This is a genomic window from Brucella sp. IR068 (genome assembly GCF_049065885.1).
In the GTDB taxonomy this organism is placed as follows: domain Bacteria; phylum Pseudomonadota; class Alphaproteobacteria; order Rhizobiales; family Rhizobiaceae; genus Brucella; species Brucella intermedia.
The window spans coordinates 56627-233811 of the sequence record NZ_JBAKHE010000008.1 but is presented as its reverse complement, the minus strand read 5'-3'; the positions used below and the strand labels follow the sequence as shown (position 1 = coordinate 233811).

Below are 177185 nucleotides of genomic sequence, written 5' to 3'. Positions count from 1 at the left end.
GCCAGACACCTTCAACCAACTCCAAGGACGCATCAGCCTGCCGCTTGCGGCGCCGCCGCCCTCGTTGTGGCGCCATATAGACCCCACCAAACAAAACTGTCAACGACCAATCATAACTTTTTCCAAAAATTCTTTCCACAGGCATCAAAACAAAAGGGCCGCTCAAGGCGGCCCTATATATAAGCGTCGATCGGCTTCACGCAGAGAGCCAGCCCATGCGGTCCGCCACGTCATTGGCAAGTGCACGCACGCGCTTGCCCATGTCTTCTATAATATCGGGGCGGGCCTCGGCAGCCATCATCGACAAGGCAATCCCGGCCGTGGGATGGAACGGCCGGTCGCAGATCGCCGCGCCAATGCAGAACATGCCTTCGCGCAACTGGCCGTTATCCAGTGAATAGCCTCGTGCCTTTACTTCCGCCATCTCCGCTTCCAGGACCTTGAGAGACGGCGCGCTGGCCGGAGTGATCAGCTCCGGCCATTCGGAGGGCAGGTGACGGGCCAGTTCCTGCGGTGACATCGCGGCCAGCATGGCCTTGCCGGTCGCGGTAAAGACAGCCGGAACCCGCATGCCGATGCGGAATGTGATACCGAGAGGCGCGGTCGAGTTGCGGCAGGACAGATAAATGACCTCCGGACCTTCCAGATGCGAGAGCGTCAATGTATGCGCGCCAAGGCCTTCCGCCTCTGCCACCGCCTCATGAAACGCATCGACAATGTCGCTGCCCGCCATGAACACATTGGCCCAGCGCACCGATTGCGATCCCATCGTGAAGCTTCCGTCGCTATTGAGCTTCAAGAGCTTGAGATGCACCAGCGTCTGGCAAAGCCCGTGCACACTGCTTTTCGGCAAGCCCGTCCGGCGGGCAAGATCGGAAAGCTTGAGCCCGTCCGCAGAACCCTTGCCGCCTTCCTGCGCGGATTTTGCAACCTGATCCAGAATTTGAGCCGCGCGCATGACCGCCGGAACCAGTTTCTGGGAACTCTCCTCATCGCTCGCCGTTTTCGTCATAGCCTTGCCATTCACCTGATCGACCGCCTGATTAACCGTTTGACTTTGGTAATGACGGCCTGTTTAATTCAAAATACCGTAAGCTGTTCAATATACTGAACATGCTTTCTCTGCAAGACTGGGATGGAAAACCACTATGCTCGCTTTGAAAGACCCTTCGCTGCTCAAATCGCAATGCCTTGTTGACGGGCGCTGGATAGACGCCACGGACGGCGCCAAGATTGACGTGACCAACCCGGCAGACGGTTCGGTCATCGGCACTGTTCCTTCCCTTTCTGTCGCGACCATCAAGGAAGCCATCGACGCTTCCGCAAAAGCCTTCCCGGCATGGTCCGCCAGGACCGCCAAGGAACGCGCCGCCATTCTGCGCAAGTGGTTCGACCTGATCGTTGTCAATGCAGACGATATTGCTCTTATCATGACATCCGAACAGGGCAAGCCGCTTGCCGAAGCGCGCGGCGAGGTTCTCTACGCGGCATCGTTCATCGAGTGGTTCGCTGAAGAAGCCAAGCGTGTCTATGGCGACACCATCCCTGCCCCGCAGACCGGGCAGCGCCTGACCGTCATCCGCCAGCCGGTCGGCGTCACCGCCGCAATCACCCCATGGAATTTCCCGGCGGCGATGATCACCCGCAAGGCAGCACCGGCGCTGGCTGCCGGCTGCACGATGATCGTTCGCCCTGCGGACCTGACCCCGCTGACGGCGCTGGCGCTGGGTGTTCTTGCCGAAAAGGCTGGCATTCCCGCCGGGGTCCTGCAGATCGTTACCGGCAAGGCGCGCGAAATCGGCGCTGAGCTGACGAGCAGTGAAACAGTGCGCAAGCTCTCCTTCACAGGGTCCACCGAAGTCGGTCGCCTGCTGATGGCGCAATGCGCGCCGACCATCAAGCGCATCTCGCTGGAACTGGGCGGCAACGCGCCGTTCATCGTCTTTGACGATGCCGATCTGGACGCAGCCGTCGATGGCGCGATGATTTCCAAATATCGCAATGCGGGACAGACCTGTGTCTGCGCCAACCGTATCTATGTACAGCGCGGGATTTACGACAAGTTCGCTGAAAAGCTCGCGGCCAAGGTCAAGGAACTCAAGGTCGGCAACGGTACGGAACCGGGCGTCGTCATCGGGCCGATGATCGAGCCGAAAGCCATCACCAAGGTCAAGGCCCATATCGATGACGCCCTGTCCAAGGGAGCGAAGCTCATCACCGGCGGCAAGGAACTGGGGGGCCTGTTCTTCGAACCGGGCGTGCTGACCGGCGTGACCACCGACATGATCGTGGCCAGGGAAGAGACTTTCGGTCCATTGGCCCCACTCTTTGCCTTCGATACGGAAGAAGAAGTCATCGCCATGGCCAATGACACGATCTTCGGGCTGGCAGCTTACTTCTATACGGAGAATTTCAGCCGCGCGATCCGTGTGAGCGAGGGGCTGGAATACGGCATGGTCGGCCATAATACCGGGCTCATTTCCAACGAAGTCGCGCCGTTTGGCGGTGTGAAGCAGTCGGGCCTCGGTCGCGAGGGCTCCAAATACGGCATCGAGGAATATCTCGAAACCAAATATATTTGCAGCGCCTACAAGCGTTAGCAAAAACCGGTTTCCAGTCCGTTCCCGAACTGTCCGGTGCAAAGCGGTATCAAAGAGGATGGCGCGCATTGTTCGCGCCATCTTTTTTATCTATAGACGGTGTAATCGCTAATATGGCTTTCGCCGAAGATAATCCGGAAAATATATGCTGCGCCGCCTTTACGACTGGACGATTTCGCTTGCCGCAAGAAAATCCGCCGAATGGTGGCTGGCCATCATCGCATTCGTGGAAAGCTCCGTCTTTCTCGTACCTGCCGATGTTCTGTTTCTGCCGATGGCGCTTGCAAGGCCGGAGCGCGCCTGGCGCTACGCCTTCATTGCCACGGTTTCATCTGTCCTCGGCGGCATTGCAGGCTGGTATCTGGGCTATCACGCCTATGAACAGATCGCCAAGCCGGTGCTCGAAATGTACGGCAAGCTCGACACGTTCGAGCAATTGCGTGGCACGACCAGCGCTGACGCGATCCTGTTGATGCTGATCACCTCCGGCCTCGCGCATCTGCCGCCAATAAAGGTGGTGACGATCCTGTCCGGTGCAGCGGGCATCAATATCTGGCTGTTCATCGCATCGGCGATCGTGGCGCGCGGCGCGCGCTTCTTCTTCCTGGCCTGGCTGCTGCGCCGCTATGGCGAACCGATCCGCCATTTCATCGAAAAGCGCCTGGGCCTGATCGCAAGTGTGGTGGCGCTTGCCCTGATTGCGCTGTTCTTTGCTGTGAAATACCTTCACGCCTGAGCGGTTCGCCCAAACTCGGTCAAAATGAACTGCTTGGGAACAAGGCAGATTTTGCGCTTAGATATATCCAGAGCACCTTTTCAGGGAAACCCACATGGCGTTTGCACTCAATAATCCGGTCGGCAAAACACAGGCATGGACCGCGGGCATAATGACCATCGGCCTTGCCACAACCGTCGGCACGGCGCTGGGTTTCGAACATCTGGCTGGCTTCATGCCCTGCAAGCTCTGCCTCGAACAACGCACGCCTTATTATATCGGCGTTCCGGTTCTGGCGGTGGCGTGGGTCTCCTACGGCCTGAAATGGCCCCCGATCCTGACGCGCGGCCTGATTCTCATCGGCGCGCTGCTGATGACCTTCGGGCTGGCGCTTGCGATCTATCACACAGGCGTCGAACTGAAATACTGGCCCGGCCCGATCGATTGCAGCGCCGCGACCATGAAGGTCACGCTGGATGCGGGCAATCTTCTGAGCGACCTCAATTCCACGCGCCCACCTGCATGCGATAGCGCGCCGGGCCACTTCCTCGGCCTGTCCTTTGCCGGATGGAACGTCGCCGCAAGCCTGCTCTTTGCAGCGATCGGCTACTACGGCGCTTTTGCGAAAAGTGGGAAGTAAGAGCGGAAAACTATAGGAATCAAGGCTCCAGTTCGACATCCCAGTACAGAAAATCGAGCCAGCTGTCGTGCAGATGGTTGGGAGGGAAAAGGCGGCCGTTATTGTGCAGATCCTGCACGGTCGGCATGACCGGCTTCTGGCGCGGCCACATATGCGCGACGGCGGGCATCATGCCGCCCTTGCGCAGATTGCATGGTGAACAGGCGGCGACCACATTTTCCCACGTCGTCTCGCCGCCATGGCAACGCGGGGTAACGTGATCGAAGGTCAGATCATGCGGCGATCCGCAATACTGGCACTCGAAACGATCACGCAGGAAGACGTTGAAGCGGGTGAACGCGGGATAACGCGGCGGCTTCACATAATCCTTCAGGCAGATGACGCTCGGAACGCGCATGGAAAACGATGGCGAGGAAACGATGTGATCGTATTCCGCCACGATATTCACGCGTTCAAGAAACACCGCCTTGATCGCATCCTGCCAGGACCAGAGCGAGAGAGGATAGTAGCTGAGCGGGCGATAATCCGCGTTCAGAACCAGCGCGGGCAAGCCACTGGTCGAGACGGTTCTGGGTGAGACGGCAACAGTCAAGGGCGCACCTCCTTCAGAGCAACTCCGAAAAAGGGCGAAATGGCTCTCCATGCGGAATTGCGCTTCTCATCGAAGCGCCGCGCGTCCATTTGGGCGCAACAACGACGCTCCAATCTCATGAAGACGGTGCGGCGATGCGCAGACAAATCAAGCTTCTGCGAATCGAAATACCGTCATCAGCCGATGTGGATAATGTAAGCCCGACGTGACAGGATTGTGAAGCGGAAACGCATTTATGCTTCGGGAAACACGCAAGATTTACAGAAGCGGCGCAGCCTCGCGTCCCTTGATGGCGGCATAATAGGCCCAGAACAATCGCGCCGCCACGCCCCGCCACGGCGCCCAGTCTTCCGCAAGCTTGCGAAGCGCCACTGCATCGGGCCGGGTCTCGTGCGCAAAGGCATGGCCGACAGCCGTCTGCAACGCCACATCGCCCGCCGGAAACACGTCCGGATGACCGGCTGCAAACAGCAGATAGACCTCCGCCGTCCACGGGCCGATACCCTTGATCGCCGTCAGAGCTGCGATTGCTTCCCCGGCAGGGAGTTCACAAAGCCCGTGCAGGTCGAGGCCATCCCGGGCAAGCGCTTCGCTCACAGCCAGAAGCGTTCTCTGCTTTGGCCGCGAGAGACCGGCAAAACGCCAGGCCTCCTCCCCGCCCGCAATATAGGCTTCCGGCGTCAGCGGATCGATCGCCTGTTTCAGTCGCGCCCAGATCGCGGCCGCGCTGGCCGTCGATACCTGCTGCGCGACAATGATCGAGGCGAGACTTTCAAACCCCGGTTCGGACCGGCGCAGCGGCACCGCATGGGAGCGGCTGCGAATATCGGCGAGCCGCGTATCGGCCAGAACCAGCGCCTCCAGCCCGGCTTCAATATCGCTCAATGTATCGATCCGCCGCATCCCCTGGCCTTTCATTTCTGCGACGGGCACCGTACCAATGGAATCAGATGACAATCAACTGACATCGGCAACTGACCCGGCAACAGACATTGAACCTGCCATGACCCAACCCGTCTTCCGCTTTGCTCCCAGTCCCAATGGCCAGTTGCATCTTGGCCATGCCTATTCCGCCCTCCTGAATGCGGATATGGCGGCAAAGAGCAACGGACGTTTTCTGCTGCGCATGGAAGATATCGACACCGCGCGCTGCACGCCTGCGCTGGAGCAAGGCATTTACGACGATCTTCGCTGGCTTGGCCTGACATGGGAAACCCCTGTCCGCCGCCAGTCGGAGCATTTTGGCGAATATCGCAATGCCCTCACCAAACTTGCCGACAAGGGCCTCGTCTATCCTGCCTTCCTCAGCCGGGGCGAGGTTCGCGAGCAGATCGGCGAAGCTTTCGCCAAGGGCGAGGAATGGCCATCCGACCCGGACGGGACGCCGCTTTATCCGCAAGGCGAACGCGATCTGACCGAAAAGGAACAGATGGAGCGTATCGCCTCGGGCATGCCCTATGCGTGGCGGCTCAATATGGATAAGGCGCTTGGGGCAATTGCCGCCGCAGGCGAACCGCTGTTCAAGCCCCTGACCTGGAATGAAAGCGGTGCGGGTCCGGAAAATGAAACAGGATGCGTCGTCGCCGACCCCGCCCGCTGGGGCGACGTGGTGATTGCGCGCAAGGACACGCCGACCAGCTATCACCTTTCCGTGGTGGTGGATGATGCCCTGCAAGGCATCACCCATGTCGTGCGCGGGCGCGATCTGTTTCACGCGACATCCGTGCACCGGCTCCTGCAGACGTTGCTCGGCCTGCCGGAACCGCTTTATCATCACCATGATCTGGTGCTGGGCGACGACGGATTGAAACTGTCGAAAAGCCGCCAGGATACCGCGCTCGCATCGCTGCGCGAACAGGGCTTTACCCCGGACGATATCCGCGCCAAGTTATCGCTATAGAAGCTATTTTCGCCGCAGCGTCACAGATGATGTGCCCGCGCCCCGATTGACGAACGCACGTCAAAGCGGTTCAAAGGCGGCATGACGGCTGGCACTGAAGAGTGCCGGCGGCAATTTTGTTTATTTTGAAGGAGGCGGAGCCATGGTTTCTCAGAAAGCCGGTAATTACGTTGAGATAGAAGGCTTGCGCGTTGCCCCCGAACTGGTGGAATTTCTGGCCAAGGAGGCCGCGCCTGGCACCGGTGTGGAACCGGAAAAGTTCTGGAAGGGCTTTGCCGCCATCGTCCGCGGTCTCGCACCGAAGAACCGCGCCCTCCTCGCCAAGCGCGACGACCTTCAGGCCAAAATCGACGCCTGGTACAAACAGAACCGCGACAAGGGTTACACCCAGGCCGACTACCAGCAGTTCCTGAAAGATATTGGCTATCTCCTGCCGGAAGGCGGCGAGTTCAAGGTGTCGACCGCCAATGTCGATCCGGAAATCGCCCATATCGCCGGTCCGCAGCTTGTCGTTCCGGTAATGAACGCGCGCTATGCGCTGAACGCTGCCAATGCGCGCTGGGGTTCGCTCTATGATGCGCTCTACGGCACCGATGCCATCTCCGACGCCGATGGCGCGGAAAAGGGCAAGGGCTACAATCCCAAGCGCGGTGAAAAGGTTATCGCCTGGGCGAAGAACTTCCTCGATGAAAGCGCCCCGCTCGCCTCTGGCAAATGGGCCGACGTCGCCGGTCTCTCCGTGAAAGACGGCAAGCTTGAAATCAGGCTCGCCGACGGTTCGGCAACCGCACTGAAGGATGAAAGCCAGTTCAAGGGCTATAATGGCGATGCCGCCGCCCCGACGAATGTGCTTCTCGCCAAGAACAACATGCATGTCGACATCGTCGTCAATGCGGACCATCCGATCGGAAAGACCGATCCGGCACATATTGCCGATATGGTTCTGGAATCGGCCATCAGCACGATCCAGGATTGCGAGGATTCCATTGCCGCCGTCGATGCCGAAGACAAGGTTGCGGTCTATCGCAACTGGCTCGGCCTGATGAATGGCAAGCTGGAAGATACGTTCGAAAAGAACGGCAAGCAGATGACCCGCCGCCTCAATGGCGACCGCAGCTATAAGGCGCCGGATGGTTCCGAACTTACCCTCAAGGGCCGTTCGCTCATGCTCGTGCGCAATGTCGGCCACCTGATGACCAATCCGGCCATTCTCGATGCCGAGGGCAATGAAGTGCCGGAAGGCATCATGGATGCTGCCTTCACCAGCCTGATCGCGCTGCATGATATTGGTCCGAACGGCCGCCACATGAATTCGCGCGAAGGTTCGGTCTATATCGTCAAGCCGAAGATGCACGGCCCGGAAGAAGTGGCTTTCGCCAACGAGCTTTTCACCCGCACGGAAGAAATGCTCGGCATGAAGCCCAACACCCTCAAGATGGGTGTGATGGACGAAGAACGCCGCACGACCGTCAACCTCAAGGAGGCGATCCGCGCTGCCAAGGATCGCGTCGTCTTCATCAATACCGGCTTCCTTGATCGCACCGGCGACGAAATCCATACTTCGATGGAAGCTGGCCCGATGATCCGCAAGGGCGACATGAAGCAGGCCGCATGGATCGGCGCTTACGAACAGTGGAATGTCGATATCGGGCTGGAATGCGGCCTTTCCGGCCACGCACAGATCGGCAAGGGCATGTGGGCGATGCCCGATCTGATGGCCGCGATGCTGGAGCAGAAGATCGCGCATCCGAAGGCCGGGGCGAACACCGCATGGGTGCCGTCGCCGACTGCCGCAACCCTTCACGCGACGCATTATCATCAGGTGGACGTTGCCAGCGTTCAGGAGAAACTGAAGAGCCGCCCGCGCGCCAGGCTGGACGATATCCTGTCGGTGCCGGTCGCAACCCGCCCGAACTGGACGCCGGAAGACATCCAGAAGGAAATCGACAACAATGCCCAAGGCATTCTGGGTTATGTCGTGCGCTGGGTCGATCAGGGCGTCGGCTGCTCCAAGGTGCCGGACATCAACAATGTCGGCCTGATGGAAGACCGCGCAACGCTGCGCATCTCCGCGCAGCACATCGCCAACTGGCTCTATCATGGCGTCGTGACCGAGGCGCAGGTGATGGAAACCATGAAGCGCATGGCAGCAGTCGTCGACAAGCAGAACGAAGGCGACCCGCTGTATCGCCCGATGGCTGCGGACTTCGACAAGTCCATCGCCTTTCAGGCCGCCTGCGATCTCGTCTTCAAGGGCCGCGAACAGCCGAACGGCTACACCGAGCCGGTCCTGCATCGCCGCCGCCTGGAGTTGAAACAGGCGTCCTGATATTCACCACCTTGTCCCCCTCATCCAGAGGAGGTGTCCTGAGCGCAGCGAAGGAAACCGTCTCGAAGGGCTGAGGGGGCGAGCGACCCGGCGGCAATCTTACTGCCCAAACCGCTCGGACAGGATTGTCGCGCGTTTCCCTCAGCCCTTCGAGGCTTCGCGCCGCACCTCAGGATGAGGGAAGAATGCGCTTGCCAGATGGATGCAATTGTTGACGGCGGGAGAAATCCCGCCGTTTTCTTTTACATCGTGGATCAAGAGGACTATTTCAGTAAAACCTATCGCTACCGACAAGGCCCCCGCAATGAACCTCCTCATCCGCCACGCGACGGAAGCAGACCTCCCCGCCCTGCTGGCCATCTACAATGATGCCGTCGAAAACACCCTTGCCATCTGGAACGAAACGCTTGTCGATCTGGAAAACCGCCGCGAATGGCTGAAAGCCCGCAACCGCGATGGTTTTCCGGTGCTGGTTGCCGAGCACGACGGCGCTGTACTCGGCTATGCGAGCTATGGCCCGTTTCGCCCGTTCGAGGGCTTCCGCCATTCCTCCGAACTTTCGATCTATGTGGCGAGCAATGCCCGCGGCGGCGGCATCGGACGCGCCCTTTTGGCCGAGCTTGTGGAGGAAGCGCGCGAGCGCAAGGTGCATGTGCTGATTGCCAGCATCGAGGCTGGCAATGCCGCGTCTGTCGCCTTGCACAAGTCGCAGGGTTTCGAGGATTGCGGCACGCTGAGACAGGTCGGCCAGAAATTCGGGCGCTGGCTCGATCTGACCTTCATGCAGAAGATTCTCTGAATAGTAATGTTCAGGAAAGAGCGCAGCGGGTCATTGCCCTGCTGCGCTCTTTTTGTTTATACAAGCGTATTCGCAAGGACCCGGTGAAAGCCCGGGTGGCTCTTCTGGCCGCCTATCCGCCAGACAACGCAACAACATCCCCCATTTTTACAATCGGCCATGTTGATACGGGCATTCCTGTCCGTTTTCTATTTGCGGAAAATTCAATGACACGTCTTGCTGCCTACCGCCGCGAGTGGTTCTGCAATATTCGCGGCGATGTTCTTTCCGGCATCGTCGTAGCACTTGCCCTCATTCCGGAAGCCATCGGCTTTTCGGTCATCGCAGGCGTCGACCCGAAGGTCGGTCTTTTCGCCTCCTTCGCCATTGCCTGTGTTTCCGCCTTCACCGGCGGGCGTCCCGGCATGATCTCGGCCGCGACCGCCGCAACCGCAGTTGTGATGGTCTCGCTCGTCAAGGAACACGGGCTGCAATATCTCTTTGCCGCCACCATCCTGATGGGAATTTTACAAATTCTTGCAGGGTTTCTGAAACTGGGCCGTTTGATGCGTTTCGTTTCACGCTCGGTCATCACCGGTTTCGTCAATGCCTTGGCGGTCCTCATCTTCATGGCGCAGCTGCCCGAACTCATCCATGTCCCGGTCCAGACCTACTGGATGATCGCAGGCGGTCTCGCCATCATCTATCTGTTCCCCCGCGTCACCAAGGTGATCCCTTCGCCGCTTGTCGCCATTGCCGTGCTCACCACGCTTGCCTGGACGACCGGCATGGATTTGCGAACCGTCGGCGATCTCGGCGAACTGCCCTCCGCACTGCCGGTCTTCGCCCTGCCGCAGGTGCCGCTGACGCTGGAAACGCTGCAGATCATCCTGCCCTATTCGATCACGCTTGCGGCGGTGGGCCTGCTTGAATCGCTGATGACCGCCCAGATTGTCGATGACATGACGGATACGACCAGCAACAAGAGCCAGGAATGCATCGGTCAGGGCACCAGCAACATCGCCTCGGCGCTGATCGGCGGCATGGGCGGTTGCGCCATGATCGGGCAGTCGGTCATCAATGTTTCCTCCGGCGGTCGCGGAAGACTGTCGACCTTCGTTGCCGGATCTTTCCTGCTGTTCCTGATTCTGGTTCTCGACGATCTGGTGCGCATCATTCCGATGGCGGCGCTCGTGGCAGTCATGATCATGGTCTCCATCGGCACCTTCTCGTGGCGTTCGATCCTCGACCTGCGCCGCAATCCGCCATCCTCCTCCATCGTCATGCTGGCAACCGTTGTTACAGTCGTCTCCACCCATGACCTTGCCAAGGGTGTTCTGGTGGGCGTTCTGCTTTCCGGCGTGTTCTTCGCAGGCAAGGTCGCCAGAATGTTCCGGGTAAGCGAAACCGCGAGCGCGGACGGAAGCGAACGCGTCTATACGGTGGAGGGCCAGATTTTCTTCGCCTCGGCGCAAAACTTCATCGCAGCTTTCGATTTTTCAACGCCTGCACGCAAGGTCACGATCGATGTCAGCCGCGCTCATCTGTGGGATATCACCTCGGTCGGCGCGCTCGACAAGGTGGTGCTGAAATATCGCGCCAGCGGCACGGATGTTTCGGTGATCGGCTTCAATGAAGCAAGCGCCGACATGATCGACCGGTTTGCCGTCCACGACAAGGAATCTGGTGCCGCAAAGCTCGCGGCACACTAAGCATGTCTCCCAAAAGTGGGAACCGGTTTTGGAATAAAGACATGCGCAAAAGAAAAGGGCCGCTTTCGCGGCCCTTTTTCAGTTCGGCTGTGGAACGGCACTCTCGGTCGAAAGCTCCGTCAGACCGATCTCGCCTTCGACCTGATCGCTGCGGGCCATCAGGTAGAGGCCAAGCCCGCAGGTCAGAACGGCGATGAACACCAGATACCAGGCATGGGCCATCGGGTTGACCGCCAGAAGCGAGGTCACGATCACCGGCGTCAGCCCGCCGAAGACCGCATAGGAAACATTGTAGGAAAACGATAGGCCCGAGAAGCGCACCGGCGCCGGGAACGCGCGCACCATCACATAGGGAACCGCGCCGACCATGCCGACCGAAAGCCCCATTACCGCATAAAGCGCGAAGAGGACGGGCAGGGAAACCCCCGCATATGTGTAGAAGACGAAGGTCGCGACACCGAAGAAAATGCCTGCTAAGGCGAAGAAGCGCCCGCTGCCGATCCGGTCCACGATAGCGCCTGCGGCGACCGTGCCGAACATCAGGAACAGTGTGCCGAAGCTTGTGGCGGCAAGCGATTGCAGCGGCGTGTAACCGTAGAGCTTCTGCAGGAAGGTCGCGGTCATCAGCGTGGTGACGACGATGCCGGCCGACAATATCCATGTCAGCAGCACGGAAATGACGACACCATGCATATGGTTGCGCAGCACCGTGCCGAGCGGCAGCTTGTCCTTGAGCAGATGGCTGTTCTTCATTTCGGTGAAGATCGGCGTTTCCGCCAGCCAGCGGCGCAGGTAAACGGCAAACAGCCCGAAAATACCACCGATGAAGAACGGAATGCGCCACGCAAAGGCGGACAGTTCTTCCGGCGTGAAAATCCAGTTGATGGCAGTCGCGATCAGCGAGCCGATCATGATTCCGAGCGTCAGGCCCGAGCAAAGGAACCCACAGGCCATGCCGACGCGATTGGCCGGAACGTGTTCGGCCACGAAGGTCCATGCACCCGGCACTTCGCCGCCAATGGCAGCGCCCTGCAACATGCGGAAGACGATCAGCAGGATCGGCGCACCGACGCCCAGCGTCGCATAGGTCGGCAGGCAGGCCATGGCCAGCGTCGAGATGGACATGAGAAAGACGGAGAAAGCGAAGACGCGCTTGCGGCCGAACTTGTCGCCGAAATGCGCCAACACGATGCCGCCCACGGGGCGCACCAGATAGCCGGCTGCGAAAATGCCGAAGGTCTGGATCAGCACCAGCCAGTCCGGCATGTCGGGCGGAAAGAACAGATGGCCGATGACGCTGGCAAAGAACACGAAGATGATGAAATCATAAAACTCCAGCGCGCCGCCAAGGGCCGAAAGGCCGAGCGTGCGGAAATCCTGCCGGTCAAGCGGACGCGGACTATTGCTTGTGTGGAGATTCGTCGATGCCATCGATTCGCTCTCTTCTGATCGGGTCGCTGATATGATGCCCCTCATTTCAGGGCCGGGTTTTAATGCGCCAATTGTGTCCGCACTGCAAGACTTGACTTCCGGATGCTGAGGCATATTTTAGAATCATTCTAAACTTTGGATTCCCAGGATGCTCAGCCGATTCTTCCGCAATGACCGCCGTCCCTTCGATTCGCTTTCCGAACAGGAAATTCTGGCGCTCGCCATATCCTCCGAGGAGGACGATGCGCGCATCTATCTCGCTTATGCCGACGGCCTGCGCGACGAGTTTCCGCAATCGGCCAAAATCTTCGAGCAGATGGCTGCGGAGGAACATGGCCACCGCGATGCGCTGATCGAACGTCACAAGGCCCGCTTCGGCGACCGAATTCCGCTGATCCGCCGCGAGCATGTCAGCGGCTATTATGATCGCAAACCCGACTGGCTGGTGCGTCCGCTTGGCATCGACAAGGTGCGCGAAGCCGCATCGGAAATGGAAGAACAGGCCTATCGCTTCTATGTCGAGGCGGCCAGGCGTGTCAGCGACGCGGACACCCGCAAGCTGCTGGGCGACCTCGCCCAACAGGAAAAGCAGCACGAAGCCAAGGCTGAATCGCTGGAAAACACGCTGACGCCGGATGACGTGCAGGACGAGGAGCGCGCTGCCGAACGCAAGCAGTTCATCCTCACTTATGTCCAGCCGGGCCTCGCGGGCCTGATGGACGGCTCCGTATCGACGCTCGCCCCGATCTTCGCCGCCGCCTTTGCAACGCAGGACACGTGGCAGACCTTTCTGGTCGGTCTGTCGGCCTCGGTCGGCGCCGGTATTTCGATGGGCTTTACCGAAGCGATCCACGACGACGGCAAGCTCTCGGGTCGCGGCTCACCGGTCAAGCGCGGCCTGTCCTGCGGCATCATGACGACACTCGGCGGCCTCGGCCATACCCTGCCCTACCTGATCCAGGATTTCTGGACCGCCACAAGCATTGCCGCGATTCTGGTGTTCTTCGAGCTCTGGGCCATCGCCTTCATCCAGAACCGCTATATGGAAACACCATTCTTCCGCTCGGTGCTTCAGGTGGTTCTCGGCGGCGCGCTGGTGCTGGCGGCGGGCATATTGATCGGCAGCGCCTAGGCTTCGAAGCCGCTAAACTGTCACGGCATCCTGCGGTCGGGAAATCGGTTCCTCGAAAGCCTCGATCGCAATGCGCCCCTGCCGGGAAACAGTGACGAAACTGTTTGCCGGCACCGCCATCCAGTTGGCAGCTTCGCCGTCGAGCGGCTCCGACACCACGCAAATGCCCAACGACCCGCCCAGCGTCGCCGTATAGAGCGTCGGCGCAAAGGCATCGGTCGCATAGCGGATGGCATAAAGCTGGCTTCCGTCGGAGAAGGCGGCGGTCAGCCGCAGAAATGGCGGCACGCCGCCGCGGACCGCTTCCTCGACAACCGTTGCCACCATGCGCTTCATCGCCAGAACGGGGTCATTGTCGAGGCCGAATTCCAGCATCAGCAGAAAGATCAGCTCCGAATCGGTAGCACCGTGCTTCTGGCCGTAGATCGCATCGCTCAAATGGCTTTCCAGCCTGCGGCGCAGCCGGTCGAAATGCCCGATCTGACCGTTATGCATGAAGCTCCAGCGGCCGGAAACGAAGGGATGGCAGTTGGAACGGCTGGTAAGCCCGCCGGTCGAGGCCCGCACATGCGCAAGAAAAAGGCGCGACCGTATCTGTCGCGCCAGGCTGCGGAGATTCTGGTCGGACCATGCGGGCAGAATATCCCGGTAAAGGCCCGGCTCGTCGCGATGGCCGTACCAGGCAACGCCGAAGCCGTCGCCATTGGTCCGTGTTTTGGCTTCATGCGCATCGTGGCTTTGCGCCACGAGCGAATGGCAGGGAGACGAAATGATGTCTTCCAGATAGGTTTCAGGTCCGAGATAGGCGGCCCAACGACACATTTTTGCTCCGGCGATTACCGGCCCCGGTTATGCGTCCGCTCATAAAGCTGGCGAACGATCGTGCTCGCCGTCTTCTCGAACAAAAATGGCAAAATTGCATGAATGAGTGCTGCAAACGCCGCACAAAAAAGCTTGAACGAAAAACGACCGGCAAAGGCCATATGTTCGAAATAGGTTTCGTCAACCGACTGTGGATGTTCGGTGAAGAGGCGTGTGATGCGAGTGGTCATTGGAAATACTCCCGTCAATGAGCAATTCGTTCCCTTTTGTCCGGCGCGAGAAGCACCTTTCTGAAAAATCATTCTAGCAAATGCGTTCGAGATGAAATCTCAAAATATCCTTGCCAAAGTGGATTTAATGGGACAATCATCCCACGATGAAGCCATTTCTTGACGAGATTGACCGTAAAATCCTGGAGGAGCTGCAAATCGACGGGACCTTGTCCGTTGATTCTCTCTCAGAGCGCGTCCACCTCTCCCGCAATGCCTGCTGGCGGCGGGTAAAGCGCATGGAGGATGAAGGGATCATCAAGGCGCGTGTCGCCCTGGTCGATGCCGAAACGGTGGGCTGCGGGCTGTCGGTCTTCATTCTGGTGCGCACCTCAAGCCATGATCCCGACTGGCTGACGAAATTTCGCGCCGCCATGGGCCGCTTTCCGGAAATTGTCGGCGTTTATCGCATGACAGGTGATCTGGATTACGTGCTGAAGGCCCGCGTTTCAGACGTCAAGGCCTATGACCGCCTTTACCAGCGACTGATAGCGAGCGTGCCGCTCTCGGACGTTTCGGCCTCTTTCGTGATGGAGGAGATCAAGGAAACGACCGCCGTGCCGCTGAAGGAATAACGGATTGTGCGGGACCGCTTGACCGGGGAAAACAACCCGTTCTTCGCGTCTCTCCCGGCAGCGCTTGTCATTTCAGGCGCCATTTGAAACCAATTAATAGGTCTGACCTCGAGCACGGTCCCGCCGGAGTGAACGAGGACCATCAGGATATGCTTCGAATGGAAGAGATGGGGTGCTGAATCTGATTCAATCGGATCGCAACACGCTCTAATGGCCAGCCATTTCGCGGCAGATGGCAGCGCACTGCTCGCACGCTTCGACGCATTTTTCCATGCCGCCGACCTCACGGCAGGATTGGGCACAGGCTTCGCAAATCTTCGCGCAGGCTCCGCAGGTTTCACGATGAAGGGGCGTGTCGAGCAACATTATGTGCGCTGCCGTGCGGCAGCTTTCCACGCAGGCCAGCATGATGCGGTAATGTTTCGGCTCGACATGCGCCCCACCTTCTTCGAGGCAGTGGCTGGAGGCCGTGTCGAGGCAAACGCGATAGCAATCAAGGCAGGCATCGATACATCTGGTCATTTCGGGGCTCGGCATTTTCAGATCCTCTTTCCTTCGACACGAAGTCCAACAGGCCAAGGATGGATTTGTTCCATGGGCGCGGTCGGGAGTTTTCCATTCCCGGCGGACATTCCCGGTGCAAATTGCATGACCCTGTGCCGTACTATCATTGCAAAACGCCAAATAGGCGGTACACCTTTCATTGGTTTTCACGTATGAGCGTCGCCAGTTTGAGCGCATCGGGAAAAGTGTGAACGTTTTCCAGACAGATGCGCCATGAAACAATGTCTCTCGCAGGCTAATTGAACTCTCGCAGGCCAACTGAACTCTTGCAGGAAAGGCTCCCTCATGACCGCAGCATCCTCTTCCGCGCCAACGCTCGGCATCATCCGGCTCGAACATGCGAAGGACCTTGAACTCCCGGCCTATGAGACGTCTGGATCGGCGGGTATGGACCTGCGGGCAGCCGTTGCCGAAGATCGCCAGATCGTTCTCCTGCCGGGACGTCGCACGCTGGTGCCGACCGGCCTGATCTTCGAGATTCCGGAAGGCTTCGAGGTGCAGATTCGCCCGCGTTCCGGCCTAGCCTTCAAAAACGGCATCACCTGTCTCAACACACCCGGCACCATCGATTCCGACTATCGTGGTGAAGTGAAGGTTCTCCTGATCAATCTGGGCGATGACGATTTCCGCATCGAACGCGGCATGCGCATCGCGCAGGCCGTTTTTGCGCCGGTCGTCCAGCCGAAGATCGAAGAGCGCACCGAAGTGACCGACACGGCACGCGGCGCAGGCGGTTTCGGTTCCACCGGCACGGCTTAAACGCGCCAATCACAGACAAAAGCCCGGCTGAGCCGGGCTTTTTATTGCCGTTTTCTCACTGTGTAAGAACGGCGCGTTGACAGAGAACCCCGGTCACCTGAACGTCAGCCTCGCCCAGTTTGACACCGAGCAAGTCGAGAATTCCGAAGAGCAGGTTGTCAATTACCGGGGCAACAGGCGTCAGCAAAACTCCCAACAGCCCCACCACATCTCCTAGCGGCAGTTTTATTATTTTTAGCAGTGTCAAATCGATATCAATGTTCTTGAGAAGCGAGCTTGAAAGCGAAGACACCAAATCGTTCGAATAAGCAGTCTTGATCTTTTTATTCTGAATATCATTGTAGTTGAATGTCAGCGACGTTATCTTTTCTCCCAGTTTCACTTCAGCTTTTGCGTCAAGGTCGACCAGTCCGATTGGGAGCCCCAGTAGGTATAACTGCACCTTAGCTATACTCGTTTTGCTTACAGAGGGTTTCCGATTCAAATCACTGAAGGAACTGACCTCACCAAGGTAAATGCCGACGATCCCGGGCTTTGCTGCAATCGTGACATTGGCGCCCGTGGGGCCCGATGGACAACTTATATTTCTGAGTTCTCCTTCACCCGAAGCAATATCGATCGCTATCGGCAAATTGACATTAAGGAGTTCCACACCGAGCAAAGGATTGCCTGATTGCCCTCCGACGCGGATACCGAGTTGCAAACGGATCTGCGCTGTGCGTATGAAAGTCCCGGCTGCACCAACTCTGAAAAATGGAGTGCCCACCGGTGCTTCTCCCACCAATATTTTTAGAGTAACGCCAAGCAGTCCCGGAACGTTCAAGCCCGACGCAATATCCACTTGGTGCTTGCCCCCAATGATGACCGCAGCTGAAACCAGCTGTAGAACATTGGCGGTTATGTTGTATCCAGCTCCGGAGCCTATGGAAGCGTTAGCCAACGATCCGAGCCCCAGCAGCTTTCCGACCGGCAGTTTCGTAGCCAATGCAACGGCATCCTTGCCCAAAATGCCGAGTGCTGCTTTGGCCGTTGGATTGTTCGTCACCACCTCGGCCAGCACGGTCGCCAGCACGCCGACCGAAACATCCGTATTTAACAACTGGTCGTAGGTTCCAGCCGTCAGCCCCACTTTGGGAGCAAGCTTGTCCAGAAAGCCGAGCAGATTGATATCGGTCGCAGCCAGGGCATTGTAATCAACAAGCTTCAGATTAAGGGAGGTTCCCAGAAGCCCGCCCAGAAGACCATTCAGCACGCTCTGATCGGTATTCAGGCTCAACAATCGCGAACCCACCGAAAATGCCGCTTCCGCCTTCGTCGCCGCCGTGCCAGTCGCTCCAAGCGCGGGCCGGCTGATGAACGATTGGCCGAAATAGAGATTGCCCGGACGCGCCAGCCGGACGCGAACCGCATCCGGGTTTGCACCGCCCGCCACGAAACGGTCTTCGACCGCACGACCCTTGTCGGGGAAATAGTTGCCCTTCTCCACCCAGACCCGCGTCTTGTTGTCGGCTTTCCCGTTGACGATGGACGGGTCGTAGCCGTCTGTCATCAGCACCGGATCGAGGCCGTTCGCCTGCAATTGTCGCAGCACCGCTTCATTGGCCTGCGAAAGGGAAGCCGCTCCGGCGACGGCTGCAAGGTCGGCCATGTTCTGCAACTGCCGCCGTTCCAGAAACAGCGAACTCGTGTCCACGCAGAATGCCGCCACCGCCAGGAACAGCGGCGAGACCAGCGCGGCCATCGTCGCCAGATTGCCGCCCCGCGCACCCAGGAAACGCGATACAAAACCCCGCATGACTTATGCCCCCCAGCCCGTTTCAGATTCCGCCGAGCCTTATTGTCGATGCCCTCGTGATGATCGTGTCGGGAAGCGGCAGGCCGGTCATCAGGTTCCAGATCGGCAGGTTTTCCGCATCATATTGGATCGTCACGGTGAACTGGTTCGGGTCGGACTGAGCATTGTCCACGTTCACCTGCATCTTTTCAGGATCGATCAGCGAATATTTCGCCGCGTTCTTCCGGATATAGCTGGTCGCCAGCGCGAGCCGCTCCGGCGGATCGATGCCAGCCAATGCCGTCCGCGTCGCATCAGCCGCAAGCTGCTGCACGGCGTTCGCCACGCCCAGATAGAGGCCGAACGCAATCATGCCCATCAATATCAGAAGAAAAACCGGCGCCAATATTGCGAATTCGACCGCCGCCGTACCGCTTTTATTACGATTGAAAAACAACAATAATGGTATTCTTCGAAACCTGTTCGTTACGAATGAAAACCTTTTCCGCCCCATAATAAGGTAAGCCATTTGCCCTCCCGTCCAAGAGCATCGAAACCTTATTCTCATGCCATTTCCAAGCAACATGCATCATGCATGCGCCGACCATCCGCCTTCGCGGACAGGTCACGTTCTGAATTATTCTTTCTACTTTCAGATTATGCTTTCCCGGCCTTATTTAACCGGGAGATAATTTAAGAACACTTAATCTGACTAATAATTTGGCTTAAGCCATTCTTTTTGAAAAGAATAACCGGAAGTTGTATATTGACGGCAACTTTTCAGCATTTCACCGCTTGCTGTGGAGACAATTGACAAGGCACGGACAAGCCTCCGGCCATTGTGCCAAAGGCAATTATTGCATGACAAATAATTAAGATGAAATCCTGAGCCGGGAAGCATAGATATCCGGGAGGCAATGTGCCATCGAAGCGCGCCCTGTCCCGCTTTGGTTGCATGGTGCAAAAAATTATGCGGGACATGGTGATGAATCTCCGATGAGCGGCGGTTCAGAAAGTTTTGAGGGTTTGACGGTGCTTACATCTTCCGATTCGTCCAAGACCGGGCAGCACAAGGCACCGTCGTCGAAGCGCGCGCCGCGCAAGGCGCGCCGCTGGTGGCTTTGGCTACCGATTGCGGCAATCGCTGTGGGCGCGGGCTGGTATTTCTACGGCTCGGGCGAAGCTGGCGGCCAGAAGACGAACTATCTTGCCGAAACGGTCACGCGCGGCGACATCGAAAACGCCATTACCGCCGTCGGCACGCTCAGCGCACTGCGCAGCATCAATGTCGGCGCGCAGGTTTCCGGCCAGCTTAAAAGCGTGAAGGTAGAAGTGGGTGATCAGGTCAAGCAGGGCCAGCTCATCGCTGAAATCGACCCCTCGCCCTTCGAGAAGAAGGTGGAAATCGCCAGCGCCCAGCTCGATAATCTCAAGGCGCAACTCCTGAGCAAACAGGCGCAGCTCACGCTGAAAAAGGCCAATGCGGCGCGCCAGCGCTCGCTTTTGGCCACGCGCGGCGTGTCGCAGTCCACCGTCGATCAGGCCGATGCCGACCTCGCCATGGCCGATGCTGACGTGAAGGCGCTCGGCGCGCAGATCCGCCAGCAGGAAGCCCAGCTTGCCAGCGACAAGGTCGATCTCGGCTACACCAAGATTTACAGCCCTATGGAAGGCACGGTCGTCGATCAGGCCGCCAAGGAAGGCGAAACGCTCAATGCCGTGCAGAGCGCGCCGACCATCGTCACCGTGGCCGATCTCAAGGTGATGACCGTGGAAGCGCAGGTGTCCGAAGCCGACATCGGCAGGCTGAAGCCCGGAATGCCGGTCTATTTCACCCTGCTCGGCCAGTCCGAAAAGCGCTTTACCGGCACGTTGCGCCAGATCAAGCCGACGCCCGCGACCGAGAACAATGTGGTTCTCTATTATGCGCTGTTCGACGTGCCGAACCCGACCGGCGAGCTGATGATCAATATGAGCACGCAGGTCTATTTCATTCTCGATGAGGCAAAGGACGTGTTGATCGTCCCCTCCTCGGCGCTGAACTACAAGCGTGCCGACCAGAACCAGAAAGCCCAGAACCAGAATGGCAAACCGCAGATTTCGGTGAAGGTCGTAAGCAGCAACGGCGCGGTGACCGAACGCGAGGTTCAGATCGGCGTGCGCAATCGCGTGCAGACAGAGATCATTAGCGGGCTGGAAGAAGGCGACAAGGTTATCGTCACCAGCGCTTCCAGCGGGGCCGAAGCCGCCGCCGGGCAGCGTGGCCGCAGGCCCGGCATGCGCCTGTTCTGATGAGCCGCCTCATGCCCGATAATCCCATGACCGACACGCCGCTCATCAGGCTCACCGATATCCGCAAGACCTATCACAACGGCGATCTTGCCGTTGAGGTGTTGCACGGCATCACGCTCGATATTCAGGCTGGCGAATTCGTTGCGATCATGGGCGCATCCGGCTCCGGCAAGTCGACGCTGATGAACATTCTGGGCTGTCTCGACAGCCCGAGCGGCGGACAATATCTGCTGGATGGCGAGGATGTATCGACACTGGATGCCGACGCGCTGGCAGCATTGCGGCGCAGAACCTTCGGCTTCGTCTTCCAGAGCTATAACCTGATCTCGACATCGACCGCGCAGGAAAACGTCGAAGTGCCGGCGATCTATGCGGGCCTGCCTGCCTCCGAACGCCATGCCCGCGCCGCCGAACTGCTCAACCAGCTGAAGCTCGGCGACCGTCTCGACCATCGCCCAAATCAGCTTTCAGGCGGCCAGCAGCAGCGCGTTTCCATCGCGCGGGCGCTCATGAATGGCGGGCGCATCATCCTTGCCGACGAGCCGACCGGTGCGCTCGACAGTCAGAGCGGCGAAGACGTGATGGAATTGCTGCGCTCCATGCACCAGCAGGGCCACACGGTCATCGTCATCACGCATGCCCGTGAAGTCGCCGAACGCGCCGACCGGCTGATCGAAATCCGCGACGGGCAGATACTTTCCGACACGGTCAAGCGCGCCATTCCCGATACGCAGGCCCCTTTCCGGCTGCAGGAAAGCCTTGAAGGCAGTTCAGCCCGCATTGCCGATGTTTCGGAAGCGGTGAAGATGGCGATGCGCGCCTTGCGGGCCAATATCTTCCGCACGGTCCTCACCCTGCTTGGCATCATCATCGGCGTCAGTTCCGTTGTGACGATGCTTGCCATCGGCACCGGCGCGCAGAATTCCATTCTCGACCGCATCAATGCCATGGGCACCGATCTCATTCTGGTTCGCCCCTCCATGGCCGGTTTCCGTGGAACAGGCTCGATAGCGACACTGGTTCCCGAAGACGCCACCGCCATTCTGGAACTGCCGAACATCAAGACCGCCGTGCCGGAAGTGACCGGAACGGTGACGCTGCGGCGCGGCAATGTCGATTACCAGTCGCAGGCAAACGGCACTGTTTCCGCCTTTTCCGAAGCCAAGTCGTGGAAGGTGGCGACCGGCGATTTCATCAGCCAGAGCGATATGGACAACTATGCGCCCGTCGCAGTGCTGGGCAAGACGGTCGTCAACACCCTGTTCCCGGATGGCAGCAATCCCATCGGCCAGTATATCCTGATCCAGAAGATACCGTTTCAGGTGATCGGCACCCTGGAGCCGAAGGGCGCGGGCTTTGGCGGCGCGGATCAGGACGATGTGGTGATCGTGCCGCTTTCGACCGGCAACCTGCGGCTGTTCGGCCAGAAATATGTGCGCACCATCACTGTGCAGGTGAAGGATTCAGACCTCATCAACACCACGCAGGAACAGATCCAGGACCTGCTCGACCAGCGCCACAAGAAACAGGACACGATGATAACCAACATGTCGTCCATCCGCGAGGACGCGACGGCGATGGGCAACACGATGACGCTGTTTCTGGGGTCGGTCGCGGCAATCTCGCTTCTGGTCGGCGGCATCGGCGTGATGAACATCATGCTGGTGAGCGTGACCGAACGAACCCGCGAGATCGGCGTGCGGATGGCAACGGGTGCAAGAAGGCGCGATATCCTGCTGCAATTCATCACCGAGGCGCTGACCGTCTCGGCCATTGGCGGTGCCTTCGGCGTCGTGGTCGGGCTGGGCGCGGCAGCCGTCGCGGGATGGGCCGGGCTTTCGGTGGGCTACAGCGTGGGGCCTGTCCTGCTGGCCTTCGCCTGCGCTTTCGCCACCGGCCTCATCTTCGGCTTCCTGCCCGCGCGCAAGGCTTCCCGCCTGCTCCCGGCTGTGGCACTGTCGTCCGAATAACCAATATTGGAAGGCAGCACAGCGATGATTCCCGTCAAGCGAACCCTGTTCGCTGCCGCAATAATGGCAGCTGCGAGTGCTGCCCTGACGCAGCCGGGCCGCGCCGAAAGCTGCAACCGAGAGACTTTCGAGAACACGGATTATATCGTCTGCGACGCCGGAGCCGACGGCACCGGACTGCACCTGTTCTGGCAGAATGCGGATGGCGAGCCTTACCGCAATTTTTCAAATCTGGCCGGCACTGCCGCAAGCCAGGGCAAGACATTGGTTTTCGCGCTCAACGCCGGAATGTACCAGCCGGACTTTTCGCCAATGGGCCTCTATATCGAGGATGGCCGCGAACTTCGCCCGGCGAGCAAGGCCGCACCTGCCCGCGGTTCCGGCCCCGTGCCAAACTTCTACAAGAAGCCGAACGGCATCTTCTATCTGGGTGACAAGGGCGCTGGAATACTGCCGACAGACCGTTTCATGAAACAGCGGATGAAGCCGCGTCTGGCAACCCAATCCGGGCCGATGCTGGTCATCGGCAACAAGGTCAATCCGATTTTCATCGTCGGCTCAACCGACAGGACGCGGCGCAGCGGCGTCGGCATTTGCAACGGCGGCGTGATCCGCTTCGCGGTCAGCGAGGATGCGGTCAATTTCCACGATTTTGCAAGATTGTTTCGCGACCATCTTCAATGCTCCAACGCCCTGTTTCTGGATGGCGGCGGTGGCGCAGGCATCTACGTCCCGGCCCTGCAGCGCAACGACATATCCTGGCACGGCGGCTATGGCCCGATGTTCGGGTTTGTGGAGTGATTGCGGGCAATGGAAAAGCCGGTCTGATTTTCAGACCGGCCTTCGGATCGACGCCCTGAAGACTATTCGAACTTCATAGGTAGCAAAACCGCTTTCCGAGGCTCCGCCAAGGCAGGTGGAGGCGCAGGCAGAGGTGAAGCTCGCTTTGCTGCCTCCAGGGCAAGCTGGTCCAATTTTGGATTGCCCGATGATGCCGCCAGCTTCGCGGAAAGGATGTTTCCAGAAGGATCTACGACGATTTGAAGCTGCAAGGTGCCCTTGGCGTCCTTTCCCAATTGTCGCTTCAGGTAACGAGTCCGCCTCAACATGTGCGAGTAAAGTTTCGACTTCCACTTGTCGGAACTCACTCCCTGTACCGCAGCATTCTGTCCGCGCCGGCTTGCAGTCGTTTTTGCCCCGCTGTCAGCATCCATCTGCGGCGCAGCGGCCTGACGGGTTTCCGGTGCTTTCTCAGCCTTCTTGGGTTTGGGCTTTTCAGTCTTGGGCGGCTTTGGCTTCTCCGGCTTTGGCTTCTCGACCTTTTTCGGTTCCGGCTTCGGCTCTGGCTTGGGCTCCGGCTTCACTTCCGGCTTTTCAACGGGCATGGGCACCGCGACTTCCGGCTTTTCCGCCTCGACCACATCCGGAACGACTTCTTCCGGTTCCTGAACGGCCTGCGGTTCCGGTGCGGGTTCGGGCGGGGTCACCTCTTCCGGCTCGGGCGGCGTTGGTTCTTCCTGCACGGGTTCCGGCTGCGGGGCCGGTTCCGCCTGTTCCTGCGGCGCTTCAGCCGTTTCAGGCTGGGCTTCCTCCGCAACCTGTTCTTCCATCGGCGCTTCCGGCTCAGGTGCCAGTTCCACCACCATGGCGGCAACCTGCGTCCCGTCGGGCTGGTCTTCTTCCTGCGCCATGTGGATGGCATAGGCCCCGGCGGCGTGAACGGTCAGAACAAGAATGCCCGCGCCGAGCCAGCGCCCCGCATCATGCCAGAAGGAATGATGGTGAACGTCGGCCGAAGCCACCTTTATCGGGGGATGCTCGGGCGGGAGTGCATTCATTGCGCGGCTCCCTGCGGTGCCTGCGTGGAAGGTGCCGTTCCAGGCGTTGCAGCCGCCGGAGCGGGTCCGGCATTCGCACCAACGGTTTCAAGCCCCACCAGCGCGATCTTCAGGTAACCCGCCTCACGCAGAAGGTTCATCACCCGCATCAATTCGCCATAGCCGACATTCTTGTCGGCGCGCAGGAAGATGCGCGCTTCCTTGTTCTTCTCCGACAACACGTCCAGCGCTCCGCCGAGGCGCTCGCGATCCACGACATCGTTGCCGACGCTTACACTGAGGTCTTCCTTCAGCGTCACGTAAAGCGGCTTGTCGGGACGCGGTGCGGGCGCTGCCGTCGACGCGGGCAGGTCCACCTTAACGTCAACCGTGGCGAGCGGTGCCGCCACCATGAAAATGATGAGCAGAACCAGCATGACGTCGATGAAGGGCGTCACATTGATCTCGTGGTTCAGCTCGAGATCGTCACCGCCGCCTTCGCGAACTTTACCAGCCATGGCGCCTACTCCGCTGCGTGCAGCGTGCCTTCACGCACACCGGCCGTCCTGAAATCGAGGTCGCGGCTGACAAGGCGCTCCACGCCCGCCGAAGCATCGGCGAGCAGCGACCGGTAGCCGGTGATCGAACGGGCGAAAACGTTATAGATGACCACGGCAGGAATAGCCGCGACGAGGCCGATGGCCGTTGCAAGCAGGGCCTCCGCGATACCCGGCGCCACGACCGCGAGGTTCGTGGTCTGCGCCTGGCTGATATTGATGAACGAATTCATGATGCCCCAGACCGTGCCGAACAGACCGACAAACGGCGCAACCGATCCGATGGTCGCAAGAATGCCGGTGCCTTTGGACAGGCGACGTCCGGCCTTGGCTTCGATGCGCGACAGGCGCGAGGATACGCGTTCCTTGAGGCCTTCGCCGCCAGCGCGGGCAAGCGCCGGACCGGAAAGGCGAACTTCGTCTTCCGCAGCACGGACCAGAACCGCACCCGGCCCCTTTGCTCCGTCGAGCGCACGTACCGCTTCGGCAAGCGTTGCCGAATGCCCGATAACCTTCAGTGCCTTATAGGCGCGGCGGCGCGCACCGGCCAGTTCCAGCGTCTTGGCGACCCAGACCGTCCATGTGGCAAGCGAAGCCAGCGCCAGACCGATCATCACCGCTTTCACGACCCAGTCGGCAGCCATGAACATGCCCCATGGCGACAGGTCGTGCGGGAGGATGAGGCCATTTTCGCTTTCGACCGGCGCGGCGGCAGGAGCAGCCGTCTGCGACTGGATCAGTTCAGGCGATGGCGCAGCAGCGGGAGCAGCAGGCGCCGTATTGGCCGGTGCGGGACTGGAAGGCGCTTCGACGGCAGGGGTCGCCGGTGCATTCGTCGGGGAGGATGCATCCTGCGGCGCGTTTTGGGCCAATGCAGAAGCCGCGCCCAGCAAGCCGATGCCCATCGCCGCAGCCATGAAGCCTTTTCGCCAGAAACCAGTCATTTTGTTCGCCTTTTGATTGTTCAAATCCGCGCGCACATGACCAAACCCTCATGCAGGCCGTCGCGCCGCCTGTTGGGCCTCTTCTTAACTCCCAATAATATGATGACGCAAGTCATGTTTTCATTTGAAGGGCATTTTCATCATGCAAAATTGGGGTCGGGGAAGATTTTTCGGCTCGCGCCTTTTTGCCAGTTGCACATTGGCGTCAAATCAGACCTGATAGGATGACCGAAGCGCTTCGGGATTGGTTTTAAAAACAAATTCCGGCGCGAGGGGAGGAAATGCAATTCCGCCTCGACCGGAATTTCGGAGGACATGCCAATGATGCTCAAGGATATCCAGACGCTTGAACATGCGGCACGCACTGCCATGGCTGGAAATGACGATCCCTTGCCGGTGCAGCAACGTTCGCTGAAGCCTGCCCATGTCGGACTGGCCGTCATCATGCTGGCAGGCGCGGCTTATCTGCTGCTGGCGTAGGTAGCAATTACAACCTGAAAGGGCGCTGGCCTCATTTTCGCCATTAAAAAGCCGTGCCTTCACAATTTTGACGCTTCAATAACACAGAATTTGAGCGGAACTGAAACCGTTTCCCCTCGTTTTTTCTCCTGTTGATGGCGAGATTCGCTCTCGCCTTCGGTTTGCCTTAATTACCGACAGGAGTTTTCATGAAACGATTTCTCGCCTCCACGGCTCTTGCCGCGCTGATCGCCCTGCCCGCTTTCGCTCAGGACCGTTCGCCGATTTTCTCCGATGAGAAACAGGAAAAGCCGATCGCCAGCGAGAATGGATATTTCGTTGCATCGCCCGGCCAGCTTCTGGTGTCGGGCTTTATCGGACAGGCGGTCTATAACGGCCCCTCCAATGATGCCGCCAATATCGGCACGGTCAATGACATGATCCTTGGCGCCGATGGCAGCCCGCAGGCGGTGGTGATCGGGGTCGGCGGTTTTCTCGGCGTGGGCGAAAAGAATGTCGCAATCGGCTTCGACCACCTGTCATGGGTGGTTCGCGAAGACGGCAAGCGCTGGCTGATCGTGGATGCCACCAAGGAACAGCTCGAAAAGGCACCCGCCTTCGACCGCAACAAGGCTTTCGCAGCCGATGGCGCGCCGCGCACCGAACCGCCTGCCGCCGAAAAGACGATCACCACGCAGAAGGCGGACAGGGTCATGCCCGAGGGCATGAAGCCGGTGCCGTCGGAAGGACTGAGCGCCGACAAGCTGATCGGGGCGACTGTTTTCGGCGCGGACGAAACCAAGATCGGGACAGTCGGCGATGTGCTGATGTCCGCCGACGGGCAGACGGAGGCATTCGTCGTGGATGTCGGCGGCTTCCTCGGCATCAATTCCAAGCCGGTGGCCGTATCGATCGCCAATCTCGATGTAGCGAGCGGCAAGGACGACAAGCTCAACGTCTTCACGCAGTTCACCAAGGAACAGCTTGAGGCCCAGCCCGCCTATTCGGACGAAGCCTACAAGAAGGACCCGGAAGGCACGATCCTGCACGGCGAAGCCGAATAAGCATCGCACTATGCGCGGAAGCATTGCAGGCGATGCTTCCGCGCCTTCCAGCCGCGCCATTTACCATGCCTTGCAACAACCGCCCGGTCTTGTTGCCGCTGGCGGCTTTGCATGCAACCATTGGGCGGGCAGCACGTTATCCGAACGATCAGACAAAGAATGAACAGGAGAGCCGATATGGCGCGAGCATCCGCGAAAACGAGCAAGATCGAAGAAAAGATCGAGGAAGCGCTGACCGATGCCAGCGCGGAAGACCTTCAGGCACAGGTTGAGCAACTCAAGGAAGACATTGCCGCCATCGCGGCGACACTGGCCAATCTCGGTTCGCAGACGGTCCGCGACGCCAAACGCAGCGCGAAGGAGACCTACAAGAGCGCCTATATCCAGGGCGAGGACGCCATCGATGATCTGCGCAACAAGGCGCAGGATCTCGAAGCCCAGCTGACGGCAACGGTGCGGGAACGCCCGATTGCCTCGCTCGCCACTGCACTCGGCGTCGGCTATCTGCTGGCCCTGCTCTCGCGCCGCTGAGGCGGGTCATGCTGAAAGCTCTCATGCCCCTTTTAACTGCGATGGCAGGCGAGGAACTGAAATTCGTGGCGGGCCAGACGAAACGCGCCGCGATCTTCGGCGCGGCCATCGCGATCTTCGCGATCATCGCAGTCACCTTCCTCTGTGTCGCCGCTTTCCTGGCGCTTGCGCAGAGCTATGGCGGTCCGCTGGCCGCTCTCATTCTCGCGGCTTTGTCGCTGATCGTGGCGCTTCTCATCCTCGCGGTGATGAAGATTCAGGCTGCGTCAGAGGCCAGAAAGCGCAAGGAGAAAATGGAGGCGGACAAGACGGCCATGATGGCAACGGCCGCAATCGCAACCGTTCCCGCCATCCTCAAACGACCGATACTGGCCGCCGCCCTGCCGCTTGCGGGCATTGCGCTCGTCTCGCTGCTTTCCGACAAGAAGAAGCGCCCGCCGCGAAGCTGATCCGCCTGATCGGGACACGCTGTCCAAACCTTGAAAACGCCGGCCTCATGAGGTCGGCGTTCGTCGTTCGGACCCAAGGGCTTCTATTGGCCAGCCGCCTTGTCGGAGCTATCAAGGAGCGAGGACAGACGAACGATCACTCGCGTTCCAACACCATTATCGGTCTTGCAGTAAACCGGCTTTTCGCCGAACTGCATGCAAAGCTGCTCGATGACGAGCGTCCCGAGACCGTTCTTTTCGCCGGTTTTGTGATGGTCCAGTCCGACGCCGTCATCTTCCACGACCAGCACCGGAACGGCATCCTCGCCCGGCTTCAGGCTGATGCGGATATGGCCTTCCGTGCGCCCCTTGAATGCATGCTTGATCGCATTGGTGACGAGTTCGCCCAGAATGATGCCGATCGTCGTCACATCGCGGGCTTTAAGGTCAAGCGGCGCCAGATCGGTAGTGAACTCGATCTTCCGGTCCTGCCCGATGGCGTTGCGGATGTCATCGATGACGGTGCCAAGAAAATCGTCCACGCGGGCCGATTCCATGTCCTCGCCCAGACGCAGGCGGCGATGCGCCGTCGATACGGTCTGGACGCGGTCGCGGGCGGCGGCTAGCGCGGCGCGCGCATCCTCGCTGCGGGTCTGGCGCATCTGGAGGCCAAGCAGCGATGACACGGTTGCCAGCGAATTACCGATACGATGGTTGGTGTCCTGCAGCAGAAGCTCGACCCGCTGGCGTTCGCGCTCGGCGATGCGGCGCTCCTCTTCCAGCTCGGCGGTCCGTTCCTTCACGCGCTGTTCCAGCAACTGCTTTTCGGAACGCAGCGCGGTCTGCCCCTCGAACATCGACCGCGCATAACGCTGCACGCGGCTGAACAGCAAAAGCGCCAGCATGGCGGCGGAAGCCAGCGCCACGATGGAGGTGGCGGTCATCCAGTAGCGCATGCGGTTGATGCGCTTGTTGCGCTCGAGAAGCTGCTGTTCTTCCGCATCGATGAATTGCGTCACCGTACTGGCAAGCTGGTCCATCAGCACCTTGCCCTCGTCGCCGCGCACTTTCTCCACCGCTGCGGCCACATTGCCAGCCTGCGCAAGACCGACCGTCTCGCGCACATCTTCCTGTTCACGTTCGACCAGCGCGCGGATCTGCTTGACCCGCGCATCCTGCAACGGGTTCTGGTCCGTCAGGGCTTCAAGATCGGCGAGCGTCTTGTCGACGCTCAGGATCGTGTTGCGATAGAGATCGAGATAGGTCTCATCGAGCGTCAGAAGATAGCCGCGACGGCTCATCTCTATATTGCTGGCAAGGCGCGCAACCTTGTCGACCTGCTGGCGCAGGGCATAGTTGCGGGAAATATCGATCACCTGGTGGTTTACGCCTGACGACAGAAACAGCGTCATGATCGCCGACAGAAGCACGAGCCCGAGCGAGACGATAACCGCAACCGGCTTCGACGTCGATTGAAGCAGTTTTTTCCACAAGGCTGATGGCAAGACGCAACCCACAAACAACAATCACTGCGCCGACAAGAAATATCAGCAACCGCTAACCTACAAGTGACTGGAGATAAAAAGCAATCGCTGCGAACAAAAACCCGCACAGGTCCGTGTTTTCTGCAACAAAAGCTCTCCCCTGTCCGGCAGACAGGGGCATCAAAGATGCATCATGCGAAGCTTCTCAACGTGGCCCGCGATGAATCCGCATCGGGACCGTAATCGCTTTCGCCCTCGATCTTGAGGATTTCCTGCAGGCGCGTGCGGGCACGGCTGACGCGGCTCTTGATGGTTCCGACGGCGCAACCGCATATTTCGGCAGCTTCCTCATAGGCAAAGCCCGAGGCGCCGATCAGGATGATCGCTTCGCGCTGGTCGTCGGGCAACTGCTCCAGCGCTGCACGGAAATCCTGCAGGTCGAGCGTGCCATATTGGGAAGGATGCACGGCGAGCTGCTCGCTGAACACGCCATCCGTGTCCTGCACCTCGCGGCCGCGCTTACGCATCTGCGTGTAGAACTCATTGCGCAAAATGGTGAACAGCCAGGCCTTCATATTGGTCCCCATCTCGAAGGACTCCTGCTTGGCCCAGGCTTTCATGATCGTATCCTGTACGAGATCATCCGCCTTGTCATGCTGGCCGATCAGCGACACCGCGAAGGCGCGCAGGCTCGGCAGCGACGACAGGAGTTCTCGCTTGAACTGTGCATTACTCTCAACCGACGGACCGGGTGCTGTGTTCACGCATACTCTCCTGTTCAGCCTGATCGAGTTTTTCGAGAAGATCGAGGAAGCGATCCGGGATCGTCTCATCCTGTATCGAGGTGTACAGTGCCTTTAGTTTCAATCCGACTTCACAATTTGGTCCTAATATATCCTTCTGAACACGGCGGGTCGACCGAACCCCGGCTCCGTTCATAAGAAGGTTTTCTTTTTCTGCCATATCTTGATCATTCCGGGCTGATTGCCCTACCCTATTAATCTAAGCCCCTGCTTGTCCGGGAAATGCGCGGGTTTCTAAAAAGTTCCCGATTATATTTCCAACTTGCGGAACTTTTTTCAAAACGCCCCGTTTAGGGTAACATAATGCTGCGCTCAAAGCATAGGCGGGAGAGGGTCAAACCTGCTCGCCAATGTGCATTCAATGAACGAAAGCGGCAGTTGAGGAGTTCCATTACCATGACGTTATCGACGCGTATCGCGCCGCACCTTCCCTATCTTCGTCGTTTTTCCCGCGCTCTTACCGGCTCGCAGGCTTCCGGCGATGCCTATGTGGCGGCGGCGCTTGAAGCATTGATCGCCGATGTGAGCATATTCCCGGAGGGATCCTCCGACCGGATCGGTCTCTATCGCCTTTTCTGCAACCTCTACAAGACAGCCTCCGTCCGCGTGCCGGAACCGGCGTCGGAATTTGCATGGGAACAGCAGGCGGCAAGAAATCTTGCCCATATCGCCCCGCTGCCGCGTCAGGCCTTCCTGCTTGTGGCAGTAGAGGGTTTTTCCGACAAGGAAGCCGCCGAAATTCTCGAACTGGACGACGCCGAACTGAGCCGCGTCCTGTCGGTCGCTTCGACCGAAATTTCGCGCCAGGTGGCGACGCGCATCATGATCATCGAGGATGAGCCGCTGATCGCGATGGATATCGAGCAGATGGTGGAAAGCCTCGGCCATGAGGTCGTGGGCATCGCGCGCACCAGGGACGAGGCGCTGGCGCTCTACAGGCAGGAGAAGCCGCGCATGGTGCTGGCCGATATCCAGCTCGCCGATGGCAGCTCGGGCATCGATGCGGTGAATGAAATCCTGCAGAACGATGCGATACCCGTCATCTTCATCACCGCATTCCCGGAACGCCTGTTGACGGGCGAACGCCCGGAACCGACCTTCCTCGTCACCAAGCCGTTCAATCCGGATATGGTGAAAGCACTGATCAGCCAGGCGCTCTTTTTCGAGGAAGCCTCGCAGGTCGCAGCCTAGCGGCAGGGAGCGAAGCGATTGCCTTGATACGAAGTCCCGGAAGGCATGCCTTTCGGGACTTCGGCCCGTTAGCACTTCGCCCATCTGTCAATCACCCCGCCTTACGCCCCGTCATGAGTATTTAGAGTTGTGAGCGCGCTAATTTTCCCCGGACCACGGAACAAATACCGCTTGGATGGCGTTTCTTCTTCACCCAATAAAGAGGAGACCGAAAATGCTTTACTATGCGCTTGTATTTCTCGTGGTGGCACTCGTAGCAGGTGCGCTTGGCTTCGGCGGCATCGCTGGTGCGTCGGCTGGTATAGCGCAGATTCTGTTCTTTGTGTTCCTTGCCTTGCTCGTCATTTCGCTCATCGCGTCGGCGATCCGCAAGGCCTAGACCGCACAAAACCGAAGGCTGTTTTTGACCTCCTGAAAGCCCAGCCTATATTAGACTCAAGTGAAGGTGACCGCCGCATAAGCCATGCGGCGGTTTACCGATTTAAGGATTTGGGCCGGTCCAAGGACCGGAAGATGAAGGCTCGACCGCGACCCGCCAACCGGTCGAAGAAAACGGACGCCATGGCACGCAGATTTCCGATCAGTCTTTCCGGAGTTTTTGACGTGTCGCCAATGGGCGGTCCGACTATTTGTTTCGTTGCATCCTCCACCGCAAAACCGCTTGGCACTTTTGCTGGAAATGCGCTGAGTGGGCTGCGGGTTGAATGAGGCAGACATGACAGCTGGCACAAAATTCAACCTGCAGGATACCGAGCCGGACGCAGCGCGTCTGAGGGCGCTGTTGCGGGCAGTGCGCAACAGCAATGTCTGCGTGCTCTATCAAGGCCCCGACCTCGCCTATTCATGGGGCGAGAACATTCCGCTCTACTGGCAGGAAAAGTGGAAAGTGGGCGGCAACGACTGCGACTTCATCTTCTCCGCAGCCCTGCACAAGCTCGTCGGCGCCAAGCAGGCGGCGCTTGATACGGGCGAAGCGCAGAATGTCGAGATCGCCATCAATGACGGCGACAAGCTGCGCTGGATAGAGTTTCATGTCGATTGTGACCGCGACGACGAGGGCAATATTCAGGGCCTCGTCACCACGGCGATCGAGATCAGCGAGCTGAAGCGGCGCGAGCAGGTACTGAAGACGCTGCTGCGCGAAGTAAGTCACCGCTCCAAGAACCTTCTGGCCATCGTGCAGAGCATCGCCAGCCAGACGGCGCGCTTTACAGACACAATCGATGATTTCCTGCTGAAGTTTCGCGGGCGCATCCAGTCGCTGTCCTATTCGCAGGATCTGGTGACGGATTCGAACTGGCGCGGCGCATTGTTTCGCGATCTCGTGCATTCGCAGGTCGAGAAATATATCGACGTCAGCGACGAGCGCCTGAGCATCGAAGGGGATAACCCCTATCTTTTCCCGGGCGCGGCCCTGCATGTCGGCCTGGCGCTGCACGAACTGGTGGTCAATGCGACCTCGTTCGGCGGACTTTCCATCCCCTATGGCCGGGTGAAGATTTCGGCGAAGGTCCTTCATCTGACGGGCGGCATTGACCGGCTGGAATTCCTCTGGGAAGAAACCAATCCGGCGATGCCCGAGGTTTTCGAGCATGACCCGCGCTTCGGCAGCGCCGTGTTGCAGCGCATCGTTCCCGCCTCCGTCAATGGTCACGCCGATTATCGCATAGACGGTACCGGGGCGGTCTATTCGCTCACCATCCCCACGGAGCAGTTCGACGCCTGAGGCGCAAACCGTGGCCGGGCATTCTGGGACATTTGGGAGATCAAAAAAAAGCCGCCATGGTCCGGCCTTGAGCCTGAACCACGGCGACTTGCTCTGAATTTGCGGAACGCCAGCTGCTTAACGTTTGACGGTCAGCGCGGCATTCTCGCCGCTCGCCTCGTGCGGGGAGGTTGAGGCGAACTGTGAAGACCGCGTTGTGGGGGCGGGGTCACGGCCTTCATGGGCGCTAAACGCGGCAAACGAAATTTGGTTCCGTCAGTTTCCGATTTTTTTGCAATAAAGTTCGAGCCGGTGATGGACGATCTCGTAACCGAGCGACCGGGCGATTTCTTCCTGCAGCTTTTCGATCTTGTCGGAGCGGAATTCGACCACTTCGCCGGAATCCATGTCGATGATATGGTCGTGATGCGCGCCGCTTGCCTGCTCGAAACGCGAGGGCCCGCCCGCAAAGGCGTGCCGGTGAATCGCGCCGCGCTCTTCCAGAAGCTTCATCGTTCGATAGACGGTCGACAGCGAAATGCTGCTGTCGATCTCGACCGCCCGGCGGAAAATCTCCAGCGCGTCGGGGTGATCTTCCGTCTCGGTCAATATGTTCAGGATGATCCGGCGCGGCCGCGTGATGCGGACGCCTGCCTGGCGCAGTTCCTGTTCATAATCGGGTTTCTTGTACGATTCACTCATGCGGCAATTATGCACTGTCCCGGCTCCAGTTGCAAATTTTTGCAACTGGCAGCACAGCGATCTCCCCAGCCCTTGTTGGGATTGCGCATGGGAGCGCGTTTCGATCTGGTTGAATCAGATCGGCGCTCCAATCTCGTCTGTTTGAAGCATGATCTTGTCGACCCTTGGTTCACTCCGTCCGGATCATGCCCCAGTGACCGGGCTCCACCTGCGAGCCGGACACCTTGTCATTCAAATGGTATTGTCCCCTGCCGACCCGCACGAAAAGCGCATCGCCTTCCGGTTGATTGGCGGTACAGTTTTCGGCGAGGAAGGAGAAGTATCTGGAGTAAGGCCAGCCGGGAGCGACGCGACGCACGTCTCTCGGCGTGAAAGGTTCGGCAAGAATGCCCTTCACCCTGACCGCATTATGGATTTGAGGATAAATAGTCGATCCAATTTTCCACATGTCCCGATACTATCACTACCATGCGTAGCATTCATATCCCGTGAACACGGGATGCGCGTTGGAATATGTTACTTGGAGCGCCTATGGATTCAGCCGGATCAGCCCTTCGATCTACGCTTACCCCTCTTCCGCTCCCTGTCTGGCCGATATCCACGCTATCGCAAACGCGAAACGATCCGGCGGAAAGAAAATACTGAAGCACTCTAAATAATAGAAAGACGGAGCCGGAGTAGACTGACATCGTCTGCGATTCTCTTGACAAAGCCGCTGCAGAGCAGCATCAAAAGAAAGATATTAATATCTCAACGATACTACACAACATATCGCCCTTTCTTTCAAACTATCTAAATTAGTATTGTTCAATGCCGAAGGTCAGCGTTGTAATTCCAGCCTTTAATGCGGCAAGCTCCATCGGCAGAGCCCTCAACTCGCTGATGCGTCAATCGCGAGACGATTTTGAAATCATAGTGGTGGACGATAGAAGCACCGACGAGACGATGGAGATCGTCAGTCAACACATTCTCGCGCTTCAAGGTAAATTGCGGGTCTACTCGCAGCCCGACAATTACGGGCCCGCCGCGGCTCGCAACATGGGTTGGTCCTTGGCCCGCGCGGATTATGTGGCCTTTCTCGATGCCGATGACGCCTGGCATGAAGACAAGCTGAAGTGGCAACTTGCCATCATGGAAGACGGCGCCGATATTTCCGGCCATCGAACACCCCTGATCCACTCCGAAAGCCGGCTCAGCGAGACATTGCCCCGAGCAGTGACGGCGAGAAATCTCCGCCGCTTGGACGTGCTCCTCAAAAATCCGTTCAACACCTCTTCGGTTATTGTCCGTCGCGATCTGCCTCTTCGCTTCTCCGAACAGTTGCGATGCACCGAGGATTATCTGCTTTGGTGCGAGATCGTCATGGGTGGGTATCGGAGTGTGGCGCTCGATCCACCCGTGGCGTTTGTATTCAAGCCGTTCTATGGACATTCTGGCTTGTCGGCGGATTTGCGCGCCATGCAACAGGGGGAACTAACCGTCTATGACCGATTATATGAGGCGCGGCAGCTGTCACGCGCAGCATGTCTCGGATTGAAAGCCTGGTCCTGCATCCGATATTGGCGGCGATGCCTGATTAGCCGACTCAGGTTACATCAGTCCCATGACCGATAAGTCGCTTCGGGTATATTTCCTCTATGTCGGTTTTGTCTGCCTGATATTTGTTGTTGCGTGGCACCGGCCTCTGATGTCGCCTGATAGCTGGGCGCTGTATGATCTCAGCCGCTGGCTTTGGCACGGTGAAACAGTGACCGGCATTCGCCAGTACCGTGTAGGCACCGGTCTGCCGATCAGCCATCCATTCTTCTTCCCGTTTCTGAGCGGTGGCCTTGACCAACTGTTCGGTACAGGTTTTCGCTCCGGCCTTGTCGTGAATATTGCAGCAATCCTGCTTTTGCCGTGGCTCATCTATCTGGCCATAAAGCCGATTGCAGAAAGCAGGAAGGGCGCGGTTTTCATTTCATGGGGTGCGACTGTCGGCCTCTGCCTTAACTGGTTTTTCCTCGAGGAAGTCGTCGCCGGACGCACAATACCCGTTGCTGCCTGCCTTGTGGCGCTGGCACTGCGCTTTTTCTTCCTTGGCGCCCAACAACGCAATCTGGTCTTTGCGATCCAGCTGGGATTGGTCCTCGGCGTTCTTGCGCTCACCCGGTTCGATACGCTGTCATTTGGCCTTATACTGGCTGTCGGCACATGGCTGGTCTGGGCGCCCGGGAGAAAGCGCTGGATGGCGCTGCTTATCACCACTGTCCTGTTTCTCGTCGGATATGCACCTTATCTGGTCTATTCCATTCAGTGTTGCGGCACCGTTCTCGCAACAGAAACCCGAGGCATTGCGATAACAGCACCGCCAACAAGCCCCACGACTTACTGGCCTGTCCCTCCGCCAACCCTTCTGGATGCGCCGACAATCTGGATGGAGCGGCTGGTCCGGTCCATGCTTGATTCCGGCCGGGCCTTGTTGCTGGCCGTCCTCATTTCCCCTCTCCCGGCACTGCTCGCTTTCACCCCGATTTTTTCAGGCCCGTCGACGAAACACCCGCCGCAGTCGGCCACTGTTGCGATTATTCCGATCCTCGCGCTGGCGTCGATCGCTTTCGGCCCGATCCTCCTTGCTTTTCCTCAAGGCCGATATTTCGTGCTGCCCGTCGTGTTTATCTGCTCAATCGTGGCTGCAAATTGGGGCGGCTCGCTTTTTGACCACGCGCCATACCCCCGTCGGCTGAAATTTGCAGCCATATGCGCTGGCTTCATTGGAATTGCCGCGTGCGGCTATGGCTGGAGTCGCAGCACACCGCTCCTTCCCCAATCCCTGATCGACGCGGCAGCCGAATGTGCCACGGGCGGTCGATTATTGGTGAAGGGGCAGCGCGGTCCGGAAATTGCGGCCCGAAGCAGAGCACCAACATTGCTTGAGCCGGACAATTGGAGTTTTCTGGTTGCAGCCGAAAAGGATCAGTTCCTGCATGACTACCGCGCAAGCGCCATTTTTGATCCGGAAAGTGGCATTTGCGAGCGCTTGCCTAATGCGGAGCCCGCCTTCAGAAACTGATAGCAGTTCTGGCAGCCAGCTTTGCCGGTCAAGCAGACAGGAAGTTTGAGCGCTGCAAGAGATGCCGGGACATGGCCCGGTGCAGCAGACCTTGAAGCGCTATGGATGAGAGCAATGTCCCCAGTGCGGCGCCGGTCAGCCCAAAGGGGAGAGCAAGTGCTGAAACAAACATCACTTCGATAACCAGCCCGATCCCCAGACCATACAATGCGGTCTTTTCACCGTTGGTCAGGGACAGCGCCAATTGAGGAAACAGGGCGGCAGCACGGACGACATGGACAAGCAGAAGCGCGATCAGTGCGAAATGTCCTGCATCATATCCCTCGCCGAAGGCGGTACGAAGCGCATCGCCGCCAATGAAGAGCGAGGCTGCGACCAGTGGCAGTGTCAAGGCAAGTGTCACACGCCGCGCCTGTCGTAATATGGCTACAGCGCTTTCGCCCTGGCGATAAGCCTTTGCAATGGCGGGAGCATAAAGCAGCGAAGTCGCCAGCGCCGGGAACCCGCCTATTTCCGAAACCGTCAGCACGGCTCCATAGAGGCCCGCAGCATCAGCACCGGAAATATAACCAAGTATCAACAGGTCCAGTCGCGAGAGAAGCAACTGCCCCGTCGCAAGCAGTGTGAGCCAGAAAGCAGCCGATTGCAGCCTGATCCGCAAGGCTTTAGCGGCGGCCCAGTCGGCGGAAACCCCATATCCCATTTGCCGGGCGAGCAGAGCTGTCACGACCATTGCCACACCGGCTCCGCAACAAACGAGCAACAGCGCAAAGACGGACGAGCCGAGACGCATTCCCAGAAGTGAAAGGATCAGCAGGACGGCAAGCGGCAAGCCATCGCGCAGAAAGCGTTCTGGAGCATGTCCAGCTTGCGGATAGCCAAGCCCCGTTAGAATTCCCGCAAAAAAACGGGTACTGGCCAGTAATGGAGTGAGGAGACAGATCAGCGCCACTAGTTCAGGAGACAGTACCTGCCGGTAGAGGATAAACCAGACCGACCACGTGATTGCCGCCATGGCAAGGGATGCCATGACGATCATTGAATGACCGGCAAGGACAAATGCACTCCTTATCCGAGGAGCATCTTTCCACTCCTGCACATGACGCGAAGCAAGCACATCGTAGCCGCATAACGCACCCCAGCAAGTTATCGATGCGATCGACATGGCAAGCATGTAAGAGCCATATTCCGCGAGAGACAGGGAACGGGCCAAGACAAGATTGAGACCAAGCGCAAGCAGGCTTCCGCCGGAGATTTGAGCGACGAGACTCAACTGGCTGATTATGGCGCGCATGAGAGACGGGATTTGGAGCCGGGCGTACAACACAGCGAATTCTTATGGCGTGGAAACTTTGGTCAAGGAACAGCCCTCTTTGTCAGCAGCTATCATTTTCATGCCTTCGTTATCGAGAAACATCTCCTCCAGCTCTCGATCACCCACGCTTATATTCGACACGGCGACTGACTGGATTTTGATGTCAGCATAGTCCGCCAGCGGTCCGAGCTTTTTCATGTCGAGTTTGACCGGGTCGCCAGCCCGCGCGAAAACGGGGAAGGAGAACGAGCTTACATCCGTCGGCAGACTGACGGGCGTCGGCGGCAGCAGGGAAGTATCCACTCCGTCTATTGAAATGAGGTAGCGCGTCGAACGGCCGATTACGGGGATATAGGAGACAGAATTCGTCACATTGTAGCTGATGACCACTTCTCTGAGTGTAAAGGCACAGCTGTCCGACGCATCGACGGGCGGAAGCTTGACAGGCAAGGAGGACGAAATCTGCTGCGCTGCCGTTTCCCGGTAGTCGGTCGCATCATCCCTTTTCCAGAGGCCGAAATCAGGGTTGGAATATTGCAATTTATAGTGTTGGAGCACTTGCTTGAACAAAGGCCAATGCCAGTTCTCTAACCATGCCGTGAAAGGACTGACCTTCGTAAAACTGAAGTAGTCTGGAGCGGCAGAGGCGAATGTCCTGTAATAATTTTCGCGATCCTTGCGAGACAGCGCATGGATCGACAGCTCTACCGGCGCCGGATTTCTCTTGTCGTAGAGAATATTGATCATGCTGCCGGGATAGATTTCCCAGATCGTCTTGTCGTGAATATTGCTGGGACGTGGTTGAGGGGAAGCCGCTTGATCATCTGTCGCCGTAACGAGCTCGAGATTCATGCTTCTGTTCCATACCTCTTCCATCGAAATCTGCCCTTGTTTACCGAAAGCGGCAGCGAACGACTGTTCCTGCTTCTCCGTCAAATCTTCCCAACGGGCGATGGTGCGTTCAAGACCATCCACGATCAGGCTATCATGTTGGAGACATGATCGAATTTCCGATATTCCAAACTGTTTTTTCAGTAACCACTCCGCAGCAACACCCGACAATCCATCGAAAAAAACACCATCGTCGGACTCGACCCCTGCCAGGCAGGCCTGCATCGCCAGGGATGTCAGAATATCTATTTCCAGATGATCTCCATTCGCCGCTCCAACAAAGAACGGGCCGCCGCCCGAATCCAGGCTTATCAACGCCCCTTGTTTGATACGGGAGGCAGGATCGACAGCCACACGGAACTTGCGTTCGCGCCCATTCAGGAACACCTCGTTGGAAACGGGATTAACCCTGATCATCAGTCCGCGTGCCGGCGCCGGTTTGTTCGCGGTGACAGCGATAATATTCACACGATTGAAAAAATGGGCTTGCAGCCTGTCTCCCCCCAGAACCACAAAATATCCGCTCGCCAGCTTCATGACGGACTCAATTTTCCGCTTGTCGCCAGAGGCGAAGTTGACAGTATCTCCAATGGTGGGCCTGAAACGCGGCTTCCCTCTCCTGCCAAAACCGCTCACGTAAATACCACGTCCATCGGTGCCGGATATGATACCTCCGTGCAGATTGGTGGCGATGTTCGTAGCTGAGACGATAGTTATCTCTTCACCGGAGCGTTTAGCCCCTTCGAGACTCGTTACCTGTGTCGGAAAGAAGTTGATCGGAAGATTGCCAATCACAACAATTTCCGAGTTGGTGCCTGATGCAATCACAGCTTCAATGCTGCGGCCGCTTCCATCAATCAGTTCAACCCACTGTCCGATCAACGAGGCCGGAAAATCTTCCAATGGCAAAATGCTGATCCTGGTGGAACGCTGAATGCCGAAAATATAATCGTCGTTGGTGACCGGCTTCACCGGTATCAGCTGGCGATTAGGTCCTGACCGGGCCAGCCAGTCAGCTCCAGGTTTTTCGATGGCCCAGTGGAAACCGTTATCCGCTTCGCCAAACGTTCGCGACAGCTCCCCTAAATAGGATGCATAGGCGCTGCTATTGCTTTTGGTGCCAACGATTTCTCGAATGTCATTGAACTTCGACATATGGACGCCGGAGGCCCTGTTGAGACTATAGGAATCCGCTTCCTTATGATTATACGCCGTGCGCATTTGCCCCCACCACGTCAAAGCCGTCACGAGAGAAAGGACAGTGAGCAGAACGCTGCATGCGAGGGATGTAGCCGGACCCGGCAATGTTGGAAGTTTTTTGATCACTGGGAGGGCTCCGAGGTCGCGACTTTTTCAGTGTGCGGCGAGCGGGTCACCTTGCCGGCGATCGCTGTCGCCGACAAGACAAGGGCCATGATGCACGTCCGCAAAAATAAAGGCGCCTGATGTTGGCCGATATAGCCAAAGTTAGCGACCCAGGACAGCAGGCCCCCTGCAAACAGGACGAGAACAACCAGGAAGGCTGGAAGCGTCAGCACCTTTCTGAGCAAAAGACCGAAGCACAAAAGCAGCGCAACAATGCCTCCAATTGTTCCTGCCTGGCTTGGAACAGCGGCTGTCACTCTCAAGGTAAAAAACTCGGTCCAACTGGCGAAGAAACTGTTCGGAAATACGCCATAAACCCAAACCTGATTATCCGAGATATCTTTGAGAGCGGCAATCGTTTCGAGCGACCCGAACAGGATGAGCAAGGCAGCAACAAAACATACGCTGAAGCTGACCAAAACAGTTGCAGTAAAACCTATGCGCTGCAGAATCCTCCACCTGCGCCCTCCCAGAAAGAAAACCGCCCCGGCAGCTGCGGCAACAGCATAAAAACCTTGCTCCGCCCCTAAAAGAGGCATCGCCGCGCCCACCGCGCCGACTATTATCAATCGCTGCAACGTAGCGGGAAAGGATATCTCCCCGGTTGAAGTGCGTAACGCGACCTTTGCCACCGCGATGGCCATGAATATATGCGGCGACATTCGCACGCCCATGGGGGCGCCAATGAAAAGCGGGGAAAGAAGAGCACCCAGCACTGGAAAATAGACCACGCTCAATGCGAATAGCATTAATGCAATTAGCGAACCCTGCCGCTCCATGAAGAGACGACAAAGGTAATACATTGGTATAAACAGGAATATAAAATTGATTAAATATGTCGAAGCCATGGATGATGCTACATCCCCACCCAGAAATATGGAGGCTATTTTATAAAAAGGAAATATAATATAAGGTATTCCATTTCCGTGAAAGTAATAAAAATCACGACCCGGAAATTCACCTTGATCCAATTTCCGCAAGGGAAATAAGGTTTGGAAAATGCCATCGCCCGGCGGATAGTTGAAATACATAATTGTACGGGCTTGGATCAGCACAATTGCGATAACTGAAGCTAAACCGAAGACAATGCAAAATAACAGCGATATTTTTTTTAGCTTATTATCAAGTTCGTACAAGTCGAATTTAGGTATTCTCATCGCCCCGCCCCTTGGAAAAAATAGATTTGTTGGACGCAATCAACACTTACCTGATCGTCAATCCCCCAAATGCATTCATGGATATAAGTATCTACAAATGCAGGGCGTCTATCACTCTGCGATTTGAACGCTTATCATCGAATCTTTGTTTCGCGATTTTTCGACTATTCTTTCCCATTTCTTTGATCAGATCTGGTCGTTCGGCCAGCTTGCGCATAGCCGCGGCGAGTGCCGCCGGGTCCCGAGGGGGCACCAGAAGTCCGTTTTCCCCCTCCTCTACAGTATCCCGGCATCCCGGAACGGTGGAGGTAATGATGGGCATTTCCATTGCCATCGCTTCCTGGATACTGCGCGGAACCCCTTCTCGATAGAATGAGGGGAGGACAAAGATACTGCTCTCTTCAAGCCATGGCTTGGGTTCCACATGGCCGGGCCATTCGAGAACGCCGTCCTCCACCCAGCCCTGAAGCTCAGACCTCCGCACCGCCCCCGGATGCAGGTCCAGATCGCCCAGCAGGATGAAACGGGCATCCATGTTTTCCCGCCGAAGCTGCTGTGCAGCAGCTACAAAATCATAAACTCCCTTGTCGCGGATCATTCGCGCCATCATGACGAATGCTGGTGTTGCGGGCTTTGGCCTTTGCCGGGTCCAGTAATCAAGGTCGACACCGATGCCCCCGAGCAATATGGCCTGTCCGGGCCGAAGCAGGTCGAGACCTTCAAAATCCTTCACATCGGCTTCGTTGAGGAAAAACACATTGTCTGCAGCAGCGAGCGCCTGTCTGTAGAGCGCCACGGATACGCCGCGCGCTACCTTGCGTCTCAGTTCCTCCATAATCGTGCCGCCTGCTCCAAAGGCCCACCCCAACCCCTCGATCATGGCAAAACGTTTGGGAACCCCGGCCTTCTTTGCGGCCAGGGTGCCAAGGATGGCGGGCTTGGGTGTGTAACCCAGAGTGATGTCGGGCCGGATTTCAGCAATCCGGGCTGATATTTCGCGGTATGCGAAGAGGTCCCGGAATGGGTCCATGCCCGTTCTGGAAAGCGTGAGATCGATCGGTGTAGCGCCCAGTTCCCTCACCGCTGTCCGCGTTGCATCCGTGTAACCCGGCGCCAGCGCAAAACACGCGACACCGCGCTCCGACAAATCCTTCAACAGGCTTCCCCGAAAGTTGACGACGGAGAAAGCCTGATTTCCGATCAGGACAAGACGCTTAGCCATGGAAAGCACCTGCGGCTGTGCGTTTTCCATAGTGCTTTTCCAGAATCTGGACAGAGTCCCTGATTGCCTGTTTCCAGTTATCGGTCTGGCGCATTTCCACGCTTACCCAACCGCTATAAGCACTGTCGAGCAATGTGGCGCCGAGTTGCGCGTGATCCACGCCAGAACTGCCAACCGGTACGAGATTTGGTTCGCTGACATGAAAATGCCGCGCCGCTGACAGCACGGCTCCATCCACCATGTGAGATTCATCATTGGCGAAATAAGTGCCTGAATCGAATTGCAGGTCGAAGCCGCGCATGCCGACCGCTCCAACAAGCGCCAGCGCATCGAGGGTGTGTGTAATGAAACGACAATTATAGATTTCCGGATTGGCTTCGAAGCATAAAGCAGAATTGCGCGCGGCAAAAAGGGGCGCAACGGCGCGAAAGAAGCGTTGCGCGTCGTTCATGGCATCGGCGGGCCTCATGTCGCCGGGATCGCGCAGTGCAGGAGCGCCAAAAACACAGGCTCCAGCGCCAAGCCACCCGGCAATATCTGCAACACGGTTCAAACGCTCATAAAGCGCTTCTTCCTCACTTTGCGTGCCGAAAAGCCGCGCCTCGGACGCTGGGAACAAGATGGCCTGCATCGCCGGTATTGCCAGCCCGCGTTGTTGAAGCTGTTTGCGATAGAGACGCACTGTTTCTTCGCTGACATCGGAAAGAGCGCCAAAAATTTTGAATGGAGCGATCTCGACACCCTCGAGCCCGAGTTCGGCGACAAGGGCAATCGCTTCTTCCTCGGCAGTTTCCGGCCAGGCTATATTGGAAATTGAATAGCGAAGCCGCGCTTTAGTTGCCCCCATTTTGCCTCTCCCGCGCGACGAATTTTGCAATATCCTCCATTACGCTGCTGGCCGGGGCGATATAGCGGCCCGTCTCACCAAAAACCCCGGCATGTCGCGTACAAAGCCGGTAGGACAAAGGCGCGTCAGAAGGCTTACCGACGAAAGCATCGGGAAACAGCTTATCGAGAATTGCGCGTGTGGGGACCGGCTCGGGGAAAAGGTTGACCAGCTTGAGACCGGCGTGGCCGGCAATCTCGATGTCATTCCAAAGACGATCAAGGCTGTACCATTGGAAACTGCTTGCCGGATCGATTTTGTCGGTCTGGTTGTCGTGAAGCAGATCGAAGATCACATTCTTCTTCAGTCCGTGCCCGAAGAGAGCAGGAAGACGAACTATCATAGTATCGGAAAAATGCGCGGTGGCCCATTTTTCAACTTCAAGCCTGTGCTTTCCGTAAGGTTGTGCTTCCGGATCGAAAGGGTCTTTGCTTTCGTCATGTGGCCTGGACGGGTTCGAATAAACGTCAATCGTCGAAATCAGAATAAAGCGATCGGCAGTCACCTTCGACAGCGGGTCGATCAGTGCAGCGATTTGCTCCCGATCCCGGTCGGGTTCTTTATTGGCTTTCCACTTAACCGCCGGAACGCCAGCGCAAACCAGCAGGTCGTAATGCTTGCCGACAATGTTTCCAATATTGGAAGAATTGTAGAGGTCGTCGAAACTGCGGGCGCGAAGCAAGTTTGAACCGACAAACCCAGTATATCCGATCAATGCCGATGCCATGTTTTTTCCAGAGTCTTCAAGCACTCGCCCTGCCGGAGCGATGCATGATTTGCCGAACAAGCAGATAATTTACGAGAAAGGATGCCGTGACTGCGGTGCCAAGCTGGAACAAGATCAACTTGTCGCCGAGTAAAAAGGATAAACTGGTCAAGACCAGCGCGCGCGTGACCAGAGCAGTCAGCGCCGATATCAGCGTTTGTACCAGCCGCCTGATCGAAAAGCGGCCACCGCCGCCGAAGGTCCAATGCTCATGAACGAAATACACGAGAGCCGCAGCCGTAAATAACGAAACAGCGCTGGCGGCCAGAACGGCCATCCCCCAAAAGTGAACAAGCACGTAGGACAGCGCTATATCGAAGATCACGCCGCTCAGGCTTGCGGCGAAGAAGCGCTGGAATTCCAGAATGCGCTTGCGATCAAACCTCATCATTCCACCAACTCGAGCAAATCATAGATGTTGTCGATCTTGCTGCCGAGAACAGACCACAGGCCGGGCATGTCGTCGTGATGCTGCAAGAGTATCGGGCGGCCGTCATCGTGTTCGTTTTTGATGGGAACGGTCTTCACGTCGTAAAGCGATTGGATCCATCGAACATCGCCAATTGCCGGCATATAGCGCCGCGCATCGTTCACCATATGTTTCCAACGCGTCCCCGTTTCCATTTGCCTTGCCATGTCGTAGGCGCTGAAGGGTGCGGTATCGTCGGTCCAGTTATGGTGCGGCGTATAGCGAACATGCGTGAGCGAATAGGCTTTTCGGGCCGGATAGGGCATGGACGAAAAATAATCCCCGTCCATCACGGTCACGCCAAATGGCCTCAGCGCCGGAGGCGGTTCGACCAGGGCAATCTCGACCAGTTCGTGTTTGAGCGGTAGCGGCTTCAGGCCGCTGGCCATCAGAAGCGCATTCAACTGGGCGTAACCGACGTTGAATACGCGTGCCGCCTGCGCCCTTTTCCCGCTCGCGAATTCAACCGTCAGCTGGTCCCCTTGCGCGCGGACCGTATTCGCGGGGCAGTGGAAAGCGATTGTAACGCCGGTTTTTTCGAGACGCCGGAAAACGCTGCTTCGCAGGATCGTATAGTCAAACGCATCCTCGCCACAGACGAATACATCTTCGATCAGGCTGGCATCGAACATCGCACGCTGCGATGGGGTTGCTTCCTGAATTGGCGCGTGCATCGCCTTATACATGCCATAGAAACGTTGCGCATTAACCTTGGTGCCATGCCTTGCGATGGCGTAGAGCATCTGGAAATCCGAGACCAGCGCCTCGCTGTAATCCTCGATAAAGCGTGGCCTGTTATGGAGCGACCGCAATGCGGTTACGAGGCTGCGTGGATAATGAAAACCGGTGTGCACGCGCGCCTGGTTTACCGCCGAGGCGCGGGACATGGCTTCACCTGCCCGCTCGCTCAGGAGAACTCGATAACCGAGTTCCGACAGATGGGCCGCAAGGACACAGCCATAGAATCCCGCCCCCACAATAATCACATCATAATTGCCATCCATGGCATCGGCACAAACTATATTCATGGATTGTAGCGGCCCGCCAAAGTGCAGAAGATAATCTTCATCAGATCGATGTTGCCGGCCATATTGATCTTGGTCGGGATCGGGCCATGATCTGGATAGGCGCGGGTCGTCGGAATTTCTTCAGTCTTCAGGCCAAGTTGCGAGGCGCGAACCGTGAGATATGCCAGAAGCTCATAGGTCATGAAGACGTCACGCAGCGGCTGGACGCGCGGGTGCAGCAGATAGCGACGGCTATAAGCACGAAAACCCTGCGTGGTGTCCGTATAACGACGACGAGCCGCAAGGCTGAGTATCGGGGCGTGCAGGAACTTGATCGCCAGTTCGCGCGAACGCGGCGTATTGATAGCCTTGCCACCCGAAATGAACCGCGAAGCTTGCGCGTAATCGACACCGCGGTCCAAAGCATCGATGAACAGTGGGATGGACTCAACGGAGTCCTTGCCATTGCCGTCGATGGTAATGATGCCCTCATACCCACGATCAAGCGCGTAAGCATAAGCCATTCGAAGCTGTGCCGACAGCTTGCCAGCCCCCGTCTTGGTCAAAAGCACCGACACGCCATTGGCGCGCAGCATGGCATGCTTCAGGGAACCATCTTTGGAGCCGCCGTCTGCAATGATGATGTCAGCGGCTTGCGCCTGGCCCAGGCGATGCATATCGACAAGCTGCCTGCCAATGCGTTCACCCTCGTTTATCACGGGAATCACGATGCAATAGCGGGCCGTCTTCGGCGCAAACTCCATGACCTCATAGGCTGGGACGTCTGTGTCCGGAACGGATGAAGCTGATCCGACGGCTGCTTTGGTCAAGGCCGCAACTCCTTCGGCATATTTTGATGAACGGCATCGACGGAAAGTGTTGCTTCTTCGACATTGAGAAGATTGGAGCGCCGGAACAGATCGCCGATCAAACGATCCCCGACCACGCGCGGCGTGTTCCGGGCCTGCTGGAGTTCGAGCGCCCGCGAAATGCCGAGGCACATCACTGCGGCGGCAGCGAACTGTATGCACGCCCAGGCACTGATCATGGCAATGGTCGAGCTCCAGCCCTCCATGACGTTCCAACCGATTGCCCAAAGCAAGACCGGATACGTCATGGTGAAAAGCGCGCCCAGGGACAGCAGCGCACAGCAGGCAGTGGCAAGACGCAGGAGACGAACCGACGACACTGCGATAAGATGCAAGACCAATTCCAGCCGCGAGACCAGATGCCTTACCGAACCGCGGACCCGCGGCAATTCAACCGTAACGGTCTTCTGATTGCGGATATGGCCTGCGACCGTAAAACGGATCAAATGCGACTGAAACGGTATCTTTAGGAGATCGCTCACGATCTGGCGTCCCAGCGCGAGTGTACGATAATAACGTATGTCTACTTCGAAACCGGTGAGGACGCGCATGGCTGAAGCGACGGCCCTCGCAAAAAATGAGCTGCCTTTGCGCTTAAGGCGCACGAACTGAGCACCCGCCCGAATGGGTGCGAGCAATACTTCAAGATCGATAAATGGCAGTTCGTCGGACGAGGATATGATAATCGTATCCCCAATCGCTTCCTGATAACCATGGATAGCCAGATCATCGAAGTCATTGTCGCCATCGATCTGCAAAAGCCGCAACTGTGCTACTTCTCGCCCCAATACTTGTAGGGCCTCATCTGCATAGCGATCAGAATCATTAGCGATTATTAAGACTTCGTAGAAGGCATATCGCTCCGAAATAAAGCGGGCAGCATTCAAAATTGGCTTTTCCGCCCCAAGGAGATTTGGCGAAGCCACAATAATCAAACTAACTAAAACACCAGTATCTAATACGCTGGACCCGTCATAACCACTTGAACGATTCCCCATCATATCTTCCTAAAAGATAAAATTCCGCCGAATACGCTCTACCAATGCTATAAATACTACCTATTTATTTATAACTAACCTGAACCGGCTTCATCAGCAAGGAATAAACGAGGTGGGACAGCCTTGCGATGAGGAAAGGCCACTTAAAGGGAGTGCAGCGCATTCCCGGCCAAATCGAAAGACCGGTGACAGGCACTGCGCCTGCCCGGGCTTTGATGAAGCTCTTCAATACAGTGACAGGACGGACAGGCCGCGTTCCCCCGATTCATGTCCGCGCGAAAAGGGGTGCGCTCAATATCGCGTTCGGGATTAGCGTGCGCGGGATAACGTGCAAAATCACCGACCAGCATGCCCTCCAAAGGAGAGTTGCTGTGGAATAGCGATTGATTGAATTTGCTGGTACGCCCAAGGGGAATCGAACCCCTGTTTGCGCCGTGAGAGGGCGCCGTCCTGACCGCTAGACGATGGGCGCCTGAGCCATATTGCTGATATAAGCGCCAAAAGGAAAAAGCGCAATCCTCGCAGGCAGAAAGAAACAGGGCGGCAATCATGCCACCCCGATCAGTTTGCCCCAGAGCATTTCCAGCAAAAGCGCGGTGCGGATTTGCGTAGGATAATGTTTTAAAACAAATAGTTAGAGCGGTTCCGCGATTCCGTATGAAACGGAACTGCTCTATTCGACATTGCCGAGCTTGATGCGGCCGATGATGCGCGACTCGCGATAATCATAGATGATGAGTTCCGTGCCGCCGTCCGGCAGCAGCGTTTCCAGCGAAAGTTCGTTGCCCGAAAGGCTTTGCGAAAGAAGACGGGTGCCGGGCGTCAGGTTGATCTGCGATTCGATCAGCTTCGGCGGCTCCGGCTTTGCGGGCGCAGGCGCGGCCTGTCCGGGAATATCGGAACGGGCTTCGTCAACCGGGGTTTCCGGCGCGCGATTGATCTTGTAGACAACGGCGACAAGCACCGCCATAAGACCGATCAGCATGACACCGATGGAGACGGCCAGAAGCCGGATCATTTTGCGGCGCACACGTTCCATGGCTGGATCAAGCGCGGGCTCGCCCTGTTCATCCGGGTAATAGCCCTGCTGATAGTCCTGATAACCCGAATCCTGATGATTCTGGTATCTTGGATAGTGTGGATCCTGCATTCAACGACTCCGGTTCGAACTGCGCCGTGTTACGGCGTGTGGCGCGTGATAGAGCATTTTGCAGCCAAATGGAAACATTTGACGTCGCATAAATGCGGTAAAATCAAGAGACAGAGCAGTTCTGACGATTTCGTTAAGACAGAGCCGCTCTCAACAAGGAAGACACGAGTGAAAGAGCTTACGACCGACTCCGATGCCACAGGCAAGCGTCTCGACCAGTGGCTGGCCGCAGCATTGGGGCCGGACCTCTCGCGCAGCCGCGTGCAGTCCCTCATTGCCGAAGGCCATGTGACCATCGACGGCGTGCCCGCCCGTGAAACCAAGCAGAAGCTGCGCGAAGGCATGACAATCGCCGTCGTGCTGCCTGAACCGGAGCCAGCCGAACCGATTGCCGAGAACATCCCGCTCGATATTCTCTACGAGGACGATGATCTCATCGTGATCAACAAACCCGCCGGGCTTGTCGTTCACCCCGGCAACGGCAACTGGACGGGAACACTGGTCAATGCCCTCATATATCATTGTGGCGATAGCTTGTCGGGCATCGGCGGAATCCGCCGCCCCGGCATCGTCCATCGCCTCGACAAGGATACGAGCGGCGTCATGGTCGTGGCCAAGAACGATCTTTCGCACCGGCATCTGAGCGAACAATTTGCCGACCATGGCCGCACCGGCGATCTGGAGCGCGCTTATCTCGCTCTTGTCTGGGGCATGACCGAACGCCCACATGGCTACATCGACGCGCATCTCGGTCGCTCGCACCGCGACCGCACCAAGCAGGCCGTGGTCAATGAAGAGCGCGATGATGCCCGCCACGCCATCACCCATTATGCCACGGTCGAAAAATTCGGCCCCCGCGAAGACGCGACCGCGCTCGCCTCGCTCGTCGAATGCCGCCTTGAGACCGGCCGCACCCATCAGATCCGCGTGCACATGGCCCATATCGGCCATCCGCTTGTCGGCGACATGGATTATGGCAGCGCCTACAAGACCAAGGCCAACAAGCTGCCGGATCCGCTGAAGGAGGCCGTGCGCGGTTTCCACCGCCAGGCCTTGCATGCCTTTCTTCTGGCTTTCACCCATCCATCCACCGGGGAGCTTATGCGTTTTGAAGCGCCGGTGCCGGAAGATATGGAGCATCTTCTGGAAAATTTCCGGAAGCATTCTATATAATACTGGCAACCGTCACGGTTGGCCGGAAGGATGGACAACTGATAGGTCTGAGGGCTGACCATCACCAGGATCGGGGGCGCGGGTGTGGTGAAACCGCTCTCTCTCTCTCAACACCAAAGCATTTCCAGCAACAGCGCGAAGCGGTTTCGTGCCGGATAATGCTTGAGAACAAAGAGATGGAGCATTTCCGGTGACAGGGAAAATGCTCTGCCGCCTTACATTTCATACGATTTGCGAAACCTTTGCCCCTGACCAACGTTCACATTGTAGTGACAGTTTGTTTCATGAGTTAAAGGATCGTGTTTTTGCCAAAATCATGCCTATATATGGAGGCTCGCGAGAGGGAAGTGCAGGAGGCAGCCCCCGCGACAGGTTCGCCAGACGGGAACCTGAAATCATAAAGGAGGGTGCTCTATGGCCCAGATGAATCTCCCAAGCATCACGTCAGGTGACGGCGGTCTTACCCGTTATCTGGAAGAAATCCGACGTTTTCCCATGCTTGAGCCGCAGGAAGAATATATGCTGGCCAAGCGTTATCACGAACATACCGATCCCAAGGCCGCCCACAAGCTGGTGACGAGCCATCTGCGTCTCGTGGCCAAGATCGCCATGGGCTATCGCGGCTATGGCCTGCCGATCGGTGAAGTCATCTCGGAAGGCAATGTCGGTCTCATGCAGGCCGTCAAGCGTTTCGAGCCTGAACGCGGCTTCCGTCTTGCCACCTATGCCATGTGGTGGATCAAGGCTTCGATCCAGGAATATATCCTGCGCTCGTGGAGCCTTGTGAAGATGGGCACGACCGCCAATCAGAAGCGCCTGTTCTTCAATCTGCGCAAGATGAAGAGCAAGATTCAGGCGCTCGACGACGGCGACCTCAACCCCGATCAGGTCAAGCAGATCGCGACCAAGCTCAATGTGAGCGAAGACGAAGTGGTGTCCATGAACCGCCGCCTGTCCGGTGATGCCTCGCTGAATGCGCCGCTGCGCGCTTCGGAAGGTGAATCGGGCGAATGGCAGGACTGGCTGGTCGATGACAGCAGCAGCCAGGAGCAGATCCTGATCGAACAGGATGAGCTGGACAACCGCCGCTCCATGCTGGAACAGGCGATGGATACGCTGAACGACCGCGAACGCCGCATTTTCGAGGCCCGCCGCCTCTCCGACGACCCGATGACGCTGGAAGACCTGTCCAGCGAGTTCAGCATCAGCCGCGAGCGCGTGCGCCAGATCGAAGTGCGTGCCTTTGAAAAGGTTCAGGCCGCGGTCAAGGCCGCAGCTTTCAAGCAGCAGAAAGCGCTGAACCATGTCGAGGAAGCGCACGCCTAAAGCGCGTTTCAGATGCTCTGCTGATCTTTTTACTGCCGCAGAATGGGAAACCATTTTGCGGCAGAACTATTTACCGGCCCCCCTCGCCTTTCGTGAGTTCAAACCCCTCATCCATCCAGCCTGTCAGTCCGCCCGCCATGATCTTGACGGGACGGTCGAGGTTGGCGAGCCGCAAGGCGCCCCGTGCTGCGCCATTGCAATGCGGCCCGGCGCAGTAGGTTACGAAAACCGTATCCTGCGGCCACTCCGCCATCTTTGACGCGATGATCTTCCCGTGCGGCAGATTGATCGCGCCCGGTATGTGACCTTCCGCAAAAAGCGCTGGGCTACGCACGTCGAGGAGCACGAAATCGGCGCCTTTCGACAAGGCGTCGTGCACGTCCGAACAATCGGTTTCGAAGGTGAATTCTGCCGCGAAATGTTCGCGGGCCACCCCACTCGGTGCCGGTGAAATGGCCGTCACGGCTGATCTTTTCCCGATCTTGGCTGCACTGTCCATCGACGATCTCCTGTTTTCTTCAGGAAGATTTCGCCTATTTGCCAATGCGCTTGCAATTGGCGAGATTGACAATATACGTAAATATAATGACAAACCGCACACCAGACCTGCAAGGCCCGCTCGTCGTGGCGCTGCTCTATGACCGGCTTTGCACTTTTGAATTCGGCATCGTCGCCGAAATTTTTGGCCTGCCCCGGCCGGAAATGGGACCGGGCTGGTATCGCTTTGCCAGTTGCCCGATCGAAGAGGGCCCGTTGCGCGCGCATGGCGGTTTGCTCATCACGCCCGATGGCAGCTCCGACCTGATCGATGAAGCCGACATCATCATCGTTCCGGGCTGGAAAGGTGCGGACATTCCGGTGCCGGAAGCGGTCAGCGAGAGGCTGCGCCGCGCGCACCGGCGCGGGGCACGCCTTGCCTCCATCTGTTCGGGCGCGTTCGTGCTGGCCGCGACGGGGCTGCTCGACGGCGGCACCGCCACCACGCACTGGCGCCATGCCGATGCACTGCGCAAAAGGCACCCCGAAATCGATGTCGATGATGCATCGCTCTACCGCGAACATGATCGCATATTTACCTCGGCTGGAAGCGCGGCGGGAATGGACCTCCTGATCGAAATCGTGCGGCAGGATTTTGGGACGCTCGCCGCGAATTCCGTTGCCCGACGGCTGATCATGCCCGCCCATCGCACCGGCGGGCAGGCACAGTTCCTGGAACGGCCAGTGACGAGGCGCGAGGGCACGGCAATCAGCCCGGTTTTGGACAGGATGCGCGCCAGTCTGGCGGCGGAATGGACAATCGGGCGCATGGCGGCGGAATGCCGGATGAGCCCGCGCACTTTCCTGCGGCGCTTTGCCGAAGCGACCGGCGCCACCCCCAGCGACTGGCTCACCATGGAGCGCGTCGCAGCGGCAAAGGAACTCCTCTCGCAAGGAGAGGCAAGCATCGATGATATCGCCGCTTCGGTCGGTTTTGGAAGCGCCCACACGCTCCGCCATCATTTCCGCCAGAAGATCGGCATCAGCCCGGCAAAGTATCGCAGGCGCTTCCTCGTCGAAACCGTCATCCAACCGATATAAAACCGTCAAACAACTGTAATGGATTGGCATTAGGGACGAGGGCGTGTTTCACCCCAGCTTCAAGGTCATCCCATGAAAAAGCTCCTGCTCGCCGCAGCTATCGCGCTTACCGCTGCCACCGCCGCATCTGCTTCCGAATATGTCTCCTTCCTCGACTATCCACAGAAGGAACAGGACGGGAAGGAGTTCTTCACGGCCATCGAAATCCCGCAGGGCAGCTTCACCAAATACGAAATCGACGACAAGACCGGCCATATCGTCGTCGACCGCTATCAGTCCATGCCTGTGGTCTATCCGGCCAATTACGGCTCGATCACCAGCACGCTTGCCGGTGACGGTGACCCGCTCGACGCGCTGATCTACACGCGTGAGCCGATTGTTCCGGGCGCGATCATCAAGGTTCGTCCGATCGGCGTTTTGAAGATGATCGACGGCGGCGACCAGGACGACAAGATCGTTGCCGTGCCGACCACGGACATCGATCCGACCTATGACAACATCAAGGAAATCACCGATCTGCCCAAGATCGAACAGCAGCGTCTCGAAGCCTTCTTCCGCGTCTACAAGCAGCTGCCGGAAGGCCGCAAGGTCGTGGAACTCGCAGGCTTCGACAGCGCGGAAGCCGCGCAGAACGAAGTCGCCAAGGCAATCAAGGCCTTTGCCGAAAAGAAGTAATCCTGTTCGTCAGCAAACAAAAAGGCCGCTCGAAGCGGCTTTTTTCGTTTTGCGGGAAGATTAATTCGCACCCAGCACGTCGTTGAACGCCTTCTCGCCCGGCACGCCTTTTTCAAGGCTGATGAGGGCGCGGCGGCCATTGCGGTAGGAGATCGGAATATCTATCCATTGCAGGCGGCGCATCAGCGATAGATTGGTATCCTGCGCGGTGCGGGCGTCGTTCAGCCATACGATGAAGAAATTATCGCCGATTTTCGACGGCACGGCGATCAGCGGATTGCCCGCCGCCTGTTCCGTGTCCTTGAAGGTGACGCGCTGTACATTATCCACCACGCCGCCGGAGAAGCCCTCGGGGACCGTGAAGACCATTTCGATCAGATGGCTTGCTGGAATCGACTGGTCCGTATTCTTGCGAATGGTCATCTTCAGCTCGACCTTGCTGGTCGGCATCGTGACGGTTGCGCGCACGGCGGGCTGCGCAGGCTGGCCGTCTTCCGGACTTTCCTCGATCACCGACCAGACCACATTGCCGCGCTCGACCGAATCCGACCCGGCACCGCCGCGCTCTTCATAGAGAAGCGCCTGCTGGCCGACGGCGACGGTCTGGTTCTGTCCGGGCTGCGCGCCCGCTGGCGAGTTCGTCTCGGCAGGTGCAGGGGTGGAAGCGGCGGTGGAGGTGCCCTCCCCGATTCCGTTCGCGCCACCGGCAGGCCCGCTATCGGTTTCGCTGCCGTCCGGCATCAGCCGCTGCGTCAACTTCTGCTCGCCCGCAGGCTGTTGCGGCTGTTCCGGCGTCTGTTCGCCGCCCGTCGTCGCCGCATTGCTGTCGGCTGGCGGCGTCGTGTCTTGAGGCTGTGTCTGGCTGTCGGAACCGGTCGCAGGCGCGTCGCTGCGGCCAAGGCTCGACGCGAGTTCCTGAATCTTGTCCTTGTTGTTCCAGACAACGTAGCCGGCGGTTCCGAGAGCCAGAACCGCGATCAACGCGACAACCAGCCCCTTATAGGAGCGCTTCTCCTTCTTGGACGTGCGCTCGATATATTCGCTGCGGCGGGCCTGCGCCTTTTCCTTGGCGCGGTCCAGCTTCCAGTCGTCGTGGCGCTCGGCCACGAAAGCCGGTGCGTCGTCATCCTCGCCGGAAACGCGGTCGCGGCGCTCATCCTGCGGGGCGGCGGAAAATGCAGGCTCGTCGTCTTCATGGGACGGCGCGCGATCCACAGCAGCGCGATTCGCCTCCTGCAGAAAATCATCCAGCGCATCCTCGACCGGCGGCTCCGGCGGGTTGGCGGGCGGCGCATAAAAAGCTTCGACCTCGGCAATGGCGTCTTCGAGAATATTACGCTGGCGGACAGCCACGGCCTGCGAGGCGTTTGCCGTGACAAGCTTCTGCTCGATCGTCGCACGCGCTTTCGCATAAACGCGCTGGCGCAATTCAGGAGACTTGTCCGCCTGCGCATCGATCGTCTTTTTCAGTACCGCTACAAAATCCGCCATTCCGTCTTACCCGGTTTCCGCCCGTCCAGATGAACAATAAGCACAGGATGCAATAAATGTCCCAATAATCACAATAATCAAGGGAAAGCAAAGTCTCCGGCTACGATTTAGCGAAGACTTTCAAAACGATGCGGTGAAATAGTGGCAAAATTCACCCTGTTGCGAAGCTTTATGCAGCCGATTGCGTTCTTTGTACAACGGCCGAAACGAAATCGGAGCAGCTTCCGAAAAAGCCGCTCCGAACATATCGCTCATTGACTGCAAACAATCAGTCGTGGAACGGATCGGTGACGAGGATGGTATCCTCGCGTTCCGGGCTGGTGGAAAGCATGGCCACCGGCGCGCCGATCAGTTCTTCGATGTGACGGACATATTTGACCGCCTGCGCCGGAAGATCGTTCCATGAACGTGCACCTGCGGTCGTTTCCGACCAGCCCGGCAGTGTTTCATAGATCGGCTTGACGCGAGCCTGCGCGCCCATGGAGGACGGCAGATAGTCGATGCGCTTGCCATCGAGTTCATAGGCCACGCAAATCTTGATTTCGTCCAGGCCGTCGAGAACATCGAGCTTGGTCAGCGCGATGCCGGTAATGCCGGAGGTGCGGACCGTCTGACGCACGATCACGGCGTCAAACCAGCCACAGCGGCGCTTGCGGCCTGTCACCACGCCGAATTCATGGCCCTTGGTGCCAAGGAATTCGCCGATCTCGTCATTGAGTTCGGTCGGGAACGGGCCTTCGCCAACGCGGGTCGTATAGGCCTTGGTGATGCCGAGCACATAGCCGATGGCCGTCGGGCCGAGGCCCGAACCGGCGGCAGCCTGACCGGCAACCGTGTTGGAGGACGTCACGAAAGGATAGGTGCCGTGGTCGTTGTCGAGCAATGCGCCCTGCGCGCCTTCGAACAGGATGCGGTCGCCCGCCTTGCGGCGTTCGTCGAGAACGCGCCAGACCTGATCGATATAGGGCAGGATCTGGTCGGCAACCGAGGTCAGCTCGGTCAGAATGGTTTCGACCGCGATTTCCTCAAGGCCCATGCCGCGACGCAGCAGATTGTGGTGGGCGAGCAGGCGCTCGACCTTCGGCTCAAGCGTTTCCGGCTCGGCCAGATCGATGACGCGGATGGCGCGGCGGCCAACCTTGTCTTCATAGGCCGGGCCAATGCCGCGCTTGGTCGTGCCGATCTTGAGGCCCGAATTGGAGCCTTCGCGCATGGCATCGAGATCGCGGTGGATGGAGAGGATGAGCGGGGCATTTTCGGCAATGCGCAGTACGTCCGGATTGATGTCGATGCCCTGCGCGCGCAATTTCTCGACTTCGGAAACGAAATGATGCGGATCGACAACGACGCCGTTGCCGATGACGCTCAGCTTGCCACGCACAAGGCCGGAAGGCAGCAGCGAAAGCTTGTAGCTGACGCCGTCGATGACCAGCGTATGACCTGCATTATGACCACCCTGGTAGCGCACGATGACATCGGCGCGTTCGGACAGCCAGTCAACGATCTTACCCTTGCCCTCGTCGCCCCATTGCGACCCGACGACAACCACATTTGCCATTGAAGAAACTCCTTGGCTTCTATTTGAAAATCCAAGGATCGAAGCGGCCCGGTCATCGCCAGCTGAGGCTACAGGGTGCTGATCCCTCGTCTCTATACAGATTGAAACGGGATTGCGCGACTCTTTCGTGCAAGAAATTCCCGATTTTTGAACGCTAACTGGAACGAAGGGCGCTTAGATCGTTTGAGATTCACGCTATGGAGAGGCGAAAATGGTATTCTTTGAGAACCGGAGCGGAATGTACATTTTAGTACATGAGCACCGGAAGCTCAAAAGAATGCCATTTGCAGACCTCCAAAGCGTGAATATCTACGATCTATCCGGCGCGGACCATATAAAGGGCATCCTCCGAATAGCTTTTCAGCTTTTCCTCGAGCGCCGGGAGATCGCGGACGACAAAGCCCTTCTTTTCCCAGAAGCCCTGCGAGCCGTTGACGGCGACGAGCGACATGGTGACGAAACCATCACGCTCGGCCTGCAAGGCCATCAGCTCGACGACGCGGGTGGCGGCACCGCCGGAGCGGGCTTCGGGCAGAAGTGCAATATCGTGGATGTAATAGGTATTGGTGTCTTCCGGCAGCGCGCCCAGAACGGCGTTGAGGGCCGGAACCGTATCGAGCTTCCACGGGTGGCTGACGCCGTAACCCAGAATCTCGTTCTCTCGGGCCAGCACGAAGCAGCCTGCCGGATAGAGTTTGAAGCGGTCCCGGAAGACCGCCTCATCTTCGAAGAAATCGAGATGGACAACATTGGCGACGGCGGTCACGCTCGCAATATCATGCTCGTGCATGCGCCGCCATTCCGGCTGTACCATCTCTTCAACCATTTTCTCAAACTTCTCCGACGTTGAACTCAAGCGGTGTTGCCGCCTTGATTGCCTCTTGAGCCGTCAGTTCGTCAAGTGCCGCCTGTGGAATCTGTTCATCCACATAGAGCATGGCAATCGCGTCGCCACCCGGATGGTCGCGTCCAAGCGAGAAGTTTGCGATGTTGACATTGTGCTTGCCGCAGATCGTGCCAAGCAGGCCGATCATGCCCGGAACGTCCTTGTTGGTGACGTAAAGCATGTGCGGACCGACCTCAGCGTCGAGATTGATTCCCTTGATCTGGATGAAACGCGGCTTGCCGTCCGAAAAGCAGGTGCCCGCGATCGAACGCTCGCGCAGGGTGGTCTTCACCGTCAGCTTGATATAGCCGTCGAAGATGCCCGACTTGTCGCGCTTGACCTCCGAAACGATGATGCCGCGTTCCTTCACCATGATCGGCGCGGAAACCATGTTGACGTCGGCAACCTGCGGACGGATGAGACCTGCGAGGGCCGCGCTCAGAAGCGCGCGCGTGTTCATCGTGGCGGTGGAACCGTCGAACAGCACTTCCACTTCCTGGATCGGCTCGTCGGTCACCTGACCGACGAAGGCGCCAAGCACATCGGCAAGCTTCACGAACGGCTTGAGGCGCGGTGCTTCTTCCGCGGTGATCGACGGCATGTTGATGGCGTTGGAAACGGCGCCCTTCACGAGATAGTCCGACATCTGTTCGGCCACCTGAAGCGCGACATTTTCCTGCGCTTCCGCCGTCGACGCGCCAAGATGTGGCGTGCAGACCACGTTCGGCAGCGAGAACAACTCGTTCTCCGTCGCCGGTTCCGTTTCGTAGACGTCGATACCGGCGCCTGCGACATGGCCGGATTTCAGTGCTGCCACCAAGTCCTTTTCCACGATCAGCCCGCCGCGCGCGCAATTGACGATGCGCACGCCCGGCTTGGTCTTGGCGAGGTTTTCCGCGTTGATGATATTGCGGGTCTTGTCGGTCAGCGGCGTGTGCAGCGTGATGAAATCGGCGCGGGCGAGCAGTTCGTCCAGCTCGACCTTTTCAACGCCCAGTTCCTGCGCACGGGCTTCGGACAGGAACGGATCGAAAGCCACCACATGCATTTTCAGGCCGATGGCGCGGGTCGCAACGATCGAACCGATATTGCCGCAGCCGACGACGCCGAGCGTCTTGCCGGTGATTTCGACCCCCATGAAGCGGTTCTTTTCCCACTTGCCGGCGCGGGTGGATGTGTCGGCCTCCGGCAATTGCCGGGCGACAGCGAACATCAGCGCGATGGCGTGTTCGGCAGTGGTGATCGAATTGCCGAAAGGCGTGTTCATGACGATGATACCGCGGCGCGAAGCCGCCGGAATATCGACATTGTCGACGCCGATACCGGCGCGACCGACGACCTTGAGCTTTTTGGCGGCGGCAATCAGCTTTTCCGTGACCTTGGTGGCCGAGCGGATCGCCAGACCGTCATAATCGCCGATGACTTCGAGAAGCTTTTCCTTGTCCTTGCCGAGATCAGGCAGATAGTCGACTTCCACGCCGCGATCCTTGAAAATCTGGACGGCAGTGGGCGAAAGCTTATCGGATACGAGAACGCGAGGTGCCATTAAGGCCTCCTTCAAACATTTTCAAATCATGCATTTCCTGTGATAACGCAGACTGTTCTGCTTCAGGAAATGCGCTGTAATGTGGGAATGCGGACCGTGGCCGCCCCAACGCGGACCACGGTGTCATGCACGAATCTGCTTAAGCCGCAGCTTTAAGTGCAGCCTTCTGCGTTGCAAAAGCCCAATCCAGCCAATGCGTCAGCGCTTCCAGATCGGAAGCTTCCACCGTCGCACCGGCCCAGATGCGCAGGCCGGAAGGTGCGTCGCGATAAGCGCCGATGTCATAGGCAACGCCTTCCTTGTCGAGCGCCGTGACGATGCCCTTGGCGAAAGCAGCTTGCTCGTCGGCAGACAAGGCGGTTACTTCGGGATCGACAATCGTCAGGCAGACGGAGGTGTTGGAGCGGGTTTCCGGCTTCACGGCCAGATTGGCGATCCACGGCGTTCTCTCAACGAAATCGTTCAGGACGGCGAAATTGGCGTCGGCCCGCGCAACCAGCGCATCGAGACCGCCGAGCGACTTCGCCCATTTCAGCGCATCGAGATAGTCTTCCACGCAAAGCATGGACGGCGTGTTGATGGTTTCGCCGACGAAAATGCCTTCGATCAGCTTGCCGCCCTTGGTCATGCGGAAAATCTTCGGCATCGGCCATGCAGGTTTGTAGCTTTCCAGACGCTCGACAGCACGTGGGCTGAGGATCAGGATGCCGTGTGCACCCTCGCCGCCCAGCACCTTCTGCCAAGAGAAGGTAACGACATCGAGCTTGGGGAAATCGAGACGCTGCGCGAAAGCGGCAGAGGTCGCGTCGCAGAAGGTCAGGCCCTTGCGATCAGCCGGAATGAAATCGGCGTTCGGGACGCGCGCGCCCGACGTGGTGCCGTTCCAGGTGAAAACGACATCGCGGTCGAAATCCACTTTGGAAAAGTCGACAATCTCACCGTAGGGCGCTTCGAAGGTGCGAACGTCTTCGAGCTTGAGCTGCTTCACCACATCCGTGACCCAGCCTGCGCCAAAGCTTTCCCAGGCGACCATATCGACGCCGCGCGCACCCAGCATGGACCACAGCGCCATTTCGACAGCGCCGGTGTCGGAAGCCGGCACGATGCCGATGCGGTAATCGGCAGGCACCTGCAGCACTTCGCGGGTAAGGTCGATGGCCTCTTTGAGCTTGGTCTTGCCGATTTTCGCGCGGTGCGAACGGCCAAGCGCCGCATCGACCAGCGCATTCAGCGACCAGCCGGGACGTTTTGCACAGGGACCGGATGAAAAATTAGGATTAGCCGGGCGAACTGCCGGCTTCGCAATCGTCGTCATGTTGTTTCTATCCTCTCAGATAGCACGCGTCTCGTTGGGGAGACGTGGCCCACTTACCGGGATAGCCGAAAGCGCGTTTTTCCTCAATACGGCTTTCGGGGAATATTTTCATCAAACCCGCCCGAATTGCTCCGGGCGGGTAGAATTTCCTTATCGCGTAACCGTCTGCGTCTCTGTCGGCTCGTCTTCCATGCGCGCATAGTAGCTTGCAATCAGCGCGCCGGAGATATTGTGCCAGACACTGAAGACAGCGCTCGGCACAGCCGCCAGCGGCGAGAAATGCGCATTGGCGAGCGCGGCGCCAAGCCCGCTGTTCTGCATGCCGACCTCGATGCTGATCGCCTTGCGCTTGGCAAGCGACAGCCCCGGGAAACGCGCCGCGAAATAACCAAGCAGCAGACCGAAGCCGTTGTGCAGGAACACGACCGCGAAGATCAGCAGGCCTGAATGCGCGATGGCGGCCTTGTTGACCGCGACCACGGCGGCCACGATAAGCACGATGCCGATGACCGACACCAGCGGCAGCATGGGGATGGCCGCCTTGACCAGGCCGGGAACCAGTTTCTGCAACACGAAGCCGAGCGCCAGCGGCACGAGGATGACCTTCACGATGCTGATGAACATGCTCATCGCATCGACCGGCAGATACTGGCTGGCGAAGAACCAGACCAGAAATGGCGTCACGAGCGGCGCAAGCAGCGTGGTGACGCTGGTGCAAGCAACGCTCAGCGCCACGTCGCCCTTTGACAGATAGGTCATGACGTTACTGGCCGTGCCGCCGGGACAGCAGCCGACCAGAATGACGCCCGCAGCCACTTCCGGCGACATGGGGATGATGCGCGTCAAAAGCACGGCGAGAAGCGGCATGATGATGAACTGCGCCAGCACACCGATGGCGACGTCAAAAGGCCGCCTGGCGACCTCGGCAAAATCCTTGCCGGAAATCGTCAGGCCCATGCCGAACATGATGATGCCCAACAGAACCACGATCCACGGCGCAAATACGCTGAATGTCGACGGCAGGACGAAGCCGAGAACAGCGAAAATAATGACCCAGACGGCGAAAGTCGGGCCTACGAAATCTGAAAATGCTGCGATTGCTTTCATAACCCTCCCCTTTTCAGGAAATGCGTTCGACGCATTCGTTCACCTGTAAGGATTTGGGCCGTATATGAAAACCAAAAATTCGCCAAACCTGAAACAATGAACTGCAAGGCGGGCCCAAAGGCCCGCTGCAATTATAGCAGGGCGTTAAATTGCTAACGCAAAATGCTCAATGGCCGCACGGGCCTGACCAGGTCTCGATGAGACCTGGTAATACCAGGTCTCGATGAGACCTGGTATTACCAGGTCGTGAAGCGCACACCGGCGCGGAGCTGGTGGGACTGAATGTCCTTGTCGCTCAGCGTGATGCCTGCCGCGCTTGCAATATCTGCTCCCTCGATAACCCCATATCGATAGCCGACATCGAGCTTGATATTGGAGGCCACATCGATGCCCACGCCAGCCATCAGCGCCCAGGCGAGCCGATAATCATCATCCGCCTTGTATGCGCCATAGACCGTATCGATGGAATACCGCACATTGGCAAAGCCTAGACCAGCGCCCAGATAAGGCGTGAAACCGTAGTAATTGCCGAGATCGACATAGGCATTGGCCATCATGTCCCAGCTGCGAACATCGACGTCCAGATCATCGAAGCTCTGCTTGGAATAACCGAACGTCACGTCGCCGCGCAGATTATCCGTGAACTGATAGCCGACGCCAACGGACGGCACGACATTCTTGTCCAGATCGTAGCCTTGCGACGCGCTCCAGAAAGCCGTCTCCGTCTGGACCTTGACCTTGGAGGAGATGTTGTAGCCGATATCGCCGCGTAGATACCAGCCGGACCCAACCTCGACCGGCTGCTGCGCCGGAGCGCCCGGCTCATAGCTGATCATATCAAGATCGGCGGCAAAGGACTGCGATACGATGCATAATCCGGCCAGCAGCGCAGCCGGCGAACAGAAGGCACGCCATTGCATGGACATGATGAAATCCCCGCTTATGAATGTATCATCATGTATGAACGGACATGGTTAAGATCGCATGAATATAGGGATCTGTTTACCGTGTTTCTAAAGCATCTGCCGCAAGGCGCGAAGCGTCTGTCCAATATCTGTTGAAACGCGCACTAAACGAAAAGGGCCCGGATAACCGGGCCCTGATTGCTTTGCTGTATCTTCGGCTTACTTGTAAACCGGGCCGTCCACGATGGTCGAGACCTGCTGCGGCGCATAGGCCGGAGCCGCACCGCCGAACATGTAGCGCAGGCCGACGCGCACGTCGTGAATGTCCATCCCCTTGTCATATCCGTCGCCGACGCCGTACTTACCATCGAACATCTTGCCGCCATTGACATGACGATAGCGATAACCGGCATCGAGCTTGAGGTTATTCGTCAGATCAACCGACGCACCCGCCATGAGCGCATAGGTAAAACGCCAGTTGGCATCACCGGGCAATGCTCCGCCATTTGTAGTATCGACAAGATCGGCCCACTTAATACGCGTGCCGCCGATACCTGCACCGACATAAGGCGTAACGCCACTGAAATTGCCGAGATCGACATAAGCATTTGCCAGGAGCGACAGTGCCGACAGGTGGCTTTCATCACGCTCGCTCGTAAATTTCGCGCGCGTCATGTAATCGAGCGTGAAATCTGTGCGGAAATAATCTGTTACCTGATAGCCGATACCGCCACCAATCAGGAATGACCCCTTAAGGTCTCCGCCTTTGATGTCCTTTTTGTCGATAAAAGTAGTTTCGTTGCCGCATGGGTCACAACCACTTCCGACAACCGTATAGTCCGCACCCTTGAATTTATTCCAGGAATAACCGATGTCGCCGCGCAGATACCAGCCGCCAACGGCAGGCGGAGCGACAACGACTTCAGGGACTTCCGGCACAGGTTCGATGATATCGGCCGCCAGCGCGACAGATACCATGGCCGTGAGGGCAACCGATGCCGCCACACCGGCAAAAAGAGTTTTCGTAAGACTTTTCATATGTCTGCCCCATCGGAGAATCACGCCGCCGGAAGCGACGGTACGGATGTTTGTGGGAAAGACTATTCGGCAAAAGTTAAATCCGACTTAACCTTGTTTTTTTACCAAGCTCATTAAGAATCACTAATATACCGGACGTGCTCCGGCTTCAGTTCTCACTCTTCGGGACACGCGTCCAAACAAAAAGCGCGGGACAGAACCCGCGCTTTGCTGAAATTGCTCATGGGGTGATCAGGCGGCAGCACTGCCCTCGGATGAGATCACGTCGATAATGTCGTTGACGACCTTTTCCACCAGACCGCGGTCGTCGCCTTCCGCCATGACGCGGATGAGCGGTTCGGTGCCGGACGGGCGGATAACCAGACGGCCCTGACCGCCAAGGCGCTCGGTGGCTTCAATGATTGCGCTTTTCACGCGCTTGTTCTCCAGCGGCTTGCCGCCAGCGGTGCGAACATTCTTGAGAAGCTGCGGCACCGGATCGAACTTGCGGCAGACTTCACTGATGGGCCTGCCCTGCTCCTGCGCGACGGCAAGAATCTGCAAGGCCGAGATCAAGCCGTCACCCGTCGTCGCGAAATCGGACAGGACGATATGGCCGGACTGCTCGCCGCCGACATTGAAACCGTGCTCGCGCATATGCTCGACCACATAGCGGTCGCCCACCTTGGTGCGGGCCAGCGTCAGATGACGGTCGGCAAGGAAGCGCTCGAGGCCAAGATTGGACATGACGGTCGCCACGATGCCGCCGCCTTCAAGCCGGTCGCTCGCCGCCCAGCTTTCGGCGATGACGGCCATCAACTGGTCGCCGTCAATGACCGTGCCGTTTTCATCGACCAGCAGCACACGGTCCGCATCGCCATCGAGCGCAATGCCGACATCGGCGCGCACTTCATGAACCTTTTTCATCAGGCCGATCGGATGCGTCGAACCGCAATCCTCGTTGATGTTGATGCCGTTCGGCTCGTTGTTGATGGTGATGACTTCCGCGCCCAGTTCCCACAGCGCAGCCGGGGCAACTTTGTAACCCGCGCCATTGGCGCAATCGACCACGACGCGCAGACCGTTCAGGTCGATATTGCGCGGCAGCGTGCGCTTGGCAAATTCGATATAGCGATAGATGTCACCATCGACGCGCTTGGCGCGACCGACATCGCCATGGCTGGCGAGATATGGAGAGAGATCGCCGTCGATCATCGCCTCGATCTTCAATTCGATCTCGTCGGAAAGCTTGTATCCGTCTGGGCCGAAAAGCTTGATGCCATTGTCGTAGAACGGGTTGTGCGATGCCGAGATCATCACGCCGATATCGGCGCGCAGCGAGCGGCAGAGCATCGCAACGGCAGGCGTCGGGATCGGGCCAAGCAGGAAAACATCCATGCCTGCGGCGGTGAAACCGGCCACCAGCGCGTTTTCCAGCATATAGCCGGAACGGCGCGTATCCTTGCCGATCACCACGCGCGAAGCCTGACCCTTGCGGCGGAAGATGTGACCAACCGCCATGCCGACTTTCATGGCGACTTCCGGGGTCATCGGAAAGCTGTTGGCCTGTCCGCGAATGCCATCGGTTCCAAAATATTTGCGTGCCATCTGTTTCGCCTTGCGCTGAGCCATGAATTGCTCTCTGTCTTCAAATATATGCCGCCCAAAATGATCGGCGAGCAATGGCTGCCGGTTGGCCGGGCAGCAGATTTTCGCTGTTCTTAACGCGAAAACCCTCACAAATGCAATTTCGTCTTTGGCTGCAAGTTCGTCCTTCCCCCGACCAAAGTCGTAAGCTGGTGCAGTATGATGCGCCGAAATCCTTAACGAGCCTTTGCGACAAGCCCCATAAAACCGGATAACAGAAAGCCGGGACTAGCCCGGCTTTCTGTATTTCTTTTCGAGCAGCTTATTGCGGCTGCGGCTCCATACCCGGTTCGCTGCCAGGCTCACTGCCCTTGCGCTTGCGCGGGCTGCCAGCCTTCGGAACGCCTGAACCGCGCGACGGCGTATCGCTGCCCTGATCGCGCGACGGCTTGTTGCCCGCGATCAGTTCCTTGATCTCGTCGCCGGAAAGCGTTTCATATTCGAGCAGTCCTTCGGCAAGCGCGATCCAGTCCTTCTTCTTCTTGGTCAGGATGCGGGTCGCTTCGGCATAGGCCTCATCGATCAGGCGACGCACTTCGGCATCGATGATCTGCGCGGTTTCTTCCGAAATGTTCTGCGTGCGGGAAACCGAATGGCCGAGGAAGACTTCTTCCTGATTGTCGCCATAAGCCACGCGGCCGAGCTTGTCCGAATAGCCCCATTGCGTAACCATGGAACGGGCGAGCTTGGTGGCCTGCTGGATATCGGAGGAAGCACCGGAGGTGATGTTTTCCTTGCCGAATTTCAGCTCTTCGGCCACACGACCGCCCATCATGATGGCAAGGCGCGACACCATCCAGGTATAGGTGGCCGAGTAACGGTCGCCTTCCGGAAGCTGCATCACCATGCCGAGCGCACGGCCGCGCGGAATGATGGTTGCCTTGTGAACCGGGTCCGCCTTCGGCACGTTGAGCGCAACGATGGCATGGCCTGCCTCGTGATAGGCCGTATTGGCCTTTTCTTCCTGCGTCATGGCGGAGCGGCGTTCCGCACCCATCATGATCTTGTCCTTGGCGTCCTCGAATTCCTGCATGGTCACGAGGCGCTTGTTGCGGCGCGCGGCCATGAGGGCGGCTTCGTTGACGAGGTTGGCGAGATCGGCACCGGAGAAGCCCGGTGTGCCGCGTGCGACAACCTTGAGATCGACATTGGGTGCAAGCGGCACGTTGCGCACATGCACTTTGAGAATCTGTTCACGGCCGACGATATCTGGGTTCGGCACCACGACCTGACGGTCGAAACGGCCCGGACGCAGCAGCGCGGGATCGAGAACGTCGGGACGGTTGGTCGCCGCGATCAGGATGATCGATTCGTTGGCTTCAAAACCGTCCATCTCGACCAGAAGCTGGTTGAGCGTCTGTTCGCGTTCGTCATTGCCGCCGCCGAGACCGGCGCCGCGGTGACGGCCGACTGCGTCGATTTCGTCAATGAAGATGATGCAGGGCGCATTCTTCTTGGCCTGCTCGAACATGTCGCGGACGCGGCTCGCACCGACGCCGACGAACATTTCAACAAAGTCCGAACCGGAAATCGTGAAGAACGGCACATTGGCTTCGCCCGCAACCGAGCGCGCCAGAAGCGTCTTACCGGTGCCGGGAGGGCCAACGAGCAGAACGCCACGCGGAATCTTGCCGCCCAGACGCTGGAATTTTTGCGGATCGCGCAGGAATTCGACGATTTCCTCAAGATCCTGCTTGGCTTCGTCCACGCCAGCGACGTCCTGGAAGGTGACGCGGCCATGCGCTTCGGTGAGAAGCTTGGCCTTGGACTTGCCGAAGCCCATCGCGCCCCGCGAGCCGCCCTGCATCTGGCGCATGAAGAAAATCCACACGCCTAGAATCAGGATCATCGGCAGCCACGACAGGAGAATGCCGATCAGCGAGCTGGAGCCATCGGTTTCCGGGCGTGCGGTGATCGCGACACCCTTGTCTTCAAGGCGCGAAACGAGACCCGTATCGCCCGGCGAATAGGTCTGGAAGGTCGAACCATTGTCAGCAAAAGTACCGGTGATCCGCTGGCCGGTGATCGTCACCGATTTCACGCGACCGTTGGATACGTCGTCAATAAACTGCGAATAGGAAACTTCACGGGAATTGGAGCGCTGACCTGGGCTTTGGAACAGGTTGAACAGCGCGATCAAAAGAAGAGCAATGATCGCCCAGAGGGCGAAGTTGCGATAGTTCGGATTCATATCGGGTCCAATCGATACCACGGCCATTCCGCGGGCACGGAACGATGTTTCGGTCTAACATAGGATCGAAGGATGGCCTTGCCAAGGCGCGTTTGACCCCGCATCCTCGATTCTTCGCACTCTGGTTTATAAAAAGAGCATTTCCAACCAAAGTGCGAAGCGTCTACGCGGGGAAATCAGTTCACTGGACTGATTTTTCATCCCGCTTCGATTCGGCGCAGACGCGCCCGATGCGAGCTTCAACAGCCATTGCAAGATCGAAATCATGCCCCGGCAACACGTGATCGAAGATCGCAAAATGCCGTTCGACACGAATGTCTTTCGGAAAATCCCCTTCCCGCCGGAAAGGCAGGGCATAAAGCCTGCCATCCTTGTAAAGGGCTGGCGAAACCAGCAGGGCCTCACGTCTGCGGGATTCTATCTCGATGTTCTGCGCCTTCAGGAAATCGGCGAGTTCCTGCCGTCCCGGTGCAGCGAGTTCGAAATCAATTGAGCCTTCATTCGAGAAACGGAAGCGTCCGTCCCAGACGATTGGCTTGCCCGGCTCCAGATGGAGCTTGGGGAGATTGCGCTTTTCGCGAAGAAACCGATGCGGCGAGCCGTCCGCGCCACGCTCGATCAGCGCGCCGAACACAGTCAGGCGATGATTGTCATCCTCTCCCGAAAGAACCCGTTCGATGCGTGAGCGCTCGCTGTCGCCCGGCAGGAAACGGCGTCCGCCCGCAATCGCCGCCAGCAATCCGGCGAACAATCGCCTGGCATTGTCGGGAAGCGCGGCGTAAAGCTGCGGATCGACCAGCAACGCCCCGTCCGCATCGATGCGCAGGCTCGCCGGGTCGGCGAGTGCGGCAATCAGGACGGCATTGTCCCGCTCCCGCGCGGCTCCGGCCTCGGCAATCTGGTCGAGCACCGCCTGTCTGTCCGCCTTCGCCGCGACGCCCAGACGAACCCGTGGCCGTTCATAGTCCGTATTGGCATTGCTGGGATCATCGATCCAGCCAATGCCCCTGCCCCGCAACTCCTCACGCAAGACCTGCCGGGAAATGGAAAGCAGCGGGCGGTCGAGTTCTACCGATCCCACCCGCCCGAGGCCGCCCAGTAACGAGCGCGATGACATGGCGGCAAGCCCCCGCGCTTCTGCATGGGCGCTGCGCTCCCTGCGCATCAGAAAGGTTTCGATCTGGTCGTCCTGCGTATGGCCGGTGACGATGAAGGCAGCGCCTGCCTCCTGCGCCGCCTGCGACAACAGGCGATAACGTGCCGTGCGCGCAGCTGCAGCAAGTCCGCTCGTCGGTTTCGCCTCATCCCAGGTGAGAATACGGTGCTCGATCCCGTAGTGCCGGCAAAGCCGACCGACATTTTCGGCCTCGGCCCTGGATTCTGCGCGCAATTGATGGTCCACCGTCACGGCGATCAGCCGGGGCGGGTCCTTGAGCATGGCCATGTAATCCCGGAGGAGAAAAAGCAGGCCGAGAGAATCGCTGCCGCCTGACACGGCGGCAATCACGGCCCTGGCCTGCTCAAATCCGAATGGCTCGAATAATTTGAAAATATTGCTTGGGCTAAGCCCCACGAATTAACTCCGCCATTAGAGCATTTCCAGCAAAAGCGTGAAACGGTTTTGCGTTAAATAATGCGATAAAACAAAAAGTCAGATCGGTTCGACGGCTGTGTTCTAACGGGAACCGCTCTAGCACTTTGCGCGCGTGCGCTCATCGGCAACGCGCTTCAATATGGCAGGCGCCGCCTTGGGGTAACGTTCCGGTATCTGCGCGAAGGTCGCGCAGGCAACATCGCGATTATCCATTTTTTCCAGCGTCATGCCGAGCTTGAACATGTTTTCCGGCGCGCGCTTCGAATCGGGATAATCGCGCTGCGTATCGATGAACACCGTGGCGGCTTCCGGATAACGGCCCTGACCGTAAAGCGATTCTCCAAGCCAGAAGCGCGCTTCAGCCGTGCTGGGATCAGCCGGATAGCGCTTCACATGCTCGCGGAAGCCGGTTTCAGCTGCCTTGTAGTCGCCCGACATCAGATATTGATAGGATGCCTGATAGAGCGAACCGGGATTATCGTCGGTCGGAAGCGATGCAACCGCATCGCCTGCTGCCGTTCCGCCTGCGGCGGTTCCCGGTGCCGCGCCCGGCTGTACCGTGCGCGGCGTGGCGTCGAGTGTTTCGCCGATTACATTGCCACTGGCGTCGAAGCGGATGGAGCCCAGCGTTTGCGGCGGCTCGCCACGTGCCGGTCCGCCCTGTGCGGGCGCATTCGAACCAATAGCCATGGAATCGGCGCCAGACGACTGGCTGGCCGCAGCCTGCGTGGAAGCGTCATATCCGCCATTCTGCGGGGCGCTTCCGGAAACCCCGCCATCGAGGTTTCCGTTGCTGCCCTGATCCGAACCGGCAGCGGCCAGCGACGTGTCGCCGCCAGCCTGCTGAATTTCCGTATCGGCGCGTTTTCCGGTTTCCAGAAACTGGAAGCGGGTTTCGTTTGCTTCCTGCATCTTCTGCATCTGATCCTGCATTTCGAGGATCTGGAAGTTCATGGCTTCCGCCCGCGCGCTCAACGCATCGGCAATCGCGGCCGCGTTGCCGACGCCCTGCGCGCAGAGATCGGCGCCCGGCGATGCTGCAGCGGGCGCAGGCTGAGCCGCGCTGCTCGAAGCAGGCGAGGTTACGCCATTCTTCTTTTCCAGTTCTTCAAACCGGAATTCATTGTCTTCCTGCGTCTTTTGCAGCTGATTGTCGGTGAACGAAATCTGGGCGTCCACATCCTCGACCTTGCCGGTCAGGTTGCGCACCAGTTCCTGCTGCAAGCCGGGGCTCTGATAGCCGCCGCCCTGCCCGCTGCCGCCACCATTGTCCCGCATCGCTTCGTCGAGAATGGCCGTTGACCCGATGCTGACGCGATGCTGTGAACCCCCGCGCCCCTTTTCCAATGCCTGGAAACGCGCTTCATTGTCGCGCTGGATTTTCAGCATCTTGTCGCGAAGCTGCAAGATGCGCGCATAGGACTGGGCATTTTGATGTGCCAGATTGCAGACCTGCTGCGAAAACTGATCCCCGCCGGGAGCACCTGCCTGCGCGAGCTGAATTTCCCCTTGCGAAGAAACAGATGCCGCCAGAGCCGGAGCACTCGCCAAAAGCGGCAGCATGGCAATTGCCAGCGTCACTTTCCTCATTGGTTTCCTCATTCCCTTTGCCCCTGCAAATTTACCCATCCAATTCACGCGAACCGGATGATCGAGTGCCGCGCCTGAACAGACGCTGAATGCGTTTGCCGCACGATCAGCTCCGCTTTTAGAGCATTTCCAGCAAAAGTGCGAAGCGGTTTTGCGCCGCAAAATGCGAAAAGCGAAGGCTTCCTGGCGCTCACTATGACAGGGGTGACTTCGGCCAAAGTTTGTCGAAACGCCCAAACAATCGGCCCGAAACGAAAAAAGCGGCCCGAAAGCCGCTTTTCCGTAATACTATCTGATATTGGCAGATCAGCTGCCCGCACCGTTGAGAACGGTAACGGCGCGGCGGTTCTGCGACCAGCACGAGTCGGCGTCGCAGACTGCGACCGGACGTTCGTTGCCGTAGGAGATGGTGCGCATACGGTTGGTCGGCACGCCGCGCGAAGCGAGGAAGTCGCGGGTGGCGGCTGCACGACGCTGGCCGAGAGCGAGGTTGTACTCACGCGTACCGCGTTCGTCGGCATGGCCTTCGATCGTGATCGAGTACTGCGGGTAACGCTGCAGCCACTGGGCCTGCTTGGAAAGCGTCTGCTGTGCATCGGCGCGGATCAGCGAAGAATCGAGATCGAAGAAGATGCGATCGCCGACATTGACCGTGAAGTCCTGTGCGGAACCTGGCGTTGCGGCGCCTGCACCGAGACCCAGATCACCGGCATTGTTCGGAAGGTTCTTCTTGGACGCACAGCCGGCAACGGCGAGCGACATGAAAAGGGCGATAGCGATCGGGCTACGTGCAATCGACTGGATACGGCGCATGGGCCGGAGCTCCTTAAGATTTGATGTTCCTGCGTAACCATCCAATAATCATATTGAGGTTAAGACAGGCTCAAGAAGTATGGTTAATATTTTCTTGCTGCCTCAGCCCTTGGGGGCAAAATACGGCAGAAACACGGCTTTCCGGCAAGGATTGTGGCGCATTGCCATGAAAAAGGCGCGAAACACCGGTTTCGCGCCTTCACTTTCCATAACCGGAGCATTTCCAGTTCAACTGAATCGTCGAAACGCTCTATTCGAGCAGCGGCGACCATGCCGGATCGGACGCGAAGTTCGGCGTCTGGATCTGGCGCTCGTTACGGCCGGTCAGGTCGATGGTGAACAGCTTCGGACCACCTGCCCCTGCCGCCTTGCGGAAGAACATCAGCACGCGACCGTTCGGAGCCCAGGTCGGACCTTCATTGTGGAAGCCGGAGGTCAGGAGGCGTTCGCCGGAACCATCGGTCTTCATCACGCCGATGGAGAACTGGCCCTGCGACTGCTTGGTGAAGGCGATGAGATCGCCGCGCGGAGACCAGACCGGCGTGGAATAGCTGCCGTCGCCCATCGAGATGCGGCGCGGGTTGGAGCCGTCTGCACCCATCACATAGAGCTGCGGGCGACCGCCGCGGTCCGAGGTGAACACAATCTGCGAGCCGTCCGGCGAATAGGACGCGCCGGTGTCGATGGCCTGGCTGTTGGTCAGGCGCGTGGTCGAACGGTTGCGCAGGTCCATGGTGTAGATGTTGGCGCTGCCATCGTCCTGGAGCAGGCTCATCACGACCTTCTGGCCATCGGGCGAGAAACGCGGAGCAATGGTCATGCCGGGAAAGTTGCCGACGAGCTCGCGCTGGCCGGTTTCCAGCTGCAGCAGATACACCTTCGGCGTACCGCCTTCATAAGACATATAGGTGACTTCCTGACGGTTCGGCGAGAAACGCGGCGTCAGGGAAATGGCGCGGCCGTCCGAAATATAACGCACATTGGCGCCGTCCTGATCCATGATGGCCAGACGCTTCACGCGCTTCTGTGCCGGACCGGATTCGTCGACGAAAACGACGCGCGTATCGAAATAGCCCTTTTCACCGGTCAGGCGCTCATAGATCGCATCGGCGATGATGTGGGCGACGCGGCGCCAGTTGTCCGGCGTGGTGAAGAACTGCTGGCCGATCATCTGCTGGCCGCCGAACGTATCCCACAGGCGGAACTCGGCCTTGAGACGGCCATCCGGCTGCTTGGTGATACGGCCCGTGACGAGCGCCTGCGCGTTGATGACCTTCCAGTCCTCGAAACGCGGAGCCGCGTCCGGGTTGGAAATCTTCTCGATGAAGGCGCCCTTGTCGATAGGTGCGAACAGGCCCGACCGTTCCAGGTCAGCCGCTATGACCGAGGTGATATTCGGTCCGAGCTGGTCGGCCGAAAGGAAATCGGTGATGGCGATCGGCAGCGGCTCGATCACACCCTTGTTGATGTTGATTTCCACGACGGCGCGCGCCGGCATGGTGCAGACAAGGCTTGCGGCAATCATACACGCGAAAGCCGAAAAGACCGTCCGGATCTTTGTATTGATGATGCCGATTTTCATGTCTTCTGGGACCTCTTTGTCCTTGCAGTGGTTGGCGACCGGAAACCCGGTCAGAACATTTCGCTCGGGTCGAAATTGACGATCACTTCCGACCATGAATCATATTTGTCGACTGGCAGATTGTACGGTGCGCAGCGTGCGACAGCGCGCTTGGCGCTCTCGGCTGCTGCTCGCCCCACACCATCGCCGCCGCCGCCCGATGTCACCTCCGGAACGCCCTGAATGGAGCCGTCCTGGTTCAGCTTCATCTTGACGGTTACGATCAGCCCCGGCGCGTCCGCCACACCGGCGGGAACGTTCCAGCACTTTGAAATCGCACCGCGCAGCGCGTCCATTTCGCTCTGGCTGAGCTTGGAGCCGCCGGTATTCTTCTTGCCGCCCAGCGATGCCTGATCGGTGGACCGCTTGGCGCCGCCGCCTGCCGCCTTCTGCTTGTTGAGAAGGGCCGCAACCTCGTCTGCAATCGCATCGTTCTTGGACTGCGACGACTGGGACGCGCTCTGCGTCGGCTTCTTTTCCTCGGTCGGCTTGCGATCCGGCGTCTTGGCGGTCTGCGCCTGCGGCGGCTTCGGCTTGGCTTCCGGTGCGGGGAACTTGTCCGGCAGCTTCGGCGTCTGGGCGTCGGGCGATTCAGCCTGCTTGTCGATGGCTTCCGCCACCGGATCGGGCTTCACTTCCTGTTTTTCCACCGGCTTGGTCTGCACTTCCGTCGCGGGAACCGGCGTCGGCTTGGGCTCGGGCTTCGGTTCCGGTTTAGGCTCCGGCTTCGGTTCGGGCTTTTTCACCGGCTCCGGCTGCGCCTTCGGCTCTTCCGCTGCCTCGATCGGCTTGGCCTTCGGGTCAGGCTTCGGTGGTGTCTTGGTGTCGATATCCTGATCGCCGAAATTCTCGGCGTTAGGAACTGTCTGCGGTTTGGTTGTCGGCACGGGAGCCGACTTTTCCTTCATAGGCGCAGTCTTTTCGCCCTGCTGGATCTGCGTCAGCGATTCAATCGGTACGATATCGACCGGGAACGATTCCGAATCCTGCACGTCGAAAGCCTTCGGCGAGGAAAACGAAACCACTGCCAGCGCGACCGCAACGGCATGCAAGGCAACAGAAGATGTCAGGCCAGCCTTCATGATGGCGTCAGCTATCCTGCTCCTGGAGGGTCACAAGGCCGATATTCTTGAAACCGGCGGCGGAAATGCGGGCCATGACTTTCATGACGGTGCCGTAATCGGCAGCCTTGTCACCGCGCACGAAAATGCGCTCCTCATAGCCCGTCTTGGCGATGGCCTGGAGTTTCGGCACCACTTCTTCGATCGGGATTTCGGTTTCCTGCAGGTAGATCTTGCCCTCGCTGTTGACCGAAACGGTGATCGGCTGCGTGTCGGCGTTCATGGCCTTGGCCTGCGTATCGGGCAGGTCGATCGGCACGCCGACCGTCAGAAGAGGCGCGGAAACCATGAAGATGATGAGGAGAACGAGCATCACGTCGACGAACGGCGTCACGTTGATTTCGCTCATCAATGCCTTCTTGCGGCCGCGCCTGCGGCGTCCGCCCGACTGCATTCCCTGATTTCCGACCGACATGCCCATTGCAAGATTCCCGAAGGCTGAAACTACACTCGATGCTTGATGCCGCTTAATTACGCGGCGTCAGCTTCTCATCAATTTGGCGCGACAGTATGGCGGAAAACTCGTCCGCAAAACCTTCCAGCCGCCCGCCGATCTTGCCGGCATCCGCAGACAGCTTGTTGTATGCGATAACGGCAGGAATAGCGGCGAGAAGGCCGATGGCCGTTGCAAGAAGCGCTTCGGCGATACCCGGCGCAACAACGGCAAGGCTGGTGTTCTTGGAGGCTGCAATTGCCTGGAACGAGGTCATGATACCAACAACCGTGCCGAACAGGCCGATGAAGGGAGCTGCAGAGCCGATGGTTGCCAGAAAGCCCAGTCGCGATTCCAGCTTTTCGCCTTCACGCGCCAGCGCCACGTCCATGGCCTTGTCGATACGCATCTGGAGACCGATGGGGGAACGCGCGCCCTTTTCGAATGATTTCTTCCACTCGCGCATTGCGGCCATGAAGATGGATGCCATGCCGGTGGTGCGGCGTTCGCCGAGATTGCGGTAAAGTTCTTCCAGCGACTGGCCGGACCAGAACGTCTGCTCGAAGCGATCAATCGCGCGCCGCGCCCGTCCGTAAGCAATCGTCTTGTCCACGATGATAGCCCAGGTCCAGATTGAAGCGAACAGCAGGCCAAGCATAACCAGCTTGACGACCCAGTTCGCCTGCATGAACAGGCCCCAGAGGGTAACATCGGCGGCGGGGGCCGCTAACGCAACATTTTCCATCGATCTACCGTCCTCGAATCCAAACGCCCGGCCACATGACCGGGCGGTATCGCAAATCCGTTACCCAGCGTCTGAAAACAGACACTCTAACCTTGCGCAGCTTTTCAACGTGAAGCCGTACCTGCCCGACGAGCGGCCGACACTTCGCACCGCAACCGCCATCCCGGATTTCAACTTTAAATCCATCAGGCGCTTGTTACGGTTAATTTTGGTGAAAGGAAGGCGCTGCGCTGTCAGCCAGCCTCTCTACCGATTCCGTCAGGGTGATTAATGGAATATTATGGTTAAAGATGCGTTAGCATTTGCCTAAATAGAACGCACCCCAAAAAAGTGGAAACGATTTCGGGCGGAATAATCCGCAGCTCAGCCCTTGCGGCTGTTGGTGAAGGCCTCTCGCCATTCATCGGGAATGCGGCGCGGATGGCCCTCCTTGGTAATCATTACGGCTTCCACCTTCGCTTCCGAAAGCAGCCGCTCTCCACAGGTGATCTTCTGCGCCATGATGACCCGTGCCCCGCGAATTTCGCTGACGCGGGTTTCGATCAGGATGAGGTCGTCCATCTTCGCCGGCGATTTGTAGTCGATCTCCATGCGGCGAACGACCCACACCATTTCTTCGCCAAGCGCGCCTTCCGCCAGCTCGATATGGTGAACGTCCTGCAAGCGCAGAAAGTCCGTGCGCCCGCGTTCGTAGAATTCCAGATAGCGGCCGTGATAGACGAAGCCGGAAAAATCCGTATCGGCATAATAAATGCGTGCATAGAGCAGATGCGCGCCGTCCTTCAGTTCGCCCGATACGGCAGCCTGCGCCAATTGTTCCTGTCGTTCCGTCATTCGTCTTCCATGAAGAGGCCGTATTGCGACTGCTGGATGATTTCAGCGGGCGCAGGCAATCCGAGATGCTGCCATGCAACGGCGGTCAGGACCCGGCCGCGCGGCGTGCGTTGCAGGAAACCCTGCTGAATCAGATAGGGTTCGATAATGTCTTCAATCGCGTCACGCGGCTCGGACAGACCGGCAGCGATGGTTTCGATCCCCACCGGCCCGCCACCGAAATTGCGCGCGATGATATTGAGATAGCGCCGGTCGAGCTGGTCCAGTCCGCGATTGTCCACCTCAAGACGCGACAATGCCTCATCGGCTATCTTGCGATCGATGACGTCGGCGCCCGCCACCAGCGCAAAATCGCGAACGCGGCGCAACAGCCGCCCGGCGATGCGCGGGGTGCCGCGCGAACGTCGCGCCACTTCCAGCGCACCATCCGGCGAAATACCCATCTGCATGATGCGCGCGCCACGGCGCACAATATATTCCAGTTCCTCGACCGTATAGAAGTTGAGCCTCACCGGAATGCCGAAGCGATCGCGCAATGGCGTGGTCAAAAGGCCGAGACGGGTCGTTGCCGCAACGAGCGTAAACTTGGCAAGATCGATCTTCACCGAACGGGCGGCAGGGCCTTCACCAATGATGAGATCGAGCTGAAAATCCTCCATGGCGGGATAGAGGATTTCTTCCACTGCCGGGCTCAGGCGATGAATTTCATCGATGAAAAGAACGTCGCGCTCTTCGAGATTGGTCAAAAGTGCTGCAAGGTCGCCCGCCTTGGCAATGACCGGGCCAGACGTGGAACGGAAATTGACGCCCAGTTCCTTGGCCATGATCTGCGCCAATGTCGTCTTGCCGAGACCCGGAGGGCCAACGAACAGCACGTGGTCAAGCGCCTCACCCCGCACCTTGGCCGCTTCGATGAAAACTTTCAGATTGGCGCGCGCCGCCGCCTGGCCGACGAAATCGTCGAGCATCTGCGGGCGCAGCGTATTGTCTTCATCTGCGCGGCTGTCGGGATTGATGAGAGGGTTGCGGTCGCTCATGCCTTCCTCCTCGCACGAACATCATGTTCAGGCAAGCTGCGCAGAGCCTGAATCAAAAAGCGGCAGGCCGTGGCGAAAATGGCGATTTTCGAGTACCGGAGCGGAGTGTACTTCATGTACATGAGCACCGGAACGCAGGAAAGCGCCGTTTGCAGACCGGCGTGGCGACTTTTGGAACAGGCTCTCACCGCGACAATTCCTTCAAACCCAGCCTGATGAGCTTTGCCGAATCGGCATTCTCTCCCGCCTCTTTCAGTGCGGCTGCAACGGCATTGGCTGCCTGATCCCGGGAATAACCGAGATTGGAAAGCGCCGACACCGCATCGGCCACCGGTGCAGGCGCGGCACCCGCGCCAAGTTCCTGCTTGAGCCCGATCGTGCCGCTCGCATCGCCGGCAAAGGCAGGCGCCTTGTTCTTCAGTTCAGTCACGATGCGCTCTGCAACCTTCTTGCCGACGCCCGGCGCGCGCGACACCATCGCGATATCGCGCAATGCGATCGCATTGGCGAGTTCGGACGGCGACAGCGTGCCAAGCACCGCAAGCGCCACCTTGGCGCCGACGCCCTGCACATTCTGCAACAGGCGGAACCATTCGCGCTCAAGCTGATTGGCAAATCCGTAAAGGCGGATCATGTCCTCGCGGACATAGGTTTCGATGAACAGCACCGCCGCCTCGCCCGCGCCACCGAGATTGCCCAGTGTCCGCGCCGAGCAGAACGCGACATAGCCGACCCCATGCACATCGATGACCGCATGATCCTCGGCGATTTCATCGATCACGCCTTTAAGCTTGCCGATCATTCTGGTCTCACCCCGCTAACAGCGCCTGCATCCGGCGGGCGCTTACAATGCTCTGCCGATGGTGCGCATGGCAAATGGCAATGGCAAGCGCATCGGCGGCATCGCTCGTATCGAACGATGCACGCGGCATCAGCACTTTCACCATCATGTGAATCTGCTGCTTTTCACCGTGTCCGACGCCGATAACCGCCTTCTTCACGGCATTCGGCGCATATTCGGCAACAGGCAGGCCAGCTTGCGCCGGAGCCAGCAAGGCAATGCCCCGCGCCTGACCAAGCTTCAATGTCGCCGTTGCGTCCTTGTTGACGAAAGTGTGTTCGACCGCCGCCTCGTGCGGCATGAATTCATGCAGGACTTTGGAAAGCCCTTCATGGAGCTGGCAGAGGCGCGATGCGAGATCCATCTCGGCATTCGAGGTCACAGTCCCCGAGCCGATGAAATGCAGTGAATTGCCAAGCGATTCGACAATGCCCCAGCCGGTGCGGCGCAGGCCTGGATCGATACCAATGATGCGAATCGTTTCTTTCATAAGCGAACCCTATCCTCAGACGGATTCACTTGACAGCAGAAAAGTGAACAAAAGAGAAACATGCGCCCCGAAGGGCGCGGATGCTCAATGGTTATTCAATGTCAGGAAGCACCGAAAGCAGTTTTCAGCAACACGATCTGTTCGGAAACCGGATTGCCGCGCGGGATGCCCTGCAGCGAAACCACCTCACCGTAGACCTCGCGGTCCATCCGGCGCACGCGGGCCTGAAGGCGCATCGAGCGTTCAACCAGTTCCACGAAGGCGGCGGGCAGTTCGGACCAGCCCTGGGCGGCTTCACCCGCGGACGGAGTGTCGAGGCGCACCTTGGCCTTTTCGGCGGAAACCTGCTGGCGGGACATTTCTCCGCTGCGCGCGGCGCGCTGGAGCAGCAGCCAGGACGCAATCTGCATCAGGCGCGTGGTCAGCCGCATCGATTCGGCGGCATAGAGCGTCGCGGCCACGCGCGACAGATTGCGCGCATCCTCACGGCCTTCGCCATCAAGGTAGCTTGCGGCTTCCTCGACCATATCCATGCCTTGCGTATAGATCGGCTTGAACGAATCCGAGAAGACCATGCGCTCCGCGAGGCTGATCATATTGCTCGGCATCTGACCCTGTTCGCTAATCACTGCTCTGCCACCTTGCATGACCGCCGGCATCGGCGGCCCATTCCGTTGCCGTAGCCCTCCGGTGGGATTTGCCGGACGGATACGAATGAAACCATTGAACCGCTGTTCGACCATGGGGGAGGCTGAGACGGAACAGCTGTGCTAAACAAGTCCACGACAAACTGCACTTTCATGCACCGTCGCGCAAGTTTATGTTTAACGTTCGGTTAACATTTTCAGGGGCTTTTAAAGAAAGTCCGCAAATAGAACGGATCGGCAGTTGATTTCGTTCCACGTGGCGGCGCGTGGAAAGCCGACATTTCCGGGATGTGCAGCAAAAAGCGCATAAAAAAAGAGCCGCAAGGGCGGCTCTCAGGAGTTTAACAGGGAGGCGTCAAACAGAGTGGCTAAACCACTCGGTAAGAATCCAGCCGAACTGGATGTAAACCATTTAACATTCTTAAGATTAATGAATGGTTAATTTCCGCTCCGCTCTGTGGATAATCTCAAACGATTCCGCGCTTCGGCCGAAAGAAAAGCCGCCCGAAGCGCCCGGCTTATCCGTGGTCAATATCGCTGCATCGCAGGCTTTCCGCTTGAGGCGAGCTGCATCTTGACGGGTTCGGCAGCGGGAACGCCGGGCTTGGCCGAAGCGGCTGCGCCCTTCTTGCTCCAGCCGATGGTCGGCAGCCATTCCAGATAATAGGCCAATGCGAATTGCATCACGATGCCGGTTGCGATCAGCAGCGTGTCATATGGCAGGCCGCCGGGGTTCACCAGCTTCATCACCTGTGCCACCATCGCCAGCAGCGTACCGGCAATGAAGACCGGCAGCGAATGCTTGCCGAGAATGGCGAGCGGATTGTCGGGCGCAGTGCGGGCGATGTTGTTCAGCGTGGGGACCACGGCAATAAGATAGGCAATGGCCAGCACGTGCAGCAGGCGGGGACCCGACAGGAACGTCTTGTCGAAGCCGGTGATGACCATCGGCATTCCCATCGATGCATCGATACCCCAGAGCGGGATGCGCACCCACGCCAGCGCCAGCACCAGATAGCCGACCGCAAGGCCGATCAGCAACGGATGCTTCGGCAGTTCGCCTCCGCGACGCACATGCATCACGCCTGCGATACCGATTGCGAACAGGAACTGCCAGGACAGCGGATTGAGGAACCAGACGCCCTCGGTCGGATAATTGACCGGTGCCACGTGATAGAGGCCCGAGAGGAACCAGACCGTGCCGGAAACGCCAAGCATCAGCGGCAGGCTGATGCGCGCCAGCAGAAGCAGGACCGGGGTCAGGACGAGCATCACGGCGTACATGGACAGAATGTTGTTATAGCCGAGCTGGTGGCCCATCGTGACGATGCCGAACAACGCTTCGACCGGATGCTTGACCAGCGGAGCGATGTTGATCTGCGTCAGGAGTTCCGAACGCTTAAGGAAAAGGGCAGCGGCCGCGAAGATGGCGATGGTCGCCATGGTCGTCATGATATGCGCGGTATAGAGCACACCGGCGCGGCGCCACATCTTGAGCGACAGAAGCAGGCGATTGCCGGGAGCGAACTTCGATCCATAGGCAAGCGCGACGGCCATGCCGGAAATCAGCACGAAGGCTTCGGCCGAATCGGAAAATCCGAGATTCCTGTGTGTGAGATTCTCGTAGATCGTGCCGGGTACATGGTTGATGAAGATCGTTAGCAGCGCGAGCGCACGGAACACGTCAATGCGCGTATCGCGCATTTTCGCATTGGGTGCGTGCATCGCTTCTCCAGCGGTCGCAATATTCATTTACCAGCCTGCCTATCCTTGAAGGAAAGCACCTGCACTTGGGATTGCGAGGACTTTCCAATCTTCTTCGTGTCATTCCGGATGGGGGGCCGGAACGGTTTCACACGTTCTGCCGGGGCGTTCAGTGCCCGGTCTTGGTGTGGGTTATATATCCGTAAATTCGTGCAGAACCGGGTTGGTTCCGATCAACTTTCGTTCCAGTGGATAACATTATGCCAGTCCGGACTGGCCTGACCGGGAACGTGTTTCGCCAATGAATACTTGCCGAAGCGCGGTTGCGTCGCATAAATGCGATAAAACAAATAGATAGAGAGCCGCTTCCGTTTCCGGTAAACAGAACGCCTCTATTGCCCGAATTCCATCACGTTTTTCCCGTTAGGCTTCGTTCATGAACACGCCCGCTCACCAGACTGAAACCGACCGCTGCCGCATCGTGCTGGTTACGCCCCCGCTTGCCGACGGCGCGGCGCTCGCAAAACTGTTGACGGCTGCGCTTTCGGGCGGTGACGTTGCAAGCGTCATTCTCGACACCGGCGATCTCGACGAGGCCACTTTTCAGGCCGCCGCCGAAAAGGCGATCCCGGTCATTCAGGAAAAGGGCGCTGCCGCGCTCATCCTCAATGATACGCGCATTGCAGGTCGCGTCGGGGCCGACGGCATCCATATCGAAGGCAAGGCTGCAGATCTGGCCGAAGCGATAGAAAAGCACACGCCGAAGATGATTGTCGGCACCGGCAATCTGCGCGACCGCCACGGTGCGATGGAAATCGGCGAATTGCAGCCCGACTATGTGTTCTTCGGAAAAATCGGTGCGGACAACAAGCCGGACGCTCATCCGCGCAACCTGTCGCTCGCCGAATGGTGGGCGCAGATGGTGGAGATACCCTGCATTGCGCAGGCCGGAAGCGCGCTGGAAAGCATTATCCCGGCCGCCGAAACCGGCGCGGATTTCGTGGCGCTCGGACGGGCAGTCTTCGACGCCGAAGACCCGGCGCAGGCTGTTGCGGAAGCCAACCGGCTGCTCGACGAAAAAGCGCCGCGCTTTGAAAACTGATACCTCATCAAGGTCTTGCCGATGCCCATGAAGAACAAATTTCTTCTCGCTGCCGTTATGTCTTTCGCGCTGCCGGTCCTGCCTGTTCTGGCAGCCGGCGAGCCGGTGCACGGCCAGAAGAGCGGCAAGCAGGGCAATCATCAGGGCACGAAGGCCGACAAGCCTGCCAAGCCTGCCAAGCCGGTCATGCTGCCGCAACCGGCAACCACGGAACCGATGCCGCATATCGATCCGAGCCGTTTCGGCGACAAGCCGGCGGACGAGGCTTTCGGAGCATTCCAGCGCGGCCTTTATCTGACCGCCTTCAATCTGGCCAAACCACAGGCCGAAAAGGGCGACCCGGCCTCGCAGACGCTCATCGCGGAGATTTATGCGCGCGGTCTCGGCATTCCCGCCAACCAGAAACTGGCAGCAGAATGGTACGAGAAGGCGGCCAATAATGGTGTTGTGGAAGCGCAGTTCCGCTACGCGGCTCTTCTGCTTCAGGGCACCTATACCGCGAAAGACCCCGTCAAGGCGGAAGAGCTGATGAAGAAGGCTGCCGAGGGCGGCAACGCCATGGCGCAGTTCAACTACGGCCAGATGTTGATGGTGAAGACACCGGGCAAGCCCGGCCTCGACCTCGCCTTCCCGTGGTTCGAGAAGGCAGCCGAGGCGAAGCTTGCCGATGCGCAATATGCGGTCAGCCAGGTTTACGCCAATGGCACCCCGACCATTCCTCGCGACGACAAGAAAGCGCGCGTCTATCTCCTGCTCGCAGCGGCGCAAGGCTATGACACCGCACAATTCGACCTTGGCCGCTGGCTGATCGAGGGGCGCGGCGGCGACCGCAATTACGAACAGGGTTTCGGCTGGATGCAGCTTGGCGCGCAGCGCGGCATGGTTATGGCGCAGGCATGGCTTGCCCGCCTCTACCGCGATGGCATCGGCACCGAAGGCGATCTGGTGAAGGCGGCCGCCTGGTATATCGTCGCCCAGCGCGCCGGTTTCCGCGCGCCGGACCTCAACGACATGATGGACGGACTGGCTGACGATCAGATCAAGCAAGCCATAGAAACCGCCAATAACCTGCGCGTCCGCTGATTTTTGAGCGGTTTTTTCAAACCGGACCGGCCCTCTTTTCGTGGTCAGGCTTGCACAAAGCGTCGTTTTATGGTCTTGGAAACGCGATTATCGCGGCTCGAATATGAGATGCTCAGGCAATCCCCGAAATAAAGCCGGGCCGCACATAGTTTCACATTTTCATTCCGGACCAAGCTCATGAAGATCAATGGTAACGAAATCCGCCCCGGCAATGTCATCGAACATGCTGGCGGCCTGTGGGTTGCAGTCAAGACCAATGCCGTCAAGCCCGGCAAGGGCGGCGCCTACAATCAGGTCGAACTGAAGAACCTCATCAACGGCACCAAGCTCAACGAACGTTTCCGCGCCGCCGAAACCGTCGAGCGCGTTCGTCTGGAACAGAAGGATTTCTCGTTCCTCTACGAACAGGGTGAAGCGCTGATCTTCATGGACACGGAATCCTACGAGCAGCTCGAGCTGGCCAAGGATTTCGTCGGCGACCGCTCCGCCTTCCTGCAGGACGGCATGATGGTCACTGTCGAACTTTACGAAGAAAAGCCGATCGGGATCCGCCTGCCGGATCAGGTCACGCTCGCCATCACCGAAGCCGATCCGGTCGTCAAGGGCCAGACCGCCGCTTCGTCCTACAAGCCGGCGGTACTTGAAAACGGTATCCGCATCCTCGTTCCGCCATTCATCGAATCGGGCGAACGCGTGATCGTCGATACCAACGAACTGACCTACGTCAGCCGCGCCTGATCCGTTTCTGACTATGGCGGCGTCCCGCCGGGGCGCCGCATGTCGCATCCTTGCGACCGTTCTTTCTCAGATCGCTCAATTCCCTGACCGTCCGCCGTATATGTTCGCGGCTGGATGTTCGCCCTCTCTTTTTAACGAAATGCATGATCCTCTTTAAACTCCACGCTTAGGGATCGTGCTTACAAGGACAATGAAATGGCCCGCTCAGCCCTTCTCAACGTTATGGTACAGGCCGCTATGAAGGCCGGCCGCAGCCTCGCTCGCGATTTTGGCGAAGTCCAGAATCTTCAGGTTTCTCTCAAGGGCCCCGGCGACTATGTCAGCCAGGCAGACCGCCGCGCCGAAAAGATCGTCTACACGGAATTGAGCCGCGCCCGCCCGGATTACGGCTTCCTGATGGAAGAATCCGGCGAGATTGAATCCAAGGACGGACAGCACCGCTGGCTGGTCGATCCGCTCGACGGCACCACGAACTTCCTGCACGGCATTCCGGTTTTTGCTGTTTCCATCGCACTTGAGCGTCAGGGACAGATCGTCGCCGGCGTCATCTACAATCCGGCCATGGACGAGCTTTACACCGCAGAACGCGGTGGCGGCGCATTCCTCAACGACCGCCGCCTGCGCGTCGCATCGCGCAACAAGCTGGTCGATTCCGTCATCGGCACCGGCATCCCGCATCTGGGCCGCGGCCATCACGGCCATTATCTGGTCGAGCTGCGCAATGTCATGGCCGAAACCGCAGGCATCCGCCGCATGGGTGCTGTCGCGCTCGATCTCGCCTATGTCGCTGGCGGCCGCCTGGACGGCTTCTGGGAAGATGGCATGCATCCGTGGGATCTCGGCGCCGGCATCCTGATGGTGCGCGAAGCTGGCGGTTTCGTCTCGGACAAGAATGGCGGACAGGATATGTTCACTAATCATTCGATCGTCGCCGGCAACGAAACCATTCACGGCGCGCTTCTCAAGACGATCAAAAAGCCGATCTGATATTCCCAGCATTATTCGCTTTTTGGATCAGCGCGTCGCATGAAAGCGGCGCGCTGAAGCATTTCTGCCTTCATTTTTTCGTAACCAGACGATTCCGCTTCACGAATTAATGAAGTAGGCTCCCGTGCAAACACGCGACCATGGAGCGCAACGCATGAGCGATTTGAGACTTTCCCGGGAACGTCTGGATGAGGGACGCGATTACGACCCCTACCGCCTTTCGAGCCCGCGCATTGTCATTCTCACCATGGCGATCTTCCTTATTATTGTAGCCTTTCTGGCTGCAATCCTCATGCGGCAGATTCACACGTTCTTCGTCACCAATCCCGGGCTCAACGGGCTTATTCTCGGCGTTCTGCTGGTGGGCATCCTGCTCGCTTTCGGACAGGTGCTCCGGCTTCTGCCGGAAATCCGTTGGGTCAATTCATTCCGCGACGGCGACCGCGAGGGCACCGCGCGCCCGCCCGTACTGCTGGCGCCGATGCGCGCACTCATCGGGCGTCGCCAGTCGATGGCGCTTTCCACCGCCTCCATGCGCTCGATTCTCGATTCCATCGCGACCCGCCTTGACGAAAGCCGCGATATATCGCGCTATCTGATCGGGCTTCTGGTCTTTCTTGGCCTTCTCGGCACCTTCTGGGGCCTTCTGGAAACCGTCGGCTCCATTGGTCGGACTATCCAGACCCTCGATCCCAATTCGGGCAGTACCGGTGACGTTCTCGATGCCCTGAAAGCCGGTCTTCAGGCGCCGCTCTCGGGCATGGGCACGGCTTTTTCGTCGTCGCTGTTCGGCCTTTCCGGTTCGTTGATCCTAGGCTTCCTCGACCTGCAAGCGGGTCGTGCACAGAACCGCTTCTATACGGAACTGGAAAACTGGCTTTCCTCCGTCACCGATCTCGGCTCGGACGCGGACCAGCACGGCGGCACGGAAGAAATCCGTAATCTGGCCGATCGCCTGCAGAACATGCATGGCGGCGATGCATCCACGCAGCGCACAACGGCAGCACTTGCCAATCTTGCCGAAGGCATACAGGGCCTCGTCAAGAACATGCGCAGCGAACAGCAGATCATGCGCGACTGGGTGGAAAAGCAGGCCGACGAGCAGAAGGCGATCCGCCAGACGCTCGACCGCCTCACCCGGGCCATCGGAGAGCGCCCGCATGACCGCAAGTCCGACCGCACGGACAAGGCGGAGTAAGGCCCATGGCTTTTGCTCGCAACCGCCGTACCCAAAGGCATGTCGATTACTGGCCGGGCTTCGTCGATGCCCTGACGACGCTGCTCTTGGCAATCATGTTCCTGCTGACCGTTTTCGTGCTGGCGCAGTTCCTGCTCAGCCGTGAGGTCAACAACAAGGACAGCGTGCTTGCCCGCCTCAACAGCCAGATTCAGGAACTGACCCAGCTCCTGTCGCTGGAGCGCAGCAATTCGCAGGACATGCAGGACACCATCGCCAATCTGCAAGCCTCGCTGTCCACGGCGGAAACCGAGCGTTCACGTCTGCAAAGCCTGTTGAACGAAGGAAGTGGCGCAGGCGCCGCCGCTGAAAAGCGCGCCGGGGAACTGTCGGCGAGCCTTGATGCCGAAAAGCAGGTCAGCGCCCGCGCGCTCAGTCAGGTAGAACTGCTGAACCAGCAGATTTCGGCTCTGCGCCGCCAGATCGCCGCACTTGAAGATGCGCTCAACGCTTCTGAAAGCCGAGACCGCGAATCGAACGCTAAGATCGCCGATCTAGGGCGCCGCCTGAACGTTGCGCTGGCCCAGCGGGTGCAGGAACTGAACCGCTACCGGTCGGATTTCTTCGGGCGTCTGCGTGAAATCCTTTCCGACAAGGAAAATATCCGCATTGTCGGCGACCGTTTCGTCTTCCAGTCGGAAGTGCTGTTCCCGACAGGCTCGTCTGATATCAATCCCGCCGGTCAGGACGAAATGAAAAAGCTCGCCGATGCGGTAAACCAGCTCAATCAGGAAATCCCGGACGACATCAACTGGGTGCTGCGTGTCGACGGCCATACCGATAATGTGCCGCTGGCAGGCACCGGGCGCTTCCGCGACAATTGGGAGCTTTCATCGGCCCGCGCCACCGCTGTGGTCAAATTCCTGATCGCCAATGGCGTCCCGGCCAACCGGCTCGTTGCGGCAGGCTTCGGGGAATATCAGCCGCTCGATGCCTCGGACACCGCCGATGCCCGCGCCAAGAACCGCCGCATCGAACTGAAACTGACGGAGAGATAGAAGCATAAACGGGGAGAAGCCGTCCCCGTCTATTTGGTGACGAAGACCTCTTGTCACTTTATGTATCTAATGGATTTTTCGAATTTGACGTTTGAAACAGCATCTCATTCAGTCGGGATTCAAACGTCAAATTCAATCCACTAGCCCCGCATCGAATTGCAGCTTGGCGAGGCGGGCATAGATACCGCCCTTCTCGACGAGGGTTTGATGCGTCCCCTCTTCGACGATGCGGCCATGGTCGAGGACGAGGATGCGGTCGGCCTTGAGCACGGTCGCAAGCCGATGAGCGACGACAAGTGTCGTGCGATCAGCCATCAGGCCGTCCAGAGCCTTTTGCACCAGCATTTCGCTTTCAGCATCGAGCGCCGATGTCGCCTCGTCAAGCAACAGGATGGGCGCGGCACGCAGGATTGCCCGCGCGATGGCGATGCGCTGGCGCTGGCCGCCCGACAGCGTCACCCCGCGTTCGCCCACTTCCGTGTCATAGCCCTTGTCGAGCGCCATGATGAAATCATGCGCGAGGGCGGCTTTTGCCGCTGCCATAATTTCCTCATCGGTTGCGCCTGGCCTACCAAACGCGATGTTTTCGCGCACGCTGGTGGCGAAAATCGCCACATCCTGCGGCACGGTGGAGATGCGCGCGCGAACGGCCTGCGGGTCGGCATCAGGCAAGGCAACGCCATCGATGAGTATCCTGCCCGACTGGGGATCATAATAGCGCATGACGAGCGCGAAGATCGTGCTCTTGCCCGCGCCCGAGGGGCCGACAATCGCAACCGTCTCGCCGGGCTTCACCGTAAAGCTGACGCCGTTGAGCGACGGCGCATCCGGTCGCGTCGGATAGGAGAAGTGCACGGAATCGAACACGATCTCGCCCCGTGGCGGCACCGGCATGGCAACGGGCTTCGCAGGTGGGGCAATACCCGGCTGCTCATCAAGAATTTCGACAAGCCGCTCCGTCGCGCCTGCGGCCTGCGCCAGCTCGCCGCCCACTTCCGACAAGGCCCCGAAGGAACTGCCTGCAAATACGGCATAGAGCACGAACTGGCCGAGCGTACCGGCTGACATCGTACCGGCCAACACGTCACGCGAACCGAACCACAGCACGGCCACGATGCTGGAGAAGATCAGGAAAATGGCAAAAGCAGTCAGAACCGCGCGGGCCTGAATGGAAGAGCGCGCTGCCTGGAAAGACTTTTCCACGGCGCTGCCAAATCGCCCTACCACCATTTCCTCGTTGGTGAAGGCCTGCAATGTGCGCATCGCGCCGATCTGTTCGCTGGCATAGGCGTTGGCCTTCGCCAGCATGTCCTGTGTCATGCGCGAGCGGCGGCGCACGGAGCGCCCGAAGGCGATAAGCGGAATGACGATGACCGGAATGGCCGCGATGACCAGCGCCGAAAGTTTCGGGCTCGTGACAACCATCATCGCCAGCGCGCCGACACCCAGAATCATGTTGCGCAGCGCAACAGAGGCCGTCGCGCCGACCACAGACTTGATCTGCACCGTGTCGGATGACAGGCGCGAAACGATTTCTCCCGACTGCGACCGGTCGAAAAATTCCGGCGAAAGCGCCGTCACATGCGAAAAGACCGCATTGCGCAGATCGGCCACCACCCGCTCACCAAGCGAGATCACGAAGAAGTAGCGCAGGCCCGATGCAAGCGCGAGAATGAGCGCCAGCGCCACGAGCATGCCGAAGTAGTTATTGACGAAGATCGCATTCGAACCGGTGAAGCCGTGATCGATCATGCGGCGCAACGCGACCGGCACGGCAAGGGTCGTCACGGCGGCAAGCACCAGCGAGAAGAGCGCACCTGCAACCAGCCCCTTATAGGGCGCGAGGAACGGCGCCACTCTCTTGAGTGGCTTCAACGAACGGCGTTGGCGGCTTTCTTTTGCGGTCAATTCATGATTCATATCAATTTCAGTATCCCGGTCGGCCATTCTTGTGTTTGCGCCCTTGTTATTGCCGTGCGCCTGATGTATAGGCTCGCCAACCCTTTTGGAAGCCGTTGCCTGCAGGTAATGGGTCTTCATATCTGCCATTGGGCGAAAGTGCCGCAGTTTCGATAGTCAAGGCTGCGCTTTTCACCCCAGACTTTCAGGATTGAGAAGATGAAAGCCAATATCCATCCCGACTACCACACCATCAAGGTCGTGATGACCGATGGCACCGAATACACGACCCGCTCGACCTGGGGCAAGGAAGGCGATACGATGAACCTCGATATCGACCCGACCACCCATCCGGCTTGGACGGGCGGTTCGCAGACCCTGCTCGATCGCGGCGGTCGCGTTACGAAGTTCAAGAACCGTTTCGGCAATCTCGGCATCTGATCCGATATTGCATCTGGTTGAAAAGCCCCGCCTCGGCGGGGTTTTTTATTGCCCTGGTTCTTCGTTTCGCAAGGCACAAAAAATCCCGGACAAGGCCGGGATTTTTCAAAAACAATCTTGAGAACCGGATCAGGCGCTCAGCTTTTCCATCACTTCGTCGCTGACTTCGAAGTTCGTGTAGACGTTCTGCACGTCGTCATCGTCTTCAAGCACGTTGAGAAGCTTGAGAACAGAACGCGCCTTTTCCTCGTCCAGCTCGGTATTGGTCTGGGGCTTCCAGATCGTCTTGATCGATTCGGCTTCACCGAGTGCAGCTTCCAGAGCCTTCGACACTTCGCCGATGTCTTCAAACGCGCAGATGATGACGTGTTCTTCTTCGCCGGACTGCACATCGTCGGCGCCAGCTTCGATGGCTGCTTCCATCACCTTGTCGGCATCACCAACAGACGACTTGTAGATGATTTCGCCAACGCGATCGAACATGAAGGAAACCGAACCGGTTTCGCCCAGCGCACCGCCCGACTTCGTAAAGGCTGCACGGACATTGGATGCCGTGCGGTTGCGGTTGTCCGTCAGCGCTTCCACGATGACCGATACGCCGCCGGGACCACGGCCTTCGTAGCGCACTTCATCATAGTTCTCGCCGTCATTACCGGCAGCCTTCTTGATGGCGCGCTCGATATTGTCCTTTGGCATGGACTGCGCCTTGGCGTTCTGGATCGCCAGACGCAGACGCGGGTTCATCGCGGGATCAGGCAGACCCTGCTTGGCAGCAACGGTGATTTCGCGCCCGAGCTTGGAAAACATTTTCGACCGCACCGCATCCTGACGGCCCTTGCGGTGCATGATATTCTTAAACTGTGAATGGCCGGCCATGGCACCCCTGTTCTGTTTAAAATGCTGCGCACGGAAGCGTCACGCATGAAACAGAGATCAAGCAGAGAAGGGCCGCGGTCGGGCCACAGTGCTTTCCGTGCAGAATGGCGGCGTTATAAGGAATTCAGGCCCATTCGTCCAGCAAAAGCGCTACAAACATCGATTCCCTGTCAATAAAGGCAATATCGCTCGACCCGGCGAGCAAAGCCGATTATCTATAAATTCATGATTCAGCCTCCCCACAACACTCCCGGTGAAACCATCGCAGCCCGCATCAGCCGCATCCTTGCCGACCGCATCATTGCGGGCGAGATCGAGCCGGGCACCAAACTGCGACAGGATCACATCGCGGAAGAATTCGAGACCAGCCATGTGCCGGTCCGCGAAGCGTTCCGGCGATTGGAGGCTCAGGGCCTCGCAGTATCGGAACCGCGACGCGGCGCCCGGGTTGCGTCGTTCGATATTGGTGAGATCAGGGAAGTTGCGGAAATGCGGGCGGCTCTGGAAGTTCTGGCGCTCCGCCACGCGGCACCGCACATCACGCAGGCAACGCTCGACGCCGCCGAACAGGCAACGCTGGAAGGCGACAAGTCGCGCGACGTCAGAAGCTGGGAAGACGCCAACCGCCGCTTTCATCGGCTCATACTCGAACCATGCAGAATGCCGCGCCTGCTCGCCGCAATCGATGATCTTCATGCCGCCAGCGCGCGGTTCCTTTTCGCCACGTGGCGTTCGGAATGGGAAGCCCGCACCGACCATGACCACCGGGCGATATTACAAGCGCTGCGCCAGAACGATGTCGACAGCGCCGCCACGATCCTCGCCCGGCACGTGCAATGGATCGGACACCGCCCCGTCAAGACGGCATCAGGCAAGACGCGCGATTCGTTCGCGATCGTCGGCTGACGCCATCGCACGCGCTTCCTTCCGACTTTAACCTATCTCTATACCCCCACGCGGATTTCAGGCGGCGGAACGGGCTTTTTTGCGCGCAACTTCCACAGCAAGGGATGGTGCCGTTTGTTCGGCTCTTGCGTTTATCGTCACGAGCTTTAAAAAGATATAGATCGAATCTCCATTTTATCTATAATTCGAGGTAACCATGTCGACTATCACTCAGACCCGCCCATCCTTTAGCCCGCTTAATCTCGAAGCCCGCTCCCCGGCAATGCGCCTCGCGGCCGTAGCATTTGGCACGCTGGTTCTCGCCGTCTCATCACAGATCGAAGTTCCGATGATTCCGGTTCCGATCACGCTGCAGACCCTGATCGTTCCGCTGATCGGCGCGCTCTATGGCTGGCGTCTTGGCATGGCCACGGTTCTGGCCTGGCTCGGAGAAGCAATGATGGGCCTTCCGGTTCTCGCAGGCGGCGCCGGTGGTCTTGCACATTTCGCAGGCCCGACCGCAGGCTATCTCGTTTCCTTCCCGATCATTGCTGCACTGACCGGTTATCTGGCCGAACGCGGCTGGAACGGCAACCGCGTCGGCCTCGCATTCGTCTCGTTCCTTGCTGCCAACATGATCTGCCTCGCTCTCGGTGCAGTCTGGCTGTCCACCCTCATCGGCGCTGAAAAGGCCGTCGCCTTCGGCGTGACGCCGTTCCTGCTCGGCGCTCTCATCAAGTCGGCTCTCGGCGCAGCGATCCTCAAGGCTGCAGCGCCGAACCGTTGACCATACGTCTGCGTGGCCATCATCTTCTTTGCATGCTGACTTATGTCGGCAAGGGCTACAGCCCGGCTTTCGTGGAAAACTACGATGCGATTGCCGGGCGGTTGAGCCGGGGAGAAGATATTCTTCTGATTGATGGTCCCGATGACATCTGCGCGCCCCTGCTCTGCGGGGGCGACTGTCATTGTTATGAAGCAAGCGTCAGGAGACGCGACGCACTGGCGCTCAAGACCGTGGGCGAACTTCTGGGAACGGTTCTCGCTACGCCTTCCCCGTTCACGCTCGATGCGGAGCGGCTGGCAGCAATGCGCTCGAGCTTCGCCGATGGCACGCTGCGCGCGGCCTGCGAACATTGCGAATGGTCTGATCTGTGCACCCGGATTGCGGGGCCGGAAAATTTCGAGGGCGTGAAAGTCACCGCACCTGTTTCTGCAACCGAAAGCGGTTGCTGAAACGGTTAACTCCAGAACGCCGGTATCGTCTCTTCCAGATGCGCGCCGATGCGCAGGGGAGCGGCCTTTTCTGCAAGCCCTGTGCGGTCCGAAATCTCGATGCCGACGCCGCAGATGGTGGCAGGGCCGTTCGCCGCCTCGAACCGTCCTTTCGGCACTTTGGACAGGAAGCGGTTGAGCGGCTCTTCCTTATCCATGCCGAGCGACGAGTCGTAATCGCCGCACATGCCTGCATCCGACATATAGGCCGTGCCATTGCGCAATATCTGGCAATCGGCCGTCGGCACATGCGTGTGCGTGCCGACAACCGCGCTTGCGCGGCCATCGACAAAGTGGCCGAAACACTGTTTTTCGCTGGTCGCTTCGGCATGGAAGTCGAAGAAGACGGCATCGGCCTGTTCACCAAGCGGACAGGCTTCCAGAATTTTCTCGGCAGCGATGAAAGGATCGTCGAGATCCGGATGCATGAACACCCGGCCCATGATGTTCGAAACCAGAACACGGGCACCGTTCTTGGCGATATAAAGCCCCTCACCCTTGCCTGCCGTCCCTTTCGGGAAATTGGCCGGGCGCAGGAAGCGATCTTCGCGCCTGGAGAAATCCAGCGCCTCGCGCTGATCCCACACATGGTTGCCGGTCGTCACCACGTCGGCACCGGCACGAATGGTGTCGTGAAAAATCTCTTCGGTAATGCCGAAACCGCCAGCGGCGTTCTCGCCGTTGACGATAACGAAGTCCAGCTTCAGATCGGAAATCAGCCCCGGCAGCTTTTCATAAACCGCGGTACGGCCCGACCGGCCCACCATATCACCAAGAAAAAGCAATCTCATGAGATTGCCTTATAAACCTGCGCCAAGCGAACGCAAGCCGGTCAGGGCATTTTGCGGTCAGGCGGCATCCCCTGACATCGCATAAATACAGGAGCAAAATTAGACCGCCGACCCGGTTCCAAGCGAACGCAGGCCGCTTTCAGTCAGTATCTGGTTGAGCGCGATATCGTGCGGCTCATCGGGCACATGTTCGACTTCCTGACAGTCGAAAGCCATGCCGATCAGCAGCGGCTGCAAACCGCGCTCGGTAAAGCGTGCCAGCGCGCGGTCGTAATGCCCCGCACCGTAGCCGAGCCTGTGGCCACGCCGGTCGAAGCCGGCAAGCGGCATCAGCATGATCGCCGGATCGACAACCGGCGCGTCCTCCCCCGGCCCCATCGTGCCGAAACCGGTCTGCACCAGCTCGGTGTCCGGCAGATATTCACGAAAGGCAATCGTTTCCTTGTCCAGAACGACGGGCAGGCAGAGCCGTGCGCCTTTGGCGCGGAAGGCGGACAAAAGGGGACGCGGATCGATTTCGGACCGGATCGGCCAGTAGCCTGCAATCAGCGTGCCTTTGGGAACGTCGATTGCGGCCTCACCCTTTTTGGCAGCGGCCAGAGAAGCCTCGTAATGAAAGCGCGGATCAAGCGCATCGCGGATTGCAAGAATCCTGCGTCTCAGCTCCTGCTTTTCCAGACCGGGGCTACGCTCCGTTGCCGTCATGCCAAGCCACTCCCTGCTGCCGTGTTTCGCCATGCAGTGGAACCGCAATATGACAATCCGTCAAGTGACTCCGCCCGCCCCTTGAGCGACCTTCTCGGAACGGTCGCGGATGACGTTCAAAACGACGCCATGGAAGTCATTCAGGAACAATTTTCCCCACAGGTCGCAATAGAAATCGATCGGCGTTGCGATCCGGTAATGGGTCGTCAGCGTAAGGCGCGTATGGCCGTTCGCCAGTGGTTCGAGACTGTAGTTGCCCTGGGCAAGCTTAAGATAAGTGCTGTCGACCTTGATATGCGCCTCGACCTCGGGCGGGATGGAACCGGGACCGAAGCGGAAATCCCACGCCAGCAGCCGGTTTTCTTCCCATTGCGTGACAATTTCCTGAAAATTGACACCATGTGTCCACCGGAGCTGGCGCACTGCCCCGATGCCCTCTCCTTCAAGCCGCGCATCTACCGGCTGCGGCACGCCCAATATTCCATGACTGAATGTCCACGACAGTTCGTGGGGGCGCACATCGCGGATTTCGACCGTCTGCCGCCAGACAACTTCCGGCGGGGCTGCGATTTCGACTACCGTCGTGACGAAGCTGTCGTGCGGAGCATAGGTCATCTGAAGCTCGGCAGGCAGTACCAGCAGCGGCAGCGCAATGACCAGAGTGGTCGAGCGCCGCGAGCGAAACTGCCGGATGATCCATAATGTCACCGCCGAACCGAGCGCCGAAAACACCATGAAAAATGGAGCGGCCATGGCCACGCAAATGCCCGCCTCGTGGAAAAGCACCATGCTGGTGACGACAAGCCCGCCAATGATGGCCCAGCCCATGCGCACATGACGCCAAAGCCCCTTTTGCGCGCGCGGGTCCGACAGGCAGGAGGCGAGGCTCGCAACCGCCATCGGCAACAGGGCAAGCCCGGCAATGACCGGCATCGCGTCCATGTAGTGGCGCGACCAGATCATGACATAAAGCAGAAGCCCGTAAACGAATGCGACGGGTATCGCGACGGCCAGTCTTTCCGATGAATCGGGCGATGCTGTTTCGGGAGATTTCATCAAGATGCGCAAATGGTTGGAGTTTTGCGCCTGTTTACGAACAAATTGTCCGCAAGATCAAGCCTATAGCGAACAAGCTACAAGCCGGGAAAAGAAAGCGGCGACCACGACGACCGATGGTAGTGATTGATCCCGGGAACCTACAAAGTAGGTGGGCGCCATATGCGAAAGCCCGCAAGCCTTCACAGGAACAGCTCCCTTAGAGATCAATAAGGCCCCGGGGATGCTGTTACACCTGTCGGGAAGCGCAGTTCGCCAGCGACCAATATAGTATCTGCCGGACGGGAACGCCAGTGGCTTGCGCCAGCTCAACAGGAAATCTTTTCAGAAAATCTGAACTGCGATGTGGGCAGGACCACGGGTCCTGACCCTAGAGCGGTTCCTGTTCTGACAGAATCGCCGGAACCGCTCTAACTATTTGTTTTATCGCATTATCCAACGCATCGAAGCGGGACAGGAAATCAGTCCAGTGAACTGATTTCCCCGCGTAGACGTTTCACACTTTTGCTGGAAATGCTCTAGCTGCTTCGCGGCGCGATGCGCGAGGCCACCTGCTCGATGCGTGATGCCACATCCGTCAGCAGGCCGGTCAGGGCGGCATCGTTGCTGTCGGCGCGTCCGAGCGCTTCATCGCGGGCACGGCGCAGCGTGTCGACTTCGCTCTCCAGACCGTTGATGCGCTTCTGCATCTCCGCCATCTCGTCCATCACCATGATCCCGGCCATGACGGTCAGGCGCAGATCGCCAATCTCCCCGAAGGACGACTTCAGATGGGTCACATACTGGTCGAAACGGTCGGCGAGCCCGGAGAGGTGTTCTTCCTGCCCCTCGTCGCAGGCCATCCGGTAGGCCTTGCCATCAATGGTAACGGTTACGGTCGCTATGGTAGCCTCCTATCGGTCCAGAACGGCGCGGATTGTCTCCATCGCAGTCACGAGGCGGCGTGAAACCTCGCGGTTGGCGGCTTCAAGCCGCTCCGCGCGCGCTTCGGACTGGTCGAGTTCCTGGGCGAGACGGCTGCGATCCGCATTCATGCGCTGCACCTCTTCCTCGGCTTCGGCGAAATCGCCTTCCTTGTCCAGCCGCAGATCGACCGCTTGTTCAAGCGCGTTGAGTGCCTTTTCGAGCCGTTCCAAGACTTGCCTGAGGGTCGTATCGGGTGCCATCCATGTCCTTTCCAATGCCAATCGCAAGCCCAATTCAGGGACATCGAATCGCGCCTGCGGGACGGGCATCTTTGAAAAGATTGTAATAATCGACTGCCCGATAAGCAACAAATGAGGGGCATATACGAGCGTTCATACACCGTTATCGGTGCAAAAACGGCTTTTCAGTGGTTGCATATAAGCTGTCAGCGCTACTCAATCGATTAGTCGCGGACAGTTTATTACCCAAAACTCATCGGTTTATTGACTCCTTATGTGCAGGTGCTATGTGTCCCGGTGCCTTCTGGAGCGTGATCCTAAAACGCATGAAACCGTTTTCGATACGGATCGTGCTCAGGCAAAAGGCATCGCCGCAACCCCGTTAACCCCTCCCAAGGAAAGACGGCTGAGACCATGACCAATTCCGACAAACAAAACCAGATGGCCAACGCAATCCGCTTCCTCTCCATGGACGCGGTCGAGAAAGCCAATTCGGGCCATCCCGGCCTGCCGATGGGCGCAGCCGATATAGCGACGACGCTTTACACCCGTTTCCTCTCGCACGACCCGCAGAACCCGCACTGGCCGGATCGCGACCGTTTCGTGCTTTCCGCGGGCCACGGCTCGATGCTGCTTTATTCGCTGCTCTATCTTTCGGGCTACGAAGACATCACCATCGACGAGATCAAGAATTTCCGCCAGCTCGGCTCGCGCACCGCTGGCCATCCGGAATATGGCCACGCCGCCGGTATCGAAACGACGACAGGCCCGCTCGGTCAGGGCATCGCCAATGCCGTCGGCATGGCGCTTTCCGAACGCATCCTCAATGCGCAGTTCGGTGACAGCCTCGTCAACCACTACACCTATGTGATCGCCGGTGACGGCTGCCTCATGGAAGGCATCAGCCAGGAAGCAATCGCGCTTGCCGGTCATCTGAAGCTGAACAAGCTGATCGTGTTCTGGGACGACAACAACATTTCGATCGACGGCCCTGTCACGCTGTCCGACAATACCGACCAGCCTGCCCGTTTCGCCGCTTCCGGCTGGAACACCATGGCTGTCGACGGTCATGACCAGGACGCAATCGCCAAGGCCATCGAACTGGCCAAGGTTTCCGACAAGCCGACGCTCATCGCCTGCAAGACCACCATCGGTTTCGGCGCGCCGAACAAGGCTGGCACCAACAAGGTGCATGGCTCGCCGCTCGGTGCTGAAGAAATTGCCGCCACCCGCAAGGCACTGGGCTGGAGTGCAGAACCTTTCGTCGTTCCGGCTGAAGTGCTGGACGCATGGCGTGTGGCTGGCCTCAATGCGGCCAAGAAGCGTCAGGAATGGGAAAAACGCCTTGCTGCAGCCGACGCGGAAACCCGCGCCGAATTCGAGCGCCGGATGCGTGGCGACCTGCCTGCAAACTTCGATGCGACCATCATCGAATACAAGAAGAAGCTTTCCGCCGACAAGCCGAAGGTCGCGACCCGCAAGTCTTCGGAAATGGCTCTTGAAGTCATCAATGGCGTTGTGCCGGAAACCGTGGGCGGCTCTGCCGACCTCACCGGTTCCAACAACACCAAGACGAGCCAGACCAAGGCCGTAACGCCGGAAGATTACGGCCAGCGTTATGTCCATTACGGCATCCGTGAACACGGCATGGCTGCCGCCATGAACGGCATGACGCTGCACGGCGGCCTCATCCCTTACGGCGGCACCTTCCTGACCTTCTCGGACTATTGCCGCCCGGCCATGCGTCTTTCCTCGCTGATGGGCATCCGCACCATCTATGTCATGACCCATGATTCCATCGGTCTTGGCGAAGATGGCCCGACCCACCAGCCGGTCGAACATCTGGCTGCGCTGCGCGCCATTCCGAACCACAATGTGTTCCGTCCTGCCGATGCGGTGGAAACCGCCGAATGCTGGCAGATCGCCCTGCAATCGAAGAAGACCCCTTCGACGCTGGCGCTCACTCGCCAGAACCTGCCGACGGTCCGCACCGAGCATCGCGACGAAAACCTGTCGGCTTACGGCGCCTATGAGCTTGCTGCCGCAAGCAAGGACGCCAGGGTGACGATCTTCGCAACCGGCTCGGAAGTGGAAATCGCGCTCAAGACCCGCGACCTTCTGGAAGGCAAGGGCATCGCGACCCGCGTCGTTTCCGTTCCATGCTTCGAGCTTTTCGAACAGCAGAGCGACGCCTACAAGACGGCAACCATCGGCGACGCGCCGGTGAAAGTAGCCATTGAAGCGGCAATCTCGCTCGGTTGGGAACGCTTCATCGGCGAAAACGGCATCTTCATCGGCATGAAGGGCTTCGGCGCTTCGGGTGAGATCAACGATCTCTACAAGCATTTCGGCATCACGGCAGAACATGCCGCCGAAGCCGCGGAGAAGAAGCTCAACGCCGCATGATTTAAGGAAACGCCGGCGTCACACAAACGTCGGCGTTTCAATGTTTGAACCTACCAGTTCTAATGAGACGCATCGCAAGATGCAGAACCCAATCGGGAGAATAAGAGAAAATGGCAGTTCGCGTCGCAATCAATGGCTTTGGCCGCATCGGTCGTAACATCCTCCGCGCCATCGTCGAATCCGGCCGCACCGATATCCAGGTCGTCGCCATCAACGATCTCGGCCCGGTGGAAACCAACGCGCATCTTCTGCGTTATGACAGCGTTCATGGCCGTTTCCCCAAGGAAGTGAAGGTCGCCGGCGATACCATCGATGTCGGTTATGGCCCGATCAAGGTTCATGCCGTCCGCAACCCGGCTGAACTGCCGTGGAAGGAAGAAGGCGTCGATATCGCTCTGGAATGCACCGGCATCTTCACCTCGCGTGACAAGGCCGCCATGCATCTGGAAGCAGGCGCCAAGCGCGTCATCGTTTCGGCTCCTGCCGATGGCGCCGACCTGACCGTCGTCTATGGCGTCAACCACGACAAGCTGACCAAGGACCATCTGGTCATTTCCAACGCTTCGTGCACCACCAACTGCCTTGCGCCGGTGGCTCAGGTCCTCAACGATGCCATCGGCATCGAAAAGGGCTTCATGACCACGATCCATTCCTATACGGGCGACCAGCCGACGCTGGACACCATGCATAAGGATCTCTACCGCGCCCGTGCAGCCGCTCTTTCCATGATCCCGACCTCGACGGGCGCAGCCAAGGCCGTCGGCCTCGTCCTGCCGGAACTGAAGGGCAAGCTCGATGGCGTCGCCATCCGCGTTCCGACCCCGAACGTCTCGGTCGTGGACCTCACCTTCATCGCCAAGCGCGAAACGACTGTCGACGAAGTCAACAATGCAATCCGTGCAGCCGCCAATGGCCGCCTGAAGGGCATCCTCGGCTATACCGACGAACCGCTCGTCTCGCACGACTTCAACCATGACTCCCATTCCTCGGTCTTCCACACGGACCAGACCAAGGTCATGGAAGGCACCATGGTGCGTATCCTGTCGTGGTACGACAATGAGTGGGGCTTCTCCAGCCGCATGGGCGATACTGCTGTCGCCTTCGGCAAGCTGATCTAAGCGCCGATCATGTTCCGCGCCCTTCTCCCCACCGCTGCGCGCTGGCGTCCGCTGGAAGGAGAAGGGCTCGAACATCTCAATCTCGGCCCTACCGGCCGCACGATCCGTGCCGAAAGCGTCGTGATTGGCGATCGCGGTGGCGTCCCCTACGGCGTGCGCTATAGCATCGACTGCAACAGCGCCTGGCATGTCCTTCATTTCCTGATCGAAACCATGTCCGGCCACCGGCTGGAGCTGGTTTCCGATGGCGCCGGCCACTGGAACACGATGGCTGGCGATGCACTGCCCGAATTTGACGGCTGCATCGATATCGATCTGGCGGGAACCCCCTTCACCAACACGCTGCCCATCCGCCGCCTTGGCCTGACGCCGGAAAGCGGCACCGTACAGCTCGACATGCTTTACGTGCCCTTCGACAGCTTCCGCCCGCTGCGCGACCAGCAGCGCTATACCTGTATCGAGGAAGGACGGCGCTATCGATACGAGGCAGCCGACCGCACCTTCACCGCTGAATTGCCCGTCGACGAGGACGGGCTTGTCACCGACTATCCAACCCTTTTCCGGCGCCTGCCTGTTTGAGCACACTGCTCCATCGGCACCCGAAAGACAGTTCTGGGAGAAAGATCATGAGTTTCCGCACTCTCGACGATGCCGACGTCAAGTCCAAGCGCGTACTGGTCCGCGTTGATCTCAACGTGCCAATGGCGAATGGCGAAGTCACCGACCTGACCCGTATCGAGCGCATCGTTCCGACCATTGCCGAACTTTCCAGGAAAGGCGCAAAGGTTATTCTGCTCGCCCATTTCGGTCGTCCCAAGGGCGTTGCTTCGGATGAAAACTCTTTGAAGCATGTCGTGAAGCCTCTGGCCAAGGTGCTTGGACATGGGGTTCATTTTGCCGAAGACTGCATCGGTGACAAGGCAAAGGCCGCGGTCGATGCCTTGAAGGACGGCGATGTCCTGCTTCTGGAAAACACCCGTTTCCACAAGGGCGAGGAAAAGAACGATCCGGAGTTCGTCGCAGCTCTGGCAGCCAACGGCGATCTTTATGTGAATGACGCGTTTTCGGCTGCCCACCGCGCGCACGCCTCGACGGAAGGGCTTGCCCATGTCCTGCCCGCCTGTGCGGGCCGCGGCATGCAGGCTGAGCTTGAAGCGCTGGAAAAGGGCCTTGGCAATCCGGCTCGCCCGGTTGTGGCCATCGTCGGCGGCGCAAAGGTCTCGACCAAGCTCGACCTCCTCTCCAACCTGATCGAGAAGGTCGATGCGCTCGTCATCGGTGGCGGCATGGCAAACACCTTCCTCGCCGCCAAGGGCTATGATGTCGGCAAGTCGCTCTGTGAGCACGAACTTGCTTCCACCGCCCGCGAAATCATGGCCAAGGCCGAAACCACAAAGTGCGCGATCATCCTGCCGGTCGATGCTGTCGTGGGCTGGCACTTTGCAGCCGACACGCCGAACCAGACCTATGGCGTCGATGCCGTGCCAAGCGATGGCATGATTCTCGATGCAGGAGCACTTTCGACCGATCTGATCGCCTCGGCTATCGATGACGCCGCAACGCTCGTCTGGAACGGCCCGCTCGGTGCCTTCGAGCTGCACCCCTTCGACGCCGCCACGGTCAAGACTGCAAAGCATGTCGCAGCCCGTACCAAGGCAGGCAAGCTGGTTTCGGTTGGCGGCGGCGGCGATACGGTCGCTGCCCTCAATCATGCGGGCGTTGCCGACGACTTCACCTATATCTCGACCGCAGGCGGCGCCTTCCTTGAATGGATGGAAGGCAAGCCTCTCCCCGGCGTCGATGTCTTGAAGAAATAACACCCCACACCAGGTTTCAGTAAGCCCGACCGATGCCGGGCTTATTTTTTTGGTGTCAGCTTCAGCAACCGGCCCGGATTGTCGTCCTCGATCAGCCAGACGGCGCCATCCGGCCCCACCGCCACATTGCGGATACGGTTTTCCATTTCAAAGCGTTCCGCTTCGTCCGCCTTGCCGCTCTTGTCGATCACGACACGCACCAGCGACATGACCGAAAGTCCGCCGATGAGCGCCGAACCGCGCCATTCGGGAAACATGTCCCCCTCGTAGAAGGCAAGCCCAGCCGGAGCGATGACCGGCGTCCAGTAAACCAATGGCGGCTCGAATTCCGGACGTGTGCTATGGCGCGGGATCGGCCGGCCACTATAATTGTCGCCGTTCGAGACAAGCGGCCAGCCGTAATTGAGACCGGGCTTGATGAGGTTGAATTCGTCGCCGCCGCGCGGCCCCATCTCATGTTCCCAGAGCTTTCCATCGGGACCGAAGGCCAGCCCGTAAGGGTTACGATGGCCGGTAGACCAGGTCAGTGCCCGCACACCATCCGCATCGGCATGCGGATTATCCTTCGGAACGGACCCGTCGAGATTCATGCGGAGGATTTTTCCCATCGGCGCTGCATCGTCCTGCGCGGTTGCAGGCAACATGCGATCGCCGACGGAGAAGAACAGATGCTTGCCGTCCGGCGCAAATGCGATAATGCCGCCCGGCTGTCCGCCACGCGCCGCCGCATCCTGCTTCCAGATGGTGGTCCTGTCCTTCAGCGCCGCCTTGCCGTCACCTTCATCCAGAACAGCGCGTGCCAGCACCACACTGCTGCCGCTCTGCGCCGGTTCGTTATAGGAAAAATAGACCGCCTTGCTCTTCTCGAAGTCGGGTGCGGGCGCGATGTCAAGCAGACCGTTCTGACCGCCGAAAGCGACTTCCGGCACACCATCGACCGCAATTTTGTCACCCGTTTGCGTGACGATGAAAATCTTGCCGCCCTTCTCCGTCAGAAGCAGCCTGCCATCGGGCAGAAAGGCGATCGCCCATGGCGTATCGAATTCGGCCACCGGCGTTACCGCAAACGGAGCATTTGCTGCGGCCTGCCTGCCGCCAGCGTTGACACTCTCAGCCGAAGCGTTCGCCACCGGCAGGGCGACCATCGATGCAGCCAGAACAAACGGCAGGCTAAAAAGGACGCGTCGCATATTTCCTCCTCAAATCACATCGACGGAAACAGGCGGGGTTTCCTCACTGGTTTCTTACATGGGGTTCGCAACCCGGATATAAAACCAGTTTCGGCAAAAACATGCGATGCCCGTATGAAAGGCCTAAACCGTTTGAAAAATATTTCAAACGTTTCAATGACTTGCGCTCGCCATAGTTTTAACCAACACTCCCTCATCGCCTTGATAGAAGGAGCGTTGCATATGACCGAACGTCTTGAAGATATTGCGATTGCACTGGTAGCGGCAGGAAAAGGCATTCTCGCCGCCGATGAAAGTTCAGGCACCATCAAGAAGCGTTTTGACGCGATCGATCTCGGATCCACCGAAGACACGCGCCGCGATTATCGCGAAATGCTCTTCCGCGCGGACGAAGCGATGAAGAACTATATTTCGGGTGTCATTCTGTATGATGAAACCATAAGGCAGAAGGCCAAGGACGGCACCCCGCTTGTCGAAATCATCCGCAACGCTGGCGCGGTCCCGGGCATCAAGGTCGATGCGGGTGCAAAACCCCTCGCGGGTTTTGAAGGCGAAACCATCACCGAGGGGCTGGATGGCCTGCGCGAGCGGCTCAATGAATATCATGGGCTTGGCGCACGTTTCGCCAAATGGCGCGCGGTGATCTCGATTTCCGACGGCCTGCCCACATGGGGCGCGGTGAAGCAGAATGCGCAGGCGCTCGCCCGCTACGCCGCCCTCTGTCAGGAAGCAAACATCGTACCGATTGTCGAACCCGAAGTGCTGATGGACGGCAAGCCGGGCAATCACACCATCGACCGTTGTTATGACGTGACGGAATGGGTTCTCAAGACGGTGTTTACGGAACTTTACGATGCCCGCGTCCGGCTCGAAGGCATGATCCTGAAGCCGAACATGGTCATCGACGGCAAGAATGCCCGCAAGGCTTCCGTGGAAGAAGTGGCGGAGAAGACCGTCCGCTGTTTCCGCAACTCCGTTCCGGCAGCAGTGCCCGGCATCGCCTTCCTTTCCGGCGGCCAGACGGGTGAAGAAGCGACAGCCCATTTGTCCGCCATGAATGCTGGCTTCGACATGCCATGGAAAATGACCTTTTCCTATGGCCGGGCCTTGCAGGCGGCGGCACTGGAAGCCTGGGGCGGCAGGGATGAGAATATCGCAGCCGGTCAGCGCGCTTTCGCGCATCGGGCAAAGATGAACGGCCTTGCTGCCACCGGCGGCTGGAAAAAGGAACTGGAAAAGGCGGCCTGAGCCGCCTTTCATCCCTCGTGCAGATGAAAGCCGACCGCCAGCGCCATCACCAGAAGGGCGATGGCGGCGATTTTCCAGAAGTCGCCGCGCCGCTTCAGGCCCGGCAAGCCGAGGGGTTTTATGATGTGCAGGCCCATCAGAAGAACGAGCAGCACGGGCAGGATTTTTGTCACAGATCACCTCTCTGTCTCCTTGTGACGCAGCAAGGTGATCGCCGCAAGACACGCGCAGCAGACACAACCGTTTTGCCGGCATGCTTCGCCTTCATCTTAAGTTTCATGGACGAATTACCGTTGGCCGACATAAACTGTACGCGGAGGTGATGAAAGGCGCATGGAGGAGATGGGCCGCAGGGGGCCGATCTTGCGCTTTCGTCAGCAGACTAACCATGCGCCCGCCCGCTGGCGTTGCGCGTGCTTCTGGGAGGAAGAGCATGACTTCGAAATATGCCGAAACCTATGCCGCATGGCAGGCCGATCCTGAACGCTTCTGGGCTGAAGCGGCGCAGGCAATCGACTGGTTCAAGCCATGGGAACAGGTTTTTGCGGGCGACGAAGGTGTCTATGGCCGCTGGTTCAAGGGTGCTGAGTGCAATACCTGTTATAATGCGCTCGACCGCCATATCGCCAACGGGCGCGGCGAGCAGGTCGCGCTGATCTATGAAAGTCCAGTCACCGGCAAGGTCCGGAAATTCACCTATCGCGAACTGCTGGAGGAAGTGGAGGCGCTTTCCGCCGTCATGCTCGACAATGGTGTGACGAAAGGCGACCGCGTTCTCATCTATATGCCGATGGTTCCCGAAGCAGCCGTCGCCATGCTGGCTGCGGCCCGCATCGGCGCCGTCCATTCCGTGGTTTTCGGCGGATTTGCCGCCAATGAGCTTGCAACCCGCATCGACGACGCCAAGCCGGTGATGATCATCGCCGGGTCCTGCGGCATCGAACCGACGCGCGTGGTGCCATATCAGGCCATGCTGGATAAAGCGATTTCACTCGCGCACCATAAAGTCGATCATTGCATCATCTTGCAGCGCGAACAGCACCGGCACGAGCCGGTGGCGGGCCGCGACATCGACTATCGCGAAGCCGTCGATGCCGCGCGTGGCCGCCATGTCCCCTGCGTAGCCGTCCAGGCAACCGATCCGCTTTATGTGCTCTACACCTCCGGTACGACCGGGGAGCCCAAAGGCGTCGTGCGCGACAATGGCGGGCATATGGTGGCGCTCGCCTGGTCCATGAAGCACGTTTTTGGCGTGGAGCCCGGTCAGGTATGGTGGGCGGCGTCCGATGTGGGCTGGGTCGTCGGCCATTCCTATATCGTCTATGGGCCGCTGATCCATGGCGCGACCAGCATCCTGTTCGAGGGCAAGCCGATCGGCACACCGGATGCGGGCACCTATTGGCGCATCATCGCGGAGCATGGCGTTGAGGTGATGTTCACCGCACCGACAGCGCTGCGCGCCATCAAGAAGGACGACGCGGACGGCAATTTCGTGCGCCGCTACGACCTTTCGAAGTTCCGCGCCCTTTATCTTGCTGGCGAACGCGCCGATCCGGACACGATTCACTGGGCCGAAAACCTGCTGGGCTGTCCGGTGATCGATCATTGGTGGCAGACGGAAAGCGGCTGGCCCATGGTCGCCAATCCGCTTGGCCTCGGGCTTCTGGAAACGAGATATGGTTCACCGGCCGTCTGCCTGCCGGGATATGATATCCGCGTGCTGGACGATGAAGGCCATGAACTCGAGCGCGGCCAGCTTGGCAATATCCTCATCAAGCTGCCGCTGCCGCCGGGCTGCCTGCCGACGCTCTGGAATGCTGACGAGCGCTTCCGCAAGGCCTATCTGAACGAATTTCCGGGCTACTATAAAACCGCCGATGCGGGTTACATGGACGAGGACGGCTATCTCTACATCATGAGCCGCACCGACGACATCATCAATGTCGCCGGCCATCGCCTGTCCACGGGCGCGATGGAAGAAGTGCTTTCAAGCCATCCCGACGTTGCCGAATGCGCGGTGCTCGGCATTTCCGATCCCCTGAAGGGGCAGGTTCCCTGCGGTTTCCTGGTGTTGAAATCCAACATCGAACGCGATCCGCAGGAGGTGGAGAAGGAATGCGTCAGCATGGTGCGGGACATCATCGGCCCTGTTGCCGCCTTCCGGCTTGCGCTGACCGTCAAACGCCTGCCGAAGACGCGCTCCGGCAAGATTTTGCGTTCCACGATCCAGAAGATCGCTGACGGCGAAGAATGGACGATGCCAGCCACAATTGACGACCCGGCTATTCTGGACGAAATCAGCACTGTTCTGCGCGAGCGTCACACTGGCCTCGCCTTCGCCTGATCCATTCCCGAACTATTGACCGGCGGTTTCCGCCGGTCCAATCTCCACGCAAACTGGAGATCGACCATGCAATTAGAAGGCAAGGTGGCCATCGTCACCGGCGCTGCCCGCGGTATTGGCTATGCCATAGCAAAACGCTTCCTGCTGGACGGTGCAAGCGTTGTCCTGTCCGACATCGACAATGCCGCAGCCATGCGCGCAGCCAGGGATCTGGAGCAGTTCGGCCCGGTGCATCCCATGGCTGCCGACGTGGGCGACAAGCTCGACATTCACAATCTCCTGACCTTCACCATAACCAACCTCGGCGAGATCGATATTCTCGTCAACAATGCCGGTATCGTGCATCAGGCGGATTTCCTCGATCTCAAGGAAGAAGATTTCGACCGCGTGATGCGGGTCAATCTCAAGGGTGCGTTTCTGTGCGGACAGGCCGTGGCCAAACGCATGGTGGAGCGCGTCGAATCGGGCGGCGATCCGGGCACAATCATCAACATGTCGTCGATCAACGCCATCTTCGGCCTGCCCGAGCAACTCGCCTATTCCGTTTCCAAGGGCGGATTGAACCAACTGACACGCTCCATGGCAGTAGCGCTCGCTCGCTGGGGGATTCGCGTCAATGCGATCGGCCCGGGCTCCATAGAGACCGACATGCTTTCCGCCGTGAACACCGACGCCGATGCCCGCAACGCGATCCTTTCGCGAACGCCGCTCGGTCGCATCGGCCAAGCATCTGAAATTGCTTCGATAGCATCATTTCTGGCATCGCGGGAGGCGAGCTATGTGACAGGCCAGACCATCTATGCCGATGGCGGGCGCCTGCCTCTCAGCTATATGGCAGCACCGCGCTACAAGGCGTGACGTTGCGATCCCGTTCCATTGGGACGATAATAAAGGACGGATTTGCTCCTGACAGATAGCTGTCAGGAGGGGTGTGCGATACTGCGTATCCAAGGATGAGGGAGTTTTCACCATGGCACTCGCAATCGCACCATTGATCGCAGTCTTGAAGGAATACAAGCGCAGGCAGGACGAACGCCGCCGGTTTATCCGCACACAGCGCGTCATCGACGGTCTGCCAAAAGACCTGCGCAAGGATCTGGGCTGGCCGGATCGTTATCTGGAACAGCGCAAAACCAGATACTGCAACGGAGAATAAAACGGAATGCGCCGTGCAGACCGCCTTTTCCAGATCGTTCAGCACCTGCGCGGTGGCAGGCTTGTCACCGCGCGCCAGTTGGCCGAACGGTTGGAAGTCTCCGAACGCACCATCTACCGCGACATCTCCGACCTGCAATCGACCGGCGTCCCCATCGATGGCGAAGCAGGCGTCGGCTACATTCTGAGGCAGGGTTTCGAGCTGCCGCCGCTCATGTTCACGCGCGACGAAATCGTGGCGCTTGTCGCAGGGGCGCGCCTCATCCGCGCCTGGGGCGGTGTCTCCATGGCGCGGGGCGCGGAAGAGGCTCTCGTCAAGATCGAAGCCGTGCTGCCCAAGGAAGAGCGCGCCCGCATCACCAGCACGCAGATTCACGCGCCAACGGCGCGCATCAGCATGGACGAGCGCCGCATCATCGACGCGGTGGAACGCGCCGTCGATCAGGGCAATGTCCTCAACATCCGCTATCGCGATCTGGAATCGCGCGAAAGCGAGCGTGATATTCGTCCGCTCGGCCTCTGGTTCTGGGGTAAGGTCTGGACGGTTATCGGCTGGTGCGAATTGCGCAATGCTTTCCGCACATTCCGCACCGACCGCATCGTGGAGGCGAGCGACGCAGGCCGCCTCTTCCGCGCCGAACGCGGCAAGACGCTGGCAGATTTCTACCGCCTCATGGAATTGAGCGAATATAACGCCTTCAAGGACTGAATACTTCGGCTACTCCCAAGGCAACCGCCGCTTGAACCGGTTCGGCAGTCTGTTCACGACAGACCTGTCGAACCGATTCTCTTTTCCATCATGATCCTGACCAACTGCTCGATCACATATTGTACCCCGCGATCTTCCTGACGGCGCTTGTGCCAGGCGATATGCAACGGAAAACCTGCAACGGGAATCGGCGGCGGAAAAGCCGCGAGGGAAGACGTATCCTCGGGCATACAGCGCGAGGGCAGCATGGCGATCATATCGGTGTTGGCCAGCAATTCCGGCACCATGCCGAAATTCGGTACAACCACACCCACTCGGCGGCTTAATCCCCGCTCCGCGAGCGTGCGGTCGACCGGGCTGCTGTCGTCTCCGCGCCCGGAGACGAGGATATGCGGATATGCAAGCCAGCTCTCCAGCGAGAATGCGTTTGCTGCCGCATGATCCCGGCGCATTGCAATAATGTAGTTCTCCTCCAGCAGCAGGCGGCGCTGAAGCTCCTTATCCGCATCAGGAAAGACGGAGAGGGCAAGATCGCTTTCTCCTGTCACGAGCGCCACCCGCGCCGCCTCGGCACCATGCCACGGTTGGACAATGATATTGATCCCCGGTGCAATGTGCGCAAGCGTCTTCAATAGAGGCCCTATGACGAAGATGGCAGGATAATCCGCCATGCAGACGCGTATCGTCTGCTGCAGCGACACAAGCGGGACTTCGGGCGGATCAACCAGGTCGACCACCCCTGCCAGCAAAGTTTTCAGGGAAGCACGCAATGTTTCCGCTTTCGGAGTGCGCCGCATCGTGCCGCGCGCCCGTTCCAAAAGCTGGTCGTTGAACAAGGCGCGGCAGCGCTGCAAAGCATTCGATACAGCAGGCTGCGTCAGGTTAAGCCGATCAGCAGCCCGGCTCACATGCGCTTCATCGAGAAGGGCATCCAGTATCACCAGAAGATTGAGATCGAGCGAACGTAAATTCATAAAATCAATAATAGTATATATCTATTATAAATTGGAGCAATTTAGTTACTGGTGGCATCGTCTCCGTCAGCCCGAAGGAGACAACCATGTCCAAGACGCTGATCTTACTTTTTCATCCCGATCTGACACGATCCCGCACCAACGCAGCGCTTGCCGCCGCAGCTGCAAAATTGCCCGGCGCGGAGATCGTCGACATGCAGGCCGCTTATCCGCAGGGGATCGATTTCTTGAAGGATAGCGAGCGTGAAGCATTGCGACTTCTGTCGGCTGATCGCATTGTCCTGCAATTTCCGGTCCAATGGTATTCCACACCGCCCCTTCTCAAGGCATGGCAAGATGCCGTACTGACCCGCATGTTCTACATTGCCTATGAGCAGGAGGGCCGCAAGCTCGAAGGGACGCCGCTCCTGATCGCCGCGACAGCAGGAAATGTCCCCGAAGCCTATCGCGAAGGCGGGCGCAACATGTTCCCGATGATTGAACTTTTCGCCCCATTGCGGGCAACAGCGAACCGTTGCGGGCTCGGCTGGGCAACGCCGTTTGTGCTGTATGCCGCCGACAAGATATCAACCGAAGCGCTGGAGGATGCGGCCAACCGCTATGCGGACGCCCTCAAAGTCTGGATCTCCGCGACGTCCACTCCCAACAGCGAGGCGGCAGCTTGACCCAACAAAAAAGCCCGGCAGAACCGGGCTTCTTGCATTTCGGCAAGCGATGTCGCTTCCCGACTATTCTTCCTCGTCTTCGTCGTCAGTATTCGCGCCCTTGAGCGAAGAGAGCTTGGCGAAAACCTTGTCGGCATCGAGCTCGTCTTCCGCAGGCTGCTCGTCACGATAATCGAAATTCTCGGTCGCAGAAGCTGGCAGCAAGGTGCTGTCCGCTTCGGGCGCGGCCGGACGATTGCGCGACGCACGTTCGACTTCGATGTCGAGATCGATCTGAGAGCAGAGGCCGAGGGTAACCGGATCCATCGCCGTCAGATTTGCCGAGTTCCAGTGCGTGCGGTTGCGAATCTGCTCGATGGTCGACTTGGTCGTGCCGATCAGGCGGGAAATCTGCGCATCCTTCAATTCAGGATGATTGCGTACCAGCCAGAGAATCGCATTCGGGCGGTCCTGACGCTTGGAAAGCGGCGTATAACGCGGGCCCTTGCGCTTGGCTTCAGGAACACGAACCTTCGGTTCGGCAAGCTTCAGGCGATAATAAGGGTCCTTTTCGCCCTTCGCGATTTCTTCACGCGAAATCTGGCCGGTAATGACCGGGTCGAGACCCTTGATACCCTGCGAAGCTTCACCGTCGGCAATAGCCTTCACTTCCAGCGGGTGCAGCTTGCAGAAAGCGGCAATCTGGTCAAACGACAGGGCCGTATTATCGACAAGCCAAACGGCCGTTGCCTTCGGCATAAGAAGCTGGGTGGCCATTAGATATAATCCTTCTGTTCGTCCGCTCCGGTGGCGCGGGACGTGGGCAAAACCACAATTTCCGGGAAATCACGGCCTATATATCGTTTTTTTGTCGCCAGAGCAAGAATGGCTCTCAAGCTAAAGAGCCTGAACCACAAAGCGCCATTTGCCGCCACACAGGACGGCTTTGGAACGGCTCTAGGCAATATCGAGTACGATCTTGCCGATATGCCTCCCCTCCTCCATCCGTTCATGCGCGCGCCAGGCATCTTTCAGCGAAAAGATCATGTCCATCACTGGCGCGACGCGGCGCTGCGCCAGAAGCGGCCAGACCTTTGCCTCCAGTTCCCGCGCAATGCCAGCCTTGAACTCGACCGGCCGCGGACGAAGCGTGGAGCCGGTATGGGTCAGGCGCTTGGTCATCAACAGCGCGAAATTGGCCGTGGCTTTCGCACCATTGAGAAAGGCGATCTGCACGATGCGGCCATCTTCGGCCGCAGCCTTGTAATTGCGATCGACGTAGTCACCGCCGACCATATCGAGAATCACATCGGCACCTCTGCCTTTGGTCGTGTCCTTGACGACCTCGACAAAATCCTCGTCCCTATAATTGACGGCGCGATCAGCCCCGAGCTTTAGACAGGCGTCGCACTTTTCCTTAGAGCCAGCAGTCGCAATGACGGTCGCGCCGAATGCCTTGGCTAGCTGGATAGCCGTCGTGCCGATCCCCGACGAGCCCCCATGAACCAGAAACGTCTCGCCTTTCTTCAATCCTCCGCGCTCGAAAACATTGTGCCAGACGGTGAAGAAAGTCTCCGGGATAGCAGCCGCTTCGATGTAGCCATAGCCGGAAGGCAGGGGCAGAGCATTGGTTTCATGCACGACGGCATATTCGGCATAGCCACCGCCAGCCAGCAATGCGACGACCTGATCGCCGAGCTTGAAACGCTTGACGCCGCTGCCGACGGCTACAATGTCACCGGCAATTTCCAGGCCCGGAATATCGGACGCACCGGGCGGCGGCGCATATTGTCCCAGCCGCTGCAAGACATCCGGGCGGTTGACCCCGGCGGCACGCACCCGCACCAGAATTTCACTTTCCTTGGGTTCCGGCACCGAGCGCTGAACAGGGCGAAGCATATGGGGTCTGCCCGGTTCGGAAATTTCGATAGCGGTCATCTGGGAAGGAAGGTCGGTCATCATGCTCAAGACTCCATTCAGATTTCGTACCCTGCGCCGTGGTCAGGTGCCCCATCGGCACCGTCGCACAAATGCCGCATGACGGATGCAAGACACCGCGTTAGGGAAATCGTCATCGATTTTCCCAAATATATATGCGACGATTCAAGGTGTTAAATCTTTTCTGAGCCATCATTGACCACGGAGGACGGCTATGAGCGGTTTCGATGAGGATGTGGCGAAGCCCCGCTGCAGCGTGGCGCTGAGCCAGGAGGAACTGTCGCTGCTTTCGGTCACCGAGATCGACCAGCGCATTGCCCTGCTGCAATCCGAAATAGAGCGATTGAAGGCAGAACGCCTCAAAAAGGGCGACAGCCGCGCAGCGGCGGAAGCATTGTTTCGATAGGGGAACTCGTCAGCGGAAATGGATGCCGGAGCAAAATCGCCGGAACCATTTCCGGACGAAATGTTTAGGAACAATAGTCACTGATCGCAATGGCCGCTTGACATCGACGGCCCAGCTTCAAGTTGCGGGAATAGAATTTTGCGCATTTACATTCAGGTTCTGGCCCTCCTTTGCGGCACAGCCTTTCTCCTCATCGCCTCCGGACTTCATGGTCTCCTGCTGCCACTGCGCGGTGGCGCGGAAGGATTTTCGGTCACATCGCTGGGCATGCTCGGCACCACCTGGGCTGGCGGTTTCGTTGCGGGCTGTCTGTTCGCGCCGCGCCTTGTGCGCCGCGTCGGCCATGTACGGGCATTCGGATGTTTTGCTGCATCAGCCGCGATCATCGCTCTGCTTTCCGGCGTCTTCGTGGATGCAACCATCTGGGTGATCCTGCGCGCTTTCACCGGCTTTTCCATGGCCGGTGCCTTCATGGTCATCGAAAGCTGGCTGAATGAGCGGGCGACCAACGAATCACGCGGCAAGATTTTCGGCATGTACATGATGGTCAACTATGGGGCCACCATGTCCGGGCAGATGCTGGTGGCCGCAGGCGATGTGCGCTCCGATCACCTGTTCATGATAAGCGGCGTCTTCTTCTGCCTGGCCCTTATCCCGACCGCGATTTCCACGGCTGTCAGCCCCAAGCCGCTGACGGAAGTGCAGCTCGATCTCAAGGCGCTCTATAACAATTCCCCCGCAGCCTTTGTCGGCTGCATACTGATCGGCATCGCCAATGGCGCCTGGGGTACGCTTGGAGCGGTATTTGGCGCGAAATCCGGGATTTCAACCACCGAGATCGCCTTGATGGTCAGCGTCACCATCGCAGCCGGCGCCCTGATGCAGATTCCGATCGGTCGCATTTCCGATCTGGTGGACCGGCGTTTCGTACTCGCCAGCGTTGCGGCTCTGGCGGCACTGGTTGGCCTGATCGCCTTTCTCGTCGCGCCTACCAGCGGTCCCGTCATTATCGCGATGACCGGCTGTTACGGCGCGCTCGCCTATGCGCTCTATCCCGTTGCGGTCGCCCACGCGAACGACCATGCAACATCGGAAAGCTTCGTGAAAGTGTCGAGCGGACTTCTGCTGCTTTACGGGTTCGGCACGATGCTTGGGCCGCTTCTGGCGGCTGCGGCGATGGATATTTTCTGGCCCTCAGGCCTCTTTGCCATCACCATGCTCGCGCATATTTCCATCACCGGTTATGCGCTGTTCCGCTCCCGCAGGCGCGCTTCGGTTCCCAAAGAGAACAAGGACCAGTTCATGAGCATGCCGTCGGAACGCGGTGCTACGCCGGAAGCGTTGAACCTTGACCCGAGAGCGGAGACGGAAGGTTGACGGCGTTAAAAATCGCCATCGACAAACAGAACCAATCAAATAATTGAACCAATATGTTCGGCGGCTGTGGCACAGCCGCCAATGCAGCAGTACAGCGTCATGACCATGACATGGAAAAGCGCACTGCTGTGGTGCAACATTCCCTGTCCACGACAAGGCAATTCAGGCTCGCGAGAACCTTTCAACAGCCAAAGTCTTTGGTTTGATACGCCTTATCCAACCGCGATCAAAACGCGGCTTCCCTGTCAGTGACGCGTTACCTGGGATCTCAGTTTTTCGATCTGGTCCTTGAGCATAAGCTTCTTGCGCTTGAGAGATGCAACGTGCAGGTCATCCATTGCCGGTGACGCCAGGGCTTCGGAAATTTCCTGTTCCAGAGCGCCGTGCTTCTTTTCGAGCGTGGCAAGATGGGACTCGATAGCCATCATCAGATCTCCTTTGGTTGATTTCCCTGATTTACGGAACGGCGTGGACCTTGTTTGCCCGCCATCCCGCCATTCAACCTGCATGAGCGCCCGGCACATCTCCTGTATTTCCGGGCCAAACACGCAGTCCCGGCTGCCAAGGATGCGGTGGTGTTTGTCGCCTTCGACAGCCGCGTCCATGACAGAACCATGACAGTTTGGCATGAGTTTGATGCAAAGTCGATTTTGTCGTGGTAGCATTTTCCTGACGCGAAAAATGTGATAAGGGCTTCGCCGGAAACGGGCTGACGCCGCACCTTTTCATGGGTTGGCGCAGCCCGTAAAACTATTCAACAGAACGGGGCACCGCATGTCCGATCAGGAACAGGCCGAAATCAGATTGGCCGTCGCACGTCTGAAACAGGAACACGCGGACTTCGATGCTGCCATAAACGCCATGATAGCGGTTGGCTGCGACCAATTGCGCGTGCAGCGCATGAAAAAGAAAAAGCTCGCAATCAAGGACAAGTTGCAGGAAATGGAAGATCGGGTGATCCCCGACATCATCGCCTGAATGTCCACAACGATCCATAATTAGAGCCGGGGTTCGCCCGGCTTTATCTTTTCAGCATCATCCACCAACTACATGAAAGAAGCGGAGCAGGAAGATCAATGAGCGTTACTGCCGATGTCGCCATCATCATGGGAAGCCAGTCCGACTGGGAAACCATGCGCCATGCAGCGGACACACTCGAAGCACTCGGCATTTCCTTCGATGCCCGGATCGTTTCCGCGCATCGCACCCCTGATCGTCTCGTTGCCTTCGCCAAGGGCGCCAAGGCAGAAGGTTTCAAGGTCGTCATCGCGGGCGCAGGCGGCGCAGCCCATCTGCCAGGCATGGCGGCAGCCATGACGCCGCTTCCCGTCTTCGGCGTCCCGGTCCAGTCCAAGGCGCTTTCAGGCCAGGACTCGCTTCTCTCCATCGTCCAGATGCCGGCCGGCATCCCTGTCGGTACGCTGGCGATCGGCCGCGCCGGTGCGGTCAATGCCGCACTGCTCGCAGCAGCCGTCTTGGCGCTTTACGATGAGGCGCTCGCAGCCCGTCTTGACGAGTGGCGCGCGGCGCAGACGGAAAGCGTAGCGGAACGTCCTTCAAACGAGGCCTGATATGAACACTTCTGTACTGAAGCCCGGTGCAACCATCGGCATCATCGGCGGCGGGCAGCTCGGCAGGATGCTTGCCATGGCCGCAGCGCGGCTCGGCTTTCAAACCGTGATACTGGAGCCGCAGGCCGATTGCCCGGCAGCACAGGTCGCCAATCACCAGATCGTCGCGGCCTATGACGATCCGAAGGCGCTTGCGGAGCTTGCCGCAGCTTCCGATGTCATTACCTACGAATTCGAGAACGTGCCGGTGAGCGCCGCCGACCGGCTGGCAGAAACCGCTCTGGTCCTGCCGCCGCCCGCAGCGCTTGAAGTCTCGCAGGATCGCTTTGCCGAAAAGCAGTTCCTCAATGAAAGCGGTATCGAGACGGCTCCCTGGCGCCTCGTGGACGATGAAGAATCCCTGATCGCGGCCCTGGGAGCGCTTGGCGAGCGCGGCATCCTCAAGACGCGACGTCTGGGCTATGACGGCAAGGGACAGGTCCGCCTGGCCTCGCTCGACGAGAGCGAAGCCCACAAGGCGATTCTTGCCATCAATCGCGCCCCGGCGATCCTCGAAGGTTTCGTCGATTTCGAACGTGAAGTCTCGGTGATTGCAGCACGCGACCGGTCTGGAAACGTCGCAATCTTCGATATTGCCGAAAACGTGCACAAGGACGGCATCCTTGCCACCTCGACCGTTCCGGCTGCGATTTCCGAGAACACAGCGGAAGCTGCCCGCAAAGCCGCTACAAAGCTTTTGAATGCGCTTAATTATGTCGGCGTGCTGGGGCTCGAATTCTTCGTCCTGAAGGACGGAACGCTGCTGGCGAACGAGTTTGCCCCGCGTGTCCATAATTCCGGCCACTGGACGGAAGCGGCCTGCGCCATTTCGCAGTTCGAACAGCATATCCGCGCCGTTGCCGGATTGCCTCTCGGCAGCACCGAACGCCATTCCGATTGCGTAATGGAAAACCTGATCGGCGACGACGTCGACAAGGTTCCAGCGATTCTCTCCGAAAAGGATGCCGTGCTGCACCTCTACGGTAAAAAGGAAGCACGTCCGGGCCGCAAAATGGGCCATGTGACGCGCATCCAGCCTCGCAGGAAATGATGTTCATCGGGAATCCCGTCGATTCCCGATGAATCTTTTGCCGCCTGCCAAGAATTTCAGCTCCTGCACCCTGAATCTGCGGCTCAGGAGTTGACATTTGCCTGAAACCTTGTGTATTTCGGCCAACCCTTCGGGCATCTAACAGTGCCTGTAACCAATTGGCGCCTCGGGCGCCTGTTTTTATGAAGCCCCGCGGCATCTGCACGTCAACGGGCCAACAAGACCGGTGATTGACATGAAGATCAAGAACTCGCTTAAAGCGCTTAAGGCCCGTCATCGCGACTGCCAGCTGGTCCGCCGCAAGGGCCGCGTATACATCATCAATAAGACCGCCCCGCGCTACAAGGCTCGCCAGGGCTAATCTTATTTCTGATTTTGCATTTGACGTTTCGCTGCGCATGATAAAATCTATGCGCATGCGGAACGTTTTTGCATGTCTGGTTTCTTTTTCTGTGGTCGCATCGCTGGGTGCAACTGTGCCGTCGGCTTATGCCGAAGTCGCGCCCGGCAAGGTGCCGCTTACCGCACCGCTGACGCCCGTTCAGACCGGCCCCGACAGCGAACAGAAACCGACCCCGGAAAAACCTGCGCCGGATGCAGCCCAAACGCCTGAAGAGCGCCTCGACAAGCTCTTTGCCGATCTTCGCCGTACAACGGATGAAGCCAAGGCACGGCGCATTGCTTCGCAGATCAACACGCTGTGGTCGCAGTCGGGCAGCGCAACAGTCGATCTCCTCATGCAATGGGCGAACGCGGCGATGCTGGAGCAGCGCTATCCTTCGGCCATCGACTTCCTGAACGAAGCGATCGCGCTCGACCCGGAATATGCGGAAGCATGGAACCGTCGCGCTACGGTCTATTTCCTTAAAAAAGATTATGCCCATGCCATGTACGACATCAATCGTACGTTGGAACTGGAACCGCGCCATTATGGCGCCCTGACCGGCATGGCGGCCATATTGCGCCTGCGCGGCCTCAAGGAACAGGCGCTGAAAGCCTATGAACAGGCCCTGATCGTTTATCCGATGATGCGCGACGCACAGAAGAACTTCAATGATCTGGCTGATGAACTGACCGACACTCGGACTTAGAGCGTCCCTGCCTCCTCCAATTCATCTCTGTTCAAAGAAAAACGCGCTCTCAAAGAGCGCGTTTTTTTGGATGGCGTCTGCCACGACTGGATGAGATTCCGGCTGTGGCGAGCCGAAAATGGTGGAGTTTGAGAACCGGTGCGGAATGTACTTCCACGCATAGTCCCGAAAAGTTGCAGACTTTTCGGATTAGACTTTGCGTCAAAGAACGCACATGAGCACCGGAAGCGCAAAACGACGCCATTTGCAGGCCGTCACGGCCGGAATATCGCCAGTCTAGATGCCCGATTTTCCATCTGGCCCTATATAGGCGATGCGCAGCATGTTGGTCGCGCCCGGCGTTCCGAACGGGACACCGGCGGTGATGATGACGCGGTCGCCTGCCTTGCCAAACTCTTCGTGGAAGACGATTTCGCAAGCATGGTTGACCATGTCTTCAAGGTCGTGCGCATCATCGGTAACAACGCAATGCAGGCCCCAGACGAGCGACAGCTTGCGGGCGGTATCGACAACCGGCGACAGAGCGATAATCGGCGTGCGCGGCCGTTCGCGGGCAGCGCGCAGGCCGGTCGTGCCGGACGCGGTATAGGTGACAATGGCCGAAAGCTTCAGCGTTTCCGCGATCTGGCGTGCAGCGAGCGAGATTGCGTCGGCACCAGTCGGCTCCGGTGCTGCGCGCTGCGCATCGATGATGGTCGAATAGGTCGGTTCCTTTTCCACCTGCTCCGCGATGCGGTTCATGGTGGCGACAGCTTCGACCGGGTACTGGCCGGAGGCGGATTCAGCCGAAAGCATGATCGCGTCAGCACCTTCAAACACCGCGGTCGCAACGTCGGAAACTTCGGCGCGGGTCGGAACCGGAGCAGTAATCATCGATTCCAGCATCTGCGTGGCGACCACGACCGGCTTGCCGGCGCGGCGTGCCTTGCGGGTGATCTGCTTCTGAATGCCCGGAACGCTTTCAAGCGGCATTTCAACGCCGAGATCACCGCGCGCAACCATCAATGCGTCAGAAAGCTCGATGATTTCATCAAGACGCGTCACGGCCTGCGGCTTCTCGATCTTCGACATCAGGCCGACCTTGCCGCGCGAAACCTTGCGCACCTCGGCCAGATCTTCCGGACGCTGGATGAAGGAAAGCGCAACCCAGTCGATTTCTTCCTTCAGAACGGCGTCGAGGTCCTTGCGGTCCTTTTCCGTCAGCGCGCCGACGCCAAGCGTCGTATCCGGGAGGCTGACGCCCTTGCGATCCGAAATGCGCGTTCCGGAGATCACCTTGCAGCGGATCGACTTGCCGTCGCTTGCCTCGGCTACGAGGTGCAGCTTGCCATCGTCGATCAGCAGGCGATGACCCGGCTCGACAGCTTCAAGAATTTCCGGGTGCGGAAGATAGACGCGGGTTTCATCGCCGGGCGCTTCGTTATTGTCGAGGGTGAAGGTCTGGCCGGGAACGAGATCGACCTTACCGTCCTTGAACTTGCCGACGCGCAGCTTCGGACCCTGAAGATCGGCCAGAATGCCGATCGGACGGCCCAGTTCCTTTTCCACATTGCGAATGCGCTTGACGAGGGTGCGCATCAGATCATGGTCGGCGTGACTCATGTTGATGCGGAACACATCCGCGCCTGCCTCAAACAGCTTGCGGATGACGGCTTCCTCGCCTGACGCCGGACCTAGCGTGGCGAGAATCTTGACCTTGCGGTTGCGCTTCATTGACTATTCGTTCCTGTAACAGTGGGGTTTTCTGTCGGCGTTTCATCGGTGAGCTGAACCATCCAGCTCGATTGTTCCCCGGTGTCGTATTCCTGGAAGCCGTTGCGCTGGAAACCGCGCGCGAAGCAATCCTGGACGCCAGTAATACGGAATTCTTTTTCGGCCACGCACATGTTGACCTTGCCCTCCCAGCGCCCGCCGCCCTGGGCGTCTTCGGCGTAGAGGTAGTAGTAGCGGGATGAAAGCGGGCCTTCGAGCAGCGTCTTGCAGGCAGCGCCTTCAATATGCCACCAGCCCTCGGTCACCCAGCCGGTCTTGGCGCGGTAGCCGATGGCAACGCCGACCAGGTTCTGGGTTGCGTTACATACGCGGAAATCCGCCCTGGCCTCTATGGATGTCATGCCCAGCGCAGTCATCAGCACACCGGCAAACAAAACTAGAGATCGTGGAAGTCGCATACGCAGAACCCCTTCAGCCCGCTATCGGTTTTATCGAACAATTTATATTGCACAAGGAAATCCATCTCGGGGACATCCCGTTTCGGGTCGCTCTCTTTTCGGCAGTTTCGCCTTTGATGTCAACGCAATCCCATTGATTACAGGTACTCTCGATCGAAGAATGATCGTTGCAATCCCGGCTTTCTCATGACAGACCTGAAACAGCTTCCCGCACAACACAGAAATAATCTCAAAGTTCAGCCTCGGATTCCGCCCTATGCCGCTTCAATCCGGATCAATCGCTTCGACACAATTCTCACCGGTATACACTGTCGATGGAGATTTCAGCCTCGGCCTGCTCCTGACCGCCGACCATGCACGGCGCGATGTTCCAGCCGAATATGGCACGCTTGGTTTGCAGAAAAGTGAATTCGACCGTCATATCGCCTATGATATCGGCGTCGAGAATTTGACGCGCGGGCTCGCCAGCCGTCTGAGCGCGCCGGCGGTCCTCGGTGGTTTTTCGCGCCTCCTGATCGATCCCAATCGCGGGGAGGACGATCCGACGCTGATCATGCAGCTGTCCGACGGGGCGGTCATCTCCGGCAACTATCCGATGTCCGCAGGCGAACGTGAAGAACGCCTCCAACGCTTCTACCGCCCCTATCACGACGCGGTTGCCCGGGCGAGCGAACGCGTGGCGGCCGAAAGCGGGGCTGCGCCCTTCATCGTTTCGATCCATTCCTTTACGCCGCGCTGGAAGCACAAGGCCCGTCCCTGGCAGATCGGCCTTCTCTGGGACAAGGACGACCGAGCCGTAAAGCCGCTTCTGTCGCTGCTGCGTGAAAACCCTGACCTGACGGTCGGCGATAACGAACCTTATGACGGCGCGCTCAAGAACGACGCCATGTACCGGCATGCGACCGCGAAGGGCTTCGCCCATGTCCTGATCGAAGTGCGGCAGGACCTGATTGCCGATGACAAGGGAGCGGCTGAATGGGCCCACCGGCTTGCCCCCATGATCGCGCATATCAATACACTTCCCGACATCCACACTGTCCGGCATTTCGGCTCGCGCGCCGATCGCATCGAATAACGGGCCTGTCAGGAGAGGCTTTGCCCGCTATCCACAGGGCTTGACCCGCCAAATCGGGTCGTGCATCGAAAAAGGCTCTTAATTTTGCCTGCGACTCGCGGGAAAAACGGTCCAGACTTTCGAGAAGCGGTTTCGCGCCGTGCGCGACCGCATCATCATTGAATTTGAATTGGAGAACTCCTCGTGAGCGACGACATTACCAGCGAAGCCCAAACGATTGCTGTCGGCCAGTTGCGTGCTTTCATCGAGCGCATCGAGCGCCTTGAAGAAGAAAAAAAGACCATCGGCGACGATATCAAGGAAGTTTACGCGGAATTGAAGGGTTCGGGGTTTGACAGCAAGGTCGTGAGGACCATTATTCGTCTGCGTAAAAAAGAAGACCATGAACGTCAGGAAGAAGAAGCCATGCTGCAGCTCTATATGGACGCACTTGGCATGAGCTGATTTCGGCTCTTCCCGGAGCCTCTCCTCTTCCTGAAATCGAAACCCGACGGATCATTCGCGGTCCGTATTCAGTGTCTGAGAAAAAGCGCCATTGCAGCAAGGCATGGTGGTTTGTGAATCGGACACTCAGAGGAAGGGGACAGGATCTATGGAGTTCAGAAAGCTCGGACGTACCGAACTTAGTGTTTCGCCGCTTTGCTTCGGCGGCAATGTATTTGGATGGACGGTCGACGAAGCGACATCGTTCTCGCTTCTCGACCGTTTTGTCGATGCCGGTTTCAATTTCATCGACACAGCCGATGTCTATTCCGCCTGGGCGCCCGGCAATGTGGGCGGCGAATCCGAAACCATTATCGGCAACTGGCTGAAATCCCGCGGCCTGCGCGACAAGGTGGTCATCGCCACCAAGGTCGGCGGCGAATTGGGGCCTGACGAAAAGGGCCTTTCCCCGGCCTATATCCGCAAGGCGGTCGATGCTTCCCTCAAGCGGCTGCAGACGGATTACATCGATCTCTATCAATCGCACTGGGATGACCCGGAAACACCGTTCGAAGATGTGCTCGGCACCTATAAGGAGTTGATGGAGGCCGGCAAGGTGCGGGCCATCGGTGCGTCCAATCTTACGCCGGAGCGACTGACCGAGGCGCTGAACGTCGCCCATTCACATGACCTGCCGCGCTACGAAAGCCTGCAACCGCTTTATAATCTTTATGATCGCGGGGATTTCGAAAACGGGCTGGCAAAAATCTGTCGTGACAACGAGATCGGCGTAATTTCCTATTATTCGCTGGCTGCGGGATTCCTGACCGGAAAATACCGTTCCGCTGACGATCTCGGACAAAGCGCGCGCGGAAAATCAGTCGAAAAATATCTGACGGATCGCGGGTCGCGGATCATTGCGGCACTTGATGACGTGGCCCGCAATCTCGATGTCACGCCTGCTCAGGTTGCGATCGCCTGGCTCATCGCCCAGCCGTCAGTCACAGCCCCCATTGCCAGCGCCACACGCTCGGCCCAGCTGGGCGAACTGATCGCCGCAGCCGAACTGGAACTCAGCGAGGATGAAATCACCTTGTTGAACGAGGCAAGCCGTTAAACTTCAGAGCATCCATCGAAGGGTAGTCCTACCCTTCGATTTCCTCTCGCAGCATTTCCAGCTCCAGCCATTCTTCTTCCATGGCTGCATTTTCGGAGCGCTTCTTCTCAAGCAGGTCGGCGGTCTTGGCGAAAAGCGTCGGGTCCTTGGCGTAAAGCTGCGGATCGGCGAGCTTGCCTTCCAGCACGGCGATTTCCTTCGCAAGAGCGTCCATCTTGCCCGGCAGCGTTTCCAGCGCAAATTTTTGCTTGTAGGAAAGCTTGCGCTTTTCCTCACGCTTGGGCTGCGGTGCGTCCTCTTCCGGCTTTTCGTCACTTCTGCCGCCAGACGCCTTGACCGAGCGCCGGTTCAAGGCCTGCTCCTTGCGCTGCGCCATCATGTCGGCATAGCCGCCCGCATATTCGAGCCAGCGCCCGTCACCTTCCGGCGCAATAACCGAAGTAACGGTGCGATCCAGAAAATCGCGGTCGTGGCTAACCAGAATGACCGTGCCGGGAAACCCTGCGACCAACTCCTGCAGCAGATCAAGGGTTTCCATGTCGAGATCGTTGGTCGGTTCGTCAAGGATAAGCAGGTTGGCAGGACGCGCCAGAACGCGAGCCAGCATCAGGCGGGCGCGTTCGCCGCCGGACAACTCGCGAATGGGCGTGCGTGCCTGTTCCGGCTGGAACAGAAAGTCCTTCATATAGGACACGACATGCCGCTGCTCGCCGTTGACGACGAGGCTTTCGCCGCGCCCATCCGTCAGATAATGGGCCAGCGTCTCGTCCAGATTGAGACTTTCGCGCTTCTGGTCCAGTTCCGCCATTTCAAGATTGACGCCAAGCCGCAAGGTTCCCGAATCCGGTTCAAGCTTGCTGGTCAGAAGCGACAGAAGCGTCGTCTTTCCCGCACCGTTGGGGCCGACAAGACCGATGCGGTCGCCGCGCTGCACGCGGATCGAAAAATCCTTGACCAGTACGCGCTCGCCATAGGCCTTGCTCAGCCCCTTGGCTTCGATCACCAGCTTCCCGGATTCCTTCGCATCGCTTGCCGCCAGCACCGCCGTCCCTTGCGCCTTGCGATGATTGCGAAAATCGGCGCGCATGGAATGCAATTCGCCAAGACGGCGCATGTTGCGCTTGCGGCGCGCCGTGACGCCGTAACGCAGCCAGTGTTCCTCACGCGCGATCTGGCGTCCGAGCTTGTGATGATCGCGCTCTTCTTCTTCGAGCACCTTGTCACGCCATTCCTCGAAATGGCCGAATCCCTGCTCCAGACGGCGCGTTATGCCACGATCGAGCCAGACGGTCGCCCGGCTGACATTTTCCAGAAAGCGCCGGTCATGCGAAATCAGGACGATGGCCGAGCGTATCTGGCGCAACTCGCCTTCCAGCCATTCGATGGTGGTCAGATCCAGATGGTTGGTCGGCTCGTCGAGCAGAAGCACATCGGGCTGCGGCGCGATCACACGCGCAAGGGCAGCACGCCGCGCCTCACCACCGGAAAGATGATCCGGCTTCTCTTCGCCGGTCAGCCCCAGATGTTCGAGAAGATAGGTGACGCGATGCGGGTCGTCGGTAGGCCCCAGCCCTGCTTCCACATAGGCGCGCGCATTGGCGAAGCCGTCCATATCCGGCACCTGTGGCAGATAGCGGACAGTTGCACCGGGATGTTTGAAAACCTCGCCCGATGTCGCTTCCACCATACCGGCAGCAATCTTGAGCAGGGTCGATTTACCCGAACCATTACGCCCGACCAGCGCGATGCGGTCGCCCTCGCTCACCGAAAGGCTTGCATCCTCCAGAAGCGGCGTGCCCCCGAAGGTGAGCTTGATCTGGTCGAGACGAAGGAGTGGTGGTGCCATGGTTCTCTACGATAAACAGGATTGAAAATTCCGCCCTGCTTGTCCGCGACAAAAGCCGTTCTGTCAAATGGAACGGCACCAAAAGGCCCGTGAAAAACAAACAGGCCGGGTTTCCCCGGCCTGTCCGCAAAACTTATTTATCCAGCAATTACTGGCAAGGCGCTTCGTACACGCGGCCATACGGATCGCGGTAACGGCAATACTGCACGCCATTGCGGGTCTGGGCTGCACCAAGCAGCGTACCGGCAACCGCACCGATCGCAGCACCCGTGAGTGCACCGCGGCCATTGCCGCCGATTGCGCCACCGGCGAGAGCACCGATTGCCGCGCCACCAACACCGTAACCGGCCGTGCGCTGTTCATTCGTCGTGCATGCAGCCGTCGAGAACGCGAGCACGCCAGCAACAGCAATCATCGTAAGACGTGACTTCATTGAAACATCTCCTACAAGAGTTGAACTAATCACCGACTTTGCGTCCCCAATTTCGGCGTAAAGCAGATGACACCCGCTTGACCCATTTACAATACGTTTCAATTGTCAGCGTCAAGCTCTTTCGATTGATAAGGTTAGCAGCCTCAGTGCGGTTGATCCTCCATCACCAGATTGGCGATAAGTATCGCTAGTCCAGAATGCGCAGTAACGCGAAGCGTTCCACGAACGACGTTGGAAACTGTCCAGGAAGAGCCGAAAGGCAGTGTAACATTATCTAACGGCCACTCCGCATTTGTGATCGAAAGACCTTCTACGGTGCTGAAATTGATAACACTGAACGGCGTCCCGTCCGGAAAATCATAAACATAATCGCCGGGTGGCAGGGGCCAGGCCTCCTCCGACCCGCTGGACAGAAGCACGTCGCGCCCTTTTGCAGCCTGCGCTGTCGCCATGGTCAGATGCAGAAGCGTGTGGTCGGTGCGCTGCCCGCCGAAGGCGCCACAAAGGATCACGCGATCCGCGCCCCGCGCATAAGCCTCCTCGACGGCCAGTTCACCGTCCGTCATATCCTTGGCGGACGGAAACGTCTTCTGCGGCACGTGACCATATTGCGCGCGCAGCTCGGCAGAGGTCGAATCGAAATCGCCAAGCCAGAGTTCCGGTTCAAAACCGAGAGCGGCAGCGTGGCGAATCCCGCTATCGGCAGCGAGAATACGCGCACCTGCAATTTGGCGTTTCAGGCGATCGGTCACGACCAGATCGCCGCCAAGAAGAATGACGAATGTGCTCATAAGCCGCTCATAACACGGGTAAATCCGGGCCGGAAGCCTGCATTCGCTGCCGTTGCCATTCCTCGCCTGAAAGATTATTGTCGCAATCGCTCTAACGGGGTGCCGTCTGCTTTCGCGGACGGCTGAGAGGTCCAAAGAGCATTTCCAGCAAAAGTGTAAAACGGTTTTGCGCCCGGAAATGCTGAATAAAACGGCCAACCCGCTGAACCTGATCCGGTTTGCACCGGCGGAGGGATTAGATGCTCCATAAACGGCGCTCAATCCTCTTGTATAGAAAGAAAGGAAGTGCCGTGATGCGGCTTTTGTCTTTGTTGGCTTTTTCATTTTCCGCAGCCGTCGCCTTTGCGCCTTCGGCGCAGGCGAAAGACAAGCTCACCGTCTATACCTATGACAGCTTTGTTTCCGAATGGGGTCCGGGGCCGAAGGTCAAGGAAAACTTCGAAAAGGAATGCGATTGCGAAGTCGACTGGATTGCTTCCGCCGACGGCGTTGCCCTGCTCAATCGCCTCAAGCTTGAGGGCAGCAATACCAAAGCCGACATCGTGCTTGGTCTCGATACCAACCTGACGACCGAAGCGCGGGCCACCGGTTTTTTTGCTCCAAGCGGCATCGACCAGAGCAATGTAAACGTTCCGGGCGGCTTCAAGGACGATATCTTCGTTCCCTATGATTATGGCTATTTCGCCGTGGTCTACGATTCCGAAAAGCTGCCCAATCCTCCAAAGAGCCTGAAGGAACTGGTCGAAGGCGATCCTTCCCAGAAGATCGTGCTGCAGGACCCGCGTACCTCGACGCCGGGGCTTGGCATGCTGCTTTGGATGAAATCGGTCTATGGAGTTGAAGCGGAAGCAGCCTGGCAGAAACTGCAAAAGCGCATTCTCACCGTCACGCCCGGCTGGTCGGAGGCCTATGGTCTCTTCACCAAGGGCGAGGCCCCGATGGTGCTGTCCTATACGACGTCTCCCGCCTATCACATGATCGCGGAAAAGACGGATCGCTATAAGGCCCTCGCCTATCCAGAGGGCAATTATCTCCAGATCGAACTGGCCGCCCAGACCACCACCGGCGCGAAGAACCCTCTGGCGCAAAAGTTTCTGGCTTTCATGACCGGTCCCGGCTTTCAGGACGCCATCCCCGAAACCAACTGGATGTACCCGGCAGGCAAGACCTCCGCTCCGCTTCCAGCGGCTTTCGATGCGATGCCGAAGCCGGAAAAAACGCTTCTCATCCCGTCGGACGAAGTGGCCGGGAACCGCAAGGCGTGGGTCGATGAATGGCTGGCCGCGACCAGCAAATGACGGCATTTCCGGCACAGCAACGCTCGAAAGACATATTCGCCGCCAGACCGGTCGCGGGCATGATGGCGCTTTGCTTTCTGGTTGTGCTTGCCGGTGGCGCGCTTGTGGCGCTTGCATTCGAAGCGGGCCGCGGCGGCTTCGATGCCGCGGCCAATTTCGACGCCTATCTTTGGCGGGTTGCGCGCTTCACGATCCTGCAGGCAATCGCTTCGAGCCTGCTATCCGTGCTGTTTGCGGTACCGGTCGCCCGTGCACTATATGCCGAAGCAAGTTTTCCGGGGCGCGGGCTGATCCTGCGCCTGTTTGCCCTGCCGCTTGCTCTGCCAGCCCTTGTCGCCGTGCTGGGCGTCACCAGCATCTATGGCCGCAACGGGTTCATTGCCCATCTGTCAGAAGCTGCGGGGCATCCGTTCCAGCCGGACATCTACGGCATCACCGGTATCCTCATCGCCCATATTTTCTTCAACATGCCGCTCGCAGTCCGTCTCATTCTGGCTGGTTACGAATCGATACCGACCGATTACTGGAAACTTGCCGCGCAGCTTGGCATGGGCAATCGGGCGCGCTTCCGGCTTATCGAATGGCCGGTGATCCGCCGCAACCTGCCGGGCATGATCGGCCTCATCTTCATGCTCTGCGTGACAAGCTTCACCACCGTGCTGACGCTCGGCGGCGGCCCCCGCGCCACCACGCTGGAAGTTGCGATCTATCAAAGCCTGCATTTCGATTTCGATCCGGGCCGCGCCGTCGCGCTCACCTTCACACAGCTTGCGCTGACATTGCTCGTGCTTCTGGCCCTCCGTTTCACCGGAAGCCCGTCCGAAGAAGGCTTTACCCATGCGGCAACGCCGCGACGCTACGGTAAGGCCCCTCCGGCTGAACGCGCCGTCAACATCATCGTCATCGGGATAGGCTTTCTCTATGTCGCGCTGCCGATCACGGGCGTTGTCGTCTCCGGCCTCGCCGCCGATCTGGTGCGGCTCTTGACCGAGAAAACAGTCTGGCGCGCCATCGGCACCAGCCTTGCCCTCGGTTTTTCAGCGGCACTGCTATCGGTCATTCTGTCGCTTGCGCTTGTGTCGGCACGGGAAGCGGTGAAAAAACGTAAACTCGCCAACATCTTCGATACCGGCGCGAGCCTGATCCTCGTCATGCCGCCCATCGTGATCGGCGCGGGCTGGTTCATCCTGCTTCGCCATTTCACCAATCCTTTCGCAATGGCGCCTTTCATGGTCGTCACCGTCAATGCCGCCATGGCCATGCCCTTCGCCGTGCGTCTCCTGCGCCCGGCATGGGACACGGCGGCAAGCCGCCACAACCGTCTTTGCGCACAGTTGGGCATTCATGGCCTCAATCGTTTCCGGCTCATCGACTGGCCTTCGATCCGCAAGCCCCTCGGCATGGCCTTTGCTTTCGCCATGGCGCTTTCCCTTGGCGACCTTGGCACGATTGCCCTGTTCGGCAGCGACGCGCTTTTGACCCTCCCCTATCTTCTCTTGCAGCGCATGGGCAGCTATCGCACATTCGATGCAGCGGGCCTGGCGCTCATTCTCGGCTTGCTGTGCCTCGCACTGATGATGATCGCGGATCGCGCATCCCGAAAGGAAACGCCTTCTCTATGAATGCCCCGATGGACGCGGCTACCGAAATCCGCCTCGATAACGTTCGGTTCAGCTATGGCGAAACCGCCATGCATTTCGATGCGACGATAAAAGGCGGCGTCATCGCCGCGATTGTCGGGCCAAGCGGTTCGGGCAAATCGACGCTTCTCAACCTGATTGCCGGTTTTGAATTTCCGCAATCCGGCCGCATCCTGATAGGCGGCAACGACGTCAGCGAATTCTCACCGGCGGACCGGCCCGTTTCGATGGTGTTCCAGGAAAACAACCTGTTCGCCCATCTGAGCGTCGAGCAGAATGTCGGTCTCGGGCGCTCGCCGAACCTGAAACTCTCTGCAAAGGATCGCGCCGACATCGCGGAAGCTCTCTCGCGTGTCGGCCTTGCGGGCAAGGAACAGCGCAAGCCTGAAGCGCTTTCCGGCGGCGAACGGCAGCGCGTGGCGATTGCCCGCGCGCTCATACGCCAGCGCCCTGTTCTACTCCTTGACGAAGCCTTTGCCTCGCTGGGCCCCGCGCTGCGGCATCAAATGCTGGATCTGGTCAGGGAGCTTCAGCTTGAAACCGGCATGACGGTGCTGATGGTCACCCACACGCCGGAAGATGCAACAATCTACCTCGACGCAGTGTTGCTTTTTCTCGACACTGGTCGCATTTCCGCGATGGGGCCTGCTGTTGAACTGCTTTCCCCGACTGGACCGGAGGCCCTGCGGCGCTATATCGGCGAAAAGCGGAATTCGGGCTGAACCTCAAATAGAGTTACGGCTGCGGACATATTTTGTTCGCAATCTGCCGGAAGAACCGCTGCAGATTTCTTGTACTGCTTGTATGCGTTCTGGTCTGTGACTAGATTTGGCCACGGATCAAGCAATCTGATTCAGAAGCGAGGATAAAATACTGTTCCGTCAATCGACCCGTTCCCGGGCCTTCCTGTGTCTACCCATCTCCCTGCCAGAATGGACGCAGCAAAATTGGCGGAAACCAGCCATCGGCCTTGGCTTGCTTGCGGTCGCCCTGATTTCCGGTTGCCAGTCGATCAATTCCAGCAAGGATCTGGGACTGCAGCCGTCCGACAATCCCGTGACGGTCGACAATGTGACGCGCAACGATCGGCTCGCGCAGCTCGGCGCCCAGCAGCATCCGCGCATTCTCGCGACCTATGGCGGCGAGTACAAGGACCAGAAGCTTGAGCGCATGGTGGCCAAGATCGTCGGCAAGCTGACGACGGTTACCGACAAGCCGGACCAGACCTATCGCATCACCATTCTCGACAGCCCCAATATCAACGCCTTCGCATTGCCGGGCGGCTATCTCTATGTCACGCGCGGCCTGCTCGCGCTCGCCAACGACTCCTCCGAAGTTGCGGCCGTGATCGCCCATGAAATGGGCCATGTCATCGCCAATCATGGTATTTTGCGCCAGGAGAAGGAGGCGGAGACGGCCATTGCCGGTCGTGTTGCCAGCGAAGTGCTGCATAATGAATCCGCCAGCCGTGAAGAAGAGCTGCGCGGCAAGCTGCGGCTTGCCCAGTTCTCGCGTAATCAGGAATTGCAGGCGGATGCCATCGGGATCAAGATGATCGGTGAAGCCGGTTACGATCCGTTCGCTTCGGCACGTTTCCTGCAGTCGATGGAAGCCTATCAGAGCTTCCGTTCGGTTTCCGGCGCAACCGATGCAAGCCTCGACTTTCTCGCAAGCCACCCGGCAACGCCACAGCGCATCCAGCTTGCGCTTGGTCATGCACGTCGCATCGGCGCACCGGGCGTCGGCACGACCGATCGTGATTCCTTCCTCGACGGCATTGATGGTCTTCTTTATGGCGACTCGCCCAGTGAGGGTTATGTCCGCGAACAGACCTTCATCCACCCGAAGCTCGGCGTCACCTTCCGCGCGCCGGATGGTTTCAGCATCGACAATTCGGCCAATGCGGTCATGGCCAGCGGCCCCGGCGAAGTGGCCATCCGTTTCGATGGCGCATCTCTTCCAGCGGGCTCGAACCTAGCCGATTATATCCGCTCCGGCTGGGTGACAGGTCTCGACGATAGTTCGATCCAGACCACCACCATCAATGGTTTGCCCGCCGCGACCGCGCGTGCCAGCGCCGATCGCTGGCAGTTCGACATTGTGGTCATCGGCGCCAATAACAAGGTCTATCGCTTCCTTACAGCGGCACCGAAAGGCAGCAATGCCCTTCTGCCCGCCTCACAAACTGTCACGCAATCGTTCCGCCTGCTGTCGCCTGCCGAACAGAACTCCATCAAGCCGCTTCGCATCCGTGTCGTAACGGTGAAGCCCGGCGACACGCTGGCCAGCCTGTCGGCCCGCATGCAGGGTACGACACGCAAGCTGGAACTATTCCGCCTTCTCAATGCCATGTCTGCGGGGGCGACAGTTTCGGTCGGCGACCGCGTGAAGCTGATAAGCGAGTAAGACAGAATGACGGAAACACTTGTCCACTCAGTGCTGGCCGGAAAAGTCGCCCCTCTCGGGAGCCGTGGCGTCCCAAGCGGCATCGACAAGCAGCCGGTATCCGGCAAGGTTCGTGTGACATTCGAAGGGCTGGACTGCGACGCGCAGGGCGACCGAAAGGTGCATGGCGGACCAGAAAAGGCGCTCCACCATTATCCGCATGACCATTACGCCCTCTGGCGCGAAGAAATCGGTGACAATCCGCGTCTCGGCGCAAGGGGCGCCTTTGGCGAAAACATCTCGACCTCCGGTCTCGATGAACGCAATGTCGCCGTGGGAGACCGGTTTCGCCTTGGCAGTGCGCTTGTGGAAGTATCGCAGGGACGCCAGCCTTGCTGGAAATTGAACGAGCGTTTTGCAACAGCGGATATGGCGGTCCGCGTCCAGAAGACGGGACGGACGGGCTGGTACTATCGCGTTCTGGAAGAAGGTCATGTGGAAGCCGGCGATTCGCTGACGCTTGTCGACCGCCCTTCACCGGAATGGACGCTGCATCGCGTCTGGCATCTGCTTTATGTCGATACGCTGAACTATGACGAACTGGCCTTGATGGCCGGGCTTTCGCACCTCGCCGACAGCTGGAAGCGCTATGCCGTGCGCCGCCTTGAAAATCGCAAGGTCGAGGATTGGTCCTCCCGGCTCGAAGGCAAGACAGCCGAACCACAAAACTAAGGAGGAGCCGCCTGGCCCCTCTTCTTGGTTTTCCGACCCTCGCGAACTATGCCTGGTAGGCCGCCAGTTCGTGCTGGCTCAACAAGGCGATCTTCAGCTTCTCCATCGCACGGCTTTCGATCTGCCGTACACGTTCCTTGGAAATACCGAGCTTTTCACCCAGAGCCTCCAGCGTCACCCCATCGTCATCGAGGCGGCGTTCACGGATAATGTGCAGTTCGCGCTCGTTCAGCGTGTCGAGCGCCACATTGAGCCACTGGTTACGGCGCTCCATATCGATGGAGCTTTCGGCGATTTCGTCCTGCAAGGGATGATCGTCCACCAGAAAATCCATGCGGCGCGACGCGCCCGATTCTTCACTGTTCACAGGTGCCGAAAGCGAACTATCCGGCCCGGACAGCCGGCTGTCCATGATCTCGACGTCGCTCGTAGAAACACCCAGCTGATCGGAAATTTCCCGGTAAATCTCGGCCTTGCTCATGGTATCGTCGGATTGGGCCAATTTCGAACGTAGACGGCGCAGGTTGAAGAACAGCGCCTTCTGTGCCGAACTGGTGCCTCCGCGCACGATGGACCAGTTGCGCAGGATATAATCCTGCATGGAGGCTCGAATCCACCAGGACGCATAGGTGGAGAAACGCACTTCCCGTTCGGGATCGAAGCGGGCTGCAGCTTCCAGAAGGCCGACATAACCCTCCTGGATGAGATCGTTCATTGGCAGCTTGAACTTGCGAAAGCGGCCCGCCATCGAAATAACCAGACGCATATGTGCGGATGTGATGCGGTGAAGGGCTTCCTGATCCTTCAGTTCCCGCCAGCGAATGGCGAGATCGCGTTCTTCTTCGCGCTCCAGATAGGGAGCCGACATCGCGCTGCGGATCATGGATTGGGAAGAGGCTGCTGTCGCCGGGAGACTGCGTGCAACCATAGGCGTGCGATTGGCCGGAACTGTGGAAGAACTGCTCATGGATGACTGCTTCATCTGGTTCTCCTGTTCTGAACTCACGCCCGTCGGGCGTTCAGTGGAAGGATATGCCAGTCCCACAAAGACTCATTGGACGAGCTAGCGAATTCGCCCAAAACTCCCCGCCAGGCCCATTCTTTGGCCAACATGATTACGCCGCAAAACAAACCCGTTTACGAACTGGTGTCTGGGAGAACGCACCAGCGTCGATCAGGTTCCCTATCGATCAGGATAATTCTCGGACCAAGCGGGATAATGTCCGGAAAGGTTAAGGAGAGGTTGCAAAGATCGATAGAATTTTAACCAGAACGATATTGCGGGCAGCCTCATGGGGAACGAGGCCGACCCGGCTTTTCTTGACTGAGGCAAATAAAAAGCCCGGCTAAAGCCGGGCCTTTTAAAAAAGAAGGGAAGTAAAGCTTATGCGGCTTCAACTTCATCGTCGTCAAGATCGGCCTCGGCATCGGCCTTGCCGCGCTTCGGTCCCTTGGCGAGATTGGCTTCGATAAGACGAACAGCTTCGGTTTCCGAAAGCTTGTTCACGGCAGCGATTTCGCGCGCCATGCGATCGAGGGCAGCTTCGTAAAGCTGACGTTCCGAATAGGACTGTTCCGGCTGGTTTTCAGCACGGAAAAGATCGCGAACGACTTCCGAGATCGAGATCAGATCGCCGGAATTGATCTTTGCATCATATTCCTGCGCGCGGCGCGACCACATGGTGCGCTTTACACGTGCGCGGCCCTGAACGACCTTCAATGCACGTTCAACATAATCGGTCTCCGACAGCTTGCGCATGCCGATGGAGGCGGCCTTGGCGACCGGCACCTTCAGGCGCATCTTGTCTTTTTCGAAATCGATCACGAAGAGTTCGAGCTTGTGACCTGCCACTTCCTGCTCTTCGATCGTTACGATCTGGCCGACGCCATGAGCCGGATATACGATGGCCTCACCGGCCTTGAAACCGCCACGCGCTACTGGAGACTTTTTCTGCTGGGATGACATACGCTTCATTACTCCCTGTTGTGCCCGGCGCGACCCGCCGGTTGACACATGATGGTCGACCGCGCTCCGGAGAAATGAAGCACGGACGTTGCTTGTCGGTTTGCAACTGAAAACGTGTCTGACGGCAAATCTAACCGACCGGGTGTACGGTGAGGGGGACGACGCCAGATCGCAATCATCTTCCCCGGTGCCATTCAGCCCGGTACTAAAGATCAGCCCTTTCAGAGATTAACGCATAGCGCCACGACTTGACGTCCAGTCACCGAAATTATTGTGACAACCTAACACAATTTCGCGCAAGAATCAACAAATTGCCGGATATGCCGTATCCGACAACGCAACACACCTAAAAGATGGGCGTTTTCCCGTGATTTCATTCGTCTTTTGCCGGCGCATCGCAGAAAATGCAAGTGATAAATCCTGCTTTTCCGTAATGCCGGTTACCCTGTCAGTCTTAACAGGATAACCTATGGTGTTCCAGAAGTGCGAAGTCTTCGGAAACAACGAGATACTTATATTATACCGTCATGCTTGCAGCAGCCTGAAAGCCGGGACTGCAATACCATGCCGGTATTAGTCACCGCTTCCCGGCTCGGCAGAGAAATACTTCTCCAGCTTGCCAGCCACGCCATCCATCTCCTTGGCTTCGGGAAGGGCGTCCTTCTTCGCGGTAATATTGGGCCATTTTGCCGCATATTCCGTATTCAGTTCCAGCCACTTGTCGAGGCCCGGCTCGGTGTCGGGGCTGATCGCCTCGGCAGGGCATTCCGGTTCACATACGCCGCAGTCGATGCACTCATCAGGATTGATGACGAGCATGTTTTCGCCTTCGTAGAAGCAATCGACTGGGCAGACCTCGACGCAGTCCGTATATTTGCAGCGAATGCAATTATCGGTCACGACATACGTCATCGTCGAACTCCTGTTGCCGCCCGAATTACTGAACAGGCAGCTTATCTATCCTAAAGCTTTGCGCCGATACTCCGACAAGCCGACAATCGGCCAGCGACCCGCCAGCAACCGGCCAGCAACCGGCTTGAGGCTTTGGAATATCTCGCCACGAAGTCACTGTGCACGGAAATGGTTGCGGGTATCAGCCCATGCCCTTTTATGACAATGCGTGAGGTAACGATTTTATCCCGCCATGACAAGGGTGCAAACGCCGCAATGTCACGAAGTCACTCACGTCTGAAACAGCATTTCGTTTGAGAGCTTTTGCTTGGAAAAGGCTTTCGCCGGAACGGTTCGGTGAGCAATTTCCATCACCGCCGCAAGAGGCCTGCGGCAACGCGTCCATGTCAGTTTCCGCGCAAACGATCCGTTTCACGCCGCTCCTTCTTGGTCGGCCTTCCCGCGCCGCTCTCGCGCTGCGGCGTTGCTGCCTCCGGCGCCACCGCCGATGCTGGCACCGGCGGCGGCGAAAGATCTTCATAGAGAAGCTGGGCTTCCGGCGCCGGGCCGCGACGCTCTCCGGGAGCCAGTATCTTGTAGACAAGGATGCGCCGGTCCAGCGTGATGGTCAACACGTCGCCAACCTTCACCTGATGGGCAGCCTGCTCGATCTTGTCGCGATTGACCCGGACCTTGCCGCCGACGGCGAGTTTCGCCGCCAGCGATCTTGATTTGACCACGCGCGCGAAGAACAGCCACTTGTCGATTCGCTGTCTTGCGCCCGCTTCTGCCGTCATCTTACTTCTTCATCTGCTCTTTCAGAGCCAGAAGCTTGGCGAAAGGCGAGTCGGGGTCGATGCGTGCAGGACGCTCCTGCTCGACGCGCTTTCCAGCCGGATGACCGTGATCGCGCTTCTGCTGACGCTGATTGCCGCCGCGGAAGTCACCCTTGTTGGAACCCTCGCGCTTGCCCTCGCCGTCATGACGCTTTGGCTTGTCGAAGCGCTTGCCGCCGCGATCATTGCGAGCCTGCTGCTCTGCGCCGTCGGACTTGCGTGCCTCGCCACCCTGGTCGCGGTTTTGATGACCGCGATTCTGGTTGCCGCGATTTTGGCGCTGACGGTTCTGGTCCTGGTTACGGTTACGACCCTCGAAGCGACCCTGACGCCAGAGAAGAACAGGCTTTGGCTCTTCAGCCACAGCTTCTGCCGTTTCAGCGGCCGGGGCCGATTCTTCCGCCGCAGGAGCAGCTTCGTCCGCCTTCGCTTCGACCTCTTCCTCGGCAACCACGACCGGTGCTGGCACGGGTTCAGCCGCCGGGACAGCAGGTTTTTCTGCTTCCGTAACCGGAGAAACGCCAGCTTCCTTGGCGGCGGCTTCGGCTGCGAAAGCGTCGAGCTCGGCAAGCTTCGCCGTCACGGCAGCAGCTTCCATCGCCTCGTGGCGATAACCAAGGCTGCGCAGGATTTCTTCCATGTCCTCGGTTGTCGCACCCAGAATGGACATCATGGCAGGCGTGACGATGAAGCGTCCGCCGTCATAAGCGCCATCCGGACGCGCACCGGAACCCGGACGCCAGGCAAGCGCCGGGCGAATGAGATCGGCAAGGCGTTCCAGAATATCGATGCGCACAGCACGACGGCCCAGCACGCGATAGCCTGCCAGACGATAGAACTGATGGTCGAAAGCCGGATCGACCACGACCGAGGTGCGGCCAGCGGCCAGCACATTCACGACGTCTCCGTAACCGGCGCGTTCGCGGCCATCATTCTTAAGCGCCCACAGCAGCGTGATGAGGCCAGCCGGGGCCGGCTTCAGCAGCATGGGCATGAAGACGTGATAGGCCCCGAAACGCACACCGAGACGGCGAAGCGCCGCGCGCGAATCTTGATCGAGACCGCGCACTTCCTCCGCCACATCGCGGCGTGGAAGAATGCCCAGGTTCTCGACGATCTGGAATGCGAGGCCGCGTGTCATGCCGGTCAGGGCATCGGCGGCGGCCAGGTCGGTAAGCGGCTTCAGAACCGTTTCGATATGATGCGCGACGAAACGGTCGATGCGCGCGGCAACCTTGTCACGCGCTGCTCCCGTAAGCTGTTCGTCGGCGAGGATCACCGCACGCGGCTTCAGCAGGTCATCGCCCGCAACCAGCGTTGCGACCGTTGCGCCAACCCAGCGCATGACGCCATCCGAGCCCAGTGCGAAATCGCCGTTCGGCGCAGCAGCAAAGCGCTCCGCACGACGTTCGAACTCGGCGGCCAGCGCCTTTTGTGCAGCCGACTTCACCGCCTTGGCGTCAGGCCCCTCGGCCTGAACGTCAGCGGTAAAACGGAATCCTTCCAGTTGCCCGACATTGTGGCCTTCGACAATCACGTCTCCGGCAGGGCTGATTTCTGCTTCAAGCATGGCATTCTCTCTCAGGCGCCTCATAAGCACGCTTGTCCTGCGGTCTACAAAGCGTTTCGTCAACCTTTCATGCAGCGCGTCGGACAATCTGTCCTCAATTTCGCGCGTCTTTTCCTGCCAGTGTGTCGGATCGGCAAGCCATCCCGGCCTGTGCGACACGAAAGTCCAGGTGCGGATTTGCGCCACGCGATGCGACAGGGTGTCGATTTCCCCCTCTGTGCTGTCGGCGCGGCGCACCTGTTCACTCATATAATCTTCATCGACGCTCCCTCGGCGGACAAGATCCTGGTAGATGGTTGCAATGATATCGGCATGCTGCGCCGGCGCGATCTTGCGATAGTCGGGCAGCGCGCAAGCGTCCCATAAAAGCTCGATCCGCGCCGGTGTCGTCGCAAGCCGCACAATCTCTTCGTCTTTCGACAAATTTTCAAGCGCTTGTTGATCGACCGCCGGCAAAGCCTTGGCTAGCCCCTCGACGGGCGCGGGTGTTTCCAGAGAATATCGCAGGGAATCGAGCGACGAAAAGTCGAAACGCGCCGTGCGCCATTGCAGGACTTTCACCGGATCGAAATTATGCGCCTCCACCCTTTCGACCAGTTCCTCGTCGAAAGGATGCACCTGCCCCGTCACACCGAATGTGCCGTCACGCAGATGCCGGCCCGCGCGTCCTGCGATCTGCCCCACTTCGGCGGGCGTCAGGTCGCGGAACTGATAGCCATCGAACTTGCGGTTCTGCGCGAAGGCGACATGATCCACATCCAGGTTGAGCCCCATGCCGATGGCATCGGTCGCCACCAGGAAATCCACGTCGCCGGACTGGTAAAGCTCCACCTGCGCATTGCGCGTGCGCGGGCTGAGCGCGCCCATGACCACTGCCGCCCCGCCGCGCTGGCGGCGGATCAGTTCGGCAATCGCGTAAACCTCGTCGGCGGAAAAGGCGACGATGGCGGAACGGTTCGGCAGGCGGGTAATCTTCTTGGAACCGGCATAGGCCAGATGCGACAGGCGCGGACGCGTCACCACATTGATGCCGCGCAGAAGCTTTTCCAGAATCCCGCGCATGGTTCCGGCACCGAGCAGCAGCGTCTCCTGCCGCCCCCGCAAATGCAGGATGCGGTCGGTGAAGATATGGCCGCGCTCAAGGTCGCCAGCAAGTTGCACTTCATCGATCGCCACGAAAGCGGCATCGGTACGGCGCGGCATGGCCTCGACCGTGCAGACGGAATAGCGCGCGCCGGGCGGCACGATCTTTTCCTCGCCCGTCACCAGCGCAACATTGGCCGCGCCTACCCGTTCCACGACACGGTTATAGACCTCGCGCGCCAGAAGGCGCAGCGGCAGGCCGATCATGCCGCTTCCATGCGACAACATGCGTTCAATGGCCAGATGCGTCTTGCCGGTGTTGGTCGGGCCAAGCACGGCGGTCACATCGCGGCCACTCAGGGTCAGCGGCAAATCATGGGCAGGGAGTTGGTTCATGCCAATAATCGGATTCCCGGTACAAGCGCCCTTCACGGGCTGGATGCTGGTTCTGCGATAGCACTATACGACCTGCACCGAAAGCGCTCCTGTTAAGTTTAAGTATGGGCCAATTGCCGATATGTCGACGACCGATCTGAAGCCGGTCAATAACTTGTCGATTAACAATTGGAACGACTCTGGAACGAATCGGCGACGAATCGCTGACTCCGACAGCTTCGCTATTTGTTCACGGCAACATATAGTAAGCCTAGCACAAATGCCCACAACATGATGAATCAAATGTTCCGCTTGTTGCTGCACTCCGGACGCAAGACGGCGGTGATCGTTAACCTTTGGCAAAACCTGTCAACAGACCGATCCACGGCAACACTGTTTCTCAGGAAATCTTAATGATTACTGATACTTCGTTAACGCCGGAACGCGTGAAAGCCCGTTTTTCATTAACCTTCAGGCCAAAGCCGGAACGAATCGGCGACGAATCGCTGATCCTCAAAGTTTCTTTGTTTGTTCTCACAACATCTGGTGGTCGATGCTCCCGGCAGGCGCTAGAAAACCCGACGTGAACCGGCATCAATGCCGCTTCCGTCGGTTTTCCGTTAACTTTTATGGCAATTCCATCAATACGAGGCACCGATTTCAAACGCCTCATTGCGGAAACAAAAAGGCGGCCGGAGCTAGTTCTCCGCCCGCCCCTGTTTCTATGACGCAGAAAGTCAGTCGCGCTCGACGCACAAGGCAACGCCCATGCCCCCACCGATGCAAAGCGTCGCCAGACCGCGCCTGACGTTGCGGCGCTGCATTTCATAGAGCAGCGTTGTGAGCACGCGCGCGCCCGAAGCACCGATCGGATGGCCGATCGCAATCGCCCCGCCATTGACGTTGACGATATTCGGATCAAGACCGAGATCGCGCACGACGGCGCATGACTGCGCTGCAAAGGCTTCATTGGCCTCGACCAGATCGAGATCGCCGACGCTCCAGCCTGCCTTTTCCAGCGCCTTCTTCGTGGCCGGAATTGGACCTGTTCCCATGATCGCCGGATCGACACCGGCCGTTGCCCATGAAACGATGCGCGCCAGCGGCTTCACACCGCGTTTGGCCGCTTCGTCCGCGTCCATCAGAACAACCGCTGCCGCGCCATCGTTGATGCCGGATGCGTTGCCTGCGGTAACCGTTCCTTCCTTGTCGAAGGCCGGTTTCAGCTTGGCCAAGGCCTCCATCGTCGTGCCGGGGCGGATATATTCATCTGCGGAGACAACCACATCACCCTTCCGGCCTTTCACGGTCACCGGAACGATTTCATCCTCGAACCTTCCGGCGTTCTGTGCGGCTTCGGCCTTCTGCTGCGAGGCCAAAGCGAATTCATCCTGATCGGCGCGGGTCAATTGCCACTGGCGGGCGATGTTTTCAGCGGTGATCCCCATGGGATAGCCATTGAAGGCATCGGTCAGGCCGTCTTTCAGCATGGTGTCGACCATCTTGAAGTCGCCCATCTTCACGCCCGAACGCAAATGCGCGCAATGCGGCGCCATCGACATGGACTCCTGACCGCCCGCCACGATGATTTTCGCATCGCCGGAAAGAATCTGCTGCATGCCGAGCGCAACCGCCCGCAAGCCGGAGCCGCAGAGCTGATTGATGGAAAACGCTGTCGTTTCCTTCGGGCAACCGGCATCCATCGCCGCCTGTCGTGCGGGGTTCTGCCCCTCGCCCGCCGTCAGCACCTGTCCGAGAATAACCTCGTCCACATCCGTCGCGTCGACACCGGCGCGTTCCAGCGCGCCCTTGATGACCGTCGCGCCCAGTTCATGCGCCGGGATAGTGGCAAACGCACCGTTGAAAGCGCCCACCGCAGTACGGGCCGCGCTGGCGATGACGATGGCTTTCGGTTCGGACATTCTTTCCTCCATAAAATGTTGCGCAACACAAAGACCAAATTTTTGCCCTTGGCAAGCTTTGCTGCATCGCTCCAGCCGTCTTCATGAAAATCGATAAAGTGTTTTGCCCACCGATAGCAGCATTGGAGTGTGCATCCGCAGTCATGATCGCTAGACTACATTCAGCTATATATCAGGAGATACCCATGCCTTCACTGTCGCTCGAACGAGCCAATACGATCATCGCCGGGGCCTTTGCCAAGGCAGCAGAACTGAAACTGAAGCCGCTGGCCGTCTCGGTCTTTGACGCGGGCGGAAACCTGAAAGCGTTCCAGCGGCAGGACGGAACCTCGATCCTGCGCTTCGAGATTGCCTCGGGCAAGGCTTTCGGTGCGCTGGCGGTCGGGACAGGTTCGCGCTGGCTGCATAATCAGGCGAAGGACCGTCCGCATTTCCTGGAAGGACTGTCAGGCGTGTCGGGCGGCAAGATCGTGCCCGTTCCGGGCGGTGTCCTGATCAAGGACGCAACCGGCGAGATTCTCGGCGCAGTTGGCATTTCCGGCGACACATCGGACAATGACGAAATTGCAGCCATCGCCGGTATCGAAGGTGCAGGCTTTGCCTCGGACGCAGGCTGACCTTGAACCAACCACGCGATCAAGGCTGCTTCATGCAGCCTTTTTCATGTGCCTTACACAGGACCGATAAAGAAAACGCCGCTCCCGACAGGCGGGAACGGCGTTTTTGAAAACCATCTTTCGGCTGCAATGCAGCGTCAGACTTATTCCTTGGCTTCGAGGACCTGACGGCCGCGATACATACCGCTCTTCAGATCGATATGATGCGGACGACGAAGTTCGCCCGAGTTCTTGTCCTCGACATAGGTCGGGGCCTTGAGAGCGTCAGCCGAACGGCGCATGCCGCGCTTCGACGGAGACGTTTTTCGTTTTGGTACTGCCATGGATCCAGCTCCACTGATCGGTCAATAAACGTCCGGCACGGCCCCGAAGAGCCTGTCACATCGGACAAAATTCCGGAAAGTCACGTGCCTATACACGCTCTCACGGCGTTTGACCAGCGGGAGTCTTATCTTTTTTTCGTATCATCGATTTATTGCACGCAAACCACATAGGGCCCCGACCGCGCCGCGCGTCCGGCCACGACGCGGGCAATGCGCTGCATGTTGCGTGTCGGTTTGGCGGGATTGCGCAGTGCCGGGTTGGGCAGAGCGACGGCAAGCAACGCGGCTTGCTGGGCGTTGAGCTTTGCCGCCGGTCGATTGAAATAATGCTGGGCGGCGGCCTCGATCCCGTAAATGCCCGGCCCCCACTCGGCGATGTTGAGATAAATCTCCATTATGCGTTTTTTGGACAGAAGCCCATCGGCTGCCAGCGCTAGCGGGAATTCAAGCCCCTTGCGAACATAGGAACGCCCGTTCCAGAGGAAGAGATTCTTCATCGTCTGCATGGTTATGGTGGAGGCCCCGCGGCTCGGACCGCCCTCGCCCGCATCGTCCAGGACCAGCCCCAGCTGGTGCCAGTCCACGCCGCCATGGCTGCAGAACTGGCCGTCCTCGGCCATCATCACAGAGTTGACCAGAACCGGCGCGATATCATCGATACTGACCCACTGGCGATCGACGTCCTGCAGCAGAACATAGTCCTTGACCATCAGGGTCGAGATCGGGCGGACGAACGGCAGCGAATAGACCAGCAGCAGGAAAATCGGCAGCACGGCCAGAATCACCAGAATCTTGAGCGCCTGAGCAACCCGGGCACCCCAGACGGGATCTGCCAGATAATTGCGTCCATCCTTGCTCTTGATGATGATTTTTGCCACTGCCACCGCCTGCTACCTTCCTCAAGCGACATAAACCATTCCTTAATAAGTTTGAACCGGATTCCATAATCGGACCGGGGAAACAAGTCGAAACGCGCCGTTTCATGACGTTCAAATGAAAAAGCCTGTGCTGATCGACGTGGCCAGTTGACCAATCCGGCGCTTTCGTCCATCCCCTTTACCATGGAAAAGCTGTCGACCGATTTCACCGCCGCTCTCAACCTTCGCGCCATGGAAGTGGAAATGGCACTGACGGGCCTTCTGGACCAGCGCCTGCGGACAGGAGAAATCGCCCGGCCGGAAAGACTGCTCGCCGCCATGCGCCATGGTGTCCTGAACGGCGGAAAGCGCCTCCGGCCATTTCTGGTCGTCGAAAGTGCCGCTCTCTTCGGCAAGGGCGGGGATGCCGTTCTGCGCGTTGCCGCTGCACTCGAATGCATTCACTGCTATTCGCTTGTCCATGACGATCTGCCGGCCATGGACGACGACGACCTGCGGCGCGGCCAGCCGACCGTGCACAAGGCATTCGATGAAGCAGCCGCCATTCTGGCTGGCGACAGCCTGCTGACATACGCTTTCGATATCGTCTCGTCGGATGAAACCGATCTCGATCCGGCAATCCGCGTGCGGCTGGTTTCTGCACTTGCCCGCGCATCGGGCCTCGGTGGCATGGCAGGCGGACAGGCGCTCGATCTGATGGCCGAAACCAGCAAGCCCGACGAAGCCGGTATCATCACGCTGCAGGCGATGAAGACCGGAGCGCTGATCCGCTTTGCCTGCGAGGCGGGAGCCATCATCGCCAACGCCTCCACCGAAGATCGCGAACGCATGGCCGAATTCGGCTCGGCCATCGGCCTCGCGTTCCAGCTGGCGGACGATCTTCTGGACGTGACCGCAGATGCCGAGGCAATGGGCAAGGCGACCGGCAAGGATGCCGCCGCCGGAAAAGCCACGCTTGTTTCACTTCATGGCGTCGACTGGACGCGCAAGCAGTTGTCCGGCCTCGTTGCCCAGGCGGAAAGCCTGCTGGCGCCTTTCGGCAAGGACGCCGATATTCTGAAGCAGGCCGCCCGCTTCATTGCCGAACGCCAGAGCTAGACGAAGTCGCCCGAAAGCGGAAACCGGTTCGGGATAAGACATGCGGAAAACAATCCGCTAAAGATCGTCCTCGCGAACCTTGATGATGACGACATCATCCGAGGAAAGCCTGCGCCCATCCCGGGCGCGCACCTCAAGCAGAGCCACATCCTCGCCCGAAACGCTATCCACAAGGCGTGAATGCGTCTCGCCCGGCGCAAAAAGGTGCTTTTCGCCCCATTGCCGGAGCGACACGACGACAGGCAGCAGATCGCGTCCCTTTGCCGTCAGCCGATATTCCTGATGCGCGCCTCCGTTGGGGTCCGGCACGGATTCCATGATTTCCTCGCCTGTGAGCTTGCGCAGACGGTCCGAAAGAATATTGCGGGCGATTCCCAGATTCTTCTGAAAGGCGCTGAAACGGGTCACGCCATCAAAAGCCTCGCGAACGATCAGCAGCGACCACCAGTCGCCGATGACGTCAAGCGCCCGGGCACTGGGGCAATAGTCGCCTTTCAGGCTTTTCTTTCGAACCATATTGACTCCATAAATTGCAATCTGGTTGCAATATAAAACCTTTTTCGCTACAAACAAAATGGTTTCATTTTAAAACCATTTTGCAGGAGCACAACCATGCACCCCTCAACCGACGCGGCAGCAGCGCTGTCCGCGAACCCTGATGCACGTCCGCTTTCTTCGGCTACCCTTCTTTTGTTCGCCGCCGCAAGCGGGCTGGCGGTGGCCAATGTCTATTTCGCTCACCCGCTTCTCGATGTGATGGCAGACGATCTCGGCCTCAAGCGATCGACAGCGGGCCTTATCGTCGCCGCCAGCCAGATCGGTTATGCGCTTGGCCTGATCTTCCTGGTTCCGCTCGGCGACCTGTTCAACCGGCGCAAGCTCATCATCGTCCATTTCCTGCTCTCGGTCCTGTCGCTGATCGCAATCGGCTTTGCGGCCGATGCCACGGTGCTTCTGGTTGCCATGGCCATCATGGGCCTGCTCGCCGTCGTCACACAGGCGCTCGTCGCCTATGCAGCCAGTCTGGCGGAACCTGCGCGGCGCGGCCATGTCGTCGGCATCGTAACGAGCGGCATCGTGCTGGGCATTTTGCTGGCGCGCGCCATCGCAGGCGCCCTTACCGATATTGGCGGCTGGCGCAGCGTCTATTTCGTTTCCGCCGTTCTCACCCTTTCGATCGCGCTCCTGCTCTGGCGCAGCCTGCCCGACCAGAAGCGGCAGCCGACAAGCGTCCGCTATCCCGCACTCATTCTGTCGCTCGTGACGCTGTTTCGCTCCGAGCCGGTGCTGCGCATTCGCGCCATCATAGCCATGCTGATCTTCGCCAATATCACCACTTTGCTCGCACCACTGGTCATGCCGCTCAGCGCCCCGCCGTTTGAACTGAGCCATGCCCAGATCGGGCTGTTCGGTCTTGCGGGTGCAGCAGGAGCACTCGCCGCCTCCCGCGCCGGAAGCGCCGCCGATCGCGGCCATGCCCAGCGCATGACGGGCTTCGCCCTGATGCTGATGCTCGTCTCGTGGGGATTGATAGCCCTGCTTGGACACTCGCTGCTCTGGTTGATCGCGGGCGTTCTTGTAATCGACTTCGGCCTTCAGGCCGTGCACGTGACCAATCAGGCGATGATCTACCGCGTGCGGCCGGATGCGCAGAACAGGCTCACCGCCGCCTATATGGTCTTCTATTCCATCGGCAGCGCCAGCGGTTCGGCGATTTCAACCTGGGTCTATGCGCATACAGGCTGGAACGGTGTCTGCCTGCTTGGCGCAGGGATCAGCCTCGTCACGCTCATCTTCTGGGCGGCGACACTGAAAACCACGCCGGAAGCCGCGACACGCGCGGTCATCCGTACGGCTTAGTTCTGGCCGGACGCCACCTTCTGCTCAAGCCCGAAGCGGTTTTCGATGTAATCGGCAACCATCTTCTGGAATTCTTCGGCGATGGCAGGACCGCGTAGCGTCGTGACCTTCTTGCCATCGACAAAGACCGGTGCGGACGGCGTTTCGCCCGTGCCGGGAAGCGAAATACCGATATCGGCATGCTTGGATTCGCCCGGCCCGTTGACGATGCAGCCCATGACCGCAACCGAGAGCGCTTCCACACCGGGATATTTCTCGCGCCAGACCGGCATGTTGCGGCGGATGTCGTCCTGAATGGTCTGCGCCAGTTCCTGAAACACGGTCGAGGTCGTGCGGCCGCAACCAGGGCAGGCTGCAACGATAGGGATGAACTGGCGGAAACCCATGGTCTGCAGCAATTCCTGCGCCACTTGCACCTCGCGGGTGCGGTCGCCGCCCGGCTCCGGGGTCAGCGAAATGCGGATCGTGTCGCCAATGCCCTGCTGCAGCAGAATGCCCATGGCAGCGGAGGAGGCAACGATACCCTTGGTGCCCATGCCGGCTTCGGTAAGTCCGAGATGCAGCGCATGGTCGCAACGCTGCGCCAGCATCGTATAGACGGCAATCAGGTCCTGAACCTGACTGACCTTGGCCGACAGGATGATCTTGTCGCGGCCAAGCCCGATCTCTTCGGCAAGATTGGCAGATATGAGCGCCGACTGCACGATTGCTTCGCGCATGACTTCCTGCGCGGAAAGCGGTGCGCCTTCGGCCTGATTGCGATCCATCAGCGTGGTCAGGAGTTCCTGATCGAGCGAACCCCAGTTGACGCCGATGCGCACCGGCTTGTCATAGCGGATAGCCATTTCGACGATATCCGCGAACTGCTTGTCCTTCTTGTCCTTGAAGCCGACATTGCCCGGATTGATGCGGTATTTTGCAAGCGCCTCCGCACAGGCCGGATGATCGGCGAGCAGCTTGTGGCCGATATAATGGAAATCGCCGACCAGCGGCACGTCATGACCAAGACGCTCCAGCCGTTCGCGGATTTTTGGCACGGCGGCAGCCGATTCATCGCGATCCACCGTAATGCGCACGATTTCCGAACCGGCGCGATGCAGTGCCGCCACCTGCGCCACCGTGGAGTCCACATCCGCCGTGTCCGTATTGGTCATGGACTGCACGACAACGGGTGCACTGCCACCGACGATAACGCCACCGACACTGACACCAACCGACTGGCGGCGGGGAAATGGATGCGAAAAATAGCTGACGGTCTCGGAAGACATTTTGCTCTGTTCTTAACTGTACCTGTTTTCAGGTGGCGCAGCGCGACGCGAATGTCAACGTCTGCATTTCCACGGGCCTGCGTATATCCGGCTTTCGATTTATATAATCGCTTGCCGAGGCAATGTCGCCCTCTCATTATGTCGTGACGACAAGGAGGAGTCTGCCAATGACCGATGCATCTGCCCGCAAGACCGCAATCATCACCGGATCGAATTCCGGGATCGGCCTCGGTATAGCCCATGCGCTGGCGGCGGCGGGACACAACGTCGTGATCAACTCCTTCACCGACCGTGACGAGGATCACGCGCTTGCGCGGAAACTCGGTGAAGAGCATGGCGTGAGCGTGGTCTACATCGCAGCCGACATGTCGAAGGCCGGCCAATGTCGTGAACTCATCACGGCAACCGTGAAACAGTTCGGCAACGTGGACATTCTCGTCAACAATGCCGGTATCCAGCATGTATCACCGGTGGAAGAGTTCCCGCCCGAGCAATGGGACCGCATCATCGCGATCAATCTGACTTCGGCCTTCCACACATCCGCTGCCGCGATCCCGCATATGCGCAATTCGGGCTGGGGCCGCATCATCAACATCGCCTCCGCGCACGGCCTCGTGGCATCGCCGTTCAAATCGGCTTATGTCGCCGCCAAGCACGGCATTGTCGGCTTCACCAAGACCCTGGCGCTGGAGCTTGCGACCGCAAAGATCACCGCCAATTCCATCTGCCCCGGCTATGTGCTGACCCCGCTTGTCGAGGCGCAGATCCCGGACCAGATGAAGGCCTATCATATGGATCGCGAAACCGTGATCCGCGAAGTGATGCTCGACAAGCAACCGACCAAGGAATTCGTCACCACTGCGCAGATCGGCGCCATCGCCGCTTTCCTCGCAAGCGATGCGGCAGCGCAGATCAACGGCGCTGCCATTCCTGTCGATGGCGGCTGGACGGCCGGATAGCGCATCCAGAAAAGTGGGAATCGGTTTTCGGAAAGGATGCGCGGCATAAGAAAGCTTAATGCTTTTGGTCGGCGTATCGGGCGAGGCTTGAGAAGGCCAGCACGACGAGAAGCAAAACCGGAAGCGCCAGAAACACCACGCCGAAACCACTATGCTTGGCGACAAAACCGATCAGCGACGGCGCCACCAGCATTCCCGAATAGCCAAGCGTCGTCGCGATGGACAGGCCGACGCTCGGGTTGACGCCCGGCATGTTGCCTGCCATCGAGAAGGCTATCGGCACCATGTTGGAAATGCCGATCCCACAGATAGCGAAGCCGATGATCGCCGTTGTGGAGCTGTTTCCGAGACCGACGATCAACATGCCGATAATGGCGATAGTCGTACAGGCGCGCAGGGTTTTGACCGCGCCGAACCGGTCGCGGACCAGATCGCCCGCAAAGCGCATGATGGCCATGGCCCCTGAAAACGCCGCGAAGCCGAAGCCCGCCACCGTGACCGAAGCGCCCAGATCCTGGCGCATATGGTAAGCGCCCCAATCGATAATCGCACCTTCCGGCACCATGGAAAACAGCGCCATGACGCCGACAAGCCATGGCAGGGGATTGCGCGGCAGGGTGAGCTTCTGCTTTTCAGCCCCCGAATGATGATGCACCGTGTCCGCGATGATCGAAGGCCATGCAACCGCAATCAGGATGGCGGCGACAACGGTCGTCACCAGCGCATGAACGGTCGATCCGAATTGCGCAATGAGAAAGCCCCCGCTTGCAGCGCCAATCAGGCCGCCAAGGCTCCAGAAAGCGTGGCAGGACGACATGATCGCCCGGCGCATCTGTTTCTCGACCGCGACCGCATTGGCATTCATCGACACGTCCATCGCGGCCATGGTCCCGCCGAAATAGAACATCACGATCACAGCCGTGACCACATTGGGAACCACTGCGATGATGAGCAGCGCCGGAATGAAGGCGAGCGCAAACATGCGCACTACAATGCCCGAGCCGCGATGCGCCGAAAGAGCGCCCGCGACCGGCATCATGGCCAGGGAACCGAGTCCGAAGACAAGGATCATCAGCCCCATACCGGCGCTGTCGAGACCCAGACGTGCGGCGAATTCCGGGATTTTCGGAGCCCACCCGCCGAAAACATAACCGTTCATCAGGAAGAGGAGCGCCACGGCGATCCGCTCTCTGGTTACAATCGGCGCACGCGTGGGCGCCGCATCTTCGCGTCCGGAAACCTGTTCCATCTGTCCCTCAGTTGCGGTCCGCTGCCGCACGTAAAATCTTCATACCCGATGCCGCATAGGGCGCAAGCGCCGCTTCATCCGCATCGTATTCGACAGCCATGACACCGACATCGTTCAAGGGAACAACATCATGGGCGGCAACCGTGCCGAGCTTGTCGCTCGTAATGGCAAGCGCCACCAACCGGCTGCGTCCGGCAATCACCCGTTTGAATTCCGCATCGTCGAGATGAAGCGCGGTCACGCCGATTTCGGCAGCGATCCCGCATGCCCCCAGCACGCAAAGATCGGGTCGCAGCAATTCTGCGTCGCGCAAGGCGCGCGCGCCCACTGCGGCACTCACGCGCCGGTCGATGGGCCCGCCGATCATGATCAGCTCGATCTCCGGCGAACCCATGAGAATCGCAGCGATGGACGGCGTATTGGTGACGACGGTAATGGCATCGCCATGCTCGACCATCAGCCGCGCCAGCGCCGTATTGACCGAAGAAGCGTCGAGAAACACCGTCATGCCGGGTTCCACCAGCCGCGCCAGCGCTGCGGCGAGCGCGGCTTTCGCCTGCGTTCGTTCGCAATCCCGTTCGGCAAGCGGCGAAGGTTCCGGCACGGCCCGCAGCGCACCGCCATAGACGCGCTTGCAAAGCCCGGCTGCCGCCATCTCGCGCAGATCGCGCCGGATCGTATCCTCCGACACGCCGAAACTTTCCGCCAGTTCAGCCGCCAGCACACGCCCCGACTGCTGCAGCAGCTGTTGGATGCGTGCCTGTCTTTCGTGAAGCAGAAGCTCTGTCGCCATTATCCCTCAACATGCACAACCATGCACAAATAGGCATAAACATGCATATCAGATTTTGCCTCCCGCGCAACCGCAAAGAAATACCGCGGCGTTTGACAGCCGCGGCGTTTGCGTTTCTGACGCTTTTAAAGCGACAGTTTCGGTCTGATGGGCCGCTACGCTTCTCCCTCATCCTGAGCTTGTCAAAGGATGAGGAAAGGGAGACCTGGAGCGCGATCCGAAGATCGATCAGCTTCGGCTGAAGCCCATAACGGTTACGAGTACACGACCAGCAAATCCTTGGCATCGATCTGCTCGCCCGGACGCACCAACACTTCCGCGATAGTGCCATCGCGTTCGGCATGGATGGCGGTTTCCATCTTCATCGCCTCGATGGAGAGCAGCACGTCGCCCTGAGAAACCGTCTGTCCGGCGGCGACGGCAACGGTGGAAACGACACCCGGCATCGGCGCACCGACCTGCTTGTCATTCCCCGCCTCCACCTTGCGGCGGACACCGCCAGAAGCGCCCTTGGCGCGGTTCGGCACCTTGATGCGGCGCGGCTGGCCGTTCAGCTCGAAGAACACCGTCACCATGCCCTTCTCGTCCGTCTCGCTCATCGCCTGATTGACGATCACCAGCGTCTTGCCGCGTTCCAGATCGACAAAAACCTCTTCTTCCGGCTTGAGGCCGTAGAAATAGACCGGTGTCGGCAGAACGCTCGTCGGGCCATAGGTTTCCTGCGCGGCTGCATAATCGGTGAACACCTTCGGATACATCAGCGCCGATGCAAATTCCTGATCGGAAATCTTGTGTCCGACCGCCTGCTCGAACCCTTCACGCTCGGCATTGAGATCGGCAGGCTCCAGCAGAGCTCCGGGACGCACGGTAAACGGCTCCTCGCCCTTGAGAATTTTCTTCTGCAGCGCCTTCGGCCAACCCGATGGCGGCTGGCCAAGATCACCCCGCATCATCGACACAACCGAATCCGGGAAAGCAATGTCCTTGGCCGGATTTTCGACATCGGCAACGGTCAGGTCCTGACTGACCATCATTAGGGCCATGTCGCCGACAACCTTCGAGGACGGCGTCACCTTGACGATATCGCCAAACATGCGGTTCACGTCTGCATAGGCCTGCGCCACTTCGTGCCAGCGGGTTTCAAGTCCGAGCGAGCGCGCCTGCTCCTTCAGGTTCGTGAACTGGCCGCCCGGCATTTCATGCAGATAGACTTCCGAAGCCGGTCCCTTGAGGTCGCTTTCAAAGGCCGCATACTGGTTGCGCACCGCTTCCCAATAGAAGGAAATGCGACGGATCGAATCCGGGTCGAGCCCCGGATCACGCTCGGAACCGTGCAGGGCTTCGACGATGGAACCAAGGCAAGGCTGCGATGTGTTGCCGGACAGCGCATCCATCGCAGCGTCAACGACATCGACGCCCGCATCGATCGCGGCAAGCACGGTCGCCGCCGAAATGCCCGACGTATCATGCGTATGGAAATGGATCGGCAGGTCGGTTTCATCGCGCAGCGCCTTGAACAGAACGCGGGCGGCGGCAGGCTTCAGGAGGCCCGCCATATCCTTCACCGCGATGATATGCGCGCCAGCCTTTTCAACTTCCTTCGCCAGATCGACATAATATCTAAGATCGTACTTGGCGCGTTCCGGATTGAGAATATCGCCGGTGTAGCAGATCGCCGCTTCACAGAGCTTGTTTTCCTCCAGCACCGCATCCATCGACACGCGCATGTTCTCGACCCAGTTGAGACTGTCGAAAACACGGAACAGATCGATGCCGCCTCTGGCTGCCTCGCGCACGAAATATTTCACGACATTGTCGGGATAGGATTTGTAGCCAACCCCGTTCGCACCGCGCAGAAGCATCTGCAGAAGAAGGTTCGGGGCAGCTTCACGCACCAGCGCCAGACGCTCCCACGGGTCTTCCGTGAGGAAGCGCATCGAGACGTCGAACGTCGCGCCGCCCCAGCATTCCAGAGAGAACAGGTTCGGCAGGGCCTGCGCATAGGAACTGGCAATACGGGCAATGTCATAGGTTCGCACGCGGGTGGCAAGCAGTGACTGGTGTCCGTCGCGCATGGTGGTATCGGTAATCAGCGCCCGCTTTTCGTTGCGCACCCATTCGGCGAATTTCTTCGGTCCAAGCTGGTCCAGACGCTGCTTAGTGCCATTCGCCACTGGCTTATCGCCGAACCACGGCACGCGCGGCCTGGCGGCATCCTTGGCCGGCTTCGCCCGGCCCTTGGTCTCCGGGTGACCGTTGACCGTCACATCCGCGATATAGGTCAGAAGCTTGGTTGCGCGATCCTGACGCTTCACCTGCTCGAACAGTTCCGGCGTGGTGTCGATGAAGCGCGTGGTGTAGTCGTTCGCCTCAAACTTCGGATGATTGATGATCGCCTCAAGAAAGGTCAGGTTTGTCGCCACACCGCGAATGCGGAATTCGCGGAGCGCCCGGTCCATGCGGCGAATGGCTTCAAGAGGCGTAGAGCCCGAAGCCGTCACCTTGACGAGCAGCGGATCGTAATAGCGGGTGATGAACGCGCCCGAATAGGCCGTGCCCCCATCGAGGCGAATGCCGAAGCCCGAGGCCGAGCGATAAGCCTGAATGCGCCCGTAATCGGGGATGAAATTCTGTTCCGGGTCTTCCGTGGTGATGCGGCACTGAAGCGCATGGCCGTTGAGACGAATGTCTTCCTGACGCGGTACGCCCGATTCCGGCGTTCCGATGGCAAAGCCTTCGAGGATATGAATCTGCGCCTTGACGATATCGATGCCAGTCACCTGTTCGGTCACCGTGTGCTCAACTTGAATACGCGGGTTGACCTCGATGAAATAGAACTTGCCCGTATCGGCATCCATCAGAAACTCGACAGTACCCGCACCGATATAGTCGGTGGCATGGGCAATCTTCAGGCCATAGCTTGCCAGTTCCTGACGCTGCGCGTCATTGAGATACGGTGCTGGCGCCCGCTCCACGACCTTCTGGTTGCGGCGCTGGATCGAGCAGTCGCGCTCGAAAAGATGGACCGCATTGCCATGGGTATCGCCCAATATCTGCACTTCGACATGGCGCGCGCGTTCGATCAGCTTTTCGAGATAGACCTCATCCTTGCCGAAAGCCGCCTTGGCCTCGCGCTTGGCTTCCGTCACCTCGCGCGCGAGATCGGCTTCGGCGCGGATCGCGCGCATGCCGCGACCGCCGCCGCCCCAGCTCGCCTTCAGCATCAGCGGATAGCCGATCTGGCTCGCCAGCTTCTTCACTTCCTCCATGTCGTCGGGAAGCGGATCGGTGGCCGGAACCACCGGCACGCCGATTTCGATGGCGAGATTGCGCGCGGCAACCTTGTTGCCGAGGCGGCGCATGGTCTCCGGCTTCGGACCGATGAAGATGATGCCGTTTTCGGCGCAGGCTTCTGCAAATTCCGGGCTTTCGGACAGCAGGCCGTAGCCCGGATGGATCGCATCGACACCCGAAAGCCTGGCAACGCGAATGATTTCATCAATGGAAAGATAGCTTTCAATCGGACCGAGATCGCGATCCAGATGCGGCCCGCGACCGACCTGATAGCTTTCATCCGCCTTGAAGCGATGCAGGGACAGTTTGTCTTCCTCGGCCCATATGGCCACCGTTTTGAGCCCCAGCTCATTGGCGGCGCGGAATACGCGGATTGCAATTTCAGATCGGTTGGCGACCAGAATTTTCCGGATAGGTTTTTGGGCGAAAGACAAGGCAGATCTCCCTAACTGCAATGACAAAGGCGCCATTGCTTAACCTGCAATAGACACGAGCGCAAACAAACTGTGCAACCGGGAGATAAAAACAAAATGCCCGACCAAAAGCCGGGCAGATTGATGAATTTTGCAGCATATTATGCTAATATATCAGGCAAAAGAGCGGCTCCTATATGAAGCAATCATCAGAACCGCTCTAAGCATCTGTGTTCTTCCGACGCAAAACCGCTTCGCGCTTTTGCTGGAAATGCTCCATTACTTCTGGAAGTAATTATACTTGCCGTCTTCGCCCTTGCGCCATTCAAACATCACATAGGGCGAAAGGCTCGGATCGCCCTTTGCGTCGAAGGTGATGTCGCCCAGCACGGTCTTGAACGGTCCCTTTTCCTTCATCGCGGTCGCAACTTCCTGCGGATCGTTGCTTCCGGCTGCATTGGCGGCATTGACCAGCGACTGCACGCCCGCATAGGCGTAGAAAGTATAGGCTTCCGGTTCGAAGCCCTTGTCGCGGAAAGTCTTGATCAGATCGGCATTCGACTTGTCGTCGCGCGGATCGGGACCGAAGGTGTTCATCACGCCAGCCACCGCATCACCGGCAATCGAGGCGAGTTCGTTGGACACGATGCCGTCGCCGGAAATGAACTGGGCCTTGAGGCCCTGATCAGCCATCTGGCGAATGAGCAGGCCGGCTTCCGGGTGCATGCCCCCCCAGTAAACTGCGGTGATTCCGGCAGCCTTCATCTTGGAGATGAGCGCCGAGAAATCCTTGTCGCCCTGGTTCACGCCTTCATAGAGCGTTTCCTTCATGCCGCTTTCGTTAAGCGACTTCTTGGTCTCGTCGGCAAGGCCCTGACCATAAGGCGTTTTGTCGTGAAGGATCGCGACTTTGCCGTCCTTGTAATTGTCGGCCATGTACTTGCCGGCAACAATTCCCTGCTTGTCATCGCGACGGCAGGTGCGGAACGTGTTCCACAATTCGCGCTCGGTGAAGGTCGGGTTGGTGGTGCCGGGCGCAATCATCAGCACGCCATTTTCGGCATAGATGTCCGAAGTCGGAATGCTGACGCCGGAATTGAAGTGACCGATGACGAACTGGACGCCGTCGCCGACGAACTTGTTGGCAACCGAAATGCCCTGCTTCGGATCAGCAGCGTCGTCGCCGTAGACGATCGTGATCTGCTCGCCATTCATGCCGCCCTTGGCATTGGCTTCTGCGACTGCCGCTTCGACACCGCGCTTGATCTGCTCGCCGAAAGCCGCCTGGCTGCCGGTCAGCGGTGCGCCGACGCCGAGCTGGATATCGGCAAACGATACGCCGCCCATTGCAACCAGTGCCGAGAGGCAGACGCCGCAGAATAAGGATTTCTTCATTTCAGTTGCTCCCACTAAACGCATCCCGGAAGTTTGACCGTTCCCGGAACGCGCATCAAAATAGTCATTCAGAGCGGCGTTCCAATCCGATCGGACGACCGCCGTTTTTGCAGGCCTGCGCAGCCACAGCGAAGCACCGCGCACAACCTGATATTCGAATGGGAGACCGGCATCAGCCTTTGGAACGCTATCTGGGCTTCGAAATGCCCGCGTCGAAACTGGTCCTCCCACCAGATTGCAAGACCAGGCATAGAGAATCGCCCTACATCTGGATGCAATTGTAGATAGATTCCCTTTCAGGCTGAAAGTAAAGTAATGATTTCGTCTATATTCTGCGTTTCACGCATGACTTTATGCGGAACAGAGCGCCGCAAACGAAAATGCCCGGCATAAAGCCGGGCATTTCCACTGATCGAGAAAGAATATAAGCGTAACTTACTGCTGAACGTAAGTATATTTTCCGTCAGCACCCTTTTCCCACTTGTACATGACGTAACCTGGGAGCTTCGGATCGCCCTTTTCGTCATAGGACAGGTCGCCGAGCACGGTCTTGAACGGGCCCTTTTCTTTCAGCGCCTTGGCGATTTCCTGCGGGTCGTTGCTGCCGGCAGCTTTTGCGGCCTGCGCCAGCGACTGAACCGCCGCATAGGAATAGAGCGTGTAGGCTTCAGGCTCGAAACCGGCGTCGCGGAACTTCTTCACCAGTTCGGCATTGTTCGGATTGTTGCGCGGATCGGGACCGAAGGTGTTGAGCGTGCCTTCGACGGCCGGACCGGCAATCGAAGCCAGCTCGTTGGAAACGATACCGTCGCCCGAGATGAACTGGGCCTTCACGCCCTGATCGGCCATCTGGCGAATGATGAGACCGGCTTCCGGATGCAGGCCGCCCCAGTAAACCACCGTCACGCCTGCCTGCTTGAGCTTGGCGATCAGAGCGGAGAAGTCCTTCTCACCAACGTTGACGCCTTCATAGAGGGCTTCCTTGGTGCCAAGCTCGTTGAGCTTCTTCTTGGTTTCGTCGGCAAGGCCCTGACCGTATGGGGTCTTGTCGTGAATGACGGCGATCTTCGCATCCTTGAAATGGTCGAAGATGTACTGGCCAGCCACGATGCCCTGCTGGTCGTCGCGGCCGCAGGTGCGGAACGTGTTCCACAGTTGGCGCTCGGTATAGACCGGATTGGTCGCGGCAGGCGAGATTTCGAGAATGCCGTTTTCGGCATAGACTTCCGAAGCCGGGATCGAAACGCCCGAGTTGAAGTGACCGATGACATATTTCACGCCGTCGGCTGCGAACTTGTTGGCAACCGAAATGCCCTGCTTCGGATCCGAAACGTCATCGCCGAGCGAGATCGTTATTTTCTCGCCATTGATACCGCCCGCATCGTTGACTTCCTTGATGGCGGCTTCCGCCCCCTTCTGGATCTGTGCGCCATAAACGGCGTTCGGGCCGGTCAAGGGTGCACCGATACCCAGAATTACATCAGCCCAAGCCGAGCCCCCGAAAGACATTACTGCTGCAAGAGCAACACCTGCCAAAAGTGATTTCTTCATTGTTGGAACTCCCATCATTGTATTTACCCCGAACGATGTTTTGCATCGCCTTATTTTCTTGCTGATTACTCAGCAATATCTACGCTGAATCTTATTACTGTCAACGTGATCTTGTAAAAAAGCTTCGCCGCATGACGGCGAAGCTTTGAAATTATTTTGCCTTCCAGCTCAGTGGCGAAGCTTTCTCATAAAGCCAGCCATACTGCCGCACCATTTGCTTGGTGCGGGTGTAGCGAAAGCCGACCGTGCCGATAATCATCAGGACGATCGTGTCCACCAGATAGTAGTGGAACGAAAGAAGCGTCCCCTCGAACAGTGCGAAGTGGATGAAACGCACGGCAGCGCCGAGCGGGATCAGATAGATCAGCAGCTGCGGATAGGTGCGCCAGGTCGAAGCACAGGCACGCCCCGTCATCCAGGCAGCCCAGCCGCCAAGCAGACAGGTGATGAGGAAAAACAACCAGAATGACGGTTCTTCGTAGAGAATACCTTGCATGATTTCCTCCTAGTGCCTTCCGCCTTCGAGATAGGCGGCACGGACTTCCGGATCGGCCAGCAGTTCGCGGCCTGCGCCGCTCATGGTGATCGAGCCGTTGACCATCACATAACCGCGGTCTGCGAGCTTCAGCGCACCGAATGCGTTCTGCTCGACGAGGAATACCGTCAGCCCCTGCGTGCGGTTCAGTTCCTTGATCGCCTCGAAAATCTGCTTCACGATCAGCGGCGCCAGACCGAGCGACGGTTCGTCCAGAAGCAGGAGCTTCGGACGCGCCATCAGTGCGCGGGCGATCGCCAGCATCTGCTGTTCACCGCCCGAAAGCGTGCCGCCGCGCTGGTTGATACGCTCCTTCAGGCGTGGGAACAGGTCGAACATCAGCTTTACGTCTTCATCGAAATATTGCTGATTGTCGAGGCTTGCGCCCATCTGGAGATTTTCCAGAACAGTCATGCGCGGGAAGATGCGACGGCCTTCCGGCGACTGCGCGATGCGCAGCTTGGCGATCTCGTGCGGCGGCATGGACGTGATATCCTTGCCATTGAACAGGATGCGGCCGGTACGCGCCTTCGGCGAGCCGAAGATCGTCATCATCAGCGTCGATTTGCCGGCGCCGTTTGCGCCGATCAGCGCCACGATCTCGCCCTCGTCGACAGTCAGGTCGATGCCCTTCAAGGCGCAAATATTGCCGTAATAGGTTTCAACCTTCTCGACGGCCAGAAGCGGTTGCTTTTTCTGCATGGTTTCAGCCTGCATCATTCGCCTCCCTTCCTGGGCTTGCCCGGAGTTTTTGTTGAGGCTTTTGCCGGGGCTTTGGCGCGTTTCGCACCACCCTTGGCAGCCTCACCCTGAGCAGCCTTCACGGGAGCAGTCTTGTCGCCGGTCGGATCATCGGTTGCGTCAACGCCTGCGGAAGGCGTTTCGCCCTTCTCTTCGGCAATTTCCTCCTCGATGGCTTCCTCGGCAAGCTGGGCGGCGACCAGATGCGCCGGATCGACCACACCGGGCTTGTCCGCCTCTTCGATGAGTTCGGCGATTTCCTCGTCATCGACGCCGAGATAGGCGGCAATAACACGCGGATCGTTCTTGACCTCTTCCGGCGCGCCATCGGAAATCTTGGTGCCGTATTCCAGCACGATCACATGATCGGAGATTTCCATGACGACCGACATGTCATGCTCGATCAGCAGGATCGACGTGCCGGTTTCCTTGCGGATATCGAGGAGAAGCTTGTTGAGCTCCGCCGATTCGCGCGGATTGAGACCGGCGGCAGGTTCATCGAGGCAGAGGATTTCCGGCTCGGTGCACATGGCGCGGGCGATTTCCAGACGGCGCTGATCGCCATAGGGCAGATCGCCTGCCGGATCGTCCGCACGGTCGATCAGGTTGATCTTTTCCAGCCAGTAACGCGCCTTTTCAACCGCTTCCTTCGCCGCCGACTTGTAGCCCGGCAGCCCCAGCAGGCCGAGGATCGTATAGCCGGAAGAGCGCATCAGCGTGTTGTGCTGCGCAACGAGCAGGTTTTCCAGAACGGTGAGGCCCGAGAACAGGCGGATGTTCTGGAACGTACGCGCGACCTTGGCTTGCTTGGTGATCTGGAAGTCGGGCAGGCGTTCCAGCAGGAACTTGTCGCCCGTCTTCCGGTTCATCGTCAGCATCCCGCCCGTGGGCTTGTAGAAGCCGGTGATGCAGTTGAAGACCGTGGTCTTGCCTGCACCGTTGGGGCCGATGATCGCAGTGATATCCCCGCGCGTCACATTGAAGCTCAGATCGTTGATGGCGACGAGGCCGCCGAAGCGCATCGAGAGATGCTCGACCTGAAGGATGGTGTCTTTCCGAGTGTTGCCGGACATAGTGCCAGACATAGTGCTAATCTCCGCCATCAGCCGTGCCCTTCCTTGGTAAAGGCACCCGACACCATCTTCTTCTCATGCAGGAATGCACTCGGTTCTCGACTTCCGACGAAACCGCGCGGCTTCCAGACCATGACTACGACCATGGCAAGACCGAAGATGAGCATGCGGTAGAGTTCCGGCGTGAAATCCGGTCCGAAGACAGCTTTCAGGAAGCCCATTTCACGCAGGATTTCCGTGCCGCCGATCATGACGATCGCCGCAATGGCAATACCGACCAGCGAGCCCATGCCGCCGAGAACGACAATGGCCAGAATGACGGCGGATTCAAGGAACACGAAGGATTCCGGGCTGACGAAGCCCTGGCGCGCCGCAAAGAAGGAACCGGCGAAACCACCGAACATCGCGCCCGTGGCAAAGGCCGTGAGCTTGGTCGTGGTGGTGTTGATGCCGAGCGAACGGCAGGCGATTTCGTCTTCGCGCAGCGCTTCCCATGCACGGCCAACCGGCATGCGGCGCAGGCGGATGGTGACCCAGGCCGTCAGGAGCGCCAGCAGAAGGATGACGTAATAGAGGAAGAACTTGTAGTGCGCGGCCGAGAAGGTAAGGCCGAAATAGGCTGCAAAACCGTCCTTGCTGGCATTGAAAGGCAGGCCGAAGAAGGTTGCCTTGGCAATGCCGGAAACGCCGAAGGTGCCGCGAGTAACATCCGTCCAGTTGATGAGCACCAGACGGATGATTTCACCGAATGCCAGCGTCACGATGGCGAGATAGTCACCGCGCAGACGCAGAACCGGGAAGCCAAGGATGACGCCCCATGTCGCCGCCAGAATGCCCGCTATCGGCAGCAGCATCCAGAAGGACAGGCCGAAATAGGATGACAGCAGAGCGTAGGAATAAGCGCCCACTGCATAGAAGGCCACGTAACCCAGATCGAGAAGACCGGCGAGGCCCACCACGATGTTGAGGCCCCAGGCCAGCATCACATAGATGAGGATCTGGACGCCGAAATTGTCGACCCATTTGAGCGATCCCTGCCAGCCGAGGAAGGCCACGATCAGGATCGGATAGACAAAAAGGAAGGCGACGCCGAGGCGCGAGAAGTGGCGGCGCACGAAAGACGGGCTTTCGACCGCAACGGCAGGCTGCTTGCTCTTGGCAAGCTTGCGCGCCTCCAGCCAGGGCTGAGTAAAGGCAACGAACAGGAAACGGCCAATGGCGGCCAGCACGACGATGACGGCCAGCGCACCCCAGCGCTGTTGCAGCACCAGTTCATTGTTGATGTTCTGATCGGTCTTGAAACCGATGATGAGGCAGAAGAGGCCCAGCGCCAGAAGACCGGCGAAGAACCCTTCACGAATGGCCCGGCCAAAAAGGGAATCCGGGCGTGAACTCGACTGTGCAGCCATGATTAAACCTTTTCGACTTCAGGACGGCCAAGAATGCCGGACGGCATGAAGATCAGCACGATGGCGAGGATCGAGAACGCGGCAACGTCCTTGTAATCGATCGAGAAATAGGCCGACCACAACGCTTCGATGAGACCGATGAGCAGGCCACCGACCACAGCGCCAGGAAGCGATCCGATACCGCCCAGAACCGCTGCCGTGAACGCCTTGACGCCGGGGATGAAGCCGTCGGCAAAGGAAATCACGCCATAGAAGGAGAGGTAGAGCGTACCGGCCACCGCCGCGAGCATGGCACCCATCACGAAGGTGAGCGAAATGACGCGATCGACATTGATGCCGAGAAGCGCCGCCATCTTTCGATCCTGCTCGCAGGCGCGCTGCGCACGGCCGAGCGAGGTGCGGTTGACGATATACCAGAAGATCGTCAGCAGCACCGCGGTTACCACGATGACAACGATCTGCTTCAGCGAAATCGTCACATTCGTACCGAAGAGATTGAAGGAGCCGTTCAGAAGCTGAGGCACCGGCTTGTTACGCGGGCCTTGCGTAACCTGAACGAAATTCGACAAGGCAATCGACATGCCGATAGCCGTGATCAACGGCGCGAGGCGGAACGAACCGCGCAACGGCCTGTAGGCCACGCGTTCGATCGTCCAGCTCCACAAGCCTGTCAGCAGCATGGCGACGATCATCATCAGAAGAAGCATCAGCGCAATCGGCAAGGCACCGATGAATGTTGTGATGATGAGAAAAACAATCAGCGCCATGAAGGCGCCGAGCATGAAGACATCGCCATGAGCAAAGTTGATCATGCCGATAATGCCATAGACCATCGTATAGCCGATGGCGATCAGGCCATAGATCGAGCCGAGCGCGAGCCCGTTGATCACCTGCTGGAAGAAATATTCCATCGAGAAGCCACCCATTTTACCGTCCGGGGTTTTTTTGACGCATCTTTATTTCGTGCGCCTTCATTTTATTCCCGGCTATTTACACCTAACGGCTGTATAGAGGAATGCAAGCCCCTTTTGTCTCCGACAAAAGACTAAGGGCATCATCCTTCCACAAACTAGTTATGTCCCCTAACAAACGTCCTGTATATGTTTTTTTCTCCTACCCTGGGCGCCTTATTCCACATTTTTTGCACGACCGGAAAGCCAAAAAATAGGGAGGTCGTTAAGAAAATTACCGACCGTACCCACTTTATGGTCTTTGGGGCGCCAGCCTGCAAGCGCGGCTGAGCTGGATTTGGTTCCCGAACCGGAGAATTTTCACCCATACCAAGCGCCAAACCTGTTTCCCCAATAGACCCTACGCGACTGTGAACCCGTGTGCAAAGGGATCGCGATCGTCGATGAAGATCGTGTTGTAGCCAGTCATGCGCGCCCAACCGGCGATTGACGGCACGATTGCAGGACGCCCGGCGACTTCCGCAGCGCGCTCCACGCGGCCATGGAAAAGCGATCCGATGATGGATTCATGCACGAACTCGTCGCCCGGCTTGAGCTTGCCCTTGGCAGCCAGCTGCGCCATGCGCGCAGACGTACCGGTTCCGCAGGGCGAACGGTCGATTGCCTTGTCGCCATAAAAGACTGCATTGCGGGCATGCGCTTCCGGATGCTTGGCCTTACCGGTCCATAGAATATGGCTCAGACGGTTGATGTCAGGCAGCAGCGGATGCTGGAACTTGTACTTCTCGTTCAGCCGCTGGCGCAGGACGGGACTCCAGGCGATCAGCTGCAACGCGGAATAATCTTCCATGTCCGTGTAATTTTCTTGCGGCTCGACAATGGCGTAGAAATTGCCGCCATAGGCCACGTCGACCTTGAGGCTTCCAAGGTCGGGACATTCGACTTCAAGCCCTTCGGCATAAAGGAAGGCCGGGACATTGGTGAGACGAACACGCTCGACATACTGGCCGTTCTGCTCATACTCGATGGCCACCAGACCGGCAGGCGTATCGAGATTGAGCTTGCCCGGCGTCTTCGGCGTTACCAGCCCCTGCTCTATCGCCATCGTGACGGTGCCGATGGTGCCGTGGCCGCACATCGGCAGGCAGCCGGACGTTTCGATGAAAAGCACCGCCACATCGCAATCAGGCCGCGTGGGCGGGTAGAGAATGGAGCCGGACATCATGTCGTGGCCGCGCGGCTCGAACATAAGCCCCGTGCGAATCCAGTCATATTCCGCCAGAAAATGCGCGCGCTTTTCCATCATGGTCGAACCTTCGAGCTTCGGCCCACCGCCGGCCACCAGACGCACCGGATTGCCGCAGGTATGTCCGTCGACGCAGAAGAAGGAATGTCTTGCCATGATGGTCAGTTCCGAAAACGTTGTGGCTTGAAAGGTTCGATGTCGATTGCCGGCGCGGCACCCGTGACGAGATCGCGGATAAGCCGCCCGGTCGCCGCCGACTGCGTGAGGCCAAGATGGCCATGGCCGAAGCCGTAATAGATGTTGCCGCCCCCCGAGGCCCGGCCGATGACCGGAACGGAGTCCGGCATGGATGGCCGATAGCCCATCCATTGCCGCCCGCCTTCCGTGCGCAGGCCCGGCAGAAACATGGAAGCCTTCTTTAGCATGGCTTCGGACCGCGCGAAATTGGGCGGCAGGTCGAGCCCGCCGAATTCCACGGCCCCGCCGACACGCAGGCCCGTTTCCATCGGCGTGATGACGAAACCGTGGCCGGGGAAAGTCAGCTGACGCTTCACATCGAAACTGCCGACCGGCAGGGTCGTATTGTAACCGCGTTCCGTGTCGAGCGGCACTGCATCGCCAAAGCCTTTGGCGAGATCACGTGACCAGGCACCGGCCATCAGGACAAGGTGCGCCGCCCAAATTTCGGTCCCGTCGACGAGACGGACGCTCGCCCCACCATTGCCCGGCCTTGCATCCGCGACCTTTGCCTGAAGGAAGCGTGCGCCCCTGCTTTCCGCATACGCCCAGATCGCCTTGCCGAACAGCTTCGGATCGCTGACATTCTTCCAGCCCGGAACGAAAGTTCCAGCTACGAAACGCGGGCTCAGGCCCGGCTGCAATTCGGCTAGCCGATCACCCCGCACGTGTTCATAGGCGATTCCGGCATTTTCGCGAACATCCCAGCCGGGCTGCGAGGCCGCAAGCTCGGCTTCGCTCTCATAAAGTTCCAGGTTGCCGTTTTCGCGCAAGCGATCGCGCAGGCCCGCCCTGTCGATCAGGCCCATCATCTCGCTGCCGGCAAGCCGCATGATGTCGGCCTGCGCAATCGCGGTTCTTGCCAAAGCATCCGCGCTGCTGGCGCGCCAGAACCGATAAAGCCAGGGCACCATTTTTGGAAAATAGGAGGGACGGATCGTAAACGGCCCGAGCGGGTCCATCAGCCAGCCCGGCACCTTGCGCATGACACCCTTGGAGGCGAGCGGAAGAATATCGGAGAAAGCAAGCGCCGCGGCATTGCCCGAGCTGGTTTCCTCGCAAATGCCGGTTCTGTCGATAACCAGAACCTGACGCCCCGCCTCGGCAAGCAAGGCCGCAGTGGCGACGCCGACAATACCGCCGCCAATAATCAGAACATCGTGCTGACCCTGCGGATCAGATTTCATCGTATACGGCTCCCCACCGGATTCAACTTTGCCTTGTGTCTTGCCGAAAAACCGGCAGAGACCGTCGCTTCGGCCAATCGGCAATCGCCATGTTCAACGCCAGCACGCGATTTCTGTCCATCGATTTTTTGGAATGACGGTGTGCTGAAAGTTTGCCATCGCTTGAAAAAGCCACAAAGGCCAAGTTAGGGATCGACAATGCAAATCGCCTCTTATTGATATATCAGAGATATATCTATAGGATTGAACTATGTCAATCGTCGTAACCACAAGGCATGAACGGCATGGAAGAAACGAACGTTCGAGACAGGCTGACGCGGAGCCCGGCAAACATGCCGCTGGCCACCATGGACAGCTGGGGTAGCGAAAGCCTCGCCGAGCAGGCCTATCGCATTCTGGAACGGTCTATCGTCACGCTGGAACTGGAACCGGGGACGGTCGTCAACGAGCGCACGCTGATTGAGCTGACCGGCATGGGCCGCACGCCCATGCGCGAGGCCATTCAACGGCTCGCCTGGGAGGGCCTTGTGGAAGTGCGCCCGCGTTCAGGCATTGCCATCGCGGCAATCGACCCGAAGGATTTCATCAAGGTGCTGGATGCGCGCGAAGGCGTCGAGCGCGTTTTGGCGCGCGATGCGGCGCGCTTTGGCAGCCCGCGCGACTATGAACGGCTCGAAGCGGCGGCAGCAGCCATGCGGCAGGCAATTCCCGATGAAGATGTCGCACTGTTTCTGGATGCCGACAAGGCATTCGACATCGTTCTGGGTGCGGCTGCGAGCAACCCCTACGCCGCCCGTATCGCCGCTCCCTTGCAGAGCCACAGCCGCCGCTTCTGGTACCGGCTCCGCCCATCGAGCGGCATAGCTGGTTCGGCCAATGCCCACGCAACATTGATTGAAGCGATCGTTTCACGCCAACCGGAACGGGCGAGCGACACGGCCAGCGAACTCATGGCCTATCTGCGGACGCTCGCCCCCTGATTTCCGGCACCCGGGGTTCAGCGCGCCCGCGAAGACCGACGAGACCGCTCATTGCTCCGCACATCCACGGCAGCAGCTGAAGCTGTATCAAAGATCAGCCCGTCATCGGTATTCACGTCATTCAAGGCCTGGGCATAGGCATGCCGTGTCCCGCGCGCCATATCCTTTGCCTGCACCGCCGCGACCGCAAGCACCGCGCACAACCCCACGACAGCCTGAGATGGATGACGCATCTCGAACGCTCCCATCACACTTTCCGCGCCCACCACAATTTCCACGATGACCGCGTCCAGCGGATCATTCGGCTGCGACGGAAAGATGGCGCGGCAGGTTCAATTTCGAGACGCCAGCTCACGAAACCGTAATCAGCCAAAGAAAAAGCCGAAGCTGTCGCTTCGGCTTCCGGTCATTGTTGAGACTGGCAACATTAATGGGATTTGTTCATCGAATCCGACATCTTGCGAAGCACGTTGAGCGCGATGTTCAGCTCCTCGTCGCTAACGCCCTCGAGAAGGTCTTCGCGCACGTCTCCGGCGAGCTTCACGACCTGCTCGGCCAGAATCTTGCCTTCTGCCGTCATGACGACGCGCTTGGCGCGACGGTCGCCCTGGACCGTCTGCCGTTCGATGAAGGATTGCCGCTCCAGCCCATCGAGCAGGCGAACCATGGTCGCATTCTCGATTTCCAGCGCTTCCGCCAGTTCCTTCTGGTAAAGACCTTCCTGTTCCATCAGCGCAAGCAGGGTGCGCGCACGGGCCAATGTCAGGCCCCGCTCCTTCACCCGGGCGTCGAAGACAGTGCGAAGCCTGCGATTAACCTTCGCCATGGCATCAATCATTTCAGCTCTGAGGTCCGCCGTATCCATGCCAATCGCCTTATATATTAGTAAACTAATGATTGCGAACTTGGATAGATCGCTGCCGAACCATTTTCAAGCGAACTTCCTGAACTCACGCAAGCGTGATGGGATTTAACGCCAATATGACAGTTCTGCGAACAAATTCACTGCCGGGCCGGTGATCTGAAAAAGAAAAAGCGGGCACAAGCCCGCTTTCCCGAAAACGACAGGATTGCAGCCGATCACGCCGGCATGATCGTTCCCTGCAGCGTCATCAGCTGGTGCAGGAAGATTTCCGCCTTGGTGCGATGCTCGTTGGTCGAGGCATCTTCCAGATGCTTGCGGGCTTCCTCGATGCGGCGCTGGATGTCTGCCGGATTGATATCGTCCACATGGGTGGCCGATTCAGCCAGAACGGTGCAGCTCTGCGGGGTGATATCAGCGAAACCGCCGAAGACCACGTAGGAGTCGGACTTGCCGTCGGCAAGCTTCACCGAAACGACACCCGGCATGATCGTCGTCATCAGCGGCGAATGACCGGCGAGAGCCGTCAGATAGCCTTCGCTACCCGGAATGACGACTTCCGTCACCTGCGCGGAAAGCAGGAGCCGTTCAGGCGACACGAGTTCGAATTGGAAAGCTTGAGCCATGGTTCTCACTTGAATTCAAAAGCACGGTTCCGAAAATTAAACCGGTTTTCGGAAAGGTCATGCTTAAACAAAATGATTGGCTTTCACGGCGGGCCTTGCGGCCCACCGGGAAATTCAATTCATCAAGCAGCTTCTGCTGCCAGCTTCTTGGCCTTCTCGAGTGCTTCCTCGATGCTGCCGACCATGTAGAAGGCAGCTTCCGGAAGATGATCGTAATCGCCAGCGCAAAGGCCCTTGAAGCCCTTGATGGTGTCGGCGAGATCGACCAGCTTGCCCGGCGAACCGGTGAAGACTTCGGCCACGAAGAACGGCTGCGAGAGGAAGCGTTCGATCTTGCGGGCGCGGGCGACGGTGAGCTTGTCTTCTTCAGACAGTTCGTCCATGCCCAGGATCGCGATGATGTCCTGAAGGGCCTTGTAGCGCTGCAGGATCGACTGAACCTGACGGGCGACGGCGTAGTGTTCGTCACCAACGACTTTCGGGTCGAGCATGCGCGACGTGGAGTCGAGCGGGTCAACAGCCGGGTAGATACCCTTTTCAGCGATCGAGCGCGACAGAACGGTCGTTGCGTCCAGGTGGGCGAACGAGGTGGCTGGCGCCGGGTCGGTCAAGTCGTCGGCAGGGACGTAAATCGCCTGAACCGAGGTGATCGAACCCTTGGTCGTGGTGGTGATGCGTTCCTGCATGGCGCCCATGTCGGTTGCCAGCGTCGGCTGATAGCCCACAGCGGAAGGAATACGACCGAGAAGAGCCGACACTTCCGAACCTGCCTGCGTGAAGCGGAAGATGTTGTCCACGAAGAACAGAACGTCCTGACCCTGGTCGCGGAAGTTTTCAGCAACCGTCAGACCGGAAAGGGCAACGCGAGCGCGGGCACCCGGGGGTTCGTTCATCTGACCGTAAACGAGGGCTGCCTTGGAGCCTTCGCCGCCGCCAAGCTTGTTAACGCCCGACTCGATCATTTCATGGTAAAGGTCGTTACCTTCACGGGTACGCTCACCGACGCCTGCGAACACGGAGTAACCGCCGTGCGCCTTGGCGACGTTGTTGATGAGTTCCATGATGAGAACGGTCTTGCCAACGCCTGCACCGCCGAAGAGGCCAATCTTGCCGCCCTTGGCGTAAGGAGCCAGAAGGTCAACGACCTTGATGCCCGTGACCAGAATTTCGGCTTCGGTCGACTGTTCGATATATTCCGGAGCGCTTTGGTGGATGGCGCGGGTTGCCGTGGTCTTGATCGGACCGGCTTCGTCGACCGGCTCACCGATGACGTTCATGATGCGGCCAAGCGTTTCAACGCCAACCGGAACCATGATCGGCTCGCCGGTGTCGCGTGCTTCCTGACCGCGAACCAGACCTTCGGTCGCATCCATGGCGATGGTGCGCACGGTGTCTTCGCCGAGGTGCTGGGCGACTTCGAGAACCAGGCGGTTGCCCTGGTTGTCGACTTCAAGCGCGTTCAGGATCAGCGGCAGCTGGCCTTCCGGGAACTTGACGTCGACGACAGCGCCGATGACCTGCGTAATGTGGCCGACTGTGCCAGTGGCCGCAGTCTTGGGAGCGGCAGACTTGGCTGCTGCGGTGGTCTTGGGCGCCGCTTTCTTGGCAGGCGCCTTCGCCGCTGGCTTTGCTTCGGCCGCGGCGGTAGTTTTCGGGGTCGCTGCTTTTGCCATCGATCCTTACCTTCCGTTAGCATGATCCCGAAAAGTTGCAGACTTTCCGGGAAATCATGCGGTAAACCAAACTCTAGAGCGCTTCCGCGCCCGAAATGATTTCGATCAGTTCCTTGGTGATCTGCGCCTGACGCTGGCGGTTGTACGTGATCGACAGCTTGTTGATCATGTCGCCCGCATTGCGCGTCGCATTGTCCATCGCGCTCATCTTCGCGCCCATCTCGCCCGCGACATTTTCCAGCAGAGCACGGAAAATCTGGACCGAGATATTGCGCGGGATCAGCGTCGACAGGATCGCCGCGGGATCAGGTTCGTATTCGTAGATCGCATCGCCTGCGGTCTCGCCGCCCGCACTGTCGCCAGCCGAAGCCGGGATCAGCTGCTGTGCGGTCGGAACCTGGGAGATCACCGACTTGAATTCGGAATAGAACAGCGTGCAGACGTCGAAAGCGCCTTCCTCGAACAGCTTGATGATCTTGTGGCCGATCTGGTCGGCATGCACAAAAGCGAGCTGCTTGACTTCGCGCAGATCGACATGATCGACCAGCAGGCTGGCAAATTCGCGACGCAGAATATCCGCGCCCTTCTTGCCGACCGTGATGATCTTGACCGTCTTGCCTTCAGCGAGGAGCTTGCGGGCATGATCGCGCGCAAGACGCGCGATCTGGCTGTTGAAACCGCCGCAAAGGCCACGTTCTGCGGTGCAGACGACGAGCAGATGCACGTCGTCCTTGCCCGTACCGGCCATCAGGGCCGGCGCATCTTCGCCGGTGACGTTCTGCGCGATATTCGCGAGAACGGCGCCCATGCGCTGCGAGTAAGGCCTTGCGGCTTCCGCAGCTTCCTGGGCACGGCGCAGCTTCGCCGCGGCGACCATTTGCATCGCCTTGGTGATTTTCTGCGTCGCCTTGACCGAGGCGATACGGTTTCTCAGATCCTTTAGTGAAGGCATCCGTTCATCCCGTCACAAGTTTCAGGCAAAGGACTTGGCGAAAGCGTCGATCGCTGCCTTGAGCTTGGCCTTGAGGTCATCGGTAATGGCTTTCTCGTTGCGGATGCCATCGAGCACATCCTTGTGCTCGGTGCGCAGCGAAGCGAGAAGACCTTCTTCAAACTTGCCAACCTGGCTGACGGCAAGCTTGTCGAGATAGCCGTTAACACCGGCGAAAATCACGGCAACCTGCTCTTCCGTCTTCAGCGGCGAGAACTGCGGCTGCTTCAGGAGTTCGGTCAGGCGAGCACCGCGGTTCAGAAGGCGCTGCGTCGCAGCGTCAAGGTCGGAACCGAACTGTGCGAAGGCAGCCATTTCACGATACTGGGCGAGCTCGCCCTTGATCGAACCGGCAACCTGCTTCATGGCCTTGATCTGGGCCGAGGAACCAACACGCGAAACCGACAGACCGACGTTAACAGCCGGACGGATACCCTGATAGAACAGGTTGGTTTCGAGGAAGATCTGGCCGTCGGTGATCGAGATCACGTTGGTCGGAATGAAGGCGGAAACGTCGTTGCCCTGCGTTTCGATGACCGGCAGAGCCGTCAGCGAGCCAGCGCCGTTTTCGTCGTTGAGCTTTGCAGCGCGTTCGAGAAGACGGGAGTGCAGGTAGAAAACGTCGCCCGGATAAGCTTCGCGGCCCGGAGGACGACGCAGCAGAAGCGACATCTGACGATAAGCAACGGCCTGCTTGGACAGATCGTCATAGCCGATGAGGGCGTGCTGGCCGTTGTCACGGAAATATTCGCCCATCGCGCAGCCCGCAAACGGTGCGAGGTACTGCATCGGAGCCGGATCGGAAGCGGTAGCCGCGATAACGATCGAATATTCCAGAGCGCCGCGCTCTTCGAGAACCTTGACGAACTGGGCAACGGTCGAACGCTTCTGGCCGACAGCGACGTAGACGCAGTACAGCTTGTCCTTGTCCGGGCCGTTATCGTGAATCGGCTTCTGGTTCAGGAAGGTGTCGAGGATGATGGCGGTCTTGCCGGTCTGACGGTCACCGATGACCAGCTCGCGCTGGCCGCGGCCAACCGGGATCAGGGCGTCGATGGCCTTGAGGCCGGTCGACATCGGCTCGTGAACCGACTTGCGCGGGATGATGCCAGGCGCCTTGACGTCGACGCGGCGACGTTCCTTGGCCTTGATCGGGCCCTTGCCGTCGATCGGATTGCCGAGAGCATCGACAACGCGGCCGAGCAGTTCCGGACCGACCGGAACGTCAACGATTGCGCCGGTACGCTTGACGACGTCGCCTTCCTTGATGTCGCGGTCGGCACCGAAGATAACGACGCCGACATTGTCGCTTTCAAGGTTCAGCGCCATGCCGCGAATGCCACCGGGGAATTCGACCATTTCACCGGCCTGAACATTGTCCAGACCATAGACGCGGGCGATACCGTCGCCAACGGACAGAACCTGACCGACCTCGGAGACCTCAGCCTCCTTGCCGAAGTTCTTGATTTGCTCTTTCAGGATAGCGGAAATTTCCGCGGCGCGGATGTCCATCAGCCGACCTCTTTCAGTGCAAGCTTGAGAGAAGAAAGTTTAGTGCGAAGGGACGTGTCGATCTGACGCGAACCCATCTTGACGATAAGACCGCCGAGGATCGACGGATCGACGGTGACATTGATCGTCACGTCCTTGCCGGCCACGCCCTTAAGCGTTGCCTTCAATTCGTTCTGCTGCGCCGCACTCAGTTCGTGCGCGGAGACGACATCGGCGGAGATTTCGCCACGATGCTCGGCAGCAATCTTGCGGAAAGCGGCAATGATGCCCGGCAGGGCGAAAAGACGGCGGTTCCGCGCGACGACGCGCAGGAAATTTCCGACCAGACCCTTGATGCCCGCCTTGTCGGCGAGAGCGCCGATGGCGTGAAGCTGATCTTCCGAGGAAAATACCGGACTGGAGATCAGTCGCTTGAGGTCTTCGCTTCCGCTCAGAAGCGCCTCGAAACGGTCAAGATCTTTTTCCACAGCTGCAACGGATTTCGCGTCGAGCGCGAGCTCGAAAAGAGATCCGGCGTAACGCTGTGCGACACCTGAAATGAGCGAAGACGTTTCAGCCACGAACAACCTGCTCTCTACGTTGAAACCATCCTTTTGGGGTCCAATCTTGCTCAGGACGCCAAGCCGATGATTTTATTGAATGTTTCCGGAAAACCACTGACGCGCGAGCACATCAACACCGAAATGTGATTGCCGTCTAGCATAGACGAACAGGACTCGCAACACGCGAATCCGGCACATTTGTGTAAGATTTGCCGCCTTTCGCGGTCAAAAAAGTCGCATCTGCTTGGGCGATGCACTCTTCCCTCACACAGCCTGCACGCCTGACGTGCAAAACCCGTCCGGTTCCGCTCAGGAAATGAAGCCGAATGCGTAGAGCAGCGGACCGGCGGCCAGCACGAATTCGACCAGTGCCGCCAGGCTGCCATAGAAGCGCCCGCCGGTCGGTCCGCCCCTGCGCCCGCCCGCATCGGACATCATCGAAATGAAGCGTCCGAACAGCGCGAATCCCCACACGGCGCCCAGAACGACCCAAAGAAAGGGCTGCGCGAAGATGAGGCATCCGAGCCCCACGCCCAAATAGGGACCGGCGAGCGTCGCGCGGATGGAGCCGTAACCTTCGGGACGGCCATTGATCGGCTGAAGCCGCAGCAGCTTCATGGTTATGCCGGGCGCAAAAAGCATGACAAGACCGGCCAGCGCCGTCAGGGCCGCAGAGCCCCAGGCGAGCCATTCTCCGGTCGTGGCAGGAAGATAGAATTCCATCGCATTTCCCCTTTCGGCACCCTCGTCGTTTCAGGCCATATAACGGAATTTGGCGTCACGTTCCATCCTGTGCAGGCTGTTCGGATTCTGGTTAGAGCTTGTCCTGTTTTTCATGCCTCGTTGGAAATGCTCTATCTGTTTGTTATCGCGCATCCTATCCGAAAACCGGTTCCCACTTTTCCGGATGCGCTCTACAGGAAGCTTTGCGGATCGATATCCACCTGCACCCTGATCGAGCCTTTTTCCTTCGGCCCGTTGGCAAGCAAGGCACGGATAAACCCTTGAATATCGGCGCGTTTTGTCCCGTGCACCAGAATGCGGAAACGATGCCTTCCGCGCACCAGCGCAAGCGGCGCTTCGGCAGGCCCAAGCACTGAAACCTCCGGGGAGGAAGGTGCGGCGCGGCGCAGCGCCCGCGCATGGTTTTCAGCGTCGGGCCGGTTGTCGGCGGAAATGATCAGCGCCGCAAGCCGTCCGTAGGGCGGCAGCGCGCTACGCTCGCGTTCCTCGATTTCGCGGGCGTAGAACGCCTCCGCGTCGCCGCTGACTATGGCCCGCATCACCGGGTGGTCAGGTTGATAGGTCTGGAGAAGGCCGAGGCTCTTGCGCCCGGTTCGCCCGGCGCGGCCCGTCACCTGATTGAGCAGCTGGAAGGTACGCTCTGCGGCGCGCGGGTCGCCATTGGCGAGCCCCAGATCGGCATCCACCACTCCTACCAGCGTCATGTTGGGAAAATTGTGCCCCTTGGCGACAAGCTGGGTGCCGATCACGATATCCGCCTCGCCTTTTGCGATAGCGTCGAGTTCCAGCCTGAGCCGCTTCACGCCTCCCGCCATATCAGACGAAAGAACGATGATTCGCGCCTTGTCGAAGGTCGCCGCCACTTCCTCGGCAATGCGTTCCACGCCGGGACCGCAGGCGACCAGATGATCCAGCGTGCCGCATTCGGGACAGGCCTGCGGAACCGGCTCGTGATAGCCGCACTGGTGACACATGAGCTGCCCGCGAAAGCGGTGCTCCACCAGCCAGCTCGAGCATTGCGGGCACTGGAAGCGGTGGCCGCAGACCCGGCACAGCGTCAGGGGCGCATAGCCGCGCCGGTTGAGGAACAAAAGCGCCTGTTCGCCGCGCTCCACCGTCTTGCCGACAGCTTCGGTCAGTGCGGGCGACAGAAACCGGCCCGGCGGCGGCGGAGAACGCCGCATGTCAATGGTCTTCAGGTCGGGCAGCGCCGCTTCCGCATAGCGCCCGTAGAGCTTGATTCGCTTGTAGCGGCCCTGCTCCGCATTGACCTGGCTTTCGATGGAGGGCGTGGCCGACGCCAGAACCACCGGAAAGCCGCTGATATGGCCGCGCACCACCGCCATGTCGCGGGCATTGTAGAAAACCCGGTCCTCCTGCTTGTAGGCCGGATCATGTTCTTCATCGACGACGATCAGCCCCAGTTCCTTGAAGGGCAGGAAAAGCGCCGACCGTGCGCCCGCCACAACCCGGACGGTCCCTTCCGCGATCTGCCGCCAGACGCGCTCGCGGGTGCGCGGCGCAAGGTCGGAATGCCATTCGGCGGGCTTTGCCCCGAACCGGTCATGGAAACGGTCGAGAAACTGCTGGGTCAGCGCGATTTCGGGCAGGAGAATCAGCACCTGCCTGCCCTGCTCGATCGCCTTGGCGACCGCTTCGAAATAAACTTCCGTTTTGCCCGAACCGGTTACGCCGTCGAGAAGCGAAACCGAGAAACCGCCTGCTTCAACCGCTTCCGACAGCATTTCAGCCGCCGCCTGCTGGTCTTCCGAAAGCGTGGCGCGCGCATAGTCGATATCCGGCCTTGCCACCACGGCTGGCGGCGGCAGCATGACTTCCTCGAAAACGCCTTGCGCCTTCAGCCCATCCACGACCGTCATCGAGACACCCGCCGCATGGGCAAGCCCGGATCTGGTCCAGGCAAGCCCGTCGCGGGCAAGCTCCATCACCCGCGACCGGGCGTCGGTCATGCGCTCCGGCTCGCTGCCGGAATAACGAAGGCCCGGCACCGATGGCTCGGGATCGAATGCAGCCGGCACGCGCAGGACCATGCGCGCCACCATGCCGGGCGGCGACAGCGTATAGTCCGCTGCCCAGCGCATGAAGCGCAGCATGTCGGCGCCCACCGGCGGACAATCGAAGACCTCGGAAATTTCCCGCAATTTTCTGGCATCGACCGCATCGGTTTCACCCTCGCAGACGATCCCCGCCACCTCACGCGGTCCAAGCGGCACGCGCACGATCGATCCGGGCTGGACGTTCATACCCGCCGGAACCATATATGAGTAAGGCCGCTCCGCGGGCATGGGCACGAGCACGGGAACCACCCGTGGCGCGAGCTCCGGAAACAGACCAGAAATCGGGTTTGCAATATCGTGCGAATCTTTCGACATGATCGCGTGACCTTGGCGCGGCTTTGCGCTAAAGAAAAGCCACCTTCCGGGAATTAAATGGTTTTAAATTCCTCAAATCCACCCGCGCTCATTATGGAGGAACGCTGTTATGAAGTTTTTCGTGGACACTGCGGACGTCAAGGAAATCCGCGAGCTCAATGACCTTGGGCTGGTCGATGGCGTGACCACCAACCCGTCCCTCATCCTGAAGTCGGGTCGGGACATTATCGAAGTGACCAAGGAAATCTGCAACATCGTCAAGGGCCCGGTTTCCGCCGAGGTTGCCGCGACGGAATATGAGCAGATGATGAAGGAAGCAGCCGTCATCTCCAAGATCGCCGACAATATCTGCATCAAGCTGCCTGTAACGCTGGACGGACTGAAAGCCTGCAAGGCCTTGTCTTCCGAAGGTCACAAGGTCAACATGACGCTGTGCTTCTCGGCCAATCAGGCGCTTCTGGCGGCAAAGGCCGGCGCGACCTTCATTTCGCCGTTCATTGGCCGCCTCGACGATACCGGCATCAACGGCATGGAACTGATTGCCGAAATCCGCACGATTTATGACAATTACGATTTCCGCACCGAAATTCTTGCCGCTTCGGTTCGTACCGTCAATCACGTCAAGGAAGCAGCCCTCATCGGCGCCGATGTCGTGACCGCACCACCGGCAACGCTCAAGGCACTGGTCAAGCATCCGCTGACCGACAAGGGCCTCGAAACCTTCCTCGCCGATTGGGCGAAAACCGGCCAGAAGATCGCCTGATCGGCGAACTTTTCAGACGCGTGAAAGGCGGGCCATCGGCCCGCTTTTTTATTCCAGCACGGTTTCCCCGTCCTGCTTGCTCACCCGGATCGGCCGCGCGCCGCATTGCTCTGCAATGGCGCTTGCAAGTGTGGCGGAATGCGTCACCACCCATATCTGGCTGCGCTCCGATGCCTGGGCGATCATGCGGGCAAGCGAGGGAAGCATATCGGGATGCAGGCTCGCCTCCGGTTCGTTGAGCGCGATCAGCGGCGGCAGGCGATAGGAAAGCAGCGCACCGGCCAGCGCCAGCATGCGGATCTGCCCATCGGACAATTCTCCGGCCCGGAACATGCGATGTGGAAAGGCCGGAAAATTCAGGCCGAACGTCGCCGTCTCGCCCGGAAAGGGAATATCCAGCGCCGCACCATCCAGCGCATCGGCCACCAGTCGATCCAGATCGACCGTATCCTGCCGGATATGGGCCAGCGTCGCGAAGACCGAGGCAAGATTGCCGCCGTCCTCGTCCAGCATGGCAGCGGTCGCGGCGATGGAGGGCTGACGCGCCGGTGCATCGCGGTCGCTTCGAAAGCCATGATAAAAGCGCCAGCTTCGCATCTGCGCGGCCAAATCACCGATCTCCGGATAATGGCCGGATTGTCCCAGCACCGCCAGCCCGCTTTCGGAAGTCAGCAAGCGTGCGGGATGTTCCATGCGCCGCCCTTCCCCGTCCCGTGCGAAGACAACGGGCCCGCGCCGGTCCATCAGGTCGACGGGGCGGCGCCCCGTATCAAGGCTGAGATTTTCTTCCTTGATCTGCGGCTCGAAGGGAAAGGCGCCCGAAACCGGCGGCGGCAATCCCGCCTCGACGCTATAGGCAAGTCGCGATGCCAGTCTTTCATCCTCGAAATGGGCTTCCAGAATGATGCGCGCCGGTTCGTGCTTGCGGCGGTTTCCGCCCCACATCGCCGATTGCATCCCGCCCTCACGCACGATTTCGGTTGAGAAATTGCCCTCGGCGGCCGCCTTCACCAGTTGCAGTGCGCGGTAGAGATTGGATTTTCCGGCCCCGTTCTCGCCCACAAAAACCGCTACCTGCCCGAGATCGACACGGACGGAACGCAGCGAGCGATAGCCTTTGGCGGAGAATGAAACGAGCCGCATAATTCTTCCCTGGAGCGTTCTCCGCGAAATAATTCACACTGGACAGCAATGCCCCTGAAAAAACAAAAGGCGGCACCGAGAGTACCGCCTTGTGTCATGTCACGCCATCGCAACAATCAGAGCTTCGACAATTTCTGCGCAAGAGCGAGGAAGACCTGTTCGGCCAGTTCTTCCGCGGCACGCTTGCGCGCGTCGCGTTCGGCGCGCAGGTTCGCAAATTCCTGGCGCGGACGGTCGAAGGAAGCGCCGACCGTGCGGGTGCCTGCGGCAAGCGGCTTGCCGTCCTTGTCACGCAGCACGAAGTTCGACGTCGCCTTGACGATACCGGACGATGGACGGCCGGTACGGTCGGTCTGGTCGCCAATGTCCACGCTCACCGCGGCAAGCGTAGAACTGCTCAGGCCAAGGCGCAGCCGATAGACCGGATTGGCCGGCTCACCGGCACCGCCGCCGAGCAGGAAGATGAGGCGATTGCGGACCTGCTGGCTGAAGACGTCGCCAGCCGGGTCGATCGCCACCGAAGCAAGCTTGGTGCGCATGTCCGGCGTCACGCTGCCGCCCATGGTTCCACCAGCGCCAGCGCCGGAGGAGTAAAGCGGCTGCACGGTGCATCCAGCCATGAGAACCGCGGCCCCGAGTGCGAAAATCGCAACGCGGAAAGCTTTGATTGCGGAGAAAAAGCGGTCAGGCAACGACATTGACGATCCTTTGCGGCACCACGATAACCTTCTTCGGCGAGCCCCCGTTGAGCGCAGCCTTGACGAAGTCAAGTTCGAGCACCGCCTGCTGGATGCTAGCTTGATCAGCGTCGCGTGCGATTGTCAAATCCCCACGCTTCTTGCCGTTGATCTGCACCGGCAGAACGATCTCGTTTTCCACCACCAATGCCGGATCGAACACCGGCCAGGCGCTGCGGGCGACCAGCGTTTCACGACCGGCAACCTTGCCACCCAGCGCTGCAAGGCACTGTTCGGCCAGATGCGGCATCATCGGCGCCAGCATCAGGATGAGCTTTTCCGTGGCGTCGCGGACAGCGCCCTTCAACGTGTCATCCGCATTGCCCGAAGCAACCTGCTGCAACGGTCCTGCAACCGTGTTGACCAGTTCGTAAAGACGGGCAACACCACGGTTGAAGGCCAGCTTCTCGATATCGTCGCCGACAGCCTTGACCGCCTTGTGCGCAGCCTTGGAAACGACAAGGGCTTCGCCCTCGGTACCGGTCTTGGGCGCAATGTCCTTCAACTGTTCGGCAGCTTCGGAGATCAGACGCCAGACGCGCTGCACGAAGCGGTGAGCGCCTTCGGCTCCGGCCTCTGTCCAGATCACGTCACGCTCGGGCGGCGAATCAGACAGCATGAACCAGCGCGCCGTATCGGCGCCGTAGGAAGCGATGATGTCATCCGGATCGACGACATTCTTCTTCGACTTCGACATCTTCTCGATAGAGCCGATTTCCACCGGCTCGCCCGTGGAGAGCAGGCTCGCCACGCGCTTGCCG

Annotated in this window: 172 protein-coding genes, 1 tRNA gene, 1 other RNA gene, 1 pseudogene, 1 riboswitch and 1 other annotated feature (1 of these 177 cut by a window edge); of the genes and pseudogenes, 69 read left to right on the top strand and 106 right to left on the bottom strand. The window is 58.8% G+C overall.

Features of this window, described 5'->3' with window-relative positions:
- Positions 1-196: 196 nt before the first annotated feature.
- A complete protein-coding gene (locus ACOWVS_RS15525; protein ID WP_075042019.1) occupies positions 197-1012 on the bottom strand; it encodes an IclR family transcriptional regulator in 816 nt (271 codons plus the stop codon).
- Between the two features lie 136 nt (positions 1013-1148).
- Between ACOWVS_RS15525 and ACOWVS_RS15520 the strand changes: the two genes are divergently transcribed.
- From ACOWVS_RS15520 to ACOWVS_RS15510, 3 genes are all read left to right on the top strand, one after another.
- Positions 1149-2600, top strand: a complete 1452-nt coding sequence (locus ACOWVS_RS15520) for an NAD-dependent succinate-semialdehyde dehydrogenase (RefSeq protein WP_063881658.1) — start codon at positions 1149-1151, stop codon at positions 2598-2600.
- 145 nt (positions 2601-2745) lie between these two features.
- Complete coding sequence (locus ACOWVS_RS15515) at positions 2746-3336, top strand: YqaA family protein (protein WP_063620350.1); 591 nt, start codon at positions 2746-2748, stop codon at positions 3334-3336.
- Positions 3337-3430: 94 nt separating this feature from the next.
- A complete protein-coding gene (locus tag ACOWVS_RS15510; protein ID WP_063620351.1) occupies positions 3431-3955 on the top strand; it encodes a disulfide bond formation protein B in 525 nt (174 codons plus the stop codon).
- 19 nt (positions 3956-3974) lie between these two features.
- Here ACOWVS_RS15510 and ACOWVS_RS15505 read toward each other — a convergent pair whose 3' ends face one another.
- Positions 3975-4547: an HNH endonuclease gene (locus ACOWVS_RS15505; protein ID WP_006473253.1), complete on the bottom strand. Its 573-nt coding sequence runs from the start codon at positions 4545-4547 to the stop codon at positions 3975-3977.
- A 258-nt stretch (positions 4548-4805) separates the two neighbouring features.
- A complete protein-coding gene (locus tag ACOWVS_RS15500; protein ID WP_025090934.1) occupies positions 4806-5450 on the bottom strand; it encodes a DNA-3-methyladenine glycosylase family protein in 645 nt (214 codons plus the stop codon).
- Between the two features lie 100 nt (positions 5451-5550).
- On the opposite strand from ACOWVS_RS15500, the gene gluQRS reads away from it, so the two are divergent.
- The 4 genes from gluQRS (at position 5551) to ACOWVS_RS15480 (ending at position 11266) form a co-directional block, all read left to right on the top strand.
- Positions 5551-6447, top strand: a complete 897-nt coding sequence (gene gluQRS, locus ACOWVS_RS15495; RefSeq protein ID WP_063620354.1) for a tRNA glutamyl-Q(34) synthetase GluQRS — start codon at positions 5551-5553, stop codon at positions 6445-6447.
- 142 nt (positions 6448-6589) lie between these two features.
- Complete coding sequence (locus tag ACOWVS_RS15490) at positions 6590-8776, top strand: malate synthase G (RefSeq protein ID WP_063620352.1); 2187 nt, start codon at positions 6590-6592, stop codon at positions 8774-8776.
- Positions 8777-9080: 304 nt separating this feature from the next.
- Positions 9081-9575: a GNAT family N-acetyltransferase gene (locus tag ACOWVS_RS15485; RefSeq protein ID WP_063620353.1), complete on the top strand. Its 495-nt coding sequence runs from the start codon at positions 9081-9083 to the stop codon at positions 9573-9575.
- A 73-nt stretch (positions 9576-9648) separates the two neighbouring features.
- Positions 9649-9704, top strand: a sequence feature (sul1 is cis-regulatory element that is thought to sense ions involved in sulfur or methionine metabolism; They are found in Alphaproteobacteria).
- A gap of 77 nt (positions 9705-9781) precedes the next feature.
- A complete protein-coding gene (locus ACOWVS_RS15480) occupies positions 9782-11266 on the top strand; it encodes a SulP family inorganic anion transporter (protein WP_063620355.1) in 1485 nt (494 codons plus the stop codon).
- A gap of 78 nt (positions 11267-11344) precedes the next feature.
- On the opposite strand, the gene ACOWVS_RS15475 is transcribed toward ACOWVS_RS15480, so the two are convergent.
- A complete protein-coding gene (locus tag ACOWVS_RS15475; RefSeq protein ID WP_075042020.1) occupies positions 11345-12697 on the bottom strand; it encodes an MFS transporter in 1353 nt (450 codons plus the stop codon).
- 148 nt (positions 12698-12845) lie between these two features.
- Between ACOWVS_RS15475 and mbfA the strand changes: the two genes are divergently transcribed.
- Entirely contained in the window at positions 12846-13829 is a 984-nt protein-coding gene (gene mbfA, locus ACOWVS_RS15470) for an iron exporter MbfA (protein WP_025090940.1), read from the top strand.
- Between the two features lie 12 nt (positions 13830-13841).
- On the opposite strand, the gene ACOWVS_RS15465 is transcribed toward mbfA, so the two are convergent.
- Together ACOWVS_RS15465 and ACOWVS_RS15460 are read right to left on the bottom strand one after the other, a co-directional pair.
- Positions 13842-14651 carry a class II glutamine amidotransferase gene (locus ACOWVS_RS15465; RefSeq protein WP_063620357.1) on the bottom strand — a complete coding sequence of 270 codons (810 nt, stop codon included), beginning with the start codon at positions 14649-14651 and terminating at the stop codon, positions 13842-13844.
- 14 nt (positions 14652-14665) lie between these two features.
- A complete protein-coding gene (locus ACOWVS_RS15460) occupies positions 14666-14881 on the bottom strand; it encodes a DUF6356 family protein (RefSeq protein WP_006473246.1) in 216 nt (71 codons plus the stop codon).
- A gap of 146 nt (positions 14882-15027) precedes the next feature.
- On the opposite strand from ACOWVS_RS15460, the gene ACOWVS_RS15455 reads away from it, so the two are divergent.
- The 3 genes from ACOWVS_RS15455 (at position 15028) to dut (ending at position 16818) form a co-directional block, all read left to right on the top strand.
- Entirely contained in the window at positions 15028-15495 is a 468-nt protein-coding gene (locus tag ACOWVS_RS15455) for an Lrp/AsnC family transcriptional regulator (protein WP_063620358.1), read from the top strand.
- A 210-nt stretch (positions 15496-15705) separates the two neighbouring features.
- Positions 15706-16215: a hypothetical protein gene (locus tag ACOWVS_RS15450; RefSeq protein WP_063620359.1), complete on the top strand. Its 510-nt coding sequence runs from the start codon at positions 15706-15708 to the stop codon at positions 16213-16215.
- A 129-nt stretch (positions 16216-16344) separates the two neighbouring features.
- Positions 16345-16818 (top strand): dUTP diphosphatase, encoded by a 474-nt coding sequence (gene dut / locus ACOWVS_RS15445; RefSeq protein ID WP_006467659.1) that lies wholly within the window; start codon positions 16345-16347, stop codon positions 16816-16818.
- 55 nt (positions 16819-16873) lie between these two features.
- Here the strand turns inward: dut and ACOWVS_RS15440 are convergent, their stop codons facing one another.
- Entirely contained in the window at positions 16874-18613 is a 1740-nt protein-coding gene (locus ACOWVS_RS15440) for a pilus assembly protein TadG-related protein (protein WP_063620360.1), read from the bottom strand.
- A 22-nt stretch (positions 18614-18635) separates the two neighbouring features.
- The gene (locus tag ACOWVS_RS15435; protein WP_021587964.1) at positions 18636-19049 is read right to left on the bottom strand and encodes a TadE/TadG family type IV pilus assembly protein; all 414 of its coding nucleotides are present in this window, start codon (positions 19047-19049) and stop codon (positions 18636-18638) included.
- Between the two features lie 575 nt (positions 19050-19624).
- Here ACOWVS_RS15435 and ACOWVS_RS15430 point away from each other — a divergent pair.
- The 3 genes from ACOWVS_RS15430 to ACOWVS_RS15420 are packed head-to-tail and all read left to right on the top strand — an operon-like array spanning position 19625 to position 23655.
- Positions 19625-20884 (top strand): efflux RND transporter periplasmic adaptor subunit, encoded by a 1260-nt coding sequence (locus tag ACOWVS_RS15430; protein ID WP_063881661.1) that lies wholly within the window; start codon positions 19625-19627, stop codon positions 20882-20884.
- Positions 20885-20910: 26 nt separating this feature from the next.
- On the top strand, positions 20911-22854 hold the full coding sequence (locus ACOWVS_RS15425; RefSeq protein ID WP_031347270.1) for a MacB family efflux pump subunit: 1944 nt from the start codon (positions 20911-20913) through the stop codon (positions 22852-22854).
- 24 nt (positions 22855-22878) lie between these two features.
- Complete coding sequence (locus ACOWVS_RS15420) at positions 22879-23655, top strand: phosphodiester glycosidase family protein (RefSeq protein ID WP_075042021.1); 777 nt, start codon at positions 22879-22881, stop codon at positions 23653-23655.
- A 62-nt stretch (positions 23656-23717) separates the two neighbouring features.
- Here the strand turns inward: ACOWVS_RS15420 and ACOWVS_RS15415 are convergent, their stop codons facing one another.
- Genes ACOWVS_RS15415 through exbB form a run of 3 tightly spaced genes read right to left on the bottom strand, consistent with a single transcriptional unit; the run spans position 23718 to position 26208 of the window.
- Entirely contained in the window at positions 23718-24692 is a 975-nt protein-coding gene (locus ACOWVS_RS15415; protein ID WP_075042022.1) for an energy transducer TonB, read from the bottom strand.
- A complete protein-coding gene (gene exbD / locus ACOWVS_RS15410; protein ID WP_075042023.1) occupies positions 24689-25189 on the bottom strand; it encodes a TonB system transport protein ExbD in 501 nt (166 codons plus the stop codon). Before exbD ends, ACOWVS_RS15415 begins: the two co-directional genes overlap by 4 nt.
- A gap of 5 nt (positions 25190-25194) precedes the next feature.
- The gene (gene exbB, locus ACOWVS_RS15405) at positions 25195-26208 is read right to left on the bottom strand and encodes a tonB-system energizer ExbB (RefSeq protein ID WP_063620363.1); all 1014 of its coding nucleotides are present in this window, start codon (positions 26206-26208) and stop codon (positions 25195-25197) included.
- A gap of 285 nt (positions 26209-26493) precedes the next feature.
- Between exbB and ACOWVS_RS15400 the strand changes: the two genes are divergently transcribed.
- From ACOWVS_RS15400 to ACOWVS_RS15385, 4 genes are all read left to right on the top strand, one after another.
- The gene (locus ACOWVS_RS15400) at positions 26494-26652 is read left to right on the top strand and encodes a hypothetical protein (RefSeq protein ID WP_021587971.1); all 159 of its coding nucleotides are present in this window, start codon (positions 26494-26496) and stop codon (positions 26650-26652) included.
- A gap of 188 nt (positions 26653-26840) precedes the next feature.
- Positions 26841-27695 (top strand): PRC-barrel domain-containing protein, encoded by an 855-nt coding sequence (locus tag ACOWVS_RS15395; protein WP_075042024.1) that lies wholly within the window; start codon positions 26841-26843, stop codon positions 27693-27695.
- 177 nt (positions 27696-27872) lie between these two features.
- Positions 27873-28226: a DUF883 family protein gene (locus ACOWVS_RS15390; RefSeq protein WP_006473237.1), complete on the top strand. Its 354-nt coding sequence runs from the start codon at positions 27873-27875 to the stop codon at positions 28224-28226.
- A gap of 8 nt (positions 28227-28234) precedes the next feature.
- The gene (locus ACOWVS_RS15385) at positions 28235-28675 is read left to right on the top strand and encodes a phage holin family protein (RefSeq protein ID WP_006467671.1); all 441 of its coding nucleotides are present in this window, start codon (positions 28235-28237) and stop codon (positions 28673-28675) included.
- 83 nt (positions 28676-28758) lie between these two features.
- Here the strand turns inward: ACOWVS_RS15385 and ACOWVS_RS15380 are convergent, their stop codons facing one another.
- From ACOWVS_RS15380 to ACOWVS_RS15370, 3 genes are all read right to left on the bottom strand, one after another.
- Entirely contained in the window at positions 28759-30159 is a 1401-nt protein-coding gene (locus ACOWVS_RS15380; protein ID WP_075042065.1) for a sensor histidine kinase, read from the bottom strand.
- 170 nt (positions 30160-30329) lie between these two features.
- A complete protein-coding gene (locus tag ACOWVS_RS15375) occupies positions 30330-30902 on the bottom strand; it encodes an RNA polymerase sigma factor (protein WP_006467673.1) in 573 nt (190 codons plus the stop codon).
- Positions 30874-31101, bottom strand: coding sequence for a NepR family anti-sigma factor (locus ACOWVS_RS15370; RefSeq protein ID WP_006467674.1), 228 nt, complete (start codon positions 31099-31101; stop codon positions 30874-30876). Before ACOWVS_RS15370 ends, ACOWVS_RS15375 begins: the two co-directional genes overlap by 29 nt.
- Before the next feature lie 236 nt (positions 31102-31337).
- Here ACOWVS_RS15370 and ACOWVS_RS15365 point away from each other — a divergent pair, with 236 nt between their 5' ends.
- The 3 genes from ACOWVS_RS15365 (at position 31338) to ACOWVS_RS15355 (ending at position 33858) form a co-directional block, all read left to right on the top strand.
- Positions 31338-32132: a response regulator gene (locus tag ACOWVS_RS15365; protein WP_022569738.1), complete on the top strand. Its 795-nt coding sequence runs from the start codon at positions 31338-31340 to the stop codon at positions 32130-32132.
- 214 nt (positions 32133-32346) lie between these two features.
- Complete coding sequence (locus tag ACOWVS_RS15360) at positions 32347-32511, top strand: DUF1328 domain-containing protein (RefSeq protein ID WP_006473348.1); 165 nt, start codon at positions 32347-32349, stop codon at positions 32509-32511.
- 336 nt (positions 32512-32847) lie between these two features.
- A complete protein-coding gene (locus tag ACOWVS_RS15355; RefSeq protein WP_063881660.1) occupies positions 32848-33858 on the top strand; it encodes a sensor histidine kinase in 1011 nt (336 codons plus the stop codon).
- A gap of 255 nt (positions 33859-34113) precedes the next feature.
- Here the strand turns inward: ACOWVS_RS15355 and ACOWVS_RS15350 are convergent, their stop codons facing one another.
- Together ACOWVS_RS15350 and ACOWVS_RS15345 are read right to left on the bottom strand one after the other, a co-directional pair.
- Positions 34114-34539: a Fur family transcriptional regulator gene (locus ACOWVS_RS15350; protein WP_006473346.1), complete on the bottom strand. Its 426-nt coding sequence runs from the start codon at positions 34537-34539 to the stop codon at positions 34114-34116.
- A gap of 169 nt (positions 34540-34708) precedes the next feature.
- Positions 34709-34987: a hypothetical protein gene (locus tag ACOWVS_RS15345; RefSeq protein ID WP_063620367.1), complete on the bottom strand. Its 279-nt coding sequence runs from the start codon at positions 34985-34987 to the stop codon at positions 34709-34711.
- A 362-nt stretch (positions 34988-35349) separates the two neighbouring features.
- On the opposite strand from ACOWVS_RS15345, the gene ACOWVS_RS15340 reads away from it, so the two are divergent.
- Complete coding sequence (locus ACOWVS_RS15340; RefSeq protein ID WP_075042025.1) at positions 35350-36153, top strand: glycosyltransferase family 2 protein; 804 nt, start codon at positions 35350-35352, stop codon at positions 36151-36153.
- The gene (locus ACOWVS_RS15335; RefSeq protein ID WP_063620369.1) at positions 36143-37591 is read left to right on the top strand and encodes a glycosyltransferase family 39 protein; all 1449 of its coding nucleotides are present in this window, start codon (positions 36143-36145) and stop codon (positions 37589-37591) included. The genes ACOWVS_RS15340 and ACOWVS_RS15335 overlap by 11 nt, the downstream gene beginning before the upstream one ends.
- Before the next feature lie 28 nt (positions 37592-37619).
- Here the strand turns inward: ACOWVS_RS15335 and ACOWVS_RS15330 are convergent, their stop codons facing one another.
- From ACOWVS_RS15330 to ACOWVS_RS15275, 12 genes are all read right to left on the bottom strand, one after another.
- On the bottom strand, positions 37620-38885 hold the full coding sequence (locus tag ACOWVS_RS15330; RefSeq protein ID WP_063620370.1) for an oligosaccharide flippase family protein: 1266 nt from the start codon (positions 38883-38885) through the stop codon (positions 37620-37622).
- A 42-nt stretch (positions 38886-38927) separates the two neighbouring features.
- Complete coding sequence (locus tag ACOWVS_RS15325; RefSeq protein ID WP_247644434.1) at positions 38928-40952, bottom strand: hypothetical protein; 2025 nt, start codon at positions 40950-40952, stop codon at positions 38928-38930.
- A gap of 167 nt (positions 40953-41119) precedes the next feature.
- The gene (locus ACOWVS_RS15320) at positions 41120-42319 is read right to left on the bottom strand and encodes a hypothetical protein (RefSeq protein ID WP_075042026.1); all 1200 of its coding nucleotides are present in this window, start codon (positions 42317-42319) and stop codon (positions 41120-41122) included.
- A 91-nt stretch (positions 42320-42410) separates the two neighbouring features.
- A complete protein-coding gene (locus tag ACOWVS_RS15315; protein ID WP_063620107.1) occupies positions 42411-43571 on the bottom strand; it encodes a glycosyltransferase family 4 protein in 1161 nt (386 codons plus the stop codon).
- The gene (locus ACOWVS_RS15310) at positions 43534-44388 is read right to left on the bottom strand and encodes a sugar phosphate isomerase/epimerase family protein (RefSeq protein WP_063620108.1); all 855 of its coding nucleotides are present in this window, start codon (positions 44386-44388) and stop codon (positions 43534-43536) included. The genes ACOWVS_RS15315 and ACOWVS_RS15310 overlap by 38 nt, the downstream gene beginning before the upstream one ends.
- Positions 44375-45154 (bottom strand): NAD-dependent epimerase/dehydratase family protein, encoded by a 780-nt coding sequence (locus ACOWVS_RS15305; protein WP_063620109.1) that lies wholly within the window; start codon positions 45152-45154, stop codon positions 44375-44377. The genes ACOWVS_RS15310 and ACOWVS_RS15305 overlap by 14 nt, the downstream gene beginning before the upstream one ends.
- 16 nt (positions 45155-45170) lie before the next feature.
- Positions 45171-45584 carry a GtrA family protein gene (locus tag ACOWVS_RS15300; RefSeq protein WP_063620110.1) on the bottom strand — a complete coding sequence of 138 codons (414 nt, stop codon included), beginning with the start codon at positions 45582-45584 and terminating at the stop codon, positions 45171-45173.
- Positions 45581-46690, bottom strand: a complete 1110-nt coding sequence (locus ACOWVS_RS15295; protein ID WP_063620111.1) for an NAD(P)/FAD-dependent oxidoreductase — start codon at positions 46688-46690, stop codon at positions 45581-45583. The genes ACOWVS_RS15300 and ACOWVS_RS15295 overlap by 4 nt, the downstream gene beginning before the upstream one ends.
- Positions 46687-47499 carry a glycosyltransferase family 2 protein gene (locus tag ACOWVS_RS15290; RefSeq protein WP_063620112.1) on the bottom strand — a complete coding sequence of 271 codons (813 nt, stop codon included), beginning with the start codon at positions 47497-47499 and terminating at the stop codon, positions 46687-46689. Before ACOWVS_RS15290 ends, ACOWVS_RS15295 begins: the two co-directional genes overlap by 4 nt.
- Positions 47496-48536 carry a glucosyl transferase gene (locus ACOWVS_RS15285; protein ID WP_247644435.1) on the bottom strand — a complete coding sequence of 347 codons (1041 nt, stop codon included), beginning with the start codon at positions 48534-48536 and terminating at the stop codon, positions 47496-47498. Before ACOWVS_RS15285 ends, ACOWVS_RS15290 begins: the two co-directional genes overlap by 4 nt.
- A gap of 397 nt (positions 48537-48933) precedes the next feature.
- A tRNA-Glu gene (locus ACOWVS_RS15280) sits at positions 48934-49008 on the bottom strand.
- A 201-nt stretch (positions 49009-49209) separates the two neighbouring features.
- A complete protein-coding gene (locus ACOWVS_RS15275) occupies positions 49210-49686 on the bottom strand; it encodes a hypothetical protein (protein ID WP_021587980.1) in 477 nt (158 codons plus the stop codon).
- A gap of 168 nt (positions 49687-49854) precedes the next feature.
- Here ACOWVS_RS15275 and ACOWVS_RS15270 point away from each other — a divergent pair, with 168 nt between their 5' ends.
- Complete coding sequence (locus tag ACOWVS_RS15270; RefSeq protein ID WP_063882975.1) at positions 49855-50859, top strand: RluA family pseudouridine synthase; 1005 nt, start codon at positions 49855-49857, stop codon at positions 50857-50859.
- A gap of 414 nt (positions 50860-51273) precedes the next feature.
- The gene (gene rpoH / locus ACOWVS_RS15265) at positions 51274-52185 is read left to right on the top strand and encodes an RNA polymerase sigma factor RpoH (protein WP_006467693.1); all 912 of its coding nucleotides are present in this window, start codon (positions 51274-51276) and stop codon (positions 52183-52185) included.
- 70 nt (positions 52186-52255) lie between these two features.
- On the opposite strand, the gene ACOWVS_RS15260 is transcribed toward rpoH, so the two are convergent.
- Entirely contained in the window at positions 52256-52684 is a 429-nt protein-coding gene (locus ACOWVS_RS15260; RefSeq protein ID WP_063620117.1) for a rhodanese-like domain-containing protein, read from the bottom strand.
- Between the two features lie 86 nt (positions 52685-52770).
- On the opposite strand from ACOWVS_RS15260, the gene ftrA reads away from it, so the two are divergent.
- Both ftrA and ACOWVS_RS15250 read left to right on the top strand, forming a co-directional pair.
- Complete coding sequence (gene ftrA, locus ACOWVS_RS15255) at positions 52771-53763, top strand: transcriptional regulator FtrA (RefSeq protein WP_063620118.1); 993 nt, start codon at positions 52771-52773, stop codon at positions 53761-53763.
- Positions 53764-53835: 72 nt separating this feature from the next.
- Positions 53836-54438 (top strand): inorganic diphosphatase, encoded by a 603-nt coding sequence (locus ACOWVS_RS15250; protein ID WP_006467695.1) that lies wholly within the window; start codon positions 53836-53838, stop codon positions 54436-54438.
- Positions 54439-54498: 60 nt separating this feature from the next.
- Here the strand turns inward: ACOWVS_RS15250 and ACOWVS_RS15245 are convergent, their stop codons facing one another.
- The 24 genes and pseudogenes from ACOWVS_RS15245 to ACOWVS_RS15130 all read right to left on the bottom strand — a co-directional run bounded on the left by ACOWVS_RS15245 (position 54499) and on the right by ACOWVS_RS15130 (position 81592).
- Complete coding sequence (locus ACOWVS_RS15245; RefSeq protein WP_063620120.1) at positions 54499-55929, bottom strand: hypothetical protein; 1431 nt, start codon at positions 55927-55929, stop codon at positions 54499-54501.
- Between the two features lie 268 nt (positions 55930-56197).
- Positions 56198-57487, bottom strand: a complete 1290-nt coding sequence (locus ACOWVS_RS15240; protein ID WP_006467698.1) for an adenylosuccinate synthase — start codon at positions 57485-57487, stop codon at positions 56198-56200.
- 316 nt (positions 57488-57803) lie between these two features.
- Positions 57804-58313 carry a GNAT family N-acetyltransferase gene (locus tag ACOWVS_RS15235; RefSeq protein WP_021587985.1) on the bottom strand — a complete coding sequence of 170 codons (510 nt, stop codon included), beginning with the start codon at positions 58311-58313 and terminating at the stop codon, positions 57804-57806.
- A gap of 4 nt (positions 58314-58317) precedes the next feature.
- Complete coding sequence (serA, locus tag ACOWVS_RS15230; RefSeq protein WP_021587986.1) at positions 58318-59919, bottom strand: phosphoglycerate dehydrogenase; 1602 nt, start codon at positions 59917-59919, stop codon at positions 58318-58320.
- 139 nt (positions 59920-60058) lie between these two features.
- Positions 60059-61234 (bottom strand): phosphoserine transaminase, encoded by a 1176-nt coding sequence (locus tag ACOWVS_RS15225; protein WP_006467701.1) that lies wholly within the window; start codon positions 61232-61234, stop codon positions 60059-60061.
- Between the two features lie 150 nt (positions 61235-61384).
- Positions 61385-62341, bottom strand: a complete 957-nt coding sequence (locus ACOWVS_RS15220; protein ID WP_075042028.1) for a bile acid:sodium symporter family protein — start codon at positions 62339-62341, stop codon at positions 61385-61387.
- 236 nt (positions 62342-62577) lie between these two features.
- Positions 62578-63267: an outer membrane protein gene (locus tag ACOWVS_RS15215; RefSeq protein ID WP_006467704.1), complete on the bottom strand. Its 690-nt coding sequence runs from the start codon at positions 63265-63267 to the stop codon at positions 62578-62580.
- A gap of 198 nt (positions 63268-63465) precedes the next feature.
- Positions 63466-64284, bottom strand: a complete 819-nt coding sequence (locus ACOWVS_RS15210) for an outer membrane protein (RefSeq protein ID WP_063620122.1) — start codon at positions 64282-64284, stop codon at positions 63466-63468.
- A 231-nt stretch (positions 64285-64515) separates the two neighbouring features.
- Positions 64516-65871, bottom strand: coding sequence for a phosphoglucosamine mutase (gene glmM, locus ACOWVS_RS15205; RefSeq protein ID WP_006473329.1), 1356 nt, complete (start codon positions 65869-65871; stop codon positions 64516-64518).
- Between the two features lie 301 nt (positions 65872-66172).
- Positions 66173-68101, bottom strand: coding sequence for an ATP-dependent zinc metalloprotease FtsH (gene ftsH, locus ACOWVS_RS15200; RefSeq protein WP_006473328.1), 1929 nt, complete (start codon positions 68099-68101; stop codon positions 66173-66175).
- Between the two features lie 181 nt (positions 68102-68282).
- Entirely contained in the window at positions 68283-69674 is a 1392-nt protein-coding gene (gene tilS, locus ACOWVS_RS15195; protein WP_075042029.1) for a tRNA lysidine(34) synthetase TilS, read from the bottom strand.
- 117 nt (positions 69675-69791) lie between these two features.
- Positions 69792-71297 (bottom strand): tol-pal system protein YbgF, encoded by a 1506-nt coding sequence (ybgF, locus tag ACOWVS_RS15190; protein ID WP_063620125.1) that lies wholly within the window; start codon positions 71295-71297, stop codon positions 69792-69794.
- Positions 71298-71591: 294 nt separating this feature from the next.
- Entirely contained in the window at positions 71592-72098 is a 507-nt protein-coding gene (gene pal, locus ACOWVS_RS15185; RefSeq protein ID WP_006473326.1) for a peptidoglycan-associated lipoprotein Pal, read from the bottom strand.
- Positions 72099-72348: 250 nt separating this feature from the next.
- Positions 72349-73680, bottom strand: coding sequence for a Tol-Pal system beta propeller repeat protein TolB (gene tolB / locus ACOWVS_RS15180; RefSeq protein ID WP_006473325.1), 1332 nt, complete (start codon positions 73678-73680; stop codon positions 72349-72351).
- Positions 73681-73730: 50 nt separating this feature from the next.
- On the bottom strand, positions 73731-74801 hold the full coding sequence (locus tag ACOWVS_RS15175; RefSeq protein WP_075042030.1) for a hypothetical protein: 1071 nt from the start codon (positions 74799-74801) through the stop codon (positions 73731-73733).
- A gap of 7 nt (positions 74802-74808) precedes the next feature.
- Positions 74809-75261: a protein TolR gene (gene tolR / locus ACOWVS_RS15170; protein WP_006467713.1), complete on the bottom strand. Its 453-nt coding sequence runs from the start codon at positions 75259-75261 to the stop codon at positions 74809-74811.
- A 46-nt stretch (positions 75262-75307) separates the two neighbouring features.
- Complete coding sequence (tolQ, locus tag ACOWVS_RS15165) at positions 75308-76018, bottom strand: protein TolQ (protein WP_006467714.1); 711 nt, start codon at positions 76016-76018, stop codon at positions 75308-75310.
- 363 nt (positions 76019-76381) lie between these two features.
- Positions 76382-76852 (bottom strand): YbgC/FadM family acyl-CoA thioesterase, encoded by a 471-nt coding sequence (locus ACOWVS_RS15160; protein WP_063620126.1) that lies wholly within the window; start codon positions 76850-76852, stop codon positions 76382-76384.
- Entirely contained in the window at positions 76849-77889 is a 1041-nt protein-coding gene (ruvB, locus tag ACOWVS_RS15155; protein ID WP_006467716.1) for a Holliday junction branch migration DNA helicase RuvB, read from the bottom strand. Before ruvB ends, ACOWVS_RS15160 begins: the two co-directional genes overlap by 4 nt.
- Positions 77890-77927: 38 nt before the next feature.
- Positions 77928-78077: pseudogene (locus tag ACOWVS_RS15150) on the bottom strand (flagellar basal body P-ring protein FlgI); the annotation flags it as partial.
- A complete protein-coding gene (gene ruvA, locus ACOWVS_RS15145) occupies positions 78074-78691 on the bottom strand; it encodes a Holliday junction branch migration protein RuvA (RefSeq protein WP_025090967.1) in 618 nt (205 codons plus the stop codon). The pseudogene ACOWVS_RS15150 and the gene ruvA, both read right to left, overlap by 4 nt.
- Before the next feature lie 7 nt (positions 78692-78698).
- Complete coding sequence (gene ruvC / locus ACOWVS_RS15140) at positions 78699-79220, bottom strand: crossover junction endodeoxyribonuclease RuvC (protein WP_002964793.1); 522 nt, start codon at positions 79218-79220, stop codon at positions 78699-78701.
- Positions 79221-79321: 101 nt separating this feature from the next.
- Complete coding sequence (locus tag ACOWVS_RS15135; protein ID WP_006473324.1) at positions 79322-79828, bottom strand: DUF1465 family protein; 507 nt, start codon at positions 79826-79828, stop codon at positions 79322-79324.
- 567 nt (positions 79829-80395) lie between these two features.
- Positions 80396-81592, bottom strand: a complete 1197-nt coding sequence (locus tag ACOWVS_RS15130) for an OpgC family protein (RefSeq protein ID WP_063620127.1) — start codon at positions 81590-81592, stop codon at positions 80396-80398.
- Between the two features lie 415 nt (positions 81593-82007).
- Here ACOWVS_RS15130 and ACOWVS_RS15125 point away from each other — a divergent pair, with 415 nt between their 5' ends.
- The 6 genes from ACOWVS_RS15125 (at position 82008) to ACOWVS_RS15100 (ending at position 87716) form a co-directional block, all read left to right on the top strand.
- Positions 82008-82673 carry a thiamine phosphate synthase gene (locus tag ACOWVS_RS15125; RefSeq protein WP_063620128.1) on the top strand — a complete coding sequence of 222 codons (666 nt, stop codon included), beginning with the start codon at positions 82008-82010 and terminating at the stop codon, positions 82671-82673.
- 27 nt (positions 82674-82700) lie between these two features.
- Positions 82701-83756 carry a tetratricopeptide repeat protein gene (locus ACOWVS_RS15120; protein ID WP_063620129.1) on the top strand — a complete coding sequence of 352 codons (1056 nt, stop codon included), beginning with the start codon at positions 82701-82703 and terminating at the stop codon, positions 83754-83756.
- Between the two features lie 177 nt (positions 83757-83933).
- Positions 83934-84494 (top strand): elongation factor P, encoded by a 561-nt coding sequence (efp, locus tag ACOWVS_RS15115; RefSeq protein ID WP_006467724.1) that lies wholly within the window; start codon positions 83934-83936, stop codon positions 84492-84494.
- Positions 84495-84689: 195 nt separating this feature from the next.
- Positions 84690-85481: an inositol monophosphatase family protein gene (locus ACOWVS_RS15110; protein WP_006467726.1), complete on the top strand. Its 792-nt coding sequence runs from the start codon at positions 84690-84692 to the stop codon at positions 85479-85481.
- A gap of 154 nt (positions 85482-85635) precedes the next feature.
- A complete protein-coding gene (locus tag ACOWVS_RS15105; protein ID WP_006473228.1) occupies positions 85636-86679 on the top strand; it encodes a MotA/TolQ/ExbB proton channel family protein in 1044 nt (347 codons plus the stop codon).
- 5 nt (positions 86680-86684) lie between these two features.
- Positions 86685-87716, top strand: coding sequence for a peptidoglycan -binding protein (locus ACOWVS_RS15100; protein WP_063620130.1), 1032 nt, complete (start codon positions 86685-86687; stop codon positions 87714-87716).
- Between the two features lie 132 nt (positions 87717-87848).
- Here ACOWVS_RS15100 and ACOWVS_RS15095 read toward each other — a convergent pair whose 3' ends face one another.
- Positions 87849-89765, bottom strand: coding sequence for an ABC transporter transmembrane domain-containing protein (locus ACOWVS_RS15095; RefSeq protein WP_063620131.1), 1917 nt, complete (start codon positions 89763-89765; stop codon positions 87849-87851).
- A gap of 69 nt (positions 89766-89834) precedes the next feature.
- On the opposite strand from ACOWVS_RS15095, the gene rpmE reads away from it, so the two are divergent.
- A complete protein-coding gene (rpmE, locus tag ACOWVS_RS15090; protein ID WP_006467736.1) occupies positions 89835-90056 on the top strand; it encodes a 50S ribosomal protein L31 in 222 nt (73 codons plus the stop codon).
- A 129-nt stretch (positions 90057-90185) separates the two neighbouring features.
- On the opposite strand, the gene ACOWVS_RS15085 is transcribed toward rpmE, so the two are convergent.
- Positions 90186-90932, bottom strand: a complete 747-nt coding sequence (locus tag ACOWVS_RS15085) for a YebC/PmpR family DNA-binding transcriptional regulator (protein WP_006467737.1) — start codon at positions 90930-90932, stop codon at positions 90186-90188.
- A 225-nt stretch (positions 90933-91157) separates the two neighbouring features.
- Here ACOWVS_RS15085 and ACOWVS_RS15080 point away from each other — a divergent pair, with 225 nt between their 5' ends.
- The 3 genes from ACOWVS_RS15080 (at position 91158) to ACOWVS_RS15070 (ending at position 93053) form a co-directional block, all read left to right on the top strand.
- Positions 91158-91838, top strand: coding sequence for a GntR family transcriptional regulator (locus ACOWVS_RS15080; protein WP_075042031.1), 681 nt, complete (start codon positions 91158-91160; stop codon positions 91836-91838).
- A gap of 196 nt (positions 91839-92034) precedes the next feature.
- A complete protein-coding gene (locus tag ACOWVS_RS15075) occupies positions 92035-92604 on the top strand; it encodes a biotin transporter BioY (RefSeq protein ID WP_075042032.1) in 570 nt (189 codons plus the stop codon).
- Entirely contained in the window at positions 92601-93053 is a 453-nt protein-coding gene (locus ACOWVS_RS15070) for a DUF1284 domain-containing protein (RefSeq protein WP_075042033.1), read from the top strand. Before ACOWVS_RS15075 ends, ACOWVS_RS15070 begins: the two co-directional genes overlap by 4 nt.
- Before the next feature lie 5 nt (positions 93054-93058).
- On the opposite strand, the gene ACOWVS_RS15065 is transcribed toward ACOWVS_RS15070, so the two are convergent.
- From ACOWVS_RS15065 to ACOWVS_RS15040, 6 genes are all read right to left on the bottom strand, one after another.
- Positions 93059-93883 carry a TIGR00282 family metallophosphoesterase gene (locus ACOWVS_RS15065; RefSeq protein WP_006467741.1) on the bottom strand — a complete coding sequence of 275 codons (825 nt, stop codon included), beginning with the start codon at positions 93881-93883 and terminating at the stop codon, positions 93059-93061.
- Positions 93884-93982: 99 nt separating this feature from the next.
- Positions 93983-94588, bottom strand: coding sequence for a 5-formyltetrahydrofolate cyclo-ligase (locus ACOWVS_RS15060; RefSeq protein WP_075042034.1), 606 nt, complete (start codon positions 94586-94588; stop codon positions 93983-93985).
- Positions 94589-94648: 60 nt separating this feature from the next.
- Complete coding sequence (locus ACOWVS_RS15055) at positions 94649-95644, bottom strand: SRPBCC family protein (RefSeq protein ID WP_075042035.1); 996 nt, start codon at positions 95642-95644, stop codon at positions 94649-94651.
- A 98-nt stretch (positions 95645-95742) separates the two neighbouring features.
- Positions 95743-95901, bottom strand: a non-coding RNA gene (ssrS, locus tag ACOWVS_RS15050) — 6S RNA.
- A gap of 261 nt (positions 95902-96162) precedes the next feature.
- Complete coding sequence (locus ACOWVS_RS15045; protein WP_025090848.1) at positions 96163-96528, bottom strand: cell division protein ZapA; 366 nt, start codon at positions 96526-96528, stop codon at positions 96163-96165.
- Between the two features lie 9 nt (positions 96529-96537).
- The gene (locus tag ACOWVS_RS15040) at positions 96538-96810 is read right to left on the bottom strand and encodes a DUF4164 domain-containing protein (RefSeq protein ID WP_006473231.1); all 273 of its coding nucleotides are present in this window, start codon (positions 96808-96810) and stop codon (positions 96538-96540) included.
- Positions 96811-97203: 393 nt separating this feature from the next.
- Here ACOWVS_RS15040 and tkt point away from each other — a divergent pair, with 393 nt between their 5' ends.
- The 4 genes from tkt (at position 97204) to ACOWVS_RS15020 (ending at position 102130) form a co-directional block, all read left to right on the top strand.
- A complete protein-coding gene (gene tkt / locus ACOWVS_RS15035) occupies positions 97204-99195 on the top strand; it encodes a transketolase (RefSeq protein ID WP_075042036.1) in 1992 nt (663 codons plus the stop codon).
- A gap of 110 nt (positions 99196-99305) precedes the next feature.
- Positions 99306-100313, top strand: coding sequence for a type I glyceraldehyde-3-phosphate dehydrogenase (gene gap, locus ACOWVS_RS15030; protein ID WP_021588015.1), 1008 nt, complete (start codon positions 99306-99308; stop codon positions 100311-100313).
- 9 nt (positions 100314-100322) lie between these two features.
- A complete protein-coding gene (locus ACOWVS_RS15025) occupies positions 100323-100892 on the top strand; it encodes a putative glycolipid-binding domain-containing protein (protein WP_063620138.1) in 570 nt (189 codons plus the stop codon).
- Positions 100893-100939: 47 nt separating this feature from the next.
- On the top strand, positions 100940-102130 hold the full coding sequence (locus tag ACOWVS_RS15020) for a phosphoglycerate kinase (RefSeq protein ID WP_063620139.1): 1191 nt from the start codon (positions 100940-100942) through the stop codon (positions 102128-102130).
- Positions 102131-102171: 41 nt separating this feature from the next.
- Here the strand turns inward: ACOWVS_RS15020 and ACOWVS_RS15015 are convergent, their stop codons facing one another.
- Positions 102172-103320 (bottom strand): PQQ-dependent sugar dehydrogenase, encoded by a 1149-nt coding sequence (locus ACOWVS_RS15015; RefSeq protein WP_063620140.1) that lies wholly within the window; start codon positions 103318-103320, stop codon positions 102172-102174.
- 222 nt (positions 103321-103542) lie between these two features.
- On the opposite strand from ACOWVS_RS15015, the gene ACOWVS_RS15010 reads away from it, so the two are divergent.
- On the top strand, positions 103543-104568 hold the full coding sequence (locus ACOWVS_RS15010; RefSeq protein ID WP_063620141.1) for a class I fructose-bisphosphate aldolase: 1026 nt from the start codon (positions 103543-103545) through the stop codon (positions 104566-104568).
- An 8-nt stretch (positions 104569-104576) separates the two neighbouring features.
- On the opposite strand, the gene ACOWVS_RS15005 is transcribed toward ACOWVS_RS15010, so the two are convergent.
- A complete protein-coding gene (locus ACOWVS_RS15005; RefSeq protein WP_162994761.1) occupies positions 104577-104741 on the bottom strand; it encodes a hypothetical protein in 165 nt (54 codons plus the stop codon).
- A 260-nt stretch (positions 104742-105001) separates the two neighbouring features.
- Here ACOWVS_RS15005 and ACOWVS_RS15000 point away from each other — a divergent pair, with 260 nt between their 5' ends.
- The 4 genes from ACOWVS_RS15000 (at position 105002) to ACOWVS_RS14985 (ending at position 108776) form a co-directional block, all read left to right on the top strand.
- Entirely contained in the window at positions 105002-106912 is a 1911-nt protein-coding gene (locus ACOWVS_RS15000; protein WP_063620142.1) for a propionyl-CoA synthetase, read from the top strand.
- A 66-nt stretch (positions 106913-106978) separates the two neighbouring features.
- Entirely contained in the window at positions 106979-107770 is a 792-nt protein-coding gene (locus tag ACOWVS_RS14995) for an SDR family NAD(P)-dependent oxidoreductase (protein WP_063620143.1), read from the top strand.
- A 112-nt stretch (positions 107771-107882) separates the two neighbouring features.
- Positions 107883-108068, top strand: coding sequence for a hypothetical protein (locus ACOWVS_RS14990; RefSeq protein ID WP_021588023.1), 186 nt, complete (start codon positions 107883-107885; stop codon positions 108066-108068).
- A gap of 6 nt (positions 108069-108074) precedes the next feature.
- A complete protein-coding gene (locus tag ACOWVS_RS14985; protein ID WP_006467756.1) occupies positions 108075-108776 on the top strand; it encodes a helix-turn-helix transcriptional regulator in 702 nt (233 codons plus the stop codon).
- Between the two features lie 53 nt (positions 108777-108829).
- On the opposite strand, the gene ACOWVS_RS14980 is transcribed toward ACOWVS_RS14985, so the two are convergent.
- Entirely contained in the window at positions 108830-109750 is a 921-nt protein-coding gene (locus ACOWVS_RS14980) for a LysR family transcriptional regulator (RefSeq protein ID WP_063620144.1), read from the bottom strand.
- Positions 109751-109836: 86 nt separating this feature from the next.
- Between ACOWVS_RS14980 and ACOWVS_RS14975 the strand changes: the two genes are divergently transcribed.
- On the top strand, positions 109837-110415 hold the full coding sequence (locus tag ACOWVS_RS14975) for an NAD(P)H-dependent oxidoreductase (RefSeq protein WP_063620145.1): 579 nt from the start codon (positions 109837-109839) through the stop codon (positions 110413-110415).
- A gap of 63 nt (positions 110416-110478) precedes the next feature.
- Here the strand turns inward: ACOWVS_RS14975 and ACOWVS_RS14970 are convergent, their stop codons facing one another.
- Entirely contained in the window at positions 110479-111171 is a 693-nt protein-coding gene (locus ACOWVS_RS14970) for a DUF1013 domain-containing protein (protein WP_006467758.1), read from the bottom strand.
- Positions 111172-111351: 180 nt separating this feature from the next.
- Complete coding sequence (locus ACOWVS_RS14965) at positions 111352-112356, bottom strand: NAD(P)H-quinone oxidoreductase (protein ID WP_063620146.1); 1005 nt, start codon at positions 112354-112356, stop codon at positions 111352-111354.
- 190 nt (positions 112357-112546) lie between these two features.
- Here ACOWVS_RS14965 and ACOWVS_RS14960 point away from each other — a divergent pair, with 190 nt between their 5' ends.
- Positions 112547-112738, top strand: coding sequence for a DUF1192 domain-containing protein (locus ACOWVS_RS14960; RefSeq protein WP_063620147.1), 192 nt, complete (start codon positions 112547-112549; stop codon positions 112736-112738).
- Between the two features lie 138 nt (positions 112739-112876).
- Complete coding sequence (locus ACOWVS_RS14955) at positions 112877-114115, top strand: MFS transporter (protein WP_063620148.1); 1239 nt, start codon at positions 112877-112879, stop codon at positions 114113-114115.
- A 245-nt stretch (positions 114116-114360) separates the two neighbouring features.
- Here the strand turns inward: ACOWVS_RS14955 and ACOWVS_RS14950 are convergent, their stop codons facing one another.
- Positions 114361-114543, bottom strand: a complete 183-nt coding sequence (locus ACOWVS_RS14950) for a YdcH family protein (RefSeq protein WP_021588029.1) — start codon at positions 114541-114543, stop codon at positions 114361-114363.
- Between the two features lie 346 nt (positions 114544-114889).
- Here ACOWVS_RS14950 and ACOWVS_RS14945 point away from each other — a divergent pair, with 346 nt between their 5' ends.
- From ACOWVS_RS14945 to ACOWVS_RS14925, 5 genes are all read left to right on the top strand, one after another.
- Entirely contained in the window at positions 114890-115093 is a 204-nt protein-coding gene (locus ACOWVS_RS14945; protein ID WP_006471281.1) for a YdcH family protein, read from the top strand.
- Between the two features lie 98 nt (positions 115094-115191).
- Positions 115192-115686, top strand: a complete 495-nt coding sequence (gene purE / locus ACOWVS_RS14940; protein ID WP_006467764.1) for a 5-(carboxyamino)imidazole ribonucleotide mutase — start codon at positions 115192-115194, stop codon at positions 115684-115686.
- 1 nt (position 115687) lies between these two features.
- Positions 115688-116776, top strand: a complete 1089-nt coding sequence (locus ACOWVS_RS14935) for a 5-(carboxyamino)imidazole ribonucleotide synthase (RefSeq protein WP_075042037.1) — start codon at positions 115688-115690, stop codon at positions 116774-116776.
- Positions 116777-117011: 235 nt separating this feature from the next.
- A complete protein-coding gene (ykgO, locus tag ACOWVS_RS14930; protein WP_006467766.1) occupies positions 117012-117137 on the top strand; it encodes a type B 50S ribosomal protein L36 in 126 nt (41 codons plus the stop codon).
- 37 nt (positions 117138-117174) lie between these two features.
- Positions 117175-117867: a tetratricopeptide repeat protein gene (locus ACOWVS_RS14925; protein ID WP_063620150.1), complete on the top strand. Its 693-nt coding sequence runs from the start codon at positions 117175-117177 to the stop codon at positions 117865-117867.
- A 276-nt stretch (positions 117868-118143) separates the two neighbouring features.
- On the opposite strand, the gene pyk is transcribed toward ACOWVS_RS14925, so the two are convergent.
- A complete protein-coding gene (gene pyk, locus ACOWVS_RS14920) occupies positions 118144-119580 on the bottom strand; it encodes a pyruvate kinase (protein ID WP_006467768.1) in 1437 nt (478 codons plus the stop codon).
- Positions 119577-120038, bottom strand: a complete 462-nt coding sequence (locus ACOWVS_RS14915) for a DUF1036 domain-containing protein (RefSeq protein ID WP_025090863.1) — start codon at positions 120036-120038, stop codon at positions 119577-119579. Before ACOWVS_RS14915 ends, pyk begins: the two co-directional genes overlap by 4 nt.
- A 256-nt stretch (positions 120039-120294) precedes the next feature.
- Between ACOWVS_RS14915 and ACOWVS_RS14910 the strand changes: the two genes are divergently transcribed.
- The 3 genes from ACOWVS_RS14910 to ACOWVS_RS14900 all read left to right on the top strand — a co-directional run bounded on the left by ACOWVS_RS14910 (position 120295) and on the right by ACOWVS_RS14900 (position 122653).
- Complete coding sequence (locus tag ACOWVS_RS14910) at positions 120295-121113, top strand: N-formylglutamate amidohydrolase (RefSeq protein WP_063620151.1); 819 nt, start codon at positions 120295-120297, stop codon at positions 121111-121113.
- Between the two features lie 183 nt (positions 121114-121296).
- On the top strand, positions 121297-121557 hold the full coding sequence (locus ACOWVS_RS14905) for a DUF2312 domain-containing protein (RefSeq protein WP_002964837.1): 261 nt from the start codon (positions 121297-121299) through the stop codon (positions 121555-121557).
- Between the two features lie 148 nt (positions 121558-121705).
- The gene (locus tag ACOWVS_RS14900) at positions 121706-122653 is read left to right on the top strand and encodes an aldo/keto reductase (protein WP_063620152.1); all 948 of its coding nucleotides are present in this window, start codon (positions 121706-121708) and stop codon (positions 122651-122653) included.
- 28 nt (positions 122654-122681) lie between these two features.
- Here the strand turns inward: ACOWVS_RS14900 and ACOWVS_RS14895 are convergent, their stop codons facing one another.
- The 3 genes from ACOWVS_RS14895 to ACOWVS_RS14885 form a co-directional block, all read right to left on the bottom strand.
- Positions 122682-124499 carry an ABC-F family ATP-binding cassette domain-containing protein gene (locus ACOWVS_RS14895; RefSeq protein WP_063620153.1) on the bottom strand — a complete coding sequence of 606 codons (1818 nt, stop codon included), beginning with the start codon at positions 124497-124499 and terminating at the stop codon, positions 122682-122684.
- 148 nt (positions 124500-124647) lie between these two features.
- Positions 124648-124932 (bottom strand): glycine zipper domain-containing protein, encoded by a 285-nt coding sequence (locus tag ACOWVS_RS14890; protein WP_006471279.1) that lies wholly within the window; start codon positions 124930-124932, stop codon positions 124648-124650.
- 143 nt (positions 124933-125075) lie between these two features.
- Positions 125076-125723, bottom strand: coding sequence for a thiamine diphosphokinase (locus ACOWVS_RS14885; RefSeq protein WP_075042038.1), 648 nt, complete (start codon positions 125721-125723; stop codon positions 125076-125078).
- 85 nt (positions 125724-125808) lie between these two features.
- Positions 125809-125975, top strand: a riboswitch (TPP riboswitch).
- A gap of 41 nt (positions 125976-126016) precedes the next feature.
- Here ACOWVS_RS14885 and thiB point away from each other — a divergent pair.
- The 5 genes from thiB to ACOWVS_RS14860 all read left to right on the top strand — a co-directional run bounded on the left by thiB (position 126017) and on the right by ACOWVS_RS14860 (position 131778).
- Entirely contained in the window at positions 126017-127021 is a 1005-nt protein-coding gene (thiB, locus tag ACOWVS_RS14880) for a thiamine ABC transporter substrate binding subunit (protein WP_063620155.1), read from the top strand.
- Complete coding sequence (thiP, locus tag ACOWVS_RS14875; RefSeq protein ID WP_063620195.1) at positions 127018-128643, top strand: thiamine/thiamine pyrophosphate ABC transporter permease ThiP; 1626 nt, start codon at positions 127018-127020, stop codon at positions 128641-128643. The genes thiB and thiP overlap by 4 nt, the downstream gene beginning before the upstream one ends.
- A gap of 8 nt (positions 128644-128651) precedes the next feature.
- The gene (gene thiQ / locus ACOWVS_RS14870) at positions 128652-129383 is read left to right on the top strand and encodes a thiamine ABC transporter ATP-binding protein (RefSeq protein WP_075042067.1); all 732 of its coding nucleotides are present in this window, start codon (positions 128652-128654) and stop codon (positions 129381-129383) included.
- Positions 129384-129585: 202 nt separating this feature from the next.
- Positions 129586-131067: a cell division protease CdlP gene (cdlP, locus tag ACOWVS_RS14865; protein WP_031347282.1), complete on the top strand. Its 1482-nt coding sequence runs from the start codon at positions 129586-129588 to the stop codon at positions 131065-131067.
- Between the two features lie 6 nt (positions 131068-131073).
- Positions 131074-131778, top strand: a complete 705-nt coding sequence (locus tag ACOWVS_RS14860; protein WP_063620157.1) for an MOSC domain-containing protein — start codon at positions 131074-131076, stop codon at positions 131776-131778.
- Between the two features lie 46 nt (positions 131779-131824).
- Here ACOWVS_RS14860 and ACOWVS_RS14855 read toward each other — a convergent pair whose 3' ends face one another.
- From ACOWVS_RS14855 to ACOWVS_RS14835, 5 genes are all read right to left on the bottom strand, one after another.
- Positions 131825-132760, bottom strand: coding sequence for an RNA polymerase factor sigma-32 (locus ACOWVS_RS14855; protein WP_063620158.1), 936 nt, complete (start codon positions 132758-132760; stop codon positions 131825-131827).
- A gap of 402 nt (positions 132761-133162) precedes the next feature.
- Positions 133163-133744 (bottom strand): CarD family transcriptional regulator, encoded by a 582-nt coding sequence (locus tag ACOWVS_RS14850; protein WP_006471273.1) that lies wholly within the window; start codon positions 133742-133744, stop codon positions 133163-133165.
- 573 nt (positions 133745-134317) lie between these two features.
- Positions 134318-134656 carry a ferredoxin FdxA gene (fdxA, locus tag ACOWVS_RS14845; RefSeq protein ID WP_006467781.1) on the bottom strand — a complete coding sequence of 113 codons (339 nt, stop codon included), beginning with the start codon at positions 134654-134656 and terminating at the stop codon, positions 134318-134320.
- 386 nt (positions 134657-135042) lie between these two features.
- Complete coding sequence (locus ACOWVS_RS14840; protein ID WP_075042040.1) at positions 135043-135432, bottom strand: RNA-binding S4 domain-containing protein; 390 nt, start codon at positions 135430-135432, stop codon at positions 135043-135045.
- 1 nt (position 135433) lies between these two features.
- Positions 135434-138520, bottom strand: coding sequence for a helicase-related protein (locus ACOWVS_RS14835; RefSeq protein ID WP_075042041.1), 3087 nt, complete (start codon positions 138518-138520; stop codon positions 135434-135436).
- Positions 138521-138912: 392 nt separating this feature from the next.
- Between ACOWVS_RS14835 and ACOWVS_RS14830 the strand changes: the two genes are divergently transcribed.
- On the top strand, positions 138913-139086 hold the full coding sequence (locus ACOWVS_RS14830) for a hypothetical protein (RefSeq protein WP_162718788.1): 174 nt from the start codon (positions 138913-138915) through the stop codon (positions 139084-139086).
- Positions 139087-139236: 150 nt separating this feature from the next.
- Here ACOWVS_RS14830 and ACOWVS_RS14825 read toward each other — a convergent pair whose 3' ends face one another.
- Positions 139237-140421, bottom strand: a complete 1185-nt coding sequence (locus ACOWVS_RS14825; RefSeq protein WP_075042042.1) for an acetyl-CoA C-acetyltransferase — start codon at positions 140419-140421, stop codon at positions 139237-139239.
- A gap of 185 nt (positions 140422-140606) precedes the next feature.
- On the opposite strand from ACOWVS_RS14825, the gene ACOWVS_RS14820 reads away from it, so the two are divergent.
- A complete protein-coding gene (locus ACOWVS_RS14820) occupies positions 140607-141038 on the top strand; it encodes a GlcG/HbpS family heme-binding protein (protein ID WP_025090874.1) in 432 nt (143 codons plus the stop codon).
- A gap of 143 nt (positions 141039-141181) precedes the next feature.
- Here ACOWVS_RS14820 and rpmF read toward each other — a convergent pair whose 3' ends face one another.
- Both rpmF and mtgA read right to left on the bottom strand, forming a co-directional pair.
- A complete protein-coding gene (gene rpmF / locus ACOWVS_RS14815; RefSeq protein WP_006467787.1) occupies positions 141182-141361 on the bottom strand; it encodes a 50S ribosomal protein L32 in 180 nt (59 codons plus the stop codon).
- 149 nt (positions 141362-141510) lie between these two features.
- On the bottom strand, positions 141511-142239 hold the full coding sequence (mtgA, locus tag ACOWVS_RS14810; RefSeq protein WP_170873269.1) for a monofunctional biosynthetic peptidoglycan transglycosylase: 729 nt from the start codon (positions 142237-142239) through the stop codon (positions 141511-141513).
- A 183-nt stretch (positions 142240-142422) separates the two neighbouring features.
- On the opposite strand from mtgA, the gene ACOWVS_RS14805 reads away from it, so the two are divergent.
- Entirely contained in the window at positions 142423-143337 is a 915-nt protein-coding gene (locus ACOWVS_RS14805; protein ID WP_006471267.1) for a polyprenyl synthetase family protein, read from the top strand.
- 57 nt (positions 143338-143394) lie between these two features.
- Here the strand turns inward: ACOWVS_RS14805 and ACOWVS_RS14800 are convergent, their stop codons facing one another.
- The gene (locus ACOWVS_RS14800) at positions 143395-143853 is read right to left on the bottom strand and encodes a winged helix-turn-helix transcriptional regulator (RefSeq protein WP_006471266.1); all 459 of its coding nucleotides are present in this window, start codon (positions 143851-143853) and stop codon (positions 143395-143397) included.
- 96 nt (positions 143854-143949) lie between these two features.
- On the opposite strand from ACOWVS_RS14800, the gene ACOWVS_RS14795 reads away from it, so the two are divergent.
- Positions 143950-145197: an MFS transporter gene (locus tag ACOWVS_RS14795; RefSeq protein ID WP_063620161.1), complete on the top strand. Its 1248-nt coding sequence runs from the start codon at positions 143950-143952 to the stop codon at positions 145195-145197.
- Here the strand turns inward: ACOWVS_RS14795 and ispG are convergent.
- On the bottom strand, positions 145194-146465 hold the full coding sequence (gene ispG / locus ACOWVS_RS14790; protein ID WP_063620162.1) for a flavodoxin-dependent (E)-4-hydroxy-3-methylbut-2-enyl-diphosphate synthase: 1272 nt from the start codon (positions 146463-146465) through the stop codon (positions 145194-145196). The genes ACOWVS_RS14795 and ispG overlap by 4 nt on opposite strands.
- 167 nt (positions 146466-146632) lie before the next feature.
- Here ispG and ACOWVS_RS14785 point away from each other — a divergent pair, with 167 nt between their 5' ends.
- On the top strand, positions 146633-147424 hold the full coding sequence (locus ACOWVS_RS14785) for a 3-hydroxybutyrate dehydrogenase (RefSeq protein ID WP_063620163.1): 792 nt from the start codon (positions 146633-146635) through the stop codon (positions 147422-147424).
- Between the two features lie 55 nt (positions 147425-147479).
- On the opposite strand, the gene ACOWVS_RS14780 is transcribed toward ACOWVS_RS14785, so the two are convergent.
- From ACOWVS_RS14780 to ACOWVS_RS14725, 12 genes are all read right to left on the bottom strand, one after another.
- Positions 147480-148673 (bottom strand): MFS transporter, encoded by a 1194-nt coding sequence (locus ACOWVS_RS14780; RefSeq protein ID WP_075042044.1) that lies wholly within the window; start codon positions 148671-148673, stop codon positions 147480-147482.
- A 7-nt stretch (positions 148674-148680) separates the two neighbouring features.
- The gene (locus ACOWVS_RS14775) at positions 148681-149466 is read right to left on the bottom strand and encodes a DeoR/GlpR family DNA-binding transcription regulator (protein ID WP_075042045.1); all 786 of its coding nucleotides are present in this window, start codon (positions 149464-149466) and stop codon (positions 148681-148683) included.
- 254 nt (positions 149467-149720) lie between these two features.
- Positions 149721-153194 (bottom strand): pyruvate carboxylase, encoded by a 3474-nt coding sequence (gene pyc / locus ACOWVS_RS14770; RefSeq protein WP_075042046.1) that lies wholly within the window; start codon positions 153192-153194, stop codon positions 149721-149723.
- Between the two features lie 258 nt (positions 153195-153452).
- The gene (locus ACOWVS_RS14765) at positions 153453-154568 is read right to left on the bottom strand and encodes a branched-chain amino acid ABC transporter substrate-binding protein (protein WP_021588053.1); all 1116 of its coding nucleotides are present in this window, start codon (positions 154566-154568) and stop codon (positions 153453-153455) included.
- Positions 154569-155003: 435 nt separating this feature from the next.
- A complete protein-coding gene (locus ACOWVS_RS14760) occupies positions 155004-156119 on the bottom strand; it encodes a branched-chain amino acid ABC transporter substrate-binding protein (protein ID WP_006471261.1) in 1116 nt (371 codons plus the stop codon).
- Positions 156120-156270: 151 nt separating this feature from the next.
- Positions 156271-156615, bottom strand: coding sequence for a DUF6867 family protein (locus ACOWVS_RS14755; protein WP_006467798.1), 345 nt, complete (start codon positions 156613-156615; stop codon positions 156271-156273).
- A gap of 9 nt (positions 156616-156624) precedes the next feature.
- Positions 156625-157371 (bottom strand): ABC transporter ATP-binding protein, encoded by a 747-nt coding sequence (locus ACOWVS_RS14750; protein ID WP_031347285.1) that lies wholly within the window; start codon positions 157369-157371, stop codon positions 156625-156627.
- Positions 157371-158468, bottom strand: coding sequence for an ABC transporter ATP-binding protein (locus tag ACOWVS_RS14745; protein ID WP_063620168.1), 1098 nt, complete (start codon positions 158466-158468; stop codon positions 157371-157373). Before ACOWVS_RS14745 ends, ACOWVS_RS14750 begins: the two co-directional genes overlap by 1 nt.
- Before the next feature lie 29 nt (positions 158469-158497).
- Positions 158498-159877 carry a high-affinity branched-chain amino acid ABC transporter permease LivM gene (gene livM / locus ACOWVS_RS14740; RefSeq protein ID WP_063620169.1) on the bottom strand — a complete coding sequence of 460 codons (1380 nt, stop codon included), beginning with the start codon at positions 159875-159877 and terminating at the stop codon, positions 158498-158500.
- A 2-nt stretch (positions 159878-159879) separates the two neighbouring features.
- Positions 159880-160788 carry a branched-chain amino acid ABC transporter permease gene (locus tag ACOWVS_RS14735; RefSeq protein ID WP_006471258.1) on the bottom strand — a complete coding sequence of 303 codons (909 nt, stop codon included), beginning with the start codon at positions 160786-160788 and terminating at the stop codon, positions 159880-159882.
- A 400-nt stretch (positions 160789-161188) separates the two neighbouring features.
- Positions 161189-162190 carry a 4-hydroxyproline epimerase gene (locus ACOWVS_RS14730; RefSeq protein WP_075042047.1) on the bottom strand — a complete coding sequence of 334 codons (1002 nt, stop codon included), beginning with the start codon at positions 162188-162190 and terminating at the stop codon, positions 161189-161191.
- A gap of 5 nt (positions 162191-162195) precedes the next feature.
- Complete coding sequence (locus ACOWVS_RS14725) at positions 162196-163458, bottom strand: NAD(P)/FAD-dependent oxidoreductase (protein WP_075042069.1); 1263 nt, start codon at positions 163456-163458, stop codon at positions 162196-162198.
- Between the two features lie 284 nt (positions 163459-163742).
- Between ACOWVS_RS14725 and ACOWVS_RS14720 the strand changes: the two genes are divergently transcribed.
- A complete protein-coding gene (locus ACOWVS_RS14720) occupies positions 163743-164438 on the top strand; it encodes a GntR family transcriptional regulator (protein WP_063620198.1) in 696 nt (231 codons plus the stop codon).
- A gap of 17 nt (positions 164439-164455) precedes the next feature.
- Here the strand turns inward: ACOWVS_RS14720 and ACOWVS_RS14715 are convergent, their stop codons facing one another.
- The 9 genes from ACOWVS_RS14715 to ACOWVS_RS14675 form a co-directional block, all read right to left on the bottom strand.
- The gene (locus ACOWVS_RS14715) at positions 164456-164671 is read right to left on the bottom strand and encodes a hypothetical protein (protein ID WP_245670765.1); all 216 of its coding nucleotides are present in this window, start codon (positions 164669-164671) and stop codon (positions 164456-164458) included.
- Positions 164672-164865: 194 nt separating this feature from the next.
- Positions 164866-165303, bottom strand: coding sequence for a MarR family winged helix-turn-helix transcriptional regulator (locus ACOWVS_RS14710; RefSeq protein WP_006467807.1), 438 nt, complete (start codon positions 165301-165303; stop codon positions 164866-164868).
- Between the two features lie 215 nt (positions 165304-165518).
- Positions 165519-165926, bottom strand: coding sequence for a F0F1 ATP synthase subunit epsilon (locus ACOWVS_RS14705; RefSeq protein ID WP_006471254.1), 408 nt, complete (start codon positions 165924-165926; stop codon positions 165519-165521).
- Positions 165927-166048: 122 nt separating this feature from the next.
- The gene (atpD, locus tag ACOWVS_RS14700) at positions 166049-167599 is read right to left on the bottom strand and encodes a F0F1 ATP synthase subunit beta (protein ID WP_006467809.1); all 1551 of its coding nucleotides are present in this window, start codon (positions 167597-167599) and stop codon (positions 166049-166051) included.
- 73 nt (positions 167600-167672) lie between these two features.
- Complete coding sequence (locus tag ACOWVS_RS14695) at positions 167673-168551, bottom strand: F0F1 ATP synthase subunit gamma (RefSeq protein ID WP_006467810.1); 879 nt, start codon at positions 168549-168551, stop codon at positions 167673-167675.
- Between the two features lie 21 nt (positions 168552-168572).
- Positions 168573-170102: a F0F1 ATP synthase subunit alpha gene (atpA, locus tag ACOWVS_RS14690; RefSeq protein WP_006467811.1), complete on the bottom strand. Its 1530-nt coding sequence runs from the start codon at positions 170100-170102 to the stop codon at positions 168573-168575.
- Positions 170102-170662: a F0F1 ATP synthase subunit delta gene (locus ACOWVS_RS14685; RefSeq protein ID WP_031347290.1), complete on the bottom strand. Its 561-nt coding sequence runs from the start codon at positions 170660-170662 to the stop codon at positions 170102-170104. The genes atpA and ACOWVS_RS14685 overlap by 1 nt, the downstream gene beginning before the upstream one ends.
- A 291-nt stretch (positions 170663-170953) precedes the next feature.
- Positions 170954-171367 (bottom strand): hypothetical protein, encoded by a 414-nt coding sequence (locus tag ACOWVS_RS14680; protein ID WP_006467814.1) that lies wholly within the window; start codon positions 171365-171367, stop codon positions 170954-170956.
- A gap of 191 nt (positions 171368-171558) precedes the next feature.
- Positions 171559-173781, bottom strand: coding sequence for a primosomal protein N' (locus ACOWVS_RS14675; protein WP_075042048.1), 2223 nt, complete (start codon positions 173779-173781; stop codon positions 171559-171561).
- 109 nt (positions 173782-173890) lie between these two features.
- Between ACOWVS_RS14675 and fsa the strand changes: the two genes are divergently transcribed.
- The gene (gene fsa, locus ACOWVS_RS14670; RefSeq protein ID WP_006467816.1) at positions 173891-174544 is read left to right on the top strand and encodes a fructose-6-phosphate aldolase; all 654 of its coding nucleotides are present in this window, start codon (positions 173891-173893) and stop codon (positions 174542-174544) included.
- Between the two features lie 48 nt (positions 174545-174592).
- On the opposite strand, the gene ACOWVS_RS14665 is transcribed toward fsa, so the two are convergent.
- From ACOWVS_RS14665 to leuS, 3 genes are all read right to left on the bottom strand, one after another.
- Positions 174593-175687 (bottom strand): AAA family ATPase, encoded by a 1095-nt coding sequence (locus ACOWVS_RS14665; RefSeq protein ID WP_063620174.1) that lies wholly within the window; start codon positions 175685-175687, stop codon positions 174593-174595.
- Between the two features lie 116 nt (positions 175688-175803).
- The gene (gene lptE, locus ACOWVS_RS14660) at positions 175804-176385 is read right to left on the bottom strand and encodes an LPS assembly lipoprotein LptE (protein WP_063620175.1); all 582 of its coding nucleotides are present in this window, start codon (positions 176383-176385) and stop codon (positions 175804-175806) included.
- Positions 176372-177185, bottom strand: the 3' portion of a protein-coding gene (gene leuS / locus ACOWVS_RS14655) for a leucine--tRNA ligase (RefSeq protein ID WP_063620176.1). The gene runs 1820 nt beyond the window's last position; the window shows 814 of its 2634 coding nt (coding positions 1821-2634); the start codon falls outside the window, past its right edge; it ends in the stop codon at positions 176372-176374. Before leuS ends, lptE begins: the two co-directional genes overlap by 14 nt.

Coding starts and splice junctions, on each gene's coding strand:
- ACOWVS_RS15320 (WP_075042026.1), bottom strand. CDS start 42,319: ATGAGAATACCTAAATTCGACTTGTACGAACTTGATAATAAGCTAAAA.
- tolR (WP_006467713.1), bottom strand. CDS start 75,261: ATGGGCATGTCGGTCGGAAATCAGGGAATGCAGTCGGGCGGACGCCGC.
- ACOWVS_RS15400 (WP_021587971.1), top strand. CDS start 26,494: ATGATGCTCAAGGATATCCAGACGCTTGAACATGCGGCACGCACTGCC.
- ACOWVS_RS15350 (WP_006473346.1), bottom strand. CDS start 34,539: ATGAGTGAATCGTACAAGAAACCCGATTATGAACAGGAACTGCGCCAG.
- ACOWVS_RS14720 (WP_063620198.1), top strand. CDS start 163,743: ATGGAAGAAACGAACGTTCGAGACAGGCTGACGCGGAGCCCGGCAAAC.
- ACOWVS_RS15215 (WP_006467704.1), bottom strand. CDS start 63,267: ATGTCCATGCAATGGCGTGCCTTCTGTTCGCCGGCTGCGCTGCTGGCC.
- ACOWVS_RS15095 (WP_063620131.1), bottom strand. CDS start 89,765: ATGGCAGATATGAAGACCCATTACCTGCAGGCAACGGCTTCCAAAAGG.
- ACOWVS_RS15225 (WP_006467701.1), bottom strand. CDS start 61,234: ATGACGACGATTGCGAAGCCGGCAGTTCGCCCGGCTAATCCTAATTTT.
- ACOWVS_RS14695 (WP_006467810.1), bottom strand. CDS start 168,551: ATGCCTTCACTAAAGGATCTGAGAAACCGTATCGCCTCGGTCAAGGCG.
- ACOWVS_RS15345 (WP_063620367.1), bottom strand. CDS start 34,987: ATGTGGAAAATTGGATCGACTATTTATCCTCAAATCCATAATGCGGTC.
- rpoH (WP_006467693.1), top strand. CDS start 51,274: ATGGCCCAGATGAATCTCCCAAGCATCACGTCAGGTGACGGCGGTCTT.
- ACOWVS_RS14960 (WP_063620147.1), top strand. CDS start 112,547: ATGAGCGGTTTCGATGAGGATGTGGCGAAGCCCCGCTGCAGCGTGGCG.
- ACOWVS_RS15125 (WP_063620128.1), top strand. CDS start 82,008: ATGAACACGCCCGCTCACCAGACTGAAACCGACCGCTGCCGCATCGTG.
- rpmF (WP_006467787.1), bottom strand. CDS start 141,361: ATGGCAGTACCAAAACGAAAAACGTCTCCGTCGAAGCGCGGCATGCGC.
- ACOWVS_RS14900 (WP_063620152.1), top strand. CDS start 121,706: ATGGAGTTCAGAAAGCTCGGACGTACCGAACTTAGTGTTTCGCCGCTT.
- ACOWVS_RS15490 (WP_063620352.1), top strand. CDS start 6,590: ATGGTTTCTCAGAAAGCCGGTAATTACGTTGAGATAGAAGGCTTGCGC.
- ACOWVS_RS15465 (WP_063620357.1), bottom strand. CDS start 14,651: ATGTGTCGTTGGGCCGCCTATCTCGGACCTGAAACCTATCTGGAAGAC.
- ACOWVS_RS15460 (WP_006473246.1), bottom strand. CDS start 14,881: ATGACCACTCGCATCACACGCCTCTTCACCGAACATCCACAGTCGGTT.
- ACOWVS_RS15250 (WP_006467695.1), top strand. CDS start 53,836: ATGAAAAAGCTCCTGCTCGCCGCAGCTATCGCGCTTACCGCTGCCACC.
- ACOWVS_RS14675 (WP_075042048.1), bottom strand. CDS start 173,781: ATGTCGAAAGATTCGCACGATATTGCAAACCCGATTTCTGGTCTGTTT.
- ACOWVS_RS14835 (WP_075042041.1), bottom strand. CDS start 138,520: ATGAACCAACTCCCTGCCCATGATTTGCCGCTGACCCTGAGTGGCCGC.
- atpD (WP_006467809.1), bottom strand. CDS start 167,599: ATGGCAAAAGCAGCGACCCCGAAAACTACCGCCGCGGCCGAAGCAAAG.
- ACOWVS_RS14985 (WP_006467756.1), top strand. CDS start 108,075: ATGCGCCGTGCAGACCGCCTTTTCCAGATCGTTCAGCACCTGCGCGGT.
- ACOWVS_RS15015 (WP_063620140.1), bottom strand. CDS start 103,320: ATGCGACGCGTCCTTTTTAGCCTGCCGTTTGTTCTGGCTGCATCGATG.
- ACOWVS_RS15295 (WP_063620111.1), bottom strand. CDS start 46,690: ATGAATATAGTTTGTGCCGATGCCATGGATGGCAATTATGATGTGATT.
- ACOWVS_RS14945 (WP_006471281.1), top strand. CDS start 114,890: ATGTCCGATCAGGAACAGGCCGAAATCAGATTGGCCGTCGCACGTCTG.
- ACOWVS_RS15260 (WP_063620117.1), bottom strand. CDS start 52,684: ATGGACAGTGCAGCCAAGATCGGGAAAAGATCAGCCGTGACGGCCATT.
- ACOWVS_RS15075 (WP_075042032.1), top strand. CDS start 92,035: ATGTCGACTATCACTCAGACCCGCCCATCCTTTAGCCCGCTTAATCTC.
- gluQRS (WP_063620354.1), top strand. CDS start 5,551: ATGACCCAACCCGTCTTCCGCTTTGCTCCCAGTCCCAATGGCCAGTTG.
- ACOWVS_RS14885 (WP_075042038.1), bottom strand. CDS start 125,723: ATGAGCACATTCGTCATTCTTCTTGGCGGCGATCTGGTCGTGACCGAT.
- ACOWVS_RS14725 (WP_075042069.1), bottom strand. CDS start 163,458: ATGAAATCTGATCCGCAGGGTCAGCACGATGTTCTGATTATTGGCGGC.
- ACOWVS_RS15340 (WP_075042025.1), top strand. CDS start 35,350: ATGCCGAAGGTCAGCGTTGTAATTCCAGCCTTTAATGCGGCAAGCTCC.
- tolB (WP_006473325.1), bottom strand. CDS start 73,680: ATGAAAATCGGCATCATCAATACAAAGATCCGGACGGTCTTTTCGGCT.
- ACOWVS_RS14965 (WP_063620146.1), bottom strand. CDS start 112,356: ATGATGACCGACCTTCCTTCCCAGATGACCGCTATCGAAATTTCCGAA.
- thiB (WP_063620155.1), top strand. CDS start 126,017: ATGCGGCTTTTGTCTTTGTTGGCTTTTTCATTTTCCGCAGCCGTCGCC.
- ACOWVS_RS15285 (WP_247644435.1), bottom strand. CDS start 48,536: ATGGGGAATCGTTCAAGTGGTTATGACGGGTCCAGCGTATTAGATACT.
- ACOWVS_RS15025 (WP_063620138.1), top strand. CDS start 100,323: ATGTTCCGCGCCCTTCTCCCCACCGCTGCGCGCTGGCGTCCGCTGGAA.
- ACOWVS_RS15310 (WP_063620108.1), bottom strand. CDS start 44,388: ATGGGGGCAACTAAAGCGCGGCTTCGCTATTCAATTTCCAATATAGCC.
- ACOWVS_RS15175 (WP_075042030.1), bottom strand. CDS start 74,801: ATGAAGGCTGGCCTGACATCTTCTGTTGCCTTGCATGCCGTTGCGGTC.
- ACOWVS_RS15020 (WP_063620139.1), top strand. CDS start 100,940: ATGAGTTTCCGCACTCTCGACGATGCCGACGTCAAGTCCAAGCGCGTA.
- ACOWVS_RS14895 (WP_063620153.1), bottom strand. CDS start 124,499: ATGGCACCACCACTCCTTCGTCTCGACCAGATCAAGCTCACCTTCGGG.
- ACOWVS_RS14680 (WP_006467814.1), bottom strand. CDS start 171,367: ATGGAATTCTATCTTCCTGCCACGACCGGAGAATGGCTCGCCTGGGGC.
- ACOWVS_RS14970 (WP_006467758.1), bottom strand. CDS start 111,171: ATGGCCACCCAGCTTCTTATGCCGAAGGCAACGGCCGTTTGGCTTGTC.
- rpmE (WP_006467736.1), top strand. CDS start 89,835: ATGAAAGCCAATATCCATCCCGACTACCACACCATCAAGGTCGTGATG.
- ACOWVS_RS15300 (WP_063620110.1), bottom strand. CDS start 45,584: ATGATGAGGTTTGATCGCAAGCGCATTCTGGAATTCCAGCGCTTCTTC.
- ACOWVS_RS15240 (WP_006467698.1), bottom strand. CDS start 57,487: ATGGCAAATGTGGTTGTCGTCGGGTCGCAATGGGGCGACGAGGGCAAG.
- ACOWVS_RS15515 (WP_063620350.1), top strand. CDS start 2,746: ATGCTGCGCCGCCTTTACGACTGGACGATTTCGCTTGCCGCAAGAAAA.
- ACOWVS_RS15080 (WP_075042031.1), top strand. CDS start 91,158: ATGATTCAGCCTCCCCACAACACTCCCGGTGAAACCATCGCAGCCCGC.
- ACOWVS_RS15415 (WP_075042022.1), bottom strand. CDS start 24,692: ATGAATGCACTCCCGCCCGAGCATCCCCCGATAAAGGTGGCTTCGGCC.
- ACOWVS_RS14760 (WP_006471261.1), bottom strand. CDS start 156,119: ATGAAGAAATCACTTTTGGCAGGTGTTGCTCTTGCAGCAGTAATGTCT.
- ispG (WP_063620162.1), bottom strand. CDS start 146,465: ATGTCTTCCGAGACCGTCAGCTATTTTTCGCATCCATTTCCCCGCCGC.
- ACOWVS_RS15060 (WP_075042034.1), bottom strand. CDS start 94,588: ATGACGGCAACGGAGCGTAGCCCCGGTCTGGAAAAGCAGGAGCTGAGA.
- dut (WP_006467659.1), top strand. CDS start 16,345: ATGACCGCAGCATCCTCTTCCGCGCCAACGCTCGGCATCATCCGGCTC.
- ACOWVS_RS14785 (WP_063620163.1), top strand. CDS start 146,633: ATGACCGATGCATCTGCCCGCAAGACCGCAATCATCACCGGATCGAAT.
- ACOWVS_RS15390 (WP_006473237.1), top strand. CDS start 27,873: ATGGCGCGAGCATCCGCGAAAACGAGCAAGATCGAAGAAAAGATCGAG.
- ACOWVS_RS15385 (WP_006467671.1), top strand. CDS start 28,235: ATGCTGAAAGCTCTCATGCCCCTTTTAACTGCGATGGCAGGCGAGGAA.
- ACOWVS_RS15485 (WP_063620353.1), top strand. CDS start 9,081: ATGAACCTCCTCATCCGCCACGCGACGGAAGCAGACCTCCCCGCCCTG.
- ACOWVS_RS15220 (WP_075042028.1), bottom strand. CDS start 62,341: ATGAAAGCAATCGCAGCATTTTCAGATTTCGTAGGCCCGACTTTCGCC.
- ACOWVS_RS15360 (WP_006473348.1), top strand. CDS start 32,347: ATGCTTTACTATGCGCTTGTATTTCTCGTGGTGGCACTCGTAGCAGGT.
- ACOWVS_RS14800 (WP_006471266.1), bottom strand. CDS start 143,853: ATGGTTCGAAAGAAAAGCCTGAAAGGCGACTATTGCCCCAGTGCCCGG.
- ACOWVS_RS14925 (WP_063620150.1), top strand. CDS start 117,175: ATGATAAAATCTATGCGCATGCGGAACGTTTTTGCATGTCTGGTTTCT.
- lptE (WP_063620175.1), bottom strand. CDS start 176,385: ATGTCGTTGCCTGACCGCTTTTTCTCCGCAATCAAAGCTTTCCGCGTT.
- ACOWVS_RS14765 (WP_021588053.1), bottom strand. CDS start 154,568: ATGAAGAAATCCTTATTCTGCGGCGTCTGCCTCTCGGCACTGGTTGCA.
- ACOWVS_RS14935 (WP_075042037.1), top strand. CDS start 115,688: ATGAACACTTCTGTACTGAAGCCCGGTGCAACCATCGGCATCATCGGC.
- ACOWVS_RS15110 (WP_006467726.1), top strand. CDS start 84,690: ATGGCCCGCTCAGCCCTTCTCAACGTTATGGTACAGGCCGCTATGAAG.
- tolQ (WP_006467714.1), bottom strand. CDS start 76,018: ATGGAAAATGTTGCGTTAGCGGCCCCCGCCGCCGATGTTACCCTCTGG.
- ACOWVS_RS15520 (WP_063881658.1), top strand. CDS start 1,149: ATGCTCGCTTTGAAAGACCCTTCGCTGCTCAAATCGCAATGCCTTGTT.
- ACOWVS_RS14990 (WP_021588023.1), top strand. CDS start 107,883: ATGGCACTCGCAATCGCACCATTGATCGCAGTCTTGAAGGAATACAAG.
- ACOWVS_RS14980 (WP_063620144.1), bottom strand. CDS start 109,750: ATGAATTTACGTTCGCTCGATCTCAATCTTCTGGTGATACTGGATGCC.
- ACOWVS_RS15425 (WP_031347270.1), top strand. CDS start 20,911: ATGACCGACACGCCGCTCATCAGGCTCACCGATATCCGCAAGACCTAT.
- livM (WP_063620169.1), bottom strand. CDS start 159,877: ATGGCTGCACAGTCGAGTTCACGCCCGGATTCCCTTTTTGGCCGGGCC.
- ACOWVS_RS14665 (WP_063620174.1), bottom strand. CDS start 175,687: ATGCGGCTCGTTTCATTCTCCGCCAAAGGCTATCGCTCGCTGCGTTCC.
- ACOWVS_RS14825 (WP_075042042.1), bottom strand. CDS start 140,421: ATGTCCGAACCGAAAGCCATCGTCATCGCCAGCGCGGCCCGTACTGCG.
- ACOWVS_RS14860 (WP_063620157.1), top strand. CDS start 131,074: ATGACGGAAACACTTGTCCACTCAGTGCTGGCCGGAAAAGTCGCCCCT.
- thiP (WP_063620195.1), top strand. CDS start 127,018: ATGACGGCATTTCCGGCACAGCAACGCTCGAAAGACATATTCGCCGCC.
- ACOWVS_RS14780 (WP_075042044.1), bottom strand. CDS start 148,673: ATGGAACAGGTTTCCGGACGCGAAGATGCGGCGCCCACGCGTGCGCCG.
- fdxA (WP_006467781.1), bottom strand. CDS start 134,656: ATGACGTATGTCGTGACCGATAATTGCATTCGCTGCAAATATACGGAC.
- ACOWVS_RS15135 (WP_006473324.1), bottom strand. CDS start 79,828: ATGCCGAGCAATATGATCAGCCTCGCGGAGCGCATGGTCTTCTCGGAT.
- pal (WP_006473326.1), bottom strand. CDS start 72,098: ATGCGCCGTATCCAGTCGATTGCACGTAGCCCGATCGCTATCGCCCTT.
- ACOWVS_RS15325 (WP_247644434.1), bottom strand. CDS start 40,952: ATGTCGAAGTTCAATGACATTCGAGAAATCGTTGGCACCAAAAGCAAT.
- ACOWVS_RS14840 (WP_075042040.1), bottom strand. CDS start 135,432: ATGACGGCAGAAGCGGGCGCAAGACAGCGAATCGACAAGTGGCTGTTC.
- mbfA (WP_025090940.1), top strand. CDS start 12,846: ATGCTCAGCCGATTCTTCCGCAATGACCGCCGTCCCTTCGATTCGCTT.
- ACOWVS_RS14995 (WP_063620143.1), top strand. CDS start 106,979: ATGCAATTAGAAGGCAAGGTGGCCATCGTCACCGGCGCTGCCCGCGGT.
- ACOWVS_RS14915 (WP_025090863.1), bottom strand. CDS start 120,038: ATGCGACTTCCACGATCTCTAGTTTTGTTTGCCGGTGTGCTGATGACT.
- ACOWVS_RS14850 (WP_006471273.1), bottom strand. CDS start 133,744: ATGTCATCCCAGCAGAAAAAGTCTCCAGTAGCGCGTGGCGGTTTCAAG.
- ACOWVS_RS15315 (WP_063620107.1), bottom strand. CDS start 43,571: ATGGAAAACGCACAGCCGCAGGTGCTTTCCATGGCTAAGCGTCTTGTC.
- ACOWVS_RS15100 (WP_063620130.1), top strand. CDS start 86,685: ATGGCTTTTGCTCGCAACCGCCGTACCCAAAGGCATGTCGATTACTGG.
- ACOWVS_RS15420 (WP_075042021.1), top strand. CDS start 22,879: ATGATTCCCGTCAAGCGAACCCTGTTCGCTGCCGCAATAATGGCAGCT.
- ACOWVS_RS15235 (WP_021587985.1), bottom strand. CDS start 58,313: ATGGTTGAAGAGATGGTACAGCCGGAATGGCGGCGCATGCACGAGCAT.
- ACOWVS_RS14750 (WP_031347285.1), bottom strand. CDS start 157,371: ATGCAGGCTGAAACCATGCAGAAAAAGCAACCGCTTCTGGCCGTCGAG.
- ACOWVS_RS14755 (WP_006467798.1), bottom strand. CDS start 156,615: ATGCAAGGTATTCTCTACGAAGAACCGTCATTCTGGTTGTTTTTCCTC.
- ACOWVS_RS15065 (WP_006467741.1), bottom strand. CDS start 93,883: ATGAGATTGCTTTTTCTTGGTGATATGGTGGGCCGGTCGGGCCGTACC.
- ACOWVS_RS15160 (WP_063620126.1), bottom strand. CDS start 76,852: ATGACGGAACGACAGGAACAATTGGCGCAGGCTGCCGTATCGGGCGAA.
- ACOWVS_RS14805 (WP_006471267.1), top strand. CDS start 142,423: ATGGAAAAGCTGTCGACCGATTTCACCGCCGCTCTCAACCTTCGCGCC.
- ACOWVS_RS14715 (WP_245670765.1), bottom strand. CDS start 164,671: ATGCGTCATCCATCTCAGGCTGTCGTGGGGTTGTGCGCGGTGCTTGCG.
- exbD (WP_075042023.1), bottom strand. CDS start 25,189: ATGGCTGGTAAAGTTCGCGAAGGCGGCGGTGACGATCTCGAGCTGAAC.
- ACOWVS_RS14730 (WP_075042047.1), bottom strand. CDS start 162,190: ATGGCAAGACATTCCTTCTTCTGCGTCGACGGACATACCTGCGGCAAT.
- ybgF (WP_063620125.1), bottom strand. CDS start 71,297: ATGAGGAAACCAATGAGGAAAGTGACGCTGGCAATTGCCATGCTGCCG.
- ACOWVS_RS14855 (WP_063620158.1), bottom strand. CDS start 132,760: ATGAAGCAGTCATCCATGAGCAGTTCTTCCACAGTTCCGGCCAATCGC.
- purE (WP_006467764.1), top strand. CDS start 115,192: ATGAGCGTTACTGCCGATGTCGCCATCATCATGGGAAGCCAGTCCGAC.
- ACOWVS_RS14830 (WP_162718788.1), top strand. CDS start 138,913: ATGATTACTGATACTTCGTTAACGCCGGAACGCGTGAAAGCCCGTTTT.
- serA (WP_021587986.1), bottom strand. CDS start 59,919: ATGGCACCTCGCGTTCTCGTATCCGATAAGCTTTCGCCCACTGCCGTC.
- ACOWVS_RS15395 (WP_075042024.1), top strand. CDS start 26,841: ATGAAACGATTTCTCGCCTCCACGGCTCTTGCCGCGCTGATCGCCCTG.
- ACOWVS_RS14950 (WP_021588029.1), bottom strand. CDS start 114,543: ATGATGGCTATCGAGTCCCATCTTGCCACGCTCGAAAAGAAGCACGGC.
- ruvC (WP_002964793.1), bottom strand. CDS start 79,220: ATGAAAGAAACGATTCGCATCATTGGTATCGATCCAGGCCTGCGCCGC.
- ACOWVS_RS15055 (WP_075042035.1), bottom strand. CDS start 95,644: ATGAAATCTCCCGAAACAGCATCGCCCGATTCATCGGAAAGACTGGCC.
- ACOWVS_RS15105 (WP_006473228.1), top strand. CDS start 85,636: ATGAGCGATTTGAGACTTTCCCGGGAACGTCTGGATGAGGGACGCGAT.
- ACOWVS_RS14705 (WP_006471254.1), bottom strand. CDS start 165,926: ATGGCTCAAGCTTTCCAATTCGAACTCGTGTCGCCTGAACGGCTCCTG.
- ACOWVS_RS15210 (WP_063620122.1), bottom strand. CDS start 64,284: ATGAAAAGTCTTACGAAAACTCTTTTTGCCGGTGTGGCGGCATCGGTT.
- ACOWVS_RS14795 (WP_063620161.1), top strand. CDS start 143,950: ATGCACCCCTCAACCGACGCGGCAGCAGCGCTGTCCGCGAACCCTGAT.
- ACOWVS_RS15440 (WP_063620360.1), bottom strand. CDS start 18,613: ATGCGGGGTTTTGTATCGCGTTTCCTGGGTGCGCGGGGCGGCAATCTG.
- ACOWVS_RS15335 (WP_063620369.1), top strand. CDS start 36,143: ATGACCGATAAGTCGCTTCGGGTATATTTCCTCTATGTCGGTTTTGTC.
- ACOWVS_RS15085 (WP_006467737.1), bottom strand. CDS start 90,932: ATGGCCGGCCATTCACAGTTTAAGAATATCATGCACCGCAAGGGCCGT.
- ACOWVS_RS15525 (WP_075042019.1), bottom strand. CDS start 1,012: ATGACGAAAACGGCGAGCGATGAGGAGAGTTCCCAGAAACTGGTTCCG.
- ACOWVS_RS15365 (WP_022569738.1), top strand. CDS start 31,338: ATGACGTTATCGACGCGTATCGCGCCGCACCTTCCCTATCTTCGTCGT.
- ACOWVS_RS14910 (WP_063620151.1), top strand. CDS start 120,295: ATGCCGCTTCAATCCGGATCAATCGCTTCGACACAATTCTCACCGGTA.
- ACOWVS_RS14890 (WP_006471279.1), bottom strand. CDS start 124,932: ATGAAGTCACGTCTTACGATGATTGCTGTTGCTGGCGTGCTCGCGTTC.
- ACOWVS_RS15120 (WP_063620129.1), top strand. CDS start 82,701: ATGAAGAACAAATTTCTTCTCGCTGCCGTTATGTCTTTCGCGCTGCCG.
- ACOWVS_RS15500 (WP_025090934.1), bottom strand. CDS start 5,450: ATGCGGCGGATCGATACATTGAGCGATATTGAAGCCGGGCTGGAGGCG.
- ACOWVS_RS14775 (WP_075042045.1), bottom strand. CDS start 149,466: ATGGCGACAGAGCTTCTGCTTCACGAAAGACAGGCACGCATCCAACAG.
- ACOWVS_RS15480 (WP_063620355.1), top strand. CDS start 9,782: ATGACACGTCTTGCTGCCTACCGCCGCGAGTGGTTCTGCAATATTCGC.
- ACOWVS_RS15305 (WP_063620109.1), bottom strand. CDS start 45,154: ATGGCATCGGCATTGATCGGATATACTGGGTTTGTCGGTTCAAACTTG.
- pyk (WP_006467768.1), bottom strand. CDS start 119,580: ATGAAGCGCAACCGCAAGGTCAAGATTCTCGCCACGCTAGGTCCGGCG.
- ACOWVS_RS15130 (WP_063620127.1), bottom strand. CDS start 81,592: ATGCACGCACCCAATGCGAAAATGCGCGATACGCGCATTGACGTGTTC.
- ACOWVS_RS15330 (WP_063620370.1), bottom strand. CDS start 38,885: ATGCGCGCCATAATCAGCCAGTTGAGTCTCGTCGCTCAAATCTCCGGC.
- tkt (WP_075042036.1), top strand. CDS start 97,204: ATGACCAATTCCGACAAACAAAACCAGATGGCCAACGCAATCCGCTTC.
- ruvB (WP_006467716.1), bottom strand. CDS start 77,889: ATGAGCGACCGCAACCCTCTCATCAATCCCGACAGCCGCGCAGATGAA.
- ACOWVS_RS14710 (WP_006467807.1), bottom strand. CDS start 165,303: ATGGATACGGCGGACCTCAGAGCTGAAATGATTGATGCCATGGCGAAG.
- ACOWVS_RS15010 (WP_063620141.1), top strand. CDS start 103,543: ATGACCGAACGTCTTGAAGATATTGCGATTGCACTGGTAGCGGCAGGA.
- thiQ (WP_075042067.1), top strand. CDS start 128,652: ATGGACGCGGCTACCGAAATCCGCCTCGATAACGTTCGGTTCAGCTAT.
- ACOWVS_RS15040 (WP_006473231.1), bottom strand. CDS start 96,810: ATGGCACCCGATACGACCCTCAGGCAAGTCTTGGAACGGCTCGAAAAG.
- ACOWVS_RS15355 (WP_063881660.1), top strand. CDS start 32,848: ATGACAGCTGGCACAAAATTCAACCTGCAGGATACCGAGCCGGACGCA.
- ACOWVS_RS15000 (WP_063620142.1), top strand. CDS start 105,002: ATGACTTCGAAATATGCCGAAACCTATGCCGCATGGCAGGCCGATCCT.
- efp (WP_006467724.1), top strand. CDS start 83,934: ATGAAGATCAATGGTAACGAAATCCGCCCCGGCAATGTCATCGAACAT.
- glmM (WP_006473329.1), bottom strand. CDS start 65,871: ATGGCACGCAAATATTTTGGAACCGATGGCATTCGCGGACAGGCCAAC.
- ftsH (WP_006473328.1), bottom strand. CDS start 68,101: ATGAATCCGAACTATCGCAACTTCGCCCTCTGGGCGATCATTGCTCTT.
- ACOWVS_RS15450 (WP_063620359.1), top strand. CDS start 15,706: ATGGCCAGCCATTTCGCGGCAGATGGCAGCGCACTGCTCGCACGCTTC.
- ACOWVS_RS15455 (WP_063620358.1), top strand. CDS start 15,028: ATGAAGCCATTTCTTGACGAGATTGACCGTAAAATCCTGGAGGAGCTG.
- ruvA (WP_025090967.1), bottom strand. CDS start 78,691: ATGATCGGCAAGCTTAAAGGCGTGATCGATGAAATCGCCGAGGATCAT.
- ACOWVS_RS15510 (WP_063620351.1), top strand. CDS start 3,431: ATGGCGTTTGCACTCAATAATCCGGTCGGCAAAACACAGGCATGGACC.
- fsa (WP_006467816.1), top strand. CDS start 173,891: ATGAAGTTTTTCGTGGACACTGCGGACGTCAAGGAAATCCGCGAGCTC.
- gap (WP_021588015.1), top strand. CDS start 99,306: ATGGCAGTTCGCGTCGCAATCAATGGCTTTGGCCGCATCGGTCGTAAC.
- ftrA (WP_063620118.1), top strand. CDS start 52,771: ATGACAAACCGCACACCAGACCTGCAAGGCCCGCTCGTCGTGGCGCTG.
- ACOWVS_RS14820 (WP_025090874.1), top strand. CDS start 140,607: ATGCCTTCACTGTCGCTCGAACGAGCCAATACGATCATCGCCGGGGCC.
- ACOWVS_RS15275 (WP_021587980.1), bottom strand. CDS start 49,686: ATGCAGGATCCACACTATCCAAGATACCAGAATCATCAGGATTCGGGT.
- ACOWVS_RS15475 (WP_075042020.1), bottom strand. CDS start 12,697: ATGGCATCGACGAATCTCCACACAAGCAATAGTCCGCGTCCGCTTGAC.
- ACOWVS_RS14975 (WP_063620145.1), top strand. CDS start 109,837: ATGTCCAAGACGCTGATCTTACTTTTTCATCCCGATCTGACACGATCC.
- atpA (WP_006467811.1), bottom strand. CDS start 170,102: ATGGACATCCGCGCCGCGGAAATTTCCGCTATCCTGAAAGAGCAAATC.
- ACOWVS_RS15245 (WP_063620120.1), bottom strand. CDS start 55,929: ATGGCGGATTTTGTAGCGGTACTGAAAAAGACGATCGATGCGCAGGCG.
- ACOWVS_RS14735 (WP_006471258.1), bottom strand. CDS start 160,788: ATGGAATATTTCTTCCAGCAGGTGATCAACGGGCTCGCGCTCGGCTCG.
- ACOWVS_RS14745 (WP_063620168.1), bottom strand. CDS start 158,468: ATGTCCGGCAACACTCGGAAAGACACCATCCTTCAGGTCGAGCATCTC.
- ykgO (WP_006467766.1), top strand. CDS start 117,012: ATGAAGATCAAGAACTCGCTTAAAGCGCTTAAGGCCCGTCATCGCGAC.
- ACOWVS_RS15370 (WP_006467674.1), bottom strand. CDS start 31,101: ATGGCAGAAAAAGAAAACCTTCTTATGAACGGAGCCGGGGTTCGGTCG.